Origin of the sequence: Agrobacterium tumefaciens, from assembly GCF_017726655.1 — a bacterium.
In the GTDB taxonomy this organism is placed as follows: Bacteria; Pseudomonadota; Alphaproteobacteria; order Rhizobiales; family Rhizobiaceae; genus Agrobacterium; species Agrobacterium tumefaciens_B.
In genome coordinates this window covers 1,916,079-2,146,764 of the sequence record NZ_CP072309.1, presented here as the reverse complement: position 1 = coordinate 2,146,764, position 230,686 = coordinate 1,916,079, and the positions used below count along the sequence as shown (strand labels likewise).

Genomic DNA, 230,686 nt, shown 5'->3' with positions numbered 1-230,686 from the left:
TCGTAAACGGTGATGGAGAGTGGTGCGGGAGACTGAACCAGACGCTGAAGTGTGAAAATACCGGTGGGACCTGACCCAATGATGCAAACTCGACTGCCCATACGCACATACTCCAATGCCATCTATTACAGCAGTAGGTCATAACGGCGGTACGGGCGTCGCGTTCCTGCAGCGTTCCGTTTCGTACGGTCTGTGACAAAGAGCCCGTAAACAAGCTTTTCGGACGGCCCGACGCGCGCGGTGATGAACCGGTTCACTATCGCTTCGGCACACCGGCACCCACGATGAAATTAATTCTCTTTATCGGAAATCTTACATAGATATATGATATTTATTCATAATATGTCACAAACGTATCGGCATACTCCATTCCACCGCGCGTTCCGCCATGATACACTTGCATCACAGTAAGGCCGCAAAACCGCGGTTCAAAGGCAGCGTTGCCGGACTTCTGTTGACGCCGGCCGGTCATCCCGGCAACCTCATACAATGACCGTGACCAACAGTTTCATTGCCGAGCTCATCCGTGACGCCAACCTGCTCGACCACCTCGACGGTTATCAGAAGCGACGAATGCTCGAACAGGCCGTTACAACGATCCGTGACATGCGCGAAACAATCGGCATTCCACCCGGCCCCGGCCGGGACCGTCTCCTCGAAATCCAAACCGTTGCCCTCTCCATCGAGCTCGGGTGGCGCAGCGATGAAGAGGTGCGAAACGCCCTGCTGCAGGCAGCCGGCATGATCCGCGACCTGCATATCGTCCTTGACAGCAAAACCGAAATCAGCCTCGTAAAGCCAGCCAGTTGAAAGCATTGCGGCTCGCCTGACCTCAGGCGAAGAGCGCGAAACTACTTCGAAAACCGAAGTCGGTTCACAAGTGCTAAGGCCTGCGCATTCCTAAACTTCAGGTGAGATCAGAGTGATAGTTGGAAAATATGATCGGTAACGAGCCACATCTCGCGTCAACAAAGGAAGGTTTTGTATTGCCGCGTGGGCTCCGATGAAAAAGTCAGGCAAAACACCGGTACGGGTACCGCCGCCGCGTCGATATCTGGTAAAGGCCTTACCCGCCAAAAAAAACGCAGCGCGAGGGAAAGGGCTGAACTTCAGCCCCGCCTGATCGACAAAAGCATCAAGAGCCTCAATCCGCTCATACCGAACAGATAGTTCCGCGTAGACGACGTCATTGATAAACAGCGGACCAGAAACGCTTGCCAGCTCGAGCTGCTCGATTGACCAGTCGGCCCAAGCCGGGTCGTCCGTTACGAGATCAAGCAGTACATTTGTATCGACAAGCGTCACTCGTCACCACGGGTGAGAGCCAGGATCGCGTCGGTATCTAGACCTTCACCAGCATGGCCGCGCAACTTGGCGAAACGCACGAGTGGCTGTTTCTTGTCCGCCCTGACCAGAACAATCCGTCCATCGGGAGCCCGAACAAAATCGACAGAGCTTCCTGGTGAAATCCCCAAAAGCTCGCGTACGGCTTTTGGAATGGTGACCTGCCCTTTGGCCGTTACCGTTGTTGTCATGTCAAACTCCCGTAATACCGGCGTAGAAGATGGTATTACTTCTGTGCCTCTGTTTCAACCAATCTCGCGATGAAATCAGTCGTTACCTCCCGCCACCAAATAATACCGACAACATTCAGCCTGCGATCATTAGGATTCCATTAACCATACCGGACCACCCTTCCCTTACAGCAACGATGGAGGTGGGCTATGGCTTACGACTGGAACCGCAATGAACGCGACGGCCGGTTCGATGAACTGGCGGCAGGTCTGATATTCTTCACAATCGTCACCCTGCTTCTGGCGTCCGCCTATCTCGTCGTAAGCTTTGCCAGATAGGAGAGCTCAGGCGGCAGCTCTTCACCCGCCTATCGGCCAGGACGTAAAATGACAGGGTGGCTACTTGGGCCAATGACCGTCGTATCGGCAGGTTCATGTATGCCAGAGGTCAGTGACGGAACATGACAGACGATCTTGGCGGCCATATCCTGCTTCTGTCCGGCCACCCCGGCTCCGGAAAATCCACAATCGCCGAAACGCTGGCGAACCGCCCCGGCGTTCCAAAGGTGCATTTTCACAGCGATGATCTGTGGGGATATATCAAGCACGGCCGTATCGATCCATGGCTACCGCAATCCCATCAGCAGAACCGCATGATCATGCAGATTGCCGCCGACGTTGCCGGTCGTTACGCGAGTGAGGGCTACTTCGTCATCCTCGACGGCGTCGTGCGACCAGACTGGCTGCCGGCCTTTTCGGCACTTGCCCGGCCACTCCACTACATCGTCCTGCGCACCACAGCGGCAGAGGCAATCGAACGCTGTCAGGCCCGGGGTGGTGACAGCCTGAGCGACCCTGATGTCGTGGCCGATCTCCACTCGCAGTTCGCCGCTCTTGGCGCCTTCGAGCACTATGTCCTACAAGTGTCTAGCAAGGACAAGGATCAGGCTCTTCAGTCGGTCATCAATGCGCTGCAATCGGCACGTTTCCGTATCGGTGCTTTGGATGAAAGCAATCGATAACGAACGTGCAGGATGAAACAAGCGTGGCTCTACCGACCATCTATCTTCTTCGTCACGGCGAAACCGTTTGGAACTCTCTTGGCCGGTTCCAGGGGCAACAGGATTCACCGTTGACACCACGTGGCGTTGAACAGGCAGACCAGGTCGCCCGCCTGCTCCGCGACGCGCTCTGCAACGATGACCAGTTGTACCAGATGCAGATCAGTCCGCTCGGGCGCGTGCGACAAACGGCAGAACGCGTACAGGCGAAGGTGCCGCTCCCATCTGTCGATGATGACCGACTGGTTGAGGTTACGATCGGTTCCTGGGACGGGATGACGCGATTTGAGATCGACAACGAGTTTCCCGGCCATCTTGACGGATCCAACGCGTTCGACTGGTATTTCAGGGCGCCAGATGGAGAGAGTTTCGATGACGCCTGCAAGCGCGCGACCTCATGGATCTCGGATATCCGCCATCCGACCATCGCCATTTCCCATGGTCTGTTCGGGCGGATCCTTCGCGGCGTGTTTCTCGGACTTTCAAAGCGGGAGATGCTCGAACTGCCCGTTCCGCAGGATGGATTTTACCGGCTAGATAATGGCAGGTGCGAGCTCATCGCAGTTTGACCTGCACCATCTTGCTCCGGTAACTCCAGAACTGCGGGCGGGCGCGTCATGCCGGTAGAGGAGACCAACTTGCAACCACTCAACGACATCTATTTCGCGTACCTAGACTGCCTCAACCGCCAGGACTTTGATCACCTCGGCACCTTCGTCGACGACAATGTCGAACACAATGACCGGCCGTTCGGGCTGTCGGGCTATCGCGAGATGCTGGTCAAGGACTTTGCCGACATTCCCGACCTGCGATTTAAGGCAGAGATCCTTGTCAGCGACGCGACGCGGATTGCCGTCCGGCTTTCGTTCGATTGCAGTCCCAAATCCACCTTCATGGACCTTCCGGTCAATGGCAGGCGCGTTCAATTTTGCGAGCATGTGTTCTACGAATTTGAACACAGAAAAATCCGCAGGGTCTGGTCGGTCATCGACAAGGCTGCGATCGAACATCAGCTTGCCTGAGAACGCGCCGTTCATTCGGACAGAATGAAAATTGAACATCCCCGATCTTTAAAGCGAGACTGCTCCGGTGGTCACCAAGAACACAAACAGTCTTCCGCACCGAGAAAGTGCGGGCCATGGCCATGGGGGCGAACTGTCGCAGGCTGCGTCAAAAAGACCATGCCTGACGATCTTGTAATGGAGCTGTTGAAGGAGCATTTCGAGCAAGTGCTATCCTTGAAGATAGCCAATTCCAAACAGCAGGATGGAAACGCTCGAAATGTCTGATGGTTCTTGGGTAGATTGGTTTCCTTTCGTCTTTTTCCCGGCCAAGATCATAGTGCTCGGCATAGGCATGTATTATGCGATCAAGTGGCATCACGATCAGGCGAAGAAAGATAGGGAGACCAAGGGGCACTGAGCGTGCCCCTGCTGTCCATCGCTCAAGCCCGCATTGCATTGCTGGCTGAAGGCGACGAGAGCGGCGAGCAGTTGCAGCGCCTCCATGGCGAATTGTCGGCCTCATAACTGTCACGGAACAACGGGCGAACTATGTGAGAACATCCGCGCCAATGGTTCTACATTAGATTTTTCTCAATGAGAACATTAGCTTGCCTCTATCAAAAGCCGCTCCAGATAGCTGGAAGCAGCATGCTTGATGAAATAAATAGAATACGAGTAGCCAATATTCGGGAAAGTATTTGAGCTAGAAAAACGTTGCTCGTTCCCATGAAACGTGGAGATCAATCGAGATTTCCACTCACTTTGTCAATTAGCTCTCAAGGATATGCTTAATCTGCAAGGCTCCGCCCATGGTTTTAACGACAGTGCGCCAACCGTTCGTTGCGCCTTTCCGTTTGGATCCCAGGTCGCCATCGCCTCGTAGAGCGGAGATCGATCCAGATTTTTAGCGTCAAAACACCTGTTACGACATACGCCGCAGGTATTCCCAGCTAGATCATCGGCCCAAAAAGTATCGTGCCCCGGGGTGTCACAAACGCCAGGAGGCCCACAGCTCATGTGCGAACATGCGGCATAGTCAATGAGATACGCAATCGATCCAGAGCCCGCTATGTCTTAACACGGATCATACGCGATCCTAAAAATATCGGCTGTCTCGCCTAGCACGAGAGAACCGTGAATAGAGCAGCTTCGGCCTGTTTCGCCCATCCCGATCCCGGCCGCGCCAACGATATAGCGGACGCTTTCATGGTCGTCGTCGTCGAAAACACGTAGCACGCCTCCAATTTTATTCCTTCACAGCAAGACGCACGCCCGTCCTGGCGCTCACTTCGGCGCTATGGGGAGCGCGTTCCCGTCAGGACAGGCTGGATCACCGCGTACCATATTCCGTTGCAGTGGACGCCCGTTCTCGGGGCTTACCGAGCCATATCCACTTCCTGTTTCGGTTAAGATCGCTCGAGGGCCGCGCGTATAATGGAGTGACGGGTTGGCGAACTGCCTTTTCGTCACGCTTCCCGTTAGGCTTTGAGGCAAAGATCCTTCAAAGCTTCCTCATGCCGTCTAGCTGTCTTTTTGACACGCCATATATCCGTTCCCGCGGATCTTTCGGTCAACGACAACGACCCACGTCTGCTCCTAGCTTCAACTTCCATCCCAAAAAGCCCGAACCTATCGGCTATATCACAAGAAATTTTTTATGCTCGGCTTCACGTGTTCCGGTATCGGACACACATAAGGATCCTTCCCCATGGCGTCTTTCCACTCTCCTTTTGCCGTCGCCAATAAGCCGGGCGAAGTCGCCAGATCCAGACCAGTCGAAGCCAATGCCTTCGCAGCGTGTACCATTGCTTTATGCGCACCATGACTTTTGCCTTGGGCAACCACCTGCCATGTATGGGGGTTCGTCCCTATCGCCCAGGCAGGTGCCCAGCATTGCGCCGTCGGAGTGACGCGACTAACGTCGCCAACATCAGTAGAGCCTGCCCGAAAATGTGAATGGCCTTCAAAAGCTCGAAGTCCCGTATGCAACGGTGTAGAGCCGTCTACCGTCTCGTTCGAGAAAACATCGTGCTTGATTTGGTAGAGCTTGAGACTGCTTCTGATCGCCTCCTGCGTAAACGTCGCCTGGATTTTGCGAGCGAAATCAATGTCCGCTTCATCAAACGGCACCGGCCCGATCGCCACCAGATTTTTGTGGATGGCATTTTCCAGGGTCAGGTTTGGCAAAAGATTGGTTGCGGCAGTGTCGAACACGATTTCGACCTCAGTACCGGTCATCATCGCAGCACCACGCGCAACTTGATCGACGCGCTCCGCAAGTGCTAAAGCCTGCGACATCTCGGGCGCTCGAACGAGATAGAGCACCTCGGCTTTGGCCTGGACAACATTTGCGGCACGCCCGCCGGCATCGGTGATGGCGTAATGCACGCGGCAATCCTGCGGCATGTGCTCTCGAAGAAAATTGACACCGACATTCATCAGTTCGACGGCATCAAGGGCCGATCGTCCAAGGTGAGCCGCATTGGCCGCATGCGCCGCGATCCCCTTAAACCTGTAATAATATTCGAGAACAGCAAGGTTGTTCGTTGACCTGACACCATTGAATGGCGCTGGGTGCCATGTGAGCGCGGCGTCCACATCATCGAATGCACCAGCCCGCACCATGAAGGTTTTGCCAGAACCGCCCTCCTCTCCTGGGCAACCGTAATATCTTACGGTACCGGGCAAACCGTTCTCCTTGAGGTGCTTTGCCAGAGATACTGCCGCCAGGAGTGAACCAGCCCCCAACAGGTTATGCCCGCAACCGTGACCGCTGGCATCTGGTTCGGCTTCAAGTTGCTGATCCATACCTGAGATTTGACTCATGCCTGCAAGGGCGTCGTACTCGCCGAGGAATGCGATGATGGGTTTGCCGGTACCATATTGGCCGACAAACGCGGTTGGCATTCCTGCAATGCCTTCCTCAACGACGAATTTGTGCTGTTTCAACGTTCCGATAAGAAGATCGGCGGATTTGAACTCTTCATATTTCAGCTCCGCCAGATCCCAGATCTTATCGCTGAGCGCGGTAAACGCAGGCGCCAGTCGGTCGATTAATTGTGTCAGTGAATTCAGGGCTGATTGTTCTGGCATGCTGGTCCTCAAGACAAGACGAAATCCTGACCGCGCATCAAAGATGGCAGAGGCTTCTGCTGAATATGGCTAGCACCGCACAGATGCGGTGCCGAAACGACTGGATTATTGTGAGACCGAGACTTCCCAGAGTCGCGCATTGGATTGCCACACCGGCTGTCCCTGCAAAGACTTCGTGGCACCCCAAACGTCGATCATGTCGTAAAGGAAGATGCCCGGCATATCCTGCAGCATGAGCTCGTGGAACTGATCGAAGATCGTCTGCCGCTTCTGCTGATCGGTTTCCGCGTAAGCGGCCTTCATCAGATCAATTGCCTTGGGGTTGTCCCACATAAGCGAAGCATTCTTGTCCTTGTCACCGACATAGAAGCTATACATCAAAGCCGGATCCAGACGCGGTGCGACGGACTGGGAGATGATCTGATAATTGCCGGAACGGCGTCGATCCACTTGAGTGGCGTAGTCAAGAACCTCAATTTGAACATTGAGGCCAATCTGCTGCAACATCGCCTGGGCAATGACCGCTGCTGGGAAGCTCGGAACATTACCGCGCTTGTTGGCGATGATGTTGATCTGCTCACCCTTGTAGCCGGAGGCTTCAAGTTCCTTCTTCGCAGCATCCAGATCGTAGGATACCCGCTTCTTCTGGGTTTCGCTGAAGTAGATCGAATCCGATGCCACCATCGAGCCGTTGGCTTTACCTGTACCATTGGAGGCAGCGGCCACGAGTTCGTCCATGTCGAGCGCCATTGCCATTGCACGGCGAACGCCTGGCTTGCTCATCACCGGATCGCGGGTCTGGATGTAGAAAAGGTTCTTGCCGTTATTCTGCGTAATGATGACCTTTGCTTTCTCGCTCTTTTCGAACTCTGGAATGAGGTCCGGAGAGATTTCGGCAGTGTCGAGAACACCCGATTGCAGACCGGCTTTCACCGTCGATGCATCGGGAATGACCATGAACTTGATGCCATCAACCAGGGGCCGTTTCGAACCGACCATACCATCCGGCTTGCCGTCATTTGGCGGGGACTGGTAATCGTCGAATTTGGAAAGGTGAATGTATTCGCCTTTTTTCCACTCGTCCCATTTGAACGGCCCAGTGCCGACAGGCTTGTCGAAGGCCCCATCGGCGGTGACGGAGTCTTTCGAAATCATACCCGTATAGCCGCATTCCGGCCGCGCCATTAAACCCAGGAAAACTGCAGAGGGCTTCTCAAGAGACATCGTGACCGTCTGTGCATCGACTGCCGTGATGCCTGTGACTTTAACGGTTCCCCCGTCAAAATCCTTGATACAGCTCCATTTTGTAGCTGGATCCATGTACCGGTTCCAGTTCCACACAACGTCGTCGGCCGTCAGAGGCTTGCCATTGTGGAATTTGACGTTCTGACGAAGTTTGAATGTATATCTCAGGCCATCTTTCGACGTCTCAACGCTTTCGGCAAGAAGAGGCTTCACCTCGCCGTTATTGGCATAGCCGACGAGTCCTTCAACAATATGGAGAATGACGCCATCGGTGTTGCCGTCGCGGTTCACTCCGGGGATGTTGCTGCGCAAATCCGAGCTTTGCGCAATGACGATATCCCTTGCCTGCGTCACGCCTGAAAGCGCCATAAGCATAGTTCCAGCAAGAAGTAAGCTTTTCATGTTCTACCCTCTGTTATTGTTGACTTAAAGCTGTTCGCTCAGCCTCGAAAATCGTCCCAGCAAACGCGCGAAAGGCGGCCGATCGTTTCGAGAGACAGCGTGTAACCCGGCGTTCCGTCGGGCATTTCCTGTGGAACCTCGTCGGTAAAGGCGGCGATGATGTAGAGCGGCTCGCCATCGCTATAGACGATGCCCGCATTCATCCGGCCCCGTTTTCCCGTCCCTCCCTTGTGGGCGATGACCGTACCGAACGGCAGACGAGAGGGAATGGCGTATCTCAGGATCTGGTTCTTGAGCGTCTGTAGTGCATAGCCGCTCAAGGCTTGAGAAACACCCAGGCGCTTGGAAGCCTCTTCAGACCCTTGTGCGTCCAGGATCAACTGAAGCAGGAACATCTGGTCGCGTGCCGTCGTGGTCGTAACGGACTTCAGCGAATGATCGGGAGAAAGCGCAAGCGGAGGGATTAGAAAGCGGTGATGGGTGCCTTGCATGCCGATTGCCTTGCAATAGCTGTCTACTTCTTCCAGTGTCAGTCGCTCAAAGACCATTTTGGTGCAGACATTGTCAGAAAGCACCATCATGCCGGTGATCGCATCGCGAAGCGAAATCACGATCCCCGGTGTCAGATACCGAAACATTCCACTTGCGACTTCTTCGGCAAAACGAGCCTCGTAGACAATCTGCTCATCGAGATTGAGCCTGCCTTCATGCACAGCCTTGAGAGCTGCCATCATGATCGATGTCTTGCGCGTGCTTGCGGACGGCGTTTCCTCATCTGCTCCACGAGCAAATATCTCGCCATTGCGCAGGTTCTTGATGCTAAACCGCGTGACGAATGTCTGCGCATCGCAAATCGCGTTCAGCCGCTCGGCGGTTGATCCAAGCTTGCCGGATGTCATGGGTGCTGTATTCATCGTCACGCCTCCAAGCGCCATTTGAGTTTCACGCCGCCGGTCTCGTTGAGATCAAGAGCGGGAATTGCCGAGAGAAGACGCCGTGTGTAGGCCTCTTTCGGGGTGTCAAAGATCGTGTTGCGATCCCCCTCCTCGATGATCCTGCCGTCCTGCATGACGATGACGCGATCAGCCACCTGTTCGACCACGCCGAGGTCGTGGCTGATGAACAGGCAGGAGAAACCATATCGTTTCTGCAAATCGGAAAAGAGCGAGAGCACCTGAGCGCGGACAGTCACGTCCAGCGCCGAGACGGGCTCGTCTGCAATGAGGAAGCGCGGTCGGCGCGCAATCGCTCTGGCAATGGCCACTCTCTGCCTCTGTCCGCCCGAAAGTTCATGCGGATAGCGAAGAGCGAAATCGGCGCCAAGCCCCACCTCCTCCAATGTTTCATAAGCGCGCTTCATTTTGGCGACACGGTCTATGCCTGGAACAAGACGCAACGCTTCTTCGACAAGAGCAAGGATCGTCATGCGGGGATCGAGCGAGGAATACGGATCCTGGAAAACCATCTGACAATTGAGACGGTAGTCCTGCCAGTCCTGGTCACGCGTTCGGCCCTGAAACCGAACCTCCCCCTCGGTTTCCTTGACCAGTCCGGCAATCGTGCGTCCCAAAGTGGTCTTGCCGGACCCTGAACCACCAACTAGCGCCACCACTTCGCCTTGATAGATGTCGACTGAGACGCCGTGCAATGCGCGCTTCGGATCGCCCTTCTTGAGAAACGATTTGCGCCCCGGATAATCCACGATGATGTTGCGCGCCGAAATCATCGGTGCTGATGTCGTATCGATAGGTCTGACTTCACCGCGCACAGGCAAGGATGACAGAAGCTTGCGCGTATAAGGGTGCTGCGGACGTTCCAGTATCTGCTCGGTCGTACCGGCTTCAACGATCGAGCCCTTTTCCATTACCACAATGCAGTCGGTGTAACGTGCCACCATCGGCAGATCATGACTAATGAGAAGGACTGCCGTGCCTTCCGCCTTCGTCAGTTCCACCATCAGTTCCATGACGTCGCGCTGGATAACGGCGTCCAGCGCGGTCGTCGGCTCATCGGCAATAAGCAGTGCGGGCTTCAAAAGCATGACGGAGGCCAGCATGATGCGCTGGCGCATGCCGCCGGAAAATTCGTGCGGATAAGAGGTCAGCGCCCTCTCAGGATCCCGAATGCCGACCCGTTGCAGCATGGCCAGAATTTTTTCGCGTCTCGTTGGGGCCGTGTCTTTGGTATGAAGAGCCAGCCCTTCCTCCAGCTGCCGACCGATGGTCATGGATGGATTGAGCGAGGTCATCGGTTCCTGGAAAACCAGGCCGATTTCTGCACCTCGCAGCGCCCGGAGGTCCTTTTCGCTGACAGCTGAAATGTCACGCCCTTTGAAAATGGCCGTGCCAGACGTCTTGCGGATAACCGGCGGCAAAAGCGAGACTATGGATCTCGTCGCAAGCGACTTGCCTGAGCCGCTTTCGCCGACGATACCAAAGATTTCGCCCGGTGCGACATCGAAGCTGACATCTTTCACCACGCCGACACCGCGATTGATGATTTCGAGCGAAAGATTGCGCACGGTGAGAAGCTTACTTTCAGTCATTTCAAACCTCTCATGCGTGGGTCGAGTTTGTCGCGCAGGGCATCGCCGAGGAGGTTGATGCCAAGGAGCGTGAGGGCGATGCAGAGGCCGGGAAATAGTCCGAGCCAAACAGCCTGTTCTATGAACGGGCGACCTGCGGCCAGCATATTGCCCCAGGTCGGTGCAGGCGGCGGCACGCCAAGACCGAGGAAGCTCAAAGCACTTTCGGAAAGAATGGCCCAACCAAACATCGAGGTGGCCAGCACTGTAATCGGCGCCAGGCAATTGGGGAGGATGTGCCTGAACATCGTGAATACTTCGCCATTGCCCATGACCCTGGAAGCTTCAACGAATTCACGCTCCCGCAATGAAAGCACGGCGCCTCGAACGACACGCGCCATAGAAGGCGTGTAGGCAATACCAAGAGCGAAGATGATACCGTATTGATTTGCGCCGAAAACCGCGAGAAGGCCAAGCGCCAGCAGGATGCCTGGGAAAGCAAGCAGCGCATTGTTTACCGCCATGATCAAGCCATCGATCCAGCCGCGCGCATATCCGCTGATTAGACCAATAAGGGTGCCTGTGATGACCGCAAACCCGACGGTGAGGCATCCAATCCAGACGCTGGCTCTTGCGCCGACCATCAAGCGACTGAGGACATCACGCCCGAATTCGTCGGTTCCCAGAAGATGAAGTTCGCCAGGCGCAGCCAATCTTGCGGTGAAACTGAGTTTCATTGGATCGAAAGGCGTCCAGAACAGGCTCAACGCAGCGACGATAAGAAGAAGAGCGATGAGAACGCCGCCAATCAGGCCGTTGAGGGAAACGTGTTTCATTCGGCCACCACGCGCGGATCAAAGAGTGGGTAAAGGAGATCAACAATCAGATTGACGATCACATAGGACATGGCGACGAAGAGAAGGCAGCCCTGAATGACGGGGTAATCGCGCTGAAAGATGCTATCGACCATCAGTCGACCAAGGCCCGGAATGGTGAAGACAGTCTCGATGACGGCGATGCCGCCCAGCAAATTTCCAAGGATCAGGCCGATCATCGTCCATGTCGGACCGAAGGCATTCTTGAACGCATGCTTCCAGAGAACCGCCTGCTCTGACAGTCCCTTGGCGCGCGCATGGGTAATATAATCCAGCCGCAAAACTTCCAGCGTGGAGGCGCGCGCCATACGGATAAGGACACCGGCCTCATGAATGACGAGCGTCATGATGGGCAGAACCAGATACAGCAGGCCGGAAATAAAATTGTCCGAGAGAGACACATATCCGAGCACTGGCAGCCATCCGAGCTTCAATCCGAAGAACAGAAGCAAAAGCAGTCCGAGCCAGAAGGTCGGGATCGAAAGCAATACTGTCGCCGTACCGATCAATACCAAGTCCGTTGCGCTGTTCTGGCGCCAGGCAGCGATGACGCCGGCGGGCACGGCGATCAGGCTTGCCAGAAGAACGGCGACCACGACGATTTCAGCCGAAACCATGAAGCGCGAAACAACAAGCGGGAGCACCGGCTCCTTGTTGACGATGGACTGGCCGAAGTCTCCGCTCAGCACATTGCCCGCCCAGACAAGAAACTGCTGAGGCAGCGACATGTCGAGTCCGAGTTCCGTACGCATTTCAGCAATCTGATCCGGTGTCGCCATGTCTCCCAGCATCAAGGCTGCCGGATCACCCGGGATAAATCGAATAAGGGCGAAGACTGTGATTGCGACGATCACCAATGTCGGGATCGCCATCAGCAATCGATGGAATATGAATCTTAGCATCGGTTCCCCTGAACACGATTGTTGGGACCGGATCTACAAAGTCACCGGCTGTTATGAATGAAACTATGACGGATCAAAAAAATGAGCGCAATATTATGCATTTTCCTCATAGGTCGATGCATAATCTGTGGACGCCACGATCCATCGAAGCAACAAACGGTGCCCTGTCTGGTTAGCTGAAATGGTGGCTTTGTGAGACTTCGATCTGCCGCTTCAGCGCGTCCATCAACGCTTTCGCTGCCAATGAGGCCGACGTTCCGGAAGGTGTTGCGAGCGCAAATTCCTGTGTCGTGACCGGGACAAACGGGCGTTGCACGATGGGCAGGTGACGATAAAGATTGGCAAAAAAGCTGCTCAATATCGCAACCCCCAGTCCATGGGCGACATAGGAGCAGGCCGAGCTGTTCGTGTGAGTCTCGATTTTTACGTTCTGCTTAACGGCTTCGCGCGTAAAGGTCTGATCGAGCAGCATGCGCGTTGGCCTTTGGCGACCAATGAGGATGAGCGGCACGCCGCGAAGATCGCGCGCACTGATTTCCTTCATCGACGCTAGTTCGTGCGCTTCCGGGAGAACACAAACACTTGTTCCCGTCGCCACGATTTCCATGTCGATACCGGGTAGTGCGGGATGTTCATTGCGCAGAAAGCCAAAGTCGATAACCTTCTGCTCAACGAGGCGCGCAATATTGGATGTCGTCTCGAAGAACGTTTCGATCCGCACGGATGGATAGTCACGCACGAACTCCTTCATCATCGCGGGTGCGAAATTTTCCCACATACTGCTGGGGAGCCCTATCCGCACCAGCTCCGGCCCCTTCGCCCCGCTTCGGAGATCTTCCGCCAGACCAGAGAACCTGTTCAGTCCGAGCAGTATGGTTTCGGCATCACGAGCTAGAATGCTTGCCTCCGGGGTGGGAATAAGCCTTCCCTTGTCCCGGTCAAAAAGCCTCAGTTCCAGATCCGTTTCGAGCTGCTGGAGAAGACGGCTGACACCGGATTGGCTGAGCCCCATGCTTTTGGCGGTCGCGATGGTCGAACCTGTCGCAAGGAGAGTTTTAAGAACCTCTAGCTGCCTGAAATTGATCATTCGTTAGTCCTTCTTCCTTGCGGAAATACAACCGCTTACGCCCATTCCCTGATGTATCTCAAGAACGTCACAGCCATTTTCGGAAGCGGGGTAAGTTCAGAGCTGACAATGGCGTAATCGACAGGAATGGCCGGTTCAAGCGGCAAGAACGCCACTGGCAACGACTGATATTCGAGTGCCAGCAACTCGCTGACAATTGCAATTCCGAGCCCTTGCGCCGCCAGGGCGCAGCCGCAACCGACGGAATGCGCCTCTATCGATGGACGACGGCGTAGTCCGGCCCGATAGAAGGCCGCCTCCAGTTCGTGACGGACTGCCCGTTCCCGATTAAGAAGGATCAGATCTTCCGTCTTCAACTGTTCAACCTTGATCTTTGAATATCCGGCAAGTGGATGGGTGTTGTGTAGCACGCAGATATTGCGCGTTCCCATTACATGCTCTTCACGAAGCCCTGGGGTGGGCGATGGCAAGCGCGTAAAACCAAGATCGACGGCACCGTCAGCCACCATCCGCTCGATCGCAAGATAATTGCCGGACGCGATTTCGATTCTTGCCGGTCCGACTTCTGCCAGAAAGCGTTTGATCAGACGCGGCACTACGGTTGTGGACAGACTGGCTGGGAAGGCCAATCGCAGCGGTATCTCTGTCGAGCGCCCTTCTTCAAGTTCCCGCGCCGTTATCTTCAAGTCGGTTAGCTTGTCCGCAATAGCCCTGATTTGCGGCCCTAGTTTCAGCCCCTCCCGCGTCATGGAAAGCCTGTTCTTATCCCTGTCGAACAGCCGCACGCCGAGATGGACTTCCAACTGATTCAACAGGCGACTGGTATTTGATTGGGATATGCCAAGGTCGACCGCAGCAGCGATGGTCGAACCTGTTGCAGCGATCGCGTCAAATGCCTGGATATGTTTGGTACTGATATGGACGTCGCCCGATTTTTTCATTCTCGTTCTCCCGGATGACGTCACCCGTCATTTGCATAAGATTGCGCGGATAAGCGTGCCCGTTCATCACTGCTGCTCCCTTTGAAACTTGCAAGGAAGCGCTCGAATGACAACCGTTCTCGAAAAAATCGCCCGTCAGCTCGTGTCACGAACGTCGTTTTCGCCCATTGCCACAGCGCGCGCTACAGATGCGGTGGTAGATACGATTGGCTGCATGATTGCAGGCGTGAACGATGCGGCCCCGCAGTCTGTCGCAGCAGCTTTCCGTGACGAGATCGGCACAGAAGGAATTTCACAGATTTTAACAGGAGGCCGCGCGTCACGCTCACTTGCTGCTCTTGTCAACGGCACAGCAGCTCACTGCCTCGATTTCGATGACAATTTCCACCCCGCACGCGCACACGCATCGGCCGTCCTTGTCCCCGCCCTTCTGTCCGTCGCGACAACCAGTGACGATATATCAGGCGAGAGGCTCATCCACGCATATCTCGCTGGGCTCGAAGGACAGGCGGCAATTGGCTTTGGCGTCATCCCATCGCACTATAATCGAGGATGGCACGGCACGTCGACAATCGGTTGTTTAGGGGCCGCGGCAGGCGTCGCCGTGCTATTGGGGCTTACCGAAGCCCAGATCGCACACTCCATGAGCCTTGCTGCGAGCATGGCTTCTGGCCCAAAGGGGCAATTCGGGACCGGCGCGAAGCCGTTTCATGCTGGTATGGCCGCCCGAAATGCCGTGGAAGCAGCGCTGCTAGCCCGATCCGGTTTGAGCGGCAGATTGGACATCCTCGAACGAGCGAACGGCTTCCTGGATCTTTTCGGGGGTGACGAGGCGACAGGATGGGGCGAGCTTTCCTTCGACGACAAACACATCATCGAAACGCGCGGCCTGGTCACCAAACTCCACCCGTGCTGCGCATCCACTCACAGAGCAATCGATGCGAGTTTGGACCTGCAGAAGGAATACGGATTTTCAATCGAGGACATCGAACGTATGGAGACGAAAGTTGGGCGGTCCGCTTTCGATAACCTTGCCTTCCCGGACCCATCTGATGAAATGCAAGCCAGATTTTCAATGCAATATTGCCTTACCGTGGCCCTATCGCAAGGCAGCTTATCACTTCGTGACTTTACACCATCCGCAGCCATGCGCCCCGAACTCCGTGTGCATATGGCAAAGATCAGCATAGCGTCATATAGCATCGAAGAAGAACGCGGCTTTGAGCGTCTACCGCACAAAGTCAGTATCTCGTTAAAAGATGGAACCCAATTTTCGGTTGAACGCCTTCATGCCAATGGGGCTATAGAGGCGCCCCTGACTGAAGGGCAAAAAAAGGCGAAATTCAGGGATTGCATCCAGTGGGCAGGACGGAAGGATTCCGATCAACTGTACGGGAATTTGAAAAGCATTTGCTCAGTCGATAGCGTCAAGTCAGTGAGTGAACTCATCACCCGACTGCTCGCGAAGTGCTAGCTTGGTGAAAAAGCTTTAAGACTACAGTGCAACCCCAAGCAAAGCAGAACGCACCAGGCCGTATACTGTAACACCAGGAAGGCGAGAGAAAAACTCGTTGCGACCGGCGCTCTCAGCCCAGATCGACCATTGACTGATCACAGTCAGTTGCCCGTCCTTCCATACAATGGTCGCGTTGATAACCCCAATATCCTCTCCGTTCCGCTTTTTGACGGAGAAACGGAATTCGCGGTTGGCGAACATATGCTCCGAAATGACCGGATTCTCGTTACTACCAATCAGCACCGGCGCTTCGGCGTCCTGCGTTTGCTTAACAAAGTAATCTCGAATAATCGCGACACCTGTCGTTTCGAGATCCGGCTTTTCCTTCATCTCCTGCACGCTGAGCCAAACCAGACCGACATCCTCCCCGCCGCTGCGACGAATCATGTGTAACTCAGCTGGCAGGGATCCTCGAAAATCGTTGATCGGTATTTGCCAATCCGTTGGGATTTGCAGTCCGATTTTGCGCTCACCGATACGAAGGGAAACAAGCCGCATCTCATCACCGAAGTTTGCCTGTCTGCCATCGGAGAACTGGAAACTCTTGAGGAACCCGATTGAATAAGTGTCAAGATCCTGTAGCGCTTTCTTGGCTGCTTCTGGCGTTGGTTTCCCCGCCACGTTAACGATGAAATGGATAGCTAGGGCATTTTTTCCCTTTGCAAAGCAGTGACTGAGGATCGCGCTTTTTGGCTTGCCGTTGTCGCTTTGCGTTGCAAAAACCTTTGCCTCAGTCAGATCCGGGGAGGCAAACATGGAAACAGGTGTGTAGCCTGAAATTTCAGCTTCATACTTACATATCGGCAATGCTGCGGGTGGACTACGGAGATCGTAAGCCACAACTGTTGTCTCGACCTTCTGGCCATCGGGTCCCGGCGTAACCTTTCCGACGATTTTCACCCTGCCGATAGAGCCGAGTTCCGCCTGCTCCATTGGGACCGTTTCAACCGTGGAATCGTTTGGGACTTCTGCTTCGAAATTTACACTCGGCATGTTGAAATCGAAGACATGCTTTTTCCAATCACCTGCTGCATTCGCTTCGCTGGCGGTTGTGAAAAGTGCGAGAAGCGCAGCGAATGCGCACACGATTGGCAAAGAAAGCATCAGCATTCCTAGAGATCGGAAAGATTGGAGCCCACATCATTGCTGGATATTCACACAGACTGGCGTGGCGCCCGGCGGAACGTCTTCTCATGGAGGGTAAACCGATCGTCACCAACGATCAACTCGTACTGTCTATCAACGGCTGCGTGCATATAGTCCACTTCATCGCAGGGCGAGAAACCGTCGGAAGAGAGACCACAGATGCGCTTGCCATTATGAGCAGAGATAAAGTTAAGATAGCCTAGGCCATACGGGTCGATGCCGGATTGACTTTCAGCAGACGCCACGCAGCAACCTATGTCCAGTTCCATCAATAAGCAGATAGTCGTGCACACCCCGCGCACTCGAGCGATCTACCTTGCCGGGTTTCCTCACAGACTTTCCCCGATAAAGCAGCGTTTCCCACATACGAGCGAGAGCATGACCAAGCGCAGCTAGAACTGCCGGACTCTATGTCTGCCCGCATTGGATCTTGCCTCCGTAGCACGGCGGATGTCGTTGCGATTGCGCCTCTTTGGGCTATACCGATCATGGCGGTGCACCTGCCGGTTATCGAGTAACTATCACCACCATAAGCGTGACCTGCTTGCAACCGATCTAGCCTTCATGGTCCGATCAACGCCATCCTTCGGTGCAAAGGCATATCCTGACGCGCGGCAGCAGGCTATCCATGTGCGCGGCGCGCCCTAAACAACATAACCAAAAGCAGCAGCCGTGATTTTTAAAAGATCAGAGCTGGATCTTTCCAAAGACGAAATCCACCCTCAAAAGCCAGAGCGTTATCTCCCCGTCTGCAATTGGGCGGCAGAGTATCGAGCTTTTCCACGTTGCCGCCACCGATGACGACCTCATCCGGTTCAAGAGCCGCGCTCAGTCGTTCAACGACGTCGTGTACGCGCTTTTGCCATTTCGCGTTGCCCTTCTTTTCCCTATAGGCCTCGCTGACATAGTGCTCATACGTTTTGCCTTTGCGGTAAGGAAGATGGGCGATCTCCATCGGCTGGGCAACATTCTCGACAATCATCGCAGCGCCCAAACCCGTGCCGAGCCCCAGAAACAACATGCGTCCGCCCTTGTAAGAGCCAATCGCCTGCATGAGCGCGTCGTTGACGACGCGAACAGGACAACCAAAAGCGCCCTCATAATCATAGCCCACCCAGCCTTCGCCCAGATTGACCGGTTCTCGAAGCGGTTTGTTATGAACGACCGGGCCGGGATATCCCATGGCAATGACGTCGTAGGTCATATCCTTTGCCATGGCGGTTACCGCGGCGACCATTTCAGGTCCCGTCATTGTCTTTCCGCTTTCAACCTTGCGTTCTTCGCCACCGGTGCTCAGGCGAATCTTCACGTGGCTGCCGCCGATATCGATTGCAAGAACAGTTTGATCCCGTGCCATGACCTGGCCTCCGTCGACTGTGTTGTGGGTGCTATTCGGGATCAACCCACCCGCCTGGCGGCCCAAACCCTGCCATTTCCGCCGGTCCCCAGCTTCCCGCATCGTATGCAGGCGGCACTGCGGGATCATCGAGGATTGGCTCCACGATCTTCCAGGCCAGTTCCGCCGCGTCCTGACGGGTGAAGAGCTGGCGTTCGCCCGCCATCGCATCACCGATCAGTCGCTCATAAGGCGCCATGTCACCGATACCGTCATCGACTGCGCCGAGTTCTACGGCCTCACCGCGCATGCCATCGCCCGCAGCCTTGCGGCGCGCGCCAATTCCAATTGCAATATCCGGCCCCAGCCGGAATCGCACATAATTGGCGGGGGTTGTCTCGACATCGCCAAAGAGCGCAATTGGCGGACGCTTGAAGCGGACCACGACTTCGGTTGCATGCGCCGGCAGGTTCTTGCCGGCGCGGATAAAGAATGGCACGCCATTCCAGCGCCAGGTGGCGACGCGAAAGCGCACGGCGGCGAACGTATCCCGGCTCGAAGCCGGAGCTACACCCGGCTCGTCCAGATAACCCTTGAACTGCCCGCGCACTACATCATCGCGTGTAAGCGGCGGCATGGCTTTCAGTATCTGCACTTTTTCATCGACGAGATCATCCGAGGCGCTTGTAGCCGGCGGCTCCATCGCTAGCAAAAGCAGGACATTGATCAGATGGTTCTGTATCACGTCGCGAATACACCCGACCTCGTCATAAAATTTGCCACGCCCCTTGATGCCGAAATCCTCGGCCATGGTGATCTGCACGCTCTCAACGTAATTGCGATTCCAGACCGGTTCCAGAAAGGCATTGGCAAACCGGAAATAAAGAAGGTTCTGAATAGCCTCCTTGCCCAGAAAATGATCGATGCGGAAAATTGCATCCTCGTCGAACACCTTGTGTAACGCCTCGTTCAGCGCCTCAGCTGTGCCGAGGTCGCGGCCAAATGGCTTTTCCACCATCAACCTTGCCGAGGCCGCTATCCCGGCTCGATCGAGGCCAGTCACGACGGTTTCAAACAGCGATGGCGGAATGGCGAGGTAATAAAGTGGGCGATGGTGATCCTTCAGAGCCGACCGCAGCTTTTCGAACGTTGCGTCATTGCGGTAATCGCCGGAGACATAGGTCAGCTGCGCGGCGAATTTTTCGAAGACGGCTTCGTCGATCTTGTCCACATGGTTGGCGACCGCATCCCGCGCCCGCGCTATCAACTGTTCACGCGGCCAATCATCGAAAGCGACACCGATGACGGGCGTTTGCAGCGCGCCGCGTTTCACCATGGCGTAGAGAGAGGGAAAGATCATCTTATAGGCAAGATCACCCGTGGCGCCGAACACCACCAGCACGTCTGAACGCTGTCTGTCCGTGGCTGATATCTTCATTTGGCTTTCTCCAGATGGCCACCAAAGGCATTGCGCATGGCCGACAGCACCTTGCCGGCAAACTCGGCCTCGCCGCGTGAGGAAAAACGCTCGAAAAGCGCCGATGCCAAAATGGGGGCCGGCACGCCGGTTTCGACGGCCGCCTGAAGGGTCCAGCGGCCTTCCCCGGAATCGGACACTCGGCCGCCGTAATGGTCAAGGTGAGGGTCCTGCTTCAGCGCCTCCGCCGTCAGGTCGAGCAGCCAGGAACTGATAACAGACCCGTGTCGCCAGACCTCGGTCACAGCGGGAAGATCAAAGTTGAACTGGTAATATTGCGGATGGGCGAGAGGGGCGGTTTCGGCATCCGCCTCGCGATGTTGCGTGCCCGCATTGGCGGCTTTCAGGATGTTGAGCCCTTCGGCATAGGCGGCCATGACACCGTATTCGATGCCATTGTGCACCATCTTGACGAAATGCCCTGCCCCTGATGGACCGCAATGCAGATATCCCATCGGTGCTGTTCCGGTGACCGGGTCGGCAGCGATGCCCAGGCCTGCGCCGGGCGCAAGGGAAGCGAAGATCGGGTCGAGACGCTGGACCGCGGCGACCGGTCCGCCGATCATCAGGGAGTAACCGCGCTCCAGCCCCCAGACGCCACCGGATGTGCCGGTATCGATGAAATCAATGCCGCGGGACGCAAACTCGGCCGCAAGATCAATCGCATCGCGATAGTTGGAATTTCCGCCATCGATGATGGCATCGCCCGCCTGGAGTTTGCCCGCAAAGTCCCGCGCGATTTTTGGCGTGATGGCCGCGGGCAGCATCAGCCACACGGCGCGTGGCGGAGAGAGCCTGGCAACCAGATCGTCCGGCGAGGTCGCGCCCGTTGCGCCTTCCTTAACCAACGCCGCGACATTGTCGGGATTGACGTCGAAAACCACGCAATCATGCCCGTGCTTCAAAAGGCGGCGCACCATGTTTGCGCCCATCCGCCCAAGCCCAACCATTCCAATCTGCATGCTGACACTCCTTTTGTGCAATTCGCTATTGCTGGTTCATTCGCCGAGACGAACGGTAAAATTCTCGTTTTCCCACACTCCAGCATCTCGCCAGTAGAAGGTGAAAACAATCGTGCCGCCGGCCGCCATATCCTGCACGGGCAAATCCGCAAAATGCGTGCCGAGACCGGAGGGCATCGTGCTTGTGTCTGTTGTCGTTGCCCAGCCGTCGGTGCTCCAGTGCACGATGGCATCATCCGCCAGTTCCAGCCGCAGAACCTTGCCGGTGGGCATTGCTGATATCTTGTTGTTGAAGCACCAGATTCGAAGATGCGATGGCGTCTTGTTGCGGATGTAACGATCTACACCCTGCGGCGGCATGTCGAAAACGGAGCCATCGGCGAGCGAACGCAGAAGCTTGATATGTTCTGCATGAGCCCAGACCAGCGGCATCGCGCTGCCCGATGGGTGGCCATAGAACAGCTCCCTATCGGGAAGATCGGGTTGATCCCAGACCTGCTCGGGGAAAAGGCCGCTCTGCCCAGCCGATTTTTCCATTGTGGTCAGCAGAGCTTCCGCCGCCCCGCGTCTGCCCGCAGCAAGTTCGTAATGGGCGCGCTCGCCGGTCAGAAGCGGCCATGGCCTGCCCTGACCGGTGCCGTCAAATGCTGCCCCATCAGCATGCTCACCATATCCGTCGCCTGTGTACCTGTACCAGACCAACCCCTGCGGCAGGTCGGCGCGCAGGCAATGATCGATCGCCTTCACCGTTGCGACAATGTGGGGATCGTCTGGTGCGCGCAGGCCAAAGCGGACCAGCGCAAGTGCATCAGGGCTGATCACATCGCTCGTTGGCAGGAAAGCGCGATCCGGTGTCTGGTTGAGGATGGGCGTGGTGCCCGAGGGCTGGACGGCATCGGTGGTACCGGGAGAGGCGATGCGAACATAATGGCCGGAAATATCAAGCTCCGAGCAGAGGGTTGGGTCGCCAGCAAATGTCCACCTTTCGATCTGCTCGTTCCAGCAATCGGCGGTCTGCCGCAGATGCGTTGCTTGCGCCGCATCGCCCTCCATATCCAGCAGATCAGCGGCGGCAAGCAGCGCAGCGATCTCCACTGCAAGCGTGAACGGGCTGTAGCCTGCGTCCTCCTCCCACCTGTCCTCGCCGGTCGTCGGACCGTTTGCCAGAATATAGGCCGAGGCGCTGCGGATCATCGGCATGTAATCCGCCCTTGCTGCGTGGTCGAGGTGGCCGTGCCGATGCAGCATATCCGCCAGCAGGATTGGAAAGGCGCATTCGTCCATCTGAACGCCCGGCCAATAGGGCTTGCCATCCAGCCAGAGATTTTGCGGCCAACGCCCCGAGGGCTGCTGCACCTGGCGCAGATAATCAAGGATGGCCAAAGCCTCCTCGTGATCGCCGGCCGCCAGAAACCCGCCCGCGGCTTCCACCAGATCTCGCGGCCATATCAGATGATATCCGCCAAGATCGTCATCGCCCTTGGAGGCTCCCCATGGGATCGACAGGCTCGCCACGACGGCTCCGGGCCGGTCTGCAGCACGATGTGCGGCAAGCACGGCGGTCGACACGCGATAGGAATTGACGCCGTGATGGGTATCGCGGTCGAGGCCCTCAAGGCTGTCCTGCCAGCTGCGCCAGTTGGCAACATAGGCGTCGTGCGCATGCCTGAAGCCGGATTTCAGACTTGCGACAGCACAGGCCGCCGCTTCATATTCGGTCTGGCCGAAACCGAGCGCTAATGTCGCCGTATCGTGAGCTTCGCTAAAATCGATTTCCGCCGCCAGCGAAACATTGCCATCATCTGCCCGCTGATATTCCTCGATAAGGCGTCCGACGCGGCGCAATTGCTGCCAGCCATCGGAAACGCCCACAAAACCAGCGCTTGCGGCGCGCCAGGGAAGATCGCAAATAAGCGCCAGATATCGAGAGCGACCAGTCGCGAACAGAATCTGACGCCCTTCATACTCCCCTATCCAGGCGGAGTTGAGATTGCCGGCGTTGACAAGATGCGGCGCCAGAAGGAGGCTTACACGGTAATCCCCCATCTTTCCCTTCAAGGGCGAGAAGGAGACTTGCTGAAGAACACAGGCCCGCGCCGGATCGGTGATGACCTGTTTTTCAATCCGGTAGGATCCATCTGTCGCCGTGTTGGTGATTTGGAACGCGGGAATTCCACTCTCGAAAGGGCGGGTAACGGAGGTGCAGTCCCGTTTCTCTTCCGAAAAATATCCGTCGTCTCTAGTGACCACAAGACCGAGATCGCGGGTGCAGGCGCTATCGATACGTGGATAATAAACCTCGTTGAGGATGCCGTGGCTGAGCGTAAACCAGACTGGAGAGGTTTTCGACAGTGCGGTTCCCACACCATTCTTGGCGCTCGACGTCCAGCGTGCGTCAATGCCCGGTGCGCCGGGTGCGAAATCAAGTGCGGCACGCATCGTTACATGCCTCTGGCAGGGAGATGATGAAGGCGAAAGTTAATGGTACTATCGTATTGAAAACTCATGACGGAGATCTCGACCTTGGAGAAAGGGTCTTTCCGGGATAAAACGCGAGACGGGCTGCGGTTCCCGTCCCTCATCTCAAATCCGATACGGCCTCATCATTAAGCTAGGTATTCGCGAAGTGGCGCACAACTAAAGATTTGGTAATCGAGCGTGTGGCGGATTCCTTTGTGTCGGTGGGTCGCAATATGGCCTGGATGCATATGCCCCGCCGGTGGCGTCGCCTTAACCGGTTGGTGGTTTCCAATGTAAGCCGGGTCAACGACAACGTCACAGCCGCCATGTTCGCGCACACGAACATCACATTCCCTTGACATCTGTTCTCGGAGATTTTTGAGAGCTGTCACGATTTCGGCCGTCTGGCGCTTGGTCCAATGACGTTCCATCAGAGTCTTCACCTGTATAAACTCAGAGGTTGTGTCGCTGTACTTTTCATTGCACGGTTCGGCAGAATTATAATTGATGTTGACCGGGGAGCGGATGGTACACCGAGAGAAATGCCGTTCTTTTGCATGTGTGCTTGTCGCAACTTCGGTCGCCGTTGCGGTGTTCGCCGGAACCGTTTTGCACAGGATAACGATAGTACCGTTCAAAATGCCGTCCCGGGGACGAAAAAATTCGATTTCTCAGCACCCGCCCTCAATCTTGAGGGGACGCTTCCCCTGAATGCTACGGCCGAAACCGTACCAATGAGCCCAACGGAGCCTGGCACAATCGGTAATGTGAAAGTCGTTGGAAAAATCACTTCAGATTCGTCCGGTCCGAAAATCGAGACGACCTTTGTCGGCTACAATCTGCAGGCACCATCGGCAGCGTTCCGGATCTGCACTTACCAGGCAGACACTGCTGGATACACGACGCGCGTCTCAAAAGTTGCATCGGACCTGACAGAGGCTATGCTTCTGGGCACCAAGGATCAGAGCGGCGAACCACATAGCGCCCTTATCAGCTATTGCTTCTCTCGCGAGAAGCAGGCGCTAGGCATAAATTTCATTGCAGATGTCAGCAACGCGGCGGATGCTGACGCGGCTTATGATCTGGTGGTTCGGGCCGACAAGTACGCCGTTGCGTTCATTGACAGCCTGTCATGGGAAAATGGAGAAGAATCAAGCTTTGGGGAAGAGCTGCAATCGGTTCCTGTTCGGATAGGCAACGAGCGGATCACACTCCGCATCCCGGACCAGTGGGAAATACCGATCAACGATTTTCATGGCGCTCTGCCGGCCGAGTTGCACATGATCAGGCGCAAGGGCGGAAAAGATGTTGGCCTGATGTGGCTGTTTGTTCAGGACATGAAGGAAAAACCCGACCTGGAAATGGCCGGAGCCACGATCGTGAGGGATTACTTTGTCAGGCAGACACCTGATGCCCGGCCACCCGCACTGATATCGAGTGAGGAAGACAGTCTACTTGCAAAACAGGGAATCCCCGCACGCGACAAGCCATGGTAACAACGCACCACTAAGATCCGGCGCAAATAAAAAACCTAAGCGCATAAAACGAAGCAACAACATTAAATTAGGATATTTTCTTAAAGTAAAAAAGCCTGTTTCTTTCTGGTATCTTTGGCCGCAAAAAATGGCGCAAGATAGACACCTAACTGGCTTGGAACCACGATTGGCAATGACACCACAGATCGGAGCGGACTTGGGCGGAATGAAGCTGACTGAACTTTTCCCACTACCCTATGCCCATTGGTATGCGGCCACTCTTTTTGCCGAGGCCGGATATGCTGCGTCACAGATATTCGAGCGTCTCAAGATAGATCCCGCGCGCTGGCGACGGTTCAGAGAGCGCTACAGCCAACTTCATTACGCCAATACAAATTGGGTTGCAGCCGCGTTCAGGCGGGAGGGACTTCCCGAACCCGAACAGGATCGGACGCTTTTCCAGCGTCTGACGGGGAATGACGGTATCGGCCTTCCTGTAACGGAACCCTTCAGCATGCGCAGGGAGCTTGAGGCTTTGCGGCGAGCAGTCGAAGCTAATCCTCGTATCGGCCCTTTCGCCGATGTTGACTGGGTCGCGCATTACATCGGAGAAAGACGATTTCCGACCATCCGCTATATCCACAATGGCCATCAGGTCTATGTGGACGGCGCACCAATCTGCGACCGCAAGGGCGTCCCGTTGTCCGGGGTCGACCCCTTCACCTTTCGACAGCTTGGTGACCGCTGGTTTTGCGACGATAGACATGTCTACGGCCAGGGCGAGACGCCAACGAAGCTTTTCTGGTTCACAGCGCGTGGCGCCGATCCGGACAGCTTCACCGTTCTAAACCAACGTTATGGTGTCGACAAGGCCGCCGGTTATTACATTACCAACTTGCGCCTTCCAACCGAGGAGCCGGGTACATTCGGGATCGTCAGCTATTATTACGGCAGCGGCCAGAAACCGGGCATTCGTATCGACGAGAGTCACTACGCAAAAGACAGTCGCAAGGTCTATGCTTATGGGGTCGCTATTGAAGGCGCGGATGCGGGCAGTTTCCATTCCATCGGCGAAGAAGGCAGATATTTCGCTGATAGGAAGCATGTCTATTGGGAGAAGAGCCTCATTCCCGATGCGGACCGAGAGAGTTTTGTCTGCGCATCAGAAGCAGGTCAGTATCGCGCTTATGACAGCGAGCGGCCGTACTATGCAGGGCAACCTCAATCAGTTTCGGCAGAATTTGAGTCCTGGAGTGGCTATTTCGAGAACCATCCCGAGATCGCCGACAGCTGGTGGCACCGGGAGAAGGCACGCCGCGCGGCAAGCGCGTTTGTTGGGAATGAGCCAGTCCCGATCGGCGGTCTCTATTACAGCGATGGAAGCAGGATTTTGGTTAGGCCGCGGCGTCCGCAGGAAGCCGAATGGGTCTCACTTGATCATTTCGATCACGGCAGCTTCCGGCACATCGTTGATGTGTTCGCACAGGATCGGCACGGACTGCGCTACTTCTTGCCCGGCCTCGAAAGTTACGGAATGGAGCCCGTTAAGAAAGCCGATCCGGCGAGCTTCGAAAAGCTCGACGGCCCATGGTTCAAAGACAAGCAGCAGGCCTATTACATCGACAGTACAGCACCTTTGCCAGAGCTTGCTGTCGTCAAAGTCGACATGGCGAGCTTCGAGGTTTTGGGCGGCGCCTATGCTCGTGACGCAAAAGGGCTGATCGTGGAAGGTGTGCGCAAGCGCGGCATCGACAATCCCGCAGCGCTGGAATCGCTCGGCTATTCCTTTGCACGAATGGGCGATACCCTGCTTTATCGCGGGAAGCCCATCAGTCGGCCCGGCAAGGTCAATCCCGCCACAGCGCGTGGTGTGAACGATCAGCTTCTGATTGACGCGAACGGCGAGATGCTGGTCGGAGGCAGTTATCGCAAAAAGATACCGGGAATCGATCCAGCCAGTCTGCATTTCCTCAACCGTGTATTCGCAGTGGACGCACGCCATGTTTACGCGATAACCGATACAGGACTGCTGCTCATTGAGGATATTGAACCGGGCGAAGTCGAGCCGGCCGGACTCTACTCGGTCCGGGTGGGCGGCACACACCTCCACGTTTCCGGTGGCATCGTAAGGCGGTTACGACCCGAAGATACAAGTGGATGAGTGATGCCTGATGTCAAAGATCCCGGCGAGGCTGGGTGCGTCAGTAGTGACGAGCGGCGTGCGGAGGTGGCAGGGCGGAGAAACCTGCGCCGTTGAAGTCATGCAGGCGCGAGGAAAAATCAATAGGCATGACATCACCGGATCGGAAGTCGCTTTTTGCCAGCCGATAGAGGCACCCGCCGCGTGCAAACACCAGATCGCCGCCATCCCAGTCTGCCCAGTCCGTTTCCGGAAGGTCGACAAGCAATGTTCCGTCCCGGTCAAACACGCGGTAGTCCAGTCCGTACCAGGCCTTTTGACTACGACCAATCGAATGAAGAACCATCTGAAGGCTCCGGCCATTTACACCCGTTTTTTGCAGGACACGCGACTTGTTGAAGCTGTAGAAGGTCGAGGCCTTCACGCCATTGGTTTGCCCCTCACCGGCCTCGATCACACGCCAACCGTCACGCGCAAGTATGTGGCCGCTGATGGGATCGTCCTCTCCACGTCCCGACAATTTACCGCACGGGCCCACTTTCATGCCTCGCTTCAAGCGAAAACCAGGAGCGAGCGAGACGCGGTTATCGTCAAACGAATGGTTGAGAAGCAGTTTGTTCTCGTCCTCGAAAACACCGCCTCCTCCCCAGGCATCTCCTTTTGGCCAGAGCGTCAGTGCGGTAAAGAATGGCGGTTTCGATATGGCCGTCCAGCTCCCGTAGGGCGGGCGATTTGTGGCTGCGAAGTAGACCAGAAGTTCCCCGGACGGAGAGAGATCGCAGCGTCTTTCGTAGACCCGCCCCTTCAACCATTGACCATGTTCAAAAGTGTCGGTGCGCAAGTCCCAGCGAATGAGCTGCACCAGCCGGCTCGGGCCGCGCCGAAATAAGACACCTGTTCTCGCCGACCGTGCAAGGATCGCATACAGCCTCGGTGCGAGTGCCTTCCGGGAAGAATCTACAGTCTGCTTGCCTTTCTCTACAACCACCTGAGCCACTTCCTTCCGCCGCTATCTGATGTTGTCATATACGACGTCACGTGACAGTTTATCCCTGTGTCCGCACCGAGCTCGCGGAATTCCTTCCCTCACCTCTCCGAAATACCGCGCCACATCAGATGTCAAAGCCAAGATCGACCATCTCTTTTTGGCAGGCTCTTTTTCGAGTGGCACCGTCTGATCTCCGACCAGGAAATCGGCCCTCATAGGCCGAACCATGGGAAGAACAAGTCGCGGGCGATACGAAAGCAGAGCGGAATCTAGGAATATGGATCGCCCAGCGCCGTAACGCCGAACGGCGTCCGCGGCTTGCAGCGCTGTTGTTGCCGTTCTGGATGAGAAGGGGTCAGATTGAACCGGCCCAGTCTTGCTGGATCGTAATTAGTCTCATCGTATGAGCATGGCTCACTTCGTTAGGCTCTTGGAGTTTCGTTCCAACAACTCCGGAGGAACCTCTATCTCGTTCCATGCAGTGCCATCGAACGTGTGAATGCCGTGCTTTGAATCGAAGTAGTAGAGAACGTCGTCAATCGCCTGAACCTTGACCGGAGTTGGAACACTTTTGTTGATCCTTGGGTCGAGGACGGGTTTCAGCGGTGAAAGAACGTGGCCGTCAAACCAATGAAGAGCATAGTCCGATGCAATGACCATCCGATCCTTAAATCTTGTAACGGACCGCAAATCTCCATCGTTACCCTTGAAAGATACGTCCTGAAAACCATCACGTGCGTTGCCGAAAAGAATGACACCATTGTTTCCAACGGCCCACACCCTTTCGCTATCCTCTACAAGAATGTCCGAAAGTGTTGCGGGTTCGGCGTAGAATTTTCCCGAACGCGGTGTAGCAACAACACGCCAATCCATTCCATTCCAGTGATATAGTCTACCCTCCAGGACCCTGCTTTCGCCCTCCGCTGCATGATGGATAGCAAGAGCTTCATCAACTCTCCCAAGATCGAAGAGTTCGGCAGCTCGCTCCTCCTCCTCCTCAGTGAGTTTTCTCGTTGTGCTTGCCGGGCTACAGGTTACGTTCATATAGATGTCATTTTGCGATGACCCCGCCAAATCTCCAAATATAAGATATTCGTACCCTGCCTCAGGCCTCGGCAGCTTTTCCCTATGAAACCATTCCCACGCGGAACCAGTTCGCCGGTACAATTGTGAATGGTATCCTGTTACGAACAGGGTTTCGTTTATAGCGACAATACGGTTGGTATAGCCGAGCCCCTCCGCGTCCTCACTATAAACACCTGATCCTTCGATTTTCTCATGTCGAGGCTCTCCGCCGGCAGAAAGAGAATACACATCTCCTTCATCGCTTTTGACATAAACAACAGGTTTGCCATCCGCCCCTAACCAGCCGGTAGTACTGTCGATAATACGGGGGATATCAAACCGTGTCCAAGGCTGTTCGAAATCGCCCTCAAAGACAAGAATAAACGAATACATGTCATCGTATTCTGCTTCACTAAACGCGGCGCAGAACTTATTCCTGCCCAACGCGCACGCAGAAGTCAGCCGCAGTCGATCATATTTTTTCATACTTTACCTCGGGTAGCTGCCGCCTTGTAGAACCTCGATGACCTTATTGTCTTTTGGTGGCAAGATTGTTGTACGACCTGGTTGTCGGAACTTGCTCCCGACTTGAATGGTAGCAGCATCCCGGGCCATCTTCTTGCACTTCTCTGGCAAGCCGACAATCTGGTTGATAGACTGATGCGTCGCGTCCCGTATTTCCCCCAAGGGAGCTGTACCCGGTGGCTTGTGGGCAAGACCCAACGCGGCAAGCGCAGGGTTTAGTGATTTATGTACTGCTTCATCATCGGTCCGGTGCATCCCGGGAGACAAACAGATTGCCTGCCCTTCGTTATATGTCGGGGAGTTTGGGATGCGCCCGGCAGTGGAGTTTTTTTCTGGTCCGCTTGAAGGTGCTTTACCAATTCGATAAACCATATCAGGAATGATGTGGTGTGCTTCTCCTGGACAAATCATTTCTACATATTTGTAAGGTCCGACAACACATGGCCATTGCCGCCTATCCTTGGTGTCTACACGAACGTTATGTCTAAGGGCCTCACCAAGTCTGCGATGCCCCTCAACCTCGCGGCGAACACGCTCATTTCCCTCGAGAAGATACTCTCGATATTTTGTTATGGCATCAGCGCTATGTTTTACGGCATCATCCAACGGGATGACGCCCTGTCGTACGCCCTCCTCAGCTTCCCTGACGATATCCCATTCCTCGTCATCCCGTGGGAACAAATCCCCACCCATGCGTTCAGAAATCGGCGCGCCCATTTCTTCGGGCCAAAGTACTCCTACGGCTGTACTTACTATTCTTCCGCCAAACTTTCCAAGCCTTCCCAACCACGGTAATACTCGCTGACCGATGGTAGGTTTGATCGTGGGCAAGGTCGGACGACGCCATATGTTGTCATTAGCGGCAGGAGGAGTTGGATTAACTGTAATTGGTCGGGGCGTCTGGAACCCTCCCGGATTGGTTGGCTGAGGCATCGGTTGATGCAACGCCTGCGCATACTGCGCACCTATGATCAACGGCTCGGGCGACGCATCGCTCATAACCCGGCCTTCGTCCGACCCGTCCTGCCATCGAAGCGATCCCCGCACCGGATCATCATCCTCGGGAGGATCATAGGTCTGTGTGCTGCGGACGAAGATCGCCTCACCGTGGGTATTCCTGTTGTTCATATAAAAACGATCGAGGTGGCGAATGACATGCGAGCCTTCGGCACCCACCTGATCGGCGTGCCCGATGGGTTCGCAGATGCTTTCCACCGTGCCGGATTTTACCCCCTTGCGGCTGCCGGGCGCATCGCCGTGCACATGTGTCGTACACGAACCCATCACCATTGCCTTTTTGCCGGTGAACCGAACAGACGGCGTATAGTTTTTATCATGGCCACAAAAATCCACGACTGGATAGGGAATGGGCACCACCGACGAGCCAACCGGTGTCAGGCATACATCGGGTGCCAAAGAGACGACCCGCGCCTCATCGATGTCACGCAGTCCCTCACGCGGCGTCCCCGTGGTCCATGTGCCCGGATATTGAGGCTCTCCAATATAGTTGTCGCGGGGGATGCTCATGCGGTCTCCCTCTCGGTCAAAACCGCTTCGGTTTCGGCCGACTTCAGACGAACGCGCGTCAGGGTAAGTTTTGTTTCCCCGGCATCGGGAAGAGGAAACCTGATGCGCCAGGTCAGAAGCACCCGTCCGTCATTTCGCCAGTCGAATTGCACGCCATCGAGCTTCAGCACATGCCATTCATCCCGATCTTCGCGAGAGCAATGGACACCGATGGAAAGGCCAGGCAACGAGCCTTTCGCGACCGGATGCTCAGAACTCAGGTTAACGAGCTCGTAGTTCTCGTCACCCTTGAGGTGAGGTGTAGCGATAAGATCAGGATGGGCCGCCTGCCAGAAGCGTGGATCAAAATCACGCGGCAAGAGGGGGTGCCTCTCCTTCCGCCAACCGTCGTCATAGGTTCCGGTGTATTGCTGACGGGAACGCCACCAGGGCGATACCAGGCCTAATCCCTGTGGCTCCGGCGCTTCCTTCCAGTCCAATCGTTCGCCGGGCGAGGTGATCTGAGGCGCGCGTACATGAGGTGTGTCTGCGGGCATGTCGATATTGACGATACCGCATCCCAGAGGATTGCGACGGTCGACATCCGCAGGGGTGTCGGTTTCGGTATCACCTGTGCCTGGAATGATGCCGCCAAAAGCATTGGTCCAGCAGACGCCGACCTGACGGGTCGGCTCGGGATCGGTCAGCACCCAATCCCTGATGGTTCGCTTCGGCTCCTTTGCGGAGAAGCCTGCCCATTTTTCCTGAATGACGGGTTTCCAGAATCGTTGACCGCATACTTCGATCTCCTTGGAAACATCACCGACACGAATGGAGGCGTGCCAGGATTTCTGTGGCTCTTTCGACGGTGACCATGCGTCACCCAGGAAGCTGATATCCGTGCCGGGCTTGTCAGGGGTCAGATCGCTCTGTCGCAGGAGGACGGTTTGATGCGGATCGTCCTCGTAAGCGTCTTCCCATTGAAAGCTCTCCTGCTCACGAGCGATCTCCATAATTCCGTCCTGCACATGCGTGAAGGTAGCGCGCACGGAAACAATGCAATCCAGTTCCCCCTCGGCATCGAACTGACGGAAAGCCATGGCGGGAAACGGCAGGCGGTTCTGAAGTTCCAAGATCAGGCCCTCCGTCAGTTCAGATCGATGGGCTTGCCGCGAAGCTGAAAATGATCCGTCGCCACGAAGTTGAAGGTCTTGCCAAGAATGATGACCTCGCCATTCGCCTTCATGATGAATTTGGAATCGCCGCATTCGATGACGAACTCTTCACCGACTGCAATCTTCTTGAACTTTCCGACGCTCTCCAACGAGGTCTGGCCGACATTCGTGACTTTACTCACCCCGATCTGTTCAGCCCGCGCAACCCCGACGCTATCTGATTTGAAGGTGCTGACAATGGTGTTCATGATGCCAGGCAGCGGAAACAGACCGGACGCATCGGAACCGACCCCCGAGCCGGAACCGGCAAGCGCCGTACCCGCATCCGCACGCGGGCTCGGGCCGGAGACCACACCTTCACGTGCGGAGAGGCCGCCCGTACCGAGAAAGCCGAGTGCCGATGAAGCAAGCGTGGTGGCGAAGGCCGCGACACCCGGGCCACCGCCGCCTGCGATCTGGGCTGCCTGCGAAAGCAACCCGGCCGTTTGCTCTGAAAGGGCTTGTACGCCGGCCATGGCCATCATCGCCATCGGTCCCGTTCCACCGACCACCGTATTCACCGAGCCGCCGATCTCGTGTTTCTGGTTGCCGGAAACTTCCACCGCGCGGTTGCCGCCAACGGACGCCACCTCGTGCCGGTCGACGCGCTTGGTCCGGTCATTCAATACCCGCGTCGTCTGGTCCTTCTGTGCATGGAAGAACTGGTTCTCCTTGCCAGCCTCATCCTCGAAGGTGATTTCATTAAAACCGTCGCCCTTGTGGCTGTTGGAGCGCAACACCATACGCGTTTTGTTGGCAGGCAGGTCGTAAGGCACGGAATTGGCGGGATTGTTGACCACGCCGATAACCAGCGGTTTGTCCGGGTCACCATCGACGAAGGCAACCATCACCTCCATGCCAATACGCGGAATAACCTGCGCGCCCCATGTGCCGCCGCCCCAAGCCTGGCTCACCCGCACCCAGCACGTATCCGTGCCATCCTTCTTCGCCTTGCGATCCCAAGGGAACCACAGCTTGATTCGGCCATATTGATCCGGATGGATTTCCTCACCCTCGGGGCCAGCGACGATCGCCACCTGCGCGCCTTCGATGCGCGGGCGCTTCGTTGTCCGGTGCGGCGTCAATGGCACGCGGGCCGGAATTGCCTCGAAGTGGTTGCGATACTCAGGCTCGTTACTATTTGTCTCATAGGAGAGATCGACAATGCTGTGGCTTGCCCTGATGACCACATGCTCTTCATAGGCATGTTCTGGATGCGCGACCTCGTAAGGCGTGAAGCGGCGGCCGGCTTCCAGAATGCGCGAGGTGGACGATCCGAATACCCGGTCGTGATCGGCCTCGATCGCCTGGGTGCGCAGTTTCTGCGCCCGCTCGGCTTCTTCGACTGTCCTGATGCGGGCCGGATATTCGTAGAGCTCGCGTTTTGTCGCATCCGGCATTTGCACCAGAGACGGCGTCATCGTGCCCGGCACCATGCCTGGCGTCTCGAAATTCCAGTCCGCACCCGCCCGCTGGCCGGAGACATAGGAGAAACGCCGCGCCCAATCGTTGATGTGGTTGCGATCCGACGAGCCCTGCGCCAGACGCACCGTTCCCTCCCCCTGGGCAGCCGGCGACGGCCCGAGCCAGCCGCTGGCGCTATCGGCCACATGCAGCTTGTGGGAACCGTCCTCGTGGCTGAACCAGTAGAACAGACCATCCTCTTCGAAACGGCGGGTAAGATAATCCAGATCGGTCTCGTTAAACTGCACGCTGTAGTGCTGTGCAGGCGGCGGCGAAATGATGCCTGACGTATCGGGTGCGGGAATGCCGTGTTCGGAAAACAGCGTCTCGACGATCTCCACCGCTGTCTTGTCCATCCAGATCCGGCAGTCGGAACGCCGCGACAGAAGCCACATCTGTGGCCGGATGGTCATCGAATAAGAGCGCAACCCACGCGTAATCGGAGGACCTTCATGGAGCTCTGTTACCAGGCCGTTAAAGGGACGGCGAACACCGCCGCCCTCACCCTCGCCCTGGCTGATTTCGATCGAAACATCGACCAGCCGTCCGATCAGTTCCTCGGGCTTGACCGCTTCCTTCTTGGCACGCACCGTCAGGCGAATGTCAAAGAGCTGCGACACGCCTTCCTCGACGGTCAGACGCTCCGGCAGAAGCTGATCCTCGCCAAGTGGCGACTTGACCTTGAGGACGCGGCTCGCCTGAACGAAATCAGAAAGTGACGACTGGTCGTCCATGGAACACTCCTAATCAGGACCCGCGGCTGGACTGAAGTGGCCAGAACCAGATCGTTTCCGAATTGTAGTAGCAGGCCGATGCGCATTGGGTGGCCTCTGAGCCACCCCGCACAAGATCGATATGGCCGCCGCCGGTATAACCAGGGATATTGTTGAACGCCACAACACCGTTACGCGCGCCGATGCCATTACGCGCTGTCGCGGGGGTAAACGGCTCTGGCTCGCCGAGATAACTCGTTCGTTTCATCAGATTTGCGAGGCGGCGCATGTTCACCTCAATGCCCTTGCCCGCATAGGGACCTTTCTGGATGCGATGCGAGGATGGCACGATGTTGATCCCCGATTTCACGAAAGCGATGCTGACGCGGATGGCACAGGTATTGTGATAGTTCGGGTTGCCGATGAAATCATCCCAGCCGATTTCCGTGAAAAGATCACGCTGGCTGAGATAGTTCGGGTGCGACGGGTCGCTGCTCGGATAATTCTTATAAAGAGTGTCAAAGTTAACGCGCATGGTTCGTCCCACTAGTTACTTTTCTGCTCACAGGGAAAGGAGACCTTGAGCGCCTCCCGCACGAGAGTGGCTGCCTGTTCATCGAGTTTTTCCGCAGGAAGATCGCCGAGATAGGTGTAGATCCGGTCGGTGAGTTCATGGGGCGCGACGGCGCCTGCACCACACCAGTCCGATCCGCTCGTCAGATCGGCCACGCCGGCGATATAGGCGCTTGATTTTGCAACGGAAACCAGCCGCCGCATTTCCGGATCGGACACCTCCGGGGCAAGCTTACCCTCGATGGCCTGCTTGAGTTCGGCACCAGAGAATATCCATGTCCGTTCCGCTGCACTGACCGGCGAAAGACCGGACGATACCAGAACAACCGGCACGGAAACAAAAAACACATATAGGGAGCGCATCAAAAAACCGCCTCGACCAAAGTCGACGTGAAACATCACGACGTGAGCTGCAAAACTGCAATGAAAACGTTCCGGTGCCGGCAACGCCGGCACCGGGGCGCGTCACGATCAGGCAGCCTTCGTCGTCGCCAGATCGTAGGAGGCGATCATCGGAGACTGCGGCGAGTTGTTGTCGTCGAACGGCGTGTACTTCACTTCCATCTTCGTGAAGTTGAGCTTGACGGTTTCCACCGGACGGTCACCGCTGGAATCCACCGAGTAGCTGGCGATAAGCGTGTTTGTCAGCAGATACTCGATATAGGTGTTGCCCGGATTACCCGTGGTCACCAGATGAATGGTTGCGAGCTTGCCGGTCCGGCCGGCGCAGGCTTCCTGGAAAAGCTTGGTGGAAGAAGAATCGCTAACCTTGGTCAGAATGACTTCCGAAATGGTCGGTTCGGAGGCCTCGCGGTTTGCAGCAGAACCAGCAGAGGTGTTCATGTTGCGGGCCACGTTCCAGTGAATGGCTTCAATATCCATCCACTTACGATGTTCCTCATGGGTGGCGTCGCCCTGGATACCGTCAATCTGCAGATAAATTGGCATGCTGTAAGCTCCTGTAGCTAAAATGACCTCTTGCTCCGAGGCCGAGTTACCCTTCGTTTAATGCCGCATGCGTCGGGTAGCCCCATCCGACGCGGCAACTTTATCCACCCCAACCTCTTCGGTTACGGCGAATTCATCTGCTTCCCCAGCCTCTTCGGCACGAATGCCGAACCCGTTTTCACCAAAATCGACAACAATCTTCCCGACACGCTCTCCCGCGATGACCTTTTCGAGGAAAAAGCTGGAAAGAGGCGGCAGGAGATCCTTGCCGATCATGATTTCAATGGCGCGTGCGCCAATCTCACTTGCACCGGCGCGCGCCACCAGGGCATCTCGCGCCGTATTGGACAGGGTCAGGCCGGTGCCATATGTTGCGAGCACACGTGCCCTGATCTTGCCAATCTGAATATCCACGATCCTTGCAAGCGCCTCAGTCCCAAGCGGCATGAAGGGCAGAATGATCGTGCGCCCGAGGAACGCGGGCTTGAACTGTTTGGTAAGCTCCGGCATCAGAAGCGTTTCCAGCGCTTCGCCTTGCGGCATCGTGTCGGGATCGGCCGACAGCGCCGACAGCAACTCCGAGCCTGTATTGGCCGTCATGAAGATAGTGGTGTTTTTGAAATCCACGTCGCGGCCTTCGCCATCGCGCAGCACGCCCTTGTCAAACACCTGATAGAAAATGTCCTGGACGCCGGGGTGAGCCTTGTCGATCTCATCCAAGAGCAGAACGCCGAACGGCCGGCGGCGCACCGCTTCCGTCAACACGCCGCCTTCGCCGAAACCGACATAACCGGGCGGCGAACCGAGAAGCAGCGAAACCTTATGCTCTTCCTTGAACTCCGACATGTTGATCGTCGTCAGATGGCTGTTGCCGCCGTAGAGCATGTCGGCGAGCGACAGCGCGGTTTCGGTCTTCCCCGTGCCGGACATGCCGACAAGGAAAAAAACGGCCGGCGGGCGGCGCGGATCGGATAATCCGGCCCGAGCAGTGCGCATGGCATCAGCAATCCGGGCAATTGCAGCATCCTGCCCCACCACCCGCTCCCGCATGCGCGCATCGAGTGTCCGGGCACTTTCAATCTGGTCCGCCAGAAGTTTGCCGAGTGGAATTCCCGTCCATCGCGAAACGACGGCGGCGATCGCCTCACGATCAACAACTGTCGGGACAAGTCTGTCGGCATTTGCCGGCTTCATGTCGACCACAGGCCGCAGGGGCGAGACATTGGAAACATCGCCTTCAACCGGCTGCCCTTCGCTTAGCTCAGCCATCTCCGCGTCGTAACGCTCACGCAGATCATCGATCCCGCTCTCAAGCTTTTCGACTTCGCCGCGTATCGACTGAACACGGGTGTCAATCTCGTCATTCTGCGGCTCACGCAAAAGCCAGTTCAACTCATCGGTGAGAAGGCGCCGCTCGCTTTCCATGGCGCGCAGCCGCTCCGGCTGGGTCTGCCGTGCCAGTGAAACGGCAGCCGCGGCCGTATCGAGAAGGCTGACCGCCTTGTCCGGTAACTGCCGCGCGGGCATGTAGCGTGCGGATAATTGCACCGCGGCCACGATCGCCTCGTCACGAACGACAACGTTGTGATGGCTGACGAAGCTGTCAGCGACACCGCGCAACATGCGTATGGCTGTCGTCTCGTCCGGCTCGCGCACGTGCACAGGCTGGAAACGACGGGTCAGCGCCGCATCCTTTTCGAAATATTTCTTGTATTCGCTCCAGGTCGTCGCCGCGACGGTGCGCACTTCACCGCGCGCCAGAGCAGGCTTGAGAATATTGGCCGCATCGCCCTGCCCGGCTGCACCACCCGCACCAACGAGGCCGTGGGCTTCATCGATGAACAGGATGACGGGTTCGGCCGAACGTTTGACCGCATCGATCACGCCATGAAGGCGGCGCTCAAACTCACCCTTCACGCCGGCACCGGCCTGAAGCAGCGAAATATCGAGGTTCAGCAGGCGGACATTACGCAACTTTTCCGGAACGTTGCCAGACGCGATTTCCAGCGCCAGCGCCTCTGCAACCGCCGTTTTACCAACGCCGGCCTCACCCACCAGAATGGGATTGTTCTGTCGGCGGCGCGTCAGAATATCAACGAGCTGGCGCAACTCATCATCGCGACCAATAACAGGGTCAACCTTGCCATTGCGGGCATCGGCGGTCATGTCCTGGGTGTAAAGGCGCAAGAAATCATTCTGGCCTGCAGACTGTCCTGCCCCTGCCTGCCCTGAGCCCGCCAGCGCGGACGGAACATCCACGCCTGCGCCATTTTCGGTCGAGCTGCGAAGACGCTCAAGCGCGGTGCGATCCATCGCCTTGAGAGAAGGAAATGCCGAGCGGACGAAAGAGCGAAGTGAGGTTTCCTCATCCATCGCCAACAGCAGATCGCCAAGCGTGACACGGTCGCGGCCAGCCTCCAGCGATGCGAGAATCCAAGCCTCCCGGGCTGCCGTGAGGATGTTCTGGGAGAGCGACAAAGCCTCTCCGTCGCCGATGACGGCCTCCTCCAGACTGCGGCTGATTTCAGCCTGCAATACCGGAAGTGGAATTTTCAATTCCTCGAACGGTTTCGCATAGATGCCAGAATCCACAACCGCAAGCAGCCAGTGCGGGATATCCACGTATCTGTGCCCCATGCGCACCGCAACAGAAGCCGCAGCTTCAAGGGTAACACGCAGGTTTGGCTCAAGCGCTCCAACGAGGCGGTTGAGATCGATATGCGACATGCAATGAGCCTCCTGCCCGGGTTCATTCCACAACGTGACGTGGAGTAAATATGATGATGAAACCAACTTGTCCACCCCGAAGTTGATTTTTTATCAGGTGAGATTAGCCACTAGACGCCACAATTTAGACACATTTAGAATAAGTCTGTCGTATGAATAGCCTTACGTAAGGGAAGTAACTACAAAAAATCCATTACTATTTCTCGGAGATAGACTGACGTTGAACGCGCTGAACGTTAAAACAGATTTAGAATTTTTGAATGACTGCGGAGAAAATATCCGGGTCAATGCAAGAACGCGTGAAATATACTATAGAATTAAGGATGAAAGAAACCAGGCTCGCACAGAAGAGCGCGCCGCTGCTCCGCAGGATAACCTGAAAATATCCAGTAGCTGGGATAATGTCAGCAATCTTGGATTGCAGATTATATATTCCGAAAGCAAGGATGTTGAAATATTGGCGTGGCTTGCGGAAGCATCGCTGCGCCTGCGCGGCTTCCATGGTCTGCGCGAAATCTACGATCTCGGCAAAGAGCTATTTTACAACCACTGGGACTCGCTGCGGTCGATCAGCGACGAGAATGACGAAGAAAAATTTGCACCTTTAGCGGGATTGAACGGTGTCGGCAGCGAGGGAACGCTTGTTCAGCCTTTGCGCCTCGCCTCATTGATCCCGGGCGGGAAATTTGGCGAACACAGCCTCTGGGACTTTCAACTCGCGCAGCGCCCAAATGAGAGCAAACGTCGCGAAGAGCTATATCGGCTTGCGTCTGAAACTGGCGTTGCCGCCATGTCGTCCCAGTTGGCAGAGGTGACTGCGTGCCTCTCCTCGTTTGATGCCATCATGGCCATCCTTGCCGAGCGCTGCGGGCAATCGGCACCCCCGAGTTCCCATATCCGCAACACGCTGGTCGAAGCAGCGTCTGCAATTCGCTCGCTCGGCGGGCGTGACCAGGATCCGGCGCCCGTCGAACAGGAAACCGTGGCCATCGGCGGTTCCGACGAGAACGGGGCGGCCGCCGTGCGTCCCGCCGTTACCGCACCGGAAGGCATATTATCGCGCGACGAAGCATTTGAAACTCTTCTCTCGGTTGCGCGTTACTTCCGCCGTACCGAGCCGCATTCACCGATCTCCCTTGCCATAGAGACACTGGTGCGCAGGGGACGCATGGATTTTTCGGAACTGCTGGCCGAGCTTTTGCCGGAAGCCCAGGTCCGCAACGCAGTCTTAACCGCCGCCGGCATCAAGCCAAGCGGAGAGAGCAACGGAAAATAGAAAGCACGGAGCGCGACGCCGCTCCGTAACAGTCGTCTGTGCCAAGGGGCACCAAGGAGGTTGAAATGGCAAGTGTACATGAAAAGCTGGAGCGTGTTCGCAAACCACGCGTTCATATCAAATACGAAGTCGAAACCGAAGGCGCGATGGTGGTCAAGGAACTGCCTTTCGTGGTCGGTGTGCTCGGTGATTTCTCCGGCAATCCCACCCAGCCGCTCAAGCCGTTCGGGGAGCGTAAATTCGTTCAGATCGACCGCGACAACTTCGACGAAGTCATGCGGCGCATGACGCCCGGTCTCAATATCTCCGTTGCCAATACGCTGCAGAAAGATGGCACGGACATGCAGGTCAACCTGAAGTTCGAAAGTATGGATGATTTCGAACCCGGCGCTGTCGTGCAGCAGGTTCCGGCGCTCAAGGCGCTTCTGGATGCCCGCAACGAACTGCGCGACCTTCTTTCCAAGGCCGACCGTTCGGAAGATCTTGAGCGGCTGCTGGAAGATATTTTGCAGAACAAGACCGACCTCGCAACGCTGGTTTCCGAACTCAAGGAAAAGAACGGCGCGAAAGAATAATAGCCTGTGCGGAGGAATACCTCCTCGAACGGCCCCGCTTGGGGCTTCCAACTGTTCAAGCGGCATTTTCAAAGCCGCATGTGGAAGGACTGAAACATGAGCGCTGAGAGCCTGCTGAAAAATGAAGCACAGGCAACGACCGCCGAAGATCAGGGACTGCTGTCCAAGGTGGTTGCCGCTACCCGTCAAACCGAACCGGACCGCGCGCAGAACCTCCTGCGCACGCTGACCGATCAGGCACTGAAGGGGACGGTAAAATATGACCGCAACCTAACCGTCACCCTTAACCACGCAATCGCGGAGCTGGACCGGACGATTTCCGAACAGCTCGCCGCCATCATGCAGGCGCCCGAATTTGCCAAGCTTGAGGGCACCTGGCGCGGATTGAACTATCTCGTCAAGAACTCCGAAACGAGCGTCAACCTCAAAATCCGCGTCATGAATGCCGGCAAGCGTGAACTGGCGCGCGATCTCGAAAAAGCCGTCGAATTCGATCAATCCCGCCTTTTCAAGGCGATCTATGAAGACGAATTCGGCACCCCGGGCGGCGAACCGCTCGGCGCCATCATCGGCGATTATGAATTCGACAATTCCTTCGATGACGTCCAGCTGCTGCAAGGCGTCTCATCGATCGCGGCGGCAGCCTTCGCGCCATTCATCTCGGCTGCCAGCCCGCACATGTTCGGTTTCGAGGACTATCGCGATCTCGCCCGTCCGCGCGATCTGGAGAAGATTTTCGACACGGTCGAATATGCCAAGTGGCGCAGCTTCCGCGAAAGCGACGATTCCCGTTTCGTCACGCTCGCTCTTCCGCGTGTGCTGGCGCGTATGCCCTATGGCCCGAAAACCAATCCGATCGATGATTTCGCCTACGACGAAACCAAGGGTGCGGTAAATGGTGACCTTGAACATGACGAATATTGCTGGATGAACGCCGCATATGTGATGGGCACCAAGCTGACCGATGCCTTCGCAAAAAGCGGCTGGTGCACGGCTATCCGAGGGGCTGAAAACGGCGGCAAGGTGGAAAACCTACCCATGCACGTCTTCTCCAGCGATGACGGCGACCTGGATCTGAAATGCCCGACCGAAGTCGGCATTACCGACCGCCGCGACGCCGAACTCGGCAAACTCGGCTTCCTGCCGCTCTGCCACTACAAGAACACGGACTATGCGGTGTTCTTCGGCGCCCAGACCGCGCACAAGCCGAAGCTCTATGACAAGCCGGAAGCCACGGCCAACGCCGCCGTTTCGGCACGTCTGCCCTACATCATGGCCACGTCGCGTTTCGCGCATTATCTCAAGGTTATGGGGCGCGACAAGATCGGCTCCTTCATGGAAGCGTCCGATTGCGAAGTGTGGCTCAATCGCTGGATCGCCAACTACGTCAACGCCAATGACGAGGCGGGTGAGGAAAGCCGCGCCAAATATCCGCTGCGCGATGCCAAGGTGACCGTGCAGGAAGTGCCCGGCAAACCCGGCGCCTACAATGCAGTCGCATGGATGCGGCCCTGGTTGCAGATGGAAGAACTGACGACCTCGCTGCGCATGGTCGCCCGTATTCCGTCGAAGAACTGAGCCTGGTCCGGGGTGGTCTGCCACCCCGGCCCCGTTCATCATCCGGAGCCCACTCATGGCGCATCAGTCCTTCCCGGACGCCCGCATTTTCGCCGACCAGCTCATCGCCCTCATAGACGATGCGCTGACCGGCCAGGTGAACGCCATTCTCCACCATCCCGATTTTCAGGCGATGGAGGCGAGATGGCGCGGGCTTGCCATGGTCGTGCGCGAAGCGGGCCGCAGCACCGATGTGAAGGTGAAACTGCTGAACGCCAGCTGGCGCGACCTTGCCCGCAACACGGAACGCGCCACCGACTTCGACCAGAGCCATCTTTTCGAGGTCGTCTATAACCGCGAATTCGGCATGCCGGGCGGCGAACCGGTCGGCCTTCTGATCGGTGACTACGCCTTTTCCCCTGATGATCTTGATGGTGCCGATTCCATCACAACGCTGTCACAGATCGGCATGGTGGCTGCGGCCGCCTTCTGCCCTTTCGTGGCGGCAGCTTCGCCCTCCACCGTTGGGCTGCAGGACTTTTCGGAGCTCAGCCGGGTCCATGATTTCTCCTGGCTGAAACAGGAGAAATCGCGGCTGCGATGGAATGCGCTTCGCGCACGCGACGATTCACGCTTCGTAGGCCTTGTCGCACCGCGCGTTTTGTTACGCTCTCCCTATAAGCCCTATGCGCGCGGGCGGGATGATGGATTTCCATTCCGCGAGCATGTGGCGGAAAGCGGCGAGACTCTGCTGTGGGGCAATGCCGCCTTCGCCTTCGCAACGGTTGTGGTACGCAATTTCGTCGATTCCGGCTGGTTTGCAGATCTGCGCGGTGTGACACAGGACGCCATGGATGGCGGCATGCTCTCTGCCCGGCAATTGCCACCGCTTGATCTCGGCATTGAGAGCAACGGCCTGTCCGCCCAGCCGCCCGTGGAAGTGCAACTGACGACGGGACAGGAACAGCAATTTTCCGATCTGGGCATCGTACCCGTCTCCACCACCTATCTTTCTGGCATGGCGATCTTCAACGCCAACCAGTCCCTGCACGCACCCGGCCATTACTCCACCGAAGCGGCCAGGCAGAACGCCCGCCTTGCTGCCATGCTGCAATATGTACTGTGTGCCTCCCGGTTCTCGCATTACCTCAAGGTCATCATGCGCGATGACATCGGCCAGTTGAGCGACGCCACAACGATAGAGCGCAAGCTGGAAAGCTGGCTTTCCTCCTACACGCTCGGCAATGACGATGCGGAAGCGGCATTGCGCACGCGCTATCCGCTGCGCTCTGCGGGGATCAATGTCTTCGAGGTTCCCGGCAAGCCCGGAACATTCTCATGCACCGTGCGCCTTCAGCCGCATTTCCAGCTCGATGACGTCTCCACGAGCTTCCACCTCATTGCCGAAACCATAATGCCGGCCACCGCCGCATCCCGGCCTTCAGCCGAGCCGCAAAGGATATCCGCATGACGCTGCGCGACGATATTTCCCGCCTCCTGGACGACAACCAGCTGCAAGACGCAATCGCGCTCGCGCGGGACCATGTGAAAACCAGGCCGACCGACAAGGATGGCCGCCATTTCTACATCGACCTGCTGGTCCTCGCCGGCGACTATGAAAAGGCCGATGCGCAATGCAATCTGGCCGCAACATTTTCACCGCAGGACAGCGTCGGTTTTTCCCTCTTTCGCCACCAGCTGCGCGCCATGGCCGCACGCAATGCGTGGTTTGAAAGCGGCGCCGTACCGGATTTCCCCGGCGGCCCCTCCGAACTTGACCAATTGGCCATCCGGGCGAACATTGCCGCGCGTAGCGGCGATGTCGAGGGCGCGAAAGGCGCGTTGAATGAACTCGACGAAAAACGCGGCAATGTACCAATTGGCCACGACGGCAAGAGCGCCGGCGACATCCGCGATCTGGACGACCGGGTTCCGCATGCGCTGGAAGTCCTGACCAATGGCGGCCGTTATCTCTGGATCGATTACGGACGCATCGAGAGCCTCAGCATCGACCCCATGAGCCGCCCGCGCGACCTCGCCTTTCGCGGCGCCGAACTGACGTTGCGCGACGGGGCAATCGCATCCGTGCTGCTTCCGGCGATCTATCACGGTGCGGGCGACGATGTCGGTCTTCTCCTCGGTCGAGAAACGCACTGGAGTGAGGGTGAACCACTGATAACGGGTCTCGGCCAACGCTGCCTGCTGATTGGCGACGATGTTGTGCCGTTCCACCAAATCGGCGCGCTTTCCGCCCTGTCCGACGAAGAAAGGCAGATCGCCCGTGGTTGATCCGCTGGAGCAATATCGCGCACGGCAAAGGACGCTGTCGCGCTCGGTTCTGGACCGGCTGCTCGATGACGCACCGGATGCGGAAACGGATATGCTCGTCAGCCTGAAGGATCAGGCCCGCGAGATGCGCGAGGTGATCCGCCGCGACCTCGAGGCATTGCTCAATACCCGCCGCAATCCGGCCGGCCCGCCGGCAGCACTCAAGGAACTGTCCGATGCGCTCGTGAGCTATGGCGTTGATGGCATTCTTTCGGCCAACTTGGTGACGGATGCCTCCAAGGCGCGTCTCGCTCGCAGCATCGAGCGGCGGATTTCCCTGTTCGAAACACGCCTTGCCGACGTCCATGTGACGATCCTGAAAAACCGCACGGATGGTGACCGGGCGCTTCGCATGCGCATACAGGCAAGCTTCCGCCTTCAGGAAGGCATGCCGCCGATCAGCTTTGAATCCCGGATCGATCCTTCCACGCAGCAATTCCTGGTGGAGGCGACGAATGGCTGAAGGCTTCCTCGAAAAGTACAATGACGAGCTTTTTGCGCTGCGAAAGCGCGCATCCCGTTTCGCGGCGGCGTTTCCGAAGATCGCCGGCAGGCTGCGGATGACGGGCGACGTTGCCGACGATCCGCATGTCGAGCGTCTGATCCAGAGTTTCGCCTATTCCGCCGCCCGGGTGCGCCAGAAGCTGGACGACGAATTCCCCGAACTGTCAGACAGTCTGCTGGAAACGCTCTATCCGCATTATCTTGCCCCGATCCCTTCGATGAGCGTCGTGCAATTCGCTCCGAGCCCGGCGCTGGCAACCGTGCAGACGCTTCCCCGTCACAGCGAAATTCTCGCCGAACCGGTTGGCGGCGAAAGCTGCCGTTTCCGTACCACGCAGGACGTCGAGATCGCTCCACTGGAAATCGCAGCTGCGACGCTCACCGGTCAGCCGATCGACGCCCCTTTTTCGGCGTCCTTTGCTGGCACGGCCAGCTGTTTGAGGCTTTCGCTACGCAGCACGGCCCCGCGCGGCGGTACTTTCCCGGAAATGGGACTGACGAAACTCCAGATTTTCCTGTCCGCCGCATGGCAGCAGGCGACAGCGCTTTACGAGCTTTTGACCAACCATTGCGTCGGCATGGCGCTTGCGCGTCACGCCGAGGACAAGGAAGCCGTTTTCCTACCCGCCGGAAATCTTACGCCGTCCGGGTACTCTCGCGATAAAGCCATGCTGCCATATCCAGCCAACAGTTTTGATGGATACCGGCTTCTCACCGAATTCTTCGCGCTACCGCAGAAATTTCTATTTCTCGACATTGACGGGCTGCAGAAATGGGGCGGCGGCGACTGCGAGCTTTACATCTATCTGGATGCGGCGGACGCGCGGCTTGAGCGCATGGTGTCGGTCAGAGATTTTGCGTTGAACGCCTCACCGGTGATCAACCTGTTCAAACAAAGCTGCGAGCCGCTTAGTCTTGATGGTACGCGGACGGAATACAGGTTGCTGCCGGATGCACGGCGGCAGCGGACGCGCGAGATCTATGCCGTTGAAAACGTTCAACTGACCAGCCGTTCCGGACAGACCGAGAAGACGTCTCCGTTTTTTGGTCGCACACAGCGCAATAATGGCGCAAACGTTTACTGGCAGATACAGCGCCGGTTCGATGATGACGGCTCTTCCGATACGGACATCGCCTTCGTGGATCAGACGCGCGGCCCGCTTGGGCCGCTCGACATGGTGGCAAGCATCGATACACTTTGCCTCAACCGCGAACTGCCAAGCCAGCTTCCCTTTGGCGGCGGGCACCCATTCCTGCAGCTTTCTACCGGCAACGAGGCGGTGAAATCCGTCCATGCACTGATGCCGCCGACGGAGGCGATCCGCGTCAACGAGCGTTCGGCACGCGAGTGGCGGCTGATCTCACATCTTCTCCTCAACCATCTTTCGCTCACCGACAACGGCGGCGCGCCGCTGAAGGACATTCTCTCGCTTTATTCCTTCAGGGACAGCCCGGAAACCCGACAGATCGTGGAGGCGATCAGCAATGTCGAGGCGCAGAATTCTCATGCCCGGATTGGCTCGGCAATGGTCCCGGGAACGGATATCACGGTGGAGTTTGACCCGGCACTGATCGCGCGACCTGCCGCATTTGTTTTCGCCGGCGTCCTCAACCATTTCTTCGGGCTCTACACGTCGATCAACAGTTTCACGCGGCTGACGGCGACGATGCGCGGCCACTCTAAACCGATTGCCCGCTGGCCAGCCCGCGCCGCCGACCGGCCGTTGCTCTAGGAGACGGGTATGAAACAGCAGACGCCAACCATAAAAGACAGACAGGCGGCGCTTCTCAGCGACGATCCCGGCCGTTTTGACCCTGCAACCGCGTTTCGCGTCGCCCAGTTCGTTTCGCCGGATGACGGGATCGTCATCGGTGCTCATGGCGGAATACAGCCGACACCACTTGCAGTCAGCGGTTTCAGCCGCAAGCGCGGTCAAGCCGAACTGAAATCAGCTTTCGCGCCCATCGTCGGGCCGCTTGGTTCGCTACCGCCGGCCTATGGCGAACTGCTGCAACGGGAAGAACGCAATCGTTCGGGCGCGCTGGCCAGCTTCTTCAACCTGTTTTCGGCAAGGTTCAGCGAACTGTTCGTATCCGCGACGGAAAAATACCGTCTTGCAAGAGGTTTGCGCTGGTCGGCCGATCAGCGGGATAACGGTTTCCGCAAAACACTGCTCGCCCTCATCGGGTTCCGCACTGCCGGTCTGGTCGAGAAAGCAGGCGTGAGCGAAGACGCGCTCCTGCGTTTCAGCGGCCTTCTGGCCGGCCGCAACCGCAATGTTTCGGCCCTCACATCAATGCTTTGCGAATTCACGGGACTTCCGGTCCATATCGAACAGTTTCGCCGGCGGTGGGTGGCTTTACCGCTTCACGAACAAAGCCAGCTCGGGCAGGCATCAGGACTGAGGCTCGGACAGAACACGACAGCGGGAAGCGCTGTCGAAGATATGAGCGGTGGCTTCCGGGTCGTGATCGGTCCTGTCGCCTATGCGGATTACCTGGCCCTCACGCCCGGTTCGAAACGGCTTGCGGAAATATTTTCTCTGACACGCCTGTTCGTCGGAAGCGCATTGCACTTCGATGCGCAGGTGATCCTGAAAAAGGAGGACATTCCGTTTTGCCGCCTCGGCCAGTCCGATGCTCCCGCCCGTCTCGGCTGGAACAGCTGGGCTCGCGTGGCACCCGCCCAACAAGACAGCGCTGACGCTGTGGTGACCGAGCGGGAAGGCTCGGCGATTTCCGCGTGAGGGCATGGATATGAAGCTTGCACTCAAGGACACACGCAATATCGGAGCAGCAAGAGCCAGTCAGTGGACCTTCGAGCGCGGCCGCCGCGTCATTGGCCGATCTCGGGAGTGCGACTGGCAGATCGACGACAATGAACGGCGCGTTTCCAAGCTGCACTGCACGCTCAACCGCGATGGCGAGGGCTTCACGATAATGGACCAGAGCGCTAATGGCACGCTGGTCGATGGCCGCCTGCTGCTCGAAGGCGAAAGCGCACGTCTCCGCGACGGTTCGCAAATCAACATTGGCGGGCAGGTTTTTCAGGTCTCCATTAGCGGCGATGCCGAACTGGATTTTTCCGATCCCGACGCATCCCTGCGAATGAGCGACGAGCCGCTGACCATTTCGTCGATCCTTGCGGACATCGCCCCGAACGGCCGTTCGGCCGGCGGCATGATGGGCAACACTGCCTCCGTCGACGATTGGTCCGAAACATGGCGCGAGGGCGCCAAACGGAAGGCGAAATCCATTTCGCGAAATGTCCAGATCGGCTGGAGCGAACCGCCCGCGGCGCATGGAATAAGCGCCATTCTGCCTGATAACTGGGATGAGGAGCCGGTTGCGAGCAGCGAGCACGAACATACCGACGCGCTCAACACGCCCGTCATGATCTCTCGTCCGGTTTCGGCCGCCGGTGGCGAAGATTTCGACAGTGTTTTCCCGGAGACGGAAAAAGACTTACGAGTGGAGAACGCACCGGCTGCAGTCGTTTCGACCGCGCAGGAGATCGGCGACCTTCTGACCACGCTGGAGCAGGAAAGCGCCGATTGTCTAGCCGTTCTCGACCTCGAGAGCGAGCACGCTGGCCAAGGTACGTCAGCCTCCCTGAGCGAGCGGATGGAAAGGCTCATCCGCCAGCAGCGGCAACTCGCCTACGCTCTTGAAACCCTGATCCATGGTTGCACGCAAAGGCTCGAGCCGAGGCTTATCGAGGCATCTGTCGATGCCGGCAACGATTTCCGGGCAAAGATTGGCCGCCGGGACTGGCAGGGGCTGATCGTCAAAACAGACTATTGGTCCACCTACAAAAAGCAATTCGAAGAAAACGGCCGTCCATTGCCGGTCAGGCAGTTCCTGCAGCGCGCAGCGCGTGGTGAAGCCGCGCCGGGACGGGAGACTGACGCGGCCACAGCCGATGCCAAGGGGGTAAATGACCACGATGAGACATGAGAACCGTGTAGCCTGGAGCGAGGGCATGTTTCTTCGCGTCCAGCATTTTCAGCAATCCGACCGTTGGACCGAACGCCTGGTGCGCAACACCACACGCAACCTTTCGCCCTATCCATGGGGGATCGTCGAGATCGGGGTCGATCGCAGCGCCTTGTCGATAGGGCAATTCGCTCTGTCGAACCTGCGCGGCATTCTTCCCGATGGTACGCCCTTCGAGGCGCCTGAAGATTCCGACCTGCCGCCGCCGCTCGATCTCGATGAAAGCGTCAAGAACGCCATCATCTATCTCGCCCTGCCGGCCCGGCAGCCGGGCAAGGCCGACATGTCCGCCAGCGGCCATAATGACACCAACAATGTGCGTTTCACGGCATCCACCTATGAAGTCTCCGATACCAATATAGAGACGGATTTCGTGGCCCCGATTGATGTCGGCCGCCTGAGCCTGAAGTTCCTCAAGACCGGTGACGATCTTTCCGGTTATGACCTCATCGGGCTCGCGCGGGTAATCGAAGTCCGCTCCGACCGTGCGGTCATTCTCGATCCTGATTTTATCCCGCCAAGCCTCAGCTGCGCGGCTGCGCCCCGTCTCAACGAATTGCTGACGGAGCTTCTGGGGATTGTGCGCCACCGCGCCCAGGCGATCGCCGAACGCATCGGTGACCCGACAATCCGGGGAACGGCGGAAGTGGGCGATTATTTCCTGCTGCAGATCCTCAACCGGGCCGATCCGCTACTCGCGCATCGCAGTGCCAACGCTACGCGTTTTCATCCCATCCGCTTTTACGAAGACTGCATCCAGCTTGCCGGCGAGCTCGCCACCTTCACCACGGACAGGAAGCGGGCAACAGATTTCCCGCCCTATCGACACGACGATCTGAAAGCCACCTTCGGCGCTGTGTTTGATGATCTGCGCACCTCGCTGTCTGCGGTTCTGGAACAGGCGGCCGTAGCAATCGAACTGGTGGAGCGCCGTCATGGCGTCCGTGTCGGCACTATCCACGACCGCACACTTCTGCGCGACGCCGGCTTCGTGCTTGCCGTGCGGGCGGATATGGCTGCTGAGGATATTCGTCGCCGCCTGCCGGCACAGATCAAGGTTGGTCCGGTGGAACGGATTTCCGAACTGGTCAATGTGGCACTGCCGGGTATTCCCGTGCGGTCCCTGCCGGTTCTGCCGCGGCAACTACCCTATCGATCCGGCACCGTTTATTTCGAGATCGACACGCAGTCGCCGCTCTGGAAACAGCTCGATACTTCAGGGGCAATTGCCCTGCATCTGGCGGGCGAATTCCCTGGGCTTGAAATGGAAATGTGGGCACTACGCGAATGAGCACGGAAAACCCCTCTTCCTGGCAGGATTTGCCGACGGTGGTCGAGATCACCGAGGAAAGTCGCCGGCGCAACCAGAACGCCCGCAACATGGCGGCAATCCTCGAGGACATCGTCGAGACCGACGGGCCGCCAAGCCCCAGCAGGGCAAAGGCGACTGACATGCCGGTCGAACAGCTGCTGACCGGTTTCCACTTCGGCGGCGAGGAGGTTCCGACACTTGTGCAATCGGCAGCTCCCCTTCTCAACCTCGCACATCTGCTGCGCTTCAGCGATGCCGAGCCGGACCCCGACCAGCTTCGCCGCGCCTGCGTTGATGCAATCACCCGCTATGAACGCGACCTCGCCTCCGCCCGCATCAGCCCCGAGCGGGCAAGGGCTGCGCATTATGTCGTCTGTGCTACGGTCGATGACGTCGTTCTCAGCAAGCCCTGGGGCGTTCGGGCAGGCTGGGCGCGCTCCGGCCTCGTTTCCACGTTCCACAATGATGTCACTGGCGGCGACCGGGTTTTCGACATTCTCGACCATTTCCACCAGTCGCCCGGCGCCAACAAGGATTTGCTGCTGCTGATCTATCTGTGCCTGTCGCTGGCTTTCGAAGGACGAACCCGCGTTTCACCGAAAGGAGCGCTCGAGCTTTCACGCATCCGCGACAGCCTCTACAAAACGCTGATCGGCCAATATGGCGTCTTCGAACGGGAGCTTTCTCCCCATTGGAAAGGTGTCGATGCCCGGCATACGCCATTGCGCGCGATGGCTGCGCTCTGGACCCTGCTGTCGCTGATGGCGCTCGCCTTCGCGCTTGGTTATCTCTTCTTCACGCTGTCGCTCAACAGCGCATCCGATGTCACTTTCGAAAGACTTGCTCATCTGCCGCCGAACGAAACACCGAGCGTGTTGATCGCAAGCCCTCCTGCACCACCGCCGCCGCCAACTAAAGTGGAAACTCCCCGCGTCGTTGATCCACCCAAAATCGTGGAGCCGAGACAACCCTCCCGGCTTCAAAAGCTGATGGCCTTCCTGCAGCCCGAAGTCGACAGGAAGCTCGTGACCCTTGCGGATGTGAACGGGCGGCTGCGGGTTCGCATCAACAATTCGGGCCTGTTCACGACAGGCAGCGCCGATGTCAGCCCGCAGTTCCGCGATCTCATCCAGCGTATCGGCGGCGCGCTTGCGGCTGAAAAATTCCGTGCGGTCGTCATCGGTTATACCGACACCGTGCCGATCAAGACGGTGGAGTTTCCATCGAACTGGCACCTCTCCGAGGCGCGCGCCAAGGCGGTCGGAGACATTCTTTCCCAATTCACCGGCCCTGACGCGATTCTGACCGAAGGCCGGGCCGACAGCGACCCCATCGCCGACAATAAGACGGAAGAAGGCCGCCAGATAAACCGCAGAACAGAAATCATGGTCCTGACCAATCCCGATGAAAAACTGAGCGATGCCGGCATTCTCTCGCCGCCCATACAGAACAGTCCGGGACAGCAGCCGGGAGAAACCCAGCCATGAATCCATTGAGCTATTTTTATACGATCCGCTCCTATGTCGAGAGCTATGCGGCCCTCGTCGGACGACGTTTTCTGTCACTTTTATGGGTGATCGCGCTCTGCGTCGTCATCTGGTTCTACGGCTATCTGATTGCGCTCGGCGATTTCAAACCGCTTGGCACGGTGCAGGCCCGGCTCATCGCCATCGGCATCATCATCGCCATCTGGCTGGTCTACATCGTCGTCACGATCTACCGCGGACGCAAGCAGGACAAGGAACTCGTCGACAGTATCGAGCGCGAGGCGCTGGCCAATCGGCAGGCGGAAATCGGCGAAATCCAGACACGCCTGAAGGAAGCGCTCGCTCTCTTGCGACGCGTCACGAAAAAACGCTTCGGTTATATTTACGACCTGCCCTGGTATGTGATCTTCGGCGCCCCTGGTTCCGGCAAGACGACGGCACTCACCAATTCCGGCCTGCAATTTCCGCTTGGCGATGCGCTCGGCGAAAATGCGGTGAAGGGCATTGGCGGGACGCGCAACTGCAACTGGTGGTTCGCCGACGAGGCGATCCTGATAGATACCGCCGGCCGCTATACCACGCAGGACGATCTCGACGGATCGTCGAAGGCCGGCTGGGAAGGTTTTCTCAGCCTCCTGAGGCGATATCGCCGTTCGCAGCCGATCAACGGCGCATTGGTTACCCTCTCCATCCCCGATCTGCTCAACCGTGATCCCGAAGAACAGCGGCAGGAACTGCGCTCCATCCGTCAGCGGCTTTCGGAACTCGACGAATATCTGCGCGCTCGGGTCCCGGTCTATATCGTTCTGACGAAGGCCGACCTGCTGCATGGTTTCGTGGAGTTTTTCGACGGTTTCAACAAGACCGATCGTCAGCAGGTTTGGGGCACAACCTTTAAGCTGGATGAGAGCTACTCCGCCGAGAACCTGCCGCAGCGCCTGACGGAAGAATTCGAGCTGCTGCAGCAGCGGGTAGATGCCATGCTGATCGAACGCCTGCAGCAGGAACAGAATGCGGAGATACGCGGACGTATCTTCCGCTTTCCGGCCGAGCTGGCGCGGCTGAAAGACCGCCTGCATGAAGCGCTTGCCGAGCTTTGCGCAAGTTCGCCTCTTATTGAGCCCCCGCTTCTGCGTGGCGTTTATTTCGCCTCGGGAACGCAGCCGGAAACGGAAAGATCTCCCGCAGCCCCCAGAACCCGCCGGAGCTACTTTCTCTCGCGGCTGTTTAAGGAGGTCATCTTCCCGGAAGCCGCACTGGTGATGCGCGACAAACGCCTCTCCGGGCGGCAATTGCTGGTGCGGCGCATTGCCTATGGCGCGTCCGCCGCGGCGGTTGCCATTGTCTTTACTGGCTGGATTTTCACCTATTTCGCCAATACACAGGCGCTCGCCGAAGCGGATCGCAAACTTGGCGCTTATGAGCAACTCGTTCAGGGAATTCCCGTACGAGACGTCGCAGATGCCGATTTCCTGCGCATCCTTCCCGCGCTCGACAATCTGCGCGATGCCAATTCCGGCTTTGCCCACGACCGCATTTGGAATGTCAGCTTCGGTCTCGATCAGGAAGACAAGATTGCCGGGCGCCAGCGTGACGCTTATCAGCGCGCGCTCAACGCCCTGCTGCTGCCGCGGATGATCGTGCAGCTGCAAAAACAGCTTAAGGACGAAAAGGATGTCACCCAAACGTTCAATTCGCTGAAACTCTATGGAATGCTGGGCGGGATGGGTGCACTGGACCGCGATTTCCTAACCGTGCAGACACATCAGATGTTCGCATCGCTTTACCCTGGTGATGGAAGGGCTGCGGTGCGAGAAGCGCTGGACCAGCACGCAAAGGCGCTGGCCGACGGCGTGCTTGCCCCGATCGAGCTCGATGCGCGGCTCATCGCTACCGCCCGCGAAACAATCCGCGATCAAGCGATTGGCACACGCGCCTACGATATTCTCGCCGGTCTTCCGCAGGTGCGCGAATTGATGGAATGGACACCCGCAACGGCTTTCGGTCCTCTTGGGGAGCGTGCTTTCGAGCGTCGCAGCAAAGCGCCTATGGCGGAGGGCATAGAGGGCCTCTTCACTGCGGATGGATATCACCGTGTCGTCATTCCGCAAGTCGCTCATGCCGCCCGCATCGCACTTTCCGAAGGCTGGGTGCGCGGTTCCGATGATGCCATCAAGGGCGCGACTGTGGAGCAGGTGGCGCAGGCCGCGCTACAAATCTATTTCGACCGTTTTGAGAAGAAATGGGCCGATACGCTGGCCGACCTTCGGGTCAAACCGTCCCAGACCCTCGGCGACGCAGTGGAAACCACCCGCGCGCTTGCCAATGAGCGCAATATTGTGATGGAGGCCGCCAGATCGATCGCGGAGGCGACCGATCTGCACCCCGGAGCAAACCCCGCCACCCTCGCCTCCGCTGCGGATGACGACGCAACCACAGCCGTTCTGGCGGCGTCGGTGAATGCGTCCGATCCCTATGCGAGACTGCGCGACATGCTGGCGACAAAAGGCGCAGCCACAACGGGCGAGCAGGGCAATGGCGACAAGACCGGTGGTTCGCCGTCGGAACAGTTGCTAGCGCATTTCAAGCTGCTGAACGAACAGCTTGCCCGCTCGGCAACAACCTCCGATGAAGTCGCCAAGGTGTTCGACGTGGACAGCCAGCTCACCAAGGCCAATCAGGACCTGCTGCAACAGGCCCGGGAATTGCCGGCACCGCTCGACGTCTGGGTGGCAGGCGTGGCGGCGGATGTCGGCTCGCTCGCGGTCAAGTCCGCTCGCAGCCGCATCGCCGAACTCTGGACATCCGATTCAGCCTCCCTGTGCTCTTCGATCGTCACCGGTCGTTATCCCTTCGACCGGACCTCCACCCGCGATGTCGCCATTGCAGATTTCACGCGTCTCTTCGGGCCGGCGGGGGTTTTCCAGAGTTTCTTCAAACAGCGCATGGAACCGTTTGTTGACAAGACGACGACCCCATGGAGCTGGAAAGGTACCTTCGGCGCGGCCGGCCTTCCCAGCAGCGCCGTCGCCCAGTTCGAAAATGCCGACAAGATTTCGCGCGCCTTCTTCCCGAATGGTAGCGAGACGCCGGCGGTTTCGATCAATGTCAAACCCGTCTCCCTCACCAATGCCTCCAGCGCGGTGATGCTGGAGATCGAGGGCGAGCGGGTCGTTTATTATCATGGTCCGATCCAGGCGAAATCGATCACCTGGCCCTCGCGCGAAAACACGGCAAGCCTGTCGCGCATCGCCTTCCAGCCCGGCGGCTGGCAGCAGGCCAAAACCGAAAATGGCGACTGGTCGCCCTTCCGGCTGTTTGACGGTGCCGATATCGAGAACCAGTCGGGTGACCTGCTGCGGGTGCGGTTTGAGAATGGCGGACAGGCTGCCGAATTCGATATTCAGTTCGGCTCGGTTCTCAATCCGTTCAGGCTGGATGCAATTGCCAGCTTCGCCTGCCCCGCGCAGTTCTAGTGACGGAACGCAATGCTGATGTTTCAAAGGAGGGGATTAGAATGAAGGCAGGCTCGAGAACGACAGCGGGTCATCGCAACTGATGGCCGATCAGGCATCAAGGTCCACGCAAACAGCGACGGAAAGCGATCGCATCGGTTTCTTCGGTAAGGTCCCAAGCCATGGCGATTTCATCTCCGATGGGCTCGAGCGGGAATTGATCGGTACCTTTGACGGCTGGATGCGATCCGGCATGCACGCCTGTGCGGATCTGTTTACGGGCCGATGGCCCACAATATTTGCTTCGTCGCCACCCATACGCTTCATCGTTGAGCACGGCATATGGGGAAACTGCGCCTATGTCGGTGTATTGGTTCCGAGTGCGGACCGGGTGGGACGCAAATATCCACTTGCCATCATCGCCCAACTCAATGGCTTCCGCGAACATCCACGAAGCCTCTATCTCGACGACACATGGTTCATGGCCGCAGAGGCGCTGGCCGAGACATCGATGACCGGCGATTTCGACATCTCCCGGTTTATTACATCGATCAAAAAACTACGTCTGCCAAAGCCGCGGGAAGAGGAGGATGTGCCGGAAATGGTGCGCGGGCGTATACCGACGAGCCTCTGGTGGTACATCGATCCCGTCAGCCGTCGTGCCCGCGGCCTCAAATTTGACGGCAAACCCAAAGCCTCCGATTTCCTGCGTCTCTTTAGCGACATGCCGGGAAAGGGCGATGAGGACCATTCAGCGCCAGCGCCAGCGCCAGCGCCGGCGCAAGCGAAAACAAAGCAGCAAATGCCGCCCGTGGTGCCAGCGCCTCCGCCGGCAGCGGAACAGCCGTCATCTGTGACCTACAGCTATGCCACACACGCGGGCACGCGGCTATCGCTGAATGCAGACGCTCTATTCGTTTCCCAGACACCTTCCCTCTTCGCCATAGCGGATGGACAAGGTGATTCACACAGCGCCGCAGAGGCCGCCCGTCTCGCCACGAGTATTCTTGCGGAAACGCCAGATGCCGAAACACCGGAGATGATGGCGCAACAGATCAGGGGAAAACTCGGCACCATCAACAGCCTGCTCCTTTCCCGCCAGACGACCGGTCCCGATGTCAGGCCGATGGCCAGCGTCGTCATAGCCTCGATCATCTCGCGCAGACTGAGCGTCTTGTGGTCTGGTGATGCGCGCGCCTATCTCCTGAAAAACGGCACAATGCACCAGCTTTCGCGCGATCACGTCGTTGTCGGCATGAAAAAGCAACTCTCGCAATGTGTCGGGCTGTCCCAGCAGTTCCGACCGGACATCGTGTTCGAAGAGTGGGGCTTGCAGGACAGGGTCCTGCTGTGCAGTTACCCGCTGGTGCAGATCCTCCGGGAACGCGCAATTGCCGAGATCGTCTTCAACACCCCGATCAAGGATTGCGCCAATGCCCTGGTCCAGGAAGCGCTGATCGAAAACGCCCGCGAGAATATAAGCGCAATTGTGATTGGAAACCGGCGTGAACAATGAACTTGCTTATCCGGAGGTAGCTGCCCGCTTTTCCGACCTTTGGCGAAGCATCCGCCATGAGGGCACGCGGGAAAGAAGCTACCAGGAGCAGCAGGACCTGATCAACCAGATCCGAAATGCGCTGGATCGAAAATTGCCAGATATTTCTGGCGAAAACCCGGATTGGATTGCGGACAGCTTTGCAGTGAATTTCACCGCTTACCAGAGTGAGACGACACTTTTGCTGCAATTGCGTCACCGCGATCTCGGCTCGCTGCACGCGCTGAAAACCGTGCCGCCCACCCGCAGGGACGACACCGTTCTGCTGCAACGCTTACGGGACGAAGCCGAGATTGGGCTCGCGCTGCGCCATCCCTGCCTTGCGGAGACGTCCGCGCTTTTGCGGTTGCCGGATGGTCGGCCTGGCCTGTTGCAGCCGTGGTTTGCGCACTCACTGGCATCGATCATATCTGCGCAACCGATTGCCGCCTCGCAGGCGATCGTGATCCTTCGTCGCGTGCTGCAAGCGCTGAGTGCAGTACATGCATCTGGATATGTGCACTGCGACGTAACTCCAGCCAATATTCTGCTGTCGGACGGCAAGTTCGAAACGGCAAGACTGAGCGACTTCGGCATCGCCCTTCAAATTGGCGGGAAACACGCGGAACAGGGCCTTCGTTTTGCGGCCTCGGCTGAATTTGCGCCGCCGGAACAGATGCAAGGCGCACCGGCAAAGCCGGATCAGGACATATACGCCGTGGGACGGCTCGCCCGGCGGCTAATCGCCACGGCTAAGGCAGAATCACCGCAAGGCCTCGAAGATTTTGCGCAGGCCTGTTGCAGTGACGATCCTGCCTTTCGTCCACAAACGGCAATGGAAGCGCTACAGCTTCTGTAGCGCTTCATTGGTCAGTTGCCGCCGCCGGGAAGCGGCGCCGCGGCCGTCGGCACACTCTTCTGGAACACAGTCAGCAGCTTGGCCGAATCCACCAGCGGCGCGTTGCTTGCATAAAGCACATCACCCTTCTGCATCTGGAAGAGCTGCATGAGGGCGATGCTGGAAGCGTCGCGCATGTTGACGTGATAGATCACGGGCCGCATGGTCGTGGCCGTCGCCACCGGCCCTTTCGCGCCGGGCACCCTTGCGGCGGGAACCTGAATAATCTCATTGCGGAAGACATAGACATTGCGCGCATCTGCGCGGTCATCCAGCAAGCCACCGGCGCGGCCGACGGCCTGCGCCAGGGTCAGCTTTCCGGCCTCGAACTGGAATTCACCGGCACTCTTGAAAGCGCCGAGTGCGGTGTAGCTCGCCGCGTCGCCATCGATCATGATCTGATCATCCGGTGACAGGCGGATATTCTGACGGTCTTCCCGCATGACGCGGTCAAGAGGCGCGCTGGCCCTTTGCGAGCCACGAACGACAGTGACCGTGGCAGCGCCTGCAGCGACAGTCGGGCCGCCAGCTTGATTGAGCGCATCGAGCACCCGCTCCTGCCGGGCGGTGAGCACGATTTTTCCGGGATTTTTCACCGCACCACTGAGCATGACGGCGCTCGTCGGCTTATCGACGACAGTCACGACGGCTTGCGGGTTCACGGCCGAGCCCTTGAGGCCGGCGACGACCTGCGATTGCAGCCCTTCGGGTGTGGAATCAATAACCCTCTGTTTGCCAACGAAGGGAATATTCACCGAGCCGCTCTGATCCACCGTAAAGCGGCCGAGATTAAGCGTCTTGCTCTGTGTCGGGGAGAAAAGTCCATCTTCTCCAGTATCCAGCACGGTAATGTCGATCACGTCGCCGCGCCGCAATCTCTGGGCGTTGTAACCGGTGTTGCGAAGCGCGGTAAGGCCGGGTCCGGAGGCGTTCAGCGTGCTTCCGGCGGAAACCGTGGTTGCCGATGCATTAGCGAGCTCGATGACGGGAATTTTCTCGTTGGTTCGAGGGAACGTCGCAGACCGGATATTACCTGCGGTCGGTCCGTCAGATGGCTTTGCACATGCGCTCAAAAGAGCCATCAGCAAAATCGCCCCCAACTTTTTCATCCCTCATCCCCTTAATGATTCAACCTGACGCAGAGATAACATCCCGACACGTCATCGCAACAACTTTAGCGGTTGCAGTTTAGCGAAAAACTGTCCTCGAAAGTGCAGGTGTGGCCATTCCGCAACCCTTTCGGGACTGCCCGAGGCAAACCCCAAGAATGCACCAATGAGAAATAAGCAAAGCTCCAACTCTTCTGAACACGAGTGCGCTACCAAAAAAGCGCGACAGCCATTGGCGTGACAATTTCGTGGCATTGAGCTATGTCACGTTGTCTACGCGCATTCGCTGGCCTGTTAAATTGCGGTCACCCTTTGCCCGCCAACGAAGAGATTTGGGGGAATGCAATGGCACCGCTCGATGAGACAAAATTACATTCTTTCATTGGCCGTCACATTGATCCCGCGGCTCGAGCTCAGCGTGCGACGCACTACGACCGGAAAGCGGCATGCCTGTACCGTTCCATGATCTGCTTCATTCTGAAGTGAGAAACAGCGCGCTCGATTTGCCGTTGATCGGCCAAGGTATGGATACCGGCGACGTTGGATACTCGGAAGTGAGCTGAGTTGGAGGGTTACCGGCAAAAATGGTGGCTGGCTCCCGGTGGAAGGCCGCTGTCACATCAACGGGTCATAACGCTTTGGAGAATAAGACCATGAAAATGAGAATTCTCGGTGAAGCTGCGGTCGCCTTGATGCTGTCCACCGCAATTGCCTTCGCCCAGCAGGCCTCTGATACGGTGGCACCCGAAAAGGCGACCGACGTTGCGACAGCCAGACGTGTCGAGTCAAAGAGCTTCATGGTCGCAGCGGCCAATCCGCTGGCGGCCGAGGCGGGGCGCGACGTGATCGCCGCAGGCGGCAACGCCATAGATGCGATGGTGGCTGTGCAGACAGTGCTGGGCCTGGTTGAACCTCAGAGTTCCGGGCTCGGCGGGGGTGCCTTCCTCGTCTATTACAATGCGAAAACCGGCAAGCTGACGACGTTGGACGGCCGCGAGACGGCTCCGATGAACGCCACACCAAAGCTCTTCCTGGACGACAAGGGTCAGCCGCTTAAATTCATGGACGCTGTCATCGGCGGTAGCTCCGTTGGAACGCCGGGAACGGTGCGACTGCTCGAGGAAGCCCACAAACGCTATGGACAGGCGGAGTGGGCAAGCCTGCTGAAGCCGGCGGAAAAGCTGGCGGCCGAGGGCTTCAAAGTGTCACCGCGCCTGGCGTCCCTGATCGCCTCCGAGGGCGACCGATTGAAGAAATATCCAGAGGCGCAGTCCTATTTCTTTGACACCTCCGGCGCGGCCCTGCAAACCGGTGCCCTGTTGAAAAACCCTGCCTATGCCGAGACGCTTTCGGCCCTCGCCAAAGGCGGCGCAGACGCCTTTTACAAGGGGAGAATTGCCGAGGAGATCGTCAAGACTGTACACGAGGCCACCGACAATCCCGGCGTGCTGTCGCTTTCCGATCTTTCCAACTATCGCGTCATCGAGCGCGAGCCTGTCTGCTTCCTCTATCGTGGCCTCGATGTTTGCGGCATGGGACCGCCATCGTCAGGCGCCATCGCCATCGGCCAGATGCTCGGCTTGGCGGAAAATTTTGATCTCAAGTCTTTGGGGCCGAAAAACGTCGAAAGCTGGCGCATTATCGGCGACGCGCAACGTCTCGCGTTCGCCGACCGCGAGCGTTACGTCGCTGATACCGGTTTCGTGCCGCTTCCGGTCAAGGGCCTGCTGGACAAGTCGTATCTGGGCGAAAGGGCAAAGCTGCTCGACGGCGACAAGGCACTGACCAAGGATGCAGTCAAGGCCGGCGAGCCTGAATGGGATCACGCGCTGCTTTTCGGCCGGGATGCAGCGCTCGAATTGCCCTCCACCAGCCATTTTGTCATTGTCGACAGGCAGGGCAATGTGGTCTCGATGACGACGACGATCGAAAACGGCTTCGGCTCGCGTCTGATGACGAACGGCTTCCTGCTCAATAACGAGTTGACCGACTTTTCCTTCAAAACCCATGATGGCGGCCTGCCAATCGCCAACCGGGTAGAACCCGGCAAACGGCCGCGCTCCTCCATGGCGCCGACCATCGTGATGAAGGACGGCAAGCCACTGCTCGCCATCGGTTCGCCGGGCGGCAGCCAGATCATCGGCTATGTGGCACAGGCGCTGATCGCGTATGTCGACTGGGGCATGCCGGTCGAAGCGATCGTCGCCCAGCCGCACCTGATCAACCGGTTTGGCACCTACGACATAGAGGCAGGCACCAGCGCGGAAGAACTGGCCGGGCCGCTGAAGGCACTGGGTTACGAAGTGAAACCGGGTGAGATGAATTCCGGTTTGCATGCCATTGAGATCACCGCGCAAGGTTTGGCCGGCAGCGCCGATCCACGGCGCGAGGGGGCGGTTATAGGGGGCGGAATGTGAAGTGCGGCTCCAGGGCTTTGACGCTGACGGCGGCTATCCATGCAACTTCCAATTTCGGACCGCATAAACTGGCAACCGAAAGATCGCTCTCTGCGCATTAAGCAACCTTGGCACCGATATGCCAAGGATCGAAGCCGTTCTGGCAGCACGGGCCGAAGCCCTTGGCGTTGAGACGGCGCGGATTTGCACTGGAGAATTTGAGAATTCCGCTGAGGACATCAGCCTGCAAGCAGGCGGCAGGTTGTTTCGAGGGCGCTGGCTTGCGGGTGCGGACGCAGCGGACAGCGTGGTGCGCAAAGCGGCGCGCATTGCCTTTGCCGGCACCGAGCCAGAATTTACCGGCTATTCCCTTCGTGGAGCTGGCCACCGGAGCGCGCCCATCACCCGCGCGCATGTCGAGGCGGTGCTACTCAGGGTCTCGGGAACAGGTGTTTCGGCGGCTACGCTGGAGCCTGCCACGACGTAAAGCGACCGTGCCTTCATGGCGCACGTGCTCCCAATGTGGCTGAGCGCGCGCGGTATCTCAGAGTCGCAGACGTCTTAAAGCCAGTCCAGAGCCTTTGCTGCACGAATGGCTTCGGAACGCCGCTTGCAATCAAGCTTACGGAAAAGGTTCCCCAGGTGAAACTTTACCGTCACTTCCGAGATGTTCAGCGTCTGGGCGATCTTCTTGTTCGACATGCCGCCGGCAAGCAGCTGAAGCATCTGCGCTTCCCGCTGGGAAAGCCCGCCATGCAGGGCGCGTGCCTGTGGGGAGTTTACCGAGTCGGCAAATATCGACAGCGCGGTGCGGACATCGGAAGAGGTCTCGATGAAACTCCTGATGCGACGATTGTTCAAAAGCGGAGACAGGAAGATGCGCTCCTCTGACAATACGCCTCTGCAACCAAGGCGGGTCGCCGATTCTAGAGCTGTGAGAATATGCGCGCGGGCGGCAGCATTGTCGCGGCGCTGGTGGGCGGCGTAGCCCTGCCAGATCCTGAGTGCCACTTTTTCCCGATTGGTCACTTTGGGATTGGCGATCATCGCATCTATCTGGCGAGAGAGATAAGCACGCGGCGTGAAAAGATGCACGGCGTCGCGCAGCCAAGCCATGACGTAAGCGATTTCGTCGCGGCGCGTCAGTCTTGACAGGTCCTCATGCGCACTTTCCACCCAGTTGCGGCCCATCGGCATGCGGATTGCCGAAAGAGTGGCGGCAGCATCCGCCCAGCGATTGGCATTCTGGTAGGCGATGGCGGTTCTGATCTCCATCATCGCGTGGAATTGGAGCCCTTCCGAAAGGTGAATCCAGAGGCCGTCCAGAAAACCCGCACGAACGGTCATCGGGAAATGGTCGATCAGCACCTGCGAGGCGTAAAACAACGCAAACTGCATCAGGCTTGGCCAGATTTCAGCGGCGGCGAAGTGATCGAATTCGTGCTCAACGAAATGCAGCAAATCGCGCGGCTTCCCCGCTTCATAGGCGAGACAGGCTTCTGCAAGCCGCAACATCCGGAACTCCTGGGCGGCATCGTGTGGCACCTGTTCCAGTCTTGCGCGCGCCTCTTGCGCGGCTCGGCGCGCCAGAAGCACGTCACCGCTCATCAGCCGCAGCACGATCTGATGCAGATGGATGAAGAATTCGAGCAAAGGCTGGCCGCCCATCTTGCGCAGATAGATGAGCGCGCGGGCGGCAGCCGCCTCCGCCTCGCGAAAATTGCGGCGACGGATTTCGAATTCGAGCAACGCATTGTAGTAGGACGCCCACTTTCCGTGATCGTCCAACGGATAATCAGCCATGAACTCGCCGAGACGCGTTATCATCGCGTCGTTTGGCGTCAAGTCCTCGGCGATCATCAGGTTCAGCCGAAAAGTTCGGGCGGCAAAAGAAAATCGTGAGTCCCTGGCAAGCGCCTTCAACGGATCGAGATAGTCCGATCCAAGGCTTTTGCCGACGAGATGTCGCACGCGCTGCAATTCCCCCTGTTTCAGCAGGGCGCGTGTCACGGCAAACAGCACGGTTTCATTCGTCGCAATCATCTCCTGTGAAAACCGCATGATGATCTCGCGAAACCTGTCGATGCTGCTTCGGTAGATCAGCTCACGGCCGTGAGCGCGTTCAAGCATTTGTGCGGCGTGGGTCTCATAACCCCGGTCGAGCAGCATCGCCATCGCCGCGAGCGAGTTCCCTGCCCTTTCAAAAGCGGACGCAACCTCCACCACGGCGCTGCCGGCCTGCAAAATCGCCAGGCGTTCGCGCGCGGCCAAGGTCAAAAGTCGTATGAGCGTGGGATGTTGCTCTGGACGTCCGGTGAGGAAAGGTGGGAGCAGATCCCTCCACTCCGCCTTGGGTTCCGCAGACGGGTTTTCGAGCCAGAAGCAGAGCTCGACCGTCTGGCCGGGAGAAAGATGCGTCAGATAGTTTTCCCTAAGATACTCTGCACACAACCTTTCATCCGGCTGCCGCGCCAACGCCAGGAAGGCCGGCCATCCCGCAAAATCCTCAAGGGCGATGCGTCGCTGTTCGAACGGCAGGCTTTCGGCTTCATCGTTCCCCAGTGCCAGTTCATCCGGCCCAATGGTGAGCGAACCGCGATGCAGGATCTGTCGCGCCAGCCCGCTGACCCGTTGATCGGGACGACAGGCAATGATCAAAACCCGCACCGATTCCAGAATACCGGCAGGCATACGCACGGCCCGCGCAACGACCGGCACATCCCATAGAAGGCAGCCATCGGCCACCTCATCGCTTCGCGGCTGGTGCGTGCAGCATATGGTGGCACCCAGTTCCTTCGCGATCATCTCCAGCAGCACGCTTTTCCCCGCTCCCGCAGGCGCACGCAGAAAAACGACACCGGCGGCTTGGCGGGCGATGCGACGGCAAAGGCGGGTTCGAGGTAACAGCGTCATTCGCAAGGGATAGGAGATTTAATCACCAAAACCTATACCAATCTTTCAAAAAACTATACCTCTTGGAGATTGTTGAAATGCGTTGACGATGAAAACTTGTGCTCAGCCAACCGATGCACAAGGAACGTTCCACGGATGCAGCAACACCCGCTGATCGCGATTTTGAACAGGCTCGGCACCTTCGCGCTGGTCATGATTGCGCTGTCCATCATGATTTTCGTGCTCGCCCGCGTGGTGCCCGGAGATCCGGCCCGCATGGCGCTGGGGCCGGCGGCAACGCAGGAGCAGGTGGATGCGCTGCGCGGGCAGATGGGCCTCGATAAGCCGCTCGCCGTTCAATATCTCGACTACATCGGCAAGGCGCTGCACGGTGATCTTGGTTTTTCGCTGGTGTCGCAGCGTCCGGTTACGACCGATCTCGCGCAGACCGTTCCCGCCACCGTGGAGCTGGTGCTGGTCTCGGTCATCTTCATGTTCCTCGTCGCCATCCCGCTCGGCGTCATCACGGCGCATTACCGCGACCGGCCGCTGGATCATATCGGCCGCATCCTGTCGCTCACCGGGGTCACGATCCCAAGCTTCCTGTTCGCCATCACGCTGCAATTGCTGGCAGCGCGCTTTCTCTCCGGCTGGCCGATCATCGGAAGGCTCGATCATTCGCTTGGCTGGCAGGGCGGTCCCACCGGTTTCATCCTTGTCGACGGCGTCCTGGCCGGACGTTTCGACGTCGTGCTCGATGCGCTTAAACATCTCGCGCTGCCGGCTTTCGCGCTTTCCATGGCCGGCATCGGCCAGATCACCCGCATCACGCGCTCCTCGATGATCGAGAACCAGCGCAAGGACCATGTGCTGACCCTGCAAAGCTTCGGCGTGCCGGAGCGAGTGATCATCTTCCGTTACCTGCTGAAGCTTTCTTCCATCGCGCCGCTGACGATCATGGGTCTCGAATTCGCGTCGCTGATCGGCAATGCCTTCGTGATCGAGATGGTCTTCGCCTGGGGCGGTTTCGCATCCTACGGGCTCAACGCCATCCTTCAGAAAGACCTCAACGCCGTGACCGCCGTGGTGCTGGTGGCCGGCCTGTTCTTCATCGTTGCGAACCTGATCGTGGATGTTCTGATCTCGATCATCGACCCGCGCCTGCGCCGTAAGGAGGCTCGCTGATGGCCGATATGAAAATGCTCGAACCCACCGATCGGGGCTTAAGCGCCGGTTACATGATGTGGTATCGCTTCAGCCGCAATCCGGCGGCGGTCATCGGCTCGCTGATCCTGCTATCGGTGCTGGTACTGGCGGTCTTCGCGCCCTGGCTTACACCCTATCCGAAACATATCGGCGCGGTTGTCGATTTCCGCGCCCGCCATATGCCGCCGGATCTCGAACACTGGTTCGGCACCGACAAGGCAGGACGCGATATCTTTTCCCGCACCATCTTCGGGCTCCGCGTCTCGCTGCTTCTCGTCATCGGCGTGCTCGGCATTTCCGTCCCGGTCGGAACTGTGCTTGGCCTGATCGCCGGATATTTCGGCGGCTGGACCGAAAAACTCATCAGCGGCCTGACGAATGTGATGCTGGCCATGCCGCCGCTGGTCATGGCACTCGCAGTGTCCAACCTTCTGGAACCGACGCTGACGAACGCCATGATCGCAATCACGCTGCTATGGTGGACCTGGCATGCGCGGCTGATCTATTCGGTATCGAAGTCTATCGCCTCAGAAGACTATATCGAAGCGGCACGTCTTGCCGGTGCAGGCCCGTTGCACATCCTCTTCCGCGAAATCCTGCCCAATTGCGTTTCGGTCATATCGGTCAAGACGACGCTTGATGCCGCCTTCGTCATCCTGTTCGGCGCGACGCTGAGTTTCCTGGGTTTCGGCGTCAAGCCGCCGACCCCTGATCTTGGATCGATGGTCGCCGACGGGCGCCAGTTCATGCCGGATTTCTGGTGGGAAGTGCTCTGCCCCGGCGCGGCCGTGCTTTACGTGACGCTGGGTTTCAATCTGCTGGGCGACGGCCTGCGCGACATGTTCGACGTGGAAAGCTAAGACCATGACTGAACCGCTTCTCAAGGTCGAAAATCTCAACGTCACCTTCACCAATTATGGCCGTACCCGGCAGGTGCTGCGCGATGTCGCCTTCACGGTTGCCGCCGGCGAACGCGTAGCATTGATCGGCGAAACCGGGTCCGGCAAGTCAGTCACCGCGAAGGCTGTCATCGGTACCCTGCCGAAAAACGCCGCGATCACCTCAGGTGCCATCGTCATCGATGGCCGGGACGTGCTGTCCATGCCACCCAGGGAGCGTGAGGCCCTGAAGGGGACCGCGTTTTCGCTGATCATGCAGGACCCGCTATCGTCCTTCAATCCGGTCTTCAAGATCGGCACGCATCTCGATGATGTTATGCGTTTTGCCGACAAGCGCGATGGAATCAACTCGTCTAAGGCAGAGCGCCGCAAACGCATCGCAGCGGTTCTGCGCCGCGTGCAGCTTGCCGACACCGAGCGAGTGATGAACGCTTATCCCTCCGAGCTGTCGGGCGGCATGCGTCAGCGCGTGCTGATTGGGCTCGCCCTGCTACACCAGCCGAAGCTCCTGATCGCGGACGAGCCGGGGACAGCGCTAGACGTGACGACGCAGGACGAAATCCTCAATCTCATCAACCAGCTGGTCGCCGAAGAAAACATGGCGCTTTTGATGATAACCCACAATCTCGGCGTCGTGCGCAAGGTGGCGGACCGGGTCGTGGTCATGCATCATGGCGATATCGTCGAGACCGGACCCTGCACGCAAATCCTCCATCGCCCCGCCGAGGATTATACGCGTTCGCTCCTGGATGCCGTGCCGCCGCTTTATGGCCCGCGCGTCACCGATCTGGAGCAGAGCACGCGGCAGCCGATTATCACCATCGAAGGGCTGAACAAGATTTATGGCCGGCGCAATGGCTATCATGCCGTGCGGGATGTGAACCTGACGCTGAAGCAGGGCGAGGTTTTTGGCCTCGCGGGTGAATCCGGCTCCGGCAAAACCTCCGTCGCCCGCATGATCATGGGCCTTTCGCGCCCGACGTCAGGCAATCTTGTCATCGACGCCCCCGCGCCTGCGCGCGGAAAGCGACTGACGCAGATCGTCTATCAAAACCCGGGCACTTCGCTTAATCCGAAGCGCACGGTGAAACAGACGCTTGCTTTGCCGCTGAAATCCATCGGCATGGATGGGCCTGCGCGTGAAAACCGCATGCAGGAACTGATGGGGCTGGTGCGGCTGCCGCAATCCTATCTCGGCAAATATCCGCATGAGCTGTCCGGTGGCCAGAAGCAGCGTGTGGCGATTGCCCGCGCGCTGGCGGCGGAGCCAAAAATCCTCATCCTCGATGAGCCGACGGCCGCACTTGATGTCTCCGTGCAGAAGACGGTTATCGACCTTCTGCTGCAGCTGCGCGAGGAGCTTGGCCTGACCTATCTGATGATCTCGCACGACCTGTCGCTGATGCGCAATTTCTGTTCGCGCATCGCCATCATGCTGCGGGGCGAGATTGTCGAAGAGGGCGTGACGTCGGCGGTCTTCGCCGAACCGGCCCATCCTTATACCCGCGCCCTGATCGCGGCCATCCCCGTCGTCACCGACGAGGAAGAACATCTCAAACCCACGGTGACCGAGGAGGAGCGCATGCGCTTCCTCGTTAAATCGACCGATTTATGAAAGAGGAGCCTGACGTGTATCGCGTTGGAATTGACGTCGGCGGCACGAATACCGATGCCGTTGTGTTGCAGGATAAAACCGTTCTGGCGGGGGTGAAGGCCTCCACGACAGAGGATGTGACGTCAGGCGTCATCGAAGCCCTTGAAAAAGTCATCGAGGCATCGGGCATAGACAGGGCGCGCATCGGTGCCGTGATGATCGGCACCACGCATTTCACCAATGCGGTGATCGAGCGCCGGCATATGGACGAGGTTGCAGCCATCCGGCTCGGCCTGCCGTCCGGCGCTGGCCTGCCGCCCATGGTCGACTGGCCGGATGAGCTGCGGGAAATCGTCGGCAATCACGGTTATCAGGTGCGGGGCGGTTATGAATTCGACGGCCGCGAAATTTCGCCGCTCGATGAGGACGAGATCGTTCGCATCGCCGCCGATATTCGCGCCAAGGGCCTGAAGGCGGCTGCCGTCACCTGCGTTTTCAGCGGCATCAACGATGCGATGGAGCTGCGAGCGAAAGAAATCCTGCAGGAACGCTGCCCCGGTCTGCCGGTGGTGATGTCCAAGGATATTGGCCGTCACGGTCTGCTTGCACGGGAAAGTGCGGCGATCATGAATGCCAGCCTGCTGTCGCTTGCCGACCGCACGGTTGCCGCTTTCGGCGAGGCGTTGAAGGCGGCGGGCATCACCTGCCCGTTTTATATCACCCAGAACGACGGCACGCTGATGGCGGCTGACGTGGTGCGCGGTTTCCCCGTGCTCACCTTCGCGTCCGGTCCGACGAACTCCATGCGCGGTGCGGCCTTCCTCACCGGTCTCAAGGATGCCGTCGTCGTGGATGTCGGCGGCACCACGTCGGACGTCGGCTCGCTGTCGCACGGCTTCCCGCGTCAGGCCTCGACCACGGTGGATATCGGCGGTGTGCGCACCAATTTCCGCATGCCTGACGTTTTCTCCATCGGTCTCGGCGGCGGTTCCCTCGTGGTCAATGGCGACCATGGCCTGACTGTCGGCCCGAAATCCGTCGGTTACCGCGTCCGCCGCGAGGCGCTTTGCTTCGGTGGCTCGACCCTGACGGCGACCGATATCGCCGTTGCCTCCGGCAAGGCGGATGTGGGCGAGAAGGCGCTGGTCTCCAGCCTTGATAAAAGACTGGTGGATGCTGCCGTCAGCAAGATCAACGACATGCTTGAAGCCTGCGTGGAGCGCAGCCGCATCTCGTCGTCACCGGTGCCGGTTATCGCCGTTGGCGGCGGTTCCATCCTGATGCCGGATCGCATCGGTGATCTTGAGGTTATACGGCCTGAGAATTTTTCGGTGGCCAATGCCGTTGGCGCGGCCATTGCGCAGATCAGCGGTGAGACAGACCGGGTCTTCTCACTCGTCGATGGACGCACGCGCGAGAGCGCACTGGCTGAGGCAGAAGCGGAGGCCCGCGAAAAGGCCATTGCCGCCGGCGCGATTGCCGAAACGCTCGAAGTGATCGAGCGCGAGGATATGCCGCTGGCTTACCTGCCCGGCAACGCCACCCGCATTCATGTGAAAGTTGTTGGAGAAATGGGAGCCAATCATGGCTGAGACACGCAAGCTGAAATATGACGAAGCGGCATTGCGGACGCTGACCCGTGAGGACCTGGACGCATTGGAAATCGGCGCCGGCATTCTCGGCACGGGCGGCGGCGGCAATCCCTATCTCGGCAAACTTCTGGCGCTGGAAGCCATGAAGGCCGGTTATGAGATGAAGATCCTCGCAACCGATGCCATCGAGCCGGATGCGCTATGCATGTCCATCGGTGGCATCGGCGCACCCGTCGTCGGCGTCGAGCGCATTCGCGAAGGCCGCGAAGGCCTGCGCTGCCTGCGGGCGATGGAAGAGCTGATCCGCACGCCCGTCGACGCGATCGTCTGCGAGGAAATCGGCGGTTCCAATTCCATGAACCCGCTGGTGACGGCGGCGCTCGGCGGCCTGCCTATCCTCGATTGCGACGGCATGGGCCGGGCATTCCCGGAAATGCAGATGACCACATTCTCCATCTACGGCCATAGTTCCACGCCATCGGTGATGTGCGATCTGCACGGCAATGCCGTCATTTTCAGCCACGCCGTTTCCGAAGTCTGGCACGAGCGCATGGCGCGCGCCTGCGTCGTTTCGCAAGGCGGTGGCGCAATGCTGGCGACGGCTCCGATGCAGGCACATTACGTGCACCAGTATGGCATTCCGAAAACCTACACCAAGGCGATCGCCATCGGTGAGGCCGTGATCCGTGCCCGCAAACAGCAGGAAGACCCGATTGCCGCAGTCTGCGCGCTCGAAGGCGGGCGGCGAATCTTCAACGGCAAGATCACCGATCTGAAGCGCCATCTTCGCGGCGGTTTCGCAATCGGCGATCTCACGCTGTCAGGCTTCGACGACTGCGTCGGACAGACGGCGGGCGTCGCCATCCAGAACGAATTCCTGCTGTTTTCCCGTGACGGCAAGGTGGAAGTGACGGTTCCCGACCTCATCGTCCTGCTCGATGTCGACACGGGTTATCCGATCACCACCGAAGTGCTGCGCTATGGCCAGCGTGTGGCCGTCATCGCCATCCCCTGCCACGACCTGCTGCGCAGCGCCCGCGCTCTAGAGGTCGTCGGGCCGGCGGCCTTCGGTTACCCGAACATTTTTTTCTCACCGCTGCCCGTTCCGGTCAGCAAGGCTGCCTAACCATAAGCGGGCCGATGCCCGCAATAAAGAGGAGAACAAAAATGAAAATGCCTGTACTTTCTTCCCGTCTCGCCGCACTGGCGCTCGGCACGGCGCTCGCGTTGCCGCTTGTTTCTTCTGCAGCCCTTGCGGAAGACAAGGTGTCGGTCGCGGTCAACACCATGCAGATATTCAGCTCGCTCGACCCGGCGAAAGTGACTGACTACACCGGCTACATGGCCATCGTGAACATGTATGACGGTCTGACCACCGTGAACGCCAAGGGCGAAATTGTGCCGCATCTGGCGAAATCCTGGGAGATTTCTGAGGACGGCCTGACCTACACCTTCCACCTGCGCAACGATGCGAAATTCCAGGACGGCACGGCGGTAAAGGCTGCCGATCTTGCCTGGTCGATCCAGCGCCTGCTCGGCATCAACAAGGGCCCGTCGAACCTCATCGTCGGCGTGCTGAAGCCTGAAAACGTCACCGCGCCTGACGATGCCACGCTGGTCATGAAGATCGAGCGCCAGTTCTCGCCCTTCATGGCGGCAACGCCGCTGATGATGGCGATGAACAAGACGCTGATCGAAGCCAATGCCAAGCCCGAGGACAAATGGGGCGAGGCTTACGTCGGCGAACATTCCGCCGGTTCCGGCCCCTACCGTCTCGTCAGCTACAACCGTTCCGCCGATATGGTCATTGCCCGCAATGCCGATTATTTCCTCGGCTGGACCAAGGGCAAGCCGATCGATGAGGTGCGCTTCGTGCAGACCAGTGACGACGCCACGGTGAAGGCGCTGGCGGAAAAGGGTGAACTAGGACTTTCCTCGCACGGGCTTGGCAATGACACCTATGAATCCATCGGCCGGATGAAGGGTTACAAGCTGATCCAGACCCGCACCGCCGGCGGTTTCGTCATCAAGCTCAACACCAAGGTCTATCCGACCGACGACGTCCACGTCCGCCGCGCGATCGCCTATGCGACCGACTACAAGACGATCCAGGAAGTGATCTATCCGGGCTTCGATATGAAGGGCCCGCTCTCTGACGCGTTCAAGGACGCGCATAATGGGGATATCCAGCCCGGTGTCTACGATCTGGAAAAGGCCAAGGAAGAGCTGGCGAAGTCGAAATATGCCGGTCAGAAGATCACGCTCGTCAACAGCTATGTCGCGTCGCTCGCCTTCGAGGCGGAAGTGGCGTTGCTTCTGCAATCGAGCCTCGAGCAGATCGGCATCACGCTCGATATCAAGCCGGAGCCTTGGAACCGTATCGTCGAGCTTTCTTCCAAGCCCGAAACGACGCCTGCATCGACGCAGGTGAACATCTCGCCGACCTATCCGTCGCCGGATTCGATGTTCTACAACCAGTATCATTCCAAGGCGTCCGGTACCTGGATGTCGATGGAATGGTTGCAGAATGCGGAGATCGACGGGCTGATCGACAAGGTCCGCGCCACAACCGATGTCAACGAGCAGAACGCCACCTACAAGGAGCTGCAGACGAAGATCGTTGACCTTCAGCCTGACGTCTGGGCGGTTGCGCCGAACCGCCGTTATGCGGCGAACAAGTGCCTTCAGGGTTACGAGTTCATTCCCATGCAAAGCTGGGACCTGAACTTCTCCAACTTCCATTGGGACTGCAAGGCGGAGTGAGCTCCGCCTGATGAAAACCGGCCCCGCCACAAAGGCGGGGTTGGCCAGACTTGGAACTTCAAAGGGAAGGAGCATCGCCTGCAGCCGGAAAGGCTGAGGCATGCCCGAGGATGACGCATGATCCAGGAATTTTCCGAAGACGATATCGAACCTTTGGCTACCGGCGCCTGGATTTTGGGAACCGGCGGTGGAGGCAATCCCTATATCTCGACGCTCAATCTGCGGCGTCTCTATGCCGAGGGCAGACGGGTGAAGGTCATGGATCCCATGGCGCTTGCCGATGACGACATGGTCGCCGTCGTCTCCAAGATGGGTGCGCCGCTTGTCGGTCAGGAGCGGCTGGGAGACCCCGTGCATCTCGCCCGCGCTGTTGAGGTCATGGAGGATTATCTCGGCAAGCCGTTCCGGGCGATCATGAGCGTGGAAATCGGCGGTTCGAATGCGCTTTCCTCCTTCCTCGCCGCCGCCGTACTCGACCGGCCGGTCGTTAATGCCGACGCCATGGGACGGGCCTATCCGGAAGCGCAGATGACGTCCTTCGCCATCGGCAACCTGCCGATGTTTCCGCTGTCGCTGGTCGATGTGCGCGACAATGAGGTCATCGTGACGCGCGCCGCTTCATGGAAATGGATGGAGCGCATTTCGCGCAAGGTCTGCACCGAGGTCGGTTCCACCGCCGCCACGTGCAAGGCCCCGCGCACCGGCAAGGAAGTGAAGGAGTGGGGCATTCATTACACCGTCACCAAGGCGACCGAACTCGGGCGCGCGGTGATGGCAGCACGTGCGCGCCATGACGATCCCGTTCAGGCGGTTCTCGACCACGAGGGCGGCAAGCAGCTGTTCCGCGGCAAGGTGGTGGATGTGGCCCGCGAGACCACGGGTGGTTTCCTGCGCGGCAGCACGACCATTGAAGGTATCGATGCCGACCGTGGTTCGCGCATGGAACTCGCATTCCAGAATGAGTGGGCCGTTGCCTTCCGCGATGGCCAGCCAGTCGCCATGACGCCGGACCTGCTCTGCCTTCTCGATACGGTTTCCGGTGGCGCCATCGGTACGGAATCGGTGCGTTACGGTCAGCGCGTGACGGTTGTCGCCCTGCCAGCACCAGAGCTTTTGACGACGCCTGCCGGCATCGCTGCCGTCGGCCCGCGCGCCTTCGGTTATGACATTGACTTCAGATCGGTATTCCCATGAAACGCATCGGTATTGACGTTGGCGGCACCAATACGGATGCCGTTTTGATCGATGGAGACACCATTGTCGCCTCCATCAAGGTTCCGACCACGCAGGATGTTCTGTCGGGCGTAAAAGCAGCGCTCGCGCACGTGTCTGGCCATGTCGGCGCTGCGGACCGACCGATCGACGCTGTGATGATCGGCACCACCCATTTTACCAATGCGGTGGTGGAGCGCGCACGGCTGGAGCGGGTTGCCGCCATCCGCATCGCGCTACCAACAGGTTCGTCGCTGCCGCCCATGTGCGACTGGCCAAAAGATTTATACGATGCTGTCGATCCGTTGATCTTCATGGTCCATGGTGGCCATGAATATGACGGCAGCCCGTTGGTGCCGATGATCCCTGATGAAATTCGGGAGGCCGCGATGAAAATCCGCGATGCGGGCATCACCTCCATCGCCATTTCGGCAACCTTCTCGCCGCTGACAACCGAATGCGAAGTGCGGGCAGCGGAAATCGTTCGTTCGGTCATCCCCGACGCACGTATCACGCTCTCCCATACGCTTGGCCGCATTGGGCTTCTGGAGCGGGAAAATGTCGCCCTGCTGAACGCGGCACTGCAAACACTGGGCAGGACAACCGTTCGGGCATTTTCGGATGCGTTGCGCGAAGCCGGTGTGAAGGCGCCGTTCTATCTGACCCAGAATGACGGCACCGTGGCGCTCGCGGATGTCGCCGCTGCCAACCCGGTGCACAGCTTCGCCTCCGGCCCGACCAATTCGATGCGCGGTGCGGCCTTCCTCACCGGGCTTTCCGATGCCATGGTGGTGGATGTGGGGGGCACGACCTCCGATATCGGCTGCCTTGTCGGCGGGTTTCCGCGCGAGGCGAACAATATCGTCCATATTGGCGGGGTACGCACGCTCTTCCGCATGCCCGATCTTCTGCCGGTTGCGCTCGGCGGCGGCACCATCGTCGACCCTGAGACGGGCAAGATCGGTCCGCGCTCGGTCGGTTATCGCATCCTGAAGGAAGCCCGTGTTTTCGGCGGTGATACACTGACGACATCGGATATTGCGGTTGCCGCAGGCCTTATCGAGATGGGCGACCGCGATCGCGTGAAAGGCCTCGATCCGGTTTTCGTGCAGGTCACACTCCAGCGCATCCGTGACATGGTGGCGGACAGTTTCGATCAGATGAAGACCTCGGCCGAAGATGTTCCGCTGGTTGCCGTCGGCGGCGGGGCGTTCCTGATCCCCGAGACGGTTCCGGGTGCGTCGGACGTCCTGCGTGTGGAAAATGCCGGCGTCGCCAATGCACTCGGTGCAGCGATGGCGCAGGTTTCAGGCGAGGTCGATCAGGTGTTTTCCGGACTGAGCCGCGATGAGGCCCTTGCGAAAGCCGAAACCGAGGCGCAGAACGCGGCGGTTTGTTCAGGCGCGGAGCGGGCGAGCCTAAAGACGCTTGAGGTGGAGGACATCCCGATTGCCTATCTGCCTGGCGGTGCACGGCGGGTTCGCGTGCGGGTCATCGGCGATATCGCCTTTCATTGATTGAAAGAGGCACTGCCGGCGGCAGGGCGACGAGGGAGTGAGCATATGACGAAGATCGCACTGGCCATTCACGGTGGTTGTGGCGTGATGCCGGAAGACAGCATGACTTCAGAGGAATGGGCTGCGGCCCGCGATGATCTTGCAGCGGCATTACGCGCCGGTTATGGCGTGCTGAAGGCGGGCGGCACCGCGCTCGACGCCGTTGAGGCGGCGGTCGTCGTCATGGAGGACAGCCCGCATTTCAATGCCGGCCATGGGGCGGCACTCAACGAAAACGGGATTCATGAGCTGGATGCCTCGATCATGGACGGTGCGACGCTGGCGGCAGGCGCGATCAGCGCCTCCCGCGCCATTCGCAACCCGGTCAAGGCGGCTCGTGCGCTGATGACCGACGAACGTGCCGTCTATCTGACAGGTGAAGCAGCAGATCGCTTCGCCGAGGAAAAAGGTCTGGCAACGGAAGCTCAATCCTATTTCACCACGCAAAAACGCCTTGAGGCGCTCGCGGCGATGAAGCGCCATGCTGTGGCCGGCACGGAAGCGACGGAAAACGAAAAACACGGCACCGTCGGTGCGGTTGCACTCGATGCCGCGGGACATCTCGCCGCGGCCACCTCCACGGGCGGCTATACCAACAAGCCCGATGGCCGCGTAGGAGATAGCCCGGTAATCGGCGCCGGCACCTATGCACGCGATGGCGCCTGCGCCGTTTCCGGTACCGGCAAGGGAGAATTTTTCATCCGTTACGTCGTGGGCCACGAGATCGCATCCCGCGTCGCTTATCTCGGACAGGAGCTGGAAAACGCTGCCGGCGATCTCGTGTACAGGGATCTGGCTCCCTATGACATCGGCGCCGGCCTGGTCGCCATTGATACGGCGGGCCACATCGCCGCTCCGTACAACACCGCGGGCATGTTCCGCGGCTGGGTGACCGCGTCTGGGGAAGCGGTTGTCGCCACGCATGGGGAAGTTTATCCTATTGAACTCTGAGCCCGCTCTAACGGGGTGGATTTGGACTTAGGGACGTAATGCGACCTGCGACAAGCTCCAGGCAAAAGGTTTGACCGCCCTCACCCGGTTCAGCTTCCATCGTCTTCCGCCCGCAGCGCCGGGTATCGCCTCTGAAAAATTTGAACTGCTCGGTGCGGCGGTGTACGGATCACGGAAACTGTCGCAGGAACTGGAATGCAACCATCATATAGATTGCCGCCGCTGGAGGCGCTTGTGGTTTTCGAGGCTGCATCCCGTCTGGGCAGCTTCTCGCGCGCGGGCAACGAACTTGGCCTGACGCAAAGCGCGGTCAGCAGGCAGATCGGCAAGCTGGAAGCATTCATCGGTTCCAAGCTGTTTGAACGTGTGCCGACGGGCGTGCGACTGACGACCATAGGAGAGAATTACTCGATCGACATATCGCGGCTGATTCTCGATATCGCAAGCGTGACGGACGGAGTGCGGTCTTGGACCGGGGCAAGCCAGATCACCATAGCATGCTCTCGTGGCATTGCCGATCAATGGTTCATGCCCCGTTTGCAAAGGCTGAAACGGGATATTCCCGGCATCGAGTTGCGGGTGCGGGTGACAGATGACGTGGCGCATCTTCGCCTGGACGAATTCGATCTTGCGATTTTTTATCGCAAGGAAAGACCGATCGGCGTGTGGCTTTCGGAGCTCGGTCAGGAGGAGGTGGTACCTGTCTCTGCGCGCGGTGTGGGCGATCTCATGGACCAGAAAGCACCGGTTTTGATCTCCATCGAGGATTCGATGCGGGAATGGCAGGATTGGAGCGACTGGTGGCGCTCAGCACAATTGCTGCCGCCAAAGGATGCAATCCAGTGGAAACTTGGAGATTATGGTCTCTGTGTTGCGGCAGCGTCGCAGGGGCTCGGCGCAACACTTGGCTGGACCTGGCTCATCCGCGATCAGCTGGATAGCGGCGCGCTTGTGCCTGTCCATGCCCACGCCATGCGCTCGGAGGGCAAATTTTACCTGATGCGCCCGGCCGATCGCCACCAGCGCAAGATCGTGCGTGAGGTTTCAGATTGGCTGATCGCAGACAATCATAAAACCGCACGCTAAGATCTTGTCAGGCACTGATGGACGGCGTCTTTCGGCGGCGGTCCAGCAGGAACCGGGCATAGCCGATGACGGTGAAGAGCAGCCATGCGACTTGCGAGATGAGCGAGCCGAGATTAAAGTTCCAGATCAACGAATAGATCAGGAACACACCGCCCAGAACGTTCAAGAGAGTGTATCGCCAGTCTTCTATCGTTAGAAATCGAAGCTGCAACAGGGCATAGGCGAAGAGATAGAAAAAGGCTCCTGCAAGGCCGACAATATCCGCTAGCCCCATTTGTATTCACTCCATGAACGCTCTCGCCGCGCGAGAATTGCTACACCGGATCGGCTCCGGCGCCTCCCTTTACTGCGCTTCGCAAAGAAGTGGATGCGCTCAGATTTCATGACCCCATGCGCAAAAATCATACCCCCCTTTGCTGGTCTCTATCTAGTGCCGAACCGCCGAGTACGATACCCCACAGCGAGCTGAGCCTTGACCGGCTAGATAAAAAACAGGGAACCCAGATATGACCTCCTCCCCCTTTTCCTTCTCACTCGATCGCCGGCACTTCCTCGCCGGTGCGGCGAGCCTTGCGGCGCTTTCCGCCGGTTTCATCACGAATGCCAGTGCGCAAAGCACGGACACGCCCAAGAAGGGTGGAGTGCTGAAACTGGGCATCGGCGGCGGCAGCACCACTGATAATCTCGACCCCCGCATTCTGAAGGACTGGGTGCCGGTCAATCAGGCGTTCATGATCATGAATGGCCTCGTGGAGATCGACGCCAACAATCACGCCGTGCCGGAACTGTTCGAGAGCTGGGAAGCTCAACCGGGCGCGGTGGAGTGGGTCTTCAAGCTGCGCCAGGGCGTCACGTTCCATAACGGCAAGAATTTGACGGTAGAAGACGTCATCTACTCCATCAACCTGCACCGCGGGGAAACCACCTCTGCAGCGCGCTCGGTTGCCTCCGCCTTGAAAAGCGTCGACAAGCTTTCCGACACCGAGGTCAAGATCGTCCTCGAAAGCGGCAACGCCGATCTGCCTTACATCCTTTCTGACTATCATTTCCTCGTCGTTCCCGAAGGCTGGACGGATTTCAACAAGCCTGTGGGCACTGGGCCGTTTGTGTTCGAAAGCTACGATCCGGGCGTACGTTCCCGATTCACCCGTAATCCCAATTACTGGAAGCCGAATGCGGCCCATGTCGACGCGGTGGAGGTCATCGTCATCAACGATATTTCTGCCCGCACCAACGCCATGATGTCGGGCCAGGTCCACGCCATCAACCAGCTGGATTTCAAGACGGTCGATCTGCTTCGCCGCAATCCCAACCTCAATATCGTTCAGTCGGCTGGCGGCCAGCACTTCACCTTCCTGATGGATTGCACACAGGCGCCCTATACGGACAACAATATCAGGCTCGCCATCAAACACGCCATCGACCGCGAGCAACTTCTGAAAACCGCATTGCGCGGCTATGGGCGCCTCGGAAACGACCACCCGATCCCCAGCTCAGACCGCTTTTATGCGGCAGACCTGCCACAAAGGCCATACGACCCCGAAAAGGCAAAGTTCTATCTGAAGCAGGCAGGACTTGATGCCCTCAAGATCGAGATTTCTGCTTCCGACGCCGCCTTCTCCGGTGCAGTGGATGCAGCAGCGATCTTCCGCACCAGCGCTGCTAAGGGCGGTATCGACGTTTCGATCAAGCGCGAGCCGGCTGACGGCTACTGGGACAATGTATGGATGAAAGCGCCATTCTGCATGTCCTATTGGGGCGGTCGTCCGACGGCGGACCAGATGCTGACCATCGCATACCAATCGACGTCTGCGCAGAACGACACGCACTGGAAGAACGAGACATTCGACAAGAAGCTGATCGAAGCGCGTGCGCTTCTCGACGACGCCAAGCGAAAGGAAATCTACGCCGAACTCCAGGCGCTCATTTCCAATGAGGGCGGAGCGATGATCCCGATGTTTGGCGACTATCTCGACGCCACATCCAAGAAACTCAAGGGCGTGACGACCCATCCCATGTTCAATTTCATGGGCGCCCGTCTCGCTGAAAAAGTCTGGTTGGACGCATAATGACTACTCTTATCCTGAAGCGCGTTGCTTTGGGTATTTTGACGCTTCTGCTGGTGTCGGCGCTTATTTTCGCCGGCACTCAGCTTCTTCCCGGTGACGTGGCGTCGGCAATACTCGGACAAAATGCGACGCCAGAATCCCTCGCCGTGCTGCGCGCCGATCTCGGTCTCGACCAGCCCCTTCTGCATCGTTATTTCTCCTGGCTCGGCGGCTTCGTAACCGGCGACCTCGGAAATTCTTTGGCAAACCACCAGCCCGTTGCCGATCTTCTGTGGCCACGCTTCTGGAACACCATGGCGCTGGCGCTTTATGCGGCGGTCGTCTCTGTTCCTGTCGCCGTCACTCTTGGACTATTCAGCGCAATCCTGCGCGGCAGCCTGTTCGATCGTGCGGTGAACATTGTGGCTCTCGCCTTCGTTTCCCTGCCGGAATATTTTCTTGGCCTGCTGCTGATCCTGTTCGTGTCCGTTCAGTACAATCTCCTGCCAAGCCTTGCGGATACCTATCCGGGCATGGGTTTTGCGGACTGGCTGAAGGCGACCACACTGCCGGCCCTGACGCTTGTTCTTGTGACCGTTGCGCAGATGCTGCGCATGACACGCACCGCCGTGCTGGCTGTCATGGATCAGGCTTATGTCGAAACCGCCTATCTCAAGGGGCTTCGCACCCGGCGCGCGGTTCTTCGTCACGCCCTTCCCAATGCGGCTGCGCCCATCGTCAATGTCGTGTCTTTCAACATTGCCTATCTGATCACGGGCGTTGTGCTGGTGGAGGCCGTGTTTAATTACAATGGGCTTGGTCGCTTCATGGTCGACGCGGTTTCCAAACGCGACCTGCCGCTGGTGCAGGCTGCGGCCCTCGTCTTTGGCGCCGCCTATGTCATCTTGAACATCATTGCCGATATTTCGGCAATCGCGCTTAATCCGCGCCTGAGGCATCCCCGATGAAAATTCTCCGTTCCATCACACCGACCGCGTGGATCGGTCTTTTCATCATCTCGCTCAATCTCGTCCTGTTCGTCGCCGGCCCGCATATCGCGCCTTTCGCCCAGGAGGAAATTGTCGGATCGCCTTTTGATCCGCCTTCGGCGGCGCACTGGTTTGGCCTTGATCAGAATGGTCGCGATATGCTGTCGCGTCTTCTGGCTGGCGCACAGATGTCCATCGGCGTTTCACTGGCCGCATCGCTGCTGTCCTTCACGATCGGGATAACACTCGGGTTCATCGCGGCCATTTTCGGCGGCTGGCTGGACACGGTTCTGTCGCGCATTGTCGACACGGTCATGTGTATTCCGGTGCTGATCTCTGCCCTTGTGGTGTTGCAGGCACTTGGCTCGTCCATTCCCGTGCTCATCGTCACCATCGCCCTTCTGGATTCCACACGCGTCTTTCGCCTGGCGCGTATCGTTGCGCAGGGTATCAATGTTCTCGAATATGCCGAAACAGCGCGTCTTCGTGGTGAAGGCCTGTTGTGGCTGGTGTTTAAGGAAATTTTGCCGAATGCCCTGCCGCCACTGATTGCGGAGTTCGGTCTTCGCTTCTGCTTCACCTTCCTCTTCGTTGCAGGCCTTTCCTTCCTTGGCCTTGGCATTCAGCCGCCCTTCGCGGACTGGGGCGGCATGGTGAAAGATAACCAGCAGGCGATCCTTTACGGGCTCTACGCTCCGCTTTATCCGGCTGCCGCCATCGCCATCCTTACCATTGGCGTCAACCTCGTCGTGGATTGGCTGCTTGCCGGCCGCAGCGCAATTCAGGGAGCGGACCGATGAACGAGAGCAAGGTTTTGCAAATTCGCGGTCTCAAGGTTGCCGCACCGAATGGCGCCATCCTTGTTGACAATGTCGATCTCGACCTGAAGCGCGGTGAGGTCAAAGGGCTCATCGGTGAATCCGGCGCGGGCAAGTCCACGATTGGACTTGCTGCCATGGGGTACGGCCGCAACGGCTGCCGTATCGTTGGGGGCGAGATCATTGTAAACGGTGTTTCGCTGATGACGATCGATCGCGCCGGACGTGAGGCGGTGCGTGGTGCACGCATCGCTTATGTGGCGCAAAGCGCAGCCGCCGCCTTTAATCCGGCGATGAAGATCGGCGAACAGATCATGGAAGGGCCGCTCTATCACGGCATCATGAACCGGCAGGAAGCGGAAGCCTGGATGCTGGAACTGCTGCAGGCGCTGCAGCTTCCCGATTATCAGAATTTCGGCAGCCGTTACCCACATCAGGTATCCGGCGGCCAGTTGCAGCGTGCGATGGTGGCCATGGCCATGTCCTGCCGTCCCGATATTCTGGTTTTGGACGAACCGACCACCGCGCTTGATGTCACGACGCAGATCGAGGTTCTGGCACTCCTGCGCAGCCTCATCCAGCGTTATGATACGGCTGCACTCTACATTACGCACGACCTTGCAGTGGTGGCGCAGATTGCCGACAGCATCCTGGTGTTGCGTCATGGCAAAGAGGTTGAGGCCGGTTCTGCCGAACAGATCCTCGAACAACCGCAGCAGGACTATACGCGTCGGCTCGTTTCCGAACGCAAGGCCCACATGTCGGGAGAAGGCGTCCACCATGAAAATGGTGAGGTTCTACTCGAAGCGCGCGATGTCACCGCCTATTATGGACGGAAGAAGGTGCTTGATAACGTCCAGTGCCTGTTGCGCAAGGGTGAGACACTCGCCGTTGTCGGCGAATCCGGTTCGGGAAAATCCACCCTCGCCCGGGTCATTGCCGGTTTGCCGCCCCACTCCTCCGGCGTCGTTTCCCTCGCCGGGCACAGGCTTGCCGACAAATACACGCAGCGAAGCCGTGAAGAACTGCGGCGTATACAACTCGTCTATCAGCTTCCCGATGTGGCGCTAAACCCGCGCCACACAGTCGGCGAGATCATCGGCCGTCCAATGTCGTTCTACTTCGGCATGAGCGACGAGCAGCGCGCATCTGAGGTGAACCGCCTGCTGGATCTCATCGGTCTGCCGCGCGATTTCGCCGAACGCCTTCCAAAAGCTTTGTCGGGTGGACAGAAGCAGCGGGTGTGTATTGCCCGCGCCCTCGCGGCGCGTCCCGACCTCATCATTTGCGACGAGGTCACTTCGGCGCTCGACCCGCTGGTGGCCGACGAGATCCTCAAATTGTTGCAATCATTGCAGGATGAACTGGGTGTCTCTTATCTGTTCATCACCCATGATCTCGGTGTCGTTCGCAGGATTGCCGACAGGACCATGGTGATGCAGTACGGCCGTATCGTCGAAACCGGCACCACCGAGGAGGTTTTTGCTCCGCCTTACCAGCCCTATACGGAGCAGCTTATCACTTCGGTTCCCGAGTTGCGGCGCGACTGGCTGGACGGCGTGCTGGCAAAACGCGGCCTCCCGGTGGCCTGAGTTCAGCGACGGCGAACATGCTTGGGCCGCCGTCCCTCCTTCATCTCCAATGGCCTGCTGCAATGCCAGCAGCCGATGAACTGACTGGAATACCCAAATGACAGTGCGTGTTGAAGAACATATCTGGATCCCCATGAGCGACGGTGTGCGCCTTGGAGCGCGCCTCTGGCTGCCGGAAGGCGCGGAGCAATCGCCGGTTCCTGCCATTCTCGAATATATCCCCTATCGCAAACGCGACGGAACGCGCGGGCGCGACGAGCCGATGCACGGCTATTTCGCCAGCCAGGGCTATGCGGCGATCCGCGTGGATATGCGCGGCACCGGCGAATCCGATGGCCACATGGCAGACGAATATCTGCAGCAGGAACAGGACGACGCCCTGGAAGTGATCGACTGGATTTCCCGCCAGCCATGGTGCAGCGGCAACGTCGGTATGATGGGCAAGAGCTGGGGCGGCTTCAACGGCCTGCAGGTCGCCGCCCGCCGTCCACCGGCGTTGAAAGCCATCATCACTGCTTATTCCACGGACAATCGCTATACGGACGATATCCACTACATGGGTGGGTTGTTGCTGAACGACAATCTGTGGTGGGGCACGATCATGCTTGCCTATCAGAGCCGCCCGCTCGACCCGGAGATCGTCGGCGACGAATGGCGCGATCGCTGGCTTGAGCGGCTGGACAAGCTGCCCTTTTTCCCCGGACTTTGGCTGGATCATCAGCGTTACGACGCCTACTGGAAACACGGTTCGGTCTGCGAAGACTGGAGCGCCATCCAGTGCCCGGTCCTTGCCATCGGCGCGTGGGCGGACAGCTATACCAATGCGGTCCCACGGCTTCTGGAAAAGCTTCAGGTACCCCGTCGCGGCATCATCGGCCCCTGGGGGCACATCTATCCTCAGGATGGCGTACCCGGCCCGGCAATCGGCTTCCTTCAGGAGGCAACGCGCTGGTGGGACCATTGGCTGAAGGGCAAGGAGACCGGCGTCATGGACGAGCCGATGTTGCGCGCCTTCGTTAGCGACACGATCGAGCCGACAGGCACGCGCACGACGACGCAGGGCCGGTGGGTCGGCGAAGCGGCATGGCCTTCACCTGACATCTCGACCCGATCACTCTATCTTGGTGGAGCCCGGGACTTGCGTGACGCGGTGAGTGATCCCGCGATCCTTGCTATCCGTTCACCACAGAGCCATGGCAAAGCGGGCGGCGAATGGATGGCGACCGGGTGCCCGGGCGAACATCCGACCGATCAGCGGCTCGACAATGGGGGCGCGCTGGTTTTCGAAACTGCCTTGCTGGAAGACGATTTCGATGTCCTCGGTGCACCTGTTGCGCGTCTGCGCATTGCCGCAGATTGCCCCGTGGCCCAGATATCGCTGCGCCTCAACGATGTGCTTCCCGACGGTCGCACCACACGCGTCAGCTACCAGGTTTTCAACCTCACCCATCGCGACAGCCATGAGAATCCGGAGGCCTTGGAACCCGGCAGATTTTATGATGTCACAATCAAGCTCAATGATTGTGGGTACCGCTTCGCCAAAGGCCACAAACTGCAACTCGCGATTGCCACGGCCTATTGGCCGATGGTGTGGACATCGCCTTACGATGCGACGACCAGCATTTCAGTTGCGGAAAGCGCGCTCGACCTTCCAGTCCGTGCCATAGATGACGGCAAGCAGGTTCGCTTCGAGCCGCCCGCCCATGGCCCATTGACACCGATGACACAGATCGACCCCGGCACTGTTCGTCGCTGGACGGAACAGGACCACGAAACCGGTTTCAACACCTATATCACGGAAGGTGTGGGTGGCTTGTTCGGCGAGGGTGTGCTGCGCTTTGACGAGATCGGTACCGAACTCAGCCATAGTCTGCGCCGTGAACTGCGCATTCGCGACGACGATCCCCTCTCCGCACGCTACGTGCTCACCCAGACTTACGAAATCGGACGGAACGGGTGGCGGATCAAGATCGAGAGCCGGACTGAAATGCGCTCCGATGAACGATACTTCTATTTAGTCGGAGAACTCTCGGCTTTCGAGAATGGTAATATCGTCAAGACGCGACAATGGGACGAGCGCTACGAACGAGATCTTATCTGACACTTCTAATGACTGCTGCCGCGGGAAGATGAGACCTGCCAGAACTGTATATGGCTGACGTCGAACGAGAGATTTCGGCGCCAGCGGGATGTTTGACCTCCGCCCGCAACAGCAAGGTCAGTCGCCCGCAAACGTAATCACAGTCGAACATCGCCGCGAAAAACGTTCGGCGTCGCTCCCGTTAACCTGCCAAATATCTTGCGGAACGCTGCCGGATCCGCATAGCCGACCGCCCAGGCAATGCTTTCGACCGACCCATTCGTCGTCTCCAGCAATTGCCGCGCCTTCATGATGCGCACGTTCTGGAGATATTCCGTCAGCTTCAGTCCTGTCGCGCGTAAAAAGCGACGCTGAAGCGTCCTTTCTGAAAGATGGACGCTGTCTGCCAGTTCACCGATTGATTTTTGCACCTCTGGCGCCGCGTGGAATTGATGCTGGATTTGCCGCACTTCTTTGTCGCTGTGATCAAATCGCGGAATGAAAGTCCTGTATTGGCTCTGGCTGCGCCGTGGCGGATCAACGACCAGAAAGCGCGCCGTCTCCAGCATTACGGTCTGCCCAAGAAGCTTTTCAACGAGAACCAGGCCGAGATCGGCCCAGGCCAGAATGCCTCCGGCGGTGATTACGTCACCATCGTCGATGATCATGTTATCGGACGAAACGTCTATTTTGGGAAACAGCTCGGCAAGTCTCTCGGCAAAGGCCCAGTGGGTCGTGGCGCGCCGGCCATTGATGAGCCCCGTTTCAGCGAGAACGAACGCGCCAGCGCAGATCGAGCAGACAGTCACGCCGAGCGCATGCTGCGATGAAAGCCATTTTGACGCAGACCGCATACTTTGCATCTTTTCAGGCATGACGATGCTCGGTGGCGCGATGATGTAGCTCAACGAATGCGATGCTCCCGTGTGCGAATCCCAGGTGCAAGAAACCGCGCCATCCTCAACCGTCCAGTGACTGACACGGATTTTGCGGAGGCTTGTTGGCTCCTGCAGATCCGTCGACCAATCGCTGGCGACCCGAAATAAGTCCGTCAGTCCGTAGACCGCAGCCAGCTGACAATCCGGATAGATCAGCAGTCCTATCTCGATAAAGTCAGCCGGGTCAGGATTTGTCACTTTTGCCTCGCATAAAGTCATTTGCGCCACGTGCGTGTCATAGCGGATGGCGCTAGCTTGTTCAAGTCAACCAAGGACATTCGAAGATAAGGCTCGACAGGAGATATGTATGATGTCTGCAGCAGATCGGTTTTTCGTGTCGAGACGCAGCGTTTTGATCGGGAGCATCGCGCTAGCCAGCGTAAGCATCCCGAGGATCGCCTTCTCACAAACCCCTTCCAGCAACCATTCAGCACAAGGAGAAATCGACATGGGTTTCGTAACAACCAGAGACGGCACTGAAATTTTCTACAAGGACTGGGGCCCGAAGGATGCCCAGCCGATCGTTTTCCACCACGGCTGGCCGCTCTCTTCCGATGACTGGGATGCGCAGATGCTGTTCTTCCTCTCCAAGGGATATCGCGTCGTCGCCCATGACCGCCGTGGCCACGGCCGCTCGGCGCAGGTCTCGGAAGGTCACGACATGGATCATTATGCTTCCGACGCCTTTGCGGTCGTCGAAGCGCTGGACCTGAAGAACGCCGTCCATATCGGCCATTCCACCGGTGGCGGCGAAGTTGCGCGTTATGTCGCAAAGCATGGTGAGCCCGCCGGCCGTGTCGCCAAGGCCGTTCTCGTTTCCGCCGTACCACCGATCATGGTGAAGACCGAAGCCAATCCGGAAGGCCTGCCGATGGAGGTTTTTGACGGCTTCCGCTCGGCGCTTGCCGCGAACCGCGCGCAGTTCTTCCGCGACGTGCCGGCTGGCCCGTTCTACGGTTTCAACCGCGATGGCGCGACCGTGCATGAAGGCGTGATCCAGAACTGGTGGCGTCAGGGCATGATGGGCAGCGCAAAGGCCCACTACGACGGCATCAAGGCCTTCTCCGAAACCGACCAGACCGAAGACCTGAAGAATATCAGCGTTCCGACGCTGGTGCTACACGGCGAAGACGACCAGATCGTGCCGATCGCCGACTCGGCTCACAAATCGATCAAGCTGCTGAAAAACGGCACCCTGAAGACCTATCCCGGCTTCTCGCACGGCATGCTGACCGTCAATGCCGATGTGCTGAACGCCGACCTGCTTGCCTTTATCAAGGGCTGAGGCTTCTGCAGAACGGGAATGCGGCCGATCATTCGGCCGCATTTTATTTGAGCAAGGTGGGATGGCCTCACTCGGTCGTGGGACACCAAGCAAGGATAGCGTGGAAAAGTCACAGCACCCGCAGTGGCGCGCCGTTCAGCCATGCGACGAGATTGTCAACGGTATCTCGATAGAAAATCCGGTAGGAGTTTTCAGTGACAAACCCAATGTGAGGCGTCGCGATCACATTGCCCAAAGTCCGAAGCGGATGATTACCTGGCAAAGGCTCATCATCGAACACGTCAACTGCAAAACCTGCGATGCTCTCGGTTTCCAGCGCCGTGATCAAAGCTTCTTCATCGACGAGCGGACCTCGTGACGTATTCACGAGCCATGCTGTTGGCTTCATCAATGCCAGCTCGTCCTGACCGATTATGCCCTTCGTCCGCTCCGACAGGACAAGATGCAACGTTACCCAGTCGGACCCGCGAAGAAGTGTCTCTTTCTCAACCCGCCTCACACCGGCAGCCTCTGCCGCCTCATCCGTCAGATTCTGGCTCCAGGCGATCACCTCCATACCGAAAGCAAGGCCGACCTTTGCCATCTGGCGGCCGATCCTGCCCAGACCGATGACACCCAGCGTACTGCCACGAAGGTCGCGTCCGACCGTGGTTTGCCAGCCCCCGCTACGAAACGAGGCGATCTCTGTGGGAACATGGCGTGCCGCCGCAAGGATCAGTGCCCAGGTCAGCTCCGGGGCACCCGATCCGTTTGCGCCGGTCGCCGAAACAACGATGCCGAGATCATGGGCCGCGGCAAGGTCGATTGAGGCGTTGCGCCCTCCAGTCGCTGCGATGAACCGCAGGTTCGGCAGGCGCTCGAGTATCCGTCGCGGCAGCGGCGTCCGTTCGCGCATGACGCAGACGGCATCGAACGGCAAGAGACGGTCAACCAAGCGTTCTTCGTCCGCGATATGGTCATTGAAGACCGTGATTTCCGCACGGTCGTTCAAGGGCGACCAGTCGGCGCTGGTGATCGAGACATTCTGGTAATCATTTAGAACGGCGATATGACGTTTCATGAGACGACGCCGTCGATTTTGACGATAAGCTTGCCGAAATTCTTGCCTTTCAGCATGCCGATAAAGGCGTCGGGGGCGTTCTCCAATCCGTCAACGACATCCTCCCGGTACCTGATCTCGCCACGAGCGACCCTTGGGCCGATCTCCGCGAGAAAGTCATTAAAATGATCGGCGGCAAATTCAGTCTGGATGAAACCTCGAACAAGAAGGCTCTGTCTCAGGATCGCCGACATCGTTGCCGGAAGACGGTCTGCCTCCGACGAGCTTGCGCCGTTATATTGAGAAACGAGGCCGCAAACGGGAACGCGGCCGAACTGGTTGAGAAGGGGCAGTACCACATCCCAGACGCGTCCTCCGACATTCTCGAAATAGACATCAATCCCGTTTGGGGAGGCCGCGGTCAGATCGCTGACAAAATTCGCCGAGCGATGATCAACCACGCTGTCGAAGCCAAGTTCACCTTTCACGAATGCACATTTGTCGGGTCCACCGGCTATACCAACTGCCCTCGCCCCGTAAAGCTTTGCAAGCTGTCCGACCATCGAACCAACGGGCCCAGAGGCTGCTGCGACTGCAACCGTCTCACCCTGCCCTGGCTTGCCGATAAACTTCAGACCACTCCACGCAGTAAATCCCGGCATGCCAAGGACGCCAATCGCGGTCGTAACCGGCGCACCGTGTGTCTCGACCTTTCGTAGCAAGTCCCCATTTATCACCGCCCCTGTACACCAACCGGTCCGCCCGCGCACGATGTCGCCGGGCACAAAACCATTGTGCCGTGACTTCACCACCTCGCAGATCGTCTCGCCCTCCATGATACCGTCAACGGGTACAGGCGCCGCGTACGATTTGGCGTCGCTCATACGCCCACGCATGTAAGGGTCCAGCGAAAGATAGAGAACGCGGACCGTGACATCGCCCTCGGCAGCCTCGCGCAACTCGGCTTCCTCAAGGCGGAAATTTTCATGCGATGGCTCTGCCAAGGGGCGGCTTGCCAGCACAATGCGTTTGATCGTCGTCATAAGGCGCGTTCCTCGTTGATTAGCCCGAGTTTTGGGCCGCCCTCAGTTTGGATATTCTCCCACTTCTCAAACTCGACGGGCGGCGGCATCCTGTTCCTGATGTACTTTGCGTTTTGGTTGTAGATCATTTTGATGTGCTGGAACACGTCCAGACCGACGTAATTGCATGAGCGATTGCCCGAAACTGTGAGGACCGCTCCGAGAGACGTCATCATCACGCAGGTTGGCCGGGCCCTCGGCGGCCCCGATCTCAGTGAGAATCCATCTACGAATCGGGGCAAGCCAGGCTTCGTAGGGACTCTCATCGGCGGAAGACGAAGACTAACGCTTGAAAGAACCGCAATTCTCCAGAAGGCCCGGGAACAAGAGCGCGAGAAGCATGTTCGGCGACGACTGCAAGCACTTTGCGGCTTACCAAGCAAGGCAGAAACAAATGACCATACCGAAATCGTCTGAAGCCCGCGAATTTGACAATCAGCCAGCCCACGACCACCCACCCGGTTCCGGTGTTTCGCAACCAGACCATGAAGCGACCGCGCCACTCCAGGATAGCGACGCTTCTGCTGCAACATCAAGGCTACCCGAGAGCACCGCATCATCCGCTTTGAATAATCGGGTAGATACTGATGCGCCATTGGTAGACGTGGCCTTGGCGAGCGTTAGAAGCCAAACCGCTAGCGCAGCCAGCCCGACACCTACCGAAGAGTTGGCCGCCATTCGAGCGGAGTTCCATAGGCTGAGCGACAATGTGACTGAGATCGGATCGGCATCGGTTCGTGTCCTGCGAGCGGAAAGCCAGGGTATCGCCGAGGACCTGCGTGTCCGCATTCGGGCACAGCCGGCCAGGGCTATGCTTTTAGGCTTGCTCGCCGGCTTCATATTTGGCGCAACCCGCTGAGGCGCATGGCAGGCCGGGTGGACGTCAGGTCTCGCTAAGGTCACCGATGAGAGTGGGCACCAATTCTCCCACTGTGGGATGGATTGGCACCGCCCAGCGCAGTTCTTCAGTCGTGGCCCCAAGGTTGATGGCGTCGAGCACGCCGTAGATTGCTTCGTCACCTCCAACGCCGAGGAAGGCAGCGCCGAGTATCCGGTCGGTGTCGGCGTCGACGACGAGTTTCAGGAGGCCGAGCGTCTCGCCTTTCTCCACCGCCCGGCCTACGCGGCTCATCGGGCGAGTGGAGACCGTGATCCGGTGCCCGGCTTCCTTTGCCTGACTCTCCGTCATGCCTGCGCGCCCGAGCGGCGGATCAATGTAGAGCCCGTAACTGAGGATGCGGTCTGAAACTTTTCGGTTGCCGCCATCAAGAAGGTTTGCCGCCACAATCTCGAAATCGTTGTAGGACGTATGGGTGAATGCGCCTCGCCCATTGCAGTCCCCAAGGGCCCAAACGCCTTCTGCGGTTGTCTGCAACCGCTCATCCACCGTAATGAAACCGTGCCGGTCAGTCTCGATGCCAGCAAGATCGAGGCCCAGATCATCCGTGTTCGGCCGCCGTCCGAGGGCGACCAGGACATGGCTCCCACGGACTTCGCCCTGATCGGTCCTTATGACGACGCCCGCTTCTTCCCTGGTGATGGATAGAAGGTTGTGGTTCATAAGAACCTTGATGCCATCGCCGCTCAGGATATTGGCGATGGCGTCAGAAATATCAGCATCCTCCTTGGGCGCCAGTTGCTGCCCTCGCTCGATGACCGTAACCTCTGCGCCGAAGCGCCGATACATCTGGGCGAATTCCAGTCCGATGTAACTGCCACCGAGAACAATTAGGTGTCTCGGCAATTCCTCAAGCGCGATCACGGAAGTGCTCGTGAGATAGGGCACATCCTTCAACCCGGGAATATCCGGTATGTGAGGCCGCGCGCCCACATTTATGAAAATCTGCGGTGCGGTATAGCTTGTCCCGCCCACCGTCACGGTCTTCTTACCAGTGAATCTGGCTTGGGCGTGTAGCACATCCATCGTCTCCAGACTGTCAAACCAGGATGCAAGACCGTTTCTCGCATCAAGAGTCACCTTTCTGGCGCGGGCCGCTATGGCCGGCATGTGCACTTTCGGCTCGCCGTTGATGGTGACGCCGAATTCGGAGGCACGCCGCGCAACCTCCACGGTCTTGGCGCTCGCGACCAACGCCTTGGTGGGCATGCATCCGGCGTTGACGCAGGTGCCCCCAAGATATTTGCGTTCGATCAGGATCACCTTGCGGCCCATCGCCGCCATGCGGGCGGCGAGGAATGGTCCGGACTGACCGGCCCCGATGAAGATCGCGTCATACTCCCTCATGACACGGACACCACAACGATCAATGCGAGTAACACGGCAACCGCATCCTCAACCAAGGCGGCGGGCATGTCGCGGCCGAAACGCTTGGCGAGGTTAGCGCGGACGGATGCACCGCCGAAGGTTCCCAAGACAGCGCCGATGCCCCCCCGCTAGAAGCCCTGGAACCACCATTCCTGTTGTTGCGCCGATCGTCGCGCCGCTGAGAGCGCCCATTACAACCCGTGCTCCGAACTGAACGGGCACCTTGCGTGATGGCGTGCCGGGAAGTTGGTCGGCAATAAGTTCGACGATGGCAAAAACAGTGAAAATCGCGACCGCCCAGAGCGAGTCCATGAAGGAGAGAAGGCTCGCGGAAATATCAAACCACCCAAGATAAGCGGCCCAGGAGACTGCGGCGGGGGCAGTCATGGTGCGAAGACCGGCGACAAGTCCTATCAGCATTGCGAGAAGAATGAGCATTCAGATCCCCTAAGCTAGATCGTGCCGCGGCGCACCGTTGATAAGCGGTTGCCAGTCCAATGCCCCGTCTGACCCATTCTCAATCGCTTCTTTCAAACGAAGGCCGCAGATCGCCAGCAACGGCGTGCATTATTGACCCTCAACTTGCCGTAACCCGTCGGACAGATCGCAACGGTATCATGGCATTGCAGATTGGTCGACAGGCACCGGACAGGGGCACGTCTTGCAGTAATCCAGTCCATCAATCAGATACCGGATGCAACAGACGCGGCGGAGCCGCTCCGGCTGCCCGTCGGCTTGAGGGTAGACGATAGGTCTGAACAGCGGATTGCGCGAGCCATCGGCCATATGAGGCGATTCCAGCAACTCCAACGCATCCGCCACCCCTGCACCGGCGCAACGATCGTCCCTCGCGTAATTGCGCGCGATTCCCTCGAAAGCGTTGCCGGCGTTTGACCATAGAACGTTGCGCGAAAGGCCGCTCACCTCAGAAACCGCTCGGATAAGGCTTTCGATATTACCGCTGACCAAAAAGGCGAAACGGTCCTCAGCGGACTTGGCTCGAACAGGGCGACCGAAATCAGACAGCCCGAGCGAAACGATCTCCCCTTCAGTGCTTAAGTCGATGCTCAAGTCTGCCGGTGTCAGAGGTACGCGCCAATCCAGCAACATGGCGGCGGTTGCGATCGGTCTCATCACCTTTGCGAAATACCGCTTTGACCACTCACCAGCAACGGCAGCAATGGGCGCGTCCGACCCGTGGCGGCGACCGTAACCATTTAGGACCGCCAAAAGACAATCGGGCTCCAGAAATTCAGTGAAAGCCAGATCGGTCGGCCGTCTGCGCCGGAAAAACTCTCGCCACCCCGAATACGCCGACTGCCCGAGCAATTCGCCAAGAACCTCTGACCTTCGCATACGCTTCCGCCAGTCTAAACGAGCCGCGCGACGATCTGGCGAGCGAGATGCTGCAACGAGGCCGTGGAACCGAACGGCCAGGATGGCGTCCCTGTTAAACGGACATTTCCCTGCGCAACGACCGGCAACATAGGCCAGAGCGAAGCATTGAGGAGCTCAGCCGGAACGGAATCGCCAAGGATGAACAAGGTGCTGTCGTTTTCAACAGAAGCAAGTCCTTCAAGATCGATTGTCGTGAAACCAAAGGGTTGAGCTGACATCGAAATGCCATCGGCAAAACCGATTTTCCGCAGAAGGCCGGAAATTGCGGCATTGGGAGCAAAGACCCGCAACCGCGGAACGCCCGGCAACGGTTGCGCAACGACCAGCTTGCGGCCTGCCACCTGCCCGGCATGGCGTAATCTCAAGTTTTCGATCTCACCGTCAAAACTAGCGAGCAGCCTTTCGGCATCATCCGATCTGGACAGGGCAGCGCCCGACTGACGGGCGCTCTGATAGACACTCGCCAGCATATCACCGTCGCTTTCCTGATCGTCAATCAGATGGACCGGAGCGATCTCACCCAGCGCATCGGCAATGGACGCGTGCCGGTAACGCGACGTCAAGATGACGTCAGGCTGCAGTTTGCGGATCGCTTCAAGGCTGGGCTGCTGTCGTCTTCCGACATCAGCGGCACCGGAAAGGCCTTCAGTTGCGACATCGACCCATGTTCTATAGCCGGCAATTTCCGCACACCCGACCGGTGACATGCCAAGCGAAAGAGCAATCTCGGTCGCCGTCCAATCGAGTGTCACCAGGCGCGACGGTCCTGAAGCGGCGAGCGCCGTTCTCGCGGCGAGCAAAGCCACCGTGCCACCCAGAAACGATCGTCTCCCAATGCTCGCTACCACTTAACACTCACTGTTCCCACGACAGTCAAACCCTGCCCGTAATAGCATTGCGTGGGGGTGTTGCAACCGGCGACGTAGGTCTTGTCTCCGAGATTGTAACCGTTGAGCTGGAAGGAGTAGCGATCGTGTTCGTACCTGGCGAAGGCATCGACCAGCGTGTAACCGGGAACGAAAAATGAGTTGGCCGTGTCCCCTGCACTCTTGCCGACGTGACGGACACCAGCGCCGACTGTGAGCTTACCTTCCCAGCTATCCGGCGTCGGAAGATCGTAGCTGACGAACAGTGACTGCTGCTGCTTGGGCACGGTGTAGGGCATTTTCCCGATCTGGGCCGACGTCTGGCTCTCGGTTACCTCAGGATCCTGCCAACTTGCCGCGGCCGTCAGATTGAGGCTTTCCCAAAGCGTTGCATTGGCCTCCAGTTCGATACCGCGCACACGCACTTCGTCCGTCTGGTAATAGACGCCCGCTACACGATTGACGACATTCTGCTGCGTTGCCTCAAAACCGGAAAGGGTAATGCTGAAATCCTCGCCCTGCGGCGCGTATTTTACGCCGATTTCCTTCAACTCACCTTTGGTGGGCTTGAGCGGCGTCGGCGCCAATGTCAGCACGGGCGAGAAGGATGTCGAATAAAGAGCGTAGGGGACAAAGCCGTTTTCGAAGACATAGGCGGCGCCGACCCTTCCGGTGAAGGCCCTATCGTCTTGTCGGTATTGTGTCGTGAGACCATTCGAAAGAGCGGTGCTGTCGGAATCGTTACTGACATAGTCCTGGCGTCCGCCGACAGTGAGACGAAGGCCACCAAGCTCCATTTGGTCCTGCAGGTAGAAACCCACCTGACGCTGTGTCTGGTCCAGATGCGTCGTCAATGTTGCTGGCTGGACGCCGATTCCGTAGACAGGATTGAAGAGGTCGAGAGTGGGGCCGCTGCGCGATCCCGTTCGGTTGACCAGGTTTTGCCACTGCACATCGACACCGCCGAGAAGCGTATGGCTGATCGGCCCCGTGTCGACTTTGTATTCGAGATGAGTGTCGAGCGCGACCGCATTGAGCGTTGGCTGCGCGTTGTAAACGAGCCTTGAAAGCGTGCGCTGGTTGGCCGAAAGACCATTGCCGAACAGGTTCTGGTAATTGACGTCGAGGTAGGAGTAGCGAAAATTCTGGCGTAGAACGAGATCGTCGTTAAACGCGTGTTCGAACCTGTATCCGATGTAGGCACTTTCCTTGTCGTAGATCGCAAGCGAGGGATCTCCGTCGGAAAAGCTTCGCGGTATCGTTAAACCGAGACGATTGGGAAAGATGCTTCCCACGGCCGGAATGAGCGAAGGGACCTGGCCTGCATCGTCCTTCATATAGGCGCCGTAAACCGTGAGACTCGTTTCTTCATTCGGCGACCACTTGACCGTCGGGCTGATGGCGACGCGGTCGTTCTTGCCGAAATCATTCATTGCATCGCTGTCGCGGATCATACCTTCCAGGCGATAGGTAAGATCGGAATCAGCGCCGACCGGGCCCGTGACGTCGAATCCGGCCTCCTTCTGATTGTAGCTTCCGAAGCGGCTGTAGAGCTCTCCGCCAGCGGTCTCCGATGGATCCTTGCTGATCATGTTGACCACGCCGCCGACATTCGTTTGTCCGAAGAGCGCCGAGCTTGGTCCGCGCAGCACTTCGACACGATTGAGAAAATAGGGCTCCACGCGAAAGCCGGCATAGCCTCCTGTCTGGTTCGCAATCTGTGGCACGCGCAAACCGTCGAGATAAAGATCCGCGCTAAAGCCGCGAATGCTGAAGTAGTCGGAGCGAGGATCGTTACCGTAGCGTTGGCCATTGACGTTTGCGCTATAAAGCAGGCTATCCGCCACAGTCTGCACGGCTCGATCCGTCATCGCGCCACGGGTGATGACAGAGATGGATTGCGGTGTCTCGGCAATCGCCGTAGCGGTCTTGGTGGCTGATGCCGATTGCGTCGCCACGTAGCCACGTTGTTCGACACGCGCCCCTTTTGCCGCAGACTTTCCCTGGACGACGATCGGCTCGAGCACGGTGGACCCATTTGACTCTTGCGCTTCGACAACCCGAGGCGACAGGATGAGGGCGCTTAACGCAACGCCTGACACGAAAAACAGGAGCCGCTGTCTGGTGATGTGCCCGGTTGATGTGCGATGGCGAAGGACGGTGTTCTGCATTCGAGGACCTGTGATAGGAATACTGCGCAAAGGGTACTCCGGACTGTCCGTCGTGTTTCAAATCCCGCACGCTTGGCCGCTTAACTAGACTTTTTTTATCAGCATTGTCAGGTCAAAATCGGGCGTTGTCGGGCCATTTAATGGCCTGATTATCTCATATTGTATTATTGCGCTCCATCGGGCCAATGTTTCCCTTTGAAATGCTGAAGCTGCGCGACTATGGGTCTCTTCCATGGGCGCCACCGCGATAGCGCTATGAGGAATTCCATTGCCTGAAAACACGATGAAACAGCCGCAAAGGGCAGCCGATCTTCAACATGTGCAGCGGCCTGTGGCAGCCATGGCGCGGACCTATGAGCAAAGCGTTGATTTTGGCTGGCACAGCCATCGCCGGGGGCAATTGCTGCAAATCATCGACGGCTTCATGACCGCCCGCACCCCTGATAGCTCATTCATCATCCCCTGCGGCTATGGTTTGCTGATACCCCCAGAGCTACCGCATGCCGTCCATTCACACGGGCGGGTCGCCATGCAGTCGGTCTATATCGAGCCGGACCCAGGGATCGCCATGCCGTGGGAGCCGACACGTGTCATCTCAACCTCTACGCTGCTTTCTGCCACGGTTGGAGCGTTTCTGAACGAGCCAACTCTTTATGACGAAAATGGCCGCGGCGGCCATCTGGCAGCGCTGATCCTCGAAGAAATCGCCAACGCGCAGGAGGGTCCTTTTGCGCTGCCAATGCCCAGTGACAAGCGCTTGCAGCGGCTGTGTCGGGATCTTTCGGAGACCCCATCGCTCGATCTTGATATAGACCGCTGGGCAGACAATCTCGGCATGAGCCGGCGCACCATGACCCGGAAGTTTCGAGTTCAGACGGGCATGAGTTTTGCCGAATGGCGGCGTCGCTTGCGCATGGCGCATGTCATGCGCCGCCAGGCAGAGGGAGCGCGCCTGGAAGAGGCTGCCGCAGACGTCGGTTACCGCAGCTTGTCCTCTCTGCGCAAAGCCATGCGCGAGGTTGCGGGATGAAGGGGCTCGCAAGCAAAGAGAAAACGGAGACAATCGCCGCTCAGGCGATCGGTCTCAGCGTCCTATACGATCAAGCTCAAGCGCTCCGGAAGGTCGATGCAAACGCATTTGAGGGTCGTATTACCGCAATATGCGGCGCGAATGGCTCAGGTAAAAGTACGCTGCTCAAATGCCTTGCCGGGCTGGAGCAGCCAACGGAGGGCGAAGTCCGTCTATCCGGACAGCCTCTCGCGGCATTGTCTAGACGCAACGTGGCCCGCCAGGTGGCCGTCATGAGCCAGACCCCAGAGATTCCAATCGACCTGAGCGTCGAGGACCTCGTTGAACAGGGCCGCTATCCTCATCGTCCATGGCTGGGACGCCTGTCGTCACGCGACCGAGAAATCATCGAAAGCGCCATTTTTCGCGTCGGCCTTCAAGACCTGCGTGCGCGCCAACTCACGACCCTCTCCGGTGGTGAAAGGCAGCGGGCCTGGTTGGCGATGGCTCTGGCGCAGGAACCGCGTATCCTTTTTCTTGATGAACCCACGAGTTTTCTCGACATCAGACATCAGGCCGAGCTGCTGACCCTGCTGCGCAAACTCAATTTCGAGGAAGGACTGACGATCATCGCGGTGCTTCACGACCTCAATCAGGTCATGGACATCTCCAGTGACGTCATCCTGATGCGAAAGGGCGAGGTTCTCGCCGCTGGGCCGACGCATCAGGTGCTTCGGGCTGACCTGTTGCAGCAAGCTTTTGAGTGCCACGTCGACCTCGTTCCACATCCCGACGGAAGCGGTCGGACCTATTGCATGGTCGACTGGGTCGGCGCTGGCAACAGGCGGGGCCACCCGTCTTCGGCTCAATCATGAATTTGTCGCACCAAGCCATTTCGCGACCGGTTCCAGCCCTTGTCTGGCCATTCGGCGTGATCCTTCTGCTGCTCCTGGCAGCGCTTGAACTGAGAGCGGGAAGCCGGCTGCTCGGCTGGTGGGATGTGTTTCTTTTTCCGACACGTCCTCCTACGCTGGCGCAGGCAATTCTGGAAACCACCCGGGCGCCCCGCGTGGTTGCCGCAATATTGACCGGCGCGGCCCTTGCGCTGGCGGGTTCGGTTCTTCAAACGGTCTTGAAGAACCCATTGGCGGCACCTGATATCTTATCCGTCACCAGTGGCGCGCAGCTTTTCCTCATCGTATCGACCCTGCTGCTTCCCTTGGCTCTGCCACCCATCATTGCAACAAGCGCAGGCGGCCTCGCTGGCGCGGCCGCGTGTCTTGCGCTGGCAGGCGGCTTTCAGGCGCCGCCGGGCCGGCTGGCGCTTTCCGGCGTCGCCGTATCACTCTGTTTTTCCGCCGTATCATCGGCCATCGTGCTCCTTGCCGACGAACGGGCGTCAGGTCTGTTGCTCTGGTCCTCCGGTATTCTCGACCAGACCGGTTGGGCCAAGGTCACAACGACAATCCCCTTCGTGCTTCTGTCCCTCCTGACGCTCATGCTGATGGCGCGCGCGCTGGACTTGCTGGGGTTGGGCGACCAGGCGTCTGCCAGCCTCGGGTTGACACGGACCGCCACGCTTTCGGGTTTGCTCATCGGCGTTCTTCTTTGCGGCTGCGCCGTTACCCTTGCAGGGCCCATCGGCTTCATCGGCCTTGCCGTTCCAAACGTGTTGCGCGCACTGGGTGTAACCCGGCATCATCGCCATCTGCCGCTTTCGATAATTTGGGGAGCGAACACTTTGCTTCTCGCAGATTTGGCGACACAATCCTTCGCGCGCAATGGCACGACCATACCCACAGGCGTTACGGTTGCCTTCTTCGGTGCACCCGTCATGCTCTTCCTGCTGCGGACGGCAAAAATCGGAGGAGAGCGCCGCATCGGCTTGCCGATCGGCGTTGCGCGTCCGCCTTTTCTCCTTGCCGTTGCAGCCCTTGCCGCCCTGGGCCTGATTGCGATAGTGGCAAGTCTTGCGACAGGCGACGGGGTATCCCTCACAATCGCAGAGGTGAGAGGGAACCTCGACCTGCGAGCCCCTCGCCTTCTGGTCGCGCTCGGCTGCGGCGCATTGCTGGGTGCGGCGGGCACCGTCATTCAGGCGGTCACGCGCAATCCGCTCTGCGGTCCCGAGACGCTGGGCCTGACGCAGGGAGCAGCGCTGTTCAGCCTCGTCGCTCTCCTGTTGGGACTTGCACCCGCAACGCCAGCATTCCAGGTGGTTGCTCTGGCCGGGGCCATCACCGTGCTCCTGCTGCTCCGGTTGCTGGCTCCGAACTATTCGCCGGAGAAACTGGTTCTCGCTGGTGTCGCAATCGCGGCGAGCCTGGGTGCGGCCGCAACGATCATTGTCGTGGAGGCTCGCTTGCAAACGGCTCAGGCGCTTTCGTGGCTCATCGGCTCGACGCACGCCCGTGGCTACGCCGACGCATTCGTGCTGATGCCATGGGTCTTCGCGCTGTCGGCTATCGGCCTGCTGTTCAATCGACATCTCGACGCCTTTTTGCTCGGAGACGAAAAGGCCCGCTCACTGGGGCTCTCAACAGGGAACGCGAGCAAATATGCGATGCTCTATGCCGCCAGTGCCGTCGCAATCGCCGTGTCTTCCATCGGGGCCATCAGTTTCGTTGGCTTGCTCGCACCGCACGCGGCTCGACTTCTTACCGGAGCGCGCCATGCCAAAAGCCTCCCTGTCGCGATGGTCCTCGGCGCTGTGATACTGGCCTTCGCCGATACGGTCGGTCGCAGTGTTATCACTCCCCTCGAACTTCCCGCGGGCATCATTACCGCGATTATCGGTGCACCCGCTTTCATGCTGCTGCTCCGTTCCGGATCGCGCTCACGGTCGTCGTGATCTGAACGGAAGAACTCACCCCGCATCGCCGCGCATTCATCCAGACGGCGCCCCAGAGAGGTGGAGAGACGGGACCTGTTGCGGCAAAGCCATTTTTCAGTGCGGCGTGCAAACTTTTGGGCTTCTCAGGCGTTCAGGGTCGGTCCCTCGAAATCGACTGGCTTACACAATGTCAACGAACACCCACTTTGAACTGCTTGCGAAAATCGGATACGCCGCTCGGGGCATCGTGTTCGTTCTTGTCGCTGGCCTTGCACTGTTTTCCGGGTTTGCGGATCAAAAAGCCGATACGAAGTCGGCGCTAGCAGCGCTTCTCGACCAACCGTTCGGACGGGTGTGGGTTGCGCTGATCGGGATCGGGCTTCTCGGGTTCGTTGCGTGGAGGATCGCCCAGTCCTTTGGCGATAGCGACGGCCACGGAAACTCGGGCAAGGCCATCGTAATACGAGCCGCGCTGTTCGGCAGCGCGATAACCTATCTCGGCCTCGCGGCCTACGCGCTCGGCCATGCCATCTCCGCAGGCGGCGGCGGCGAAGCATCAGGCGAAAAGGGCCTGGCGCAATGGATCATGTCCCAGCCGTTCGGGCCTTACCTTGCGATTGCGGTCGGATTGGGATTCGTCGTCGGCGGCGCGGTCACCGCAACAAAGGGGATCACACGCAGATTCGAGAAGTACCTTCGACTACCCAAGGACAAAAATATCACCAGTTGGCTGTGCGTTTACGGGCTGGTCGCACGTGGCATCGTCTTCGCCGTCACTGGCATCCTTTTCACCTATGCTGGCTTCCGAGTAGATCCTGACCAGGCCGGAAGCATGTCGGATGCCTTGCAATGGCTCCGCCAGCTTCCGTTCGGCTCGTTTGTTTACATGGTCGTCGCCGCGGGCCTTGCGGCATTCGGTGTTTATAATCTTGTGGAAGCGCGATATCGCATCGTCCGCGGCCCCTCCCTTTCTGACATCAAACGGGACGGAAAAGCGGCTGTCTCGGCGGTGAAGCGCCTGTAGATGAACGGGCTCGAGGATTGCCGCCAACACCGTAAAACCGGTAATCGCCAGGGCCGTTGCATTTTGACGAAACTGGTCTTTTCATAGCGTTCAGACCTGGTTTTAGGGGACGCATATGGACGGCACGCATCTGTTCGAACTCGTGATAGCAATGTTTCTCGCTATTATCGTGTTGCATTACATTGCACATCGCATGGGCCTGCCGCCCTCCGCAGCGCTACTGGTGGGCGGAGGCACGTTGGCATTCCTGCCCGGCCTGCCCACGATCTCCGTTAATCCCGAGCTGGTCCTGGTGATATTTCTACCACCCCTGCTGCTCGATGGCGCCTGGTCGATCGCCGTCGATCGGCTCAGGCGGCACGTCTTTGGAATTGCGTCGCTGGCAATCGGCGCTGTGCTGTTCACGACAATCGTCGTCAGCATTGTCGTTCACCTGCTGATGCCTTCCCTCCCGTGGGCCGCCTGCGCGGCTCTTGGGGCAATCGTTTCGCCTCCTGACGCGGTTTCGGCCCGTGCCGTGCTGGAAAGGGTCAAGATACCCAGACGACTCCAGATCCTTCTGGAAGGTGAAAGTCTTCTGAACGACGCAAGCGGGCTCGTGCTGTTCCGCTTTGCGGTCGCGGCGGCAGCCGGCAGTACGTTCAGCACCACGGATGCACTGGCTGCGTTCGTTTTTTTGGCCGTGGGCGGCGCTGCGGTCGGCGCTGTTGTCGGCTTCGCGTGGGTGAAGCTGGTGCGGCATCTGGGAGACGAATATCTAATGATCGCCGCGACCGCCATCCTGTCGTGGGCCGCCTATCTCCTGGCGGAGCAGATGCAAACATCGGGCGTCATCGCCACGGTGACCGCGGGATTAATTGCATCATGGCATCAGCACACCGTCTTGTCTGCCGCGACGCGGATGCGCGGCACGTCATTCTGGAATGTGCTTGTTTTCCTGATGGAAGCGATGGTCTTCATCCTGATTGGACTCTCGCTGCGAGCTGTCGTTGAACGTGGAGGCGGCTTTAGCGCCGTTGTCGGCTCCATGGCCCTCCCGGCAGTGACGATCCTCTTGACGCTCGTTGTCGCCCGGTTTGTCTGGATATTCGCGTCCGATTTCGTGATCAGGCTATTCCACAGTCTGAAAATCGCTCGCTCGGTGCCGCTTGGAGCAGGAGGCGCGACGGCGCTCGGTTGGGCAGGCATGCGCGGCGTGGTCACGCTGGCGCTTGCTCTCAGCCTGCCCGAAGATTTTCAGAGTCGTGATTTCATTCTTATCACGGCTTTCGCCGTCATTCTGGGAACCGTTCTCATACAGGGAACGACGCTTGGATGGATCATTGCCTGGGCGAGGCTTGGCAATATCGAGCCGGAGCGCGCGCCGATGACGATGAGCGAGGCCGAAGCCTCCATGGCGCAGGTCCAGTTCGATACGGTCCAGGCACTCGCTTATGCTGAAAACGGAGAGCTGATCCATCCGCAACTTTTGAAGCGATACGAACATCGGCTGGCCGCAAGCGTCAGATACGCCGAAAGTACCGAAAAGTATTCGCCGCTTCTGCATGCCCACTTCGACGTGGTTCTTCAGGCTGTCGCCGCGGGCAGGCGGGAACTCATTCGCCTCCGCCGCGAAGGCAAGATCGATGACGAAACACTGAGAGAACTTGAGCACGATCTGGATCTCGAAGAACTCAGTGCACTGTCCGCCAAGGCCTAGTGCCCGTCCCACCCTCGCTCAACGTTGAAAAGACCGCCTCGCTTAAAGGCCGGCGGCTCAGGCAAAATTCCAGACTTCATTTTTTCCGCGTCCAGTTGCCCGGTGGCCGCGCATTTTCGAGCGTCTTTCGCGAGATCGGTAATTGGAGGGCCGGTAACAGAGCCCTGCCCGCAGCGCCCGCAACCCCAAAAGACCGTGGCTTTGCCTCGACTTCGACGAGGCTGGCATTCGCTTGCAGACGCAGGCCCATGATCGCCACCACAAGGAAGAACCAGACGAAACCCGCGCTGAGCAGGAAAAGGGTCTCCAGAAAGCCATAGAGCAACACATAGAGCCAGATGCCGACATATAGCTTTGTCAGCGGGCTTTTGCGGGTATCCTCATCCATTTTGCCAAGATAATGGAGCGGCAGGATGTAAATCCACACCATCACCAGCGCGAGGCCGGGAATACCTCCCATGAGCACTAGGTCGAAATATCCATTATGTGCCGATGGCGCGGTCGTTGCCCAGGTGTTCTCTGTCAGGCTTGATAGCAAGGTGTCACTGCGCCAGAAGGCCTGGTAGCCATAACCCAGCATCGGTCGCAGCTTCATATAATCGATCGCGACGTTCCAGACATCCGTTCTGCCGGTGAAGCTCGCGTCGATCCCCATATTCGTCAGCATTTGATTAAACACCGGATCGATCGTTGTACCCATCACGACGACGGTGAAGACAACCAGAAGCAGCGTCACCGTGATGTAGCGCCAGCGGGGCCACCCCACGATGAACCAGCCGGTTCCGACGATGATGGGAACCAGACCGAGCACTGTCTTACCTCCCGATTTGACAAGAAAGATCATCGAGAGGATCAACATCACCACACCGCCGATGAATGACCAGCGTTTGGCGAGATAAATGGCTGCGATGATCAACACTGCCATGACGGAGGCAGCTTCGTTCTTGTGCTGGAAGACGCCGCGCCAGTTACCCGCCAGAAGCGGCTCGAGCGCATCGCTGGCCTGATGGATCGAGCGCGACGGCAGGACGAGGACACCGAAATAACAAAGCAAAAGGATAAACGACACACCGATGGCCAGCAGCGTGGCGAAATGCCTTTCCGTGCGTGGCAACTGCAGAAAGCAGCCCGCAAGCACACATATGATGGCGCACATGACGAGACGCCGCAGAGAGAAAACGGGTGCGTTACCAGTCAACGACGTAAACGCGTACCAGCCGAAGATCGCAGCCATAAGCAGACGCGGCGTGAACACCAGGGAGAAGGACTGCTCCTTGATCATAAAGACAAGGAAACTGACGAGGAGGATGACTGCGGTGAGCTGGTTCAGAAGATTTGAGCCCTCCGACGCCGCGGTACCCTGGTAAGTCGTCGACAGCGACATATAGGGCGAGAAACCGACCGTGAAATAGAGGAACGTCACGAAAAACAGTGTATTCCGCCAAATTCCACGGGTCGGGTCGTCGTGGGCTGCTTGCATGTCGGGATTCTTCTCTGTCGTGCCGATCATCTATTTCGGTGACATCAATATCCCGGGTAAATCCTATTTTTTAGTTATTCCGAATAAACGGATAGGTGGAAAGGCCATCATGCTTATGATCGAGCGGGTTTAGTGTCTGCCCCGCCGTCACTCCGGATCGACCCAGCCACCCGGGGGAGCAAAATCTGCCATTTCGGCCGGTCCCCAGCTCCCGACATCGTAAGATGGGGGTATGGCGGGATCATCGAGAATGGGTTCGACAATCTTCCATGCCAATTCCGCGGCATCCTGGCGGGTGAAAAGTTGCCGCTCACCGGCCATCGCATCGCCAATCAGCCGCTCATACGGCGCCATGTCGCCGGCGCCGTCATCGACAGCGGCCAGCTCCACTGCCTCGCCCAGCATGCCATCCCCGGCGGCCTTGCGACGGGCGCCGATACCAATTGCGATGTCGGGGCCCAACCGGAAACGGAGGTAATTGGCGGGTGCTGTTTCGACATCATTAAAAAGGGAGATCGGCGGGCGCTTGAACCGGACCACGACTTCGGTTGCGTGGGCAGGCAGGTTCTTCCCGGCTCGGATGTAGAATGGCACGCCGTTCCATCGCCACGTCGCCACACGAAACCGGACGGCGGCAAAGGTCTCGCGGCTGGATGTGGGCGCGACACCCGGCTCGTCAAGATATCCCTTGAATTGTCCACGCACGACGTCGGCGGGACCAAGCGGGGGCATGGCCTTCAGTATCTGCACTTTTTCATCGACCAGATCATCTGACGCGCTTGTGGCCGGCGGCTCCATCGCTAGCAAAAGCAGGACATTGATCAGATGGTTCTGTATCACGTCGCGAATACACCCGACCTCGTCATAAAATTTGCCACGCCCCTTGATGCCGAAATCCTCGGCCATGGTGATCTGCACGCTCTCAACGTAATTGCGATTCCAGACCGGTTCCAGAAAGGCATTGGCAAACCGGAAATAAAGAAGGTTCTGAATAGCCTCCTTGCCCAGAAAATGATCGATGCGGAAAATTGCATCCTCGTCGAACACCTTGTGTAACGCCTCGTTCAGCGCCTCAGCTGTGCCGAGGTCGCGGCCAAATGGCTTTTCCACCATCAACCTTGCCGAGGCCGCTATCCCGGCTCGATCGAGGCCAGTCACGACGGTTTCAAACAGCGATGGCGGAATGGCGAGGTAATAAAGTGGGCGATGGTGATCCTTCAGAGCCGACCGCAGCTTTTCGAACGTTGCGTCATTGCGGTAATCGCCAGAGACATAATCCAGTTGCGACGCAAATTTTGCGAAGACAGCCTCATCGATCTTGTCGACATGGCTCGCGACCGCGTCACGCGCACGCTCTAACAGCTGGTCGCGCGACCAGTCATCGAAAGCAACACCGATGATGGGCGTTGCCAGTGCGCCACGATTGACCATGGCGTAGAGGGAGGGAAAGATCATCTTGTAGGCGAGATCGCCCGTGGCGCCGAACACCACAAGGACGTCAGATCGCTGCTTGTTCATCGCAGGTACTCTCATTTGGATTTTTCGAGATGGCCGCCGAAGGCATTGCGCATCGCCGAGAGCACCTTGCCAGCAAACTCCGCCTCCCCACGTGACGAAAAGCGTTCAAACAGCGCGGATGCCAGAACGGGCGCCGGCACGCCTGTTTCGACTGCCGCCTGCAATGTCCAGCGCCCCTCGCCTGAATCGGACACCCGGCCGCCGTACTGGTCAAGATGAGGGTCCTGTTTCAGCGCCTCCGCCGTCAGGTCGAGCAGCCAGGAGCTGATGACGGAGCCGTGCCGCCACACCTCGGTCACGGCGGGAAGATCAAAGTCGAACTGGTAATATTGCGGATGGGCAAGCGGTGCCGTTTCGGCATCCGCCTCACGATGCTGAGTGCCGGCATTGGCAGCCTTCAGGATATTCAGACCTTCCGCATACGCAGCCATGACGCCGTATTCGATACCATTATGGACCATTTTGACGAAATGCCCTGCCCCTGATGGACCGCAATGCAGATAGCCCATCGGCGATGTTCCCGTAACGGGATCGGCTGCTATGCCAAGACCGGCTCCAGGTGCAAGAGAGGCGAATATCGGATCGAGCCGCTTCACCGCATCAACGGGTCCACCGATCATCAATGAATAACCGCGCTCGAGTCCCCAGACGCCTCCGGATGTGCCGGCATCGATGAAATCGACGCCAATAGGCGCGAATTCAGCGGCAAGATCAATCGCATCACGGTAAAACGAGTTCCCGCCATCGATGATCGCATCGCCGGCCTGGAGTTTTCCGGCGAAGTCGCGGGCAATCCTTGGCGTGATGGCGGCGGGCAGCATCAGCCAGACGGCACGTGGGGAAGACAGCTTGCCGACGAGGTCGTCCGGGGAGGTCGCACCGGTTGCTCCCTCCTTCACCAATGCGTCGACATTCCCGGGATTGACGTCGAAAACCACGCACTCGTGACCCTGCCTCAAAAGGCGGCGCACCATATTTGCGCCCATCCGACCAAGCCCAACCATTCCGATCTGCATGCTGACATTCCTTTTGTGCATTCATTGCTGCTAGTTCATTCGCCGGGGCGAACGCGAAAGTTCTTGACCCTCGACACCTCCGCGATCCGACAGACAAGTTGCACACAGTTTCGCGGCAAGCAGATTACACGGAAGAAGGTGAAGGCTGTTGCGGAACTGAAAGATCATCTTGCAAATCTCGACCGTGGGAAAGGGTCTATTCGGGACAAGAACAGGAGACGGGCTTGCCGGTTCCTGCCCTTATCTGAAATCGGCTGCGGCCTCACCAACAAGCTAGGTATTCGCGAAAAGACACACAACTAAAGATTTGGTAATTTAAACGGCAGCTTGCGTTGGACTTTTCGGGCTACTCGACTACAACGAATGGCGAGGATCCGACCCTGAAACTGGACCCGCCGCACCCGGTTGCCAAGCCATGCGGCGAGCATTTGGCGCCATCATGCGGCTTAGCACCATCACAAACCTCGCATATGCTGTGACCCTGATACTCACGACAGTGTCGGCGACCACATTCATTCTGTCGGCAAGAAGCGCATCTCAAGAGCGCGCGGCAATCGAGGATCATCTTATTTTGGATGATCTCGCTGAAGAGATTGCAATCATAGCGGACGAGCGTACCGAGGAAGCGCGGCTCTACGTCATGCGCGGCGACGAGCGACATCTGGCCAGATTCTACGTCGAGGAAGACCAGGAAAACCACCTCGAAACGGCCCTGGACAAACTCGCCAAGCGCGGTGCGTCGCCTCAGGAGGAGGCTCTTTTCGCGACCATACGAAAAGACGCCGACGCACTGGACAGCAAGGAGCGCGACGCCATCGGCCAATACCGCTCTGGTCGTCAGGCCGATGCGCAACAGATCCTTTTCGGTGATGACCATTATCAGCTCCACACCGGCCTTTTGAAGAGCGTTGCAGACCTTAGAGAAACAGTGTCGGCACGCACGCAGGCAGCTGTTGATGAGGCGAAGAGCCGTAGCGACTTCTACGGATCGATTGCGAAAGTCATGCTGGCGCTGACGGCGCTGATGTTTTTGGCCGTGCTCTATTTTGTCCTGAGCAGACGGGTGGCCGCCCCCTTAATCAGGATGAGCAACATCGTCATGCGTCTTGCCAGACAGGATTACAGCATCGATGTGCCCGACGAAGGGCGTCGTGACGAAATTGGCGAGATGAACCAGGCCATCAGGATTTTCCGCAGCAACGGGCTTGAGCGGGAGCGCCTCGACGCGGAACATCGTAAAAACCAACGCATCAAAGACTTGATCCTGCAGATGATGCATCGGATTCAGGCATGCCAGAACCAGGCTGAGCTATCCGATGTGGTGTCGAGGTTCATGCCGCAGATTTTTCCCGGCATCGCCGGACGCCTGCTCGTGTTGAAGGAAAACAGTTCGCTTCTTCAGTCCAGCGGCCAATGGTCCGATCCTGCCTTCTCCGCTCCGGATTTCTTGATCGACGATTGCTGGGCGCTGCGCCGCGGACGACCCCACGTCAGCAATCCCGACGGCGACGATGTCGTCTGCCACCACCTGAAGGAGAATTCCGGCACCGGGCTTTGCATTCCGCTGACGGCGCTCGGCGAAACCGTTGGCCTGCTGTATCTCGAAATCCCGATGCGAAACGATACGCTCGAGACAGAGCGACTATATCTGGAGCTTCTCGCGGAAAATATCGGCCTTGCCGTCGCCAACCTGCAACTGCGACAGCGGCTGGTTTCCATGGCCCGACAGGATGCGCTGACAGGGCTTGCAAACCGCCGCTCTCTGGATGAGGCTCTGAACAGACATGTTGAAAAGCCGGAGGAGCCGATCGCCTGCTTGATGCTCGATATCGATCATTTCAAGCGTTTCAACGACCGCTTCGGCCATGATGCCGGCGACGCCGTGATGCAATATGTGGCCCAGGTTCTCTCCGAAGCTCTCGGCGGCGCGGGAGACCTGTTCCGGTTCGGCGGCGAAGAATTCACGGTGCTGATGCCGGGAGTGGATATTGAGGCCGCGAAAGAGATTGCGGAAAAACTGAGACGCGCCGTCGAGAAAGCGCCGTTCAACTACCGCGGCCGCCTGCTTGACCCGGTCACGATTTCTGTCGGTATCGCAGCCGCGCCCGCCGGCGGTACCGTCAGCAGCGTCCTGGAGCGCGCCGACGCTGCCCTGCTGAGCGCTAAACAGGGCGGCCGCAACAAGTGGGTGTCACTCGACACGCGTTGACGTGGTGATCGTTCTCCCTGAATCCTGCGGAAAGCGGCGTCTACCTCCGTTTGACCATGCGTCGGAGAAGCGAACCCGATCTGGCCTTTCGGGGAACGAGATCGACGTCGCTTACCAGTTTTGCGCCGCCGTCGCGGCGTTCCAGCGTTATCTTGCGGGTGTGAAAAGCCTCAAGTTCGGCGCGATGCGCCACGCTGACGATCGTCGCATCGGGCAATTCGTCGATGACGGTCTGCATCATCTTATCCTGGCTCTTCTCGTCGAGAGCCGCCGTCGCTTCGTCCATCACGATAATATCGGGATCGTTCAGCAATAGCCTTGCGAAGGTAAGTCGCTGCTTCTCGCCGCCTGACAGCGTCTGGTCCCAGGGAGCGTCTTCCTCGACCTTGTCCTTGAGATGACCGAGACCCACCTTCTCGAGGGCGTCTCCGATCTCTTCAAAGGACCAGCTCTCGGCGGCCTGAGGATAGCTGACGGCCCGGCGCAACGTGCCGGATGGGATATAAGGCCGTTGCGGCAGCATGAAGAGCCGGCTGTCAGCCCCAAAACTGATGTTGCCGCCGCCCCATGGCCACAGGCCGGCAATGGCCCGAACCAGCGTACTTTTGCCGGAGCCGGATTCGCCGGCAACCAGAACCCTCTCTCCCCGGCCGATCTCGACATCGGTTTCCTTGACGACAGCGGTTCCGTCTCCAAGGGAAACGGAGACATCCTTCAGGCTCAGCATCGTTTCGCCTTGGGTCTTGCCGCGCGCAATTCGGCCGAGCTTATCGCTCTGCTCGGCGCGCTCCAGACCATCCAGCGACATCATGAGAGATGCGACACGGCGCGCGCAGGCGTTCCAGTCGGCAAGGCGCGGATAGTTGTCGACAAGCCAGCCAAAGGCGGATTGAACGATGGTGAAGGCGGAGGCAGCCTGCATGACCTGGCCAAGCGACATGCTTCCATCGAGAAATTTGGGAGCACAGAGAAGAACAGGGACCACGGGCGCTATCAACATCGATCCATGCGAGACAACGGTGGTCCGCATATATTGCTGCGCCATCTGCTTCCATTGATGCCGGACGTTGCGGAATCTCTTGTCGAGGTCGCTGCGCTCTTCCTCTTCACCACCAAGAAGCGCAATACTCTCGCCATTTTCCCTGACGCGGGTCAGCGTATAACGGAATTCAGCCTCCAGCTGGTTCTTGACCTCGGAGACCCGGACGAAATTTCTACCAATCAAAGCGATCGAGGTAGAGGTGATAAAGGCGTATATGACCGCCGCGATCACAAGGAATCCGGGAATCGTAATAGACACTCCGCCGATGGGAAGCGTCAGCGCACCGCCGATAGTCCAAAGGACGACGATGAAGGTGGAAGCGGATACAAAGGCAGCGATGACCCCGGCCACGAAATCGACGGGTGCCTCGGTGGCGATCCGCAGATCCTCAGAAAGTCTGGCCTCAGGGTTCTGGTGGTCTCCGTCAATCAGATTGAGCTGGTAATAGCGGCCATTTGCGATCCATCGCGACACCATGAGTTTGGTCAACCACGAACGCCAACGGCGTTGGACCCGCATTCTGACATAGACCTGCGACGTGACGATAAAGACGCTTCCCAGAACAAGCGGCGGGAAAATGGAAGCCAGGAAATAGACAGTCGATGCGTCACGCTTCTCGATCGCGTCGAAGATACCGCGGTTCCAGACGTTGATGCCGTACTGAAACGCGACGTTGATGCCGATCATCGCCAGAAGCCCGATGCAGAAGGGCCAGGCGAGCGCGTCGCCACGTCGACTCCAGAATCCCCGCGCGCTGATCCAGAAGCGTTTAAGCAGATATTTCTTGCGCGCTTCGGCCGCCTCCTCCGTTGTCAAACCGGGGTCGGGTTCTATCTCCTCCGGCGGAAGAGGCTCTTCAGGGGCATCCTCGGAATGATCATTGTTGATGTCATTCTGGCTGGTGTCGTCGGAGGGGTGCGGTTTTGCATCAGGATCGATCATAGCCGCAATAACGATCAGCGATTTGAAAAGTTGCTGATCCGAAAAAGATTCGCACTGGCCTGAAATTGGCCCCTCGCCGCTCTTTCCCGCCTGCGCCGCTTGATGCCCTTTCGCGGCTTGTGCGCCGCACAAATTCGGACAAATAGGCATGAAATTCGGATTTTTAGATACATATCATCCAGAGAAAATCGTCTAAAACTCTGCCATCTTAAGGAGAGACACCATGACGGACACGACGACACAGTTTGATGGGCCGGCGATCGCGCTGGAGACGGTAGACGAACCGGCGTGGACCGCCGCCACCTGGTTTGCCGTCCTTTCAATGGCTGCAACCAGCTTTGCGCTGGTATCGGCGGAGTTTTTACCGGCGGGACTGCTAACACCGATGGCACGCGATCTCGGTATCAGTGAGGGCACCGCCGGTCAGGTCGTGACGGCGACCGCCTCCGTCGGGGCCGTGACGGCACTGTTAAGCAACGTCCTCATCGGTAAGCTTAACAGAAAAACGGTCCTCGTCGGCCTCAGCGCGCTCGCTATCGCATCCAACATTCTGGCGGCGTTTGCAGCTGATTTCTGGCTTTTGTTGCTAGGTCGCGCAGGCCTTGGTATCGCGCTCAGCGGTTTCTGGGCGCTTTCGGTTGCCGTCGTGGCGCGCCTCGTCGGTACGAATGCGACCGGCCGCGGCATGGCGATCGTCACCCTCGGCGTGTCGCTAGCGACGATAGCAGCGCCCTCCATGGGCGCCTTGATCAGCGACTGGCTGGGATGGCGCACCGCCATGGCGTTGACGGCGGGACTGGCGGTCATCGCCATGCTTTTACAGATCATCAGCCTCCCCACGTTGCCGGCGAGCACGAGCAACAGTCTGTCGGACGTATTGGGTTTGACCAAGCGGCGTAGCGTTCAGCTGGGGATGCTTGCGATCCTCCTGCTGATGACGGGACATTTTGCCGGCTCGGTCTATGTTCGCCCCTTCCTCGAGAAGGTGACGCTACTCGATACCACGCCAATCGCCCTCGCTTTGCTGGGTTTCGGCGTGGCTTCCGTGATCGGTAACGTCGTGGGCGGCCGGATGGCTGATGCCAGCATTCGCGTCGCCCTCATCGTCACGGCGGCACTGATGGGGTTCGCAACGATCGCTCTCGTCATCTGGGGCGTTCATACCGGCGCTGCTTTTGCACTTGTCGCGCTCTGGGGCCTTGCCTTCGGCATGGGTCCGGTCGTTCTGCCGACAAATCTGTCGCGCGGTGCACCCGATGCGCTGGAAGCAGCGGGCAGCCTGATGGTTGTCTCTTTTCAGGTGGCGATCAGCATCGGAGCGGTTCTGGGCGGTTACATCGTCGATTCCTACGGCGCGACCGCGCCGCTGGTGCTCACTGCTGTTCTCGCCGGACTGACGGTCGCACTCGCTCTGTCGCAGCGCGCTGAATGACCAGCGACACTCCGGCGGCTTTCCAGCCGCCGGAATGTCCATTACCTCACGCCGCCAGAGCGGCCTGATGGATGTCGATGAGTTCGTCATAGCAAGAGGTATTCCCCGCCAGAACAGGCTGTCCTTCAAACAGCTTTTCGCCCTCGAGCGAAAACGGCATAAAGCGGCCACCAGCCTCCTTGACGAGGCAAAAGCCTGCCATGCAATCCCATGCGCGCATATGCGGCTCATAATAACCGACAAGACGACCTGCCGCGACATAGGCGAGCATCAACGCACCTGAGCCGTTTCGGATAAAATTGCCGCCGCGCCCCATCACGTCGCTGATGATGCGTCCCACCCGCTGCGGCGTGACATAGTTATTGCAGCCGATGCCCGTCAGAGCGTTTTGCAGGTTCCTTGACGGATCGAGTTTCAGGCGGGTCCCATTCAATGTTGCGCCGTGGCCTTCCGCTGAAGCGTAGATTTCCTTCGAACAGGGAACATTGATGATACCGATGACCGGTGCGCCATCGCGGACGACGGCAATAGAAACACACCAGCTCGGCATGCCGTTGACAAACGGGGCGGTTCCGTCGATCGGGTCGACGACCCAGGTGTAACCGGAATCTCCGTCCTTGTAGCCATGCTCCTCCCCGAGAAAGCCGTCATCTCCGAAAGCGGCAGCAACGCGCTCGCGCAACAACATCTCGACATTGCGGTCTGCGATCGAGACGACGTCCTGAAGATCGCGCTTGGTCTCGATCACGAGGCTGTCGCGCTTGTTGAAATAGTCGAGCGCCATGGCACCGGCCTCCTCCGCCAGGGCTTTTGCCAGTGCGAAGCGTTGTTCAAGGCCGTTATTCATTCCTGTCATTTCCATTTCCTCAAATCTCAGACCCATCAAGCGTCGATGAGGGCTATGCCACGGTTTTTGAAATTGATTGTGACATCGCTTGTTTCAAGTTGCGTATTTTTCATATCGTGGTCGACAATGAAGAGGGTGCCAACCTCGGTTTCGACTTCGTATTCGATGTGTCCACCGAGATAGGCGGTGTGCAGCACGCGCCCCGGCATGCCGGCGCTGCCAGGCGCGTCGATGGTGATCGCGCCCGGTCTCACCGCGAGCTTTGCAGCGCCAGACCGGACGCCCCTGCTTCGGATGCGATGCTCCATGGCTCCAACCCGAACGACTGACTCGTCACCCGTTTGCGAAACGACTTCACAGGGCACGACATTCGCCTCTCCCATGAAGTCGGCGATGAAGGCGGAAGCGGGAGCCTCGTAAAGCTCTCGCGGCGCACCCGACTGGGCGATTTCTCCGTCTTTCATGACAATGATGCGGTCCGAAACCGCAAGCGCTTCATCCTGATCGTGCGTCACGTAAACCGCCGTGAAACCGATCCTTTGCTGAAGTTCGCGAATATCGGTGCGCACACGCCGCCGAAGGCGCGCATCAAGGTTAGACAGCGGTTCGTCGAGCAGCAGGACCTGAGGTTCCAGCACCAGCGCGCGGGCGACCGCCACGCGTTGCTGCTGTCCGCCGGAGAGCTCCGCTGGCAGGCGGTGGCCCATGCCGGAAAGACCGACGAGCTTCAGGCCTTCCTCCGCCTTCTCCCGCGCCTCGGCCTTTTTCAACCCGGACGATTGCAGCCCGTATGCAACGTTGTCCAAGGCACTCATATGCGGAAAGAGCGCATAGGACTGGAAGACCATGGATACGTCGCGCTCATTGGCGGGAAGCATCGTCACGTCTTTGCCACCAATCAGGATCCGACCGGAGTTGGGATGTTCAAGCCCCGCGAGCATGCGAAGTGTCGTCGTCTTTCCGCAGCCTGAGGGGCCAAGAAGCGTGACGAGTGTCCCTGGCTCGATCGTCAATGACAGATCCGGGATGGCGGTAAAGGCGCCGAAGGTCTTGCGAACATTCTGAAAAACAACGGAGCCGGGTTTGACCTTGATCATGCGATTTTCTCCTGGGGATGAGAAACGGGTTTGACGTCGTCGAGCCCGGCGACGCGGTTTTCGCGGCGCAGACGTCGTTCGCCAACGAGGAGCTGGAAGCCAGCGATGACAGTGATCATCACGACGATCAGCATCGAGGAATAAGCGATTGCAACACCATATTCGCCGTTTTCAACGAGGCCGACGATATAGGACGTCGCCATGTTGTACTGGGCGCTGACGAGGAAGATCACCGCGCTGATGGATGTGATGGCCCGGACGAACGAATAGACCAGTGCAGCCCTGATCGCCGGGCGCAGGAGCGGCAGCACCACAAGCCTTATGGTACGGAAGCTGTTTGCCCTGAGCGTGAGCGAGGCTTCGTCCAGGCTTTTGTCCAACTGGCTCATGGCCGCGATGCCGCCGCGAACGCCAACGGGCATATTGCGGAACACGAAGCAGGCTATGAGGATCAGCGCCGAGCCCGTCATCTCAAGCGGCGGCAGGTTGAACGCCATGATATAGCTGACACCGATGACCGTACCGGGAATTGCAAAACTCATCATCAAGGCAAACTCGAAAAGATTGCGGCCGGCAAACTTCTGCCTGACGATGATATAGGCTGTCAGCAATCCGACGGCGGCAGTGAGTGGGGCGGAAATCAAAGCGATTTCCATCGTTGTCCAGAAGGAATTCCAGGCAACGCCCGTCCAGGCAATCGAACCGTTGCTGACGCTGACGGAGAAGGCCCGAACATAGTGCTCGATTGTCAGGGTATTATCCAGACCCCACGTCTTCACGAAGCCGCCGACAAGGATCATGCCGTACACGACGATGGTGAAGATCATCCAGGGAACAACCAGCGCATGAACCGCAATCGACATGGACTTCGGAAGAGCGGCGTGCGCACCGCTGTCTCCTTTACCCGTCACCGTCGCAAAATTCTTGCCCGCCAGCCAAAAACGCTGGGCGATAAAGGCTGACAGCGTAAAGCAGAGCAACACGATGGCGAGCACTGCCGCGCGGGAGGGGTCATTCTGCGAGCCCACGACAGCGAAGAATATTTCCGTCGAGAGAACGCCGTGGCTGCCGCCGAGTACCAGAGGATTACCGAAATCCGCCATGCTTTCGATGAAGCCGATCAGGAAGGCATTGGCGAGGCCCGGCTTCATCAGCGGAAGCGAAACGCGCCAGAAGGTGCGCCACCGGTCGGCACGCAGCGTCTGCGACGCTTCTTCCATCGATGGGCTGACACCCTCGACAACGCCGATCAGGACGAGGAACGAAATCGGCGTAAAGGACAGGACCTGGGCAATCCATATACCCGTCAGGCCGTATAGCCAGCGGCCCGGCTCGATGCCGAAGACGCTCGACATGAATTCGGTGACAACACCCGCCCGGCCGAAAAGCAGCGTCAGGGCAAGGCCGATGACGAATGGCGGCGTGATGATTGGCAGGATTGTCAGCAGACGCAGGCCCTTCTTGAATGGAAAGCGCGTGCGAGTGGCGACAAGTGCGAAAGCGAGGCCAAGAATGGTCGATCCCGCTGCCGTCATGATGGCCAGGAAAAGTGTCCGCCAGGCAACGCCACAGCGGCCGGCACCGACAACACAATCGAGGCTCCAGATGCCCGGATCCTGCATGTTGCGGATAAATCCGTCGGGATTGAAGGAGCCGTCTATATCCTGCACGGCTCCAGCCATCATGCTGCCGATGGGGTAGAAGACGAAGACACAGACAAGGAAGACGAGAAGCGAAATACAGGAGACGACGAAGACATCGCCCTTCATGAAGCCGCGCTCTGCCAATCCGAACGAAATATAGAGCACAAAAACGAAAGCCATCGTCACGGCACCGGCGCCCATCGAGGGCTGGCCGTCGGCCATCGGGCCAAAAATGCTCTCGCTCGCCTGCCAGGTCCATCCCGTAAAACCGATTGCAAGTCCCTGAAGCACGAGAAAGCCAAGGCCGAGAACGCCTGCGGTCACGAGGAGCCGGCCGCGCATTGCAGGGTCAGACAGCGTCCGTGCAAGGGCACCCACCAGGAAGAAAACCATAACGCCGGCGAGCCACACGCGACCTTCGGTTGCCATCTGCAGGATGCCGGGCGCAGCTTGCGCCGACATCGGAAAATCCGAAAGCCAGCTCAGGCCAAAAAAGCCATTTTCGATGCGGTACCACGGCACCAGCACCAGGGCAGCGACGCCCAAGGCCAGAACAATGTCCAGCCTGCGATTGCCATGGGTCATGGTCAACCTCACAAGATTTAGGTGTGTCGAAAGAGGTTGCCTTCGTCATCAGGAACGAAGGCAACCGGCACGGGAGGTTAGTTGGCGACGGCGCCAATCTCCTTGTCCCAGCGCTCCAGCAGGGCTTTGCGCTTGGCTGGATCGCCATAGGTTTTGAAGTCGTAGTTGATCAGCTTGATATCCTCAAAGCGTGGTGCTTCCTTCGGAATTTCCGCCGTCTTGTTGGAGGGTAGCTGGAAGGATTTGGCATCCTTCATCCGCGACTGAACGTCGGGCTGCAATGCCCAGTCGTACCAGGTCTTGGCGTTCTCGAGATTGCGAGCGCCCTTGACGATGGACATGGAGCCGATTTCATAGCCGGTGCCTTCGCAAGGCGCGATCGACTTCACCGGAAAGCCTTCTGCCGTCTGCGCAACGGCGTCATGCATGAAGACGATTCCAAGGGCCGTTTCGCCACGAGCCGCCGCCTTGACGGGGGCGGAACCCGACTTGGTATATTGCGAGATGTTGCCGTTCAGCTTCTTCAGATAATCATAGGCCTGATCCTCGCCCATGATCTGGACCAGAGAGGCCAGCGCCGTATAGGCGGTGCCTGACGAGTTCGGGTTGGCGATCTGGATTTCGCCCTTCAACTCGGGCGCCAGCAAGTCTGCCCAGCACTTGGGTTCCTTGTAGCCCTTTTTCTTGAAAATATCGGTATTGTACCCCCAGCCCAGCGCACCGGCATAGACGCCGACAGTTTTGTAACCGGCGCTTTCGGCCTGATTTTTTGCCCAGTCCTGCAACTGGTCGAGCATCTTCGACTTGTACTCCAGCGTCAGGTTCTCGGAAGCTGCCTGAAGATGCGGGTCGCCGGTGCCAGCCCACCATACGTCGGTTTTCGGGTTGCGGGCTTCTGCGCGGATCTTGGCGTAGGCCTCGCCTGAGGACATGCGAACCATGTTGACCTTGATGTCGTGGCTCTTTTCGAAATCGCCTTTCATCTGTTCGCAGATGACCACATCGGCGGCGCAGATGAGGTTGAGATCGCCTGCGGCGTGGGCCGGAACACCAAGAAGAGTGGTGCCTGCCAGAAGCAGGCTGGACATGATCGTCAGTCGCATGATTTCCTCCATTGTTGCGTCTGAATGCGTTTTGCGGACATGGCTTCGCCATTCGACGTGCCGGTGGCCGCCGTCGTGATCCGCTTAGAGTCGTGTTTTCATTGGCTGGGCGGATGGATGTCCGTGTCAAAACGGCTCAAGAGCCGTCCCCGTTCTTCCGGTCTGCCAAAGGTCGCAAAGTCGTAATCGACCATCTTTATCAGCGAGAGGTCCGGCGCGCCCGAAGGCAAGGCTGCCTTCGCATTTGACGGCACCTGGTTCTGTCCCGCAGCAGCGCCGGTGGCCTGACCTTCTGGGCTTAGCGCAAAATCCACAAACTTGCGGGCCTCCTCCCGATTTTTCATACCCCTGATGATGCTGACCGCGCCGATCTCGTATCCCGTCCCTTCGCAAGGTGCGACGATGACGAGGGGAGCACCCGCCTCCTTTTGCGTGACCGCATCATGCATGAAAGAAATGCCGATCACAGCCTCACCTCGTGCAGCTGCCTTGACCGGGGCTGAGCCAGCCTTCGTATACTGCGCAACGTTCTGATCCAGCGCCTTCATGTAGCTGAACGCCTCTTCCTCGCCAAAAAGCTGTACGAGGGTCGCGAGCATGGTGAAGGCAGTCCCGGACGAATTTGGATTCCCGGCCAGGATCTTTCCGCGGTAAGCGTGACCGATAAGGTCTTTCCAGCAACTGGGGACAGCAAGACCCTGCCGCTGCAAAAGGTCGCTGTTATAGGCGAAGCCCAGGGCCCCCGCATAAATGCCAGCCGATTGGCCGCCCGACATGGTGAAGAAATTCTGCGCCCAGGGAAGCAGCTCGGCCTCGTTTTTTGAGGCATAGGCCTCCAGCAGCCCCTCGGAGGCGGCTTGCAGATGCGTGTCCCCCGTGCCGCCCCACCAGACATCAACCGTCGGCGCGTCCTTCTCTCTTCTGACCTGCTCGAGAATTTCGCCAGTGCTCTTGCGCACCATGGTGGTCTGCACACCGGATCTGCTCTCGTATGCCAGCTGCATCGCAGCGCACCAGGCGTCATCCGCCGCGCAAAGAATGTTCAGCTTTCCATTCTCCTGCGCCGTGGCAACGGCACAGGGCGCAAGCGCCAAACCGGCGCTGAACGCCGCAAGCCATACTTTCACCGCTTCCTCCCTGGAACCTCCCCGTTCCATTCTTGAGGTCAAGCATGACAGAACTCTTGATTAGAGCAATCCTATGAATGGTTACCGATTTTTCAACGGCAGATGCCTGCGGGCAAGAACGGTTACGAATATTACAAATGTAACGGACTTGGTCATCATCGACCTTTTGAATATTCCGATACTCTTGCATATGATTGTCGACGGGAGGACTTCATGGTGCAAAAACAGAGGATCGGAATACTGATCGTCGAAGACGATCCGGATATGGCTGAGTTGGTAGCGGATCTGGTGGAGGCGGAGGGCTGGGCACCCGTCGTCGTGCACTCAGCCGAAGAAGCCGCCACGACACTGGCGCAGGAAGACATCCACCTTGTGCTCCTGGACCACAATCTTCCCGGCATCTCCGGCAGAACCTTTGCCCAGCGCATCCGCACGGAACTGGGGCTGAATGTCGGCATCGTCATGGTAACGGCGGCCGGCAGCGCGACCGAGCGGGTGCTGGGCCTTGAAACAGCAGCCGACGACTATGTCGTCAAACCCTTTGAACCCATTGAGCTGACGGCCCGTATAAAGGCGGTTCTGCGGCGCATTGCACCGTCGCTTCGGGTCGAGAAAGAGCCGGAACGGGAACACGAAACGAATGCACTGAGGCTTGGAGACTGGGCTGTTGATCTGTCCGCGCGGCGGGCGATCTGCCTTGCCGACCGGAGCAAAACGCTGACAACCGCGGAATTTGCGCTTCTTGAGGTGCTTGCAGAAACGCCGAATAAACCGGTCAGCCGATCCCATATCCTTGATCGCCTCGGCGCGGAAAGCGACCGCTTCATTGACCGCAACGTCGATGTGCTTGTGCTTCGCCTGCGCCGCAAGATAGAACGCAACCCTGACCTGCCGCAGCACATCCAGACGCGCAGGGGCAAAGGCTACGTCCTTCATACTGACAATGCAGAGCCGCACCTGTGATCAACAGGCTCTTTCTCCAGTCTATTGCGTTCAGGCTGCCATTTGCCATCGTCTTTATCTGCTCGTCGGTCTTTATTCTCTCGGCGGTCGCAATCTATGGCCTGCAGAAGGCCAGAACGGAGATGGCGACCTACAGCCTGCAGGCCTTTTCGAGCCTTGCCCGCGCCTCACTGGTATCGCGGCAGGTCGCCGATCTGGTTTCGAGTGCGCCGCTGCTGATGAACGCGACATCGCCCTATAGAGTGTCGAGCGAAAGTCGCGCCGTCGTTGCGCAGGTGGACAGCCTTCTCGATACGATCGGCCAAGACAAGAACGCGGAAACGCCGAATAATGTGCCGAGCGACGATATCGTGCAGTTGCTCCAGGCCATTCGCCAGCAGACCCTGTCCCTGGCGGCGGACGCGGATGCGGCCCAGCAACACAAGGCAGAGGCCGCAGCGGCATTGGGGGAAATTGCGACAAGCCAGTCCGTTACGGAAGACGCGCTTCGCCAGCGCCTGAATGCTATTGTTCAGGCCGCTGCCAATTCCGCCAGTCTTTTTCAGCTTGGAGAATTGCAACGCCGCTTCACTTCGGAAACCGGTTATTTCATGAACGAGGAGGTGGCGCCTGATGACAAGAAGGCGGTCGGTCTGGCACCCTACAAACGCGTATTCGACGCCCAGACGCAATATCTTCTGGAAATGTTCGCCATCCAATCTTCCGTATCCAAACTTCACACTGTCTCCCGCAACCTTTCCCATGCAACAGAAACCCAGAGCGAGGCGGTCGCCCATCGATTGACGCAGGGCCTTGCCTCCGCCTCGGCTGCATTGACGCGGCTGATCGTGATGGTCGCGATCGCTTTTGTCGTCGTTGTCATTCTCTCGACGCTGTCGATCCGCTCGGTCATGCGTGTTTCGAAAGGCGTGACCGCCCTGTCACGCGGCATGAATGCCCTCGCGAACGGGGAGCAGAATGTCAGCCTCCCCACGTATCGCGGTTCCGAAACCGAACTCATCCGTCTTTCCGATGCATTCCACGCTTTCAAGGAAAGCGTCGACCGCGTTTCACGTCTTCGTCGCACGGCCGAAGCCGCGGCTCGAACGATCCGCTCGACATTCCGAACGATGAACGAGGGAATTGCGCTATTCGACACCCGGGGACAGCCCATTACCATGAACAGGCGCATCATTGAGCTTGTTGGCCGTCGCGGCGGGTCTTCGCGGAAATTGCCGTTACGATCCTTCATTGAAACCATACCGGAAATCGACCCCATCCTTGTGCCTGCGAACGACGAAACCGGGACGCTTGCCAACCGGCTCACGGTGCGCCACCGCACAGCGGATCAGCGGGTGACGGAAATCGCGGTTTCCCGTCAGCCCGACGGCGGGATTGTCCTTCTGGCCCGGGACGTAACAGCTCTCGACCGGCAGGAGGCAGAGTCAGCGAAGGCGCAGCGGCTTGACGGTATCATGCGCATGACGCATCAGCTCAGCCACGAAGTCGGCAACATGATCGGCATCATCACCGGAAGCCTTGGCCTTCTGGAGCGAGAGACAGGCTTCAGCGACCGCCAGCAACGCAATATCAAGCGCATCCGCAAGGCAGCCGATCGCGGCCGCCAGCTTGCCAGCAGCATGCTGTCCATCGGCAGCCAGCAGCCGATACATCCAGCGTCCGTGGATGTTGGTTCTGTGCTGAAGGGCATGGTGGACGTCCTCGAAATTGCCGTTGGTGCGCGCAACCAGATCACATTGCGCGTCGGCAGCGATTTGCCCCGGCTCGCTTTGGATGCTGCCCTTTTCGAGCAATCGATCCTAAACCTGTGCCTCAACGCCGCTGCTGCCATGCCCGTGGGCGGCACAATTATCATCGAAGCCACGCACTCGGAGGGCAGCGTCGAAATCTCGGTCGAAGACACGGGGTGCGGGATGGATCAGGATGCGGTCGACAGGGCATTCGAGCCTTACTTTACCACCCGCAGCCAGCAGGGCGGCACCGGCCTTGGCCTTGCCATTGTCTACGGTTTCATGCGCCAGAGCGGCGGCGACGCCAAGATCACCTCTCAGCCAGGGCGCGGAACCCGTGTTTCCCTGATGTTCCGCACCTGAATCAGGACCGTAAGATGTGTGGAGACGCGGAACTAGAAACTTTCCGACCCAAATGATGTAAAAAGAAACCGCCACCGGAGGGATGGCGGTTCCGAATTCGTGTGAAGCGATCCGGTCGATCACTTGCGGTAGGCAAGTCCACCCCAGATGCGGCCTTCATCTCTGTGGCGACCGCCATGCACGGCCCCGATGTAAGCAGCGGCAGCAGAGACAAGTGCGGAAGCAGCGAGCAGGAATGCGCTGAGAATGCCTGCGATACGAGCCTTTTCAGCAGCATCGGCGGCTTTGTTCTTGGCGTCTTCGACTGCCTTCTGGGCTTCAGCCTTCATGGTCTCGACCTGTTTCTGAGCCTCGTCGACCTTCTTCTGAGCTTCTGCCCGGACAGCCTGCACGCGTTCCACCGTCTCGTTTACCCGGTTTTGAGCATCAGTCTGGCTGATGTTCGTGCGGGCAGCAATCTGGTTGGTGAGCCATGTCTTGTCTGCGTCCGAGATTTCCCCAGTCGCAAGCAGGTTACCGAGGATGCCACTGATCTGCCGCTGATAGTCGCCGGCAGTCTGGTCACCCGGAACCGGGGTTGAAAGCGTATCGGTCCGCAGAAGCGTATCGGTGAAGTAGTCGATCGGATTGGACTTCATGCCCTGCGGAAGCATCTGCTCGATGCTGGGAGCCGCCGCCTGACCTGCACCCTGGGCGAGGCCGCCTGCAGCACTGCCAGCGCCGGAAATGATCCCGCCGGCCAACTGGCCAGCACCCTGCACCGCGCCTCCGACAGCAGAACCCGTTGCTTCGACAGCCGTCTGGGCGACGCTACCGACAGCTCTTGCGCCACCCGAGAGGACACCAAGTGCGAGAAATGCCGAAACGACGGTGCCGAGGCCCCAGACGACGAGGCCGTTAACGCCATCGCGAACTGTCAGCTCGTTACGATCGGAAGCACCAGCCGGGCGACGCATGCGGCCGGCAATATAGCCACCTAGCATGTAGGAGCCCACCATCGACAGGATGACGAACAGACCGGTGAGGATAAGCCAGACCGTGCTGATCTCGCCTCCATCATCCACGGAAATCGAGCTGAGACCAAGTCCGCCGGCGAAGGCGGTAAGGACGGCCATTGCGCCAGATGCGATCACCGCGCCCGCGAAGATTGCCGGCCAGTCCACGTAGCTGCGGTTAGGATTTGTTTCAATACCTGTCGGATCAACCATCAGCGTAGCCCCAGCAATGAGAGAATGAACAGGACGACGACGACAAGCCCGACAAGATAGATAATGGAATTCATACGGAATCTCCTCCGAAAGGACGACAAATCCTCCGCGTAGCGGCTGATTGCATGCAGTGAGAAATGCGAGCTCGTTGCTCCCTCACCAAACTCGTCTCAGGCGAAAAAGTTTCACGTCTGCTCGATACAGAAGAAAGATACTGCGATAATCTCTGATTACGCGACAGCTATGGGGAATGCCGCCGCGTGCGCGGCGGCCGTGTCAGTGCACGAAGACTGTAGTTCGCATCAGCGGGTGTTTCCGGCACGGTCCGGGCCCATTTATTTGTTTGTCATCACTTGATTGCGAAAATGGCGCCAGTCGATATCGACGGATTGAATGAGGTCTCCCCAGAGGCTGGTTCTGGAATGTCCGGACGCAGCTCCGTGAACGCGGGTAATCATGGCCGCAAGCCAGACGCAAGCGACCTACGCCAGATTGCGGGCGAAGGAGATACACCATGTCTAGCATCGATCGCATTGGCTCCGCCGCCATGCTCTATACCCGCGGACGGCCTCAGGACGTTTCTCAACCGGCGGTGGGCCAGACACCCGAACGGTCTGTTTCGCTGAACTCAGCGGGGTCTGCACCTTCCATTCCCTCCAACTTGGCCAATGCGCTCTGGTTGCTCCAGAGGCAGCAGGGCGGATCCATCGAGGAAGCTACCTTGCAGGGCGGCGGCCCGAGCGCGGAGGAGAAAGAATTGAGCAAGTGGGCTCATATGAGCCTTGGTGAGAAAATCCGGGCGCAATATTTGGAAGCGCGGGGATTGTCGGAAGGCGATCTCGCCGCCATGCCACCCGACGAAAGGAAGGCCATCGAGGACGATATCCAGAAGGCTATCAGGACCGCGATGGAAGCCCCAAAGGACGATGACGTGAGCGGGCTCGCCGGCATCTGAAGACGATGTGGCCCGCCCGAAGCGGAGCGGCAACGCGCCGTGCTACGATCTGATACATAAATGCGGGTTTCACGACACATGCCGGATACCTGCGGCGCAGATCAATGCCTGATCATTTTCGGATCAGGCAGGATTTCTCATGAAGAGCCAGATTTTTTTCGCCGTCGCTCTCTCGGTTGCGGGAGCAGGCTTTGGGGCCGTTTATTCGAGCCATGCGGACACGCGGCCGGAAAACGCCTCTCCCATCTACGGCGTCACGCTTCCCGAAGGATATCGTGACTGGCGGTTCATCGCCCCCGCACAGGAGGCTCCGCCGCTCGACGAGCTTCGTGCGGTTCTTGCAAACGATATCGCCGTTAACGCCTACAAGAACGGAACCCTGCCCTTTCCCGATGGCTCGATATTGGTGAAGCTTGCTTACAAGCGGCAGCAATCGACGGAATTTCCCCCGGCCACGGTGCCTGGCGCAGCGACCACCGTGCAGGTAATGGTCAAGGACTCCCAAAAATATCCCGACAGCCATGGCTGGGGTTTCGGGCGGTTCGTCAACGGAAAACCGGTCGATGTCGCGCAGCATGAGACCTGTCTCTCCTGCCACGTGGGCAACGTCAAGGACCACGATTTTGTGTTTACGCGCTACGCGCCCTGACGAATGACAAGGCCCCGCGGCCAGCTTTTACACTCGAATACAAATCCACGGAAGTCCCGACATATCAGGGATACGCGAGGCCGGGAGAATGGCCTCATTACCGGGCCGCCTTACCACCCGCAGCCCGAACTCCCGCCTGAAAGGAAAAGATGATGACGCTGCTGATCATTGCCTATCTCGGAGGGGTGCTGACGATTCTCAGCCCCTGTATCCTACCCATCCTGCCCTTCGTTTTTGCGCGGGCGGGACAACCGTTCCTGCGCAGCACACTCCCCCTGCTCGTTGGCATGGCGGCAACCTTTTCCGCGGTCGCGACGCTCGCCGCACTGGGCGGCAGCTGGGCCATCAATGCCAATGAATATGGTCGGCTTGCCGCTCTCGCGCTGCTCGCCGTTTTCGGCGTGGGGCTGATCTCGCCGCGCGCGGCCAGCGTCATCAGCCGCCCGGTCGTCGAACTCGGCAACCGCCTTGCCAATGCCGCCGGGAAGCCGGGGGCTGTTCCAACGGTCGTGGGTTCCCTGATGCTCGGCATCGCCACCGGCCTCTTATGGGCGCCCTGCGCCGGACCGATCCTTGGACTGGTGCTGACCGGTGCGGCCCTGAAGGGCGCCAATCTGGGGACCAGCCTGCTGCTTGCCGCTTATGCCACGGGTGCCGCGACCTCGCTTGCCGTAGCCCTCCTCGTCGGAAGCCGGGTATTTGCGGCCATGAAGCGGTCTCTCGGTTTCAGCGAGCGGATCCGGCAGGGGCTTGGCGCAGCGGTTCTTGCCGGGGTCGCCGTCATCGCGCTCGGGCTCGATACGGGCTTCCTGTCGCAGCTTTCCTATGCGAGCACGGCATCCTTCGAACAGCAGGTCCTCGATCGGCTCCATACCGCCAAAGCCCCTGAGCAGAAGATAGCGTCGGCGGGCGAAGCCGACGCCCCGGCAGCAGGCTCCAGCGCTACGCCGTTCAGGTCGGAACTACCGGCTGAAGGCCGGGCCCCGTCCCTCGATGGCGCCGTCGAATGGCTGAACTCGCCACCGCTCACGCGTGAACAACTGCGTGGTAAGGTCGTGCTCATCGACTTCTGGACCTATTCCTGCATCAATTGCATTCGCACCATTCCTTATGTGCGTGCCTGGGCGGAGAAATACGGGGATCAGGGGCTCGTCGTCATCGGCGTCCACGCGCCCGAATTCGCCTTCGAAAAGAAGATCGACAATGTCAGGCAGGCCGTAGCCGACTTCAAGATCAACTATCCGGTAGCAATCGACAATGATTACAAAATCTGGCGCGCCTTTGATAACAGCTATTGGCCGGCACATTACCTGATCGATGCCCGGGGTCAGATCCGCTACCACCATTTCGGCGAGGGCAACTACCGGGAGACCGAAGAGGCGATCCAGAATCTGCTGCGCGAGGCCGGCAGCAGCGCTTCCGCCAGCGACACCGTGAGCCCCGAGGCAAACGGCGCGGAAGCCGGCGCGGATATCAGGCACATGCTCTCGGGTGAAACCTATATAGGTTACAGGCAGGCGCAGGGCTTTGCGTCAAACGAGGCGATGCGCGCAGACACGCCCCGCGATTACTCCGTCAAGACACCGTCCCTGAATGAATGGGGACTTTCCGGAAAATGGACCGTTGGCGCGGAAGCGGCGACCCTTGATATGGCAAATGGCGGCATAACCTACCGCTTCAGCGCCCGTGACCTGCATCTGGTGCTTGGGCCTGATGGTGCCGGAAAACCGGTCCGTTTCCAGGTGAGCATCGACGGCCACCCGCCAGGCGCGGATCATGGAGCCGATACGGATGTCGATGGCAATGGCGTCGTCACGTCAACCCGCCTTTACCAGCTCGTCCGCCAGTCCGGCACCGTTCAAGCCAGAACCTTCGCCATTCGTTTTCTGGATCCCGGCGTGCAGGCCTATGCCTTCACCTTCGGCTGACCCCAATCTTCGTCCCGCCCGCAGGAACACCAAAGGAGAAACACGATGCACCACCGTCTCATGCCAAAATTTGCGCTCGCCGTCGCGACCGCCCTGATCGCATTTGCCGCGCAGGCGGCAGAGGTCAAGAATATCGTTATAGTCCACGGCGCGCTCGCCGATGGCTCGGCTTGGCGCAAGGCGACGGATATCCTCGAAAGCCGTGGGTTCAACGTCACGATCGTGCAGGAGCCCATCACCTCCCTTGCCGATGACGTCGCGGCAACAAACCGCGTCCTTGATCTTCAGCAAGGCCCAAGCCTACTGGTCGGGCACAGCTACAGTGGAATGGTGATCTCGGAAGCCGGTAACCGACCGGATGTGGCAGGTCTCGTTTATGTCGCCGCCTTCCAGCCGGAGAAGGGAGAGAGCCTTCTCGACCTCGCGGGATCGAAACCACCGGCTGGCAAAGGCATCAAGCAGACGAAGGATAACGCATTCCTCTATCTCGATCCGGCCGCCTTTGCCCAAGATTTCGCAGCCGACCTGCCCCGTGAGGAAGCGGCTTTTATGGCAAAAAGCCAGGTCTTCGCTGCCAAGGCCGCCTTTGCCGCCAAGGCCGACGAACCAGCCTGGAAAACAAAGAAGAGCTGGTCGATCGTCGCAACGCAGGACCGGTCGATCAACCCCGATCTCGAACGTGACATGGCAAAGCGCGCCGGTAGTGCGGTGACCGAGATTGCGGCGAGCCACGCGGTCTTCGCCTCCCAGCCCGAAAAGGTCGCGGATGTCATTGAACAGGCCGCCCGCCAATCCGCGCAATAAACAGCGCCAATTTTGAGGTTCTGATATAGCCGCTCCCGGCACCGGGGGCGGCTGATTTGCGTTCAGAGGGCAGACCGAATGTATCAGTCTGTATCCAGAGCCGTCGCTGCTACAAAACCATTCACATTCGTGCCCCCTCGACACATCGAGGATACACGCACGGCGTTACCTGCCCATCATCCAACATGGACAGGAGAGACAGCAATGAATTCCGAGATCAATTTCCAGCGCCGCCGCTTCTTCGGCATTGCCGCAATGACGGTTGCCGCAGTCGAATTCGGTGCGGTAGGCCTGGCGCACGCCAAAGGCGAACCCGCTTCGACTCAACCCTCAGCGCCAAGCGGTGCAGCCACCTCCTTTGGCGCCCTGAAGCAGGTCAAGGCGGGCGTTCTCAATGTCGGTTATGCCGAAGCTGGCCCCGCAGACGGCCCGGTCGCGCTGCTGCTGCACGGCTGGCCGTATGACATCTACAGCTATGTCGATGTCGCGCCCATCCTTGCTTCGGCAGGATATCGGGTGCTTGTCCCCTATCTGCGCGGATATGGCACGACCCGCTTTCTCTCGGACGAAACCGCGCGCAACGGGCAGCAGGCAGCACTTGCGGTCGACATGATCGCCTTTCTCGACGCGCTCGGCGTCAAACAGGCCATAGTGGCTGGATACGACTGGGGCGCACGCACTGCCGACATCATGGCGGCGCTCTGGCCAGAGCGTTGCATCGGACTCGTATCGGTCAGCGGCTACCTTATCGGCAGTCAGGAAATCAACAGGAAGCCGCTTCCGCCCAAGGCGGAACTCTCCTGGTGGTACCAGTTCTATTTCGCGACGGAACGCGGCCGTGCGGGCTATGCCGCCAACACCCGCGACTTCGTTCGCCTGATCTGGCAGATGGCATCTCCGACCTGGAAATTCAGCGACGAGACCTTTGATCGTTCTGCCCCCGCATTCGACAACCCCGACCATGTGGCGATCACTATCCACAATTACCGCTGGCGACTGGCACTGGCCGAAGGCGAAGCCAAATATGATGATTACGAGCGCCAGCTTGCAAAACTTCCGGTCATCACCGTTCCCACGATAACGCTGGAAGGTGACGCCAATGGCGCGCCGCATCCGGACCCTTCCGCCTATGCATCGAAGTTTTCCGGCAAGTACCAGCACCGCAATATCAGCGGCGGAATCGGCCATAACCTTGCGCAGGAGGCGCCGGAGGCATTTGCTAAGGCGGTTCTCGACGTCGCAAAGCTTTAGGCTTGCCGAAGCCCGCGAACCGTTGTCTTACTGCCTGTAACGCAGGGGACGCGGTAGCGGGCCACTCGAACCGTCCGAACGACGAAGGCACCCAATGGAACATATCGATCACATTCTTGTCGTTGACGACGACAGGGAAATCCGGGAACTGGTCTCCAGCTACCTGAAGAAGAACGGCCTGCGCACGAGCGTGGCGGCCGATGGGCGGCAGATGAGAAGTTTTCTCGATGGTAACGCCGTCGATCTGATCGTGCTCGACGTGATGATGCCCGGTGATGACGGGCTGGTTCTCTGCCGAGAGTTGCGAGCAGGCAAGCACAAGGCCACGCCGGTGCTGATGCTCACCGCACGCGATGACGAGATGGATCGGATCATCGGGCTCGAAATGGGTGCCGACGACTATCTGTCGAAACCCTTCGCGGCCCGGGAGCTTCTTGCGCGGATCAAGGCCATCCTGCGCCGCACGCGGATGCTGCCTCCCAATCTGCAGATCAGCGAGGCCGGGCAGCTCCTGACCTTTGGTGATTGGCGCCTCGACACCGTGGGCCGCCACCTGCTCGACAGGGAGGGCACGACCGTTGCATTGAGCGGGGCTGAGTATCGGCTTCTCAGGGTCTTCATCGATCATCCCCAGCGCGTCCTCAACCGCGACCAGCTCTTGAACCTCACCCAAGGACGCGATGCCGAGATCTTCGACCGGTCGATCGATCTTCTCGTGAGCCGCGTGCGCCAGCGGCTGGGGGATGATGCGCGGGAACCCACCTACATCAAGACGGTGCGGGCGGAGGGTTATGTCTTTTCCGTACCGGTGGAGATTTCGGAGCCAAGGACATGAACGATCGGCACCTGCTGGCTGGCTGGTGGCCACGCTCGTTGCGGTCCAGGCTCTTTCTCATTCTTTTCGCCGGCCTCGCCATTGCCTATGGCCTGTCGTTCAGCATCCTTTTTGCCGAACGATACATGTCGGCCAAGGCGGTCATGCTCGGCACGCTGGAGCAAGACCTTGCGGTTTCGATTGCCATCGTCGACCGCCTGCCTGCGGGTGAGCGGGCCGACTGGGTCAATCGTCTCAGCCGCAGCAACTATCAACTCGTCCTCGGGCCCGGCCTTCCCGGCGTTTCCGACTTGTCCGGACGCGGCGCGGAAATCGCGCAGAGGATCGAAGAAGCCGTAGGACACAGGTTTCCCGTCAGGGTGGAGTCTATCCCCGGCGACGGCAAGAGGCTTCAGGCACATCTGACGTTATCCGACGGTTCGCCATTGACGATCAATGTTACCCCACGCGGCGTGATGCCTTTGGCGGAATGGCTGCCTTATGTCTTCGCTGCGCAAATGGTGGTTCTGCTGCTGTTGACCTGGCTTGCGGTGCGGCAAACGACCCGGCCCCTCAGTGCGCTTGCTGCGGCAGCGGAAGCGCTCGATCCGGGCGAGAAGGGTTTGCCGATGAGCGAGAACGGCCCAAGCGAAGTTGCGCATGCCGCCCGCGCTTTCAACGCCATGCGTGATCGCGTCGCGCAATATCTTGAAGAACGCGTCCAGATTCTGGCGGCGATCTCGCACGACCTGCAGACGCCCATCACCCGCATGCGATTGAGGGCCGATATGGCCGACGAAACGCCGGAAAAGGAAAAACTGGTCAGCGACCTGCGTGAAATTGAACGTCTGGTGCAGGACGGGATCGCTTATGCGCGCAGCGCTCACGGCAACGGCGAGAAAACATCGCGTATCGACCTGGCTTCCTTCATCGACAGCATCGCCTACGACTATCAGGATACCGGAAAGGCCGTCACGGTCTCCGGCATTGTCCGCGGCACGGCGTCGACCAAACCGCATGCATTGCGCAGAATATTGACGAACTTCATAGATAACGCCCTCAAATTTGCCGGTGGCGCCGAAATCACGGTGGACCGACGCGCTGAAGGTGCCGTGGTCATAACCGTGCTGGATCGTGGACCGGGTATTCCTGACCAGATGCTGCAAAATGCCATGCAGCCCTTCTTCCGAATTGAAACGTCGAGGAACCGCGACACAGGCGGAACAGGTCTCGGACTTGCAATTGCGCAGCAGCTCGCCGGAACGATCGGCGGCTCGGTGCGCCTCTATAACAGGCACGGTGGCGGGCTCGCGGCCGAAGTGACCTTCCCCTAAACGGACGGCGGCCAATGATCCTGTCGGCCGCTACGTTTCGATACAGTATAGCATTTTCCGGAAACATGCCGGATACGCTGATCCATCACAAAGCTCCTATCACGAAACGCCGCAGCAACGGCAAATGAAAGGAGCCTCCCATGACCAAGATCGAGACTGTTCTTTATACCGGCAAGACCCACACGAGGGGCGGCCGTGACGGATCGGCGCAAAGCGACGACGGTGCGCTCGGCATCAAGCTCTCCCCTCCGGGCAGCGGCAAGCCGGGCACGAATCCCGAACAGCTTTTTGCGGCCGGCTGGTCGGCATGTTTTATCGGCGCCATGACAAAGGCGGCGGCGAAACGCCAGCTCCGGCTTCCCGCCGACACCGCCGTCGATGCGGAAGTCGACCTCGGCACGACGGGCGGCGAGTTCTTCCTGCAGGCTCGCCTGTCGGTAAGCCTGCCCGGGATCGATCGTCCCGTAGCACAGGCCATCATCGAGGATGCCCACCAGATCTGCCCCTATTCGAAGGCCACCAGGGGGAACATCGATGTTACGCTCAAGCTCGCTTAAGCCTGTTGTTTCCGCCCGTGCGCTTGTCATCGCCATCGTGTTTGCGGCGATATTTGCAGCACCGTGCGTATATGATGCAACATCCGACGAGCCCTCGCCGCTTGCGGGACTTCTGGGCGCGGTCTCATCGATGTGACCCCAAGGGAACGGCTCGGCGCCCGCCGCAGCCGTTTTCGCTTTTCCACTTCTTCCTGCCATCCCTCTGATCAACGCAGTGAAGTCTTCTTGGACCCATCCGGCGCGCCTCCAGCGCGTTCCGCGGCGTCGAGACGAGCCGGATTTCCAACCATCTTAAACGAGGCCAGATCAATGCGATCAATCGAACACATCTATATTGACGGTAAATTTGTGGTGCCAGACGGCAATGAACGGATGGACCTTTTCAATCCGGCAACGGAAGAAAAAATCGGCGATGTCCGTTTTGGCAATGCTGATGATGCAAGGGCCGCAGTGGCAGCCGCGAAACGGGCTTTTCCCGCCATGGCAACATCCACCAAGGCGCAGCGTATCGATATGCTGCGCAGCCTGCGCGATACGATCGAAGAGCGACCGGATGAGCTCACGCAGGTCATGACCGAAGAATACGGCGCGCCCGCTTATTTCACGGCTTTCTCCGTTCAAAATGCAGCGTCGATTTTTGATGTTATGGCTGAGACCGTCGCGAACTACGACTTTGACCGGGTCGTGGGCAAAAGCACGGTCAGGATGCTGCCGCGCGGCGTTCTCGCCGCCATCACGCCCTGGAACAGCAATTTCGGTTTTATCGCCACCAAGCTTGCGCATGCAATCGGTTCAGGCTCGTCCCTCGTCATCAAACCGGCCGAACAGAGTGCATTTCAGACGGATATTCTGGTGAGAAGGCTGCATCGGGCCGGCCTGCCTGCAGGGGTTTTCAACATTGTCAACGGCACGGGTCCGGTGGTCGGTGCGGCGCTGACGCAGGATCCCGACGTGGCGACCGTCAGTTTCACCGGTTCCACCCAGGCTGCAAAGATCATTCAGCGCGCGGCGATCGACGGCATGAAAAGGGTGGTTCTGGAGCTGGGAGGCAAAGCACCCACCATTATCCTGCCGGATGCCGACCTCGACAAGGCTATACCTGTCGCCCTGATGTCGGGCTTTGCAAACAGCGGCCAGGCCTGCGTCGCGGGTACCCGTATCCTTGCTCCAAGGTCCCGTCTCCCCGAGATTGCCGAGCGGTTGAGGATGGCGGCTGAAACATTCAAAGTCGGCGATCCCCGTGATCCGGAGGTTCGGATAGGCCCTCTCGCCAGCCTTGCCCAGTGGGAGAGGATCCAGACTTACATCCGGCTTGGTGTCGAAGAAGGAGCAACCCTGCTGACAGGCGGAACCGGACGACCAGCCGGGATTGAAAAAGGATGGTTCGCCCGCCCGACAATCTTCGCAGATGTCACGAACGAAATGCGTATCGCCCGCGAAGAAATCTTTGGTCCCGTCCTGTGTCTTCTCGCCTATGAGGACGAAGATGAGGCCGTCAAAATCGCCAATGATAGCGACTACGGATTGCAAGCCTATGTGCTTGGATCCGACCTCAGACGTGCCGAACGCATCGCCGAGAGGCTGATGGCCGGCCGCGTCGTCATCAACGGCGCACCGCATGATCCCCGCGCGCCCTTCGGCGGTTTCAAGCAGTCCGGTATAGGCCGGGAGATCGGTGCCTTCGGTCTCGACGGCATGCTCGAACCGCGAGCCGTGCTCACCCCGTAACGCGAGGAGTCCGCAGCGCCGGTCCCGGCGCACTCTCCGTTCTGCTTCAGGCCGACTTTGTATCCAGAAGTGTCAGCCGTGCGAAAACCGACGTTTCGTGACGCAACAGCAGGTCGAAAGAAACAGCCGGGATACAGTCAACATCCACCTGTTTCGGACGCGAAATGGTCGCGGAACACATCGATATGGAGAGAAATATGACCGACGTCCTTCACCCTGCAAAAGGCGGGCACGGCACCGCGATTGTCCTTGGGTCTGCAATGGCGGTATTGATGGCCTTCACCCCTGCCTTGGCGGTTGAGACTGTCAAACCAACCCAATCCGAAACCGCCTCTGCCGACGACAGCATTCGGCCGTTCCAAGTTCATGTCGATCAGTCGCAGGTCGACGACCTCAAGGCGAGGATCAGGAATGCGCGCTGGCCGGATAAGGAAACCGTTGGCGATATTTCCCAGGGCATCCAGCTGGCGCGGGTTCAGGATCTCGTCCGATACTGGGGCAGCGACTATGACTGGCGGAATGCCGAGAAGGAACTCAACGCCTTGCCGCAGTTCATCACCAGGATCGACGGCGTCGACATCCACTTCATTCATGTCCGCTCACGCCATCCCAACGCCTTGCCTGTCATCCTCACCCACGGCTGGCCGGGTTCAATCTTCGAGTTCACAAAAGTCATCGGCCCGTTGACGGACCCGACCGCTTATGGCGGCAAAGTCGAAGACGCGTTCGACGTGATCATCCCCTCCATCCCCGGCTATGGTTTTTCAGGCCATCCGACCGATCTGGGCTGGGGACCGGACCGTGTTGCGCGGGCCTGGGACACCCTTGTGAAGCGCCTCGGCTACACGCGATACGTTTCCCAGGGCGGCGATCATGGTTCGGTCATTTCCGATGCGCTTGCCCGGCAGGCGCCAAAGGGTCTGCTCGGCATCCATCTCAATATGCCGGCCACCGTTCCCGGCGCACTCATGAAAGGCATCAACAGCGGTGATCCGGCCCCTGCGCACCTGTCTGCGCCGGAACGAAATGCCTATGACTCGCTCAAAGAGTTTTTCGGCAGGAACGCTGCTTATGGCGCAATGATGGTCACTAGACCGCAGACGATCGGCTATTCCTTGTCGGATTCACCTGTCGGTCTTGCATCTTTCATCTACGAGAAATTCGCGCAATGGAGCGACAGCAATGGCGAGCCCGAAAGCGTGCTGTCCAGGGATGAAATGCTCAACGACATCACTCTCTACTGGTTGACCAACAGCGGCGCGTCCGGCGCGCGCTTCTATTGGGAAAACAACAACAACAACTTCAGCGCGGAAGCACAGAAGACGAAGGACATCAAGATCCCAGTCGGCATCACCGTCTTCCCGAAGGAAATCTACCAAGCGCCGGAGAGCTGGAGCAGGCAGGCCTATCCATCGCTGACCTATTATCATCAGGTCGATCATGGCGGACATTTCGCCGCCTGGGAGCAGCCCGGGATTTTCTCGAGCGAGCTTCGTGACGCCTTCAGAAAACTGCGCTGAGAGACGTCAGTCTGGAAGCGCGGTTCCCGACCGCGCTTCCTCACATCCTCGTCTTGCTGTCCGATTTAACGCTTGGGCATTTCTGCACCAAAAAAGCCGTCGCTCGACGCCAGTCGAGGAACGGCTTTTTCCATATCTGAGGCCAGGAGATTTCAGGCCGCAACCGGGACGCGTTCCGCCATCCACTGATCCAGCGCAGATCGCAACATTGATCCCGGCACAGCCTCCGAGGAGGCGATCCTCATCAGGTATTTTGCGGCGTCGACGGCTGTCGAGCAGCTGATCGGCAGGCGGTTCTCTTCGCAGAACTCATTCAAAACCCTGCGGATCGACAGAAGCGACACTGCGTTGGTCATCTCGGATCTCCATCATGAATACGATATTGCGCCACTTGATGGAGAAGCGTTGTGTCGAGAGTTTTCCACCGAAACCGAAAACGGTACCTCGATGTAGCCTCTCTAATTGCTGATACAATAAGCTACGGTCGAGGACGGCAATCGCATCGATCAATCCTGAAAATTCGTTTCGTTATTCGAAGGATCCGGCTTCGCATCGACGTGATTTTCCGCCTCGGCTTGCTGCGACAGAGGAAGCTCAAGCTGAATATTCTCCATCTCGGGCAGGCTTGCGATGCCGTCGCGAAGGGCAGCGTTTTCATGAGATGGCTTGAAAGGCATCGAAATCTCCTGCTTGCAAGATAGTGGCCGCCAACCTCTTCTTCAGCTAGCGGCCGCTTACACGATCAGCCCTTCACGAAGGCCAGCAGATCGGGATTGATGATGTCGGCATGGGTTGTCAGCATGCCATGCGGATAACCCTTGTAAACCTTCAGCGTGCCGTTTTTCAGAAGCTTGACTGACAATTCGGCCGAATCTGCGATCGGCACGACCTGGTCGTCATCGCCGTGGAGAACGAGCGTCGGCACCGTGATCGCCTTCAGGTCTTCCGTCTGATCGGTTTCCGAAAAGGCCTTCACGCCGTCGTAATGGGCCTTGGCGCTGCCCATCATGCCCTGACGCCACCAGTTCTGGATAACACCGGGATAGATTTTGGCGTCCGGACGGTTGAAACCGTAGAACGGCCCGGTCGGCACGTCGAGGAAGAACTGGGCGCGGTTTTCGGCCACACCCTTGCGGAAGCTGTCGAAGACTTCGATCGCCAGGCCACCGGGGTTGGAGGGCGTCTTTAGCATCAGCGGCGGAACCGCGGAGACGAGGACGGCCTTGGCGACACGGCCCTGCGGCTCGCCAAATTTTGCGACGTAACGCGCGACCTCACCACCGCCAGTCGAGTGTCCGATATGAACAGCGTTCCTGAGATCAAGATGTTCGGCAACAGCGGATGCATCGGCGGCATAATGATCCATGTCGTGGCCGTCGCTCACCTGCTGAGAACGTCCGTGACCGCGACGATCATGCGCCACGACGCGGTAGCCGTTCTGAACGAAGAACAGCATCTGCGCATCCCAGTCGTCGGAGGATAGCGGCCAGCCGTGATGGAAGACGATCGGCTGGGCATCCTTCGAACCCCAGTCCTTGAAATAGATATCGACGCCGTCCTTGGTCTTTACGAATGATTCGGTCATTGGAAATGCTCCTTCATTGCGGGTTGGGATGGATTTTGAAAATGCGAGCGTCGGCATGGCCATTGCAGTGGAAAACGCGGCGCCGGCCAGCAGGACATGCCGTCTGGAAATTGCGAGCTCGATGGGATTGTCGGTCATTTCGTTTTCCTGTCGGCTTCAGCGCGCGCGTCGGGTGGTTTCGAATAGGAACCAGGTGCGGCGCTCCGTCTCGTCGATCCAGTTTTCAATCAGGCTGGTCGTGGCGTGGTCATTGAGATCGGAGGTCAGGCTGTGCGTTTGCCGCAGGATGGCGGTCAGTTGCTTGTTGTCCTCGCGCAGTTCGGCCAGCATGTCCTCCGGCGTGACGAAGTCGGCGTCATTATCAAGAAGGCGCTGGAGGCGTCCGATCTGACCGATTGAGCGGATGGTTGTACCGCCGATCTTGCGCGCCCTTTCGGCAATGTCGTCGGTCATCGCAAAGATTTGGGCACCCTGCTCGTCCAGCAGCGTGTGATAGTCCCGGAAATGCGGGCCGGAAACATGCCAGTGGAAGTTCTTGGTCTTGATGTAGAGCGTGAAGACATCCGCTAGAAGCGCGGTCAGCGCAGCGGCGATGTCGCGGCTCGCTTCGGCGCCGAGATCGGTCGGGGTTGCGAGTGGAAGCTTGCGGTTCTTGGTAGCTGTGGTCGTGTCCATCATCGTTCTCCTTTTGCAATCGACCGCCCGTTGTTGAGCGCCCCTGTTGCGGCTGTATGATCGACACGGAGAATAGGGAGAAGAATGGGTCCGGAGAAATCGGCTGCTGGTACAGTCCACCCGATACCTAAGTGTAGTTTCGGTCAGGTGGTCCCCGAGATAGGGTTTGCCAATCGCCCCGCCCCACGGCGATTGGCTCGCAGAAGCCAGAAGCCTCCGGTGTCCCCTCCCCAGAGGCGCGGATCTCCCCTCCCGATCCGCCAAGGCCGCCCCTGTCACAGGAGGCGGCCTTTTTCATTTTGCCCTCGGCTGTTGAGGCAACCTATGCCTGAGTATGATGTTTACGCTTGCGCAGTTGCGTTAGCGTCATCGGGCACGGCAACAGTCAATCAGCGAAATCGAAGGAAATCTGACATGGCGGAAGAACGGCCTGAAGGTATTGAAAGATACGATCATCCTGCTGGCGGCTGGGATGCGTTAAAAGCAGTCGCGAAAACTCTCGCCCACCAGCAGATCATCGCGCAGGGCACCAAGACGCTGCTCAAGGCCAATCAGCCCGAGGGTTTTGACTGTCCCGGCTGCGCCTGGCCAGACCCCAAACACACCTCATCCTTCGAATTCTGTGAGAACGGCGCCAAGGCCATCACCTGGGAATCGACCGCAAAACGATCCGGCCCGGAGTTCTTCGCGCAACATACGGTTTCCGAATTGTGGCAATGGACGGATCACAAGCTTGAGGATGCCGGTCGGCTGACCCTTCCCCTTCATTACAATGCCGCGAGCGATCGCTATGAGCCCATAGCCTGGGACGACGCCTTCCTTCTGATCGCGCAGGAACTCAACAGGCTAGATGACCCCAACAAGGCGGAATTCTACACTTCCGGCCGGGCGTCCAACGAGGCTGCGTTTCTCTATCAGCTTTTCGTTCGTGCCTATGGGACGAATAATTTTCCTGACTGTTCCAACATGTGCCACGAGGCCACCAGCGTTGGCCTTCCGAAGTCCATCGGCGTTGGGAAGGGCACGGTGACGCTCGAGGATTTCGATCATGCCGATGCGATCTTCAGTTTTGGCCATAATCCGGGCACCAATCATCCACGCATGATGACGACGCTGCATAATGCCGCAAAACGCGGCGTACCGATCGTCGTCTTTAACCCTTTGAAGGAACGGGCGCTGGAACGTTTCGCTGCGCCGCAGGACCCGGTCGAAATGGCGACGCTTTCCTCCACGCCGATCGCCTCCGCCTATCACCAGCTGCGCACCGGCGGCGATCTTGCAGCCCTTAAGGGTATCATGAAGGCCGTGTTTGACCTCGATGCAGAGAACCTTCAGGCCGGCCAGACTGGTTTACTGGACCGCGATTTCATTGAAGAACACACCACGGGCCTGGACGCACTGCGCGCCGACATTGACGCAACCTCGTGGGATACGATCTGCTCCGTCAGCGGGCTGACGAAGGAGGCGATAGAGAGCGTCGCAAGGATTTATGTCAACGCCTCGAATGTCATCATCTGTTACGGCATGGGCATCACGCAGCACGCCAAGGGGACGAGCAATGTGCAGCAAATTGCCAATCTCCTGCTACTGCGCGGCAATATGGGCCGCCCGGGCGCGGGGATAGCGCCCATTCGTGGCCACTCCAATGTCCAGGGAGATCGCACCGTCGGCATCACCGAAATCCCGAACAAGGCGCTGTTAGAAGGAATGGAACGGGCTTTCGGATTCCGGCCCCCTGAAGAAAAGGGACACAATGCGATTGAGGCCGTGGAGGCAATCATCGCCGGAAAATCCCGGGCCCTCATCTGCCTTGGTGGAAACCTCGCTGTCGCCATGTCGGATACTGGCGCGACTTTCGAGGGCATGCGCAAACTCGATCTTGCTGTCCACATCGCGACAAAGCTGAACCGCTCCCACCTTTTGACCGCACGGACATCGTTGATCCTGCCCTGTTTTGGCCGCACCGATCTGGATACGCAGGCCTCTGGCCCGCAGGCGGTGACAGTGGAAGACTCCATGTCGATGGTGCATGCGTCGCGCGGTTTCCTTAAACCCCCGAGCGAATTGGTGCGGTCTGAACCAGCCATCATCGCCGGTATCGCCAAGGCGACCGTTGGAAACCGCCATGGCATCGACTGGGACTGGCTGATTGCCGATTACGACCGCATCCGTGACAAGATTGAAGAGGTTTTTCCGGACTTCAGGGATTTCAACAGGCGTGTCCGTGTCAAAGGTGGCTTCCGCCTCGATGTCGCCGCTTCCTTCCGTCGATGGAATACGGAGAGCGGCAAGGCCAATTTCCTTGTGGCCACCGGGCTGGAAGAGGATCCACTCATCTCCAATCCGGAAGCCCTGATTCTGACCACCATCCGCAGCCATGATCAGTACAATACGACGATCTATGGCATGGACGATCGTTACCGCGGCGTCTTTGGCCGAAGAGACATCATCTTCATGAACAGGCAAGACCTCGCCGCACGCGGCCTGAAAGATGGCGACCGCATCGATATCAGCGGCATCGGCAAAGAAAGTGAGGAACGCGACCTCGTGAAGGGTTTCACGGTTGTGGAATATAACATACCGAAGGGTTCCGCCGCTGGTTACTACCCCGAGATGAATGCGGTGGTGGCGCTCGGCCATTACGACCGCCTTTCGGGAACGCCCTCGTACAAGGGCGTGCCCATTACGGTAAGTGCAGCAGCAATCTGAGGCGCGAAACACCGGCGCGCAACGCAGCGGTCGTTGCGCGTTTTTTGCTGTCGCCTTTATCAGATGTCTTATCGGGCCATAGTCATGGCCTGTGGACGAGGGTCGTACATGCTGATTTTTGCATATAGCGCCGCATCCATTTCCCGCTATCCTGATGTTTCGACGACGGTGGCAACCAAGACCTATGTACAGGTCAGGTTGTGCTGAAAAAACCGTATTGTCGGCAAAAATCGCATCGGGGGAACAATGTCGATTGCGTCAAGGATGTTTCGCGCGCGCGAACCTGAAGGTAGAGCGCACCATCTGGCTTTTGGCGTTGGGGCGCTGGCGCTGGCGGCCGCGGTATTTTACGTCGATACCTATACCGACATAGAAGGCGCGATCGCGGTGCTTTATGTCATCACGGTCCTTTTGGCCGCGCAGACTGTAAGCTGGTCGGGACTGATCGCAATCTCCTGTACCTGTGCCATTCTGTCCCTGTTGTCCTATGCCGCGACACACGCAGATGACGCGGATTTTCAATCGGCGCTTCGGTTGGTCGTCGCCCTTGCAGCACTTGCCGTCACGACCGTGCTGCTTTTGAAAACCGAGACCGCCCGGCTGGCAATGTTGTCAGCCAATGCGGCGCTGAAGGAAAGCGAGGAGCGTTATCGCTCCATTTTCGACCGTACGCGCGTTGCACTTTGGGAACGCGACTATTCGAAGCTTCACGCCTTGCTGATGAGCCTCAAGCAGCGGGGCATCACCGACATGCGGGCCCATGCCCGCGCCAATCCGGGTTTTACGCAGCAATGCATCGATCTCATCACTGTCGTTGCTTCGAACGAAGCCGGCAGGGAAATGCTCGGCTACGACTCCTCGATCCGCGGCACCCTTCAGCAATCGATCGTTTCATCCACCGGCAAGTTCGTTGATGTGTTGCAGGCGATTATCGACAACCGGCGTGTCTTTGAAGACAAGGTTATGGTGCGGACCGACAGCGGCGTAGATAAGCTGGTACTTCTTTCCATCAGTTTTCCTGCGGAAGCGGCGTCCTTCAACCGCGTGGTGGTCAGCATGGTGGATATCACCCAACGCGAAATGGAGCTGAAGGCGCTGGCAGAAGCACAGGCGGAACTGACAAAGGCTTCCAAGGCAGCGGCTGTCGGCGCGATGTCTGCATCGCTCTCCCACGAATTGAACCAGCCGCTCGGCGCCATCATCGTCAATGCGCAGACATTGCTGCGCTGGCTCGATCGCGATCCGCCCGATCTCGCGGCCGCCCGCCGCTCGGCCGAACGCATGATCCGCGACGGCCAGAGGGCGAGTGACATCATCCAGAACACGCGTAGCCTGCTCGCCCATACCAGCGGCAAAGTGGAAACCTTCGACCTCGATGAATTCATAGATGAAACACTCAGCCTTCTCGAACATGAGCTGGAACGCAGTGGGACCACGGTCCATGTGGAAAAACAGGCCACACCGCCGATAACGGCCGTCAGGATCGAATTGCAGCAGGTTCTCATCAACCTCTTCACCAATGCCATTCAGGCCATGGACGAGGCAGGCATCGGCAATCGCACCATCACGGTACGGAAGGAACGTGAAGACAGCGACAATATTCGGATTGCGGTTCGCGACAACGGGCCTGGTTTCCCCCTTCACATGAAAGACAAGCTGTTTTCACCCTTTTTCACGACGAAGGAGACGGGAATGGGCATGGGGCTTTCCATCTGCCGCACGACACTGGAAGCACGGGGCGGCAGGCTTACCGGAGACAATCATCCTCTCGGCGGGGCGGTCTTTATCATTTCCATGCCGATCAGCCAGGAGATGGAACATGCCTGAGCCACGCAAGACGACAAAGGAGCCGCCCTCACCCATCGTCTTCATCGTCGATGACGACGTGTCGATGCGGGAAGCCCTTACCGATCTTTTCCGCTCCATGAAATTCGACGTCGAAGCTTTCGACAGCGCCGCCGCTTTCCTGGAAAAAGCCAATCTGGACCGGCACGGCTGCCTGCTGCTGGACGTGCGGCTCCCGGGCACGAGCGGTCTTGATTTCCAGATGCAGCTGGAACGCGTGGGTAACAGGATGCCGATCATTTTCATGACCGGCTTCGGTGATATTCCGATGAGCGTGCGAGCAATGAAAGCGGGAGCCGTCGATTTTCTGACCAAGCCGTTCAAGGAACAGGACATTCTGGATGCCGTCGCGCAGGCGATGGAGCGGGACGCGTCGCGACGCCGCGAAAGCGCCCAGAACGAGGCCGTCAGTTCCCTTGCCGAGCAGCTGACGCCAAGGGAGCGCGAGGTCATGGGGGCCGTTGTCCGCGGCCTGATGAACAAACAGATCGCTTACGAACTCGGTATCAGCGAAGTCACCGTGAAATTGCACAGGGGCAATGTCATGCGCAAAATGGAGGCCAGATCGGTCGCCGACCTCGTGCGGAAAGCGGAACTGATCGGCGAGAAGTTCCGACCACCTGTATCTTAGTATGGTATCTTTCAAAGGGGCCTGAGCGCATAGAGGAAGAAAGATAACAGAAAAGGTCGCTTTCATTGCCCCCCGTTCCCGTCATTGCCGTCGTCGACGACGATCCAGCCATCCGTGAAGCCATGGATGATCTCATCATGTCCTTCGGTTACGAATGCCGCCTGTTCGCATCCGCCGAGCATTTTTTGGAGTCGCAGCAGCAGGCGGGCATCGACTGCATCGTCGTGGATGTGAAAATGCCCGGTCTGTCCGGCATCGAGCTGCAGAGCGAGCTCAATCGGCGCGGCAGCCATCCGCCGATGATCTTCGTAACCTCCTACGAGGATGAACGCACCCGGAATGCTGCCCTGAGCGGCGGCGCTTTGGCCTTTCTTCGCAAGCCGGTCAATATCGGCAATCTGATCGGATGCCTGGAATCCGTTCTCGGCCAGCGGCCCTGACCGCAGCATGCCGCTCGGCCGCAATCGGCGACTGGACAACCTTCCATCGCGCTGACCGCTCCCATCCGATGAACATCCGTGACGACTTCATGCTCCGACGCCATGCCGTCCGAGCCTATTTTGCCGTTGAGCAAATGCCTTTCGGCATTTGTCCTGCCGCCAACACCTTCCGGTATACGAACTAGACCTCTGTATAGATGCCGGCGCATCCACCCCGCCGTAGCCTTTGTTCCAGTCAAGCGCCTCCCTTGTGGACGGTCCTTGCGACACCATCACCCTATTTGTGGAGCAGGGCATGACCTCCATCAGTCAGAATGCAGACGAGCGCAGACCTCGTCATCTCAAAGTCGCAACGGTGTTGGCATTGGGTGCGATTGCAGTGCTCGGTGGCAACGCTCTCCTGATCAGGAATACCGAACCGGCGCTTGCGGCCTCCGAAGAGGTCGCATCGGCGAGCGGCTTCCGCATCGTCACGCCGCAGACGATTGGCGGGCTCGCCGGACTTTCCGCGGCCGACAGCGATGCGCCCGAAGGCGTGGCTGTTCCGGTAATGGACAGGACGTCCTGCGTCGCCACTCGCGCCGCCCAGAAGACGGACCGGCACGACACGTTCGATCCCAGAGCCTTTTGTCAGTTGCAACACCGCCTCTTCAATGCCGAGCTGATCGACCGCATCGCGGTGCTCCAGGTCGCATCGCAACCCCACCCTATCGACACCTCCTCCCAACTCGCCATGAACAAGGAGTTCTGAAATGGAAACGTTGACCAGACGCGCAGTCCTCGCAATCGGCGCCGTCGGCGGCACCGCCCTTGCCGCCAGCACGGCCGGAGCAGCATCGTTCGGCAATCCCGATCTGCCTGCCGAGGGAGCAATCAATGCCAATGCCGCCAGCGTCAGCGATCCCGGCCCGAAGAACCCTGCGATGAACGACCAGTTTCCGTCCTTCCAGAGCCCACCGGCGACCGATGTCGGCGACATGCAGCTTTTCTGGGGCTCGTTCAACAACGCCGCCAAACGTATCCAGAACGGCGGCTGGGCCCGCCAGGTGACCAAGTCGGACTTCGCGATTTCGGATGCCGTCTCCGGCGTCAACATGCGGCTGGGACCAGGCGGCATTCGCGAGATGCACTGGCACCGCGCGGCAGAATGGGCGATCATGACCAACGGGCGTTGCCGTATCACTGTGCTTGATACGCAGGGTCGCGCCTATGTGCAGGACGTCGAGGCCGGCGATCTCTGGTATTTTCCGGCCGGCTATCCCCATTCGCTGCAAGGGCTTGGGCCTGACGGATGCGAATTCGTCATCGTATTCGATGAAGGCGACCAGTCCGAATACGGCACCTTGCTGCTGACCGACTGGCTGGCACATACCTCACCTGAACTGCTGGCCAAGAATTTCGGGGTCGCGCCGGACGTCTTCCGCAACATTCCGCTGCAGAATCTCTGGATTTTTCAGGGCAAGGAGCCGGGACCGCTCTCCAGGGATCAGGAAGCCGTTGCCGGAGCTGGTCTCCCTCCTTTCCCTTTCACCTACAAACTCGGGACATCAAAACCGCTGAAGGAAAACGCAGCCGGCTTCATTCGCCTTGCGGATAGCAGCGCCTTTACCGTTTCCAAAACCATTGCCGCCGCCATCGAAACGATCAAGCCGGGCGGCGTGCGTGAAATGCACTGGCACCCCAATGCGGACGAATGGCAATACTGGATCAAGGGTGAAGGCCGGATGACCGTGTTCGACGCGGGGCCACGCAGCCAGACCGCCGATTTCCGTGCCGGCGATATTGGTTACGTGAAAAGAAGCCAGGGCCACATCATCGAAAACACCGGGAAGACCGATCTGCAATTCGTCGCGGTCTTCAAGGCTGCCGAATACCAGGAGGTCAGCCTGTCGTCCTGGCTGACGCACACCCCGCCGGCGCTGGTGGCGCAGCACCTGAACGTCAGCATTGAGGATGTGGCGAAATTCCCCGCCAACCAGCCTGCGATCATGCCCGGCTGAAGAAATCGACCGGCGTTTCGGCAGACCCGATCCGCCGGTCGTTCCTCACCAATACAAAACTCGAAAGATAGGAACGGGCCATGAAACCATTGACAATCCGGATCGCTGGCGGCTCGCTTGCCGGCCTCTTTACGGCGATATTGCTTCAGGAGGACGGGCACGATGTGAGACTATACGAACGCTCATCCTCCGGCCTCGCCGGGCGTGGCGCGGGACTGGTGCCTCAGCAGGAACTGTTTGAGGTTCTCGGCCAGATCGGCTGCGAAGACGTCGCCCATGTCGGTGTGGTCGCGAAGGAACGCATCTACCTCGATGCCGGTGGCCGCGTGGCCCGGCGCCAAAACACGCCGCAGATGCAAGTGTCGTGGGACTACCTCTTTGAGCGCGTGTCCTCGCGCCTCCTTGCCGACACCTATCGTCTCGGCCATCATGTCAATGCGGTCCGGGAAGGTCCCGAAGGGGTGATATTGTCATTCGCCGACGGCACGGACGAATGTGCCGATCTGGTAATCGGCGCGGATGGTTTGGGTTCGGCAGTCCGAGGTGCCGTCAACCGTCATTCAGAAAATGCCTATGCAGGCTATGTCGCCTGGCGCGGGCTGATCCCCGAAACGAAATTGCCTGCCGATGCAGCCCTGCTGCTGGACCGTTTCGCCTTCTACATCGCGCCCGGAGTTCATGTTCTCGGTTATCTTGTACCGGGGCCACGTGGCGAAACGCGGCAGGGACAGCGCCGCTACAACTGGGTCTGGTATGGTCCGACAGCGGCGGATGAGCTTGCTCGAACCTTCACCGGCCGTGACGGCAGGCTTTTCCAACATTCCTTGCCGCGCGGCGAACTGTCGGAGTACCGCCGAAAGCAATTGCGCGAAGACGCCTTTTCGCTTCTGCCGCCGCAATTGGCGCTCGCGGTGGTAGCTGAGGAAACCCCGTCCATCCAGGGCATTTTTGACTATGAGGCCGAACAGATGGTGTCGCAGCGTATCGCGCTGTTGGGAGATGCCGCCTTTGTCGTGCGACCTCACACAGCCATGGGCGTTTCCAAGGCCGCAGGCGACGCAATGGCGTTGCGCGATGCCCTGCGGCAAACCGAGGATTTGCCCGGCGCCCTCTCACACTATCAGAGAGCCCGCCTGCCGGTGGGCAGATCCATTGCCGCTTATGGACAGAGGCTCGCCGAAACCGCGATGTAAACACGGGCCAAAAATCAGCAACCTTCCCGCCTTGCTTCATGTCCCGTTTGCGCTACCCTCTCCAGCGGGGAATAGTTCTCAACGAGGGACCGAGGCATGTGCAATCATTGCGTGATCGAAAATGTGAAACAGAACATGCTTTCGCGACGCCTGCTCTTCAAGGGCGCGGCGGCCGGTATCGCGGCGGTGGCGGCGGGCAGCGTTGCTGCCCCGGCGCTCGCCCAGGCACCGACGCGGGTCGTCGATCTGACCCACACATATGATTCGGAATTTCCAACATTTGACGGAAAACCGGGCATCGCGTTCGAGTGGGCCGCCGATATTGCCAAGGACGGATACCAGCTCCACAAACTCACCATCTATGAGCACACCGGCACGCACATCGATGCCCCGTTTCACTTCAGCGCGGACGGCGCGAGTGTCGACCAGTTGGAGCCACAAAAGCTCGTAGCGCCGCTGGCGATCATCGACATTACCGACCGCGCGAAAGAGGATGCCAACGCCACGATCGAGGCCGAGGATATAGAGCGCTGGATATCCGCCAACGGTGACATTCCCGTAGGCGCGGTCGTCGCTCTGCGCTCCGGGTGGGCGACCAAGGTGAAAAGGCCCGCCTTCAGAACCGACGATGCCGGAAAATTTGCGTTCCCCGGTTTCGGAAAATCGGCAACCGATCTTCTGTTGAAGCACGACGCGGTTGCGATCGGCGTCGACACTCTCTCGCTCGATCCAGGCAACTCCGCGGATTTCGCCGTTCACAATTCCTGGCTGCCTGCCGGGCGCTACGGTATAGAGGGCCTGAATAATCTCGAGGCCCTGCCGGTCAAGGGCGCGACCATCGTTGTCGGCGCACCAAAGCATCGTGGCGGAACGGGTGGACCGGCGCGCATTCTCGCCCTGGTCTGAAACCTGCGCATTGGGCAACACCACCCTGCCGGCACCAGCGCATGAACTGCGACTGAATAGTCTCTTCAGCTTCCATTCCGATGGGACCGTCTACAACAAAGACGTTCAACCGCGGTCCCATCCGCCTGAGGAGACAGTCATGATCCGTACGTCTTTTGTTGCAATCGCACTTTTCGCTCTCGTTGGCATTACCGCCACGTCTCCCGTCATGGCCAACGATGTGCGCATCGAACAATACGGCTGGTCCAACTCGGCGGGCGGCGCGCAGGAAGGGTATGGCAACCGCATCCGCACCTATCAGAATGGCGGCTACAACAGAATTACCGGCCATCAATACGGTCGTCACAATCTTTCCGCCGTCGGGCAGGAAGGCCATGACAACTACGGCTCCACCTATCAGACGGGTAACCGCAACGTGGCTGGTATCGGCCAGTTCGGTTCCAATCACACCACCATCCTGACGCAGGACGGCAATGGAAATATCGCGGCGGGTGTGCAGGTAGGCCGTGGCTGCAGCGCCAATGTGGCCCAGGGCGGCAATGACAATGTGGCTGCTTTTGTGCAGGCCTGCCCGTAACCGCAGCCGCAGCGACGTCAAAATGGTCGAGATCAAAACACCCGCTCATCAGGGAGACTACCATGCCCCATCGCGTCAGACGTACAAGCCCGCTGGCAGCAGTCATTGCGCTCGCAATGCTCCCCGTCGGCGCCCTTGCGGCAATCTCGACAGCAAAGGAGCCCGCAGCTGATAAAGTCTGCGCCATCAAGGCGACGCCGCAGACGGGCATGGTGAAGCTGCAGGCTTTCGCCAACGCAGACCCCAAGGAAACAGGCACCTACACGTTCCGCATTGAAAAATCAGGCGGCGGCGGCAGTTCCCTCATCAGTCAAGGCGGTGATTTCAGCGCCGCAGCAGGAGGCTCGCAGTTGTTGAGTTCAGTGATGCTTGATGCCGCGGGATCGCGTTACAAAGCGGTGCTGGATCTTACAATCGATGGCAAGACCTTCACCTGCACCAGCACGGGCGGCGGCTATTAGTCAGTCATCGCACAAATATGACCAGAAAAGGACGCCGGCTTCGGCGTCCTTTTCGTGTTGTCGCCACCGAGCGCTGAACGACATCTGAACGGCCGGTTCCAGTCGGGTTCAGTTAGACAATGCAATAGTCGGACCATCGACAGGCCGCTCACAGATGGAGATAACAATGGCTCGCAACATGTTGAAAATAATGGCCGTTACCCTGCTTGCCGGCGGCCTCACGCCGGCGCTGCTTTCCACGCCCGCCCATGCCGGCGGCAGCATCTCCTTCAACCTTGCGCCAACCGATGGGCCGAACGGCGACCTCCTCTCGACAGGAATCCGGGCCTACTCCCTCTATCGAAACTTCAAGAACGCCGAAATCAAACAGCTCGGTCGCGGCAATGCAGCGGGCATCGCCCAGAACGGTGGTGGCAACCTTGGTTTTATCCGTCAACGCGGAAATGGCCATTCGGCAACGCTGCAGCAGAACGGCAACAACAATGCCTATGGCATCTTTCAATATGGTCGGAATACCGACACCAATGTGGTGCAGGATGGCGACAACGGCAGCGGCCTCACCTTCAGCTATGGCTGGTAAAGAATGGAATTACCGGGCCTGAGCTGATATCGCCCGCCGCTTTAGGCACGGCGTCAGCTCAGCCTGGCAAGGAAGCTCGCTGCTTTCGCCCTGAGATCATGGCGCACATCCTCGCTCATGCGGGCCCAGGTGGCATAGGGCTGCGCGAGACGATGGTTCGATTTCAGCTTGTCTCGGTTGCGAGCGAGAAAATCCCAATAAAGCGCATTGAACGGACAGGCATTCTCCCCCAGACGCTCTTTCGGATCGTAGCGGCAGGTGCTGCAATAGTCAGACATGCGATTGATGTAGTTTCCGCTGGCAGCATAGGGTTTCGTGCCGAGAAACCCGCCGTCGGCGAACTGGCTCATGCCGACCACATTAGGCAGTTCGACCCATTCATAGGCATCTGCGTAAACCTCCAGATACCATTGATGAACGGCCTTCGGATCAATGCCGGCCAGCAGCGCAAAATTGCCTGTGATCATCAGGCGCTGAATATGATGCGCATAAGCATTTTCCATGGTTTCTCTGATCACGGTCGCCATGCAGTTCATGTGCGTCTTGCCCGTCCAATAAAATCCCGGCAGCGGCCTGTCGTTGCCAAAGAAATTCCTTTCGACATAGTCCGGTCCTGCAAACCAGTAAATCCCGCGCATATATTCCCGCCAGCCGATGATCTGGCGGATGAAACCTTCGACGGCGTTAAGCGGTGCTGCGCCCTTACGATAGGCGCGCTCGGCAGCCTTGCAGACGTCCAAGGCGTCGAGCAGGCCAGAATTGATGTAGAACGACAGGAGAGAGTGATTGAGATAGGGATCATCCTGCAGCATGGCGTCCTGTGTCGCGCCGAAGTTCGGAAGAAAATCCTCGATAAAGGACGTCATGACGCGCTCCGCATCCTTGCGCGTCACGGCGAAACGGAAATTTTTCAACGTGCCGAAATTCTTCGAAAACAGGGCATCGACTGTTCCAAGGACCTCATTGGTGATCTCATCCGGCTCTACGACCAGATGTTTGGGCCTCAGTAGGTCTGGCTTTGCCGGATTGCGGTTCTCCGCGTCGAAATTCCAGCGCCCGCCGACAGGCTCGTCACCCTGCATCAACAGTCCTGTCTTTCGCCGCATCTCGCGGTAGAAATACTCCATCGTCAGGCTTTTTCGACCTTCGGCCCAGTCTCGAAACTCGCGCTGCGTTGCGAGAAACCGCGTATCCGGCCTGATCTCGACCGGCACGCCGACGGCACCCTCTAAACTCTCGAGTTCGGACTTGACGCGCCATTCGCCGGCCTCGGTCACGCAAATTGCCAATGGATCGATGGCGGTTACCGCTCGTTTGACTTCGCCGGTAAAGGAGCCCGCATTGTCTTCATCATCGATTGTCGTGTAGCGCACCCGATAGCCTGCTTCGCGCAATTCTTCGGCAAAGTGCCGCATCGCTGAAAAGATGAATGCAATCTTCTTCTTGTGGTGACCAACATAGGTCGCCTCTGCCATCACCTCACAAAGCAGTAGCGTATCTTGCTCTTTATCAACGCCATCAAGCGAGGAAATCGAAGGCGACAATTGATCCCCGAGGATCAAGATGAGACGGGACACGCGCGACTTCCTTAAAACGGACGACCTTAAGGCCACCCTGCAACTGATCACGAAGTGGATGCCCACTCTCTGTTCAACACCGCATAGATGAACTCGTCACCCCATAAACCGTCGAACCGATCGTTCTCGATGAGATGCGCTTCCTTGCGCATGCCCAAACGCTCAACGACACCGATCGATCCATGATTCAAGGCATCAAGTCGTGCAAAAATGCGGTGGTAACCAAGCGCCTTGAAGCCGAGCGTGATCATCGCTCTCACTGCTTCCGTGGCATAGCCTTGTCCGGAAAATGCCGGCTTGAAGATATAGCCGATTTCGGCCTGCAGCGCGCTCACGCTGGCAATCTTTAGAAGAACCTCACCAACGAGTGCGGAATCCGCATCTCGCACAACAGCAAGTCGCAGCGTGTCTCCGTCCTTCTCGAAAGCAGTCAAAAGGGCTTTTGAAAACTGCGCTTCCAAAGCTTCGGCCGATGGCGGCGAAGAATAGAGGAATCGATAGACGTCGCTGCGCTTATGATACTCGGCATAGGCATCGAAATCCGCAAACTGGAAAGGGCGGAGGGTCAGCCGCCCGGTCTGGATGGGGAGAGAGGTTTCAGGAAACATTCATCGGGCCTTTTTAGCAATCCCGGACATCTGCTAGCGAGACTTGTGAACCGCAAGTCGTCAAACCTCGATCGGAAAGGAAAATCCGGCCTTTACACGATCCATGACGACCATGGTCTTGAAGCCCTTGATATCGTGGTTCTCATAAAAGAACCGGCGGGTGAAAGCCTCGTAGTCCTCCATGTCCCTGGCGGTGATGACCAGAATGAAATCCGCGTCGCCCGTGACGTAATAACCGATCATGACTTCGCGGGTCGCGCGGATAGCCGCCTTGAAGCGATCGACGATATCGGCGCGCTCGCGCTCAAGTGAAACGAGTACGATCATGGTAATGCCTCGGCCCACCGCCTTCGGCGAGACGATGGCGACATCTGCTTCGATCACCCCCTCTTCACGCAGGCGTTTGAGGCGCCGCTGGCACGCCGTTGGGAGAGGTTGACGATCTTCGCCAACTCCTCCGAGGTCAGACGGTTGTTCTTCTGAACGGCTTCGAGCAACGCCCGGTCGGCTCTATCGATATCGGTCATGCACAATTCCTGCGTCTTTATCCCATAAAGAGCATTATTCCTGCACCAAGGCATGCAGAAACGCTGCCGATCAATGATGCCTTGCCGGTAAGCTTCCCGCAACGGAAAAGGAGCCTGCCCATGAAAGCCATCGCCGGCGTTGCGCTTAGAAGCCTGAAAAGGCCAGACCTCGTGGAGCATCGCGCGTTGCTGGATGGGCAATGGATAGAACGGCGGAAAACGCTTCTCGTCACCGATCCGGCAAATGGCGAGCCTCTGCTCGATGTTTGCGCCTGCACCGAAGATGACGTCGAGGTTGCCGTGGAAGCAGCTGGCAGGGCGTTTGCGACGTGGCGGGACATGCTGCCGGTCGAACGCGGTGACATTCTGCGGGCATGGGGCCGGCTGCTGCGCGACAACGCCGGCGATCTAGCGGTAATCATCACTGCCGAGCAGGGAAAGCCGCACTCTGAGTCGCTCGGCGAAATTTCCTACGCCGCCGCCTTTCTCGACTGGTTTGCGAGCGAAGGTGAGAGATCCTACGGCGAAACTATTCCGAGCCACCTCAAAGGTGGTAATCTTTCCGTGCGGATGCAGCCGATCGGCGTGACGGTGGCCATCACCCCCTGGAACTTTCCCTCGGCCATGATCGCTCGCAAGGCGGGCGCCGCCCTTGCTACCGGCTGCACGATGATTGTCAAACCCGCGCCGGAAACACCGCTTTCGGCACTGGCCCTGGCGAAGCTCGCGCAGGAAGCGGGCATGCCGGCCGGCGTATTGCAGGTTTTGCCGGGAGAAGCCGCGCCACTTGCGCGCCGCCTGCTGGAGCATACGGAGGTAAGGGCATTTTCCTTCACCGGCTCGACGGAGGTGGGACGGCTCCTCCTCACGCAATCGGCGGCGACTATCAAGAAAGCATCGCTGGAACTTGGCGGCCACGCTCCCTTCATCGTCTTCGCCGATGCGGACCTGTCCCAGACCGTGAAGGGCTGCCTCGCAGCCAAATTCGCCACATCGGGACAGGACTGCCTTGCGGCAAATCGCATCTATGTTCAACGCGGGCTTTATGACCGCTTCATTGAGCGGTTTGCCGACGCGACTTCCAGACTGACCGTTGGCCATGGTCTTGAGCCTGGCATCGACATCGGGCCAATGACACGACCGTCCGTCGCCGAAAAGTGCCGTCAGCAGATCGCGCAGGCGCTTTCTGCCGGCGCACGCCTTGTCTGCGGCGGCCAGGACAGCCCGCTCGGCGGCAATTTCGTCACCCCCACCGTGCTCGCCGATGTGACGGACGAGATGCTGATCGCGCGCGAGGAGACCTTCGGGCCGGTCGCCGCCATCCTGCCCTTTGATGATGAGCGGGAGGTCGTGAGACGCGCCAATGCGACGGAGATGGGCCTTGCTGCCTATCTTTACACCAACGATCTCGGCCGGGCGATGCGCCTGACCGACCAGCTGGAATACGGCATGGTTGCCGTCAACACACCGAAATTTACCGGCGCGCCGATCCCCTTCGGCGGCTGGAAACAATCCGGCCTTGGCCGCGAGGGCTCGCGTCACGGCCTCTTGGAATACCTCGAACCCAAATATGTCTGCTTCGGCAATCTGGCTGCCTGAAAGGAACCCGCCTATGACCATCGACATCAAAAATATCGCGGAAATGGATCGAAATGCGGTTCTGCATCCCTTCACGCAGCTGAAGGACTTCGCCAGCGGCAAGCTAGGGGAACCGACCATCGTTGAAACCGGTAAGGGCATCCGCATTCAGGACGCGCATGGCAAGCAGTTGATCGATGGCTTTGCCGGGCTTTATTGCGTCAATGTCGGCTACGGTCGCACCGAGGTGGCGGAAGCCATTTCCCGTCAGGCTTATCGGCTCGCCTACTATCACTCTTACGCCGCCCACACGACGGACGAACTGGCGATCCTTTCAGACCGGCTGGTGAAGATGGCTCCCGGCAAGATGAGCAAGGTGTTTTACGGCATGTCGGGCTCGGACGCCAACGAGACCCAGGCCAAACTCGTCTGGTATTACAACAACCTGCGCGGCAAGCCGAAGAAGAAGAAGATCATTTCCCGCGAGCGGGGATATCACGGCTGCAGCGTGGTTTCCGGCTCCATGACCGGCATGAGCTTTTATCATGACCACATGGACCTGCCGCGCGCTGGCGTGCTGCATACCGGCGTCCCCCACCATTATTGGGGCGCTGAAGCCGGTGAAACCGAACTGGAATTCTCAAAACGGCGCGCCGACGAACTGGAAGAGCTCATTCTGCGCGAAGGCCCCGACACGATCGGCGCTTTCATTGCCGAACCGGTGCTCGGTACGGGCGGCATCACGCCACCGCCGGAAGGCTACTGGACGGCGATACAGGATGTTCTCAAAAAATATGATGTCCTGTTGATCGCCGACGAGGTCATCACCGGCTTTGGTCGCACGGGCTCCATGTTCGGTTGTCAGCATTACGGCATCGAACCCGATCTCATCACCGTCGCCAAGGGTCTCACCTCGGCCTATTTCCCGCTCTCAGGCGCCATCGTTGGAGAAAAAGTCTACAAGGTGATGGAGGACGGCGCTGACCGCGTCGGCGCCTTCTCCCACGGCTATACTTATTCCGGCCACCCGATCGGCGCGGCTGCAGCAAACGCCGTGCTTGATATCGTGGAAAAGGAAGATCTGCCCGGCAACGCGCGCGCCGTCGGCAGCTATTTTCAGGAGCAGTTGAAGGCCAAGTTCGCCCAACTTCCAATCGTCGGCGAAGTGCGTGGCGTGGGCCTAATGGGCGCCATAGAATTCGTGGCGGATCGTGAAAAGAAGACACGTTTTGCACCGGGTCTTGCGGTTGGCGCACGCGTTTCGAAGGCAGCACGCAATGGTGGCCTCATTGCGCGGGCCATGCCACATGGCGATATTCTGGGCTTCGCACCGCCCCTGGTGACAACAAAGGCGGAGGTGGACGAGATCATCGCCATCGCCGAATCCGCCGTTCGCAGCGTTATGGACGATTTGGTGAGGGCAGGAGAAAAAATCTGACGCAGCATCGGCGTTGAACAGCTGCAACTGCTGCTCATTTCGACGGCAACTGCTGCTCATTTCGACGGCAACTGCGCCTCTTTGCAGCGCAGTTGCCGTCTTCGCTGCATAAGGCTTCATCTTTTCGCCGAACCGTGCATAATGTCATGAAATCCGCTTCGTCTAAAACGAGACAATTTCATGCGCCGCCAAGCCAATTCACCTACCCTCAATCCGGTTTCCGCGACTGCACCGGTGGCGTGGCGGCCCGTTCTCGCCAAGCAGAAGGGCGAAACGAAACATTCGGCACTGACCGAACGCATCATCGCCGATATCGACGCCGGCGTTCTGAAGCCGATGGATCGCATGCCGACCCACCGCGATCTGGCCCGTGAACTCGGGCTGTCTGTCCAGACAGTCAGCCTGTCCTACAAGGAGGCCGAACGGCTGGGTTATCTCAGCGGCGAGATCGGCCGAGGCACCTTCGTGAAGACACGGGTGACGGACCGCGCGGGCCGCATGATGCTCGATCACAGCCCTACCGAGGTACTTGATCTCTCCATTATCAGGGGCGTCTATCTCGACGAGCATGAGAGCGCCTCGCGCGCCATTCTGCGGGAGATGGCAGAGGGGGACAATTCAGGCTTCATGCGCCCGTGCCGCCCCGTCGCGGGCCTCGAGAGCCACCGGGAAACCGCGCGCTCCTGGCTTGGCATGATGGGTGTTAGCGCAGGGGCGGAACGTATCCTCGTCACCAATGGCGCAGCTCACGGTATTTTCCTCGCTCTGAGCTGTATCATTCGCTCGAACGACGTGGTTCTCTGCGAAAGCCTGACGGACCATGGCATTATCGGCCTGTCGAACATCCTCGGCTTCAGCCTCAAGGGCCTGCCCACGGATGAGGAGGGCATATTGCCGGATGCGCTGGAGGCCGCGTGCTCAGCCGGAGGTGTGCGCGCGCTGGTGCTCATTCCCACCCTCAACAATCCCACCGGACATGTATCGGGCCCGGCGCGACGGCAGGCGATCGCCGCTATCGCTGAACGCTATGGCATCTTTGTCATTGAAGACGAAGTCTATCGGCCGATCATCGAGGATGATCTGCCATCCATCACTGAAATGCTGCCTGATCTCGGCTTTTTCGTCACCAGCTTCACGAAAGCGGTCCTGACGGGGCTGCGCGTCGGCTATCTAGTCGTGCCGCCGGCCTACTCCATCCGCGCCGCGTCCATCCTGCGGGTATCGAGCTGGAGCGGAACCTATCTCACGGCCGAGATAGCGACCCGCTGGGTCGAAAACGGCACTGCCTTGCGGCTGCTGGACGTGCAGCGCGCCGAGGCACGGGCGCGGCAGAAAATTGCCTTGGATATCCTAGGCCAGCATATCGCCTCGACCCATCCCCTTTCCTTCTGCGCCTGGCTGAAGGTTCCGACGCGCTGGACGGAGGACGGCCTGGTGCGCGCGCTGACGACCCAGAATGTCGCTGTAACCCCATCGGAACCCTTTATTGCCGGGCCCGGCCATGGCGGCGGCATCCGCATATGCCTCGGCGGCCGCCTCAATCATGCAACTCTTACCAGAGCTTTGACCACAGTGCGGCAGACCTTCGAACAACTGCCGCCCGTCTACGATATCGGCTCGATCGGCTGAGGTCGTCGCCCGAAAATCATTGAATCATTACAATATAATAATTGACATGATTTTACTTCGCTCTCAACATGACAATCATGAAGAGCGAAAACCTGTCCATGTCGGTTTACAAGAACCCGCTGCCGGTCTCACTGGAAGCGATAGAACAGGCTGCGGAGCGGCTCGAGGGAAGAGTTGAGCGAACACCGTTGGTTCGCTCAGACAATCTTTCCGAACGCGTCGGTTATCCCGTTCACCTCAAGCTTGAAACCCTTCAGCCTATCGGCGCTTTCAAGCTGCGCGGTGCGATGAACGCCATACTCTCGCTTGACGATGAGGCACGCAGGCGTGGTCTCGTCACCGCCTCCACTGGCAATCATGGCCGGGCCGTCGCCTATGCAGCAGAGAAACTCGGTATTCCCGCCACGATCTGCATGTCGGCGCTGGTGCCGGCGAACAAGGTTGAGGCGATCCGCGCGCTCGGTGCGGAGGTCCGAATCGTCGGTAGGTCGCAGGATGACGCGCAGGAGGAAGTGGAGCGCCTGACCAGAAGCAGCGGCCTCACCGCTATCCCCCCGTTCGATCATGCCGACATCGTGGCTGGCCAGGGCACGATAGGCCTCGAGGTCGTTAAAGACATGCCCAACCTGGAAACAATTCTCATTCCTCTCTCGGGCGGCGGTCTCGCGGGCGGTATCGCCGTCGCGGTGAAAGCGCTGAAACCGGAGGCGCGGGTCATCGGCATTTCCATGGAGCGGGGTGCGGCCATGCATGCGTCGGTCAAAGCCGGCCGGCCCGTCTCGGTCCGAGAGGAAGAGACGCTGGCAGATTCGCTCGGCGGCGGGATCGGACTGGCAAACCGCGTGACATTTTCCCTTTGCCAGCAACTCCTCGATGAGATCGTGCTGCTCTCCGAAGATGAAATCGCAGACGGTATCCGTCATGCGGCACGCGAAGAGGGGCTGACAGTCGAAGGCGCTGGCGCCGTTGGTTTTGCCGCAATCCTCTCCGGCAAGGTCAAGATCAGCGGCCCAACCGCCATCATCGTATCGGGCGGAAACATCGACCCCGTGCTCCACAAGAGTATCGTCGACGGAGGCGTCGCATGAACCGTATTACCATTCTCACGGAAAAAGACCTGCGCGCCGTCGTGAAGCTCGACCTTTCCGCGGTTGACTGTGTCGAGCAGGGCTTCGCCGCCCTTGCAACGCAAGCTGTTGCCATGCCGCCCATCATGCGGCTCGATGTTCCCGAATTTCGCGGCGAAGTGGATGTGAAGACTGCCTACGTGCCGGGCTTCGACGGTTTTGCCATCAAGGTCAGTCCCGGCTTCTTCGACAATCCAAAGCTTGGTCTGCCGAGCCTCAACGGTCTCATGATCCTTTTCAGTGCAAGGACGGGGCTGGTAGAGGCCCTGCTTCTCGACAACGGTTATCTCACCGATGTGCGCACCGCTGCGGCTGGCGCAGTCGCCGCGCGGCATCTGGCGCGAAAGGACGCGTCCGTCGCGACGATTTTCGGGGCGGGCATGCAGGCGCGTCTGCAGCTCGAGGCTTTGACGCTGGTGCGATCGATCAAATCGGCCCGGATCTGGGCACGAAACCATGACAAGGCTGAAAAGCTCGCAACCGATTTTACCAGAGAGCACGGCATCGACGTTTCCGCCGTGGCTGATCCACAGGCAGCCGTGCGAAACGCTGACATTATCGTCACCACGACACCGGCCGAAAAGCCGATCCTGCTCGCAGACTGGCTGGAAGACGGCCAACATCTGACCGCGATGGGATCGGATGCCGAACACAAGAACGAGATCGATCCGTCCGTCTTCGCCAAGGCGCTCTACGTCGCGGACAGGCTTACGCAGACCCGCATTCTCGGCGAATTGCATCACGCGATTGCCGCCGGTCGCGTCGAACGGGATCAACCTTTCGCCGAGCTTGGGCACGTGATTGCCGGCAAGGCGCGGGGCCGTCTGTCGGCCAACGACATCACCTTTGTCGATCTGACCGGCACCGGCGTGCAGGACACAGCCATCGCCAATCTCGCCTTTGCCCGCGCCAAAGACGCGGACAGCGGCCAAATCATCGAGAACAGCGTAACAATGGGAGACGCAGCGTGAGCGTATCGCTGAACTTTACGCGCGAGGAATATGCCGCGCGCCTGTCTAAAACCCGCAAGGCCATGGAAAAGGCCGGTATTGACCTGCTTGTGGTCACTGATCCATCCAATATGCATTGGCTGACAGGTTACGATGGCTGGTCCTTCTATGTCCATCAGTGTGTGCTCGTGCCGCCGGAAGGCGAACCAATCTGGTACGGCCGCAAACAGGATGCGAATGGAGCCAAGCGCACGGCATACCTCGGCCACGACAATATCATCGGCTACCCCGATCACTACGTTCAGTCGACCGAACGGCACCCGATGGACCTGTTGTCGCAGATCATCGAGGAACGGGGCTGGTCCGGCCTGACGGTCGGCGTCGAAATGGACAATTATTATTTCTCGGCAGCAGCCTTCGCATCGCTGAACAAACATCTGCCAAACGCACGTTTCAAGGATGCCGCCGGCCTCGTGAACTGGCAGCGTGCTGTCAAAAGCCCGACCGAACTCGACTATATGCGCAAGGCCGGCAAGATCGTGGAACTGATGCACAAGCGTATCGTCGACGTCATTGAACCAGGCATGCGCAAGTGCGATCTCGTGGCTGAAATATACGATGCCGGCATTCGTGGCACCGCCGAATTCGGCGGCGATTACCCCGCCATCGTGCCGCTCCTTCCTTCCGGTGCCGACGCCTCCGCGCCGCACCTGACGTGGGACGACAAGCCGATGCGCTCAGGCGAAGGCACCTTCTTCGAAATCGCCGGTGCTTACAGGCGGTATCATTGCCCGCTGTCGCGCACTGTCTTTCTCGGCAAGCCGACACAGGCATTCCTCGATGCGGAAAAAGCGACGCTCGAGGGCATGGAGGCCGGTCTTTCCGCAGCCAAGCCCGGCAATACCTGCGAAGACATCGCCAATGCCTTTTTTGCCGTGTTGAAAAAATACGGGATCATCAAGGACAACCGCACCGGCTATCCGATCGGACTTTCTTATCCGCCAGATTGGGGCGAGCGCACCATGAGCCTTCGCCCCGGCGACCGCACGGAGCTGAAACCCGGCATGACGTTCCATTTCATGACCGGCCTTTGGCTGGAAGACATGGGGCTCGAGATCACCGAAAGCATCGCCATCACCGAAACCGGTGTCGAGTGCCTTTCCAATGTGCCGCGGCAACTCTTCGTGAAAGGCTGAGGATGATGTTGAAGACCGCGCTTCGCCCCTCCCCGATCACGCCCTCCGTCGATTTCGATGGCAAGGGCGTGCAACACGGTCATCTGCGGCTGCCCTACAGCCGCGATGACAGTGCCTGGGGCTCGGTGATGATCCCGATCTGCGTTATCGCCAATGGCGAGGGGCCGACCGCCCTTTTGACCGGCGCCAATCATGGTGACGAATATGAAGGGCCGGCCGCGCTTTTCGAACTCGCCCAGACACTCGACCCAGCCGAGGTGAAAGGCCGCATCATCATCGTCCCAGCGCTCAACTACCCGGCCTTCCGTGTCGGAACGCGCACCTCGCCCATCGATCGGGGAAACCTCAACCGCAGCTTTCCCGGCCGCCCTGATGGTACCGTGACGGAGAAGATCGCCGACTACGTCACCCGTCATTTGATACCGCTCGCGGATATCGTTCTCGATTTCCATTCCGGCGGCAGGACGCTTGATTTCCTGCCCTATGCAGCGGCGCACGAGTTGCCCGACAAAACTCAGGAAAGCCGTTGTTTTGATGCGGTAGCCGCTTTTGCCGCCCCTTACTCGATGAAGATGCTGGAAATCGACGCCGTCGGCATGCTGGACACGACCGTCGAGGAGATGGGAAAGGTCTTTGTCACCACGGAACTCGGCGGGGCCGGCACGGCAAGCGCGAAATCGATCGATATCGCCCGGAAAGGCATCGTCAATCTGCTGCGCCACGCTGGCATATTGGCCGGTTCGCCCGTTCCCGCGCCAAGCCGTTGGCTGGATATGCCCTCCAGTGACTGCTTCACCTTTGCTGAAGACGACGGTCTCGTTGTCTTCGTCCGCGATCTGGGAGACGCGGTCACGGCAGGTGAAACAATTGCCCGGGTTTACCCTATCGGCAAAACCGGCCTTGCGCCTGTCGATTACCGCGCCTCCATCAGTGGCCTGCTCGCTGCACGCCACGTTCCAGGCCTTATCAAGGCCGGAGACTGCCTTTCCGTCATCGCCACGGTCACGGAGAATCCCTAGCCAGAAGAAACACCGTGAGATCCGAAAACGGACCACGCAACCCAACCAGAGGAGTAAGAACATGCGTATGACAAGACTTGCCGGCCTTTCCGCCCTCGCCCTTACCATCGGCGCGACGTCAGCCAGTGCGCTGACCGTCGAAGAAGTCAAAAGCCAGGGCTATATCCGGGCCGCCACGGCCAATGAGGTACCCTATTCCTACATGCAGCCGGATGGCACCTCCGCCGGTATCGGCCCGGATGTGGCCAATGCGGTCCTGAAATCGATGGGCATCGAAGAGGTCAACTGGACAGTGACGCCCTTTGGCACGCTGATCCCCGGCCTCAAGGCCCGTCGCTTCGATTTTGCGGCCGCGGAACAGAACATCTCACCCGAGCGCTGCAAGCAGGTTGCCTTTACCGAACCGAATTCGTCCTATGGCGAAGGCCTGCTGGTGAAGAAGGGCAACCCGAAAAAGCTGACCACCTATGCCGACATCGCCAAGGACCCTTCGTTGAAGGTGGCCGTCGTGTCGGGCGCGAACAATGTCGACTTCCTGCGCGCCGTCGGCGTCAAGGAAGAGCAGATCGTCTTCATCCCCGCCAATGCCGATGCCATTCCCACCGTCCAGAGCCGCGCCGACGCCTATGCGGCCACGGAGCTGACGGTTTCGGAACTCGCCAAGGGTCAGGCCAATGTCGAACAGGTCGAGCCTTTCACCGATCCGGTCGTGAAGGATGCGCCGGTGCGCAATTACGGCGGATTCGCTTTCCGCCCGGAAGACAAGGAGCTGCGTGACGCCTTCAACGCCGCCCTCGTCGAATTCCGCAAGACGGACGACTACAAGAAAATCCTCGCCAAATACGGCCTCTCCGAACAGAGTATCGCGGCAGCGGCCGAAAAGAAGGTCGCCGATCTCTGCGCCGGCAAATAATGCCAGCCGGCGCCTGGGCATAACCGGGCGCCGTTCCTCGGGAATTCGGGAAAACTCCAGATGGACATGACTGCCTATCTGCCGATGTTGTGGCAAGGCGCCGTCGTCACCATGACGATTACGCTCGCAGCCCTTGTCGTCGGCACGGTGCTCGCTTTTTTCTTCGGGATTCTGCGCGTCGAGGGCGGCCCGATCCTGTCGGCAATCGCGCTCTGTTATACGGAAGTGTTCCGCGGCACCTCGCTGCTGGTTCAGCTCTTCTGGTTTTATTATGCCCTGCCGCTGGTCGGGTTGAGCTTCGATCCGATCACGACGGGGGTTTTGGTCCTTGCCGCCCACGCCGGAGGTTACGGGGCAGAAATCGTTCGTGGCGCGCTGTCTTCCGTCTCGGTGCAGCAGCTGGAAGCCGCACGCGCACTGAACTTCACGCGGATGCAGACACTGTTTCGCATTTCGCTGCCGCAGGCGGTCGTGGAAATGATGCCGGCTTTCGGAAATCTCGCCATTGAAACGCTGAAGCTTTCTTCGCTCGTCTCCCTAATCTCGATTGCCGACCTCACCTTCGCGGCGCAGTCGATCCGCAACCTGACGCTCGATAGCGCCAGCATCTATTCGGTCACGCTGCTTTGTTATTTCGCGATGTCGTTGATCCTGATGGTGGTCATTCGGGTGATCGAACGCTTCGTGCGCCGTGGCAACGTCTTCCCGCGCACGCGCCATTCGTAAGGATATCTTCTCATGATGTATGGTTACGATTGGGACACGACCACCTGGCTCACCTACACCACCTCGATCCTGCCCATCATTCTGATCGGGCTTACGGTGACGCTGAAAGCCGCCGCCGCCGGTTTTGCCATTGCGCTGGTTCTGGGGCTGGTCTTTGCACTGCTGCGCCGCAGCCGGGTGAAGATGATCGCCTGGCCGACCGCGCTTGTGGTTGAATTCCTGCGCGATACGCCGCTTCTGGTGCAGCTGTTCTTTCTCTATTACGTGCTTCCGGATTTCGGCATTGTCCTGCCGGCGTTTCTGACTGGCGCGCTGGCGCTCGGCCTGCAATATGCCGCCTATACGTCCGAGGTCTATCGCGGCGGCATTGAGGCGGTGCATCACGGGCAATGGGAGGCAGCGACGGCGCTTAATCTCACACGCATGCAGACCTACAGGGATATCATCATCCCGCAGGCCATTCCGCGCATCGTTCCGGCCATGGGCAACTATCTGGTTGCCATGATCAAGGAGACGCCTGTGCTTTCAGTCGTGACGGTTCTTGAAATGATGGGGCTTGCCAACATGATCGGCGAGCGAACTTTCGAATATCTGGTACCGCTGACGCTTGTCGGCCTGATCTTCCTCCTTCTGACCATAATCTGCTCGGCAGGCCTCAGCCGCCTGCAAAGGGCGCTTCCAAAAGCAGGAATACCCTTGCGATGACCAATCACATCAATCAGCCACTGATCGAATTTTCCGACGTCACGAAACGCTTCGGCATTCTGACGGTGCTCGATCAGTTTAATTTCAACGTCGCGAAGGGCGAGAAGGTCACCCTCATAGGTCCCTCCGGCTCCGGCAAGTCAACGGTTCTGCGCATTCTCATGACGCTGGAACCATTCCAGGAGGGAAAGCTGACCCTTGCCGACCTGTCCTACCATGAGCCGGGAGGCAAAGGACCTTTCAAAGCCTCTGAAAAGCATCTTCGCCAGATCAGGAACCATGTCGGCATGGTTTTCCAGAGCTTCAATCTCTTCCCTCATATGACCGTGCTGCGCAACATCGTGGAAGCGCCGGTGCGGGTTCTCGGCATCAGCCGGGGAGAGGCCGAGGCGCGTGCGCTCGAACTGTTGAAGATGGTCGGACTTGCGGACAAGAAAGATCATTATCCCGTACAGCTTTCTGGTGGCCAACAGCAGCGTGTCGCCATTGCCCGCTCGCTTGCGATGCGCCCGCGTGTCCTGCTTTTTGACGAGCCCACTTCGGCGCTTGACCCGCAGCTGGTCGGCGAGGTGCTGTCCGTTATCCGCGACCTTGCCCATGAGCATGATCTGACCATGCTCCTCGTCACCCACGAAATGCGGTTCGCCCGCGAAGTCTCGGACCGCGTCTGTTTCTTCGACAAGGGCCGTATCTGTGAACAGGGAAAACCGGACGAAATCTTCGGCCAGCCTCGGGAAGAACGGACACGCGAGTTTCTTTCGTCCGTCCTGCGGTGAATGCAACAGGCGCCGTCGCCAGAAATTTCAATCCGGTCGGATGGAAAGAACCTTACCGTCGCGGCTCAACACCATTGACCTGCCTGCCTCTGGTGCTGTGAGACCAGCAGACGGCCTCAGCCACCAGGCACCAGGATACTCCCCTCGGATTTGCCGGGAATTGAGGTTGATCTCGGTGCCGGGCGGGAAGCGATCCATGCCGACGCTCTTCTCTTCCGACAGCTTGGCACTGCGAATTTCGTAAAGCTTGCGTCCTTCATCAAATGCTAACGTGACATCTTCAAGGGCAAAATCGTCGATGTGGACAACCTGCCCTTCCGGCGTATCAACAACCCACCTGTCTCGATCGACAAAACCGTCGATATAGACGTTGCCGGTGGATGAACGGACGGACGTGCCCTTTGGCAAGCGGATACCATCGATGACATTGCCATCGGCAAGAACACATCTCGTGAAAGCGGAAATGTCGCCATCTGGTTTGAGGTCGAACTCCACTGGCTGCGTCGCGTCACAGCGCCATGCGCTCTGGATGGCCACGCCATTACCGGTTACCCGCATGCTCTCTGGTGCAAAGCCAACCGTCTCGTAATTCTCATTGGTCTTGATCGCAATGTAGCGGGCAATATCGAGAGCATCGACATCGGCGATCCGCACCGGATGCGGAAACACGGCCTGGCTGAAGGCCTCCCTGTTATCCGCAATGGCAAGTTCCAGTTTCGTGCCTTTGGGCATATCGATCTGGCCAAGCCGTGCGGGCGCCGAAAGCTCCGGCCGATAGCTTGCCCTCCTCTCGTTTTCATAGGCATTCATCTGGAGGTAAAAATCGCCGATCTGCCACAGGGTGAATAGGGCGACAGCGGTTACCAGCCCATAGGGCAGGACCATCGGGCGCTTCCAGCGTCCTGCCGCATATCGAACAAGAAGACTTAAGGTCCAGACGACCCAGCCGCAGGTCGTGACGAGAAGGAAGGCGAGGAGAAGCAGCGCTTCTACAGATGGGAGTGCGACAGGGATCATAAAAACCAGCGGCCTTTGGCGGATCGTCCTGATCCTGAAGAGACGCTGGAGCTTTAGCCCCAAGCGATCGTCTGTTCAACTCGCCAATGACGGCTGGGGCGGCAATCCGCCCATAGCGATGACTGTTTGGGCCGGGCGACCGCAGATGCGACCGCCCGGGCAGCATATTATCGCAAATCAGCCACCAAGGACGAAGCGGGAGAACGCCAGCGAATTGCGGGCATCCTCGTCCATTTTCGCGATGTCGGCGCCTTCACTGAGGTCACGCCAGACCTTGATATCCGACCCGATGGTGCCTCCGGTCTTGACGAAAGGCTCCATGACGACCGCTCCGCTGTAATTGATCTCGCGGAGAGCCTGACCGATTTCATGCCACGGCATCCTGCCCTTGCCGGGAACGCGGCGATTGCTTTCGCCCGTGTGGAAATGGCCTAGCAACGGCCCAGCCGTCCGGATGGCCTCGCCAAAACTGTCTTCCTCGATATTCATGTGGAACGTATCCAGCATGACTTTCACATTGTTCTTGCCGACATCCTTCACGAAAGCGACGCCTTCGGCCGCAGTGTTAAGAACATGGTTTTCAAACCTGTTCAAAACCTCAATGCACAGGTTGATACCGAGATCGTTGGCGAAATCGGCAATGCCGTTGATGCCTTCGACGCCGCGCGCATAGTCGCCTGCCTTGTCGACCGGCTGCGAATAATCGATAGGCCAATAGGAGTGCAATGCCCCGCCAATGGTGCGGATATCGAGCTTGGCGACATTGGAAAGGGTTCGTTCAAAGAATGCCTTGCCGGCAGCACGCACCGAAGCATCCTCTGACGAAAGGTTCTTCGTTTTCGACGGGCCGATGCCGGCTGTGAGCATGATGCCGTTATCCCTGGCGCTCTGCCTGATGGTCGCGAGTTCGGCGTCGCTATATTCATTGATGTGGTGGGCGGCGACTTCGATGATGTCGAAACCGAGCTTGGCGACCTTTTCGATATAGGGGCCAAACTTGGCGCTCCACTCATGTTCCCAGTAAGAATAATAGATGCCGTGTTTCATGGTGTCTCTTTCGCTTTTCTGTTTCGCTTGACTTTGAATGGGGAGGCGCCGTCATTCAGGCGGGCTCAGGACGCCGCACTTTTCCCCGGATTTCTGATGCGAATATCCGGCTCTGCGCTTGTGGACGTGATGAAGCGGCCATTGGGAAGATCGTTCTCCTCCACCTTGCGGTTGATCTCCTCCTCGCCGAGACCGAAACCAAGCCATCGGTCCCGCAGCCGCGCACGCAGATCGTCCTCCTCGACATCGACGAAGACAGTGAGATCGAAGATCGGTTTCAGACGATCCCAAGGCGTTTCTCTGGCGAGGAGATAATTGCCCTCGCAGACGATGATATCGACGGATTGAGGGATCAGCCGGCCGCCGGCGCGGGCAATCTCGATGGCGCGATCAAAGACCGGCACGGCAACGACATCGTCCTCATTGGCTTTCAGACGCTCAAGCATATGGCGCAGGCCGTGGGCGTCAAAGGTATCGATAGCGCCCTTGAAGGCGCGGCGGTTCATCGCCTCAAGCACGGCATCGTCATAATGAAAGCCATCCATCGGAAACAGCGCAGCGGACACACTGTTGCCCGCGTTCAGGGCATCGACCACACGTTCGGCGATGGTTGATTTTCCCGATCCGGGGGCGCCCGTAATGGCAATCATCACGCGCCGGCCATTCGAGCCGGCGAACCGTTTCAGCGCGAGGCCTGCAATTTCACCGGCATTATCGTCAATTTTACCCAAGGTGCCCCTCGCCTCGAAAAATGGTTATCGCCACCCGCTACTCGAAAATCCGGTACTGATTTGCCTTGTCGCGTAGAAAGGCCAGTCCCTTTGCGAGGGACTCTTCGGCGCTGGCCGCGACGGGCCGCCACGTCGAAATCGCGCCCGCCATCTCTTCCGGCATCGCGGCAAAGCCCTCAAGGGCAAGGACGCCACTGAACCTTATGGCCGCGAGCGCCGAAAACACCTCGTCCCAGGCAACGTTGCCGAAGCCCGGAGTGCCGCGATCACTTTCCGACATATGCATGTATTTCAGGTGATTGCGGGCGGCGATGATGCCATTGGCGATGCCCTTTTCCTCCATATTCATATGGAAGGTATCGAGATGGATGAAGACGTTGTCGGCACCGATCCGTTCCACCAGCGCCACCGCCTGTTCGGCGGAGTTGAGCAGATGGCTCTCGTAGCGATTGACGGTCTCGATGCCGAATTGCAGGCCGAGCGCTTTTGCGTGGGTGGCGGCCGCGGAGAGCGCCCTCGTCAGATTGTCATATTCGCCCTGCGTCGGCGGAAATCCGGTTCGCTCATTGGTGCCGCCATAGGTGACACCCGTCAGCGCTTTCGCCCCCATGGCGGCAGCCTTGTCGAGTGCGGCCTTGAGATGTTCGACGGCGGCTTGCGGACGGACGGACGCCCAGGCCGGCTCTGGAAGCACAAGCGAACAGACCGCGCTGAGATCATGCCGTTCCAGCAAGCTGCGCGTGTGTTCCGCATCGACGGAGGCAATATCGACAAGCGGGATTTCGATGAAATCCTGACCATAAGCAGCGGCACCGGCTATGGCGTGGGCGGCATTTTCGTGGTCCCATTTCAAAGACCACATCATTGCGTGAACACCGAGGCCTTTCACGTCATACCTTCTTTCTGAGAGATGCGAAGTAACTGGAAAACAGACCGCGCGCCGCCATGACGACGATCATCAGCACGCCCCACAGCGCGGTGGCCAGATGCTGGTTGGCGCCGAGAAGATTGAGGCCGGACGACAGGAGCTGCAGCACGATGAGCGCGACGAAAACGGGCAGCACCCGGCCGAAACCGCCGAACGGATTGATGCCGCCGAGAAAGGCCGCCAGCACCGTGATCAGCAGATAGGATTCTCCATGACCGACACGGACGGAGTTGAAACGGGCAAGCATGATGATGCCGGCGACAGCACACATCAGACCCGAGAGCGTATAAACGAGCACCTGGATCTTGCGGGTGTTGAGGCCGGAATAACGCGCGGCTTCAATGTTCGAGCCGATCATCAACAGGCCGAAGCCGAGTTTGGTACGCGTTAACAACACATGCCAGAGGCCGACGCAGACGATAAAAATAAGAAGCGGGATTGGCAGGCCGAGAAGCGTACCGTGACCGAGTGGCGCCATATAGGCGGGGAACCCTGACACGTCGCCGCCGCGGGTCAGAAATTCGCCGAGGCCGCGCAAAAAAATCATCATCGACAGCGTCACCAGAATGGGGTGCGCGCGGGTATAAGCGATCGCCGCACCCGTCATGGCACCCGCAGCCCCGCCGGTGGCAAATGCAGCAAGGCAGGCAAAGAAGAAGGCGCTCGGCGGCGCATCCACACCGCCATGGGCCTGGAGTACCCAGGCTGCGGCAAGTCCTGAGAGATTGGCCGCAAAGGTGACTGACAGATTGATCCCGCCCGTCAGCAGCGGCAGCAGCATCGCCAGCGTGAGAAGGCCCAGTTCCGGCAGCTGAAAGGCCACCGAGCCGAACGTCGCAAGCGAGAGAAAGTTATTCGCTAACGTTCCGAAGATGAGCATGACTGCGATGAAGGCAATCACCGGCCCCGCCATGTCCGGACCGAACACCGCATTGAATTTCCTGACGAGGCTGCTCATCGCTGGGCGCTCCCCTTCTTTGTGGATGTCCGTAGGACGCTCGGCAGGAGCCTGTCGAACCGGGTGGACGAGAGAGTGATGGCGATGAGAATGATGGCACCGACGATCATTTTGAACGCAAAGGGAGATACCCCCATCAGGTTGAGGCCGTTCTGGGTGATCGACACCATCAGCACCCCAAGCACGCAGCCGATGACAGAACCTTTGCCGCCGCCAAGCCGCGCACCGCCGAGGACCGTTGCGGCAAGTACATCCAACTCGCGGCCATAAAGCGCGTTCGGTACCACCTCCTGCGCGTAATGGGCCTGCATGAGCCCGGCAATGCCTGCCATCAGGCCAAGCCAGCCGAAGGAAATGTAATGCATGGCGCCGATATTGATCCCGAAGCGGCGTGCGCCTTCCGGATTGTCGCCGAAAGCGTAAAGTTTGCGCCCGACGGTGGTGCGCGAAATCATGAACCAGGTGGCAACGCAGCAGAGGATCATCACCACCACAGGCAGCGTCAGTTCGACCCAGGAACCATCGGGCATCTCGCGCTCGTAAAACACGACCCGCGTCGACAGCCATTCCGGCAGGTCGTAGATCGATACGCCCTTGGTGAAGAACATCAACAGCCCGAAGAAGATGTTGAAGGTGGAGATGGTCGCGACGATGGAGATGATCTTGAGCCGCCAGACCAGGAAGGCATTGACGAAACCGAGACCAAGGCCAACGGCACCGGCGATGATGAACCCCTCCGCCCAGTTGCCGCCGCCGAGCACATTGAGCGCCAGAACGGTGACATATTGAACGACGGAAGCGGCGACCGCGAAGGAAATGTCGATGCCGCCGGAGATCAGCACAACGAGCAGGCCGACCGCAAAGATGATGTTGACCGCCGAGACGTTCAGCACATCGAAAGCATTTGAAATGGTGAGGAACCGGTCGGTGGCGAAAGAAAGCCCCGTGCAGAGCAGGACCATGACCACCAGCAACGTGAATTCGGTCGTATGTCCGAGAATGAGCCTACGCATAGATGGCGGACTCCAGTTCGCTCAGCGACAGGCGTCGCGGATCATAGGTGGCGTGGAACCGGCCTTCGACCATGTGGATGACCCTGTCTGTATTGAAATAGACCTCCGGCGCTTCGTCGGAGATAACGATGATCGACAGGCCTTCTGCCGCGAGCTTGCGGACGATTTCGAAGATGCCGGCGCGCGCCCCGACGTCGACCCCAACTGTGGGTGCGTCGAGGATGAGGATTTTTGGTCCGATCGCCAACCACTTGGCAATTGCCACACGCTGCTGGTTGCCGCCTGAGAGCGTGCGGATCGGATCTTCCGGCAGGCCGATCTTCACCCCGAGCGCTGAAATCCAGCGGGAAACGACATCCGCCTTTTTCGATGGCGAGATGAGGCCGCCGCTCAGCAACTTATCGAGGGAGGCCATGACGAGATTGTCGGCAATGGACTGCGGCTGATTCAAACCCAGTGAGAGCCGGTCTTCGGAGAGATAGGCGACACCTGCCTCAATCGCATCCCGGTTGGAATGAAACTCGACCTTCTTTCCATCGATGAGAATTTCGCCCGATTGCGGTCGGTGCATGCCAAACAGCGTCAGGGCCAGCTCCGTGCGCCCGGCACCGAGAAGGCCGGTGATCCCGAGCGTTTCTCCGCGCCGCAGATCGAAGGAAACATCCTCGAACTCACCCGCCCGGCTCAGACCGCGCACGGAAAGAACAACCGGCTTGTCATCGTGATCGGCGGCAATGACGGCACTGTCAAAGTTGCGGCCGGTCATCAGCTCGGTCACGCGCGACTGCGTCATGCCTTCGACCGGGAAAACACCAACAAGCGATCCGTCCCGCAAAACGGTGATCCGATCCGATATCTCGAGCACTTCCGCCAGACGGTGCGAAACGAAGACGACCGCGACACCGGATGCCGAGAGGTTGCGGACGATGTCGATCAGATAATCCGTCTCCGACTGCGTCAGGGACGCGGTAGGTTCGTCCATGAAAACGAGACGGGCTTCGCCAACCAGCGCACGGGCAATCGCCACGATCTGGCGCTGGGCAATCGGCAGCTCCTTGAGGGGCTTGTCAAGATCAAACGACACGCCAAGCCGCGCCAGCGCCCTTGCCGCAGCATTTTCAATGGCGCGCTTGTCGACGAGGCCAAATCTTCCATTTACCGCAAACTGGAAGCCAATGTTTTCGGCCACTGTCATTTCGTCGAACAGCGCCAGATCCTGCCAGATCACCTGTATGCCAAGCGATTGCGCAAGCGTCGGGTTCATCGCCGCAATGGGCCTGCCGTCGAAGTAGAGCTCAGCACCGCTTTCCGGCGTATAAACGCCGGTTATCACTTTGATGAGCGTGCTCTTGCCGCAACCGTTTTCGCCAGCGAGGCAATGGACTTCGCCCGGATTGACTTCGAAGGCAACACCCTTGAGGGCACGCACGCCACCAAACGTGACCTTGACATTCTTGAGGGACAGGAGCGGTTCTGCGCTCATGATAGCGTCAATCTCCTTTCGCCCCGAATGGTTTTCAAACGTGGCGCTCGGCATGAAATTGAGATCGGTGTCGCGCGGGGCATTTTTCCCGCGCGACACCTTCGGCCTTGGGGAGGATCAGAGGCCCATGGAAACGAGCTTGTCGATGCTTTCCTTGTCGATCTTCAGGAGCTGATCGACAACGATGGTATTACCTTCGGGGTTGATGGTGCCGAGGCCTTCAATGTTGTCGCCTGCCTTCGGGGTCTCACCCTTGGCGATGCGGTCTGCGAGCGTTACGAAGACTTCACCCGCCTGTTTCGGGTTCCACATAAAGCCGCCGGTCAGTGCGCCTGACTTGATGAGCTTGGCGCCCTGTCCCGGCGAGAATGGGCCAATAACGAAGACCTTGCCGTCCTTGCGGCGCTCCTCAACCGCGCGGCCGGCACCGATGGGTCCCTGTGAACCGAACGCCAGGAAGCCCTTGAGATCGGCATTGGCCGACATCAGATCGAGCGCCGTCGAACGGCTCTTGTCCAAGTCTTCAGCGACCCCGTAGCGATCACCGACGAGCTTCATGTCTGGATAGTTTGCCTTGATGTAGGCGATTGCAGCGTCTGCCCAGGCGTTGTGGAGGGGAACGGTGAGCGAACCTACGAAAACGGCATAGGAACCCTTGCCGCCCATCTTTTCCGCCAGCAGCTTTCCATGCGCTTCACCAAAGCCTTTGGCGGATGCGAGTTCGAAATCCCAGTCGGCACCGAGCTGTTTGGGCGATTCATGGGTAATGACCTTGATCCCGGCGGCCTGGGCTTTTTTGAGCACGGGCTCCAGCACCTTGGCGTCATTCGGCACCACACCGATGAAGTCCACCTTCTGGGCGATCAGATCTTCGATAGCGCGGACCTGCAGAGCCGGGTCGGCGCTTGTCGGACCGACCATGAAACCATCCACGCCGAGCTTTTTGCTTTGCTCCTTGATCCCGGCTTCCATGGCGTTGAACCACGGAATACCACCGATCTTAACGACGACGCCAACCTTCGGCCCTTCGGCGAAAGCTACGGATGAGAGCAGCGCGAGCGACAGACCAACCGCCGCACCAATAATCTTCTTCATTGAAGTCCTCCTCAAAAATTGGCAAACGAAACCCGCCCGCAGCATGTTCTTAACCGCCGCGTTCAACATTTCTCATCTCGTTTATTCGAGACTCTCCCTTTGCCACTCCCACAGCAACCATCCTTGCACAATCGATATTGCCAGTTTGCACAATCGATGGTGCAATAACCATATCATGAAGCGCCCTTCCGTCAAGAGGACGCGTGCTCTAATAATCAGAATCAGTTGGGGAGATCACAGTGACGGACATAAGTTCCAAGAAGGCCACGATATACGACCTGTCGATATTGTCCGGCGCATCCGCGTCGACGGTCAGCGCCGTCCTGAACGGATCATGGCGAAAAAGACGGATCTCCGAGGAGACGGCCAACAAAATTCTGTCACTTGCCAAGACGCACCGCTACACCACTAACCTGCAGGCGAGAGGGTTGAGGAGCTCGAAATCGGGACTCATTGGTCTCCTGGTCCCGATCTATGACAACCGATTCTTTTCCTCGATGGCGCAGACATTCGAAGGCCAGGCACGCAAGCGGGGCCTTTCGCCCATGGTTGTATCCGGCCGGCGGGATCCTGAAGAGGAGCGGCGTACCGTCGAGACATTGATTGCCTATTCCATCGATGCGCTCTTCATTGCCGGCGTAACCGATCCAGACGGCGTGCACCAGGTTTGCGCGCGTGCGGCACTGCCGCATGTCAATATCGATCTTCCAGGCAAGTATGCCTCGTCGGTGATTTCCGACAATCGGCACGGCGCGCAGATACTGACCGCGGCGATCCTTGCCCATGCCGCGAAGGCAGGGGCGCTCGGGCCTGACGACGTCGTTTTGTTCGGCGGTCACGATGACTACGCCAGCCGTGCGCGAATTGACGGCTTCCACGCGGCCAAAGCCGCCCATTTCGGCATGGAGGGCGGGGACGATATCGAAATCACGGGTTATTCGCCCCGCATGACAGAACTGGCGTTCGAACGGTTCTACGAACGCAGGGGCCGCCTGCCACGCTGCTTCTTCGTCAACTCATCAATCAATTTCGAAGGGCTGCTGCGTTTCATGGGGCGCCACGATGGCGAGGCCTTTGGCGACATCGTCGTCGGCTGTTTCGACTACGACCCCTTCGCATCCTTCCTTCCCTTCCCGGTCTACATGGTCAAGCCTGATATCGCGCGGATGCTTGAGAAAGGTTTCGACCTGCTGGAGGAGAACCGGAGCGATCCCGAGGTCATCATCATCGAGCCAAAGCTCATCCCGCCGCGGACCGCTCTGGAGGGGCCGCTCGACGACATTTGGGACCCGGTTTCGCTGCGCCGGAGGGTAGAATGACGATCTCCGACTTCGGGCGATCTGGAGACGAGGTACAACATCGCTGCTTTTCGGCGGATTAGGTGCGGGCCGCGTATTGCTCGAATTCTGCAAGACAAGTCGGTCGTGCAAAAAAATAACCCTGAAAAAGCTCGCAGCCGTATGACAGCATCATGCGCAACTCTGCTTCCGTCTCCACCCCTTCGGCAAGGACCTCCAGGGAGAGATCATGTCCCATCCTGACAATGTTTTTTGTTATTGCCGCCAAGCGCCCGCTTTCACTCACGCCCTTGACGAAGCTTCGATCGATTTTGAGCTGCTTTAAAGGCAATTGGCGTAGATAACTCAGCGACGAGTAACCCGTTCCGAAGTCATCAAGCGCGATAGCAAACCCGGCGTGATGCAGCAGCTTCATCTTGGTAATGGCGGCTTCTATATCCGAAAGGAAAACGCTTTCTGTCAATTCCAGCTTGAGCAACCGTGCGTCAATGCCATTTGATGAAACGGCTTCGAGAAGCTGAGCGGAAAATCCCGCATCCACGAAGTGGTCGGCGGTGATGTTGATCGACAATGTGAGGTGGCGCATTGAAGCTTTAGATTGCCAACGGGCAAGCGTCGTGCATGCCTCGGCAATCACCCACGCACCGAGCGTCGGCATGAACCCCGTGCGTTGCGCAAGCGGGATGAATTCCGCAGGCGGTATGTGGCCACGCTTGGGATGGTTCCAGCGCAAAAGCGCTTCCGCACCGCTCAGCGAACCGTCCGTCCGCACCTGCGCCTGATAGAAAAGTTCGAATTGCCCGTTGGAGAGTGCGGATCGCAGCTCGAGTGCATTTTTTGTCTGGCTTCGGAATTGAGCCTGCATCGCTGCGACGCCACCGCACAACATACCCGTTGCGAATATGCCGTTGAACCATGCGCTGACGCTTCGGACATCCTGTGAGATCGGGGTGCTGAAAGGGAGGTTGGCGGCGGAAGCACACAGGAAAATAAAAGCCAGAAGACCCGCCGTAATAACGACAAACTGCGGGAGCGAGCGCTGACGTTGAAGATTCATATAGCCGACGAAAACGATGACGAGGAGGTAGAGGTGCGTCGTTCTTGGAACCGCCGCGTCCTGAACATCGATAAATAGCGAATACCAGCAGACAAACAGGGTGCAAGCGATCTGAGCGAGAATGAGACCGCATGAAAAATGGCCCCTCAGGCAAATCACCCAGCACGGAATGACTGCGACGCCAAGCAGAAGAAGGCTGACCGCGATATTCCAGCGTCCTGTCAAAACGAAGAAGATGAACCAGCCAGTCCCGAGCGCAAGACCAAGCCATGCGGCTATGCGGCACAGGAGATGAAGGTGCTGCGAATATTCCTCACGGTCTCTGGTCTTTTGAAAGGGCATGCTGGCCTTGCTCGATATGAAAAGCGGCGAGCCCGCTCCTTGCTGGAAAAGCCGGCAGGACGCTAGAGCAACACCACCGCACTTGCGAGATTTCCGGCAACGGGGTTAAACAAAGCGGAATCCGGTGCGACTAATTTTCATCACCAATATCTGTGCAGGCTCTCGTATCGGCGTCTTCACACAGCCGCCGAATGCCAATTTATAAGACCTGGACTGTTCTCATCCGCAGCCAAATTGCATTGGCCCGCCCCCGGTGAGGCGGGCCTGCCTTAACACGACTAGGTCATGTCGGATTGCCAGAAACGATAAAGCTCCGCGACATTGCCGCCGGTCATGAGCGGCATCGCAGCCTTCAGTTGCTGCGCCTGCCAATTCCACCATTTCATCTCGAGTAGCATCGCGATGCTGTCATCATCGAACCGCTTTCGGATGGTTTTCGCGGGATTGCCGCCAACGATGGCATAGGGTTCAACATTCTTCGTCACAAGAGCCCGCGTCCCGATCACGGCGCCGTCGCCCACCGTAATGCCGGGCATGATGATCGCTTCTGAGCCGATCCAGACATCATTGCCGATAACGGTGTCGCCAGCAGGCAGATAACCGTTCGCGGCATTCTCGAATTCCGGCACCTCCGGCATGAAGAAAAACGGGAAGGTGCTGATCCACTCGTTACGATGGCCCTGATTACCGGCCATGATGAAGGCGGCTCCTGAACCGATCGAGCAGAAGCTACCGATAATCAGCCTGTCTGCGCCTTCATCGGGCAAAAGATAACGAGCGCAATCCTCAAAGCTATGGCCGTGATAGTAGCCGGAGTAATAGCTGTACTTCCCGACCACGAGGTTCGGGTTCCTTACCTGCTTATCAAGCGTGACGCCCCTGAAGGGGCTTTCAAAATAGTTTTCCATGGAGATGATCTCACTGCACCTGGTCGCATTCGCTCGCCTTCAGACAAGCCTGTGCCGAACGCAAGCCAGCCGGCTTTGCGTCGGGTGCTCCTCGCGCGCAGGCGGGAGCTAGATGCAGGTGATACTCGAGGTTTTTATCATGCGCCCTGGTTACCGCAAAATGACCGGAAGGCCAAGCAGGATTAGACCGATGAAGGCTGAAAAGCAGAAAACCGAAGATCTAAGCAAAGCTCTGATCTTCGGCATTGATGTCGTATCTGCGCCCTCGGCACCCTGCCAGTTGCCTTGGCCAGTCAGCGGACGACGGTCAGAACTCCTCCCAGTTGCCCACGTCGGCTTTCAAAGCCGTATTACCGGAAAACGCCGCCCTGATGCGCCCACCGAGTGCGCGGGCGGGCGAGGCAGCTGGTCGGTCGGCAGCAGAAGCACCGCGCACGGGAGCGGATGCGTCAGCATAACCGGCTTCAGTGAGCTTGAACTGGGCGATCAGCTGGTTCAGCGACGATGCCTCACGTGCAAGGCCGTGACTTGCCGCTGTGCTTTCTTCTACCATCGCAGCATTTTTCTGCGTGTCCTGATCCATCTGGTTCACAGCCGTATTGATCTGATGCAGCCCGGAAGATTGCTCCTGTGCCGATTCAGAAATGGCCGCAACGTGGCGGTTGATTTCCTGCACTTCCGAAACGATGAGCTGCAGAGCTTTCCCGGTTTCACCAACCAGCTGCACGCCCTGTTGTACCTGCCCGTTCGATGTCATGATCAGGTTTTTGATTTCCTTGGCGGCATTGGCGGAACGCTGGGCAAGTTCACGCACCTCCTGTGCGACGACGGCAAAACCCTTGCCGGCATCACCCGCTCGCGCCGCTTCCACACCGGCGTTCAGCGCAAGAAGGTTCGTCTGAAACGCGATCTCGTCGATTACGCCAATGATGTTGGAAATTTCATTGGCGGAGCTGGCGATCTGCTCCATGGCGGAGACGGCCTTTTGGACGACTTCGCCGGATTTTTCCGCGCCGATCTTTGCGCGACCGACGAGTTGGCCCGCTTCCTGCGCCCGCCTGGTCGAATCCCGTACCGTCGTCGTAATTTCTTCAAGTGCCGCTGCCGTCTCTTCCACTGCAGCAGCCTGCTGCTCCGTCCGTCTTGCCAAGTCGTCCGCCGCGGATCTGATCTCGTTGGCGCCAGCGTCGATTCCGCGTGCATTCTGCGCGACCTGTGTCAGCGTCGATTGCAGCTGTTCGGCCGCCCGGTTGAAATCGCCGCGAATACCATCAAGGCTCGGCACAAAAGGCTGGGCAATCCGATAGGTCACATCACCTTCCGCGATCCTTGAGAGCGCGGTTGCAAGATTGTTGACGGCAAACTGGATGTCGGCCGCCTCCTGCGCCTTCTGTTTTTCGCGCTCGATTCGATCCTTCTCGGACATCGACCGGTTGGCTTCGGTCTCATTTTCAAGCCTGATGCGCTCAATCGCGTTTTCGCGGAACGCCTGAACGGTCGCCGCCATCTGACCCACTTCGTCGCCGCGATCCTTACCGTCGATCTCGCTTGACGTGTCGCCGGCGGCGAGAGATTCCATTCGCGCGCGAAGGCGCGCTATCGGTGTGGTAATGCCGCGAGAGCAGATGAGAAGGCCAAGGGCAATAACGGCAAGCGACACCAGCGCCAGCGCGATAAGGCCTGTCCAGATCGTCGTTGTCGTGCTGGCCGTCAGCCGCTCCCTGCCATCATTCATGACCTGAATGAGTTGCTCGTTGCCGGCACTGATCTTCGGCGAGACCTCAGCGATTTTCTTCAGCACATTGAGCGCCATAAGCTGCGCTTCGGCCTGCTTGCCAGCCTGCGCAAGGGTGATGACCTGATTGCCGATCTCCTCGACTTCAACAACACCCTTCAGGATGTCACGGGCTGCCTCCGTGCGCGCCGGGACAAGTTCCATGATCTTGTTCTGGCGCTCTTCGAGCTGCTTGCGATCTGCCCTGAAGGTTTTGACGGCTGCATTGAAATCGCTGCTGGTCGGGTCATTAAGGCTGGCGCGCAACATCTGCATGCCGAGCGCGTTCAGATTGCCGCTCGTTCTGGCGTTCAGCACGGCAGCAAGCGCCTCATGTCCGATAAAGTCGCTATAAACGGCGTCGGTGCTTTTATATTGCATACTGACATAGCCTATGCCGAACAGTGACATCAGGCTCATCAACGAGATAACAAAAACGACCTTCGTTTTTATCTTGGTATTCTTCAGGAAAGACATAAATGGCCTCAAGGCAAGCGCTCTCTCGCTGCCGATAAGGCAGACTCGAGAACGATATGATAAAACATCGCGGGTAGCTGTTGCCCCTCCTCATAGGGCGACAAGCAGAAGCGTTTCGAAATCGCGCCCAAGGCGTCTCTGAGCTGTTCTACTTGTTCTACCGGCTCCGGATGAACCCTTGGAACCTGCGTATTTTAGATTTCACGAAATCACTAAATGAAGTGTTACCTAGCCGTGCAAGTGCTGACAATTCAGCAGCAAAAAGTTCGTTTCGCGGCTTGGCAGGAAGCACGAAGAAGTCCGTCTATGAAAATGAAAACGCAGCGAAAATTTCTTTCCGCTGCGCTCGATCTTGAGACGCTCGTCCGGGTGAACGCATTCACAATCCAACCCGAGAGCGGAGGCGCTTAGTAATGCACCGACTGGGAATCGATCGGCGTCGTCTTCGGCGGCGCGAACTTCGTCAGATCGATCCCCTCGACGGCAGAGCGGTACTCATCAATGCTCGGTGTGCGACCTAGAATTGCCGAGAGCACGACGACCGGGGTGGAAGCGAGCAGCGATTCACCCTTTTTGTCGGCGCTGTCTTCCACGACGCGTCCCTGGAAAAGACGGGTTGAGGTTGCGAGAACCGTATCCCCTTTTGCGGCCTTTTCCTGGTTGCCCATGCAAAGATTGCAGCCCGGACGCTCGAGATACAAAATGTTCTCATAGGAGGTGCGGTTCGTGGTCTTCGGGTTGAGGTCATCGAACTCGAAACCGGAATACTTCTGCAGGATTTCCCAATCCCCTTCCGCTTTCAGCTCGTCGATGATGTTGTAGGTCGGCGCGGCGACGACGAGCGGCGCCTTGAACTCGACCTTGCCTTCAGTCTTTTCGATGTTGCGCAGCATCTGCGCAACGATCTTAACGTCGCCCTTGTGCACCATGCACGAGCCGACAAAACCGAGATCGACCTTCTTGGAAGCGCCGTAGTAGGAAACGGGGCGGATCGTGTCGTGCGTGTAGCGTCTGGAGACGTCGTTGTTGTTGACGTCAGGATCGGCAATCATCGGCTCGTTGATAACGTCGAGGTCGACAACGACCTCGGCGAAATATTTCGCGTTGGCGTCCGGCTTCAAAGCTGGTGTTTCACCTGAACGGATTTCAGCAATCCGTTGATCTGCCTTCGCAATCAGACCCTTGAGCGTCTGGGCCTCATTATCCATTCCCTTGTCGATCATGATCTGGATGCGCGACTTCGCAATTTCCAGTGACTCGATCAGCGTCTCGTCTTCGGAAATGCAGATCGACGCCTTGGCCTTCATCTCGGCCGTCCAGTCGGTGAAAGTAAAGGCCTGGTCGGCGAGCAGCGTACCGATATGCACTTCGATCACGCGGCCCTGGAAGACGTTGTCGCCGTGCTGCTGGAGCATCTGTGCCTGGGTGGCATGCACCACATCGCGGAAGTCCATATAGGGCTGCATCGTGCCCTTGAAGGTAACCTTGACCGATTGCGGGATCGGCATGGTCGCTTCACCGGTTGCCAGCGCCAGCGCAACGGTGCCGGAATCCGCACCGAATGCGACACCCTTGGACATGCGGGTGTGGCTGTCGCCGCCGATGATGATTGCCCGGTCATCAACGGTAATGTCGTTTAGCACCTTGTGGATCACGTCCGTCATGGAGTGATAGACGCCCTTCGGGTCACGGCCCGTGATGACGCCGAAATTGTGCATGAAGGACATGAGCTTCGGCGTGTTGGCCTGCGCCTTCTTGTCCCAGACGGAGGCCGTGTGGCAGCCCGACTGATAGGCGCCATCCACCAGCGGCGAAATGACGGTCGCCGCCATCGCTTCCAGTTCCTGTGCCGTCATCAGACCGGTCGTGTCCTGCGAACCGACGATGTTGACCTTAACGCGAACGTCGGAGCCGGCATGCAGGACCTTGCCGGGCGTGACACCAACCGCATTGCGGTTAAAGATCTTCTCGACGGCCGTAAGGCCCTGCCCTTCGATGGAGATTTCCTTGTTTGGCGCAAAGACCGGGGTTGGCTCAACGCCGAGCGTTTCAGCAGCGAAGGTCTGAAGCTTCTTGCCGAACACGATGGCGTAGGAGCTGCCCGCCTTCATGAACTCCATCTTCTGAGGCGTGAAGGACGCGGCGAGGTCCACCAGCTCGGTGCCGTTTTCGTCACGAAGCTTGTGGTTTTTGGTGTCGATTTTCAAAACCGTACCGGTTTCGACCGAATATTTCTGCTCAAGGATCGGATTGCCGTCATTGTTCAGGATTGGCTTGCCATCTTCGCCGAGCTTCTTCACCCAGTTTTTAAGGTTGACACCAATGCCGCCAGTCACGTCAACGGTGGTTGCGAAGATCGGCGAAATGCCATTGGTACCGGCAACGATCGGCGCGTAGTTGACGAATGGCACATAGGGGCTTGCCTGCTTTCCCGTCCACAGCGCGACGTTGTTGACGCCGGACATGCGCGAGGAGCCAACGCCCATCGTGCCTTTTTCGGCGATCATCATCACCTGCTTGTCAGGATGCTGCTTTTGAAGCGCCACGATCTGTGCCTGCGCTTCGGGAGAGATCATACACTGGCCGTGCAACTGGCGGTCGGAGCGCGAATGGGCCTGATTGCCGGGCGAAAGCAGGTCGGTCGAAATATCGCCTTCCGCAGCGATGAAAGTGACAACCTTGATCTCGTCTTCGACGTCGGGAAGCTTGGTGAAAAACTCTGCCTTCGCGTAGCTTTCCAGCACGCCCTGGGCGATGGCGTTGCCGGCCTTGTAGGCATCGCGCAGGCGGAACATGTCAGCGTCGTAGAGGAATACCTGGGTTTTCAGGACTTCGCCCGCCTTGACGGCGATCTCGGCATCGTTACCAAGCGCGATATCGAGCAGAACCTTGATGGACGGTCCACCCTTCATGTGCGACAGCAGTTCGAGCGCAAACGTCGGCGTAATCTCGGGAACGATGACGTCGCCGAGGATGATCTGCTTGAGGAAGGCAGCCTTGACGCCAGCGGCGCTCGTTGTACCGGGCAGCGTATTGTAGATGAAGAACTTCAGCGCATCGGCGCGATGGTCGCTCCCAGCATCCTTGATCAGCTCGATGATTTCGGCTGTCAGTGCGCCATCGTCAATCGGCTTCGGCGCGAGACCCTGTGGTTCTCTGCTTTTGATTTCAGCCAGGTAATCCAAGTAAAGTGTCATCGCTGTCCCAACGTTGAGGTGTCTGTGGAGCCAAGCTCAACGCCACCGGAAGGTCGCGCTGAAAGCCCCGGGTTTTCTGTCGTTTCGACTACGCCAACACGAGGCGGCTGACAAGATGCCGCGGTGCGGTAAGGGCGACGTGGAGGGATAAAAAAGCAAGCATTCGAGCCCGTCAGGACAGGCGTTGGCTTACCTTCGTAAGTTGCGGGCACTACGGCATTTCATCCGATAGTTTTGCAGTCCCGATTGTTAAACATTTATTAACCAAATCGACGCGAGTATTAGCATATTCTAATTACTCGCTATCAGGGCAATTAGAAGGCGCGCATGGCAAAATCGGCAGCGTGACCAGCTTGGGGAGGCAGCATGAGGTTTCGGGCATCAGGCTATCTGTTATCACTGGCGGCGCTGGTTTTCACACCAGCGGCAAGTCTGGCGCAGGTCGCCACCACAAATTTCAACGTCCAGATCACCATTCAGGCCGCATGCCAGATCAATTCGGCCGGCAATCTCGATTTCGGCACGAGCGGCGTCATTGCAGCACCGATTGACGCCACCAGCAACATCGTCGTGCAGTGCACGGCCAGCACCCCGTTCAGTCTCGGCCTCAGCGCCGGCGCTGGTACGGGAGCGACCGTTGCCAATCGTTTGATGACGTCACCAGCGGGCGGGACGATCTCTTACTCGCTCTACACAACTGCGGCCCACACAACGGTGTGGGGCAACACGGTGGGAACCGACCGGCAAACCGGGACCGGCACCGGGGCACCGCAGACCTTCACCGTCTATGGGCGCGTACCTGCCCAGACGACACCCGCGGTCGGCGTCTATACGGATACGGTGACGGCCACGCTCAATTACTGATCGCCACAGGGAGGATCGCGCATGCGTGTTTTTACCTTAGCGGCTGCGTTTTTTGCCGGGTTGAGTGTTTCGCCTACACAGGCTGCATCCCTGCGGGTTGCGCCCGTGCTTCTTGATCTCAAGGCCCCAACGGCTGCCTCGAGCCTTCGCATCTGGAACGATGCGAAAAAGCCGATCAACGTCCAGGTCAGGATTTTCCGCTGGACGCAGCAGAACGGTCAGGATGTATACACTGCAACCCAGGATGTGGTTGCGAGCCCGCCAATGACCCAATTGAAAGGTGGCGCGGAAAATCTCATCCGCATCGTTCGGCTTTCAAAGGGCCCCGTGCGCGGCGAAGAAAGCTACCGCGTCATCGTTGACGAACTGCCCCCGGCGGGAAAACCGCAATCCGGCACAGTCAATCTTGTCGTGCGTCATTCAATACCCGTGTTCTTCGCCCCCGCCGCCACTAACGGAGCCGAACCGGCCTGGAAGATCACGCCCCAGGGCAATGGCTACCGGGTCTCGGTATCCAATACCGGTGACAGGCGCATAAGGCTCGCCAACCTGATGCTCGCCACCGGTAACGGTCAGGCAGTTGCCCGTCAGCAGGGCCTGGTCGGATATGTGCTTGGTGGCTCCGCTGCAAGCTTTGTGGTTCCGGCGATGGGCGGCAAGAAAGGCGGCGGCACATTAAAGATTTCGGCAGACAGCGAAGGCGGCCCCGTCAATGCGACGGCGCGCGTTTCGGGCGGCTGACCTTGCCGTTTTGACGATTGCCGCCCTGACGGTCATTTCATCGAGCAGTCTCTCCGTGGCGCAGGACATACCTCCTGCGGCACAGCCGACCTCTGTTGCCGCAAACGAGGCCGGACAGCTGCAACTCGAAGTCTACATCAACGATGTATCGACAAACATGATCGCCACTTTTCGTCAAAACGCCGCCGGATCGTTTCTCATCGAGCCGCAACAGCTGACCAATATTGGGATCTCCCCGGTCGAAAACGCCATCGGCGACGATGGATGGATTGATATCTCCATGCTGCCCGAGGTCGTGGCGCGTTATGACAGCAGTACACAGTCCATGCATTTTAGCCTGCCGATGACAGCGCGGGCAAGCAAGGTCATCGACGCATCCGGAAAAGCGGCGGCGGAGGAGGATGACGAAACGCAGGAGAAAGCCAGAAGCGATTTTGGAGGTCTGGTGAACTACACGATTTACGGCGCCTCCGGCGGCAATAAATGGTCCGATCTCGCGGACTTCAACGGCATTTCAGCGCTTTTGGAAAGCCGCGCCTTCGGCCCACTCGGCGTGCTGTCCTCGTCGCACGTCCTCAGCACATCGCGCCAGTCTGAATTCGACACGCAGCGCCTAGATACCACCTGGAGCTATTCGGACGAGGAAACACTCACCAGCTACCGCGCCGGCGACCTGATTACCGGCGGGCTGAGCTGGACACGCCCAACGCGTTTGGGCGGATTTCAGATTCGCCGGAACTTCGAGCTGAGGCCCGATATGGTCACGATGCCCATGCCGGAATTTGCGGGCTCGGCGGCCGTGCCATCCACTGTCGATGTCTACGTCAACAATATCCGACGCCTGTCGCAGGATGTGACGGAAGGCCCCTTTTCCATCACCAACCTCCCGGTCATCAGCGGCGTGGGCAATGCAAGGCTGGTGGTGAGAGATGCGCTGGGACGGGAAACCGTTTCGGAAACCCCGTTTTACACGTCGCCGGATTTGCTGACCAAGGGTCTCATCGATTTCTCTGCCGAAGTCGGTTTTGCCCGGCGCAACTACGGAACTTCCTCCTTCGATTATGACGACCGGCTGCTGGGGTCAGCGACGGTGCGCTACGGCGTATCGGATGGGCTGACGGTGGAAGGCCATGCAGAAGGTGGCGACGATTTTTATAATGTCGGCCTGGGCGGGATCTTCACACTCGGATCCCATGGACTGGCGGCCCTTTCCGCCGCATCCAGCCACTTCGGCGACGAAAGCGGCTATCACCTTTCGGCAAGTGTCGAAGCCGAACTGCTTGGCGTGCGGATCAACGCGCGATCGCAACGGGCTTTCGGCGATTACAATGACATGGCATCCGTCTCTTCCAACAACTCAAAAAATCAATTTGCTTCCGGGCTTCTGAGCGTCCGGCCGCCGCGGTCGCTCGACCAGATTTCCGTGTCAACACAACTCGGCTTCGACGAGACCAGCCTGAACTTTTCCTACACCCAGCTTGAAACATTCGACGAGCGCCGATCCCGCCTCCTCGGTCTCTCCGCAACGCGGCCCTTTGGCGAAAGCGGCAATATTTTCGTCACGGCCTACAAGGATTTGGAGGACAGTAATTCCTACGGCATTTTCGCCGGCCTCTCCTGGTCATTCGGCGGTGGCGTGTCGGCCTCAACCGGCATGTCCTCCAATGCCGATGGGTATTCGCTGACGGCCGAGGCCGTGAAATCGGAGGAACATGCGGAGGGGAGTTATGGCTGGCGGCTGCGCGGCGGGCTTGGTGCCAACGACATCGCCTCGGCCTCGGGCAGCTATCGCGGCAGCGCTGCCCGCGTCTCTGCCGGCGTTGACAAGTTCAACAACACGACACAGGCCTATGCGCAAATCGAAGGGTCGATCGCACTCGCCGGGGGCGACGTCTTCTTCGGCAACCGCATCGATGATGCCTTCGCGGTTGTCGATGCGGGTGCACCCGGTGTCGATATCATGCTTGAAAACCGCCCGATCGGCCAGACGAACCGGCGCGGCAAGATATTGCTGCCCAATCTGCGCTCCTATGACCTCAACAATATCACGCTCGATCCCAGCAACTTGCCCGTTGATGCTCGCATCGACCACACCAAGCAGATGGTCAGGCCTACTGAACGTGCTGGCGCCGTTGTCAATTTCAAGGTGGAAACCGAAGGACAGGTGGCGCTGGTGACACTGAAAAACGAGAACGGCGACTTCATCGAAACCGGGTCGACCGGGACAATAGACGGCAAGCGCGATTTCGTCGTCGGTTATGACGGACAGGCTTATCTCGACGACATCGGCGCGACGCACAGGCTTCACATCACCCAGCCGACAAAAGGTGAATGCGAAGCGCAGATCACGGTCTCCCAGGACAGCCAGACGCGCGCAACGTTCGAAACCACGTGCAGGAGCATTCAATGAGGCGTCTTATCCGCGTTGCCATTGCAATTACAGCCGTTCTTTCGGCGGCGCCCGTTCTGGCGCAAACCTGTACTTTCAGCATGTCGGACATGAATTTCGGCTTCGTCAATCTCGCAGGGGGCGCTGCCGTTGACACGACGGCTACCCTTTCGGTGACCTGCAATAATCCGCTTTCTCTGGCGCTTTCCGTTCGCATCTGTCCGAACATCAATGCGGGAAGCGGCGGACAATCGGGCGGTGTCCGCCGGATGCTGCAGGGAAGCAATATCCTCAATTACCAGTTGTACCAGAATTCTGCGCGCACGACGACCTGGGGATCGGTCACACAACCGGCACTCGGATCTCCTCCACCAATCGACCTGGCCTTGCCGCTTCTTGTCAACACCACGACCCGCACCCTGTATGGCCGGATCAATGCCGGTCAGTCCGCAGCGGCGCGAGGCGCATATCTCTCCAGTTTTGCCGGCGCGGAAACGAGTTTCACCTACGAAAGCTACACGCTTCTCGCACCAAGCTGCTCGTCTGTCACCCAGAATGCCACCCAGGTTCCGTTCAACGTAACTGCCGCCGTCGCGCCGACATGCATCGTCTCAGCAAACAACATCAATTTCGGAAGTCACGGCGTGCTCAACACAGCAGTGGATGCGACCGGGGCGATCAATCTGACCTGCACCAGCAATCTAAGCTACAGCGTGGCTTTGAATGGAGGCCTCAGTAACAGTCCGCCTGCCGCACGCAAGATGGTTCAGGGCGCGGCATCCGTTACCTACGGTCTTTACCGTGATGCGGGCCGCACCAATGTCTGGGGTAGCGCCGCGGGCCAGATAGCCGCCGGAACGGGAACGGGTAGCCTGCAGAGCCTGACGGTCTACGGGCGCGTGCCGGCGCAGAACACGCCGGCCCCTGGCAACTATGCCGACACGGTCGTGGTCACCGTAAACTACTGAGCGCCGGCTTCGATGTAATCAGCCCAAGCCCAGTACCAGCCGACGCTCGATACCGATCTCCGCAAGAAATGCCTCGTCGTGGCTGACGACCAGCAACGCGCCGTCATAGGCGCGCAAGCCGGCCTCCACGGCGGCAATGGAATCGATATCAAGGTGGTTCGTCGGCTCGTCCAGGATCAACAGCTGCGGAGGCTCAATGCCGCCCAGAACACAGGCGAGCCCGGCCCGCAGCATCTGCCCGCCCGAGAGTGTTCCAGCGATCTGCAAAGCAGCATCCGCGCGGAACATGAAGCGCGCAAGTGCCGCCCGGCAGGCGTTGTCACCTGCCTGCGGATTGAGCCGCATGAAATTGTCGCGGATGGACAGGGTTGCATCCAGCAGACTGACCTGCTGATCGAGAAATACGGCTTTGACGCCGACATCCACGGCTCCAGCGAACGGCGGCAACTTACCCGTGATGACTGAAAGCAGCGTTGTTTTCCCCGATCCATTGGGGCCAGTCACGGCAACGCGCTGCGGCCCGATGATCTCAAAGGAGAGATCGCGAAGCAGGGGTTGTTGGGCCTCATAGCCTGCGGTCAGGTTCTGCAATCGGAGCACCATTTTTGTCGCATGTAGCCCACTCGACGGCAAAGTGACGCTGACAGACTGCAGGATTTCGATCCGCTCCCGCGCCGCAATCAGATCGTCCGTTGCCGAGGCTGCCAGACGGCCGGCGAGGTTGGCGTTACCGCCGCTTGTTTTTTCGGCCCGCCTTTTCATCGCGCCGGCAACAATGCCGGGCATATCTCCGCGCGCCGCCTTCGCAGCACCCCTGCTGTCACGCCGCGCCTTGCGCTCCAGGGCTTCCTGCGACCGGCGCTTTACCTCGGACAGACGCTTTTCCGCATTCGCGAAGTCCTGTTCGGCGGCGGCCAGCTCCAGCGCTTTTTGTGCGCGGTAGCGGCTCCAGTTACCACCGTAGCGGGAAGCGCCGAGCGTCGTCATCTCCATAATCGCGTCGAGGGTTTCGAGAAGCCCCCGATCATGACTGACGACGATCGCTCCGCCGCGCCAGCCCGCCAGAAAATCGGCAACGAAAATGCGCCCGTCCCGGTCGAGATTGTTGGTCGGTTCATCGAGGATCAGGAAATCCGGCGCAGCATGGATTTGAGCAGCAAGTGCGACCCGCGTGCGCTGGCCGCCCGATAAAGCCGAAAGCGGCGTGGTGGGCAAGGCGTCCAACCCGACCTGCGCGAGCGCCCCGGCAATTTTCTCCTCCAGCATCCAGTCGATGTCTTCAAGCGCTTCCAGAGTGGCCGTTCCCGCCTGCGCACGGGCAAGCACGTCCAGCGTGTCGCGCGCTCCAAACAGGTCGGCGACGGTCTCGTCGGAGACGACCTGCACGCTCTGGCGCAGAAGATTGACGCTGCCCGATACGGAAACTGTGCCTGCGGACGGCGTCAGCTCTCCGGCGATCAATTTGAGAAGCGTCGTCTTGCCGACGCCGTTGCGCCCGACGAGGCCGGTGCGTTCGGGTCCGAAGCGAAGATTGATGTTAGAAAAGAGCGGATGACCGTCAGGTGTCGACCACGACAGGTCCGAAAGCGTGATGGAATGCGGCATGGATATGGGTTCTCCGGATGACAAGGCGTTGCGGCTTTGTGATCAGGTGGAAATCCATGGTGCACCATCCTGTTTGTGTTGCGGACAATGTGTCCTAAGCAAAAAAAGCGGCACCTTCGTGGCGCCGATAGCTGGGCGGGGTAAGGATACGCCGGGCGCTCCGGCGTATCCATTTGTTTTCAGGCCACAAGACCCTTGGTGAGTTCCAGTGCCTGCCGTTCGAACAGCCGCCGATAGATACCATCGCTGAGACGGATGAGAGCCTGATGATCGCCCTCCTCAACGATGCTGCCCTTGTCGAACACCAAAAGCCGATCCAGCGCCCTGACCGTGGAAAGCCGATGGGCGATGACGAGCGTGGTGCGACCGACCATCAGGCGTTCCATCGCCTGCTGGATCTGCACTTCGCTTTCGCTGTCGAGGCTGGACGTGGCCTCGTCGAGTATCAGCACCGGCGCATCCGCCAGAAAAGCACGGGCGATGGCCACGCGCTGACGCTCACCGCCGGACAGCTTGACACCGCGTTCACCCACCATGGTCTCATAGCCCTTGGGCAAGGACATGATGAAGCCGTGGGCGCTCGCCTGTTTCGCCGCCTGCTCGATCTCCCGCCGCGTCGCGCCCGGCCGGCCATAGGCGATGTTTTCTGCAAGCGTCCTGTGGAACAGGATAGGTTCCTGCTGAACGATGGCGATCTGGCCGCGCAGGCTCGACTGCGTCACGTCGGCTATGTTCTGGCCGTCGATGCGAATTTCGCCCGACTTCACGTCGTAAAGCCTCTGGATGAGCTTTACGAAAGTCGTCTTGCCCGAACCGGAGTGACCAACCAGACCCACCCTTTCACCCGGCTTGATGGTGACGGAGAAGTCATCATAAAGCGGTGTCGGATGAGCTCCATACTGGAACGTGACATGGTCGAAGACGATTTCGCCCTTGCCGATCCTGATCGGGCCGGCACCCGGCTTGTCCTCGATTCCAAGCGGCATCTTGTCCAACAGCACCAGTTCTTCCATGTCGTTGACGGCACGTTGCAGGTTACGGATATGCTGACCGACATCTCGAAGATAACCTTGCAGTACGAAGAACATCGCAAGCACAAAGGTGATGTCGCCAGGTGAGGCCAGCCCCTGTCGCCACATCAGTAGACCCGTGCCGAGGATGCCGGCCTGCATTGATACCATCATGAACCCCTGGATGGTGCCGTTCAGCGTCCCACGCTTCCATGTCCTGCGCGTGCGGTTATCCCATTTCGCCAATACATGGTTGAGCCGGACCTCCTCACGGACCTCCGCGCCAAAGGCCTTGACCACCGAGTTGCAGCTGATCGCGTCCGCCAGAGCCCCGCCGAGTTTGGTGTCCCAGGCATTGGCCAGCCGTGCCGCCGGCGATACGTAGCCCATGGAAAGCATAACGGTGACGCCGATGTAGATCAGCGATCCGAGACCGACGATCATGCCCATGACCGGCCAGTAGCTGCCGAGCACGATGGTGGCGCCCACCAGCATGACGATGGACGGCAAAAGCGCGACGAGCAGCAGATCATTAAGCGAATCCAGCGCCCACATGCCGCGGGTGATCTTGCGCACTGTTGAACCGGCAAAGCTGTTGGCATGCCAGTCGGTGGAGAAACGCTGCACCTTGTGGAAGCCATTATTGGCGACATCCGCCATGGTTTTCAGCGTCAGCCGGATGATACCGTTGAAGATGAACCAGCGCAGCACAACGCTCACCAGCCCCAGCGCCACCACGATGACGAAGGCGCGCAACGCGTCGTCTGCCCCGTTGCCACCGGCAATGGCATCGACAATCTGGCCGGAAAAGACCGGCACCATCACTTCGGCCAGCGTGCTGGCAATCACCAGAACGATGATGAAACCCACCAGCGACGGCCGATGACGCCAATGGTTGAAAACAAAGCCGAGCACATTGCGATAAGCATCGGCGCGGAAATCGAGCTTCTTGCGAGTCATTTTTACCAGCCCAGCGCCCTGTAATCGGCGACCGGTCCTCAAAACGGAAGTTGGATGGCACAGCCCGGGCGGGAGACGAAGTGACCCCGTCAGATCAATCGGGCTATGGGGGAAAGTAAAACCGCATGTCGGGCGCGCGATGGCGGGCCGCGAATGGATATGACCTAGTGTCGGGTCATTCCCTGCGGGAGGGTTTCGAAGAATGCTGGTGTCATGCAACGCCTCCCTTTGTTCGATCTGACGCGGTAGCGAGATTTTTAACTCAGCGCTCAAAGCTTGCCAAGCGGGTTTTTGCAACCGGCTGGTGAGTGATGCTGAAACGCCACACCGGCTGGGTGCGACGATATGAACTGTGGCCGATGCAACGGGAACATCGGCCACGCTGATGTCAGGCCATCATTTCCGCCCGCAACCTTCAGGACGCGCGGCGGAAAATCGCGATGAGATCCGTCGTTACCGGTCAGTCCATTTGCACATTCGCGTCCTTGACCACCGGTCCCCACTTGGCGATTTCCGCCGCAACGTGGGTTTTCAGCTCATCCGGCGAAGAAGCGACGATCTTGGCGCTGAATTCCGCCATGCGGGCGGCGACCGCCGGATCGGCAAGCGCCTTCTTGGCCGCAGCATTCAACTTGTCGACCACCTCGGCCGGCGTGCCGGCAGGCGCAAAGAGTGCATTCCAGGTGTAGGTTTCATAACCGGGCACCGTCTCGGCGATCGTCGGCAGATCCGGAAACGACGAGGCGCGCTCCCTGGTCGTGACGCCCAGCGCCCGCAACGTGCCGGATTTGATATGACCCGATGACGACGGCAGATTGTCGAACATGATTGAAATCTGGTTGCCGAGCAGATCGTTGAGCGCCGGGCCTGCGCCCTTGTAGGGAACATGCTGCATGGTGACGCCAGCCATGCTCTTGAATAACTCACCGGAAAGATGCAACGGCGTGCCATTCCCAGATGAAGCGTAGGCGTGCTTGTCGGGTTCGGCCTTCAAGAGCGCAATCAGTTCGGCAACGCTATTGACGTTGAGCTTCGGATTGACGACCAGCACATTGGGGACGACCACAAGCAGCGAAACCGGGGTGAAATCTTTTTCCGGGTCGTATGGTTTGGTTTTGAGAATCAGCGGGTTAAGCGCATGGGTGGCCACCGTTCCCATCAGGATCGTATAGCCGTCAGGTTCGGCGCGAGCGACACGGTCGGCACCGAGATTACCGCCAGCACCGGCGACATTTTCGACGACGATCTGCTGGCCGAGTTCATCACCCATCTTCTGCGCGATAACACGCGCGACAACATCGGTAGAGCCGCCCGCTGCAAACGGAACAACCAGCGTAATCGTGCGATCGGGAAAGCCTTGCGCGCTCGCGGCAGCACCCAGCATGCCAAAGGAAACCGCAGCAGCGGCCATTTTCAAGACTGTGCGCCGTTTTGAAGACCGGTAAATCATGAACCCTCCTGTAACATGGCCTCCTCGCCATGGGCGCATAGTAGCTCAAACGCACCTCAGGGCAACCCGCCGGTCCATAGCGCGGATGCAAGGACGACGCCCGCGGAGAGGCGCTCCTAAGTTTTCCCGCTTTTCAGGAAATACGAGCCTGTCCAACCAGCAGTGACACTCCAACGGACGCTCTTTCGCCGAGCTGCATAGTTGCAGAAAGAAAAGGCCCTCCTGAATGGGGAGGGCCTCGCATGATCAGTATCTGTAATAATCGCGTCGGTAGTCGCGATAGTCTCTTCTCTCACGCCATTCACGACGGGCCTGGCGCTCCCGCCATTCCCGGCGCGCTTCCCACCGGTCACGGCGGTCCCAGCCACGCTCATATCGCGGCGGACCATTTGGGCGGCAATAACCGCGCGGCGACAGATGGAATCCGCGTCCGCAGGCGTAATCCACCGTCTGGACATGGGATGCCGAAGGTGTGGACGGCTGGCCAACAGGCATGGCATTTGCGCCGGTGCCAAACAGGGCGCCGAAAATCAGTCCGGCGGTGAGTATCATCTTGCGCATCTTATTTCCCTCCTTGTGGGATGGCACGATTTAGCGCTCCGCCGGGTGAACTGTGGCTGAATGAATCGCGGTGTTTTCGTGGCATTTTAGCGGCAACTTATATCTGCCAGTGTGAACGGAACCTGTTTCAAGCTCAGACATTTACTGGCTGCAAACCAACAAAAGGGAGAGCACCGATGGATTGGAACCGCGTTGAAGGCAACTGGAAGCAGATGAAGGGCAAGGTCAAGGAGCAGTGGGGCAAACTCACTGATGATGATCTTGATGTCATCAACGGTAAGCGCGAACAACTTGAAGGCAAGATCCAGGAGCGCTACGGCTACGAAAAGGACCGTACCAAGAAAGATATCGATGACTGGTACGGCCGTCAGGGCTGGTAACACCTAACCCCGCTTCGGCGGGGTTTTGTTTGGAGGCTCGTGTGTCAGCTCACAAGTGCCTCTTGTCGTCTTATACCTGAACCATGTGCCCGGGCGAAACAAGCCGATATTCACGCTTGGGGGGCGTGTGTCCTATCTTACGAATTGGGCTCTTCAGCTCCTCGTTGGAAATTCCTCTTCTCATTCCGCGTCGCGCGGGATCAGGCACTGGCACGGCGGCCATTAGTTTTTTCGTGTAGGGATGCTGCGGATTGTCGAAAACAGCCGCACGCGGGCCAATCTCGACGATCTCGCCCAGATACATCACCGCGACACGATGACTGACGCGCTCCACCACTGCCATATCATGCGAAATGAACAGAAAGGCGAGGTTGAGGCTCTGTTGCAGGTCGAGCAGCAGATTGCACACCTGCGCCTTGATCGAGACATCGAGCGCCGAAACGCTTTCGTCGGCGACGATCACCTTTGGATCGAGGGCGAGCGCACGGGCAATGGCGATGCGCTGGCGCTGGCCGCCCGAAAATTCATGCGGGTAACGAGTGGCCATGTCCGCTGAAAGGCCGACCTTTTCCAGGAGATCGGAGGTCTTTTCCTTCGCCTGCTTGCTGCTGCCCAGCCTGTGCTTGATGAAGGGCTCAGAAATCGCCGTACCGACGGTCATGCGCGGATTGAGCGAGGAGAACGGATCCTGAAAGATCATCTGCACGGATTTGCGCATGTTGCGCAGGCCTACGGTATCAAGCCGCATCACATCATAACCGTCGAGTGACACATCGCCGGACGACGGCTCTACGAGGCGCATGATCGAGCGACCGGTGGTGGATTTGCCGCAGCCGGATTCACCGACAAGCGACAGCGTTTCACCCTGAAAGAGATCGAAGGAGACGTTTTCAACGGCGTGAACCGCACCCGTCTGGCGCGCCAGCAGGCCGGACCGGATGGGGAAACGAGTCACGAGGTTCTTGACCGACAGGACCGGCGTCTGACCGCTCGCAACAGTTTCGGCCACCTCTTGAGGCTCAGTCGAAAGACCGGTCTTCATGTCGAGCACGGGAAAACGCGTCGGCCATTGCCGGTCACGCATCGAGCCGAGCTTCGGCACCGCCGAAAGCAGCGCCCGTGTATAGGGATGCTTTCCGCGTTTGAATATTTCCTCGGTCGGCCCGGTCTCGACTCCATCACCGCGATACATCACGATCGTCCTGTCGGCGATTTCGGCCACGACGCCCATGTCATGCGTGATGAAGAGCACCGACATGCCCTCCTCTTCCTGCAGCAGTTTGATCAGGTCGAGGATCTGGCCCTGAATGGTCACGTCGAGCGCCGTCGTCGGCTCATCGGCGATCAGCAGTTTCGGTCGTGAGGCGAGCGCCATGGCGATCATCACGCGCTGGCGCATGCCGCCCGAAAACTGGTGCGGATATTCGTCGAAACGTCCCGCCGCGTTGGGAATTCTGACCTTTTCTAGAAGCCGCACCGTCTCGGCCCGCGCTTCACGTTTCGAAAGCCCCTTGTGGCGAATGAGGACTTCCGAAATCTGGCGGCCGATGGTGAAGATCGGGTTGAGCGACGTCATCGGCTCCTGAAAGATCATCGAGATGTCGTTGCCCCGCACCCCGCGCATTTCCTTCTCGGAGAGCGAAAGCAGATCGCGGCCGTTAAGCAGGACCTTCCCTTCTATCCGGCTGGAGGCCGGGGCGAGCAGGCGCATCAGGGAGAGCGAGGTGACAGACTTGCCGGAGCCGGATTCGCCCACAATGGCGACGGTTTCGCCGGGCGCGACATCGAAGGAGACATCACGAACGACACTCTTCCAGGCGCCATCGACAAGGAAGGAGGTGGTGAGGTTGCGGACGGAGAGGACTGGTTTTGTCTCCATGGTCTCACCGCCCCACCGCATAGGCCTGCATCAACCGCGGTGTTGCGGCGGCGCGCAGCAGGCCGTCTGCATCGCGGCGCGCCGCGGTGAGCCGGCCGACCGACCAGGCATCGGCAACCGTAACGCGGTGGCCGCGACTACGAAGCTCGGCGAGCGTTGCCTCACCCACCGTGCCTTCCACCATGATTTCACCCGGCGAACTGGTGCGCGGATAAAACGAGCCCGGAAAATGGGAAGTGTGGAACAGCGGCATGTCTATGGACGCCTGCAGGTTCTTGCCGTGGTGGGCATAACGCAGGAAGAAGGGCAATTGCCACTGGTCCTGCTGGTCGCCACCGGGCGTGCCAAAGACCATGGCGGGACGGCCCTGATGCAACGCAAGCGAGGGTGTCAGCGTCGTGCGCGGCCGTTTGCCAGGTGCGAGCGAGGTCGGCAGGCCTTCCTTCAGCCAGAACATCTGGGCGCGGGAGTTGAGCGCGAAACCAAGGCCCGGCACGATGGGCGAGGATTGCAGCCAGCCGCCCGAGGGCGTGGTGGAGACCATGTTACCCCAGCGGTCAATGACATCGATATGCACGGTGTCACCGCGCTTTTCGGTCAGATGCGACATGGTCGGCTCGTAGACGGTGCCCTTGCCGCTCATCTCGGACAACATCGCCAAGGTGGCGTCCACCTGCTTTTCGTAACCAGGCACGGTGCCGGGCCGCAGTTCCAGCGACGCCTCACTGCCGATCAGCGCCCGACGCCCGGCATTATAACCCTCGGAGAGAAGATATTCCGTTGGTATCTGACCAAATTCCGGATCGCCGTAATAGACCTCGCGGTCAGCAAAGGCGAGCTTCATGGCTTCGACGATGGTGTGGATGAAATCGGGACCGGAGGGGTCCATGGCCGCAATGTCGAAACCTTTCAGAAGCGCCAGCGATTGCAGGAGAACCGGCCCCTGCCCCCAGGCGGGCGTCTTTGCGATTGTCCAGTCGTGATAGTCGAGTGTCTGCGGCGCTTCCACGGTGGCGCTCCACCCGGCCATATCCTGCGCCGTCAGCACGCCCTTGTGCCTAGTGCCGCTCGCATCCATTACCTCTGCGGTGCTGACGTAACTATCGATGGCTTCCGCCACGAAACCCCGGTAGAAAGCATCACGCGCCGCCTCGATCTGGTTTTCGCGGCCGGTGCGCGCTTCGGCTTCAGTGACGATCCGCTGATAGGTTGCAGCCAGAACCGGATTACGAAAATTGGCATGAGGCTCCGGCGCGGCACCACCCGGCAGCCACGTTTCATAGGATGTCGGCCATTCCTTTTCGAAGAAATGGGCCAGCCCCTTGATGGTGGCAGAGACACGCGGCAACGTTGGATGCCCGTGCTCGGCGTAATAGATGGTGGGTTCCAGCACCTCGCGCACGCTCATCGTGCCGTAGTCGCGCAACATCAGCATCCATCCATCGAAGGCGCCGGGGATGACTGTGGCGAGCAGCCCGTCGCCGGGGATCAGCTTCAGTCCCTCAGCGGTGTAATGCCCAATCGTTGCGCCACTCGGGGCCGGGCCCTGTGCGCAGATGACTTCGACCTTGTCCTTCTGTTTCGAATAAAACACGGCCGGCATATCCCCGCCGGGGCCGCACAGATGCGGCTCGACAATTTGCAAGACGAAACCGGTGGCGACGGCGGCGTCGAAGGCATTGCCACCCCTCTCGAGGATTGCCATACCGACCGCCGAGGCGATCCAGTGGGTTGAGGTGACGACGCCGAAGTTGCCAAGGATTTCAGGGCGTGTGGTGAAATCAGTCATTCCGATATTCCTTGTAAAAAATCATGCTTCGCGCGGATCGAGCGCATCGCGCAGACCATCGCCCAGAAGATTGAAACCGATGACGACGAGGAAGATGGCAATGCCGGGCCACATCGTCATCCACGGCGCCTGGCTCAAGAAGTTCTTGGCGGTGTTCAGCATGGAACCCCAGGAAGGTGCAGGCGCCTGCTGGCCAAGCCCTAGGAAGGAAAGGCTCGCCTCCGCGATGATGGCGGTCGCCACCGTCAGCGTCGCCTGCACGATGATGGGGGCAAAGACATTCGGCAGGATGTAACGGGTCATGATGTCGATGTGGTTGAGGCCAATGGACCTTGCACCCTCGACATAATCTTCCATCTTGACGGCCAGCACCTGCCCGCGCGTCAACCGCACGAAGATCGGCATGGCCGAAAGGCCGATGGCGATCATCGCATTGGTGAGGCTCGGGCCGAGAAAGGCCGCAAGAGCAATCGCCATGATGAGGAATGGCATGGCCAGCAGCGCTTCGGTAATCCGGGAGATGACCATATCCACCCAGCCGCCGAAATAACCGGCAATCAGACCGAAGGGCACGCCGATCACCACTGCAATCATGACGGAGACGACGCCGGCCATCAGCGAAGCGCGGGCGCCATAGATCATTCGCGAGAGAATATCGCGGCCGAGATCATCCGTGCCGAGCCAGTGGGCCGCCGACGGCGCCTTGCGGATGGCCGACCAACTGGTCGCAACCGGATCGGCAATCGGCAATATCGGTGCGGCAATCGCGACCACGGCGAAAAACAGCACAATGAGCAAGCCAGCGAGCGCCGACTTGTTGCGCTTCATTTTTTTCCAGGCGCGGCTTTCCTGCCGCGTCGCCGGTATCGAAAGGTTTTGATCCAGAACGGTCATGATATCAGGGCCTTAGATTGTCGCCCTGAGGCGGGGGTTGAGCAGGACATAGGCAATGTCGGCCAGGAGGTTCATGAGGATGAAACCGACGGCGGTGCAGAGCACGATGCCCTGCACGACGGCATAATCACGGGTGAAGACCGCATCCACGGTCATCTTGCCGAAACCGGGAATGGTGAAAATCTGCTCCGTCAGAACCGCGCCTGCCAGCAACTCACCAAAGAGGAGCGCCACGAGCGTGATAACGGGCAGAAGCGCGTTGCGGAAACTATGCGACAGGATGATCTCGCGCGGCGAAAGCCCCTTGGCGCGGGCGGTGCGGATGTAATCGGAGCTGAGCACCGCCACCATCGCCGAACGCGTGTGGCGCATCAGCGTCGCCGCCAGTGCATTGCCCAGCACGAAGGCGGGCATGATCATGGTTTCGATGGAGCGGACAGGGTCGACGAAGATCGATTCATAGCCCGATGCCGGCAGCCAGCCCAATTTCACCGACACCAGCAAAATGAGCATGATACCGAGCCAGAAATTCGGAATGGACAGGCCGGAAAGCGCCACGATATTGGCCGTATAATCAATCCACGTATTCTTCTTGACGGCGGCCAGAATGCCGATGGGAATGCCGATCACCATGGCAAAGAACATCGCCATGACAGCCAGCTGAATGGTCACCGGCAGCTTCTGGCCGATCAGTTCCAGAACCGGCTGGTTCGTGCGTAGAGAAATGCCAAAATCGCCGGTTACCACGCCGCCCAGCCAGTTGACGTACTGGAGTGGAACCGGGTCATTAAGACGGTATTTCTCGCGCAGAAATTCAATTGTCGCGGGATCGCGCTCCTCGCCAGCCATCGCCAGGATGGGATCGCCCGGCAGAAGTTTCTGCAGCGAGAAAACGAAGATGGAAATGATCAGAAGCGTCGGGATCGCGACCAGCAGTCGCTTGCCGATATAAACAGGCATGGCATTGCCCTCGTTTTGGTCCGGTCTTGGCGGCCGCACGACAAGCCGTGCGGCCTCTGCGAAGTGGTCAGTCCTTGGAAACGCCGAGAAGGCGGATCATGCCGTCAGGCGACGGCGCCCAGCCCTTGACCTTTTTGGAGATGGCATAGGCATAGGGCTGGTGGCCGAGATAGATGATCGGCATGTCATCGTTGAGGATGACGCTTGCAGCATCGTATTTTTCCTTGCGGACCGCGTCGTCGGTCGAAGCGCGGGCCTCGTTCAGCAGCTTGTCCACTTCGGGATTGCAATATTTCACATCGTTGATGCCGCCCTTGCAGGTGACGAACTGGTGCAGGTTGCCATCGGGATCGATGCGTCCCGACCAGTCGGAGCGGCTGAGCTGATAATTCCCGGCGGTCTGCTCGGACAGAAGCGTCGCAAATTCCGTGGCCTTGAGGGTGACGTTGAAGCCGGCCTCCGCCACCATGGACTGGATGACCTGCATCATCTGCGTTTGTGTTGTGTTGTTGGCGTGCTGAAGCTCGACATCCAGCGTCTCGTAACCTGCCTCTTTCATCAACTGCTTGGCCTTGTCGATGTCACGCGGCGGCACCGGCAGGTTCTGGTTGAACCATGGGCTTGTGGGCGGATAAGCCTGATTGCCGGCCTTGGAGGTGCCTTCAAAAACGATCTGGCCGATGGCTTCGCGGTCGATCGCGTAGGAGAAAGCCTGACGCAGGCGCTTGTCCTTGCCGAGCGGATTATCCGCCCGCGCGCCATTGTTGATGTTGACATACATGGCCATGTATCCGGGACCAATCACATCGGCATAGGTCAGCTTGGAGTCATTCTTGACGGATTCCGCATCGGAAGCCGAAATGCGCTCGGCGATATCGAGATCGCCGGCACGAAGGTTCGCAAGCTTCACCGTGGTATCTGGGATCGGCAGGTAGACGACCCTGTCGACGAGGATTTTGTCCTTGTCCCAATAGTCAGCAAATTTTTCGAGCACGATGCGATCCTGCTGGATGCGCTCGACGAATTTGAACGGTCCGGCGCAGACCGGCTTCGAACCGAAATTGGCACCCAGTTCCTTGGCCGCTTTCGGTGCGACGATCATACCGGCGCGGTCGGAAAGCTGCGCCAGCAGGGTCACGTCAGGCGTCTTCAGCGTGAATTTGACCTCGAGCGGTCCCGTCGCCTCAACCTTCTCGACAGACGACAGCTCGCTCTTGCGGCGCGATTCCGGCAGCGTCATGTTGCGCTCGATGGTGGCGACGACGGCGGCGGCATCCAGCGTTTCGCCATCGTGGAACTTGACGCCGTCGCGGATTTTCATGGTCAGCACCTTGCCGCCGTCGGACCAGGCCCATTCGGTGGCCAGCTGCGGCACGATCTTCATATCCTGCGAGATATCCACCAGCTTGTCGCACATGGCGGTGTAAACGATGCGGCCGACGAAAGTGCGCGATTGCGCGGGGTCGAGCACATCGGCATCGTCATTGAGGCCGATGCGCAATTCGGACGATAGCGCCGGCGAGGCCAGAAATACGCTTGCCAACAGCGCCGCGGTCAATGTCTGGATTTTCTTCATGTTCGTTCCTCTGGTCAGGTTATTTTGACTTTTTGTCATTGGCCGCCCGTAAGGGACGACAGTTTTCATCCGTGGTCTCAAGAGGCCTTGGTCAGCGAAATATCGAGTTTGGCCGCATTGCCCTCCCCGGCACCTTCCTCGAGAAAGCCGAGAGACGTGGCGCGGATCAGCCTTTCCTGATGCATGAGAAGATGCTGACGCATGGCTTCACCGGCTCTGGCGGGATCACGGTCGGCGATGGCATCGACAATGGCCATATGCTGTTCGAAAGACGCCCTGCCATTTGCGCCGCTGCGCCGGGCAAGCTCCCGTATCGACTGCCAGGCATCGTCCTGACGGACGCGGTTGATGACATCGAAAATCGACAGAAACAGCTTGTTGCCGGCGCTTTGGGCAATCTGGCGATGGAGCGAACCGTCCCACAGCTCCTTTGCATCCGCATCCGTGCTTTGCCCCGTTTTCTCCACCAGTGCACGCATGCGTTCAATTTCCGCGGGCTTGGCTCGCATCGCTGCGAGTTGGGCAAGCTGCGGCTCAATGCGCAAACGGACCTCCATGATTTCCATGAAATCCGTTCCCGCGACGAGTTCGGTTACCTGGGCGGACCAATCGTCGGGCTTTTCGCCGACGAAAGTCCCCGCACCCTGACGCCGCCAAATCAGACCCTCAGCCTCCAGAACTTCCAGAGCCCGCCGAACGGCACGGCGGCCGACATCGAAACTTTCGGCAAAAGCCCGTTCCGTCGGTAGTCGCCCATCCTTTGCAAAGTCATTCGACTGAATGTAGTCGCGGAGACGGGCGAGTGCATAGTTGGAATTATCGTTCGGACCGTTTGTCAAAAGCGCACCATTTAAGCGAACCAATTATATAATGGTTCAAGATGAAGACAGATCGCGCCGAACGTCAAGCCAATTTTTAAGCCGTAATTTTTGCTGCTCAAAAGGTGGGCAGGAAAGTCGCAAAACGGGCGAATTGGGAGCACGAGGGTGTCTTTAGCCCTCTCCCTGCCTCTGCGACGCTACATGATGATAGGACTGCAACGCTTGTCGAAAGCATGCATTATAGTCCCGCAGCAAATCAGAAGGCGGGGCAACATGGACGACAACATCGACATTCCGAAGATCAACCGGGTCGTCCTGCAGAACCTGATCGCCGGTTTGAGCGACGGGCTGATATTGCTCGAAAATGATGGCTCGATTGCGTGGGCCAACAGGGCGGCGCTCGACATGCATCGGATAGAGGCCCTTTCCGAACTTGGCATCGACACGAAGGAGTATCGGCGAAACTTCACCTTGCGGTATCGCAACAATCACCTCCTCGATGATGGGCAATATCCGCTTGAACGCCTGCTTGCTGGCGAGACCTTTGAGGATGTCACCGTCGAGATATCGCCAAGCGATGATGATACAGAGTGCTGGGTGCATACGGTGCGCGGGCTTATCCTGGAAGATGCAGGAGCCAAGCCGGATGTCTTGGTCCTCATCATCCGTGACGAAACGCCCCGTTTCGAAGCGGAGGCCCGGTTCGAAAGCGCCTTTAACGCCAACCCCGCACCTGGGCTCATATGCCGTTTGGATGACGAACGATTCATTCGCGTAAACCAGGGCTTCCTGGAAATGACGGGTTATGCCCGCGAGGACATCATCGGCATCAGCGTCGAGGAGCTTGGGCTTTTTTCCAACTGCGATACCGGCGAGGACGCGTTGAAGCGCCTGCATGAGGGCCGCATCATCCGGCAACGCGAGGCGCTTATTCCTATTCCGGGTGGTGACAGGCTGGTCATCGTCGCCGGAGAAACCATCGCCGTTGCGGAGGAGCCATGCATGCTTTTTACCTTCGCCGATCTCGACGGCCGGCGAAAAGCCCAAAATGCCCTTCGCCAGAGCGAGGAGCGTTTTTTCAAATCCTTCCGCCTGTCACCAGCCCCCGCAGCAATTTCGCGGCTTGACGATTTCGTCCTCACCGAGGTCAACGACGCGTTTTTGACACTGTGCGGACGAAAAGAAGCTGAAGTCGTTGGCAAAACTGCCAGCGAACTGAAACTGTGGGACGATGTCGCAGCCCGCCGCGATGTTGAAAAGCGCCTCAAGGATAATATTCCGATCCGGGATGAAGCCATGCGCATGAATCTTGCCGATGGCGGCACGGCCGAATGCATCGTTTCTGCTGAACGTGCAGAGATCAATGACCAACTCTGCGTCATCTGGGCCATACAGGACGTCACCGAACGACGCCGGTCTGAAAACGAACTAATCGAGGCGATCGAAAGTGTGATGGCTGACACGTCCTGGTTCAGCCGGACGGTCGTGGAGAGGCTCGCGGGGCTGAGACAGAGCTCGCGTGGCGCGTCATCGTCCGTTTCTCTGAAGGATCTCACCGAACGCGAAGAACAGATCTTGGCGCTGATATGCGACGGCTGCAGCGACAAGGAAATGAGCGACCGGCTACATCTTTCGAAACACACCATTCGGAATCATATTGCATCGCTTTACGGCAAGATCGGCGTGAATCGCCGCACCGCCGCCGTTATCTGGGCGCGCGAACGTGGTTTTAGCGGCCGTAAGGAAAAATAGCAGTTTCGACCTTCAAAAAGGTCAATTTGTACCAGTTCAACTAGTAGGTAATGCTCTCCAAGGGGCATTTCCCACATCCTATCTTTCCATCATGCCGTTACCAACAGCGGCACCCTCTAAAGATGGAAGGAATTCGTCGTGGACAATAACCGTATCGAAGGCATCGCCCGTCAGGCAAAGGGCACGATCAAGGAAGCCGCCGGCAAGATCACCGGCAACGACCGACTTGAGGCAGAAGGGAAGGCCGAAAAGCTGGCAGGCCAGGCCCAGGAAAAGATTGGCCAAACGAAGGACAGCGTCAAGAAAGCATTCAAGTGAACCTTTAATGTTCAAGGCAGGAGGTTTCACCATGATGCTTGCGTGTGACGCAAATCCGGCGGCAAGCTGCCACCCCCAGGAAATCAGCCTGTGCGCCGCCTTACAAGCTGTCATAGCTTACGCAGAGGGTCAGGAAAGCAGTTCGATCTCTGTAACTTCGGTCGAAGGGCGCATTGTGCTCTCGGGTGAGGTGGAAACACTCTCTGCCTTCGAACGTGCGGTCATCATCGCAGAATGTTTCGCGTCTCGGCCGATCATCGCCGATCTGGCGATACGCCAGCGACCTCAGACCTATGTGGATGCATCTTCCCCGCGCATCCGCCTCGTGAATAATAACAGGAGTGACAGACAATGAAGAAACTCGTTCTCGCAACCGCTATCGCAACGCTCGCCGTTGCTCCCCTCGCCTCCGCTGAAACCAAGCATGGCGGCAAACGGGCGACAGAGACCGCGCAGAAGGAACGTGTCGGTACCTTGTCGTGTGAGATTGCCGGCGGTGTCGGACTGGTTGTCGGCTCGAGCAAGGCAGTGGACTGCCAGTTCCGCCAGCGCTCCGGCAAAACCGAACGTTACACGGGCAAGATCGGCAAACTCGGTCTCGATATCGGGGTGACCGGCAAAACCTATATGAGCTGGATCGTTCTCAACGCGGCGGCAAGCCGCGTTGGTGAAGGAGCACTCAGCGGCGACTACGTCGGCGCTTCAGCCGGTGCCTCGGTCGGTGTCGGTGTCGGCGCCAACGCATTGGTGGGAGGCAACGCCAAGAACTTCGCCCTGCAGCCTATCAGTGCTGAAGTTGGGACAGGCGTGAACGTTGCGGCCGGTGTCTCGCATCTTCAGCTGAAGCGCGCGGGTTAAGGAGCTCCCCCACCAATACGACATCTTAGATTTCATCAGGCGCGCCGCTGCCCCGCGGCGCGCTTGTTTATATTTTCAAGCAATAAGCGGAAGTGTCTGAAGACACTTATCTGCGGCACAAGCCCACGTGAGAAATGCAATTACCTCAGGGTTTTGGCGGCGGAGGCGGCGCATCATTCAGGGGGCCGTGGTCAAGCTCGATGCCCGGGCCGTGTCTCGGCTCGTGTTTTGGCCCATGGCGAGGCGGGCCGCCGGCAGGGCCAAGCGCTTCAATGCTGCCATCCTGACGCACGATATAGCTGGCATGAAGGACACCCTCATCGAAGCGACCCTGCACGCTGACGGCCTCCTCAGCCTTCGCTGCCTTTCCGCCTTCGCCTTCCGGTCCGGTATCTACCAGTGCGCGGCCGCTGTCATCCTGAAGGATGAACTTGTTGCCGTAGATTTCCGCAACCTTGCCCTTGATGGTGACAAGCTTGCCTTCCTTGACGGTCGAAATCGCAACGGGCGTCATAGGCGCCATTTCCGGCGTCGGTCTCGTCAGCTTGACCGCGCCGGCGCCTGCTGCGGCGCCAACGGCGAGGATTGCAACTGCTGCGAAGGTGAGCGCCGCAGTCTTGCGACGGTGTTTCCTGTGGGGAGGGACCAGGCCTGCCTTTGGAGCAGCGGCAGCGTCAATTTGGTTATTGTCATCTGAATGGGACATCGTGATCTCCTGTTTGCATTGACGAGACCCTTTTACCCGGATGACACCACCACCAGCCTGAACCTTGTGGTTCAGCTTGAGTTAAGCCTCCCAGGCCTAGAAAATCTCATCTCTAAAGCGGATTGCAACACCATGCGGATACTTCTCGTCGAAGACGACGCCGACCTTTCGAAACGGATTGCTGCCAGCCTTCGCGCGGAAAACTTCGTTGTCGACGTCGCGCAGAATGGCGAGGACGCTCAACACGCAGGCTTAACGGAGCTTTACGACGCTGCCGTTCTCGATCTCGGCTTGCCCAAGGTCGACGGCGTTTCGGTTTTGAAATCATGGCGCGCTGAACAACGCAACCTGCCGGTACTGGTGCTGACCGCCCGCGACGGTTGGCCGGACAAGGTGGCGAGCTTCAAGGCGGGGGCCGATGATTTTCTGACCAAACCCTTCAAGATTGAAGAACTTGTCTTGAGATTGCGCGCGCTGGTGCGGCGCGCGACCGGCCACGCCGCCTCCACCATTACCTGTGGGTCGCTCACTTTTGACGCGCAACTCGGCACCTTCGAGCAGGACGGGCTGCCGTTGAAACTGACTGCGCTGGAATGGCGGGTCCTTTCTTGCCTCATCCTTCGCAAGGAGATCGTCGTGGATCGGCGCGAACTGACAGAACGGGTGTATGACGGCGATGCGGAGGTCGATTCCAACTCGATCGAGGTGATCATCGCGCGTTTGCGGCGCAAGATCGGCGCGGATTGCATCGAAACCGTGCGGGGTCGCGGTTACATGCTGAAAGCGCAACCATGACACGCCTTTCTTCCGGTGCCAGTTCGTCAATATCGCGTCGCCTGACGATGTTTTCCGTGGTCTTCGTCACCGCAAGCGTGATTATCGCGTCCGCTATCCTCTATCTCATCGTTGCGGGTGTCGTGCGCGAACAGATCGATCAACGTCTTGATACCCAGATCGAGGGGGTGCGAAGCGCGCTCTTTGCCGATGGCGCAGGCAAGCTGACGCTGACTGCCGCGCTGGATGCGCCACCTTTCGACAGGCGTGGGTCGGGCTGGTACTGGCAGGTACGCGCCAAGGATACCATCATCGGCTCACGTTCCCTTGCGGGCCGCACGCTCGACAATCCCCCTTCACCGATGGATTGGGGCAAGGTGCTGGGCCACGGCCCACACCCGGGAACCCACGCCAGTCTTGAGGGACAGGACCTCTATCTTCGGTCTATCCAGACCATCGTCGGCGGGACACTTGTCGACATCACCGCAACGGCGCCACGCGTCGCACTCGATACCCCCTCCCGACGCGCGCTTTTATGGCTCGTTCCAGCCATGACGCTGCTTGGCGCCAGTCTGGTCGCCGGCATCTTTATCCAGGTCAGATATGGTTTGAGGCCACTTCGCCAATTGACGGATGACATCGCCGCCATTTCGGCGGGTTCCCGAGACCATCTGCCGGACGTGGAGGTTGATGAACTCCGCCCCGCGACACGCGAAATAAACAGGCTCGTGGAACAGAACAAGGACAGGTTGACCGAGACGCGTCTGCATTTCGCCAATCTTGCCCACGGCCTCAAGACGCCGGTCACCAGCCTCTATCTGGCGTTGAACCAGACTAATGATCCTGATGGGACAATGCGCGGCCTGCTGGACAAGATCGATCAAAGAATTCGTCATCATCTTGCCCGGGCCCGTAAAACAGCCGCAGGCGGCGTCGTTGCCTCCACCGAGCTTTTGCCGAGAATCAACAACATCGTTGAGATCATGAGACACATTCATGCGGAGCGTGGCATAGCTGCCCGTGTCGCTGTGGACGATTCAGTGCGTGTGGGAGTCTTGCCGGAGGATCTCGACGAAATCATTGGCAACATCGTCGACAACGCCTTTAAATGGGCAAAAAGCCGGGTGGAGATTTCTGCACGGAAAACAGGCCGCACCGTGAACCTCATAATTTCTGACGATGGACCCGGCATCGATGACGACCTCGTCGCTCAGGCCTTCCAGCCGGGAAAACGGATGGATGAGTCCGTTCCAGGAGATGGGTTCGGGCTCACCATCGTCAAGGAACTCGTTGAACTCCACGGCGGGCAAATAAACCTCGAGAGAAGCGCCGAACGTGGGCTGTCCTGCATCGTGACACTACCGACCGCTCTTTGATAGGAGCAACATCGACGCGATGTTGACCCTGTCTTCACCTAAGGGTAGACAGTGGCATCACAAGAAGGAGACTTATGCGCAGAGGTTGAAATTCTGGCCGTCATTTTGGCGGGTTCAGCCGGCCCCAGAGGGGCCGATCCTCTGACATGTCTCACTTAGTGGACTTTCCATGAATAAAAAATCAGTCGAAATCCGGCCGTTTGACGCGGCGCGGGATACGCAGACGTTATCTCTCATCTGGCTCGAAGCCTCGCTGCTCGCTCACCCGTTCATCGGTACGGAGCGTCTTAGTGAACAACGCAAGCTGATCGAAGATACATATCTGCCGAATTCCGAAACATTTGTTGCCGAAATTAGTGGTCAAACAACCGGCTTTATCAGCCTGATCAATAATTTCCTCGGCGGCCTGTTCGTCTCGCCGCACTGGCAGGGCAAAGGTGTTGGCCGCGAACTCATCGCTTACGCTCTCACGATCCATGATGCGTTGAATCTCAATGTTTATACCGAGAACGTGCAGGCGATGGGTTTCTACAAATCACTGGGCTTTCGCGAGGTCACTCGCAGTTCCCACGATGATGACGGCATGCCGTTTGAAAATGCACGCTTGCAACTGACGCGGTGAAGGAAAAAGGGCGGCCGCCGGGCCGCCCGTCTTTTTTTTCGCAGGAACGATCAGCCGAAAAGAACGAGACTGCTCTTCACGGTGACCCAGACACCCCAAAGAAGCGGAATTCCGACAGCTGCCCAGGCAAGGGCCGCCTTGGCGTCAAAACCGCCGCGGCCGATGCCGAACGAACCGGTCGGCCCTGCATTGGCAGCCGCTGTCTTCGCCTGAAGTGCGGCAACTTCAGCGTCAGACATGAACCATTTCTCCGAGAGCGGTCGGACGAAGGCATTTGCGACAAGGCCAATCGCCAGCATACCCGCCAGAATATACATCGTGCTGGTGTAAAGAGCAGGCCCGGGAGCCACGCCGGCAGCAATCTGCGCTTCGCGGATATAGTTGACGACGACGGGACCCGCGATGCCGGCAGTCGCCCAGGCCGTCAACAGACGGCCATGGATTGCGCCGACAAACTGAGTTCCGAAGATATCGGCGAGGTAGGCCGGGATCGTTGCAAAACCACCGCCATACATCGACAGGATGATGCCGAAGGCGAGGACGAAGAGCGCTTTGTTGCCCATCGTCGCGAGCGTCGGTGCGAGCGCGTACAGAATGATGCCGAGGATGAAGAAGCAGAAGTAGGTGTTCTTGCGGCCGATCTTGTCGGACATGGAGGCCCAGAAGAAGCGGCCACCGATGTTAAAGAGCGAAAGCAGGCCGGTGAAGCCGGCTGCAATCGCCGCAATCTGCGCCTTTTGTCCGGCATCGAGATCGGCAAAACCGACACCCGGAAGGCCGATGAGAGAACCCGCAAAAATTTCCTGCAGCATTGGCGAGGCCATGCCGATAACGCCGATACCAGCCGACACGTTAAGGCAGAGCACCGCCCAGATCAGCCAGAACTGCTTCGTCTTGTGGGCATCGCGCAGATGGACGTGGCGCGTTGTGATCATCGCGCTTTTTGCCGCCGGTGGTGTCCAGCCTTCCGGACGCCAGCCGGCGGGCGGAATGCGATAACCGAAGGCGCCGGCCATCATGAAAGCGAAGTAGATCACCGCCATAACGACAAATGTCTGCCAGACACCTACCGAAGTCTCGGTCTTGAAATAGTTCATCAGCAGGTTGGCAAGCGGTGCGCCAATCATGGCACCACCGCCAAAGCCCATGATGGCCATGCCTGTCGCCATGCCGCGACGGTCCGGAAACCATTTGATCAGGGTGGACACCGGCGAGATGTAACCGAGGCCAAGCCCGACGCCACCGATGACACCTGCTCCCAGCCACATCAGCCAGAGTTGATGGGTCATGACGCCGATAGCGGCGACCAGAATACCACCGCACCAGCAGCAGGCGGAAACGAAGCCTGCTTTGCGTGGGCCAACGCGCTCCAGCCACCCACCCCATATGGCGGCAGAGCAGCCGAGAAGTACGAAGAAGAGCGTATAAATCCAGCCGAGATCCGCCACGCGCCAATTGCACTCAGTGGTAAACAGCGCCCCGATCAGCGTCAGACTGGAGCAGCTGGGATCGGCAGCCGGCAGCGCTTTTGACAGCGGCAGCCAGAAAACGCTGAAACCATAGGCCATGCCGATGCACAGATGGATGGCAAGGGCGGCTGGGGGCACCAGCCAACGATTAAAACCCGGTGTTGCGATTATTCGTTCACGGTCCAGCAAACCGGTTTGGGTTGCCCCTCCCGCCGTTGCGCCTGCTACTGCCATCGACATTTCCTCCCTCATGGATGTCAGGACATTTCATTCGCCCCGCCAGGCGTCACTCGTTACGCCGCACCTCATCCCGCACGGCCTGTATTGATTCGTCTCGCCCGTCTCAAGCGCGTGACGTTTCCGGCACGCTCGGCTCCGACAACGATTCACCGGCAATCGGTCCCTTGCCGCCCGGAGCGCCCTTTGCATCATCACCAAGGCCCACGGCATCGCCCTCCGGTTCGCCAGGCCTCCTGATTTCTTTGGACGCTGCGATGACGAGCGGCAGGAAATCACCGGCTCCGGCGTCCACCATCTCAAAGAAGCGCCTCCGCATGCGCGGTTCCCAGAATTTGTTGATGTGGGTGGCAACGCCATCAACTCGGATATCGTCCGGCTGCGACAGAAAAAACGTCGCAATCTGGTTTGCCATCCTCACCAGCTTTTCGTCCGTGTGATTGAGTAACATGATCTGCTCCCTGCGCCGGCTCGCGTCCAGACGCCACATGATGAGAAGGCCGGGACAAGCCCGGCTCCCGAATTATTCCGCAGCCTCCAGCTTGCCGGCGATGCGGCGGGACTGACGCGAAAGCGCATCATATTCCTCCTGCCATTCCGTCGGACCGTTCGAGGGAGAAACCTGAACCGCCGTCACCTTGTATTCCGGACAGTTGGTCGCCCAATCGGAGAAATCGGTGGTAATGACGTTCGCCTGCGTGCCGGGATGATGGAAGGTGGTATAGACCACGCCCGGCGCCACGCGGTCGGTAATCAGCGCCCTCAGCGTCGTGTCGCCCGAGCGGCTGGCGAGCTTGATCCAGTCGCCATCCTTCACCCCGCGCTGTTCAGCATCGTGCGGATGAATTTCCAGACGATCCTCCTCGTGCCAGACGACGTTCTCGGTGCGCCGTGTCTGCGCCCCGACATTGTATTGGGACAGGATGCGCCCGGTCGTGAGGAGCAGCGGGAAGCGCGGCCCCGTGCGCTCATCCGTCGCCACATATTCCGTGCGGATGAACTTGCCTTTGCCGCGGACAAAGCCGTCCACATGCATGATCGGCGAACCCTCGGGGAATTTTTCGTTGCAGGGCCACTGCACCGAACCCTTTTCTTCCAGATAGGCGTAGGAAACGCTGGCAAAACTTGGCGTCGTCGCCGCGATTTCGTCCATGATCTCCGAGGGATGGGTGTAGTTCCATGCAAGACCCATGGCCTGCGCCAGCTTCTGGGTCACTTCCCAGTCGGCGTAACCGTTCTTCGGCGACATGACCTTGCGCACGCGGTTGATGCGGCGCTCGGCATTTGTGAAGGTGCCGTCTTTTTCGAGGAAGGTGGAACCCGGCAGGAACACATGCGCATAATTCGCCGTCTCATTCAGGAAGAGATCGTGCACCACAACGCATTCCATGGCGGCAAGCCCGGCGGAGACGTGTTTGGTATCCGGGTCTGACTGGAGGATATCCTCGCCCTGAATATAGATGCCCTTGAAGCTGCCATCGACAGCGGCATCCAGCATGTTGGGAATACGCAGCCCCGGTTCGTTGTTGAGCTTCACACCCCAGAGTTTCTCGAACACATCGCGCGTCGCATCATCGGAGATATGGCGATAGCCCGGCAGCTCGTGCGGGAAGGACCCCATGTCGCAGGATCCCTGCACATTGTTCTGTCCACGCAACGGATTGACGCCCACGCCGGGACGGCCGATGTTGCCGGTCGCCATGGCGAGATTGGCGATCGCCATGACGGTCGTTGAACCCTGGCTGTGTTCGGTGACGCCAAGACCGTAATAGATCGCGCCATTGCCACCCTTGGCATAAAGCCGGGCTGCCCCGCGCAAATCTTCCGCGGGAACACCGGTGAAACGTTCCGTCTCTTCCGGGCTGTGCTGCGGCTCGGCTACGAAAGCAGCCCAGTCCTCGAATTCCGACCAGTCGCAGCGCTCGCGAATGAAGGCCTCATTGAACAGCCCTTCGGTGACGATCACATGCGCCAGAGCCGTCAGAACGGCAACGTTGGTGCCCGGCAACAGTGGCAGGTGGAAAGCAGCCTCTACATGGGGCGTGCGGACGAGATCGATGCGGCGCGGATCGATGACGATCAGCTTTGCGCCCTGACGCAGCCGCTTCTTCAGTCGCGAACCGAAAACGGGGTGGCCGTCGGTTGGGTTGGCGCCGATAACAAGCACCACATCGGATTGCTCGACACTGTCGAAGTTCTGCGTGCCGGCGGACGTGCCGAAGGCCTGGCCGAGGCCATAACCCGTCGGCGAATGGCAGACGCGGGCGCAGGTATCGACATTATTATTTCCAAACCCGGCGCGAATGAGCTTCTGGACAAGGAATGTCTCCTCGTTCGTGCAGCGCGACGAGGTGATGCCGCCAATGGACTCGCGGCCATACTTGCCCTGAATGCGACGAAACTCCGAAGCGACATAGGCAAAGGCCGCATCCCAGCTTACTTCCTGCCAGGGGTCGCCGATGTTCTCGCGGATCATCGGGTTAAGAATGCGGTCCCTGTGGGTCGCATAACCATAGGCAAAACGACCTTTGACGCAGGAATGGCCGCGGTTAGCCTGCCCGTCCTTCCACGGCACCATGCGCACCAGCTCTTCACCGCGCATTTCCGCCTTGAAGGAGCAGCCCACACCGCAATAGGCGCAGGTGGTCACCATCGAATGTTCCGGCTGGCCAATCTCGATCACGGATTTTTCGGTCAGCGTCGCGGTCGGACAGGCCTGCACGCAGGCGCCGCAGGAAACACAGTCTGAATCGAGAAACGCCTCATGCGCGCCGGGCGATACACGGCTCTCGAACCCACGGCCCTCGATCGTCAGCGCAAAGGTTCCCTGCACTTCCTCGCAGGCCCGCACGCAACGCGAACAGACGATGCATTTGGACGGGTCATAGGTGAAATAGGGATTGCTCTCGTCCTTCGGCATCCAACGGGCATTAAGATCGCCCTCCCCGGTGCGGGCCTTGACGTGGTTGTCGCCCTCGTAGCCGTAGCGAACGTCGCGAAGCCCCACGGCGCCTGCCATGTCCTGCAATTCACAATCGCCATTGGCGGCGCAGGTCAGGCAGTCGAGCGGGTGATCGGAGATATAAAGCTCCATCACGCCCTTGCGGATCTGCTTCAGCCGCTCGGTCTGCGTGTGCACGACGAGACCGGCAGCGACAGGCGTGGTGCAGGAGGCGGGGGTGCCGTTGCGGCCCTCCACCTCAATGAGACAGAGCCGGCACGAGCCAAAGGCATCCACCATGTCGGTGGCGCACAGTTTCGGCACATCGATGCCCGCTTCGCGCGAGGCGCGCATGATCGACGTTCCCGCGGGAACGGTCACTTGGCGGCCGTCGATTGTGAGCGTCACCATATCGGTAGCGTTGGACTTGGGGGTGCCGTAGTCGAATTCGGTTACAAGGGCCATGGTCTTACTCCGCCGCTTCAACACGTGGGGTGGGGGCAAAATCAGCAGGGAAATGCCGGAGCGCGCTCATCACGGGATAGGGCGTGAAACCGCCCAGCGCGCAAAGCGACCCAAATTTCATCGTTTCGCAGAGGTCTTCCAGTAGCGCGGTGTTTTTCTCTCGCTCGATCCCGAGCGCGATCTTGTCCACCGTCTCGACACCACGTGTCGAGCCGATGCGACAGGGCGTGCATTTGCCGCAACTTTCGACGGCGCAGAACTCCAGCGCGAACCGAGCCTGATGCAGCATGTCTGCCGTATCATCGAACACCACGATGCCGGCATGGCCTATCAATCCACCAGCCGCCGTAAAAGCTTCATAGTCGAAGATCGTGTCGAACAGCGACACCGGAAAATAGGCACCGAGTGGACCGCCCACCTGCACGGCCTTCACGGGACGGCCGGTGATCGTGCCGCCGCCGATATCGTTCACCAGTTGCCCGAGCGTCAGGCCGAAGACGGTTTCGTAAAGCCCACCATGTTTCAAATTGCCAGCAAGCTGGATCGGGATGGTGCCATGCGACCGGCCGACACCGAAATCGCGATAGAAGGCCGCACCGCGATCCATGATGACGGGAATGGAGGCCAGCGAAATCACATTGTTGACGACCGTCGGCTTGCCGAACAGGCCCTGCAGGGCGGGTAGCGGCGGCTTGGCACGCACCGTACCGCGTTTGCCTTCCAAGCTGTTCAGGAGCGAGGTTTCCTCGCCGCAGACATAGGCACCCGCGCCCATGCGCACTTCGATGTCAAACGCGCGGCCTGACCCGAGGACGGAGGACCCGAGAATTCCCTCACGCCTTGCGATCTCGATCGCCTTTTCCATGACCCTGATGGCGTAGGGATATTCTGAACGCGTATAGATGAAGCCCTTGGTCGCGCCAACGGCCAAGCCGGCAATCGCCATGCCTTCGATCAGAACGAAGGGGTCGCCTTCCATGATCATCCGGTCGGCGAAGGTGCCGCTGTCGCCCTCATCCGCGTTGCAGACGATATATTTCTGGTCGGCGACTGCGTCAGCGACAGTCTTCCATTTGATACCCGTGGGAAATCCAGCGCCGCCGCGTCCGCGCAGGCCGCTCTGGGTTACCTCCGCAACGATATCGAGCGGGGCCATCGCCACAGCTTTTTCAAGACCCTTCATGCCCTGATAGGCGCGATAATCCTCCAGCGACAAGGGATCGGTGACGCCACACCGGGCAAATGTGAGACGCGTCTGACCCTTCAGGAACGGGATGTCCTTTGTCGGCCCGAGACAGAGGCGGTGGTCGCCGCCGGTCAGAAAACCGGCCTCGAAAAGCGAGGCGACATCGCCCGCCTTGACGGGGCCATAGGCGATACGGCCATGCTCGGTGCGCACTTCCACCAGCACTTCAAGCCAGAGCATGCCACGCGAGCCGTTACGGACAATATGGACGTCGAGGTTGCGGACAGTGGCTTCGCGGGCGATGGCATCGGCAACGCGATTTGCGCCAACGGCAAGGGCCGCAGAATCGCCGGGAACAAAAACGGTGACACTCATCGGCGTGCCTCCGTCAGAATGTGACTAAGACAGTCCTCATCAAGACGGGCATGGACCTCGCCATCCAGCATCAGGGCCGGCGCCTGTGCACAGAGCCCGAGACAGAAAACCGGCTCCAGCGTCACGGACCCATCAGGCGCGGTTTCGTGCCAGTCGAGGCCGAGCCGGGACTTGATGGTTTCCGCAAGAGGCTCGCCACCCATCGACTGGCAAGCCTCGGCGCGACAGAGCTTCAGCACATGACGTCCGTGAGGATGATCGCGAAAATCGGGGTAGAAGGTAACGACGCCATGAACTTCAGCGCGCGAGATGTTCAGCGCGGATGCGATGATCTGCTTGGCGCTTTCCGGGACATAACCGAATTCTTCCTGCACCGCGTGCAGGATGGGCAGCAGAGGCCCTTCCAGGTGAAGAAATTCGTCAATGACAGCGGAAACACGGGCCGCCTCATCCGCGGCAACCGCTCTGATATTCATAAGCCAGTCCTCCCAAACCGACAGGGGCAGGAATGGCGACCAAGACTTTCATCAAGCACGCCGCAGCCCCCTGCGTGTATAAACAATGGCGAAGCCGGGTGGATCAGGTCAATAAGGCGTTTCCGTCGTCTGATAGGAGATGCCTATCAAACGCCTTTTCCGCTGCCCTTTGACGTGCCTCGTGTAGAAGCGCAGAAACCAGAGGCGTGTGTGGCTCCCGGTGGGTGGCGATCAAACCAACAAGATGCTCGGGTTCCGGATCGGTGATGGGAATGATCCTGATCTGCTTCGGAAAACCGAAGGATTCAGCAAGGTTACGCGGCATTATTGAAGCCCATTGTCCGGTGCGGATATGGGAAAACAGCACGATCATGGAATTGGATTCAAGCGTCGGTTTAGCCTCCACCCCCGCCTCGGCCATGTGCTTGTTGATGATGCGCCTGTTCTGCATATCCGGCGTTAATAGGCAAAGCCTAAGACTGGAAACCTGCTTCCAGGTAACACTTTCCTGATCCGCAAGCGGCGTTCCGGCAGCGGCAATGAGGTGATATCGCTCAGAATAAAGCGGGACAGTGGTCACGCGCCCAAGTGGCTCATTGTCGAGGTAACTGATTCCCGCATCGATCTCGAGGTTTTCGATCTGGCTCAAGACCTGCAGCGAGGTGCGTGACGTGACGGAAAAAGTCACATCGGGATGGCGCGCCTGAAACGATTCCGTCAATCGCGGCACCATGGCGAGCGCCGTTGGAATGACAGCAAGGCGAATATGTCCGGCAAGCCCCTTGCGGGCAGCGCGCATTTCCTCACGCATGGTGCGGGTATCGCCAACGATGCGGCGCGCCCATTCCAGAACACGCTGGCCCTCCGGTGTCAGCCCCTGATACCGTGCCGAGCGCACCACCAGAACGACGCCCAGTTGATCCTCCAACTGCCGGATTGCCGCCGACAGGCTGGGCTGGGAGACACCACATTCCTCCGCCGCCCGGCCGAAATGTTCAGCCCGTGCCAATGCAATGAAAAATTCCAGCTTGTCGATCATACGCTCTCCCCCGCGGCGCGCTCAATTGACCGGTGTGCGCGGGAGAACACTAGAACGTGGCGCAAGCGCCCGCAAATGGCCGCAAGCATTTTCCTGCAAACTAGGCGCAGGCCACGAGAGCGGGCCCCTTCACGCGCGGATAGTCATAGGCGTTGACCTTCGAGGTACTGTAGCCGGCACCAACAAGAGCTTCGGCAAGCTTGATCGCCGCCGTCACGCCATCGATGACCGGAACACCTGTGGCGTCGCGCAGCCGGTCGCAGAGCGAGGACATGCCGGCGCAGCCGAGAATGATCGCTTCTGCCGCATCCTCACGCTTGGCGGCCTCGATTTCGCGACGAAGCAGGGCTTCCGCGACCGCTGGGTCTTCTTCGAGGCCAAGAACCGGCAGATTGATTGCCCGGACCTTCCGGCAATGACGTTGCGCGCCGTAGTCCTCCACAAGATCCTCGATAACAGGAATGGAACGAGGTAGCGTGGTAATGATGGAGAAGCGGCGACTGATCGTCATCGCCACTTGCACGGCCGCCTGGCAGATGCCAATGACAGGCCCCTGCGCCACTTCGCGGGCGGCATGAAGGCCGGGATCATCGAAACAGGCGATCACATAGGCGTCCACGCCCTGCCCCTCGCCCTTGCGAATTTCCGCCAGAAGCCCGGGAACGGCCATGGCCTCATCCGCCTGCCCTTCGATACTGACGGGGGTGTCGACCGGATTTGTCGCAGAGACTTGCGTTTCCTTTTGCTTGACCCGTAGCGCGCTATCAAGGGCCTGCGCGGTCATAGAAGCGGTGGAATTGGGATTGATCAAACGAATATGCATCGCACGCATCCTGATGAGCTGTCACTTGCCGTCAGGCGCGGTGAAATCGGTGATTGATGGCGCCTTCAAAACAAACTGGCGGTCCGAGGTGATATAGTTGTCGGCGTGAAGCCGGGCGATCGGCTGATAGCGATCGGCATCGACATAACGTCCCTCTTCATCGAGGCATTCGTTATGAACATGCATGTGCACCACTTCGCCGAGCACCAGTGTGCGGCGGGGGTAATCGATCAGTCGTTCCACCTTGCATTCGAATGCACAAGGCGATTGCTCGGCATAACTCGCATCGATCTTGTTGCACGGCATGGCCGTAAGTTTGGCCATCGACATTTCGTCAACTTCATTGTCGAAGCCGAGGCCGCAGATCAGCATCTGCTCCGAAAGCGCCATATCGACCATATTGACGACGAACTCGCCGGTGCGGCGGATATTCACCATCGTGTCCTTCTCCTCGCCGCTGACGTTCGGCTGAATGCCAAGGACGACGATGGGCGGATCATGCGAAAAGACGTTGAAGAAGCTCATCGGGGCTGCATTGTTATGGCCGGCTTCAGAACGCGTCGTCACAAGCGCGATCGGTCGCGGACCGATAAAATTCGTCAGAAGGCGGTAGCGGCTCTGGGGCTCAAGCGCGCTGAAATCGAATTCCATGATCGGCATCCTATTATAGTCTACAATTATCTTTCATATTGTTGACAATGTTGCAACCAAAATCCCGTTGATACAGTTGACTTTTTCATTCACATCACGCTTCTCTAGGGCGATTGGGGAGTATGTCGAATGAGCGAGCAGCCCGGCCCGTCCACGCAGCAGATTGTCGAGAAAGTATGGCTTTCGATCGCCGAACGCCGGCTGCGTCCGGGCGTGCAGCTGAAAGAAGAGCAACTGGCGACAATCTTTGGCGTCAGCCGTGCTAAAATCCGCCAGGCATTGTCCGTTCTCGAGCGTGACGGACTGGTGACCATCGTTCCCAATCGCGGCGCTTTTGTCTCCAAACCGTCGGTCGAGGAAGCCCGCGATGTCTTCTTCGTGCGCCGTACCGTCGAGCAATGCGTGGTCGAAAGACTGTGCAAATCCGCCACCAAGACAGATCTCAAGAAGCTACGCGACCACGTGGCCAAAGAGCGTGTGGCCAATGCCAAAAACGTCACGACCGACATCATCAAGCTTTCCGGCGGGTTCCACCTTCTGCTTGCGGAAACGCTCGGTTCCGACTTCCTCTTCACCACCATGCGCGACCTCATTTCCCGCTCGTCGCTCATTACCGCCGTTTACCGTAACACGGATCGCTTCAACTGCGGCCCGGACGAACATGCGGAAATCGTCGATGCGATTGCCAACAACGATCCGTCGCGGGCCATCCACCTGATGACCCACCACCTTAAGCATGTGGAAGCGGAACTCGATCTCAGCGAAATCCGTGACCTTTCCCACGACCTGCGCGCCGCGCTCGGCTGATCTTCCGCTCAGGCGCTTTGTCGCTCGCCCGCCCATTGCGTGTCATCTTCGACCAGATGACAGGCAACCCGCGTGCCGTTGGCGAGGCTTTTCACCTTAGGCACTTCTGCCGAACATTGCGCCGTTGCCAGCGGACAACGCGGATGAAACGCGCAACCCGAAGGTGGCTTCAGAGGGCTTGGCACTTCTCCGGCAACGATCTCCCGGTCCCGCTGCGGCGTCTTGATATTGGGGATCGTCTGGAGAAGCAGCCGTGTATAGGGATGGCGCGGATTGGCAAAGAGCTCTTCCGTATCGCCCTCCTCCACGATCCGCCCGAGATACATCACCGCGATACGGTCTGACATGTGACGGACAACGCTCATGTCGTGGCTGATGAAGAGATAGGTGAGGCCGAGTTCATCCTGCAGGCGGCGCATGAGGTTCAGCACCTGCGCCTGCACCGAAACATCGAGCGCCGATGTCGGCTCGTCGCAGACGAGGAATTCCGGTTCGCTCGCCAACGCGCGGGCAATGGAGATGCGCTGGCGTTGGCCGCCGGAAAATTCATGCGGAAACTTCTCGCCGTCAGAGGCCGACAGCCCCACAGTGTTTAGAAGTTCCTCCACGCGCGCCATCGTTTCGGCCTTGGTCGCGCGCAGCTTCAGTTCACGGATTGGCTCTGCGATGATGTTCTTTACCCGCCAGCGCGGATTGAGCGAGGCATAGGGATCCTGAAAGATCATCTGCGCCGACAGGGGTTTGCCCTTGCCGCCTGCCGCGAAACGAAACTCGCCGGCGCTTGGCCGGAAAAGCCCTGTCACGAGGCGGGCGACGGTCGACTTGCCGCAGCCGCTCTCGCCGACAATGCTAAGACAGCCGCCGGCCGGAACGGAAAAGTCGATATCGTTGACGGCTTGGACAAATTGCCGGGGTTTGCGCTCGATAATTCGGTTGAGCAGCGGGGCGGAAACGTCGAAGGTTTTCGTCAGGCCCTTCACCGTCAAGGCCGGCTTGCCCACTGCTGCCTTTTGAGATGCGGATCGTGTCATGCTGTGCCTCCTGCATTCAACCAGCACGCACTGGCGCCGTTGCCGACGGTTTCGAGTTCAGGCCGTTCCCGCCGACAGCGTGGCCCGGCAAATCCACAGCGGGGATTGAATGCGCATCCGGGCGGGATCGCATCGAGACGCGGCATCGCCCCGTCGATCTGGTTCAGCCGCTCCACCCGCGCACCAAGCGAGGGAATCGAAGCCATCAGGCCCTGCGTATAGGGGTGGCGCGGTTCGTGCAGCACCTGCTCGACCGGTCCCACCTCTATCAGCCGGCCGGCATAAAGCACCGCCACCCGGTCGGCAGCCTCGGCAATGACGCCCATGTCGTGGGTGACGAGCATGACCGCCGTTTGCTTTTCCTTGCACAGCCGCCGCAACAGCGAGATGATCTGCGCCTGGATCGAGACATCGAGCGCCGTCGTCGGCTCATCGGCAATGATGAGTTTCGGAGAGGCGGCGAGCGCGAGTGCGATCACGACACGCTGGCGCATGCCGCCGGAAAACTGGTGCGGATAATGATCGATACGATCCGCAGGCGACGGAATGCCGACATCCTTCAACAGTTGAACAGCCCGTGCACGGGCATCCGCTTTCGACAGCGGCAGGTGCTGGCGGATCGTCTCGACAAGCTGCGCACCGACCGTAAAGAGTGGATTGAGCGAGGTGAGCGGGTCCTGAAAAATCGCACCGATCTCACGGCCGCGAATGCTTTCCATCGCCCGGTCATCCAGTTGATCGATACGGCGCGACCCGAGCCAGATTTCACCATCGGCGATGTGGCCGGGTTTCTCGAGCAGGCCTTGTATGGCGAGCCCCGTCATGGACTTACCGGCGCCGGATTCCCCGACAACGCCCAGGATTTCGCCGGGCCGGATCGAAAGGCTGATATCAGAAAGCGCGGTGACGGTGCCGCGACGACCGGGAAACTCGACCTTAAGATTACGGACATCGATGACCGATTGTTTCATGTCAACCATGCTGGGCAACCTCCACCGGATAGCTCGGAGGGAAAATTTCGGAGACGGGCGGATTTGCCCAGCTCCGTTCGGGATATTTTGCAATCAGGCGATCGAACTGCGCCTGCGCCTGTTCACGGGCACGCCGCATGTCGATGTGGGCGACCTGCCTTTCGCGCATCGATAGACGGCCGTCGACAAAAACAGCCCGCGTGACCTTGCCCGAGCCGCCAGTCACCAGCGTGGTGATCGGATCGATGCTCGGCGCCATGACGGTGTCGTCGAGGTCAAAGACAGCAATATCTGCCCTAGCACCCGGCGAAAGATGGCCAAGGTCAGACCGGCCAAGCGCACGCGCGCCGCCAAGTGTGGCCGCATCGAAAAGATCGGCACAGCGGATCTGGTCCGGAGCACCGTCATTGATGCGGCAGGTGATCAGCCCTACGAGCAGATTCATCAACATGTCCGCCGGGGCCGTATCCGTTCCCATCGCAATGTTGATGCCACGTTTGCGGCAGGAAGAGAAGGATGAGAGCGTGCTGCCACCACGGCTCGAGACCAGCGGACAGTGGACGATGGAGACGCCGTTTTTCGCATAGAGTGCCAGGTCTTCCTCCGTCGCATTGGTGGCGTGCGGGGCGATCAGCCTTTCGCTGAGCAGGCTCGCCTTGGCAAGCCAGACTGGCGCGGTCGAGCCGTGGAGCTTGCGAACCGTATCGACCTCCATGGCACCCTGCGCCATATGGAGACGGAACTTGCAGCCGAGGTCTCGGGCAGCCGCATCGGTGCGCTCTATGAGCGCAAGAGTGGAGGTTTCCACCCGATCCGGCGCGAGCATGCCGCGCACCAGATCGCCGTGCCTTCCACTCTGCTTTTCGATGAAGGCGATCGCGTCGGCGAGGCCCTGAAGGCCACGCTGCTCATCAAAGACCGGAACCATGCGGCCCGGCTCCTCAAGCACCATGCCACCCGAACGGAAGGCGGGGCTGAGATAAACGCGCAGGCCAAGTTCGCCGGCAGCATCCGCGGCAGCATCGAACTCCGCCACGGTCTCCCCCCACTCGCGATAAAACAGCGATGCGATGGGGGCTGCCGTGGTGATGCCGTTTAGGAGCAACTGCCCGAAGGCGAAACGCTTCTGAAAGGCAAGCTCTTCCGGGGAATACATTTCGTAAGGACCAGCCTCGACATAGGAGCGCGGCCAGACACGACCCTTCGCCCAGCCCGGATGATGATCGATGCCGAGGATCGTCGTATCCAGATCGGAAAGCGCATCGAGATCGATCAGGCCGGGGCTGACGAGCGCATTGCCAAAATCGATACGCTGGGCGACCTCTCCGGGAAATCGATGCCCGACAAAGACGATTTCGCCGTCTTCGAAAACAACTTCGCCGCTTTTAAGCAGCCGGTGCGAACCGTCCCGGTGCCCTACAACCCAGCTGGCTGTGAGCAACGTCCGTCCTTCCGGCCTTTTGCCAAGTTGCAACGAATTGAGAACATCGCTCATCACGGCGCCTCCACAATGGCTTTGCCATCTCTCGCCGTAACGCGGCCGCCTTTGACGACCAGTGGCCGGGGGGCGATATCGACAACGGCTTGCGCCAGCGTTTCACCGGTCAAGAGGGTAAAGTCGGCAGCGCAGCCGATTTCCAGGCCGTAATCTTCAACGCCCATGACATCGGCGCCGCCCTTGGAAACGACATGGAGCACATGAGCAAGTTCGATATCCGAACGCAGGCCGTTCTTCATGCCGATGATCTTGGCGCGATCCAGCATATCCGGCTGTCCCCACGGACCCCATGTATCGCGGATACCATCACAGCCACCGCCAACGCGCACACCCGCTTCCTTGAGGCGCATGATCGATGGCACGCTTGCCGATGGCGCACCCGTCGTCAGGATGGCGACATCAAGCCGCGCAATCTCGTCGATCAGCCTACCGACGCGAAGATAGTCATTCATGCCGAGCGCGAAGGCGTGGCTGATGGCAACATTGCCCTGCATGCCGTTTGCCCGGATGCGCTCGAAGATGAGCTCCATGGTGAAGGCGCCGAGGTCGGCGGCTTCGTGCAGATGAATATCGATCGGCACGCCGTGTTTTGTCGCGAGCTGAAAAAGAATGTCCAGCTGACCCTTGGGATCGCGGTCAATGCCACAGGGATCGATGCCGCCAAGCACCTCGCAGCCCTGCTTTAAGGCTTCATCGAGAAGCTCCACCGTGCCGGGCATGACCATGACGCCCGATTGCGGGAAGGCGACGACCTCGATATCGATGATGCCATCAAGCTTTTCCCGTGTTTCCCAGATGCCTTCGACCAGCTTCAGCCCATGGGTCGGGTCGATATCGACGTGGCTGCGAATATGGGTGCCGCCATTGGCCGCAAGCCCGATGGCATGGCGCATGGATTGGCGATGCGGATCGATGCCGATCTGAACGCGGTTTTCCCGCTCGAAATCGATCCGCTCGCGCAGGATCGCAGCACGATTGTTGACGTGCCAGGGCATGCCCCACGTCGTCTTGTCCAGATGCGTATGGGCATCGATAAGACCGGGGACGGCAATTGCTCCCTTGCCATCCTCAATCGGCATGCCGGGTTCGGCGTCGAACTTTCCGAAGCCGGTAATCTTGCCGTTCCTGATCATGATATCGCAGGCTTCTCCCGCCATGGGCCGTACGTTGCGAAGAAGAAGATCGTGCATGGAACTCACCTCAGTTTTGGATTGAGCGCATCGCGCAGCCAGTCACCCAGAAGGTTGACGGTGACGACGAGCAGGCAGAGCTGGAAGACAGGGAACAGCACGATCCACCAGGAGCCGGAAAACAGGAACTGGTTGCCGATGCGGATCAATGTGCCGAGCGACGGCTGGCTGGGCGGCATGCCGATGCCGAGAAAGGACAGGGTTGCTTCGGTAAGGATCGCCATGCCGAAATTGAGCGTTGCCGCGACCATGATCGGTGTCAGCGTATTGGGCAGGATATGCGCCGCCATGATGCGGCGGGCGGGGACCCCGATCAGCTTTGCCGCCTGAACATAATCCTTGCCAGTTTCGACGCTGGCCTGGGCGCGCACCGTACGGGCATATTGCACCCATGCGGAAAGGGCGATGGCGAGAATGAGCACGGCGGATGCACCGACCTCACGCAGATTGTCGGGCAGCATTTGCCGCACGACTGTTGACACGAGGATGGCGACGAGAATGGTCGGGATGGAGAGCGTGATGTCACCGATGCGCATCAGCAGGCCATCGGCAAAACCACCGAAGTACCCCGCCACCAGACCTGCCGTCATGCCGATGACGAGCGAAAGCAGCACGGAGGCAACGCCGATGACGATGGAGATGCGTGTGCCGTAAAGAATGGCCGAGAGCATGTCGCGTCCCTGCGTATCCGTTCCAAGCAGAAACGGCCATTCGCCGCCCTCCTGCCAGATCGGCGGCAGCTCGGCCTGCCACATGTCCAGCGATGCGCCATCATAGGGATTCTGGGGTGCAATCCACGGCGCGAAGACAGCGGCGAGGATGAGGATTGTCAGGATGAGCGCGCTGATCTTTGCCGATTTGCTGCGGCTGAAGGACCAGTAGAGATCGCTGTCACGCATGCGACTAAAAAGCGACCGGCGGGCAGGTTTTTCCGTTTGCGAAAGGTCTGTCATGAAACCGGCTCCCTTCGGTTAGCGCGCGGCGCGCAGACGCGGATCGATGACCGCATAGGCGATATCGACGAACGTGTTGAGGACAACGAAGATGAAGGAGATGATGCAGAGATAGGCCGCCATGACGGGGATATCGAGGAAGGTGACCGCCTGGATGAACAGCATGCCCATGCCCGGCCACTGAAACACCGTTTCCGTAATGAGCGCGAAGGCGATGAGCGAACCGACATTCATCGTCGTCAATGTCACCACCGGCATCAGACAGTTGCGCAGCGCATGACGGAAATAGATCCGCCAGCGTGGGATACCGCGGGCCCGTGCAAATTTCACGAAATCGGACCGCAGAACTTCAAGCATTTCCGCTCGCACCAGACGCATGACGAGGGTTATCTGGTACAGCGAAAGTGCAATGGCCGGAAGAATGAGGGCCGCGCGTCCGGATGACGTCAATAGCCCCGTCGACCACCAGCCGAGCTGAACGACATCGCCGCGACCGAAGGCCGGTGCCCAGCCGAGGGAAACGGAAAAGACCAGAATGAGTAGGATGCCGACAACGAAGCTCGGCAGCGAAACGCCGACAATCGACAGGAATTGCAGGCCCTCCGTATACCATTTTCCGCGCCGGATCGCCGTCAGAACGCCGAGAGGCAGACCGACGACCAGCGATATGATGGTGGCAACCAGCACCAGCTCAAGCGTTGCGGGAAACCTTTCGGCGATCAACGGTAGAACCTGCTGCCCATTGCGGTAGGAAACACCGAAATTACCCTCCGCTGCATCTTTCACAAATCGCAGATATTGGGTCGGCAGGCTGTCATTGAGGCCCAGCCGTTCACGTAGCGCGGCACGATCTTCCTGCGAGGTCTGTTCGCCGACCATCAGTTCGACGGGATCGCCCGCCAGCCGAAAAATGAGAAAGGCGAAAAGCGCGACGGAAAGCATGACGAGCACGGCATTTCCCAAACGCTTGATGATGAAAACCAGCATTGTTACCTCTCGGACGCGAGCCTGAGCCACGCGGGCTTTCAGGTTCGATCACTCTCTTCCAGAGATGGGCCAAAGATTTCACGGCCTAACTTAGCCGCAACAACATACAACTTTGTCGACAATTTCGACGCGGATTCACCCTGATCCCGGACCGGTTAACCGCTAAGCAACTGAGGCGCTCGGCCTGTGGCCGGCGCCTCAACAACGCGTCTTACTTGTCGACCTGGGTCAGCCAATGGCGTGGCTTGTTGTCGGCACGGAAGTCGACACTTTTGACCTTGGCCAGCATAGCCCAGGCAATCGGCTGCTGGTGCAACGGCACGAGCATGGTCTCGTCCTTGGCAATCTTCAGCGCAGCTTCTTCAAGCGCCAGGCGCTTCGTATTGTCCTGCTCCTGCGCCGCCTGCGCGACAAGCTTGTCAATTTCCGGGTTGGACCAGCCGCCATAATTGGAGACGCCCATCGCACCCTTGCGGGTGGAGAGGATCTGCGACAGCATCGAGAAGGCGTCCAGCGTCGGCTCGTTCGCCCAGCTGAGGTTGAAGACGTCAGCCTTGCCGCCATTGCGCTTGGGTGACTGCACTGAACGTGGCGCAATATCGATGGTCGGCTGGAAACCGCCGCGCTTCAACATGTTGGCAACGCCCGAGCAGATATCCTCCTCATTGACGCTCTCGTCATTCATGCAGGTATAGGTGAAGGCGAGGTTCTTCATGCCGGCATCGGCAAGCAGCTTCTGCGCCTTGGCCGGATCGGCCGGTTCAAAGGTATCAAGCGACTTGGCGTAGCCCGCAATTTCGGGCGCGATCAGCGAACCAGAAGGTCTTGCAAGACCACGCATGACTTTTTTGTTAATCAGGTCTCGATCGATCGATGCTTCGAAGGCCTGACGGACACGCAGATCATTGAAGGGATTCGGCTGGCCATTCTCGAGCTTTTCGCGGCGATTGAAGCCGATGAAGAGCGTGCGAAGCTCGGTGCGTTTCTTGACCGAGATATTGGGCGAGGATTCCAGGCGCGGCAAATCCTGGATCGGAGCGGAATCGATCAGGTCGATTTCACCCGACAGCAGTGCCGCAACGCGTGTCGCAGCAGATGCAATAGGCACGAATTCGATGCGGTCGAGATTGTGCTTCTTCTGGTCCCACCAGCCTTCATTCGCAACGAGAACAGTTTTGCTGTCCGGAACGCGGCTCTCCAGCTTGAAGGGGCCGGTCCCATTGGTGTGCATGGTGGTGTAGCCATCAACCTTCGACGCGAAGTCGGTAGGCTTCTCGCTATTGTTATCTTTCAACCACTTGGCGTTGAAAATGAAGATGTTGGTTATGTCGTTCAGAAAGAGCGAGGTAGGCGCGTTGACATCGAGGTCAACCGTGTAGTCGTCGACCTTTTTGACGCCAGCGTAAATCGGAATATTGCCACGCAGCGGCGAGGTTGCGTCCGAAGCGCGTGTGAAAGATGCGACGACGTCATCGGCGGTAAAGTCTGCGCCGTCATGGAACTTCACACCCTTGCGCAGGGTGAAGCGCCAGGTCTTTCCATCAATCAGCTTCCACTCGGTGGCAAGTGCGGGCTCGATCTGAAAATCCGGCCCGTAGCGAACGAGGCCCTCGTAAATATGGTTCAGAAAAGCCAGGTTGGACGTCGACGGCACCGAATAGGGGTCTAGTGAATAAAGATCGGCGCGACCGCCCCAGCGAAGGGTCTCGGCATTGGCGGGAACGGCAATGGCGGCGGCAGCCATGGCCGCCAGGACGAAACTTCTGATACGGGACATTTGATCCCCCCTTTTTTATAAATCGTTGAAAGACCGCAAGGCGGTCCGGTCTGGCAGAGGGAGTATTGTTTCGCCCAGGCTTATTGTCAATAATATTGTTGACAATTATCGTACTCAACATCGTATGTTTTTGGATACGGGCTGAAATTCAGGGAGGACGAAATATGACAGGCTTTCTGCTGCTGCACGGAACGATCGTCACGGTCGACAGAGAGAGACGCATGATTGAAGACGGCGGATTGGCCATCGAGGGCGACAGGATTGTCGACATCGGCGCTGCGCAAGATCTCCAGTCTCGGCACACCGACAAACAAAATATCGACTGCCGGGGAAAGCTGATCATCCCCGGCCTGATCGATGCTCATGGCCATGCTGGCCACGCGCTTCTTCGCAGCATTGCAGCGGACACCAATGCAATGTGGATGAAAATCATCACCCCCACCTATTATCACTACGTGACCCGCGATTACTGGTATGCGGACGGGTTGATTTCCGGCATTGAACGGTTGCGCGCCGGGGTGACGACCGGGGCGAGCATCATCTCCTCGATGCCACGCGCGGATGACCCCGTCTTCGCCATCAACCATGCCCGCGCCTATAGCGAAATCGGCCTTCGCGAAATCATCTGCGTTGGGCCGTCGGGCCTGCCCTGGCCGCATCAGGTTACGCGGTGGGAGAGCGGTTCGCCAGAGCGTCGCGACGTGAGCTTCGACGAGATGATGGAGGGCAGCGAAGCGGTGATCGAAGCATTGCACGGCGGCGCCGATGGCCGTATCAGCGTTTTTCTCACGCCTTTCACCATCGTGCCTTCGGTCGAACCATCAAATGCATCGACACCCGATCAGGCTGTGAAACTGACCGAAGGCGACAGGATGCAGGCCCGCCGGATACGAGAGATGGCGCGCAAGACAGGTGTGAGGCTTCATTCTGACGCCTTTGCCGGGCAAATCCGCATGGCGTTCCAGGACAAGGAAAATGCCCTGCTCGGGCCTGACATTCACCTTCAGCACTGCTGGGGCATCTCCCATGACGAGATCGACATCTTGGCGCAAACCGGCACCCGCGTGACCCACGCGCCACCGGGCCGCGCGACCCCCATCATGGACATGATGTCGAAAGGCATTCGTGTCGCCATCACCACCGATGGTGCAGCCCCGAGCCGCCATTTCGACATGTTGCAGACGGCGCGCCTGGCACAGTTCACGCAACATCTCCTGCATAATCACGACCGCTACCTGCTTCCGCCCGGCAAGATATTTGAGATGATCACGATCGATGCCGCCCATGCCATCGGCATGGAGGACGAGATCGGTTCGCTCGAAATCGGCAAGAAGGCTGACGTCGTCATCATCGATATGCGCAAACCGCACCTCATGCCCATGTGGATGCCTGTTCATCGGTTGGTGCATCAGGTTCTCGGAAGCGATGTCGATACCGTATTTGTGGACGGCAAGTTGCTGATGGAAAACGGACGGGTCCTGACGGCAGATGTCGATGCTGCCATTGCCTTTGGCCAGCAGGAAGCCACGGCGCTGGCGGAGCGGGCCGGGCTGAGATCACATATGCATGATCCCGGCTGGGGCCGCCTGCTGCGCACATTTGACGAACCGGTGCACCCTCCGCGTCCACCGGAAGATGCAAGGTACCGCGCGGGGGAGCATGGACTCGATCAGAACCCATAGATCAACAGGCTACGGCAAATCCTCATTTGTAATACCGTCAGCTTCACGACAAAAACTCCCCGGCCTGGAGTGGACCGGGAAGCAAACCTGACATCATGTCAGGAACTTTGACTGGAGCTAGTGGCTCACCTGTCCGGGAACAGGGTGGATCTGAGTTGCCTAACCCAACTATATTTTTTATTCATAGGATCAGAACGAACGCTCGAGACGAACGAAACCGGTCCAAGCCTCAGGCTTCTTTTCGACGTCGAGGTAGTTCGCCGCCAGCCTCGTGGAGAGGCCGTCGGTGATCTTGTAATCGACCGTCAGACCGGCCTTCCAGGCATCGTTGTTCGAGAAATTATCCCAGGAAGCGAGGCCATAGCTGCCGTAATACTGAACGCCGGGAGTGATCTTCAGCTTGTCGGTTGCCTTGAGGGCGTAGGATGCAGCAACGGCCCATTCGGAAACGTTGTAATACGCGTTTGCACCGGAAGCCCAGACACCAGCCAGAGCGAGCGTGCCCGGACCAACGCCAGCTTCTGCGATGAGGCGAACGGCACCATTCTCACGATCGGTGTCATAACCGCCGATAAGAGCGAAGGATACGCTGTCGAACTTTGCACCAACGCCGGCAGCTACGCCCACATTGTTGTCGCTCTTGTTGAAGGAGCCAACAGAAATGCCTTCCAGCTCGTCAACCGAAACGCCAGCCCAGAACGAACCTGCGTCATAGGTGTAACGAATGGAGTTGAACTTGGAGTTCGACGACAGTTCGTCGGTTTCACCACCAATACCATCGTCCCACCAGCTGGTGAACTTACCAACCTTGAGGCCGGCGAGTTCAATGAAGGCCTGGTCAACGAAAACCGCCGAACCCTTATCATTGGAATTGGTCGCAGAAGCGGCTGCCGATCCGGTGTCAGCATTGCCCTGGAAGCCGATGAAGCCACGAAGAGCACCGAGCTCGGTGTCGGTGCGGGTGTCAACTTCGAACTGCGCACGTGTGAAGGAGTCCCAGTCGGACTTGCCGGATTTATCGCGACCGAAGTCAGTCTGGAAACGCACGTAGCCCTGGAACTTCAGGCAGGTTTCGGTGCCTGGGATGTAGAAGAAGCCGGCGCCGAAAGCGTCGCAAACGCGAACGTATTCCAGGGGCTCAGGCTCAGCAGCGACGATAGCGTCGGCAGCGTGAGCGCCGGATACTGCTGCGAGGGCCGCAGCGGAGCCGATGAGAAGGCTCTTGATGTTCATTTGAAATCTCCAGTCAAAAATTTTTCAACGAGTGCGCAAATTTGAGGGCTGGTCTTTCCCTGCCGCCCGCCTCCCCTGCGCTGACTGAGCAAATGACGGAAATCATCAGCGACTCGCAATTCAAATCGTCAAAATCGAAATACCGATAAAGTATTGATCAGAATGTCGTAGTAAAATTACAACAAATTAAAAGTTGTAAGTAAAGTAATTAATTATTTATTCTATATTTTTATACTAAATTGCTGATGCCTTATTTTATCATATACTTAATCGAAGCAGGTGGGCAGCACGGTGTCGCCGGGCCGCGAAAGCTGCGACTTATGCTGCCGTGGGGATGTTGCAGTTGGGAAACAAGAAAAGGCGATGACAGGAAACGCCGGCCACCCAGGTCGGGGCGCACGTCCGTTCTTAAATGGTCAGCAATGTGCCGCAATTTAGCGGCTGGCTTCGGATGCCCCGTTTGGGAAAATCGAGCTTTGCGCCAGCATGGCCGCGATCGCCTGAGCGGGCACCGGCGGGCTGAAATAATAGCCCTGACCACAGGGGCACCCGGCGTCCCGCAGAAATTTGGACTGCTCACCGGTCTCCACGCCTTCGGCGATGACATCGATACCCAGCGAGCTGGCAAGCTGGATCATGATCGAGACGATGGCACTGTCCTTGGCATTACCAGGCAGGTAAGCGAGGAAGGAGCGGTCGATCTTCATGCAGGAGAGAGGAAAGGTCTTGAGCATACCGAGGCAGGAGTAACCGACCCCAAAATCATCCAGCGCGAGGCTCACGCCCATGTCCTTGATGGCCCGCATGATGCGCACGGATGCGTCAACGTCCTGAATGATGAGCGTCTCAGTGATTTCGATTTCCAGAAGCGATGCCGGGAGTCCGGTTTCCTTCAGCGCGGCCCTTATCTGTTCCACCAGCCCGCCCTGAAACTGCCGCGGCGAAATATTGACCGCCATCTTGACGGGCGGAAGCCCGGCGGCGGCCCATGCCTGCGCCTGATGACAGGCCTTGCGCAGGATGCTTTCGCCGAGTTCGACGATCAGGCCGGTTTCTTCCGCAAGTCCGATGAATTCCGAGGGAGCAAGCAGACCTTCCGTCGGGTGCTGCCAGCGCACCAGCGCTTCCACACCATTCATTACGCCGCTCGCAAGATTGATCTGCGGCTGGAAGTGCAGCACGAACTCGTCGCGCGTTACGGCTTTGCGCAGTTCCTCGATGCGGTTGACCTTCTTTTTCAGATCCTCCGCCATGTTGGGGGTGAAGGTGGCAATCTTGTCACGCCCGCTATGTTTGGCTTCATACATGGCAAGATCGGCGGCCGCGACGATCTCCGCCGTGTTCTTTCCATGCTCCGGGAAAAACGCCATTCCGATGCTGCATGTGACCTTGATATCGTAATTGCCGATACGCAGAGGTTGTGAAACAGCAGCGCGGATGCGGTGCAGCCGGGTTTCGACATCCTCTTGGCGTACGTCAAGAACGATGACGAATTCATCGCCGCCAACCCTCAGAACCAGATCGCTTTTACGCAGCGCTCTGGCAATGCGCGACGCGGTCTTTGAAAGAAGCGCGTCCCCGATGCTGTGGCCGAGCGTATCGTTGATCTGCTTGAAATTGTCGAGGTCAAGAAAGCAGACGGCCACCCTTCCCTTCGTCTTCCCGGCCGTCTCCAATATTTCAGGTAGCCTCGTATCGAGAAAACGGCGGTTCGGCAGCCGGGTCAGCATATCGTGATCGGCGAGAAACGCGATGTGCTCCGCTGCCCTCTTTCGGTCAATGGCAAGGCCCGCCATGCGCGCCGCCGCGCCGATGAACTCGAGGAGCGCAGGATCCGGCAGACGGCCGGCCAGCATACACCAGACGAAACCGTGCGCCTTGCCTCCGCTTTCGGGGATATCGAAACTAAAGGCCACATCTTCGGCGGAGTGGGTAAGGCCGTCGGGGTCGCTGACGCTGGAGAGAAGGGCGATCAGTCCCTTTTGCTGCGCCAGAGCCGGCGAAACATAAACGGACGGTTCTCCCTCCGCAGCATCGAATACCCGCACGGCGCAGGCCAATCCGGTTGCCAGATTTTCAATAGCCTTGACGAATTCTTCGAGAAAATCCTCGATGCGGGCGGCCGCGACAATCATTTCGAGAATATGCGCCTGTGCCTGAAGCAGTCTTTCCGACGCTTTTTTCTGGGTGATATCCCGCGAGGCGCCGACCACACCGATGATGTTGCCCGCCTTGTCCCTAAGCGGCACGCGGGACATCATGAGCCAGCGATCAACATCGCCACGCATGGCCCGTTCTTCATATCCAAGATCCGCCTTGCCAGTGCGCATCACGCGCGATTCGGTGTCGGGAATGCCGGCGATATTGGCCGCTTCCCCGTGGATCTCGTAGTCGGTGAGCCCGATAAGCTGCTCGACCGTGTCAAAACCGTTCTCATTGACGATGGCACGATTGGCGAAAAGGAAGCGCCCTTCCAGATCCTTGGCGTAAATGAAATCCGGCACGTGATCGATCATCGCTTCCAGAAGGGCGTGCCGGTCGGATGGATTGGTGTTTTCGCGAACGGCAGCTGAGGCTGGCGTGGCACTCCTGCGAGTTTTTCGCGACATCCGGGTCTGCTCGGGTGTCTTCGGGCCTTTGGAACGCACCACTCCGCCTCATTGCTTTATAAGAAAGCAGAATAGTAGGATTATACATATTATATAAATGTGAACGGCGGGTCGAAACGAGGCGTAAATCGCCGTCTTTCCGGGACCGAGAGCAGATCGGTGGATGCGTCACGCGAAACGGCGCGGACAAAATCCGCGCCGTAACAATGGCCAGTGTTCAGAAATTGTATCAAACGACAGGGGTCGGCAATTCCTGACCGGCAAAATGCGCGTCAAGATTGGCGAGAACCAGATCTGCCATGGCACGCCGGGTTTGGTGCGTGCCGCTGCCGACATGCGGAGCAAGGGTGACCGTATCGAAGGCAAACAGCGCTTCAGGCACGCGCGGCTCTTCTTCGAACACATCCAGCGCCGCGCCGCCGATCGCGCCTTTCGATAGCGCCTCGATGAGCGCCTTCTCATCCACCAGCGAACCGCGCGCCACGTTGACGAGTATGCCCTGCGGCCCTAGTGCCCTCAGCACATCGGCATTGACGACGTGCCGTGTTTCGGCGGTGGCAGCGGCGGCGATGATGAGGACGTCGCAATTGGCAGCAAGGTCCTCTATGCTGCCGTAATAATCATAAGCGACCTCACGTCGGCTTCTGGCGGTGTAGGATATCTTCCCGTCAAAACCCTCCAACCGCTTTGCGATCGCCTGACCGATGCGGCCAAGGCCGAAAATGCCGTAGCGGCGACCGGCCACCCGTGTGGAAAGGCCCATGTCGCCTTTCAGCCATTGACCGGTGCGGACATATTGGTCCGCCTGCGGCAGCTTTCGCGCCTGTGCCAGTATGAGGCCCAGCGCAAGGTCAGCCACATCCGCCGTCAGCACGTCGGGCGTATTGGAAACATGAAACCCCCGTTTTCTGGCTTCAGCCAGATCGACCTTGTCGAAACCCACCCCATTAATGGCGACAATTTCAAGGCTGGGGAGCGCAGCAGCTATATCCGCAGGCAGACCGATATGGCCGCCAGTGACAACGCCGCGGATTGCGCCGCCGTGGCTGGCTAGGAAAGCAGCTTTGTCTGCGGCTTCAAACAGGCGATGTATCGTAAAGCGCTGCGCGAGTTCTTCTTCCAGTGCCGGGATGAGCGGGCACAGTTGCAGGATTTCAGTGGTCATGGATTTTCCTTTGAGCCGGTGAGCTACTTCACATCGGCCTTGACGAACTGCCGGAGTTCCGGCGTTTGCGGATTGGCAAAGAGCTCGGACGAGCGACCCTCTTCCCAGATCTTGCCCTTGTGCATGAAG

Annotated in this window: 189 protein-coding genes and 3 pseudogenes (2 of these 192 only partly in view); 97 read left to right on the top strand and 95 right to left on the bottom strand. The window is 58.7% G+C overall.

Annotated features, from left to right (window positions below; all coding sequences use genetic code 11):
• Window positions 1-101, bottom strand: partial view of an FAD/NAD(P)-binding protein gene (locus AT6N2_RS23970; RefSeq protein WP_209091828.1) — the 5' end (the start) only. It extends 1,585 nt beyond the left edge of the window; the window shows 101 of its 1,686 coding nt (coding positions 1-101); the start codon lies at window positions 99-101; its stop codon lies beyond the left edge, outside the window.
• 388 nt (window positions 102-489) lie between these two features.
• On the opposite strand from AT6N2_RS23970, the gene AT6N2_RS23965 reads away from it, so the two are divergent.
• A complete protein-coding gene (locus tag AT6N2_RS23965) occupies window positions 490-810 on the top strand; it encodes a hypothetical protein (RefSeq protein WP_209091826.1) in 321 nt (106 codons plus the stop codon).
• Between the two features lie 90 nt (window positions 811-900).
• On the opposite strand, the gene AT6N2_RS23960 is transcribed toward AT6N2_RS23965, so the two are convergent.
• Both AT6N2_RS23960 and AT6N2_RS23955 read right to left on the bottom strand, forming a co-directional pair.
• Complete coding sequence (locus AT6N2_RS23960) at window positions 901-1,305, bottom strand: type II toxin-antitoxin system VapC family toxin (protein ID WP_209091824.1); 405 nt, start codon at window positions 1,303-1,305, stop codon at window positions 901-903.
• A complete protein-coding gene (locus tag AT6N2_RS23955) occupies window positions 1,302-1,535 on the bottom strand; it encodes an AbrB/MazE/SpoVT family DNA-binding domain-containing protein (protein ID WP_209091822.1) in 234 nt (77 codons plus the stop codon). The genes AT6N2_RS23960 and AT6N2_RS23955 overlap by 4 nt, the downstream gene beginning before the upstream one ends.
• Before the next feature lie 189 nt (window positions 1,536-1,724).
• On the opposite strand from AT6N2_RS23955, the gene AT6N2_RS24360 reads away from it, so the two are divergent.
• The 4 genes from AT6N2_RS24360 (at window position 1,725) to AT6N2_RS23940 (ending at window position 3,597) form a co-directional block, all read left to right on the top strand.
• Window positions 1,725-1,853 carry a hypothetical protein gene (locus AT6N2_RS24360; protein ID WP_273545427.1) on the top strand — a complete coding sequence of 43 codons (129 nt, stop codon included), beginning with the start codon at window positions 1,725-1,727 and terminating at the stop codon, window positions 1,851-1,853.
• Between the two features lie 122 nt (window positions 1,854-1,975).
• Entirely contained in the window at window positions 1,976-2,536 is a 561-nt protein-coding gene (locus tag AT6N2_RS23950) for an AAA family ATPase (RefSeq protein ID WP_209091820.1), read from the top strand.
• A gap of 23 nt (window positions 2,537-2,559) precedes the next feature.
• Window positions 2,560-3,144 carry a histidine phosphatase family protein gene (locus AT6N2_RS23945; RefSeq protein ID WP_209091818.1) on the top strand — a complete coding sequence of 195 codons (585 nt, stop codon included), beginning with the start codon at window positions 2,560-2,562 and terminating at the stop codon, window positions 3,142-3,144.
• 69 nt (window positions 3,145-3,213) lie between these two features.
• Window positions 3,214-3,597, top strand: a complete 384-nt coding sequence (locus AT6N2_RS23940) for an ester cyclase (RefSeq protein WP_209091817.1) — start codon at window positions 3,214-3,216, stop codon at window positions 3,595-3,597.
• A gap of 1,623 nt (window positions 3,598-5,220) precedes the next feature.
• Here the strand turns inward: AT6N2_RS23940 and AT6N2_RS23935 are convergent.
• The 8 genes and pseudogenes from AT6N2_RS23935 to AT6N2_RS23900 all read right to left on the bottom strand — a co-directional run bounded on the left by AT6N2_RS23935 (window position 5,221) and on the right by AT6N2_RS23900 (window position 14,679).
• Window positions 5,221-6,672, bottom strand: coding sequence for a M20 family metallopeptidase (locus tag AT6N2_RS23935; RefSeq protein WP_209091816.1), 1,452 nt, complete (start codon window positions 6,670-6,672; stop codon window positions 5,221-5,223).
• A gap of 105 nt (window positions 6,673-6,777) precedes the next feature.
• Window positions 6,778-8,319, bottom strand: a complete 1,542-nt coding sequence (locus AT6N2_RS23930) for an ABC transporter substrate-binding protein (RefSeq protein WP_209091815.1) — start codon at window positions 8,317-8,319, stop codon at window positions 6,778-6,780.
• A 38-nt stretch (window positions 8,320-8,357) separates the two neighbouring features.
• Entirely contained in the window at window positions 8,358-9,218 is an 861-nt protein-coding gene (locus AT6N2_RS23925) for a serine hydrolase (RefSeq protein WP_209091987.1), read from the bottom strand.
• Window positions 9,219-9,235: 17 nt separating this feature from the next.
• On the bottom strand, window positions 9,236-10,864 hold the full coding sequence (locus AT6N2_RS23920; protein ID WP_209091814.1) for an ABC transporter ATP-binding protein: 1,629 nt from the start codon (window positions 10,862-10,864) through the stop codon (window positions 9,236-9,238).
• Entirely contained in the window at window positions 10,861-11,679 is an 819-nt protein-coding gene (locus AT6N2_RS23915) for an ABC transporter permease (RefSeq protein ID WP_209091813.1), read from the bottom strand. The genes AT6N2_RS23920 and AT6N2_RS23915 overlap by 4 nt, the downstream gene beginning before the upstream one ends.
• Complete coding sequence (locus AT6N2_RS23910; RefSeq protein ID WP_209091812.1) at window positions 11,676-12,620, bottom strand: ABC transporter permease; 945 nt, start codon at window positions 12,618-12,620, stop codon at window positions 11,676-11,678. Before AT6N2_RS23910 ends, AT6N2_RS23915 begins: the two co-directional genes overlap by 4 nt.
• 172 nt (window positions 12,621-12,792) lie before the next feature.
• Window positions 12,793-13,704, bottom strand: coding sequence for a LysR family transcriptional regulator (locus AT6N2_RS23905; protein ID WP_209091986.1), 912 nt, complete (start codon window positions 13,702-13,704; stop codon window positions 12,793-12,795).
• Window positions 13,705-13,742: 38 nt separating this feature from the next.
• Window positions 13,743-14,679, bottom strand: a pseudogene (locus AT6N2_RS23900) (LysR family transcriptional regulator).
• A 75-nt stretch (window positions 14,680-14,754) separates the two neighbouring features.
• On the opposite strand from AT6N2_RS23900, the gene AT6N2_RS23895 reads away from it, so the two are divergent.
• Window positions 14,755-16,122, top strand: a complete 1,368-nt coding sequence (locus tag AT6N2_RS23895; RefSeq protein WP_209091809.1) for an MmgE/PrpD family protein — start codon at window positions 14,755-14,757, stop codon at window positions 16,120-16,122.
• Between the two features lie 21 nt (window positions 16,123-16,143).
• Here the strand turns inward: AT6N2_RS23895 and AT6N2_RS23890 are convergent, their stop codons facing one another.
• From AT6N2_RS23890 to AT6N2_RS23870, 5 genes are all read right to left on the bottom strand, one after another.
• Window positions 16,144-17,268 (bottom strand): hypothetical protein, encoded by a 1,125-nt coding sequence (locus AT6N2_RS23890; protein ID WP_209091807.1) that lies wholly within the window; start codon window positions 17,266-17,268, stop codon window positions 16,144-16,146.
• A 721-nt stretch (window positions 17,269-17,989) separates the two neighbouring features.
• Window positions 17,990-18,667: an ROK family protein gene (locus tag AT6N2_RS23885; RefSeq protein WP_209091984.1), complete on the bottom strand. Its 678-nt coding sequence runs from the start codon at window positions 18,665-18,667 to the stop codon at window positions 17,990-17,992.
• A 31-nt stretch (window positions 18,668-18,698) separates the two neighbouring features.
• Entirely contained in the window at window positions 18,699-20,084 is a 1,386-nt protein-coding gene (gene zwf, locus AT6N2_RS23880; RefSeq protein WP_209091805.1) for a glucose-6-phosphate dehydrogenase, read from the bottom strand.
• A complete protein-coding gene (gnd, locus tag AT6N2_RS23875) occupies window positions 20,081-21,085 on the bottom strand; it encodes a phosphogluconate dehydrogenase (NAD(+)-dependent, decarboxylating) (protein ID WP_209091803.1) in 1,005 nt (334 codons plus the stop codon). The genes zwf (AT6N2_RS23880) and gnd (AT6N2_RS23875) overlap by 4 nt, the downstream gene beginning before the upstream one ends.
• 36 nt (window positions 21,086-21,121) lie before the next feature.
• Window positions 21,122-23,524, bottom strand: coding sequence for a glucan 1,4-alpha-glucosidase (locus AT6N2_RS23870; protein WP_209091800.1), 2,403 nt, complete (start codon window positions 23,522-23,524; stop codon window positions 21,122-21,124).
• 755 nt (window positions 23,525-24,279) lie between these two features.
• On the opposite strand from AT6N2_RS23870, the gene AT6N2_RS23865 reads away from it, so the two are divergent.
• A complete protein-coding gene (locus AT6N2_RS23865) occupies window positions 24,280-25,041 on the top strand; it encodes a hypothetical protein (RefSeq protein ID WP_233282586.1) in 762 nt (253 codons plus the stop codon).
• A complete protein-coding gene (locus tag AT6N2_RS23860) occupies window positions 25,001-27,181 on the top strand; it encodes a DKNYY domain-containing protein (RefSeq protein WP_233282585.1) in 2,181 nt (726 codons plus the stop codon). Before AT6N2_RS23865 ends, AT6N2_RS23860 begins: the two co-directional genes overlap by 41 nt.
• A gap of 40 nt (window positions 27,182-27,221) precedes the next feature.
• Here AT6N2_RS23860 and AT6N2_RS23855 read toward each other — a convergent pair whose 3' ends face one another.
• From AT6N2_RS23855 to tssH, 9 genes are all read right to left on the bottom strand, one after another.
• On the bottom strand, window positions 27,222-28,148 hold the full coding sequence (locus tag AT6N2_RS23855) for a hypothetical protein (RefSeq protein WP_209091798.1): 927 nt from the start codon (window positions 28,146-28,148) through the stop codon (window positions 27,222-27,224).
• Window positions 28,149-28,562: 414 nt separating this feature from the next.
• Window positions 28,563-29,606: a hypothetical protein gene (locus AT6N2_RS23850; protein WP_209091797.1), complete on the bottom strand. Its 1,044-nt coding sequence runs from the start codon at window positions 29,604-29,606 to the stop codon at window positions 28,563-28,565.
• A gap of 96 nt (window positions 29,607-29,702) precedes the next feature.
• Window positions 29,703-31,265: a DUF4150 domain-containing protein gene (locus AT6N2_RS23845; RefSeq protein WP_209091796.1), complete on the bottom strand. Its 1,563-nt coding sequence runs from the start codon at window positions 31,263-31,265 to the stop codon at window positions 29,703-29,705.
• Window positions 31,262-32,377: a DUF2169 family type VI secretion system accessory protein gene (locus tag AT6N2_RS23840; protein WP_209091795.1), complete on the bottom strand. Its 1,116-nt coding sequence runs from the start codon at window positions 32,375-32,377 to the stop codon at window positions 31,262-31,264. Before AT6N2_RS23840 ends, AT6N2_RS23845 begins: the two co-directional genes overlap by 4 nt.
• Before the next feature lie 14 nt (window positions 32,378-32,391).
• Complete coding sequence (tssI, locus tag AT6N2_RS23835; protein WP_209091794.1) at window positions 32,392-34,656, bottom strand: type VI secretion system tip protein TssI/VgrG; 2,265 nt, start codon at window positions 34,654-34,656, stop codon at window positions 32,392-32,394.
• Between the two features lie 13 nt (window positions 34,657-34,669).
• Window positions 34,670-35,170 (bottom strand): type VI secretion system amidase effector protein Tae4, encoded by a 501-nt coding sequence (locus AT6N2_RS23830; protein ID WP_045531759.1) that lies wholly within the window; start codon window positions 35,168-35,170, stop codon window positions 34,670-34,672.
• Window positions 35,171-35,181: 11 nt separating this feature from the next.
• Window positions 35,182-35,571, bottom strand: coding sequence for a Rap1a/Tai family immunity protein (locus tag AT6N2_RS23825; RefSeq protein ID WP_209091793.1), 390 nt, complete (start codon window positions 35,569-35,571; stop codon window positions 35,182-35,184).
• Window positions 35,572-35,679: 108 nt separating this feature from the next.
• On the bottom strand, window positions 35,680-36,156 hold the full coding sequence (locus AT6N2_RS23820) for an Hcp family type VI secretion system effector (RefSeq protein ID WP_004431488.1): 477 nt from the start codon (window positions 36,154-36,156) through the stop codon (window positions 35,680-35,682).
• Window positions 36,157-36,213: 57 nt separating this feature from the next.
• Window positions 36,214-38,883: a type VI secretion system ATPase TssH gene (gene tssH, locus AT6N2_RS23815; protein WP_209091792.1), complete on the bottom strand. Its 2,670-nt coding sequence runs from the start codon at window positions 38,881-38,883 to the stop codon at window positions 36,214-36,216.
• Between the two features lie 220 nt (window positions 38,884-39,103).
• On the opposite strand from tssH, the gene tssA reads away from it, so the two are divergent.
• From tssA to AT6N2_RS23745, 14 genes are all read left to right on the top strand, one after another.
• Complete coding sequence (gene tssA / locus AT6N2_RS23810; protein ID WP_209091790.1) at window positions 39,104-40,159, top strand: type VI secretion system protein TssA; 1,056 nt, start codon at window positions 39,104-39,106, stop codon at window positions 40,157-40,159.
• Between the two features lie 65 nt (window positions 40,160-40,224).
• On the top strand, window positions 40,225-40,734 hold the full coding sequence (tssB, locus tag AT6N2_RS23805; protein WP_209091788.1) for a type VI secretion system contractile sheath small subunit: 510 nt from the start codon (window positions 40,225-40,227) through the stop codon (window positions 40,732-40,734).
• Between the two features lie 96 nt (window positions 40,735-40,830).
• A complete protein-coding gene (gene tssC, locus AT6N2_RS23800; RefSeq protein WP_004431481.1) occupies window positions 40,831-42,312 on the top strand; it encodes a type VI secretion system contractile sheath large subunit in 1,482 nt (493 codons plus the stop codon).
• A 55-nt stretch (window positions 42,313-42,367) separates the two neighbouring features.
• The gene (gene tssC, locus AT6N2_RS23795; protein ID WP_209091786.1) at window positions 42,368-43,762 is read left to right on the top strand and encodes a type VI secretion system contractile sheath large subunit; all 1,395 of its coding nucleotides are present in this window, start codon (window positions 42,368-42,370) and stop codon (window positions 43,760-43,762) included.
• Window positions 43,759-44,580, top strand: coding sequence for a type VI secretion system accessory protein TagJ (locus tag AT6N2_RS23790; protein WP_209091784.1), 822 nt, complete (start codon window positions 43,759-43,761; stop codon window positions 44,578-44,580). Before tssC (AT6N2_RS23795) ends, AT6N2_RS23790 begins: the two co-directional genes overlap by 4 nt.
• Window positions 44,573-45,082, top strand: a complete 510-nt coding sequence (gene tssE, locus AT6N2_RS23785; protein WP_013760992.1) for a type VI secretion system baseplate subunit TssE — start codon at window positions 44,573-44,575, stop codon at window positions 45,080-45,082. The genes AT6N2_RS23790 and tssE overlap by 8 nt, the downstream gene beginning before the upstream one ends.
• Window positions 45,075-46,856, top strand: a complete 1,782-nt coding sequence (gene tssF / locus AT6N2_RS23780; RefSeq protein ID WP_209091783.1) for a type VI secretion system baseplate subunit TssF — start codon at window positions 45,075-45,077, stop codon at window positions 46,854-46,856. Before tssE ends, tssF begins: the two co-directional genes overlap by 8 nt.
• A 9-nt stretch (window positions 46,857-46,865) precedes the next feature.
• Window positions 46,866-47,870 (top strand): type VI secretion system baseplate subunit TssG, encoded by a 1,005-nt coding sequence (gene tssG, locus AT6N2_RS23775; protein WP_209091782.1) that lies wholly within the window; start codon window positions 46,866-46,868, stop codon window positions 47,868-47,870.
• A gap of 4 nt (window positions 47,871-47,874) precedes the next feature.
• The gene (locus AT6N2_RS23770; protein ID WP_209091781.1) at window positions 47,875-49,080 is read left to right on the top strand and encodes a type VI secretion system-associated FHA domain protein; all 1,206 of its coding nucleotides are present in this window, start codon (window positions 47,875-47,877) and stop codon (window positions 49,078-49,080) included.
• Window positions 49,070-50,410 (top strand): type VI secretion system baseplate subunit TssK, encoded by a 1,341-nt coding sequence (gene tssK / locus AT6N2_RS23765; RefSeq protein WP_209091981.1) that lies wholly within the window; start codon window positions 49,070-49,072, stop codon window positions 50,408-50,410. Before AT6N2_RS23770 ends, tssK begins: the two co-directional genes overlap by 11 nt.
• The gene (gene tssL / locus AT6N2_RS23760; RefSeq protein ID WP_209091780.1) at window positions 50,407-51,918 is read left to right on the top strand and encodes a type VI secretion system protein TssL, long form; all 1,512 of its coding nucleotides are present in this window, start codon (window positions 50,407-50,409) and stop codon (window positions 51,916-51,918) included. The genes tssK and tssL overlap by 4 nt, the downstream gene beginning before the upstream one ends.
• Window positions 51,915-55,394 (top strand): type VI secretion system membrane subunit TssM, encoded by a 3,480-nt coding sequence (gene tssM / locus AT6N2_RS23755; RefSeq protein WP_209091779.1) that lies wholly within the window; start codon window positions 51,915-51,917, stop codon window positions 55,392-55,394. Before tssL ends, tssM begins: the two co-directional genes overlap by 4 nt.
• Window positions 55,395-55,476: 82 nt before the next feature.
• A complete protein-coding gene (gene tagF, locus AT6N2_RS23750; protein WP_209091778.1) occupies window positions 55,477-56,889 on the top strand; it encodes a type VI secretion system-associated protein TagF in 1,413 nt (470 codons plus the stop codon).
• On the top strand, window positions 56,879-57,766 hold the full coding sequence (locus AT6N2_RS23745; RefSeq protein WP_209091776.1) for a protein kinase domain-containing protein: 888 nt from the start codon (window positions 56,879-56,881) through the stop codon (window positions 57,764-57,766). The genes tagF and AT6N2_RS23745 overlap by 11 nt, the downstream gene beginning before the upstream one ends.
• Before the next feature lie 11 nt (window positions 57,767-57,777).
• Here AT6N2_RS23745 and AT6N2_RS23740 read toward each other — a convergent pair whose 3' ends face one another.
• Window positions 57,778-58,914, bottom strand: coding sequence for a polysaccharide biosynthesis/export family protein (locus AT6N2_RS23740; protein ID WP_209091773.1), 1,137 nt, complete (start codon window positions 58,912-58,914; stop codon window positions 57,778-57,780).
• Window positions 58,915-59,567: 653 nt separating this feature from the next.
• On the opposite strand from AT6N2_RS23740, the gene ggt reads away from it, so the two are divergent.
• Window positions 59,568-61,331 carry a gamma-glutamyltransferase gene (gene ggt / locus AT6N2_RS23735; RefSeq protein WP_209091772.1) on the top strand — a complete coding sequence of 588 codons (1,764 nt, stop codon included), beginning with the start codon at window positions 59,568-59,570 and terminating at the stop codon, window positions 61,329-61,331.
• A gap of 118 nt (window positions 61,332-61,449) precedes the next feature.
• On the top strand, window positions 61,450-61,797 hold the full coding sequence (locus AT6N2_RS23730) for a hypothetical protein (protein ID WP_209091771.1): 348 nt from the start codon (window positions 61,450-61,452) through the stop codon (window positions 61,795-61,797).
• A 74-nt stretch (window positions 61,798-61,871) separates the two neighbouring features.
• Here AT6N2_RS23730 and AT6N2_RS23725 read toward each other — a convergent pair whose 3' ends face one another.
• Window positions 61,872-64,223: a helix-turn-helix transcriptional regulator gene (locus AT6N2_RS23725; protein WP_209091770.1), complete on the bottom strand. Its 2,352-nt coding sequence runs from the start codon at window positions 64,221-64,223 to the stop codon at window positions 61,872-61,874.
• Window positions 64,224-64,358: 135 nt separating this feature from the next.
• On the opposite strand from AT6N2_RS23725, the gene AT6N2_RS23720 reads away from it, so the two are divergent.
• The 10 genes from AT6N2_RS23720 to AT6N2_RS23675 all read left to right on the top strand — a co-directional run bounded on the left by AT6N2_RS23720 (window position 64,359) and on the right by AT6N2_RS23675 (window position 77,061).
• Window positions 64,359-65,387 carry an ABC transporter permease gene (locus AT6N2_RS23720; protein WP_209091769.1) on the top strand — a complete coding sequence of 343 codons (1,029 nt, stop codon included), beginning with the start codon at window positions 64,359-64,361 and terminating at the stop codon, window positions 65,385-65,387.
• Window positions 65,387-66,268: an ABC transporter permease gene (locus AT6N2_RS23715; RefSeq protein ID WP_006698626.1), complete on the top strand. Its 882-nt coding sequence runs from the start codon at window positions 65,387-65,389 to the stop codon at window positions 66,266-66,268. Before AT6N2_RS23720 ends, AT6N2_RS23715 begins: the two co-directional genes overlap by 1 nt.
• 4 nt (window positions 66,269-66,272) lie before the next feature.
• On the top strand, window positions 66,273-67,922 hold the full coding sequence (locus tag AT6N2_RS23710; protein ID WP_209091768.1) for an ATP-binding cassette domain-containing protein: 1,650 nt from the start codon (window positions 66,273-66,275) through the stop codon (window positions 67,920-67,922).
• Window positions 67,923-67,936: 14 nt separating this feature from the next.
• The gene (locus tag AT6N2_RS23705) at window positions 67,937-69,493 is read left to right on the top strand and encodes a hydantoinase/oxoprolinase N-terminal domain-containing protein (RefSeq protein WP_209091767.1); all 1,557 of its coding nucleotides are present in this window, start codon (window positions 67,937-67,939) and stop codon (window positions 69,491-69,493) included.
• Window positions 69,486-70,619, top strand: coding sequence for a DUF917 domain-containing protein (locus tag AT6N2_RS23700; protein ID WP_209091766.1), 1,134 nt, complete (start codon window positions 69,486-69,488; stop codon window positions 70,617-70,619). Before AT6N2_RS23705 ends, AT6N2_RS23700 begins: the two co-directional genes overlap by 8 nt.
• A gap of 41 nt (window positions 70,620-70,660) precedes the next feature.
• Window positions 70,661-72,256 (top strand): ABC transporter substrate-binding protein, encoded by a 1,596-nt coding sequence (locus AT6N2_RS23695; RefSeq protein WP_209091764.1) that lies wholly within the window; start codon window positions 70,661-70,663, stop codon window positions 72,254-72,256.
• A gap of 117 nt (window positions 72,257-72,373) precedes the next feature.
• On the top strand, window positions 72,374-73,450 hold the full coding sequence (locus AT6N2_RS23690; RefSeq protein WP_003524597.1) for a DUF917 domain-containing protein: 1,077 nt from the start codon (window positions 72,374-72,376) through the stop codon (window positions 73,448-73,450).
• Window positions 73,447-74,985: a hydantoinase/oxoprolinase N-terminal domain-containing protein gene (locus AT6N2_RS23685; RefSeq protein ID WP_209091762.1), complete on the top strand. Its 1,539-nt coding sequence runs from the start codon at window positions 73,447-73,449 to the stop codon at window positions 74,983-74,985. Before AT6N2_RS23690 ends, AT6N2_RS23685 begins: the two co-directional genes overlap by 4 nt.
• A 45-nt stretch (window positions 74,986-75,030) precedes the next feature.
• On the top strand, window positions 75,031-75,975 hold the full coding sequence (locus tag AT6N2_RS23680; protein ID WP_144578748.1) for an isoaspartyl peptidase/L-asparaginase family protein: 945 nt from the start codon (window positions 75,031-75,033) through the stop codon (window positions 75,973-75,975).
• Window positions 75,976-76,170: 195 nt separating this feature from the next.
• A complete protein-coding gene (locus AT6N2_RS23675) occupies window positions 76,171-77,061 on the top strand; it encodes a LysR substrate-binding domain-containing protein (RefSeq protein ID WP_063951790.1) in 891 nt (296 codons plus the stop codon).
• Window positions 77,062-77,068: 7 nt separating this feature from the next.
• Here the strand turns inward: AT6N2_RS23675 and AT6N2_RS23670 are convergent, their stop codons facing one another.
• Window positions 77,069-77,335 (bottom strand): CBU_0592 family membrane protein, encoded by a 267-nt coding sequence (locus AT6N2_RS23670; protein ID WP_063951789.1) that lies wholly within the window; start codon window positions 77,333-77,335, stop codon window positions 77,069-77,071.
• 232 nt (window positions 77,336-77,567) lie between these two features.
• Here AT6N2_RS23670 and AT6N2_RS23665 point away from each other — a divergent pair, with 232 nt between their 5' ends.
• The 5 genes from AT6N2_RS23665 to AT6N2_RS23645 all read left to right on the top strand — a co-directional run bounded on the left by AT6N2_RS23665 (window position 77,568) and on the right by AT6N2_RS23645 (window position 84,609).
• Window positions 77,568-79,130: an ABC transporter substrate-binding protein gene (locus AT6N2_RS23665; RefSeq protein WP_063951788.1), complete on the top strand. Its 1,563-nt coding sequence runs from the start codon at window positions 77,568-77,570 to the stop codon at window positions 79,128-79,130.
• On the top strand, window positions 79,130-80,077 hold the full coding sequence (locus tag AT6N2_RS23660; protein ID WP_035210564.1) for an ABC transporter permease: 948 nt from the start codon (window positions 79,130-79,132) through the stop codon (window positions 80,075-80,077). Before AT6N2_RS23665 ends, AT6N2_RS23660 begins: the two co-directional genes overlap by 1 nt.
• Window positions 80,074-80,898 (top strand): ABC transporter permease, encoded by an 825-nt coding sequence (locus AT6N2_RS23655; protein ID WP_209091760.1) that lies wholly within the window; start codon window positions 80,074-80,076, stop codon window positions 80,896-80,898. Before AT6N2_RS23660 ends, AT6N2_RS23655 begins: the two co-directional genes overlap by 4 nt.
• Window positions 80,895-82,508, top strand: a complete 1,614-nt coding sequence (locus AT6N2_RS23650; RefSeq protein ID WP_209091758.1) for an ABC transporter ATP-binding protein — start codon at window positions 80,895-80,897, stop codon at window positions 82,506-82,508. The genes AT6N2_RS23655 and AT6N2_RS23650 overlap by 4 nt, the downstream gene beginning before the upstream one ends.
• Before the next feature lie 97 nt (window positions 82,509-82,605).
• Window positions 82,606-84,609 carry a CocE/NonD family hydrolase gene (locus AT6N2_RS23645; RefSeq protein ID WP_209091756.1) on the top strand — a complete coding sequence of 668 codons (2,004 nt, stop codon included), beginning with the start codon at window positions 82,606-82,608 and terminating at the stop codon, window positions 84,607-84,609.
• Between the two features lie 137 nt (window positions 84,610-84,746).
• Here the strand turns inward: AT6N2_RS23645 and AT6N2_RS23640 are convergent, their stop codons facing one another.
• Entirely contained in the window at window positions 84,747-85,496 is a 750-nt protein-coding gene (locus AT6N2_RS23640; RefSeq protein ID WP_233282583.1) for a GlxA family transcriptional regulator, read from the bottom strand.
• A 478-nt stretch (window positions 85,497-85,974) separates the two neighbouring features.
• On the opposite strand from AT6N2_RS23640, the gene AT6N2_RS23635 reads away from it, so the two are divergent.
• The gene (locus tag AT6N2_RS23635; RefSeq protein ID WP_209091754.1) at window positions 85,975-86,811 is read left to right on the top strand and encodes an alpha/beta fold hydrolase; all 837 of its coding nucleotides are present in this window, start codon (window positions 85,975-85,977) and stop codon (window positions 86,809-86,811) included.
• Between the two features lie 109 nt (window positions 86,812-86,920).
• On the opposite strand, the gene AT6N2_RS23630 is transcribed toward AT6N2_RS23635, so the two are convergent.
• Window positions 86,921-87,871 carry a D-2-hydroxyacid dehydrogenase family protein gene (locus AT6N2_RS23630; protein ID WP_209091752.1) on the bottom strand — a complete coding sequence of 317 codons (951 nt, stop codon included), beginning with the start codon at window positions 87,869-87,871 and terminating at the stop codon, window positions 86,921-86,923.
• A complete protein-coding gene (locus tag AT6N2_RS23625) occupies window positions 87,868-88,893 on the bottom strand; it encodes an NADP-dependent oxidoreductase (protein WP_209091750.1) in 1,026 nt (341 codons plus the stop codon). The genes AT6N2_RS23630 and AT6N2_RS23625 overlap by 4 nt, the downstream gene beginning before the upstream one ends.
• Before the next feature lie 379 nt (window positions 88,894-89,272).
• On the opposite strand from AT6N2_RS23625, the gene AT6N2_RS23620 reads away from it, so the two are divergent.
• The gene (locus tag AT6N2_RS23620; protein WP_209091748.1) at window positions 89,273-89,791 is read left to right on the top strand and encodes a hypothetical protein; all 519 of its coding nucleotides are present in this window, start codon (window positions 89,273-89,275) and stop codon (window positions 89,789-89,791) included.
• A gap of 24 nt (window positions 89,792-89,815) precedes the next feature.
• On the opposite strand, the gene AT6N2_RS23615 is transcribed toward AT6N2_RS23620, so the two are convergent.
• From AT6N2_RS23615 to AT6N2_RS23595, 5 genes and pseudogenes are all read right to left on the bottom strand, one after another.
• The gene (locus AT6N2_RS23615; protein ID WP_209091746.1) at window positions 89,816-91,177 is read right to left on the bottom strand and encodes an FAD-containing oxidoreductase; all 1,362 of its coding nucleotides are present in this window, start codon (window positions 91,175-91,177) and stop codon (window positions 89,816-89,818) included.
• Window positions 91,174-91,636: pseudogene (locus tag AT6N2_RS23610) on the bottom strand (DUF4126 family protein). The gene AT6N2_RS23615 and the pseudogene AT6N2_RS23610 overlap by 4 nt, the downstream one beginning before the upstream one ends.
• A 177-nt stretch (window positions 91,637-91,813) precedes the next feature.
• A complete protein-coding gene (fhuF, locus tag AT6N2_RS23605; protein ID WP_233282582.1) occupies window positions 91,814-92,332 on the bottom strand; it encodes a siderophore-iron reductase FhuF in 519 nt (172 codons plus the stop codon).
• A 236-nt stretch (window positions 92,333-92,568) separates the two neighbouring features.
• On the bottom strand, window positions 92,569-93,402 hold the full coding sequence (locus AT6N2_RS23600; RefSeq protein WP_233282581.1) for an iron-siderophore ABC transporter substrate-binding protein: 834 nt from the start codon (window positions 93,400-93,402) through the stop codon (window positions 92,569-92,571).
• A gap of 35 nt (window positions 93,403-93,437) precedes the next feature.
• Window positions 93,438-95,633 (bottom strand): TonB-dependent siderophore receptor, encoded by a 2,196-nt coding sequence (locus AT6N2_RS23595; RefSeq protein ID WP_209091742.1) that lies wholly within the window; start codon window positions 95,631-95,633, stop codon window positions 93,438-93,440.
• A gap of 283 nt (window positions 95,634-95,916) precedes the next feature.
• Here AT6N2_RS23595 and AT6N2_RS23590 point away from each other — a divergent pair, with 283 nt between their 5' ends.
• The 5 genes from AT6N2_RS23590 (at window position 95,917) to AT6N2_RS23570 (ending at window position 102,198) form a co-directional block, all read left to right on the top strand.
• Window positions 95,917-96,663, top strand: coding sequence for an AraC family transcriptional regulator (locus tag AT6N2_RS23590; protein WP_063951773.1), 747 nt, complete (start codon window positions 95,917-95,919; stop codon window positions 96,661-96,663).
• Window positions 96,660-97,517 (top strand): ABC transporter ATP-binding protein, encoded by an 858-nt coding sequence (locus tag AT6N2_RS23585; protein WP_209091739.1) that lies wholly within the window; start codon window positions 96,660-96,662, stop codon window positions 97,515-97,517. The genes AT6N2_RS23590 and AT6N2_RS23585 overlap by 4 nt, the downstream gene beginning before the upstream one ends.
• The gene (locus AT6N2_RS23580) at window positions 97,514-99,493 is read left to right on the top strand and encodes an iron ABC transporter permease (protein WP_209091737.1); all 1,980 of its coding nucleotides are present in this window, start codon (window positions 97,514-97,516) and stop codon (window positions 99,491-99,493) included. The genes AT6N2_RS23585 and AT6N2_RS23580 overlap by 4 nt, the downstream gene beginning before the upstream one ends.
• 169 nt (window positions 99,494-99,662) lie before the next feature.
• The gene (locus AT6N2_RS23575) at window positions 99,663-100,499 is read left to right on the top strand and encodes a DUF1206 domain-containing protein (protein WP_209091735.1); all 837 of its coding nucleotides are present in this window, start codon (window positions 99,663-99,665) and stop codon (window positions 100,497-100,499) included.
• 115 nt (window positions 100,500-100,614) lie between these two features.
• The gene (locus AT6N2_RS23570; protein WP_209091733.1) at window positions 100,615-102,198 is read left to right on the top strand and encodes a Na+/H+ antiporter; all 1,584 of its coding nucleotides are present in this window, start codon (window positions 100,615-100,617) and stop codon (window positions 102,196-102,198) included.
• A gap of 76 nt (window positions 102,199-102,274) precedes the next feature.
• On the opposite strand, the gene AT6N2_RS23565 is transcribed toward AT6N2_RS23570, so the two are convergent.
• The 3 genes from AT6N2_RS23565 to gnd (AT6N2_RS23555) all read right to left on the bottom strand — a co-directional run bounded on the left by AT6N2_RS23565 (window position 102,275) and on the right by gnd (AT6N2_RS23555) (window position 106,212).
• Complete coding sequence (locus tag AT6N2_RS23565) at window positions 102,275-103,678, bottom strand: O-antigen ligase family protein (protein ID WP_209091731.1); 1,404 nt, start codon at window positions 103,676-103,678, stop codon at window positions 102,275-102,277.
• A 147-nt stretch (window positions 103,679-103,825) separates the two neighbouring features.
• Entirely contained in the window at window positions 103,826-105,196 is a 1,371-nt protein-coding gene (gene zwf, locus AT6N2_RS23560; RefSeq protein WP_209091729.1) for a glucose-6-phosphate dehydrogenase, read from the bottom strand.
• Between the two features lie 11 nt (window positions 105,197-105,207).
• Window positions 105,208-106,212, bottom strand: coding sequence for a phosphogluconate dehydrogenase (NAD(+)-dependent, decarboxylating) (gnd, locus tag AT6N2_RS23555; RefSeq protein ID WP_209091727.1), 1,005 nt, complete (start codon window positions 106,210-106,212; stop codon window positions 105,208-105,210).
• A gap of 439 nt (window positions 106,213-106,651) precedes the next feature.
• On the opposite strand from gnd (AT6N2_RS23555), the gene AT6N2_RS23550 reads away from it, so the two are divergent.
• The gene (locus AT6N2_RS23550; protein WP_209091978.1) at window positions 106,652-108,421 is read left to right on the top strand and encodes a diguanylate cyclase; all 1,770 of its coding nucleotides are present in this window, start codon (window positions 106,652-106,654) and stop codon (window positions 108,419-108,421) included.
• Between the two features lie 40 nt (window positions 108,422-108,461).
• Here AT6N2_RS23550 and AT6N2_RS23545 read toward each other — a convergent pair whose 3' ends face one another.
• A complete protein-coding gene (locus AT6N2_RS23545) occupies window positions 108,462-110,405 on the bottom strand; it encodes an ABC transporter ATP-binding protein/permease (protein WP_209091725.1) in 1,944 nt (647 codons plus the stop codon).
• A gap of 223 nt (window positions 110,406-110,628) precedes the next feature.
• Here AT6N2_RS23545 and AT6N2_RS23540 point away from each other — a divergent pair, with 223 nt between their 5' ends.
• Window positions 110,629-111,837, top strand: a complete 1,209-nt coding sequence (locus tag AT6N2_RS23540; RefSeq protein ID WP_209091723.1) for an MFS transporter — start codon at window positions 110,629-110,631, stop codon at window positions 111,835-111,837.
• A gap of 46 nt (window positions 111,838-111,883) precedes the next feature.
• Here the strand turns inward: AT6N2_RS23540 and AT6N2_RS23535 are convergent, their stop codons facing one another.
• The 5 genes from AT6N2_RS23535 to AT6N2_RS23515 form a co-directional block, all read right to left on the bottom strand.
• Window positions 111,884-112,693 (bottom strand): inositol monophosphatase family protein, encoded by an 810-nt coding sequence (locus tag AT6N2_RS23535; protein WP_209091722.1) that lies wholly within the window; start codon window positions 112,691-112,693, stop codon window positions 111,884-111,886.
• Between the two features lie 26 nt (window positions 112,694-112,719).
• Window positions 112,720-113,781, bottom strand: coding sequence for an ABC transporter ATP-binding protein (locus tag AT6N2_RS23530; RefSeq protein WP_063951764.1), 1,062 nt, complete (start codon window positions 113,779-113,781; stop codon window positions 112,720-112,722).
• Complete coding sequence (locus AT6N2_RS23525; protein ID WP_209091720.1) at window positions 113,778-116,009, bottom strand: ABC transporter permease; 2,232 nt, start codon at window positions 116,007-116,009, stop codon at window positions 113,778-113,780. Before AT6N2_RS23525 ends, AT6N2_RS23530 begins: the two co-directional genes overlap by 4 nt.
• A 77-nt stretch (window positions 116,010-116,086) precedes the next feature.
• A complete protein-coding gene (locus AT6N2_RS23520; protein WP_063951816.1) occupies window positions 116,087-117,112 on the bottom strand; it encodes an ABC transporter substrate-binding protein in 1,026 nt (341 codons plus the stop codon).
• Window positions 117,113-117,210: 98 nt separating this feature from the next.
• Window positions 117,211-118,269, bottom strand: coding sequence for an ABC transporter substrate-binding protein (locus AT6N2_RS23515; protein WP_425292753.1), 1,059 nt, complete (start codon window positions 118,267-118,269; stop codon window positions 117,211-117,213).
• 183 nt (window positions 118,270-118,452) lie between these two features.
• On the opposite strand from AT6N2_RS23515, the gene AT6N2_RS23510 reads away from it, so the two are divergent.
• Both AT6N2_RS23510 and AT6N2_RS23505 read left to right on the top strand, forming a co-directional pair.
• On the top strand, window positions 118,453-119,202 hold the full coding sequence (locus AT6N2_RS23510; protein WP_425292752.1) for a response regulator transcription factor: 750 nt from the start codon (window positions 118,453-118,455) through the stop codon (window positions 119,200-119,202).
• Window positions 119,199-121,295 carry an ATP-binding protein gene (locus AT6N2_RS23505; RefSeq protein ID WP_209091717.1) on the top strand — a complete coding sequence of 699 codons (2,097 nt, stop codon included), beginning with the start codon at window positions 119,199-119,201 and terminating at the stop codon, window positions 121,293-121,295. Before AT6N2_RS23510 ends, AT6N2_RS23505 begins: the two co-directional genes overlap by 4 nt.
• Window positions 121,296-121,414: 119 nt before the next feature.
• Here AT6N2_RS23505 and AT6N2_RS23500 read toward each other — a convergent pair whose 3' ends face one another.
• A complete protein-coding gene (locus AT6N2_RS23500; protein ID WP_209091715.1) occupies window positions 121,415-122,503 on the bottom strand; it encodes a hypothetical protein in 1,089 nt (362 codons plus the stop codon).
• Between the two features lie 514 nt (window positions 122,504-123,017).
• Here AT6N2_RS23500 and AT6N2_RS23495 point away from each other — a divergent pair.
• From AT6N2_RS23495 to AT6N2_RS23450, 10 genes are all read left to right on the top strand, one after another.
• Window positions 123,018-123,458, top strand: a complete 441-nt coding sequence (locus tag AT6N2_RS23495; RefSeq protein ID WP_209091714.1) for a hypothetical protein — start codon at window positions 123,018-123,020, stop codon at window positions 123,456-123,458.
• A 139-nt stretch (window positions 123,459-123,597) separates the two neighbouring features.
• The gene (locus AT6N2_RS23490) at window positions 123,598-124,107 is read left to right on the top strand and encodes a cytochrome P460 family protein (protein WP_209091713.1); all 510 of its coding nucleotides are present in this window, start codon (window positions 123,598-123,600) and stop codon (window positions 124,105-124,107) included.
• 152 nt (window positions 124,108-124,259) lie between these two features.
• The gene (locus tag AT6N2_RS23485) at window positions 124,260-126,035 is read left to right on the top strand and encodes a cytochrome c biogenesis protein DipZ (protein ID WP_209091712.1); all 1,776 of its coding nucleotides are present in this window, start codon (window positions 124,260-124,262) and stop codon (window positions 126,033-126,035) included.
• 45 nt (window positions 126,036-126,080) lie between these two features.
• Entirely contained in the window at window positions 126,081-126,839 is a 759-nt protein-coding gene (locus AT6N2_RS23480; protein ID WP_209091711.1) for an alpha/beta fold hydrolase, read from the top strand.
• Between the two features lie 204 nt (window positions 126,840-127,043).
• Window positions 127,044-128,090 (top strand): alpha/beta fold hydrolase, encoded by a 1,047-nt coding sequence (locus tag AT6N2_RS23475; protein WP_209091710.1) that lies wholly within the window; start codon window positions 127,044-127,046, stop codon window positions 128,088-128,090.
• Between the two features lie 94 nt (window positions 128,091-128,184).
• Window positions 128,185-128,925, top strand: coding sequence for a response regulator (locus AT6N2_RS23470; RefSeq protein ID WP_063951754.1), 741 nt, complete (start codon window positions 128,185-128,187; stop codon window positions 128,923-128,925).
• Window positions 128,922-130,238, top strand: a complete 1,317-nt coding sequence (locus tag AT6N2_RS23465; RefSeq protein WP_063951753.1) for a sensor histidine kinase — start codon at window positions 128,922-128,924, stop codon at window positions 130,236-130,238. Before AT6N2_RS23470 ends, AT6N2_RS23465 begins: the two co-directional genes overlap by 4 nt.
• 140 nt (window positions 130,239-130,378) lie before the next feature.
• Complete coding sequence (locus tag AT6N2_RS23460) at window positions 130,379-130,795, top strand: organic hydroperoxide resistance protein (protein ID WP_063951752.1); 417 nt, start codon at window positions 130,379-130,381, stop codon at window positions 130,793-130,795.
• A 309-nt stretch (window positions 130,796-131,104) separates the two neighbouring features.
• Window positions 131,105-132,523, top strand: coding sequence for an aldehyde dehydrogenase family protein (locus AT6N2_RS23455; protein ID WP_209091709.1), 1,419 nt, complete (start codon window positions 131,105-131,107; stop codon window positions 132,521-132,523).
• A 197-nt stretch (window positions 132,524-132,720) separates the two neighbouring features.
• Complete coding sequence (locus AT6N2_RS23450; protein WP_209091708.1) at window positions 132,721-134,043, top strand: epoxide hydrolase family protein; 1,323 nt, start codon at window positions 132,721-132,723, stop codon at window positions 134,041-134,043.
• 152 nt (window positions 134,044-134,195) lie between these two features.
• On the opposite strand, the gene AT6N2_RS23445 is transcribed toward AT6N2_RS23450, so the two are convergent.
• From AT6N2_RS23445 to AT6N2_RS23430, 4 genes are all read right to left on the bottom strand, one after another.
• The gene (locus AT6N2_RS23445) at window positions 134,196-134,399 is read right to left on the bottom strand and encodes a hypothetical protein (RefSeq protein ID WP_063951749.1); all 204 of its coding nucleotides are present in this window, start codon (window positions 134,397-134,399) and stop codon (window positions 134,196-134,198) included.
• 150 nt (window positions 134,400-134,549) lie between these two features.
• Window positions 134,550-134,720, bottom strand: coding sequence for a hypothetical protein (locus tag AT6N2_RS23440; protein WP_209091707.1), 171 nt, complete (start codon window positions 134,718-134,720; stop codon window positions 134,550-134,552).
• A 65-nt stretch (window positions 134,721-134,785) separates the two neighbouring features.
• Window positions 134,786-135,766 (bottom strand): alpha/beta fold hydrolase, encoded by a 981-nt coding sequence (locus AT6N2_RS23435; protein ID WP_209091706.1) that lies wholly within the window; start codon window positions 135,764-135,766, stop codon window positions 134,786-134,788.
• An 18-nt stretch (window positions 135,767-135,784) separates the two neighbouring features.
• Window positions 135,785-136,303: a Dps family protein gene (locus AT6N2_RS23430; RefSeq protein ID WP_063951747.1), complete on the bottom strand. Its 519-nt coding sequence runs from the start codon at window positions 136,301-136,303 to the stop codon at window positions 135,785-135,787.
• Window positions 136,304-136,717: 414 nt separating this feature from the next.
• Between AT6N2_RS23430 and AT6N2_RS23425 the strand changes: the two genes are divergently transcribed.
• The 11 genes from AT6N2_RS23425 to AT6N2_RS23375 all read left to right on the top strand — a co-directional run bounded on the left by AT6N2_RS23425 (window position 136,718) and on the right by AT6N2_RS23375 (window position 147,645).
• On the top strand, window positions 136,718-139,012 hold the full coding sequence (locus AT6N2_RS23425; protein ID WP_209091705.1) for an FdhF/YdeP family oxidoreductase: 2,295 nt from the start codon (window positions 136,718-136,720) through the stop codon (window positions 139,010-139,012).
• A 246-nt stretch (window positions 139,013-139,258) separates the two neighbouring features.
• Window positions 139,259-140,839 (top strand): sensor histidine kinase, encoded by a 1,581-nt coding sequence (locus AT6N2_RS23420; protein ID WP_209091704.1) that lies wholly within the window; start codon window positions 139,259-139,261, stop codon window positions 140,837-140,839.
• Complete coding sequence (locus AT6N2_RS23415; protein WP_063951744.1) at window positions 140,832-141,488, top strand: response regulator transcription factor; 657 nt, start codon at window positions 140,832-140,834, stop codon at window positions 141,486-141,488. The genes AT6N2_RS23420 and AT6N2_RS23415 overlap by 8 nt, the downstream gene beginning before the upstream one ends.
• Window positions 141,489-141,553: 65 nt before the next feature.
• Complete coding sequence (locus tag AT6N2_RS23410; protein WP_006311406.1) at window positions 141,554-141,928, top strand: response regulator transcription factor; 375 nt, start codon at window positions 141,554-141,556, stop codon at window positions 141,926-141,928.
• 295 nt (window positions 141,929-142,223) lie between these two features.
• Complete coding sequence (locus AT6N2_RS23405; RefSeq protein ID WP_209091703.1) at window positions 142,224-142,679, top strand: hypothetical protein; 456 nt, start codon at window positions 142,224-142,226, stop codon at window positions 142,677-142,679.
• Window position 142,680: 1 nt separating this feature from the next.
• Entirely contained in the window at window positions 142,681-143,928 is a 1,248-nt protein-coding gene (locus tag AT6N2_RS23400) for an oxalate decarboxylase family bicupin (protein ID WP_209091702.1), read from the top strand.
• A gap of 80 nt (window positions 143,929-144,008) precedes the next feature.
• Window positions 144,009-145,121 (top strand): FAD binding domain-containing protein, encoded by a 1,113-nt coding sequence (locus tag AT6N2_RS23395; RefSeq protein ID WP_209091700.1) that lies wholly within the window; start codon window positions 144,009-144,011, stop codon window positions 145,119-145,121.
• Window positions 145,122-145,217: 96 nt separating this feature from the next.
• Window positions 145,218-146,027 (top strand): cyclase family protein, encoded by an 810-nt coding sequence (locus AT6N2_RS23390; protein ID WP_209091698.1) that lies wholly within the window; start codon window positions 145,218-145,220, stop codon window positions 146,025-146,027.
• 139 nt (window positions 146,028-146,166) lie between these two features.
• The gene (locus AT6N2_RS23385; protein WP_209091696.1) at window positions 146,167-146,604 is read left to right on the top strand and encodes a curlin; all 438 of its coding nucleotides are present in this window, start codon (window positions 146,167-146,169) and stop codon (window positions 146,602-146,604) included.
• A gap of 62 nt (window positions 146,605-146,666) precedes the next feature.
• Window positions 146,667-147,065: a curli-like amyloid fiber formation chaperone CsgH gene (csgH, locus tag AT6N2_RS23380; RefSeq protein ID WP_209091694.1), complete on the top strand. Its 399-nt coding sequence runs from the start codon at window positions 146,667-146,669 to the stop codon at window positions 147,063-147,065.
• Between the two features lie 166 nt (window positions 147,066-147,231).
• Complete coding sequence (locus AT6N2_RS23375; protein ID WP_209091692.1) at window positions 147,232-147,645, top strand: curlin; 414 nt, start codon at window positions 147,232-147,234, stop codon at window positions 147,643-147,645.
• A 53-nt stretch (window positions 147,646-147,698) separates the two neighbouring features.
• On the opposite strand, the gene phrB is transcribed toward AT6N2_RS23375, so the two are convergent.
• From phrB to AT6N2_RS23360, 3 genes and pseudogenes are all read right to left on the bottom strand, one after another.
• Entirely contained in the window at window positions 147,699-149,222 is a 1,524-nt protein-coding gene (gene phrB, locus AT6N2_RS23370; RefSeq protein WP_233282580.1) for a (6-4)DNA photolyase, read from the bottom strand.
• A gap of 47 nt (window positions 149,223-149,269) precedes the next feature.
• A complete protein-coding gene (locus tag AT6N2_RS23365; RefSeq protein WP_209091690.1) occupies window positions 149,270-149,830 on the bottom strand; it encodes a GNAT family N-acetyltransferase in 561 nt (186 codons plus the stop codon).
• Window positions 149,831-149,890: 60 nt separating this feature from the next.
• A pseudogene (locus AT6N2_RS23360) lies at window positions 149,891-150,357 on the bottom strand (Lrp/AsnC family transcriptional regulator).
• Window positions 150,358-150,477: 120 nt separating this feature from the next.
• Here AT6N2_RS23360 and AT6N2_RS23355 point away from each other — a divergent pair.
• The 11 genes from AT6N2_RS23355 to ehuA all read left to right on the top strand — a co-directional run bounded on the left by AT6N2_RS23355 (window position 150,478) and on the right by ehuA (window position 162,414).
• Window positions 150,478-151,956, top strand: a complete 1,479-nt coding sequence (locus AT6N2_RS23355) for an NAD-dependent succinate-semialdehyde dehydrogenase (protein WP_209091688.1) — start codon at window positions 150,478-150,480, stop codon at window positions 151,954-151,956.
• A gap of 13 nt (window positions 151,957-151,969) precedes the next feature.
• Window positions 151,970-153,373 carry an aspartate aminotransferase family protein gene (locus AT6N2_RS23350; protein ID WP_209091687.1) on the top strand — a complete coding sequence of 468 codons (1,404 nt, stop codon included), beginning with the start codon at window positions 151,970-151,972 and terminating at the stop codon, window positions 153,371-153,373.
• A 180-nt stretch (window positions 153,374-153,553) separates the two neighbouring features.
• A complete protein-coding gene (locus AT6N2_RS23345; RefSeq protein WP_209091685.1) occupies window positions 153,554-155,002 on the top strand; it encodes a PLP-dependent aminotransferase family protein in 1,449 nt (482 codons plus the stop codon).
• Between the two features lie 68 nt (window positions 155,003-155,070).
• Window positions 155,071-156,090, top strand: coding sequence for a hydroxyectoine utilization dehydratase EutB (gene eutB, locus AT6N2_RS23340; protein ID WP_209091683.1), 1,020 nt, complete (start codon window positions 155,071-155,073; stop codon window positions 156,088-156,090).
• Entirely contained in the window at window positions 156,087-157,100 is a 1,014-nt protein-coding gene (gene eutC / locus AT6N2_RS23335) for an ectoine utilization protein EutC (RefSeq protein WP_209091681.1), read from the top strand. Before eutB ends, eutC begins: the two co-directional genes overlap by 4 nt.
• Window positions 157,097-158,275: an ectoine hydrolase DoeA gene (gene doeA / locus AT6N2_RS23330; protein WP_209091679.1), complete on the top strand. Its 1,179-nt coding sequence runs from the start codon at window positions 157,097-157,099 to the stop codon at window positions 158,273-158,275. Before eutC ends, doeA begins: the two co-directional genes overlap by 4 nt.
• A 5-nt stretch (window positions 158,276-158,280) precedes the next feature.
• Window positions 158,281-159,294 carry a N(2)-acetyl-L-2,4-diaminobutanoate deacetylase DoeB gene (doeB, locus tag AT6N2_RS23325; RefSeq protein ID WP_209091974.1) on the top strand — a complete coding sequence of 338 codons (1,014 nt, stop codon included), beginning with the start codon at window positions 158,281-158,283 and terminating at the stop codon, window positions 159,292-159,294.
• Window positions 159,295-159,355: 61 nt separating this feature from the next.
• Window positions 159,356-160,207 (top strand): ectoine/hydroxyectoine ABC transporter substrate-binding protein EhuB, encoded by an 852-nt coding sequence (gene ehuB / locus AT6N2_RS23320; RefSeq protein WP_063951729.1) that lies wholly within the window; start codon window positions 159,356-159,358, stop codon window positions 160,205-160,207.
• Between the two features lie 60 nt (window positions 160,208-160,267).
• Window positions 160,268-160,933, top strand: a complete 666-nt coding sequence (gene ehuC / locus AT6N2_RS23315) for an ectoine/hydroxyectoine ABC transporter permease subunit EhuC (protein WP_110758813.1) — start codon at window positions 160,268-160,270, stop codon at window positions 160,931-160,933.
• 12 nt (window positions 160,934-160,945) lie between these two features.
• On the top strand, window positions 160,946-161,638 hold the full coding sequence (ehuD, locus tag AT6N2_RS23310) for an ectoine/hydroxyectoine ABC transporter permease subunit EhuD (protein WP_209091677.1): 693 nt from the start codon (window positions 160,946-160,948) through the stop codon (window positions 161,636-161,638).
• Entirely contained in the window at window positions 161,635-162,414 is a 780-nt protein-coding gene (gene ehuA, locus AT6N2_RS23305) for an ectoine/hydroxyectoine ABC transporter ATP-binding protein EhuA (RefSeq protein ID WP_209091676.1), read from the top strand. The genes ehuD and ehuA overlap by 4 nt, the downstream gene beginning before the upstream one ends.
• 27 nt (window positions 162,415-162,441) lie before the next feature.
• Here the strand turns inward: ehuA and AT6N2_RS23300 are convergent, their stop codons facing one another.
• The 8 genes from AT6N2_RS23300 to AT6N2_RS23265 form a co-directional block, all read right to left on the bottom strand.
• Window positions 162,442-163,431 carry a hypothetical protein gene (locus AT6N2_RS23300; protein ID WP_209091675.1) on the bottom strand — a complete coding sequence of 330 codons (990 nt, stop codon included), beginning with the start codon at window positions 163,429-163,431 and terminating at the stop codon, window positions 162,442-162,444.
• 177 nt (window positions 163,432-163,608) lie between these two features.
• A complete protein-coding gene (locus AT6N2_RS23295; protein ID WP_144578693.1) occupies window positions 163,609-164,478 on the bottom strand; it encodes a sugar phosphate isomerase/epimerase family protein in 870 nt (289 codons plus the stop codon).
• A 65-nt stretch (window positions 164,479-164,543) separates the two neighbouring features.
• On the bottom strand, window positions 164,544-165,209 hold the full coding sequence (locus AT6N2_RS23290; RefSeq protein ID WP_209091674.1) for a nucleoside triphosphate hydrolase: 666 nt from the start codon (window positions 165,207-165,209) through the stop codon (window positions 164,544-164,546).
• A gap of 37 nt (window positions 165,210-165,246) precedes the next feature.
• On the bottom strand, window positions 165,247-166,098 hold the full coding sequence (locus tag AT6N2_RS23285; protein ID WP_209091673.1) for a sugar phosphate isomerase/epimerase family protein: 852 nt from the start codon (window positions 166,096-166,098) through the stop codon (window positions 165,247-165,249).
• A 1-nt stretch (window position 166,099) separates the two neighbouring features.
• On the bottom strand, window positions 166,100-167,095 hold the full coding sequence (locus tag AT6N2_RS23280) for an ABC transporter permease (RefSeq protein WP_209091672.1): 996 nt from the start codon (window positions 167,093-167,095) through the stop codon (window positions 166,100-166,102).
• Window positions 167,092-168,108 carry an ABC transporter permease gene (locus tag AT6N2_RS23275; protein ID WP_209091671.1) on the bottom strand — a complete coding sequence of 339 codons (1,017 nt, stop codon included), beginning with the start codon at window positions 168,106-168,108 and terminating at the stop codon, window positions 167,092-167,094. Before AT6N2_RS23275 ends, AT6N2_RS23280 begins: the two co-directional genes overlap by 4 nt.
• Window positions 168,101-169,591: a sugar ABC transporter ATP-binding protein gene (locus AT6N2_RS23270; protein ID WP_209091670.1), complete on the bottom strand. Its 1,491-nt coding sequence runs from the start codon at window positions 169,589-169,591 to the stop codon at window positions 168,101-168,103. Before AT6N2_RS23270 ends, AT6N2_RS23275 begins: the two co-directional genes overlap by 8 nt.
• A 117-nt stretch (window positions 169,592-169,708) precedes the next feature.
• Window positions 169,709-170,686: a substrate-binding domain-containing protein gene (locus AT6N2_RS23265; RefSeq protein ID WP_209091668.1), complete on the bottom strand. Its 978-nt coding sequence runs from the start codon at window positions 170,684-170,686 to the stop codon at window positions 169,709-169,711.
• A 239-nt stretch (window positions 170,687-170,925) separates the two neighbouring features.
• Here AT6N2_RS23265 and AT6N2_RS23260 point away from each other — a divergent pair, with 239 nt between their 5' ends.
• Entirely contained in the window at window positions 170,926-172,005 is a 1,080-nt protein-coding gene (locus AT6N2_RS23260) for a LacI family DNA-binding transcriptional regulator (protein WP_209091666.1), read from the top strand.
• A gap of 58 nt (window positions 172,006-172,063) precedes the next feature.
• Here AT6N2_RS23260 and AT6N2_RS23255 read toward each other — a convergent pair whose 3' ends face one another.
• From AT6N2_RS23255 to AT6N2_RS23240, 4 genes are all read right to left on the bottom strand, one after another.
• On the bottom strand, window positions 172,064-173,266 hold the full coding sequence (locus tag AT6N2_RS23255) for a putative bifunctional diguanylate cyclase/phosphodiesterase (protein WP_233282579.1): 1,203 nt from the start codon (window positions 173,264-173,266) through the stop codon (window positions 172,064-172,066).
• Between the two features lie 395 nt (window positions 173,267-173,661).
• On the bottom strand, window positions 173,662-174,291 hold the full coding sequence (gene catB, locus AT6N2_RS23250; protein WP_209091662.1) for a type B chloramphenicol O-acetyltransferase: 630 nt from the start codon (window positions 174,289-174,291) through the stop codon (window positions 173,662-173,664).
• Between the two features lie 307 nt (window positions 174,292-174,598).
• Entirely contained in the window at window positions 174,599-176,542 is a 1,944-nt protein-coding gene (locus tag AT6N2_RS23245) for a methyl-accepting chemotaxis protein (protein ID WP_209091660.1), read from the bottom strand.
• Window positions 176,543-176,949: 407 nt separating this feature from the next.
• The gene (locus tag AT6N2_RS23240; RefSeq protein WP_209091659.1) at window positions 176,950-179,739 is read right to left on the bottom strand and encodes a bifunctional aconitate hydratase 2/2-methylisocitrate dehydratase; all 2,790 of its coding nucleotides are present in this window, start codon (window positions 179,737-179,739) and stop codon (window positions 176,950-176,952) included.
• A gap of 366 nt (window positions 179,740-180,105) precedes the next feature.
• Between AT6N2_RS23240 and AT6N2_RS23235 the strand changes: the two genes are divergently transcribed.
• From AT6N2_RS23235 to AT6N2_RS23220, 4 genes are read left to right on the top strand one after another with little or no spacing between them, the layout of a single operon-like run.
• Window positions 180,106-180,603 (top strand): Csu type fimbrial protein, encoded by a 498-nt coding sequence (locus tag AT6N2_RS23235; protein WP_209091658.1) that lies wholly within the window; start codon window positions 180,106-180,108, stop codon window positions 180,601-180,603.
• A 21-nt stretch (window positions 180,604-180,624) separates the two neighbouring features.
• A complete protein-coding gene (locus AT6N2_RS23230) occupies window positions 180,625-181,344 on the top strand; it encodes a fimbrial biogenesis chaperone (RefSeq protein WP_209091657.1) in 720 nt (239 codons plus the stop codon).
• Window positions 181,316-183,754: a fimbria/pilus outer membrane usher protein gene (locus AT6N2_RS23225; RefSeq protein ID WP_209091656.1), complete on the top strand. Its 2,439-nt coding sequence runs from the start codon at window positions 181,316-181,318 to the stop codon at window positions 183,752-183,754. Before AT6N2_RS23230 ends, AT6N2_RS23225 begins: the two co-directional genes overlap by 29 nt.
• Window positions 183,751-184,701, top strand: coding sequence for a Csu type fimbrial protein (locus AT6N2_RS23220; protein ID WP_209091655.1), 951 nt, complete (start codon window positions 183,751-183,753; stop codon window positions 184,699-184,701). Before AT6N2_RS23225 ends, AT6N2_RS23220 begins: the two co-directional genes overlap by 4 nt.
• A gap of 18 nt (window positions 184,702-184,719) precedes the next feature.
• Here the strand turns inward: AT6N2_RS23220 and AT6N2_RS23215 are convergent, their stop codons facing one another.
• From AT6N2_RS23215 to AT6N2_RS23200, 4 genes are all read right to left on the bottom strand, one after another.
• On the bottom strand, window positions 184,720-186,306 hold the full coding sequence (locus tag AT6N2_RS23215) for an ABC-F family ATP-binding cassette domain-containing protein (protein WP_209091654.1): 1,587 nt from the start codon (window positions 186,304-186,306) through the stop codon (window positions 184,720-184,722).
• Window positions 186,307-186,485: 179 nt separating this feature from the next.
• Window positions 186,486-188,276, bottom strand: coding sequence for an ABC transporter ATP-binding protein (locus AT6N2_RS23210; RefSeq protein ID WP_209091653.1), 1,791 nt, complete (start codon window positions 188,274-188,276; stop codon window positions 186,486-186,488).
• 460 nt (window positions 188,277-188,736) lie between these two features.
• Complete coding sequence (locus AT6N2_RS23205; RefSeq protein WP_209091652.1) at window positions 188,737-189,726, bottom strand: Bug family tripartite tricarboxylate transporter substrate binding protein; 990 nt, start codon at window positions 189,724-189,726, stop codon at window positions 188,737-188,739.
• Window positions 189,727-189,972: 246 nt separating this feature from the next.
• Complete coding sequence (locus AT6N2_RS23200) at window positions 189,973-190,287, bottom strand: GCG_CRPN prefix-to-repeats domain-containing protein (protein WP_209091650.1); 315 nt, start codon at window positions 190,285-190,287, stop codon at window positions 189,973-189,975.
• 176 nt (window positions 190,288-190,463) lie between these two features.
• On the opposite strand from AT6N2_RS23200, the gene AT6N2_RS23195 reads away from it, so the two are divergent.
• A complete protein-coding gene (locus AT6N2_RS23195; RefSeq protein WP_010974103.1) occupies window positions 190,464-190,667 on the top strand; it encodes a CsbD family protein in 204 nt (67 codons plus the stop codon).
• A 70-nt stretch (window positions 190,668-190,737) separates the two neighbouring features.
• Here AT6N2_RS23195 and AT6N2_RS23190 read toward each other — a convergent pair whose 3' ends face one another.
• The 6 genes from AT6N2_RS23190 to AT6N2_RS23165 all read right to left on the bottom strand — a co-directional run bounded on the left by AT6N2_RS23190 (window position 190,738) and on the right by AT6N2_RS23165 (window position 198,604).
• A complete protein-coding gene (locus AT6N2_RS23190) occupies window positions 190,738-192,546 on the bottom strand; it encodes an ABC transporter ATP-binding protein (RefSeq protein WP_209091648.1) in 1,809 nt (602 codons plus the stop codon).
• A 4-nt stretch (window positions 192,547-192,550) separates the two neighbouring features.
• On the bottom strand, window positions 192,551-194,335 hold the full coding sequence (locus tag AT6N2_RS23185) for a gamma-glutamyltransferase family protein (RefSeq protein WP_209091646.1): 1,785 nt from the start codon (window positions 194,333-194,335) through the stop codon (window positions 192,551-192,553).
• Window positions 194,336-194,356: 21 nt separating this feature from the next.
• Window positions 194,357-195,229: an ABC transporter permease gene (locus tag AT6N2_RS23180; RefSeq protein WP_209091644.1), complete on the bottom strand. Its 873-nt coding sequence runs from the start codon at window positions 195,227-195,229 to the stop codon at window positions 194,357-194,359.
• A 12-nt stretch (window positions 195,230-195,241) separates the two neighbouring features.
• On the bottom strand, window positions 195,242-196,189 hold the full coding sequence (locus AT6N2_RS23175; protein WP_209091642.1) for an ABC transporter permease: 948 nt from the start codon (window positions 196,187-196,189) through the stop codon (window positions 195,242-195,244).
• A gap of 67 nt (window positions 196,190-196,256) precedes the next feature.
• Window positions 196,257-197,765 carry an ABC transporter substrate-binding protein gene (locus AT6N2_RS23170; RefSeq protein WP_063951702.1) on the bottom strand — a complete coding sequence of 503 codons (1,509 nt, stop codon included), beginning with the start codon at window positions 197,763-197,765 and terminating at the stop codon, window positions 196,257-196,259.
• Between the two features lie 77 nt (window positions 197,766-197,842).
• Window positions 197,843-198,604 (bottom strand): FadR/GntR family transcriptional regulator, encoded by a 762-nt coding sequence (locus AT6N2_RS23165; protein ID WP_233282578.1) that lies wholly within the window; start codon window positions 198,602-198,604, stop codon window positions 197,843-197,845.
• Window positions 198,605-198,859: 255 nt separating this feature from the next.
• Here AT6N2_RS23165 and AT6N2_RS23160 point away from each other — a divergent pair, with 255 nt between their 5' ends.
• The 4 genes from AT6N2_RS23160 (at window position 198,860) to AT6N2_RS23145 (ending at window position 201,514) form a co-directional block, all read left to right on the top strand.
• Complete coding sequence (locus AT6N2_RS23160) at window positions 198,860-200,338, top strand: helix-turn-helix transcriptional regulator (protein WP_209091640.1); 1,479 nt, start codon at window positions 198,860-198,862, stop codon at window positions 200,336-200,338.
• A 138-nt stretch (window positions 200,339-200,476) separates the two neighbouring features.
• Window positions 200,477-200,656 carry a CsbD family protein gene (locus tag AT6N2_RS23155; RefSeq protein WP_209091638.1) on the top strand — a complete coding sequence of 60 codons (180 nt, stop codon included), beginning with the start codon at window positions 200,477-200,479 and terminating at the stop codon, window positions 200,654-200,656.
• A 7-nt stretch (window positions 200,657-200,663) separates the two neighbouring features.
• A complete protein-coding gene (locus tag AT6N2_RS23150; protein WP_209091636.1) occupies window positions 200,664-201,011 on the top strand; it encodes a BON domain-containing protein in 348 nt (115 codons plus the stop codon).
• Entirely contained in the window at window positions 201,008-201,514 is a 507-nt protein-coding gene (locus AT6N2_RS23145; protein WP_209091634.1) for a DUF992 domain-containing protein, read from the top strand. The genes AT6N2_RS23150 and AT6N2_RS23145 overlap by 4 nt, the downstream gene beginning before the upstream one ends.
• A gap of 145 nt (window positions 201,515-201,659) precedes the next feature.
• Here the strand turns inward: AT6N2_RS23145 and AT6N2_RS23140 are convergent, their stop codons facing one another.
• Entirely contained in the window at window positions 201,660-202,220 is a 561-nt protein-coding gene (locus AT6N2_RS23140) for a hypothetical protein (protein ID WP_209091632.1), read from the bottom strand.
• Between the two features lie 132 nt (window positions 202,221-202,352).
• Here AT6N2_RS23140 and AT6N2_RS23135 point away from each other — a divergent pair, with 132 nt between their 5' ends.
• From AT6N2_RS23135 to AT6N2_RS23125, 3 genes are all read left to right on the top strand, one after another.
• Window positions 202,353-203,015, top strand: coding sequence for a response regulator transcription factor (locus AT6N2_RS23135; protein WP_063951808.1), 663 nt, complete (start codon window positions 202,353-202,355; stop codon window positions 203,013-203,015).
• Complete coding sequence (locus AT6N2_RS23130) at window positions 203,012-204,370, top strand: sensor histidine kinase (protein ID WP_209091630.1); 1,359 nt, start codon at window positions 203,012-203,014, stop codon at window positions 204,368-204,370. The genes AT6N2_RS23135 and AT6N2_RS23130 overlap by 4 nt, the downstream gene beginning before the upstream one ends.
• 169 nt (window positions 204,371-204,539) lie before the next feature.
• Window positions 204,540-204,992, top strand: a complete 453-nt coding sequence (locus tag AT6N2_RS23125) for a GNAT family N-acetyltransferase (protein WP_209091628.1) — start codon at window positions 204,540-204,542, stop codon at window positions 204,990-204,992.
• A 50-nt stretch (window positions 204,993-205,042) separates the two neighbouring features.
• Here AT6N2_RS23125 and AT6N2_RS23120 read toward each other — a convergent pair whose 3' ends face one another.
• From AT6N2_RS23120 to AT6N2_RS23085, 8 genes are all read right to left on the bottom strand, one after another.
• Window positions 205,043-206,695: an OFA family MFS transporter gene (locus AT6N2_RS23120; protein ID WP_063951694.1), complete on the bottom strand. Its 1,653-nt coding sequence runs from the start codon at window positions 206,693-206,695 to the stop codon at window positions 205,043-205,045.
• A 109-nt stretch (window positions 206,696-206,804) separates the two neighbouring features.
• Window positions 206,805-207,149: a formate dehydrogenase subunit delta gene (locus AT6N2_RS23115; protein ID WP_063951693.1), complete on the bottom strand. Its 345-nt coding sequence runs from the start codon at window positions 207,147-207,149 to the stop codon at window positions 206,805-206,807.
• Between the two features lie 72 nt (window positions 207,150-207,221).
• Complete coding sequence (gene fdhF / locus AT6N2_RS23110) at window positions 207,222-210,104, bottom strand: formate dehydrogenase subunit alpha (RefSeq protein ID WP_063951692.1); 2,883 nt, start codon at window positions 210,102-210,104, stop codon at window positions 207,222-207,224.
• Between the two features lie 4 nt (window positions 210,105-210,108).
• Window positions 210,109-211,665 (bottom strand): formate dehydrogenase beta subunit, encoded by a 1,557-nt coding sequence (locus AT6N2_RS23105; protein ID WP_209091626.1) that lies wholly within the window; start codon window positions 211,663-211,665, stop codon window positions 210,109-210,111.
• Window positions 211,662-212,141 (bottom strand): formate dehydrogenase subunit gamma, encoded by a 480-nt coding sequence (locus AT6N2_RS23100; protein ID WP_063951690.1) that lies wholly within the window; start codon window positions 212,139-212,141, stop codon window positions 211,662-211,664. Before AT6N2_RS23100 ends, AT6N2_RS23105 begins: the two co-directional genes overlap by 4 nt.
• A gap of 103 nt (window positions 212,142-212,244) precedes the next feature.
• Window positions 212,245-213,180, bottom strand: coding sequence for a LysR family transcriptional regulator (locus AT6N2_RS23095; protein ID WP_209091624.1), 936 nt, complete (start codon window positions 213,178-213,180; stop codon window positions 212,245-212,247).
• 100 nt (window positions 213,181-213,280) lie between these two features.
• Window positions 213,281-214,003: an aspartate/glutamate racemase family protein gene (locus tag AT6N2_RS23090; protein WP_209091622.1), complete on the bottom strand. Its 723-nt coding sequence runs from the start codon at window positions 214,001-214,003 to the stop codon at window positions 213,281-213,283.
• A 21-nt stretch (window positions 214,004-214,024) separates the two neighbouring features.
• A complete protein-coding gene (locus AT6N2_RS23085) occupies window positions 214,025-214,654 on the bottom strand; it encodes a flavin reductase family protein (RefSeq protein WP_209091621.1) in 630 nt (209 codons plus the stop codon).
• Window positions 214,655-214,783: 129 nt separating this feature from the next.
• Here AT6N2_RS23085 and AT6N2_RS23080 point away from each other — a divergent pair, with 129 nt between their 5' ends.
• Window positions 214,784-215,461 carry a GntR family transcriptional regulator gene (locus tag AT6N2_RS23080; RefSeq protein WP_209091620.1) on the top strand — a complete coding sequence of 226 codons (678 nt, stop codon included), beginning with the start codon at window positions 214,784-214,786 and terminating at the stop codon, window positions 215,459-215,461.
• Between the two features lie 8 nt (window positions 215,462-215,469).
• On the opposite strand, the gene AT6N2_RS23075 is transcribed toward AT6N2_RS23080, so the two are convergent.
• From AT6N2_RS23075 to AT6N2_RS23045, 7 genes are all read right to left on the bottom strand, one after another.
• The gene (locus AT6N2_RS23075; protein WP_209091619.1) at window positions 215,470-216,492 is read right to left on the bottom strand and encodes an ABC transporter ATP-binding protein; all 1,023 of its coding nucleotides are present in this window, start codon (window positions 216,490-216,492) and stop codon (window positions 215,470-215,472) included.
• The gene (locus AT6N2_RS23070; protein WP_209091618.1) at window positions 216,489-217,472 is read right to left on the bottom strand and encodes an ABC transporter ATP-binding protein; all 984 of its coding nucleotides are present in this window, start codon (window positions 217,470-217,472) and stop codon (window positions 216,489-216,491) included. The genes AT6N2_RS23075 and AT6N2_RS23070 overlap by 4 nt, the downstream gene beginning before the upstream one ends.
• Window positions 217,465-218,958, bottom strand: coding sequence for an amidohydrolase family protein (locus AT6N2_RS23065; RefSeq protein WP_209091617.1), 1,494 nt, complete (start codon window positions 218,956-218,958; stop codon window positions 217,465-217,467). The genes AT6N2_RS23070 and AT6N2_RS23065 overlap by 8 nt, the downstream gene beginning before the upstream one ends.
• On the bottom strand, window positions 218,958-220,151 hold the full coding sequence (locus AT6N2_RS23060) for an amidohydrolase family protein (protein WP_209091616.1): 1,194 nt from the start codon (window positions 220,149-220,151) through the stop codon (window positions 218,958-218,960). Before AT6N2_RS23060 ends, AT6N2_RS23065 begins: the two co-directional genes overlap by 1 nt.
• Before the next feature lie 5 nt (window positions 220,152-220,156).
• The gene (locus tag AT6N2_RS23055) at window positions 220,157-221,104 is read right to left on the bottom strand and encodes an ABC transporter permease (RefSeq protein WP_209091615.1); all 948 of its coding nucleotides are present in this window, start codon (window positions 221,102-221,104) and stop codon (window positions 220,157-220,159) included.
• A gap of 18 nt (window positions 221,105-221,122) precedes the next feature.
• A complete protein-coding gene (locus AT6N2_RS23050) occupies window positions 221,123-222,091 on the bottom strand; it encodes an ABC transporter permease (protein WP_209091614.1) in 969 nt (322 codons plus the stop codon).
• Window positions 222,092-222,302: 211 nt separating this feature from the next.
• On the bottom strand, window positions 222,303-223,868 hold the full coding sequence (locus AT6N2_RS23045; RefSeq protein ID WP_063951682.1) for an ABC transporter substrate-binding protein: 1,566 nt from the start codon (window positions 223,866-223,868) through the stop codon (window positions 222,303-222,305).
• Between the two features lie 164 nt (window positions 223,869-224,032).
• Here AT6N2_RS23045 and AT6N2_RS23040 point away from each other — a divergent pair, with 164 nt between their 5' ends.
• Window positions 224,033-225,550: an amidohydrolase family protein gene (locus AT6N2_RS23040; protein WP_209091612.1), complete on the top strand. Its 1,518-nt coding sequence runs from the start codon at window positions 224,033-224,035 to the stop codon at window positions 225,548-225,550.
• Window positions 225,551-225,739: 189 nt separating this feature from the next.
• Here the strand turns inward: AT6N2_RS23040 and AT6N2_RS23035 are convergent, their stop codons facing one another.
• The 4 genes from AT6N2_RS23035 to AT6N2_RS23020 form a co-directional block, all read right to left on the bottom strand.
• Entirely contained in the window at window positions 225,740-226,783 is a 1,044-nt protein-coding gene (locus AT6N2_RS23035) for a porin (RefSeq protein ID WP_063951680.1), read from the bottom strand.
• 434 nt (window positions 226,784-227,217) lie between these two features.
• Window positions 227,218-229,392: a putative bifunctional diguanylate cyclase/phosphodiesterase gene (locus AT6N2_RS23030; RefSeq protein WP_209091610.1), complete on the bottom strand. Its 2,175-nt coding sequence runs from the start codon at window positions 229,390-229,392 to the stop codon at window positions 227,218-227,220.
• 229 nt (window positions 229,393-229,621) lie between these two features.
• Window positions 229,622-230,557: a 2-hydroxyacid dehydrogenase gene (locus tag AT6N2_RS23025; RefSeq protein ID WP_209091608.1), complete on the bottom strand. Its 936-nt coding sequence runs from the start codon at window positions 230,555-230,557 to the stop codon at window positions 229,622-229,624.
• Between the two features lie 23 nt (window positions 230,558-230,580).
• On the bottom strand, window positions 230,581-230,686 hold the 3' portion of the coding sequence (locus AT6N2_RS23020) for an amino acid ABC transporter ATP-binding protein (protein WP_209091607.1). It continues 626 nt past the right edge of the window; 106 of the gene's 732 nt are visible here — the last part of the coding sequence; its start codon lies off the right edge, out of view; it ends in the stop codon at window positions 230,581-230,583.

Excerpts from the sequence above, each read along its gene's own strand:
- AT6N2_RS23790 (WP_209091784.1), top strand. The coding sequence starts at position 43,759 with ATGACGCTGCGCGACGATATTTCCCGCCTCCTGGACGACAACCAGCTG.
- AT6N2_RS23085 (WP_209091621.1), bottom strand. The coding sequence starts at position 214,654 with ATGGAATTCGATTTCAGCGCGCTTGAGCCCCAGAGCCGCTACCGCCTT.
- eutB (WP_209091683.1), top strand. The coding sequence starts at position 155,071 with ATGACAATCATGAAGAGCGAAAACCTGTCCATGTCGGTTTACAAGAAC.
- AT6N2_RS23385 (WP_209091696.1), top strand. The coding sequence starts at position 146,167 with ATGATCCGTACGTCTTTTGTTGCAATCGCACTTTTCGCTCTCGTTGGC.
- AT6N2_RS23485 (WP_209091712.1), top strand. The coding sequence starts at position 124,260 with ATGACGCTGCTGATCATTGCCTATCTCGGAGGGGTGCTGACGATTCTC.
- AT6N2_RS23920 (WP_209091814.1), bottom strand. The coding sequence starts at position 10,864 with ATGACTGAAAGTAAGCTTCTCACCGTGCGCAATCTTTCGCTCGAAATC.
- AT6N2_RS23655 (WP_209091760.1), top strand. The coding sequence starts at position 80,074 with ATGAAAATTCTCCGTTCCATCACACCGACCGCGTGGATCGGTCTTTTC.
- AT6N2_RS23105 (WP_209091626.1), bottom strand. The coding sequence starts at position 211,665 with ATGAGTGTCACCGTTTTTGTTCCCGGCGATTCTGCGGCCCTTGCCGTT.
- AT6N2_RS23965 (WP_209091826.1), top strand. The coding sequence starts at position 490 with ATGACCGTGACCAACAGTTTCATTGCCGAGCTCATCCGTGACGCCAAC.
- AT6N2_RS23660 (WP_035210564.1), top strand. The coding sequence starts at position 79,130 with ATGACTACTCTTATCCTGAAGCGCGTTGCTTTGGGTATTTTGACGCTT.
- AT6N2_RS23845 (WP_209091796.1), bottom strand. The coding sequence starts at position 31,265 with ATGAGCATCCCCCGCGACAACTATATTGGAGAGCCTCAATATCCGGGC.
- AT6N2_RS23225 (WP_209091656.1), top strand. The coding sequence starts at position 181,316 with ATGCGACGGCGCGCGTTTCGGGCGGCTGACCTTGCCGTTTTGACGATT.
- tssK (WP_209091981.1), top strand. The coding sequence starts at position 49,070 with ATGAGACATGAGAACCGTGTAGCCTGGAGCGAGGGCATGTTTCTTCGC.
- AT6N2_RS23870 (WP_209091800.1), bottom strand. The coding sequence starts at position 23,524 with ATGCGTGCCGCACTTGATTTCGCACCCGGCGCACCGGGCATTGACGCA.
- AT6N2_RS23525 (WP_209091720.1), bottom strand. The coding sequence starts at position 116,009 with ATGACCCATGGCAATCGCAGGCTGGACATTGTTCTGGCCTTGGGCGTC.
- AT6N2_RS23135 (WP_063951808.1), top strand. The coding sequence starts at position 202,353 with ATGCGGATACTTCTCGTCGAAGACGACGCCGACCTTTCGAAACGGATT.
- AT6N2_RS23585 (WP_209091739.1), top strand. The coding sequence starts at position 96,660 with ATGAAGGGGCTCGCAAGCAAAGAGAAAACGGAGACAATCGCCGCTCAG.
- AT6N2_RS23175 (WP_209091642.1), bottom strand. The coding sequence starts at position 196,189 with ATGCCTGTTTATATCGGCAAGCGACTGCTGGTCGCGATCCCGACGCTT.
- AT6N2_RS23580 (WP_209091737.1), top strand. The coding sequence starts at position 97,514 with ATGAATTTGTCGCACCAAGCCATTTCGCGACCGGTTCCAGCCCTTGTC.
- AT6N2_RS23455 (WP_209091709.1), top strand. The coding sequence starts at position 131,105 with ATGCGATCAATCGAACACATCTATATTGACGGTAAATTTGTGGTGCCA.
- ehuD (WP_209091677.1), top strand. The coding sequence starts at position 160,946 with ATGATGTATGGTTACGATTGGGACACGACCACCTGGCTCACCTACACC.
- AT6N2_RS23035 (WP_063951680.1), bottom strand. The coding sequence starts at position 226,783 with ATGAACATCAAGAGCCTTCTCATCGGCTCCGCTGCGGCCCTCGCAGCA.
- AT6N2_RS23515 (WP_425292753.1), bottom strand. The coding sequence starts at position 118,269 with ATGGAACGGGGAGGTTCCAGGGAGGAAGCGGTGAAAGTATGGCTTGCG.
- tssM (WP_209091779.1), top strand. The coding sequence starts at position 51,915 with ATGAATCCATTGAGCTATTTTTATACGATCCGCTCCTATGTCGAGAGC.
- AT6N2_RS23550 (WP_209091978.1), top strand. The coding sequence starts at position 106,652 with ATGCGGCTTAGCACCATCACAAACCTCGCATATGCTGTGACCCTGATA.
- AT6N2_RS23220 (WP_209091655.1), top strand. The coding sequence starts at position 183,751 with ATGAGGCGTCTTATCCGCGTTGCCATTGCAATTACAGCCGTTCTTTCG.
- AT6N2_RS23700 (WP_209091766.1), top strand. The coding sequence starts at position 69,486 with ATGGCTGAGACACGCAAGCTGAAATATGACGAAGCGGCATTGCGGACG.
- AT6N2_RS23470 (WP_063951754.1), top strand. The coding sequence starts at position 128,185 with ATGGAACATATCGATCACATTCTTGTCGTTGACGACGACAGGGAAATC.
- doeB (WP_209091974.1), top strand. The coding sequence starts at position 158,281 with ATGTTGAAGACCGCGCTTCGCCCCTCCCCGATCACGCCCTCCGTCGAT.
- AT6N2_RS23925 (WP_209091987.1), bottom strand. The coding sequence starts at position 9,218 with ATGACATCCGGCAAGCTTGGATCAACCGCCGAGCGGCTGAACGCGATT.
- AT6N2_RS23090 (WP_209091622.1), bottom strand. The coding sequence starts at position 214,003 with ATGCATATTCGTTTGATCAATCCCAATTCCACCGCTTCTATGACCGCG.
- catB (WP_209091662.1), bottom strand. The coding sequence starts at position 174,291 with ATGGAAAACTATTTTGAAAGCCCCTTCAGGGGCGTCACGCTTGATAAG.
- AT6N2_RS23215 (WP_209091654.1), bottom strand. The coding sequence starts at position 186,306 with ATGCCGCATTCCATCACGCTTTCGGACCTGTCGTGGTCGACACCTGAC.
- AT6N2_RS23770 (WP_209091781.1), top strand. The coding sequence starts at position 47,875 with ATGGATATGAAGCTTGCACTCAAGGACACACGCAATATCGGAGCAGCA.
- ehuC (WP_110758813.1), top strand. The coding sequence starts at position 160,268 with ATGGACATGACTGCCTATCTGCCGATGTTGTGGCAAGGCGCCGTCGTC.
- AT6N2_RS23460 (WP_063951752.1), top strand. The coding sequence starts at position 130,379 with ATGACCAAGATCGAGACTGTTCTTTATACCGGCAAGACCCACACGAGG.
- AT6N2_RS23590 (WP_063951773.1), top strand. The coding sequence starts at position 95,917 with ATGAAACAGCCGCAAAGGGCAGCCGATCTTCAACATGTGCAGCGGCCT.
- tssL (WP_209091780.1), top strand. The coding sequence starts at position 50,407 with ATGAGCACGGAAAACCCCTCTTCCTGGCAGGATTTGCCGACGGTGGTC.
- AT6N2_RS23720 (WP_209091769.1), top strand. The coding sequence starts at position 64,359 with ATGCAGCAACACCCGCTGATCGCGATTTTGAACAGGCTCGGCACCTTC.
- csgH (WP_209091694.1), top strand. The coding sequence starts at position 146,667 with ATGCCCCATCGCGTCAGACGTACAAGCCCGCTGGCAGCAGTCATTGCG.
- AT6N2_RS23210 (WP_209091653.1), bottom strand. The coding sequence starts at position 188,276 with ATGACTCGCAAGAAGCTCGATTTCCGCGCCGATGCTTATCGCAATGTG.
- AT6N2_RS23345 (WP_209091685.1), top strand. The coding sequence starts at position 153,554 with ATGCGCCGCCAAGCCAATTCACCTACCCTCAATCCGGTTTCCGCGACT.
- AT6N2_RS23535 (WP_209091722.1), bottom strand. The coding sequence starts at position 112,693 with ATGACAGGAATGAATAACGGCCTTGAACAACGCTTCGCACTGGCAAAA.
- AT6N2_RS23145 (WP_209091634.1), top strand. The coding sequence starts at position 201,008 with ATGAAGAAACTCGTTCTCGCAACCGCTATCGCAACGCTCGCCGTTGCT.
- ehuA (WP_209091676.1), top strand. The coding sequence starts at position 161,635 with ATGACCAATCACATCAATCAGCCACTGATCGAATTTTCCGACGTCACG.
- AT6N2_RS23375 (WP_209091692.1), top strand. The coding sequence starts at position 147,232 with ATGGCTCGCAACATGTTGAAAATAATGGCCGTTACCCTGCTTGCCGGC.
- AT6N2_RS23950 (WP_209091820.1), top strand. The coding sequence starts at position 1,976 with ATGACAGACGATCTTGGCGGCCATATCCTGCTTCTGTCCGGCCACCCC.
- AT6N2_RS23690 (WP_003524597.1), top strand. The coding sequence starts at position 72,374 with ATGATCCAGGAATTTTCCGAAGACGATATCGAACCTTTGGCTACCGGC.
- AT6N2_RS23620 (WP_209091748.1), top strand. The coding sequence starts at position 89,273 with ATGTTCGGCGACGACTGCAAGCACTTTGCGGCTTACCAAGCAAGGCAG.
- AT6N2_RS23045 (WP_063951682.1), bottom strand. The coding sequence starts at position 223,868 with ATGTCCCGTATCAGAAGTTTCGTCCTGGCGGCCATGGCTGCCGCCGCC.
- AT6N2_RS23930 (WP_209091815.1), bottom strand. The coding sequence starts at position 8,319 with ATGAAAAGCTTACTTCTTGCTGGAACTATGCTTATGGCGCTTTCAGGC.
- tssG (WP_209091782.1), top strand. The coding sequence starts at position 46,866 with ATGAAACAGCAGACGCCAACCATAAAAGACAGACAGGCGGCGCTTCTC.
- AT6N2_RS23060 (WP_209091616.1), bottom strand. The coding sequence starts at position 220,151 with ATGCACGATCTTCTTCTTCGCAACGTACGGCCCATGGCGGGAGAAGCC.
- AT6N2_RS23095 (WP_209091624.1), bottom strand. The coding sequence starts at position 213,180 with ATGATCGACAAGCTGGAATTTTTCATTGCATTGGCACGGGCTGAACAT.
- AT6N2_RS23825 (WP_209091793.1), bottom strand. The coding sequence starts at position 35,571 with ATGCGCTCCCTATATGTGTTTTTTGTTTCCGTGCCGGTTGTTCTGGTA.
- AT6N2_RS23355 (WP_209091688.1), top strand. The coding sequence starts at position 150,478 with ATGAAAGCCATCGCCGGCGTTGCGCTTAGAAGCCTGAAAAGGCCAGAC.
- AT6N2_RS23200 (WP_209091650.1), bottom strand. The coding sequence starts at position 190,287 with ATGCGCAAGATGATACTCACCGCCGGACTGATTTTCGGCGCCCTGTTT.
- AT6N2_RS23435 (WP_209091706.1), bottom strand. The coding sequence starts at position 135,766 with ATGACCGACAATCCCATCGAGCTCGCAATTTCCAGACGGCATGTCCTG.
- AT6N2_RS23645 (WP_209091756.1), top strand. The coding sequence starts at position 82,606 with ATGACAGTGCGTGTTGAAGAACATATCTGGATCCCCATGAGCGACGGT.
- AT6N2_RS23275 (WP_209091671.1), bottom strand. The coding sequence starts at position 168,108 with ATGCGTAGGCTCATTCTCGGACATACGACCGAATTCACGTTGCTGGTG.
- AT6N2_RS23300 (WP_209091675.1), bottom strand. The coding sequence starts at position 163,431 with ATGATCCCTGTCGCACTCCCATCTGTAGAAGCGCTGCTTCTCCTCGCC.
- AT6N2_RS23530 (WP_063951764.1), bottom strand. The coding sequence starts at position 113,781 with ATGATCAAGGTCAAACCCGGCTCCGTTGTTTTTCAGAATGTTCGCAAG.
- AT6N2_RS23195 (WP_010974103.1), top strand. The coding sequence starts at position 190,464 with ATGGATTGGAACCGCGTTGAAGGCAACTGGAAGCAGATGAAGGGCAAG.
- AT6N2_RS23100 (WP_063951690.1), bottom strand. The coding sequence starts at position 212,141 with ATGAATATCAGAGCGGTTGCCGCGGATGAGGCGGCCCGTGTTTCCGCT.
- AT6N2_RS23350 (WP_209091687.1), top strand. The coding sequence starts at position 151,970 with ATGACCATCGACATCAAAAATATCGCGGAAATGGATCGAAATGCGGTT.
- AT6N2_RS23865 (WP_233282586.1), top strand. The coding sequence starts at position 24,280 with ATGAGCCCAACGGAGCCTGGCACAATCGGTAATGTGAAAGTCGTTGGA.
- AT6N2_RS23075 (WP_209091619.1), bottom strand. The coding sequence starts at position 216,492 with ATGACACGATCCGCATCTCAAAAGGCAGCAGTGGGCAAGCCGGCCTTG.
- AT6N2_RS23185 (WP_209091646.1), bottom strand. The coding sequence starts at position 194,335 with ATGACTGATTTCACCACACGCCCTGAAATCCTTGGCAACTTCGGCGTC.
- AT6N2_RS23475 (WP_209091710.1), top strand. The coding sequence starts at position 127,044 with ATGAATTCCGAGATCAATTTCCAGCGCCGCCGCTTCTTCGGCATTGCC.
- tssB (WP_209091788.1), top strand. The coding sequence starts at position 40,225 with ATGGCAAGTGTACATGAAAAGCTGGAGCGTGTTCGCAAACCACGCGTT.
- AT6N2_RS23545 (WP_209091725.1), bottom strand. The coding sequence starts at position 110,405 with ATGATCGATCCTGATGCAAAACCGCACCCCTCCGACGACACCAGCCAG.
- AT6N2_RS23430 (WP_063951747.1), bottom strand. The coding sequence starts at position 136,303 with ATGGACACGACCACAGCTACCAAGAACCGCAAGCTTCCACTCGCAACC.
- fhuF (WP_233282582.1), bottom strand. The coding sequence starts at position 92,332 with ATGAGACCGATCGCAACCGCCGCCATGTTGCTGGATTGGCGCGTACCT.
- AT6N2_RS23570 (WP_209091733.1), top strand. The coding sequence starts at position 100,615 with ATGGACGGCACGCATCTGTTCGAACTCGTGATAGCAATGTTTCTCGCT.
- AT6N2_RS23025 (WP_209091608.1), bottom strand. The coding sequence starts at position 230,557 with ATGACCACTGAAATCCTGCAACTGTGCCCGCTCATCCCGGCACTGGAA.
- eutC (WP_209091681.1), top strand. The coding sequence starts at position 156,087 with ATGAACCGTATTACCATTCTCACGGAAAAAGACCTGCGCGCCGTCGTG.
- AT6N2_RS23625 (WP_209091750.1), bottom strand. The coding sequence starts at position 88,893 with ATGACGACGATCAAACGCATTGTGCTGGCAAGCCGCCCCTTGGCAGAG.
- AT6N2_RS23390 (WP_209091698.1), top strand. The coding sequence starts at position 145,218 with ATGTGCAATCATTGCGTGATCGAAAATGTGAAACAGAACATGCTTTCG.
- AT6N2_RS23065 (WP_209091617.1), bottom strand. The coding sequence starts at position 218,958 with ATGAGCGATGTTCTCAATTCGTTGCAACTTGGCAAAAGGCCGGAAGGA.
- AT6N2_RS23740 (WP_209091773.1), bottom strand. The coding sequence starts at position 58,914 with ATGAAAAAGTTGGGGGCGATTTTGCTGATGGCTCTTTTGAGCGCATGT.
- AT6N2_RS23730 (WP_209091771.1), top strand. The coding sequence starts at position 61,450 with ATGCCAAGGATCGAAGCCGTTCTGGCAGCACGGGCCGAAGCCCTTGGC.
- AT6N2_RS23675 (WP_063951790.1), top strand. The coding sequence starts at position 76,171 with ATGCAACCATCATATAGATTGCCGCCGCTGGAGGCGCTTGTGGTTTTC.
- AT6N2_RS23445 (WP_063951749.1), bottom strand. The coding sequence starts at position 134,399 with ATGACCAACGCAGTGTCGCTTCTGTCGATCCGCAGGGTTTTGAATGAG.
- zwf (WP_209091729.1), bottom strand. The coding sequence starts at position 105,196 with ATGAACAAGCAGCGATCTGACGTCCTTGTGGTGTTCGGCGCCACGGGC.
- AT6N2_RS23050 (WP_209091614.1), bottom strand. The coding sequence starts at position 222,091 with ATGCTGGTTTTCATCATCAAGCGTTTGGGAAATGCCGTGCTCGTCATG.
- ggt (WP_209091772.1), top strand. The coding sequence starts at position 59,568 with ATGAAAATGAGAATTCTCGGTGAAGCTGCGGTCGCCTTGATGCTGTCC.
- AT6N2_RS23510 (WP_425292752.1), top strand. The coding sequence starts at position 118,453 with ATGGTGCAAAAACAGAGGATCGGAATACTGATCGTCGAAGACGATCCG.
- tssH (WP_209091792.1), bottom strand. The coding sequence starts at position 38,883 with ATGTCGCATATCGATCTCAACCGCCTCGTTGGAGCGCTTGAGCCAAAC.
- zwf (WP_209091805.1), bottom strand. The coding sequence starts at position 20,084 with ATGAAGATATCAGCCACGGACAGACAGCGTTCAGACGTGCTGGTGGTG.
- AT6N2_RS23910 (WP_209091812.1), bottom strand. The coding sequence starts at position 12,620 with ATGCTAAGATTCATATTCCATCGATTGCTGATGGCGATCCCGACATTG.
- AT6N2_RS23595 (WP_209091742.1), bottom strand. The coding sequence starts at position 95,633 with ATGCAGAACACCGTCCTTCGCCATCGCACATCAACCGGGCACATCACC.
- AT6N2_RS23170 (WP_063951702.1), bottom strand. The coding sequence starts at position 197,765 with ATGAAGAAAATCCAGACATTGACCGCGGCGCTGTTGGCAAGCGTATTT.
- AT6N2_RS23850 (WP_209091797.1), bottom strand. The coding sequence starts at position 29,606 with ATGTATTCGTTTATTCTTGTCTTTGAGGGCGATTTCGAACAGCCTTGG.
- AT6N2_RS23235 (WP_209091658.1), top strand. The coding sequence starts at position 180,106 with ATGAGGTTTCGGGCATCAGGCTATCTGTTATCACTGGCGGCGCTGGTT.
- AT6N2_RS23520 (WP_063951816.1), bottom strand. The coding sequence starts at position 117,112 with ATGCGACTGACGATCATGTCCAGCCTGCTTCTGGCAGGCACCACTCTT.
- gnd (WP_209091803.1), bottom strand. The coding sequence starts at position 21,085 with ATGCAGATTGGAATGGTTGGGCTTGGGCGGATGGGCGCAAACATGGTG.
- AT6N2_RS23565 (WP_209091731.1), bottom strand. The coding sequence starts at position 103,678 with ATGCAAGCAGCCCACGACGACCCGACCCGTGGAATTTGGCGGAATACA.
- AT6N2_RS23725 (WP_209091770.1), bottom strand. The coding sequence starts at position 64,223 with ATGACGCTGTTACCTCGAACCCGCCTTTGCCGTCGCATCGCCCGCCAA.
- fdhF (WP_063951692.1), bottom strand. The coding sequence starts at position 210,104 with ATGGCCCTTGTAACCGAATTCGACTACGGCACCCCCAAGTCCAACGCT.
- AT6N2_RS23685 (WP_209091762.1), top strand. The coding sequence starts at position 73,447 with ATGAAACGCATCGGTATTGACGTTGGCGGCACCAATACGGATGCCGTT.
- AT6N2_RS23540 (WP_209091723.1), top strand. The coding sequence starts at position 110,629 with ATGACGGACACGACGACACAGTTTGATGGGCCGGCGATCGCGCTGGAG.
- AT6N2_RS23695 (WP_209091764.1), top strand. The coding sequence starts at position 70,661 with ATGAAAATGCCTGTACTTTCTTCCCGTCTCGCCGCACTGGCGCTCGGC.
- AT6N2_RS23280 (WP_209091672.1), bottom strand. The coding sequence starts at position 167,095 with ATGAGCAGCCTCGTCAGGAAATTCAATGCGGTGTTCGGTCCGGACATG.
- AT6N2_RS23635 (WP_209091754.1), top strand. The coding sequence starts at position 85,975 with ATGGGTTTCGTAACAACCAGAGACGGCACTGAAATTTTCTACAAGGAC.
- AT6N2_RS23395 (WP_209091700.1), top strand. The coding sequence starts at position 144,009 with ATGAAACCATTGACAATCCGGATCGCTGGCGGCTCGCTTGCCGGCCTC.
- tssI (WP_209091794.1), bottom strand. The coding sequence starts at position 34,656 with ATGGACGACCAGTCGTCACTTTCTGATTTCGTTCAGGCGAGCCGCGTC.
- AT6N2_RS23030 (WP_209091610.1), bottom strand. The coding sequence starts at position 229,392 with ATGTCGCGAAAAACTCGCAGGAGTGCCACGCCAGCCTCAGCTGCCGTT.
- AT6N2_RS23650 (WP_209091758.1), top strand. The coding sequence starts at position 80,895 with ATGAACGAGAGCAAGGTTTTGCAAATTCGCGGTCTCAAGGTTGCCGCA.
- AT6N2_RS23450 (WP_209091708.1), top strand. The coding sequence starts at position 132,721 with ATGACCGACGTCCTTCACCCTGCAAAAGGCGGGCACGGCACCGCGATT.
- AT6N2_RS23420 (WP_209091704.1), top strand. The coding sequence starts at position 139,259 with ATGTCGATTGCGTCAAGGATGTTTCGCGCGCGCGAACCTGAAGGTAGA.
- AT6N2_RS23160 (WP_209091640.1), top strand. The coding sequence starts at position 198,860 with ATGGACGACAACATCGACATTCCGAAGATCAACCGGGTCGTCCTGCAG.
- AT6N2_RS23120 (WP_063951694.1), bottom strand. The coding sequence starts at position 206,695 with ATGGCAGTAGCAGGCGCAACGGCGGGAGGGGCAACCCAAACCGGTTTG.
- AT6N2_RS23480 (WP_209091711.1), top strand. The coding sequence starts at position 126,081 with ATGCACCACCGTCTCATGCCAAAATTTGCGCTCGCCGTCGCGACCGCC.
- AT6N2_RS23915 (WP_209091813.1), bottom strand. The coding sequence starts at position 11,679 with ATGAAACACGTTTCCCTCAACGGCCTGATTGGCGGCGTTCTCATCGCT.
- AT6N2_RS23500 (WP_209091715.1), bottom strand. The coding sequence starts at position 122,503 with ATGGTTGATCCGACAGGTATTGAAACAAATCCTAACCGCAGCTACGTG.
- AT6N2_RS23885 (WP_209091984.1), bottom strand. The coding sequence starts at position 18,667 with ATGGCACGGGATCAAACTGTTCTTGCAATCGATATCGGCGGCAGCCAC.
- AT6N2_RS23425 (WP_209091705.1), top strand. The coding sequence starts at position 136,718 with ATGGCGGAAGAACGGCCTGAAGGTATTGAAAGATACGATCATCCTGCT.
- AT6N2_RS23890 (WP_209091807.1), bottom strand. The coding sequence starts at position 17,268 with ATGCTTTCTTTGCCAATCGTGTGCGCATTCGCTGCGCTTCTCGCACTT.
- AT6N2_RS23080 (WP_209091620.1), top strand. The coding sequence starts at position 214,784 with ATGAGCGAGCAGCCCGGCCCGTCCACGCAGCAGATTGTCGAGAAAGTA.
- AT6N2_RS23465 (WP_063951753.1), top strand. The coding sequence starts at position 128,922 with ATGAACGATCGGCACCTGCTGGCTGGCTGGTGGCCACGCTCGTTGCGG.
- AT6N2_RS23400 (WP_209091702.1), top strand. The coding sequence starts at position 142,681 with ATGGAAACGTTGACCAGACGCGCAGTCCTCGCAATCGGCGCCGTCGGC.
- AT6N2_RS23365 (WP_209091690.1), bottom strand. The coding sequence starts at position 149,830 with ATGTTTCCTGAAACCTCTCTCCCCATCCAGACCGGGCGGCTGACCCTC.
- AT6N2_RS23055 (WP_209091615.1), bottom strand. The coding sequence starts at position 221,104 with ATGACAGACCTTTCGCAAACGGAAAAACCTGCCCGCCGGTCGCTTTTT.
- AT6N2_RS23040 (WP_209091612.1), top strand. The coding sequence starts at position 224,033 with ATGACAGGCTTTCTGCTGCTGCACGGAACGATCGTCACGGTCGACAGA.
- AT6N2_RS23495 (WP_209091714.1), top strand. The coding sequence starts at position 123,018 with ATGTCTAGCATCGATCGCATTGGCTCCGCCGCCATGCTCTATACCCGC.
- AT6N2_RS23150 (WP_209091636.1), top strand. The coding sequence starts at position 200,664 with ATGTTCAAGGCAGGAGGTTTCACCATGATGCTTGCGTGTGACGCAAAT.
- AT6N2_RS23245 (WP_209091660.1), bottom strand. The coding sequence starts at position 176,542 with ATGTCTTTCCTGAAGAATACCAAGATAAAAACGAAGGTCGTTTTTGTT.
- AT6N2_RS23895 (WP_209091809.1), top strand. The coding sequence starts at position 14,755 with ATGACAACCGTTCTCGAAAAAATCGCCCGTCAGCTCGTGTCACGAACG.
- AT6N2_RS23070 (WP_209091618.1), bottom strand. The coding sequence starts at position 217,472 with ATGGTTGACATGAAACAATCGGTCATCGATGTCCGTAATCTTAAGGTC.
- AT6N2_RS23405 (WP_209091703.1), top strand. The coding sequence starts at position 142,224 with ATGACCTCCATCAGTCAGAATGCAGACGAGCGCAGACCTCGTCATCTC.
- AT6N2_RS23490 (WP_209091713.1), top strand. The coding sequence starts at position 123,598 with ATGAAGAGCCAGATTTTTTTCGCCGTCGCTCTCTCGGTTGCGGGAGCA.
- tssF (WP_209091783.1), top strand. The coding sequence starts at position 45,075 with ATGGCTGAAGGCTTCCTCGAAAAGTACAATGACGAGCTTTTTGCGCTG.
- AT6N2_RS23710 (WP_209091768.1), top strand. The coding sequence starts at position 66,273 with ATGACTGAACCGCTTCTCAAGGTCGAAAATCTCAACGTCACCTTCACC.
- AT6N2_RS23715 (WP_006698626.1), top strand. The coding sequence starts at position 65,387 with ATGGCCGATATGAAAATGCTCGAACCCACCGATCGGGGCTTAAGCGCC.
- AT6N2_RS23230 (WP_209091657.1), top strand. The coding sequence starts at position 180,625 with ATGCGTGTTTTTACCTTAGCGGCTGCGTTTTTTGCCGGGTTGAGTGTT.
- AT6N2_RS23630 (WP_209091752.1), bottom strand. The coding sequence starts at position 87,871 with ATGAAACGTCATATCGCCGTTCTAAATGATTACCAGAATGTCTCGATC.
- AT6N2_RS23295 (WP_144578693.1), bottom strand. The coding sequence starts at position 164,478 with ATGAAACACGGCATCTATTATTCTTACTGGGAACATGAGTGGAGCGCC.
- tssC (WP_004431481.1), top strand. The coding sequence starts at position 40,831 with ATGAGCGCTGAGAGCCTGCTGAAAAATGAAGCACAGGCAACGACCGCC.
- AT6N2_RS23955 (WP_209091822.1), bottom strand. The coding sequence starts at position 1,535 with ATGACAACAACGGTAACGGCCAAAGGGCAGGTCACCATTCCAAAAGCC.
- AT6N2_RS24360 (WP_273545427.1), top strand. The coding sequence starts at position 1,725 with ATGGCTTACGACTGGAACCGCAATGAACGCGACGGCCGGTTCGATGAA.
- AT6N2_RS23270 (WP_209091670.1), bottom strand. The coding sequence starts at position 169,591 with ATGAGCGCAGAACCGCTCCTGTCCCTCAAGAATGTCAAGGTCACGTTT.
- AT6N2_RS23670 (WP_063951789.1), bottom strand. The coding sequence starts at position 77,335 with ATGGGGCTAGCGGATATTGTCGGCCTTGCAGGAGCCTTTTTCTATCTC.
- gnd (WP_209091727.1), bottom strand. The coding sequence starts at position 106,212 with ATGCAGATCGGAATGGTTGGGCTTGGTCGGATGGGCGCAAATATGGTG.
- tssC (WP_209091786.1), top strand. The coding sequence starts at position 42,368 with ATGGCGCATCAGTCCTTCCCGGACGCCCGCATTTTCGCCGACCAGCTC.
- AT6N2_RS23440 (WP_209091707.1), bottom strand. The coding sequence starts at position 134,720 with ATGCCTTTCAAGCCATCTCATGAAAACGCTGCCCTTCGCGACGGCATC.
- ehuB (WP_063951729.1), top strand. The coding sequence starts at position 159,356 with ATGCGTATGACAAGACTTGCCGGCCTTTCCGCCCTCGCCCTTACCATC.
- AT6N2_RS23665 (WP_063951788.1), top strand. The coding sequence starts at position 77,568 with ATGACCTCCTCCCCCTTTTCCTTCTCACTCGATCGCCGGCACTTCCTC.
- AT6N2_RS23575 (WP_209091735.1), top strand. The coding sequence starts at position 99,663 with ATGTCAACGAACACCCACTTTGAACTGCTTGCGAAAATCGGATACGCC.
- AT6N2_RS23190 (WP_209091648.1), bottom strand. The coding sequence starts at position 192,546 with ATGGAGACAAAACCAGTCCTCTCCGTCCGCAACCTCACCACCTCCTTC.
- AT6N2_RS23265 (WP_209091668.1), bottom strand. The coding sequence starts at position 170,686 with ATGAAGAAGATTATTGGTGCGGCGGTTGGTCTGTCGCTCGCGCTGCTC.
- AT6N2_RS23140 (WP_209091632.1), bottom strand. The coding sequence starts at position 202,220 with ATGTCCCATTCAGATGACAATAACCAAATTGACGCTGCCGCTGCTCCA.
- AT6N2_RS23240 (WP_209091659.1), bottom strand. The coding sequence starts at position 179,739 with ATGACACTTTACTTGGATTACCTGGCTGAAATCAAAAGCAGAGAACCA.
- AT6N2_RS23205 (WP_209091652.1), bottom strand. The coding sequence starts at position 189,726 with ATGATTTACCGGTCTTCAAAACGGCGCACAGTCTTGAAAATGGCCGCT.
- AT6N2_RS23415 (WP_063951744.1), top strand. The coding sequence starts at position 140,832 with ATGCCTGAGCCACGCAAGACGACAAAGGAGCCGCCCTCACCCATCGTC.
- AT6N2_RS23615 (WP_209091746.1), bottom strand. The coding sequence starts at position 91,177 with ATGAGGGAGTATGACGCGATCTTCATCGGGGCCGGTCAGTCCGGACCA.
- AT6N2_RS23130 (WP_209091630.1), top strand. The coding sequence starts at position 203,012 with ATGACACGCCTTTCTTCCGGTGCCAGTTCGTCAATATCGCGTCGCCTG.
- AT6N2_RS23680 (WP_144578748.1), top strand. The coding sequence starts at position 75,031 with ATGACGAAGATCGCACTGGCCATTCACGGTGGTTGTGGCGTGATGCCG.
- tagF (WP_209091778.1), top strand. The coding sequence starts at position 55,477 with ATGGCCGATCAGGCATCAAGGTCCACGCAAACAGCGACGGAAAGCGAT.
- AT6N2_RS23125 (WP_209091628.1), top strand. The coding sequence starts at position 204,540 with ATGAATAAAAAATCAGTCGAAATCCGGCCGTTTGACGCGGCGCGGGAT.
- AT6N2_RS23935 (WP_209091816.1), bottom strand. The coding sequence starts at position 6,672 with ATGCCAGAACAATCAGCCCTGAATTCACTGACACAATTAATCGACCGA.
- AT6N2_RS23820 (WP_004431488.1), bottom strand. The coding sequence starts at position 36,156 with ATGCCAATTTATCTGCAGATTGACGGTATCCAGGGCGACGCCACCCAT.
- AT6N2_RS23180 (WP_209091644.1), bottom strand. The coding sequence starts at position 195,229 with ATGACCGTTCTGGATCAAAACCTTTCGATACCGGCGACGCGGCAGGAA.
- AT6N2_RS23830 (WP_045531759.1), bottom strand. The coding sequence starts at position 35,170 with ATGCGCGTTAACTTTGACACTCTTTATAAGAATTATCCGAGCAGCGAC.
- AT6N2_RS23115 (WP_063951693.1), bottom strand. The coding sequence starts at position 207,149 with ATGTTACTCAATCACACGGACGAAAAGCTGGTGAGGATGGCAAACCAG.